Origin of the sequence: Mucilaginibacter segetis (genome assembly GCF_016522075.1) — a bacterium.
Classification (GTDB): domain Bacteria; phylum Bacteroidota; class Bacteroidia; order Sphingobacteriales; family Sphingobacteriaceae; genus Mucilaginibacter; species Mucilaginibacter segetis.
This window is the reverse complement of the sequence record NZ_JAEHFW010000003.1, coordinates 576,714-807,399: the sequence shown is the minus strand read 5'-3', so window position 1 is coordinate 807,399 and position 230,686 is coordinate 576,714. Positions and strand designations below refer to the sequence as shown.

Here is a 230,686-nt window from a genome sequence, read left to right as displayed (position 1 = left end):
CTCGGTTTCAGCGGAATGGTTTGGCAGGTGCTTGACTGGAATGAACCCGCTATTAATTTTTACCGAAAATATGAAGCTAATATCGAGGCCGGCTGGCTTAATGCTTCGCTATCAAAAGAACAAATAAAACAACTGCAGTTATGAAAGCACGCTATTTTGTTTTAGGTTCGATAATAATAAGCATGAGCGCTTGTACATGGGGCAAACCCGATAAAAAAACCGATGCTATATTTACCGACACCTTGATTTACCAGTATCAAACTATACATGAACGGGCTGCCGACTGCGGTAACAAACCCGATAGCACCTGTACTGTGGCCAGCATTAAATACCCTTTGTTTGCCAATGATGCTGTTTTGAACGATACAGTTAAAAATAAATTACTGAACATGTTCTCGTTTTATGAAAAACAGCCGGATAGCAGCCTTAAAGAAATGTCGGCAAAGTTTTTAAAAACTTATAACGATTTCAAAAATCAGCATCCGGAACTAAACATGTATTATACGTTAGATGATTACGTCAATATAATTAAACAGGATTCGGGAATTGTAGCTTTGGAATATGGCGGCTACACCTTTCAGGGCGGAGCACACGGTGCTACGTTTACCGGTTATATTAACTGGAATCCCGTAGCCCATAAGCCTATAACGCTGGATGATATTTTGGTGAGCGGTTACCGCGACTCACTCACAAAGGTTGCCGAAGAGATCTTCCGTAAAGATGAAAAACTACCCGATGGAAGAGGCTATGAGCGGGATTACTTTTTCAAGGATGATAAATTCGCGCTTAACAAGAATTATTCTATTGTTCCTACCGGGATCAAATTTGTATACAATCAATACGAAATTAAACCTTACGCTGCCGGACAAACGGAATTGTTAATACCTTACAATAAAATAAGATCATTAATACGGCCCGATGCCGTAATTCAACAATATTTAACAAAGGATGCTGGTATTTAAATTCGGAGGCGCATCAGTAAAAGATGCAGCAGGTATAATTAATCTGGGTAAAATAGTAAATAAATATTCCGGCACTCCCCTGCTCATAGTGGTATCGGCTATGGGTAAAACCACCAACGCGCTTGAGAAACTAACCGATGCATACGTAAATGGTTCTGATGAGCTACATCCTATTTTCGAGGAGATAAAAAACTATCACTATCACTTATTGGAAGAGCTTTTTGAAGCCGGACATTCAGTATTTGATGAGGTAGCCAACACCTTTGTGGAGATAGACTGGATGATAGAGGATGAACCGCACGACGATTACGACTTCATATACGATCAGTTAGTCTCCGTTGGTGAACTGGTATCTACCCGTATAGTAAATGCCTGGCTTAATCAGCAGGGTATGGTTAGCAAATGGCTGGATGTGCGCGGTTATATACATACCGACAACACCTACCGCGAAGGACTGGTTGACTGGGATAAAACACGGGAGAGTATCCAGAAAGACATTCCATACCTGTTGAGCAAAAATATAGTAGTTACACAGGGCTTTTTAGGCGGAACATCGGAGAACTTTACTACCACTTTAGGTCGGGAGGGATCAGACTATACAGCATCAATTTTCGCGGCTTGCCTGGGCGCTGAATCAGTAACTACGTGGAAGGATGTCCCCGGTATATTGAATGCCGACCCCAAGTACTTTAATGATACCGTAAAGTTTGATGAACTGTCGTATCAGGAAGCTATAGAAATGACCTATTACGGGGCAAGTGTTATCCACCCTAAAACCATTAAACCGCTACAAAACGCGGGTATTCCGTTAATGGTAAAGCCCTTTTTTGAACCGGATGCTGCCGGTACGGTGATTAAACAAAATGCAGTAAACAATTTTGTTAAACCCGTAATTATTGTAAAACACGATCAGGCTTTACTATCCATCTCCACTACCGATTATTCCTTTATCTCGGAAACCCACCTTAGCGAAATATTCGGCATATTCGCTGCAACTAATATTAAGGTAAATGTGATGGAAATATCTGCCTTAAGTTTTACCGCCTGTGTTGACTTTTATACAGAGCGCTTTGAAAAAGTGATACTAATACTAAAAGAGTCGTTTAAAGTACGTTATAACAATGATCTGACATTAATGACTATAAGGCATTATACCGACCCTGCTTTAGCGGAACTCACTAAAGGGAAAACCATTTTATTGCAGCAAACTAACCGCAATACAGTGCATAGGGTTTTTAAATAATTATTAACAGCCAGCCAATGAGGGCCGCTATGGCGGTATTTAAAAAGTTGACCATGTTGTTTTGCAGGTATCCGCCGCGCTCCAGTGTGGCCCCTAAAACCGAGTCGGCTATATTGCCTGCCGTACCTGCTATTACGATAATGAAGATATCGCTGTTAAACCCAAAACCTGCTCCATAGATCAGCGCGATGATGATTGCACTACCTATACCTATCAGCATGCCTTCCATACTTATCACTCCGTCCCTGCCTCTTTCATCTTTTTTGAGGGTGATGATATTATAAAAACGAACACCGTACACTATCCCTAATTCGGATGATAAGGTATCTGACGTTGCCGATGCCAGCGTTGAAGCCATTAAAATAGCAAATAAGGCAGCATTGCCGGGCAATAAGATCATCATTATACCGCAAAATGCAGCTACCGAGCCATTAGCCAGCACTTGAGCTGCATTGCGTTTTTGAGGATGATAGATATTATTCTTTTGTTGCTTTTTCCATGAAGTAGCGAAGGTTGCCATGATGAAGAACGCGGCCAGCATCGTTATCCCTGTAAAACCTGCTCCTGCATAAATACTGAGCGCTATAAGTGCGCCGCATAAACTACCGGCAAGGGTGAGCTTACCTGTTTTATAACTACCCCAAACGGCCATAATTAACACGATCAGGAAAATACCGTTGGTAACCGTCATGGTATTATTTTATGTTGGTATCGAAATTACACCAATATTAGCTTATTCATTCCATCCTTTTCCGTTAAGAATTTGCGGTATGCACTTCTCAACACGCGACTCTCTGGTTTTAGCCTGTTTAGGTTGAGAAAAATGAAACAGATACCCTCTTTGTCTGCCGGGAGTTAACGCCTCGAACGCTGTTTTCAGGGCAGGCATTTCGTCAAGCTTAGTTTGAAATTCTTCTGGAACGGAATAATCAGCCGTCTTTTTTAACTCTACTTTTAACCCGGCTTTTTCTACTTCTATAGACTCAAAAATATAGACTTTAATGGCGGCTTCCTGCTTCGCTATCTCGTTAAGGCTGGTGAATCTTAACTGGCGTGCGGCCTGAACATTTTCCGTTTGTTGTATGAGCAGGTTATTAACATCATTCAACAAGGCTCCTTTAAAAAACAGCAATGCGCAATATTCTTTGAAAACGTGTATCAATACAATATTACTTTTTTGCAGAGTATAGCAAGGGCAGCCCCATTTCAATTCTTCATTCAGTCCGCAATCAAGCACGATCATTCTTAATTTATTAATCTCTTGCTGCCATTTTTGTTCCTTATTAAAATAAAAATCGACTTTCGGATTCATTATATAATTAAACTTTTAATGCGCCGCGGAAACCCCTTGCGGCATAATAAGATTCCGCACCGTTATGGTAAACAAACACCGTATCGTAACGGCGATCGCAAAATATGGCACCTCCAAGTTTACGGATAGCAGTGGGAGTTTTTATCCAGCTTGATGTTTTCAGATCGAAGCTCCCCAACTGCTGCAGTTCCCGGTATTGCATCTCCGTTAAAATATCAATACCCATTTCGGCTGCCATATCCATAGCACTGTTCGCGGGTTTGTATTCCTTTCTTGATTCCAGCGCATCCCTGTCGTAACATACGCTTCGGCGACCTTTAGGGCTCTCCGGCGAGCAATCATAAAACAGGTACTCTCCGGTATTTTCATCAAACCCCACCACGTCGGGTTCGCCTCCTGTGGTCTCCATCTGGTGAAGCGACCATACCTTTGCGGACTCTACTTCCAGCTTTGTTTCAACATCAGCCCACCTTATGCCCTGGTGGCGGCTGGTATGTTTATCAAAACGTAATTTTAATAAGTTGAAGAGTTCCTCCTGCTGTTGTGATGTTAATTCTTTCATGTAGAATTAGGTTAAATCCGAAGATACAGAAATCTATAAATTATAGTTATCACTTCTTATAGTTATCACTTCCCCGCTTAATATGATAATCTTTCAAAAGATTTTATATTTGGCCAAAAAGTACAACATGTCAATTACATCGCAGGATGAACTATTTGGGATGCAACAGATAAGCAATGCTGTTGCAGAAACATTAAAGCAAATGCGTGAACATGCTGTACCGGGTATGTCGACCCGTGAATTAGACGATTTTGGTGGCCATATTCTGACTAAAATGGGAGCCAGATCTGCACCAAAACTTACTTACGGTTTTCCGGGTTGGACGTGTATTAGTGTGAATAATGAAGTGGCACATGGTATCCCAACCGAGCATAAGATTTTAAAGGAAGGAGATCTGATCAATATTGATGTTTCTGCCGAACTAAACGGCTTTTGGGCTGATAATGGCGGTTCATTTATTCTTGGCAGAGATTTTAATCAGCTACAACCATTGGTTGATGTTTCTAAACAAATTTTGAAAAAGGCAATCAGTGAGATTAAGGGCGGTGTAAAAATTGCGGAAATTGGCAAATTGATCGAAACCCAAGCCAGGCACGCCGGCTATAAGGTGATCAAGAACCTTGCAGGGCACGGTGTGGGAAGAAGTTTGCATGAAGAACCTCATGATATATTAAACTGTTATGACCGGTACAACCACCAGCGTTTCAAAAAAAATTCTATCGTAGCTATTGAGACCTTTATTGCTACGCACTCTACCTATGCAGATCAACAGGCAGATGGCTGGACGTTGGTAGGAAACCGTGGCGGCTATGTAGCCCAGCACGAACATACCATTATGATCACGGGTGGCATGCCCGTAATTCTTACGGCTGCAAATGAGATTTGGTCGTAATCAAACCAAATTCACCAAGATCCGTTTTTTACTAACAAACAAAGAAGCCTACCATTTCATGCGAGGCTATCGAATCAACAATGGTTCAAATCTGAACCATTTTTATTTGTGAATTGATTGAAATATGCGGTTTTTCAAAAATTTAAAGAATAAAACGATTATCCGGAAAGTTCATTTTTCAGATATTTGACTAATATCAAAAGGTAAGTAGCCAACTTGAAAATTTAGCTCACTTTCATTGAGTGGCATTCGCTCACTTAAACGTATTAGATTATCTAATCCCTCATCGTCGGGATTGGGGAGAAAAACGGCATATTTAAAAGTACTTTCCTTTAACTGGAAGGTCAAGTTGACTACAAAACACCCTAAGTCTTGTGGCATAGTGATTACACCAACGCTCCAGTCGCCAATTGGAGCGTGACCATTGATATAAACGAACGGGAAATTTTCTGAGGCAACATTTCCGTTCAAATAATTAATTAGTTGACCATACGTTTTAGTTCTTAAACCATTTTTTCCAAAGATCAATTCATACCCTATTTTAGAAAACACAGTTAGATAAGCAATTTTCAGAAGTGCCCTCTTATCGATATCTTGATGCAAAGTCAAACTAACATGAAATTGGCCTCCATCCCAATTTTTAAATAGACCTTTATAGTCTAATGCGTTAATATTGGCCTTGGTGGTAGCAAACTCCACTCGCGGTTTACTTGATGAAATATCAAATGACATTTTTGCGCTAACGCGACCGCTCATATCTTCTCCAACGGTGATTAATGCAGAAATTTCTCCTCTATTGGCCGTGAAATTCTGCCCCTCAAAAAATTGAAGTAATTTCTTATCAGATGTGTGGCCATCCTTGTTATTAATTTCTCGATCGGTTAATAAGATAACCTTTCCACCTAAGCTTTTTGGTGGCACATGCTCTTGTGTAAGTTCACCACTTATCAGGGCATCTTGCTCATAACATCTTAACGATAGTGGGCAAACATAAAGCGGACTGATTGTTTCGCGGCCATCAATACTTAATTTTAATCCATATTTTTTTAGCGTCGACAGAAAATTTTCGGAATAAATCTTAAAGATTTTTTTACTCATTACGTCTCTCTAAGCAAAACAGTTTTTCATTCTATAAGCAATCACAAGTTTTAAAAACAAGTGTAATTTTGCATGAAATCTACGATATTTTAAATATAGCTCAAAGCAACATGTTTTCTCAGCTTGCCTGTGCCAAATCAGTTTAAACCGTTGCTTGGTTGTAAAAGCATAAGCTGATCATGAACACACAATAATATACGACAGCAATTCACTGTAAAAATCAGTAATAGTATTAAAGTACATCTCAGGAGGAAAAATTGAATCAAAATCAAGCAACAAAAAAACGCCCCTCATTTTCATGAGAGGCGTTACGGGTAAATGATGGGGCTCGAACCCACGACCCTCGGTACCACAAACCGATGCTCTAACCAACTGAGCTACATCTACCGTATTGGGGTTTGCAAAAATAGAAATCTCCGGCCTATTTGCAAAGGTTTTTTTAATATTACAATCTGCTTACCTAATCTATTTAGAATCAGTATAATTAATAGGTAAATTTGTAACATGGCAGAGCAATTAGTGGAGTTGAACGTTACCGGAATGCATTGCAATAACTGCGCAATGAGCATCCATAAGCTGTTGGAGAAAAAAGGCTTGCACGATATATTGGTGAGCTTCGCGTCCGAAGAAGTAAAATTCTCAACGGATGACCAGCAGGTATTACCCGAAGTTATAAAAGGGATTGAGAGCCTGGGCTTCAAGGTAGTGGATGACGCCGCGACGCATCAAACTAAGTTTTATGAAAAGGTAGAGAATAAATTCATCTTCTGCGCCATATTTACTGCCCCGCTCCTGTTGCATATGTTTTTACCCTGGTCATTTCTGCATAACCCCATAGTGCAGCTGCTATTATGCCTGCCTGTGTTTATGGTAGGCTGTCTGCATTTTGGTAAAAGTGCTTACAGTTCAGTTAAAGGCGGCGTACCTAATATGGATGTGCTCATATTTATCGGTTCTTCCTCAGCCTTTATATACAGCCTGGTAGGTACCGTTCAAAATTTGGGCGAACATTACCTTTTTTACGAAACCTGTGCTACCATTATTACGCTGGTATTACTGGGCAACGTGCTCGAAAAGCGTTCGGTAAATCAAACCACCTCTGCGGTTAAGGATCTGATGAAGTTCCAACAGGTAAATGCCACAAGGGTTATAAAGAATGGTACCGAAATAATAAGCGCTAAAGATGTACAAACCGGGGATATCCTGCTGGTTAACGAGGGCGACCAGATCCCTGTTGACGGGGAAGTATTATCGGGTGATGCATCCGTTAATGAGTCCATGATAACCGGGGAAAGCATCCCCGTTACTAAAACCAAATACGATAAAATTATAGGTGGCACCATTATACAGGGAGGTAACCTGCGAATGATGGCCACCAAAGTAGGATCGAACAGTGTATTGTCGCAGATCATCAGCCTGATGAAAAAGGCACAGGCAGCCAAGCCGCCTGTACAAAAACTGGGCGATAAGGTAGCGGCTATATTTGTTCCGGTAGTTATTGGCATAGCCATACTTACTTTTGTATTAACTTATTTTGCTGGCGGGGCGGGCTTACAGCAATCGCTGATGAACGCTATCGCTGTATTGGTGATCTCGTGCCCCTGCGCTATGGGATTAGCGACACCAACCGCCGTAATGGTAGGTTTGGGTCGTGCAGCTAAAAACGGCATCCTGATAAAGGGCGGGGACACTATTGAAGCCGTAGCTAATGCCAAATATGTACTATTTGATAAAACAGGTACCTTAACAACCGGAAAATTCGGTGTTAAAGATATTAAGGTTGAACCCGGATTTGAGTTAGAGTGGATAAGAGGTGTAATAGTGGCCATTGAAGAACGATCAAACCACCCTATTGCGCGATCCTTAGTAAAGGAATTGAGCAGCGCTCCGCAAAAAAAAGTTATTTTGCGATCTGCAGTGGAAGAAAAAGGCCTGGGTATGCGGGCCATTGATATTGATGGCAATAATTATTTCTTAGGCACCGCCAAACTTAGCAACAACGATAATTTTAACCTGTCGTTATACAAAAATCAATCTTTGATGGCACAAATAGCTATTGAAGACACCATAAAATCTGAAGCCGCAGGATTGATAGCGCAATTGAAAAAAGCGGGGGTTACACCTGTGTTGTTAAGCGGTGATAAAGCGTCAAGATGCGAAGCGGTGGCTAAAAGCATTGGCATAAAGGAAGTACATGCGGAGAAACTACCTGAAGATAAGCTTTCTGTTGTGGATGTTTACCGCAAAAAGGGTAAAACCATTATGATAGGCGACGGTATAAATGATTCCCCTGCCCTAACCCAGGCTGACGTAGGCGTATCTATGAATGATGCCAGCCACATAGCCATTCAGTCTGCAAAAGTGGTGTTGCTGAATACTGACCTGCAATCCGTTGTTAAATTCCTTCAAATTAGCAAACATACACTACTCACTATAAAACAAAACCTTTTTTGGGCATTTGCTTATAATATAGTGGCCATACCTGTTGCTGCATTCGGCTTTTTGAACCCGATGGTAGGTGCTTTAACTATGGCTTTTTCTGATGTAGTAGTTATTGGCAACAGCCTGAGGTTGAAGATAAAAAAGATAAACTAAGGTTTTTGTACTTATTTATTCAGCATGTACCTAACATTGCTGTGTACGGAATTTACTATACTTGCAGTGTTTATGGTAGAAATATTTACAGATGGGGCATCAAGTGGTAACCCGGGTCCGGGTGGTTATGGCGTAATATTACGGTCGGGCAAACACTATAAGGAGCTTTCTGCAGGTTACCGTAAAACCACTAACAACCGTATGGAGTTACTGGCTGTTATTACTGCTTTAGAAGCGCTTAAAAACCCCGATCAACAAGTAACCATTTATTCCGACTCCAAATATGTTATTGATGCCATTGAAAAAAGATGGGTTCACGGCTGGATGGCCAAAGGCTTTAAGGATAAAAAAAATAAAGACCTTTGGTTGCGGTACTTAGCCATCAGCAAAATACATCATATCAAATTTGTTTGGGTTCGTGGGCATGCCGGTCACCCGGAAAATGAACGGTGTGATGAACTTGCCGTAGCCGCCGCAAAGCAAAAAGACCTGCTGATAGATTCGGTGTTTGAAATGGAATCAGGTAAAGTAAATTTACTTTGATTGGGGTTACTTCCCTCCTAACTCGATCACTTCTAAATCTTGTATCTTATCACCATTTATTGCAAAGCGCATCAGTGTACGCACTTTTTGCCAGCCTTGTTTACCTGCCGCGCCGGGATTTAAATGCAAACACTTTATTTTTTTATCGAAGATCACCTTTAAGATGTGCGAATGTCCGCTGATAAATAATTGGGGCGGGTTTAAATAAATATCCTTTTTTACCGCCGGGCTATATTTATCGGGATAACCGCCAATGTGCGTCATCCAAATATCCATTTCCTCGCAGTTAAACCGTAAGTTTTCGGGGTAAACCTGTCTGATGTCTTTACCGTCTATATTCCCGTAAACACCTTTAAGCGGTTTAAAGGCTGCCAGCTTATCGGCCAATTCAATATTCCCGAAATCTCCTGCGTGCCATATTTCATCGCATTTATCAAAATGCTTAAAAACAGCATCATCTAAATAACTATGTGTGTCGGATATCAGGCCTATGCGGATCATTATTGGTTCAATATTAAAAAATGGTCAAAAATTCTTTTAAAGCATAACGATAATCCTCCGAATATACTTTTGGTTCATCGTAAATTATAAGATCAGTTTGAATTATCGGATTACACTGCTGCCCCAAAGCTATAATTTCCCTGTGAGGAGGCGAATCCGGATAAGATTTGATATGGATGATCTGTTGTACAAAAAATCCATTATCCTTTGCTAAGTGTTTAACTAAGTCAGCGGTCTGCAAAGGCAGTACCATCCAAAAAGTTCCTTTATCCGTTAAATGCTGGGCGGCTTTATTTATTAATTGTTCAAAAAAGGCTTTATCGGCATGCCGGGCAAGGTTTTTTTTTACCCCGGCAGACTGTAGCGAGTAAATATGAAACGGCGGGTTCGATACGATCAAGTCATACTTTCTATCCGGATTATTCACCAAATATTCATAAAAACCGGAGGAGAACAAATTTAACCGCTCATTTAAATTGGAATGGCTAAAGTTGAGCCTCGCGGTAGCGGCTGCATCGGGATCGATCTCTACCGCATCAATATTTGCCTTAATGAAACGTTGGGCAATCATAAGCGAGATCACACCTGTCCCAGTACCAATATCAAGGATAGATCGCGGATTTTCAGCTTCTGCTAAAGCACCTAACAACACACCATCGGTGTTAATTTTCATAGCGCAGCCGCTTTGATCAACACTGAATTGTTTAAATTTGAATATCTCCATTTTGCGATGCAGTTTCGCTTAACCTATTTTATTAAAAACCAATCGGGTAGCTCTTCCTTGCCAAAACACTCCACAGTTCCCGATAATTTATCTATTTTCATGGTGGATTAAAAATCACGTAGGTTTTAATGCAATCGCTTAAAAAACACCTGAAACGGCCAAAAATAATCATAATAACGGGGCTTTCGCTGGTATTAGTTGTATGGTTTGCGCTTTGTTTGCCTAAGCCTTTGTTCAATACCCCTACCTCCTTTGTTATTGATGACGAAGCGGGCCAGTTATTGGGCGCATCTATAGCTGCCGACGGGCAATGGCGCTTCCCTTACAATGATAGCGTACCCGAAAAATTTAAGCAATGTATCATCACCTTTGAAGATAAGCGTTTTGAGCACCACTTTGGGTTCGATCCGCTGGCTTTTGGCCGTGCCATCAAACAAAATATTTCTTCAAAAAAAATAACCAGCGGCGGCAGTACCTTAACTATGCAGGTTATCCGTATGGCTACGCACCATAGTCGTACGGTACTGAATAAACTATCCGAAATATTTATGGCGCTCAGACTGGAGTTAGGCTATAGTAAAAATAAAATACTGGCGCTGTATGCCAGTAACGCTCCTTTTGGCAGTAACGTAGTAGGTTTAGACGCCGCTGCGTGGCGGTACTTTGGCCGCAGTCCTGATAAACTATCCTGGGGCGAAATGGCTGCACTTGCTGTATTACCTAATGCTCCGTCATTAGTGCACCCCGGCAAAAACCGGCTCATATTATTAAATAAAAGAAATAGTTTACTCCAAAAACTGTACGAACAAGGCATAATTGACAGCACTACCGCCGCACTGGCCCGCTTTGAACCCGTGCCCGAAAAACCTGTACCACTCCCCCAACTTGCGCCCCACCTGTTACAACGTTTTAAAAACGACTATCAGGATCATCTGCAAACACAAACGCGAATAAGAACCACTATAAAGGCAAATCTGCAACAACAGGTAGCTGATATACTGGAACGGCATCACCAGGTGCTAAAAGCTAATGACATCAATAACATAGCGGCTATTGTTCTGGATGTGGAAACAGGTGCAACGTTAGCCTATCAGGGTAATATATGGCACCGTGAAGATCCCGAAATGGAAAGCGATGTGGACGTAATAAATGCGCCACGTAGTCCGGGGAGCACTTTAAAACCGTTACTGTATGCCGCTATGCTACATGATGGCTTGATATTACCGAATAGCCTTATAGCGGATGTACCCACGCAAATAGCAGGTTATCATCCGGAAAATTATGACCTGAAATATGATGGTGCTGTGCCCGCCTCCAATGCCTTGTCACGCTCGCTCAACGTTCCGGCGGTAAAAATGCTGCAGCAATATAAATATGAAAGGTTTTACGATGTGCTGAAAAAGGTGGGCATTACCACCCTTACCCAACCTGCCGATCATTACGGTCTTGCGTTGATACTGGGCGGCGGTGAAAATACTTTATGGGAACTTAGCGGAGCATATGCGGATATGGCAAGGGTGCTTAACCATTACCCTAAATATCATGGTAAATATGATACAGATGATTATCATTCACCGGTATATACCAAGGTTGAAAAAACAAAGCCGTCATTAGAAAAAAATGGCTTATTAGACGCCGGATCATTATTTTTCACCTTACAAGCGATGGAAGAAGTGATGCGCCCCGGCGAAGAAATGGTATGGCAGCAATTTAGTTCTACACAACGTATAGCCTGGAAAACAGGCACCAGTTTTGGTTTCAGGGATGGCTGGGCCATCGGCATTACCCCAAAATATGTGGTCGGTGTTTGGGTGGGCAATACAGATGGTGAGGGTCGACCTAATTTAACGGGTATAAATACCGCAGCCCCTGCAATGTTCGAGATATTCCGGTTATTACCGGCATCGCGTGACTGGTTCGATATGCCAACAAGCGAAATGGTGAAAATAGCGGTATGTAAAGAAAGCGGCTATAGAGCCGGACAATATTGCCCGAACATTACCCAGGAATGGATACCAAAGAGCGGATTAAAAGCCCCAGTATGCCCCTGGCACAGGCTGGTACATTTATCAGCCGATGAAAAATGGCAGGTAAGCGGTAACTGTGTATCGCCGGAAAACATGGTAAATAAAGAATGGTTTGTTTTGCCACCATCAATGGAGTATTACTATAAGACAAAAAATTATGAATATCATGTATTACCTCCGTTTAAACCCGGCTGCGAACAGGCTGATGCCGCCAACACTATGGAACTGATCTATCCTAAAGATGGCGCTAAAGTGTATGTGCCATTAGAAGCGGACGGTAAACGCGGACGGATAATATTTAATGCTGCGCATCGTCAGCAAGGCATCAAGATATTCTGGCATCTTGATGATAAATACGTTGGCAAAACCAGCACGTTTCACCAGATAGCATTAAACCCGTCGCCGGGGCAACATACACTTACTTTGGTTGATGCGGTTGGTAATACCCTGCAAATAAACTTTGAAGTGCTTGATAAAGATAAATAGGTTAAATTAGTATCCTACAAAACGAATAAAAAGATGCTTGAACAATACGACCTGAGCAACCTGATGGTGTTGGATATTGAAACAGTGCCGCAATACAGTTCATACGAGGAATTGCCATTAAACCTACAGGAACTTTGGACCAAAAAAACAGAATACCAGCGTAAAGAGGAAACAGCCGAAAATTTTTATGAACGTGCGGGTATCTGGGCAGAGTTTGGCAAGATCATTTGTATATCTGTAGGTATATTTCTAAATGGTAAAAAAACAGGGCTAAGAATAAAATCATTCGCCGGTGATGAGGAAAAAGAATTGCTCGAAGATTTTGCAAAAATGCTTTCAGGCCAGCCGGGTACGCTGATATTGTGCGCACATAACGGCAAGGAATTTGATTTCCCGTACATATGTCGACGTATGTTAATAAACGGGGTGCAATTTCCGCCGCATTTGCAAATGGCAGGCAAAAAGCCCTGGGAAATTCCACATCTGGATACTATGGAGCTATGGAAATTCGGCGATTATAAAAACTACACCTCGCTGAACCTGTTAACAGCCATTTTTGATATCCCCACCCCTAAAGATGATATCGATGGCAGCCAGGTTGGCCACGTTTACTGGCAGGAAGGCGGTTTAGCGCGTATATGTACTTATTGCCAAAAGGATGTTGTAGCGACAGCCCAACTCATACGGCGTTATCGTGGCGAAAGCTTAATAACCGATGATTGTATCACCATAGTAAGTTAGCACCTAAGGTTTAGCAGTAAGGAAAGCTACAGTTAACCTTATAATTTCATCCCTTCTATAAGAATTATTCTTTCTACAGAATTATTTTTCATCTCCATAAAACTCAATCGTTTTGGATCGGTTTTATACGTTTCAAAATCAGCTTTATCTTTAAATGAGACTAAATGGATCTCGTAAGGCAAATCATCACTATATTCAATAAAAGCGCTTTTCTCAGGTCTGACACGATATAAAAGTTTCCCATTATGATTTTCCAGCAATGGCAATACCTTGTCCTCAAACGCATGAAACGCCTGCTCCTGACCGGGCTTTATAAAAATAAGTTGCGTATAATAAATCATCGTATTAAAACTAATATGTGTCGTTCACCTTTGCTTCTTCCTCTACATGTACAATAATAGACCGTATTGCATTGTCCAATTCTGCACCTGCGTCTTCGAGTTTAGCAAGGCATTCCTTATCAATGTGGTCATCAGATGCTTTTATCACATTAATAAGGCCCATTATAGACGCAAGCGGTCTCCTCAATTCATGAGCCTGTATAAAAGCGATGTTCTCCAATGCCTTATCTTTTTGAGCATTGCTCATTACCGTTAAACGGTTATCGTTGCGAATGATCCGGTATTGCAGAAATAATATGATGCTGAAAACAATAAACAGAACACAACCTGCCACCACCACTATAAGCTGCCTGTTTTTAACGGCTTGTTGCTTATCCATCAATGCAATGGCCTTATCTTTCTCAGCAGTTTCATATTTTATCTGCAGTTCGCTCATTTTACCCTCATTTACACGTACCTGCAGGGAATCACGCATTTTTTGAGAACGCCGTATCATGCGGAGGGCGGTTTTGTAGTCGCCTGCAGAATAATAACAATCGTACAAGTGTTCATAAATTTCCATTACCCGGTATGGTTCTTTTAATCCCCTGGCAATATTCAAGGCACTGTTTAAATACTCAAGTCCTTTATCACGTTCCCCCTTGTAAAACCACGCCATTCCCAACCACGAATAGCCATAAGTGAGCGAGCGCTGCTGATCATATTTTTGAGCTAAAGCCACCCCTTTATTTGTGTATTCAATGGCTTTATCATACTGATGATTATCCAGATAATACTGGCCGGTATTATCATACAAAGGGATACGCTTTTTTTCAAACCTGCTGCCGGAGAGTGCTATATTTAGGGCGGCCATTTGTAAATTTATAGAAGTATCCCTGCTTACTGTATCATGAAAAAATTTGCGATGCGAATGTATCAACATAGCCCTAAGGCTTAACAGACTTATGATCTCGGCAGTATCTTTGTTTAACCGGGCCCAATCCAATCCCTGTTGCTGCGCATTAAATGCCATTTTGTAATTGGTGTTTTCTTTATGCAGATTAGCTATCAGGCTGTATATTTCGGGATAGGCCTGGTTAATATTCCATCTTTTAATATCACTCAAACATTTCACGGCCATCTCCATTGACGGCTCATGCTTAGAGGATTGCCACAGGTAATGGGCGTTAAACAATTCTCCGTACACTATAGCCGTTTTATTGGAATCAGTTTGTCCTATCCTGATTAAACTGTTTGCTATTACAGGCAGCGAATCTATGTGTGCATTCTGAATTTTCTTTCCTCTGCTTATCAATTGTTGCACATAAACAGTATCGGTTTGCCCAACAACTGGATTAGCACTTTTTTGCTTACAGGAAAACATGAGAGCAATAATTCCAAAAGTAACAACAGGCAAACGGAAAGTAATAGCGCTCATGAGGCCTGAAGGGATATTATGGTTTTATCTTTAAATTTTCTAAAATTAAATCTAAGATAATTTATTATATGCAATTTAGTATAAATTAAATTATCTGTAAATAAATCACAGATAACCGCAACACCTTACAGCTCACTTCGCCACTAAGTGTACTTTCCGTATCTTAGCAGGATATTATATTATATGTCTAAAAAGAAAAACAAAAGCAGCTCCACCATAAACCAGGTGCTTACGCAAATGGTGCTCGATATATTTGAACAAAATGGTAATACACCATTAAATTACAAACAAGTTTCTGCCAAATTAAACGTACGCGACCCCGATGCACGCGACGTTATTTTCGATATTTTAAAAGAAGAAACGTTTAAGGGCGTACTTAAGGAAACCTCTCCGGGCAAGTTTCAACTATTGGAATTAAAGACCTTTATTGAAGGTAAAGTGGATCTTACCAACGATGGTTCCGCGTTTATTGTTACTGATGACGAATTTGAAAGTGACATTTTTGTTGCGCCGCGTAAGTTACGTAACGCCCTTAACGGCGACCGCGTTAAAGTTTATGTGTATGCTAAAAGTAAAGGTAAACGCAAAGAGGGTGAGGTAATTGAAATTCTCCAACGCGCCAAAATGGAGTTTACCGGTATTGTGAAGCTATCGGAACGGTTTGCATTCTTCATTCCGGACGACCGCAAAATGATGCACGATATATTTATTCCCATCACCGACCTGAATGGTGCCAAGAACGGTATAAAAGCAGTTGCAGAAATTACCGACTGGCCCGCCGGAGCCAAAAACCCTATAGGTCGCATCAAACATGTGTTAGGTGCACAGGGGGATAATGATACCGAAATGAACGCCATACTGGCGGAATACGGTTTTCCGTTATCATTTCCGGCTGAGGTGGAACAAGATGCCGATGCTATCCCGGAAGTGATATCAGCAGGGGAGATTGCTAAACGCAGGGATTTCAGGGAGATACTTACTTTTACTATCGACCCATTCGACGCTAAAGACTTTGATGATGCCATATCCTTTAAAAAGCTGGATAACGGCAATTACGAGATAGGTGTACACATTGCCGACGTATCACACTATATTATTCCCGATTCAGCACTGGACAAAGAAGCTTATGAGCGCGGAACATCTGTTTACCTTGTGGACAGGGTAATTCCTATGCTGCCGGAACGATTATCAAATGGGGTATGCTCTCTACGTCCAAACGAAGATAAACTATGTTTTTCAGCGGTATTTGAAATGGATGATAACGCCAACATTATTGACCAGTGGTTCGGAAAAACCGTGATACACTCTGACAGACGCTTTGCTTACGAGGATGTACAGGAAATAATTGAAGCTAAAAAAGGTGAATATGCCGAAGAAATTTTAAAGCTAAACGCCCTTGCCTACAAACTGCGCGAACGTAAGTTTAAATCAGGAGCCATTAGCTTTGAAACCACTGAAGTAAAATTTAAACTGGATGAAAAGGGCAAACCCATCGGCGTTTATGTAAAAGAGCGTAAGGATGCACACAAATTAATAGAGGATTTTATGTTGCTCGCTAACCGTAAGGTTGCAGAATATGTAAGCAAATTAGGTAAAGGCAAAAGTAAATATACCTTTGTTTATCGTGTACATGATTCTCCAAAACCAGACGCACTGGCAAGTTTTGCGCAATTTGCCTCCAGGTTCGGGTATAAGATCAACACTAAATCTGATAAAGAGATTGCTAAATCGCTTAATTATCTGATGGAAGATGTGGAAGGTAAAAAAGAGCAGAATGTACTAACGCATCTGGCTATACGCTCTATGGCTAAGGCTATTTATACCACCAAAACCACCAGCCACTACGGTTTGGCTTTTGATCATTATACCCACTTCACCTCACCTATCCGCCGCTACCCGGATGTAATGGTGCATCGTTTATTGTTTCATTACTTAAACGGAGGTAAATCCGCCAACGGAGACCATTATGAGGAGCTATGCAAGCACAGTTCACAAATGGAAAAGAAAGCAGCAGATGCGGAGCGCTCGTCTATCAAATACAAACAGGCGGAGTACCTTAAAGATCAGGTTGGTAACATATTTACCGGTATAATCTCCGGAGTTACGGAATGGGGAATGTACGTTGAAATTATCGAAAATAAATGTGAAGGCATGATTCGCCTGCGCGATATTAGCGACGATTTTTATACATTAGATGAGAAAAACTATGCGATTATCGGTCAACGAAAGAAAAAAACATACCAGTTGGGCGATGAGGTAAACATTCGTGTAAAAAATGTAGATCTCACCAAAAAACAGATAGACTTTTCATTAGTACAGAAATAGTTTTTTAATTTATTATAAAGTTTGACCGACGGCTTAAATCGTAATAAATAACGATAATCCGTCAGCCTCGAAACATGAGAAAACTTGAAGACCTGCAATTACTTATTGCAAACTCGGTAGATAAACTAAGATATCCGGATTATCCGGCTGAGTTGTATGAACCTATAAGCTATATACTTTCATTAGGTGGCAAACGCATGAGACCCGCACTTTTGCTGATGGCCTGCGATTTATTTGGCGGCGATGTGGAAGAGGCCTTATCTCCTGCCCTGGCTATTGAAGTATTTCACAACTTTACACTGATGCACGACGATATTATGGATAAAGCACCCATAAGGCGTGGTAAAACCACCGTTCACGAAAAATGGAACGCCAACGTAGCTATCTTGTCTGGCGATGTGATGCTGATAGAGGGTTACAAGCTAATGATGCAGGTGAGGGAAAATATACTTCGACAAGTACTTGATATTTTTAATGACACAGCGGTAGGTGTTTGTGAAGGCCAGCAACTGGATATGACCTTTGAGAGCACTAATAACATCGCTATTAAGGAGTATATAAATATGATCCGCCTTAAAACAGCGGTAGTATTAGGTGGCGCCTTAAAAATTGGCGCCTTAATTGGCAAAGCTGATATTAAAGATGCCGAATTATTATGCGAGTTTGGAGAGCAGATAGGCATCGCATTTCAGTTACAGGATGATATTTTGGACGTATACGGAAATCCGGAGAAATTTGGCAAGCAAATAGGCGGCGATATTCTTTCCAATAAGAAAACATATCTACTGATAAAGGCCCTTGAACTGGCACAGGGAGATTATGCTGATGAGCTAAATAAATGGCTAAGCATTTCTGACTTTGGCTCTGAAAAAAAAGTAGCAGCAGTTACCGAAATTTATAACCAGGTAAATGTGCGTGCCTACGCGGAGAATGAAATGCAGTTGTATGCTGATAAGGCCTTTAAAGCTTTAGAAAAGATAAACCTGCCCGAAGCAAACAAACAATACCTGCGCGATTTTGCAGATGGTTTATTAGTAAGGGAGTATTAATGTGTTGATTAAAAACACCTGTTTATTATTTACTGATTTAGGTTGCCAAATGGAACCCTGGCATACAAAACAGCAAACCGGTAAGGGTGCTTTACACCCTACCCATATGGTTTGAAACAGATTAATAACCCTTCAGTTAAATAGGGTTATTAATCCTCATTAAATATTATTTTTAGATTTACAGGGAAAATAAACTATACCCTAAAGTAAGATTAAATAAATTTACCCTGGTATTATCTCCATTACTGCCATATCCCTGTTTGGTTAAACCGGCTTCGTACCGAAGGTCTATAGATAATTTTTGGATATCAATACCCGCACCAAACTGCCATGCAAAGTTTTGATCTTTATAGTTCAGGCGTACAGCGTTGCCTGCGGCACTGCCAAAATTCTGGTCTTTATTAATGGCAAACGAAACCAATGGGCCGGTATAAAAGCGACCTCCAAAACCTAAGGCACCTACCTTGCCACCAAATAATAAAGGTACATCAATACTGGTGAACTTAGCATCATTTACGTTACCATTCCCATCATCAATTCTAACGTTTTTCCCGGTTACGTAAATCTCCGGCTGAAAATTAAAACCTAAAGCTCCAAATCTGGCCCAAAACCCACCCAGATATCCGGCCCGGTTATCGCTGTTAAATGTGTTATTACCGGAAAGACTGGTAAGGTTTACCCCTGCTTTTGCTCCAAATTGAAATTTGGGCAGTAGTTGTGCTTTTGATATAGTTACAGTTGCTAAAAATATCAATAATGTAAAGGCAAATTTTTTCATGTTTAAATAAATTTATCTAATAACACCGGTGCCTTAATTTTGTGTTTACAGTTGCTATGAAATATTAAATATATCAACCGCTAAAAAGATAATTTACCCTGATAGTAATCTAATATCTTGTTATAGATAAAACAATCATATTTTGCATTTATAAGATTGATACGGGTGCGGTCTAGGTTGTTTTTGGCCACCACAAAATCTACCGAAGTTAAAACACCCGCATTAAAACGGATCTCGGCTATGCGGAACGACTCGGTGTATGATTTCACTTGTTCTAATAGAACCTCATACTTTTCATAAGCCGATGTCATGTTCAGATAAGCCTGTTCAACATCCTGTTTCAGTTGTATCTTGGTGTTATCTTCCACATATTTATTCTCCTGCAAATTTATCTTTGCTAAGGCTACTTTATTATGGTTCTGGAAGTAATTCAGGATAGGTATACGTAAACTTATACCAAACTGTGTGCTGTAATTATTCTTAAACTGATCATAATAACCAATGTTTTGATTAATATAATTCGCCTGGGTTGTAAAAACACTTTGTTTACCACCCGGCGTATTTATAAACGCTCCGGTATTAACTGTTGATGAATCTGTAAATACCGAACGCTGTGCCGCGCTTGAATAGTTAGTATATAATCCCCCATATAATGAAATTGTTGGCAATAGGCCACCTTTAGCCGCTTTAACTCCCTTTTCGGCACTTTGCCTGCGTAAAATTGCTGCTTTTACATACGGCAATTGTTCTAAAGCAATTTGATATATTTCTGCAGAAGAATTTGCTGTTTGTTTAGCCACCTGGTCGGCACTAATGGGCTCAAGTACAATTCCCTCTCTATAAGGTACATTCATGATCTGCAATAAACTTAGTTTTGAATTTTTCAGCGTTGCAGCAGCAGCCACCACATTTAACTGATTATCACCATAAGTACCTTTCAAATCATAAAAATCCGAGGGTACTTTATTAGCTCCCTGCTTTTCCAGTATTCCTAACCTCTCTACCTGCTTCTTTGAAACATCTAACTGATTTTTAACCTGTGCCAGTAATTCGGTATTATCCAAAACCAATAAATAGGCAGTAATAACATTTATGGTTACCTTATCCCGGGCTTGCTGCAGATCCATTTTTCCTGCCTGATATGCCAGCGAGGTTTGTTTAATATTATTTAAATTTTGCAGACCGCTAAACAGTGTTAAACTTGCATTTAAACTATAATTACCATAGGTAAGCGACTGATCAACATAACTATTAGTGAACGGGTTAATATTACGCCCCTGGTTAACCCCGTGATCAACCTGCCCGTTTAGTGTGGGTAGCATATTCTCTTTAGACTGTATGTAGCCTATCCTGTCGCGTTGCGACTGCAGTTCACTTTTTTGAACATCCAGGTTATTTTTTACTGCAATATCAATACATTGCTGCAACGTGTATACAGTGTCTGCCTGGGTTTGGCAATATGCAACCGCAGGTATAAAAATTATTAAGCTAAAAAATAAAAGTTTAAAATATCGCATTGTTGTGTTATAGTTCAGAATTTTCTTGAGGATTCGATCCTTCCATCCAACAGGTTAATGATACGCGAGCCATACTCGGCATTTTTTTCGGAGTGTGTAACCTGGATAATAGTTACGCCATCTTCTTTATTCAGTTTGCTGAAAAGTTCCATTATTTCTTCGCCCTGCTTAGAATTAAGGTTTCCGGTAGGCTCATCAGCTAATATTAATTTAGGCTTAGCTATCAATGCACGCGCTATGCCAACTAACTGCTGCTGCCCGCCTGATAACTGCGCCGGAAAAAGGTCTTTTTTACCCACTATCTGAAAACGATCTAACATATCAGCCACCATAGCCTTACGTTCCGATCCTTTTACATCCTGATAAATCAAAGGAGTTTCGATGTTTTCATAAACGGTAAGCTCATCAATTAAATGGTATGCCTGAAAAACGAAACCAATGTATTGCTTATATAAAGCGGCACGTTTTTTTTCTTTAAGCTGATGAACCGCCTCGTTCACAAAATAATGATAGCCTTCGGATGGCTCATCAAGCATACCAATAATATTAAGCAGGGTTGATTTACCCGAACCTGAAGGGCCCATAATAGATACAAATTCGCCCTCATCAACATCAAGGCTGATGTCATTGATCACATAATTCTTATTTCCGCCTGCCTGGTAATACTTTGAAATATGCTGTAGTGATAACATGTTTAATTATTTGAGTAATGATTAATAGTTTATTGTCCGCAATTTCTTAATTAGAATTTAGTATCAGGGTATCAATAATATACCAAAATAATAAATAATTGATAATGAGCAAATTAATGTATTTATTAAAAGTAATAACTGTACGCTTATGCACAGCGTGCGTTCGGTAATGATACAGTATGATGTAAGACATATAACATTAAATAAAAAGCAGGATATATATCATATATCCTGCTTTGCTATAATAGTGTAACAACATTATTCACTTCGTAAGCTTTTTACCGGGTTAGCCCTAGCCGATAACATTGACCGATACCCTACTGTAACAGCAGCAATTATAAAGGTGGATAATATGGAGAGTATAAATATACTCGGGCCGATAGTTATCTTATATTGATAATCTTTTAGATAATTGGTCATGGCCCACCATGCAACGGGGGCTGCTATAACAAACGCTATAATAAGCAGGCGGCTGAATTCTTTACCAAAAAGCCATAATATATTTCCAACATCGGCGCCTAATACCTTGCGTACACCTATTTCCTTTGTTTTGCGCAACGCCATAAAAGACACCAGGCCATACAAACCTAAACAACCAATAATTATAGCAATGGCGGCGAACCCTTCCACAAGTTTCATCAAAACATCGTCCATTTCGTAAAATTCAGCAATCTGGTCGTCTAAAAATTTATAATCGTATAATTCATCCGGATATGTTTCGTTCCATAATTTTTCCGCGTTAGTTAAAGATGCCTTAAAGTTGCTGCCACTTAATTTTAGCGCGTAGTTACTGTAGTAATTGGTGTTAGGCATAATACATATAGGCGAAATTTCGCTATGGAACGAATAATTATAAAAATCCTTAACCACGCCAACTATTAACCCGCTAATGGTTTTCCCGTTTACACTTAGTTTTTTACCAATAACCTCATCGGGGGATTTAAGTCCGAGTTTTTTTACAAAAGTTTCATTTACCAAAAACTCACTTGTGGTATCAGCCGGTAGTATATTACGGCCGGCTACCAATTTTATATCAAAAGTGGAAAGATAATGATCGTCGCCAGCCTTTATATTTATTCCCCAATGTTCCGCTTCAGGGCGATTATTGAAATAAATGTCGGTAGTGCTGTTTGAGTTTGCCGCAGGAGGCTGATAGCAAAGTGAAATATCTTTTACCCCATTTAACTGGCCAAGCCTGTTGTGCAGGGTTTTCATTTTACCATTATCGTCATTCGGGATAGGCAGGGTAATAATGGCTTGTTTATCAAATCCAAGATCGCTTGTTTTAGAGTAATGTATTTGCGATACTATAACTATAGTGCCTATGATTAATACCTGTGATATGGCGAACTGTGTTACCACCAAAATACGCCGTAATGAAAAACCACCAATATTTTTTTGCGACAATTTACTTTTTAAAGCCTCTATAGGTTGAAAACGAGCCAGTATAACTCCCGGATAAGAACCCGACAAAAAAACAACTATTACCGTCATCACAACTAAAAACAGTGGTAACAGTTCGTTATTAAACTGCATTTGCGATTGAAAAAGCTGATTTATAAGCGGTAAAACAAGCCACGCTATAACATAAGCCAAGGCATCTGCAACCAGTGTTATTATTGTTGTTTCGGCAATAAATTGCCAAAACAACTGCCTGGGCATACTGCCCAGCACCTTTCTCACCCCAATTTCTTTAGCGCGGTTAAGTGCCTGCGCCGTAGCCAGATTTATAAAATTAACACAAGCGGTAACTATCAAAAAAACACCGATGAAAAATAACGCCCACAAATATTTCTTATCAACAAAGGCATCAAAATCCGTATTAAAATGGATATCGGCCAGGGGTTGTAATTTAAACATCCATACCTTTTGGTCGCGTCCGGTATAATATTTATTTACCATTTGCTTAAAGTTGGCATTAGCAACAGATACCGGCACCGATGGTTTTAATAGTAAATAACACTTACTTTCGCTATTTACGCCGCCCCAGTTATTTTCCCGCTGCTGGGATGCATATTCAATTATGTTTTTATAAGAAAGATATATCTGTTGTTTTTGATCGGTATTAGGGGGCAGGTCTTTTAATACACCCGTAATTGTGAAACTTATTCGGTTATCTAAACGAATAACTTTACCGATAACGTCATCAGTTCCCCAATATTTTTGTGCTATTTTTTGAGTGACTATGGCCTCATTTAGCTGTACTAAAACCGTTTTTTTGTTGCCCTTTATCAACGGGAAATTAAATATGTCGAAGAATTCAGGCTCTGTAAATGCAACACCATCCTTTTCGGCAAATTTCTTTATTTCCTTTTCATTAGGTAAAGTTATAAGCGGGTTATGGAAACTAACCGAACGGGCAACCTTTTCGCCAAAAGTAAAATCGTTACGTAAGGCCTTGCCAAGCGGTTGAGGTACCGCTGCAGAGCGGTCAATGGTTTCATCGTGCCATTCGGTTACGACACGGTATATTCTATCGCTATTTTTATGGAAATCATCAAAGCTTAAATGATAATCTATCAGGATAAATATTAATATGCTGCTTGCAATACCCAATGAAAGGCCGGTTATATTTATAAACGCATAAGCTTTATTGCGTCTTAAATTACGCCAGGCAATTTTAATATAGCTTTTTATCATGACAAATTTTTAAGCGTGGTTTAGTTGATTTATTTATTCGCTTCGCAAGCTTTTTACCGGATTACTTAACGCGGCTCTAATTGATTGATAACCTACAGTAATAAAAGCGATTATCACTACCATGCCGGCTGCTGAAGCAAATACCCACCATTGAATACTTACGCGATACGCAAAATCCTGCAGCCATCTGCTCATGGCATACCATGCCAGCGGCGACGATATAATTACCGCAACAATAACCAGCTTTAAAAAATCGGCCGAGATCAATCCTACGATATTGAATACACCAGCACCCAGAACTTTCCGTATCCCTATTTCCTTAACGCGTTGTTTAGTGGAGAAAACTGCCAACCCAAACAAACCCAAACACGAAATAAATATGGTTACTATAGTAAAAGCCTTTAGAATATCTCCCGTGCGCTGATCATTCTTATACATTTCATTAAACTCCTCATCAAGAAAATGAAAATTAACCGGTATATCCGGATAAAAGGTATGCCAGCTTGCCTGTATTTGTTTAATGGTATTTGCGGTATTCTTGCCGTTTGTTTTTACAAGCAACTTTCCAAACCAGTCATATTGCGGAAATATTACAATAGGAGTTATTTTTTCATGTAATGAAGTGAAATTAAAATCACGCACAACAGCTTTAATAAATCCCATACGGCCATTAAGGCCTATACGTTTACCAATAGCCTGTTGTGGTTTCCAGCCGAGAGCCTTTACTGCTGTTTCATTAAGGATAAATCCATATTTCCGTTTCTCATAATCGTCGGTTAACACTTGTTGCTCATCACTCAGATCAAGATTCCGGCCCTGAAGAATCTTGATACCCATGGTTTTAACAAATGACCGCTCTACAGGAACGGCAGTTACCGACAAGCTGAAATCGGAATTTTTATCTTCGACGCTGTTTATGCTATATCCCCCCTGAACGTTCACAGGTGAGTCATAAGTTGCTGTTACACCTGATACGCCTGGCTGCTGTATTAGCTCATTTTTAAATGCCATTATTTTATTAAAGGGCATACCGCCAATATCAAGCACCATTACCTGGTCGCGGTTCATCCCAGTATTCAAATTCTGAATGTATTGTAATTGATTTACCGCAATAATGGTACTGATAATGAAAAATACCGATACAACAAATTGAAATACTACTAATGACTTGCGTAACGCATTACCACCTGCGTAACCTGATACTTTACCTTTGAGCGTAGCGGCCGGTTTAAATGCCGACAGATATAGGGAGGGATAAGTTCCGGCGAGCAATGTTACCAAAACAAACAGTATAACAGTACCGCTGATAAGCCAGGATGTCCTCCATGTATCAAAACTTACCAGCTGACCGCAAAACGTACTAAAAGCAGGGAAACATAGATAAGCTAAAAACACTCCCAGCAAAATAGAACATAAGGTAATTATACCCGCCTCAGTTAAAAATTGAATAAATAATTGTATACGCTGTGCGCCCATTACTTTACGTACACCTATTTCTTTTGCTCGCTCCGCAGATTTTGCGGTAACCAGATTTAAGAAGTTAACACATGCCAATACCAAAAGTATAACCGCTACAACAGCCAATATATAGATGTATGTTATATTACCAGATGGATCCAGATTGTCGGCAGTGTCTGAATGCAGATGCACACGGGTAAGCGGTTCCAATGTATACCAGATATGATTAGTCTGCCCTTCTCCACTAAACCTGTTTTTCACAAAGGCGTCTATTTTTTTTTGAACTTCAGCTACTGGCATTCCCGGCTTAAGCAGCAGATAGGAATAATCATTAGCGGAATCCCACTTAAGATTTTTGGAACGTGGCATTATGGCATAATTACCCATCAAATCGAACTTAATTTGTGAATAAGCGGGAACGTCTTCAATTACACCACTCACCATTAAATTATTCGTTTGGTTAACCTTTAATATTTTACCTATAGGATCATCATCCCCAAAATATTTTTTTGCTGTAGATGCTGTAATCACTACTGATGAAGGATCGACCAACGCATTTGCAGGATTACCCTTAATAAATTTAAAACTGAATATATTAAAAAACGACTGATCGGCTACCAGCATTTTACTTTCGCTAAATAGCTTATCTCCGTATTCTACAGCTGCCGGCCTCCCGTCAGTATAATTATAAATTCGCACTCCATCCTCTACATCCGCTATCTCTTGTTTAAAAACTGGTACAGGGGCTGTTGGTGTTAGTGCCGTATGTGTTGCGGCCACATCATCAGGTGATTGATAACTATAAGTAAGCCTTACAATACGACCGGCATTTTCGTTAAACCTATCATAACGCAGTTCATTTATTAAATAAGTTGTCAGTAATAAAAAACAGCAGATACCAATAGCCAGCCCCACTATACTTATTAATGATGTGGTTTTGTTTTGCAACAAATTGCGCCATGCTGTTTTCAAATAATTCCGAATCATAATATAAATTTCTAAATCCTAAACTTTAAAATTATTACTCACTTCTTAAACTTTTTACAGGGTTAGCAATTGCGGCTTTAATAGCCTGAAAACTTATGGTAGCTAAGGTTATGATAATGGCTGCTATTGCCGATAATACAAACACCTCAGGCCCAATACTAATCCGGTAGGCATATTTATATAACCAATTTTGTAAAAAATACAGTGCTATTGGCGATGCTATAATGCAGCTAACTATCACTAAAACAATAAAATCTTTCGATAATAAAATCCAAACCTGTGTTACTGTAGCTCCTAAAACCTTACGCACACCTATTTCTTTTGTACGCTGCTCTGCAACGTAGGCTGCCAAACCAAATAATCCAAGACAAGATATAAATATAGCGAGCCCTGCAAAAATGCCTGCCAGTTTGCCCACCAACACCTCCAGATTAAACTTTTTATTATAATCCTCATCAACAAAATGATAAGTATATTGATAAGCAGGACTGTATTTATTAAATATAGCAGCAATTTTATCTATTGCCTGATGTGTATTAATGTTAGGTGACAAACGATAGATAATGTTACTTCCACCATCAAAAAAGAACATGGTTGGATCAGCGGACTGGAATGGTGAATCCATTAATGCATCCTTGACAACACCAATTATGGTCATCCTGCGGCCAAATTTGGTTATATATTGCCCTAATGGTTCTTTTAAACGCAAACGTTTTACCGCTGCTTCATTTAATATAACACTGTTGCTATCTGCTTTTATATCGTTAACAAAATCATGCCCCGCTTTTAATTGCATGCCCAATGTTTTAAAATAATCTGCTGATACTAAAATTGTACCCATTTCGACAGTTTCACCGGTATTTTTACCCGGGAAATTTTCTACATCGCTATGCCACCAAACACCTGTTGCCGGACTGCTTGCAGTAGTGAGCGAACTTACTGCGCCACTCTGCAACAAGTCGTTTTTTAGCGCATCCATATTTCTACGTAAATCACTATTGGTAATGGTGGTTACCAACCGGTTTAAAGTATACCCTGTGGGCCTGTTTTTAGCATACTGTATTTGTTGGTATATAATTACCGTACTTATAATTAAGGCTATTGAACAACTAAACTGTATAACAACAAGTGCTTTACGAGAAAAAATAGCACCGCTTGCAGTTTTTAAAGTGCCTTTTAAAACCTGAACCGGATTGAAAGACGAAAGATAAAATGCCGGGCGACTGCCGGCCAATATTGCGGTGGCAAATGCAGCCCCTGTTACTATTAACCAAAAATAAAATCTGTTAAACGGAATGGTTATACTATTACCTGTTAACAGCCGAAAAGAGGGCAATACCAATTGTACTAATAAAAGAGCAAAAAACAGTGCAATAAATGTGATAAGTATCGATTCTGTTAAAAACTGAACAATAAGCTGTTTACGTTTTGAACCAATAGCTTTGCGTATACCTACTTCTCGGGCACGCTTTTCCGAACGGGCGGTAGTTAAATTAACAAAGTTTATACAGGCAATAACTAATACCAAAATACCTATAATGCTAAAAGTGCGTACATAATTAATAAAACCACCCAAAGCCTTACCATTTGTATAAGTATTATACAAATGCCAATCTTGAATGGGCTGCATAATCACATCAGAGTTTTTGGCGTTAAGGTTATCTTCATATTTCTCCAGATTTTTTATTTTGGGTGCTATCTGCTTATATTTAATTCCATCCTTAAGTTTAGCATACAGCACAAACCCGTTACTGCCGAAACTTTGATTACGTGCCTCTTTAACGCCCGGATCTGCTATCTCGAAATAGCTAAAAGGTATTATATAGTTAAATTGTAACGATGAATTTGATGGTATGTCCTTTATAATGCCAGTAACTTTTAAATTGTCTTTATTATCCACTTTAATTAGCTGATTCATGGCATCTTTATTGCCAAAAAGTGCTTTAGCGGTAGATTCGGTTATAATTATTGAGTAAGGATCACGTAATCCGTTAGCGTTACCCTGCAAAAAAGGGAATCTAAATATTTTTAAAAAATCCGACCCGGCCTGTATACCATCTAAAGATAGTTTAGTGTCCCCTACGGCTAATCCGTGTGCCCTATTTTCATCAGCCTCTGCAACGTATTCAATTTCGGGGTAGCCATTACGGAGTGCATCCGCTAATTTAAGAGATGTGGTGCTGAATGTTAAGGTGTCGCCATTGCTGTTGAAATTACGTCTAACCTGATAAGACTGACCATAATTCGGAAGAAACTTATCATAAGAATATTGATAACTAACCCATAAGCCTATTAAAAGAGCTACTGCAATACCCGCTGTAAGCCCTCCTATGTTTATAAGACTATATGCTTTATTTTTCCATAAATTTCTCCAGGCTATCTTAAAATAGTTTTTTATCATGATATGGTGATTATGCGGTTAACTTATTGATCTTACTCACTTCTTAAACTTTTTACCGGGTTAGCTATAGCAGCTTTAATTGCCTGAAAACTTATGGTAAGCAAGGCTACCACAATAGCCAGGCTGCCGGATAATACAAACACCCACCACTGTATATCAATTCGATACGCAAAATCCTTTAACCACTTATACATAAAGTACCAGGCTACAGGAGTAGCAATAAAAATTGATATGATCACCAATTTAATAAAATCAACAGAAAGCATATTTACAATACCCGTTGTTGTTGCTCCTAAAACCTTGCGGATGCCAATTTCGCGTGTACGCTGAAACGTGCTGTAGGATGCTAACCCTAATAGCCCTAAGCATGAAATAGAAATAGCAAGTATCGAAAAGTTAAAAAACAGTTTCCCAAAACGCTGTTCGCTGCGGTATTGCCTGTCAAAAAACTCATCTAAAAAGTAATAGCTGTAAGGGCGGTTAGGAATAAGTGTTTTCCATTTACTTTCGATAGCTGAGAGTGTGGCAGGGAGATTTTTAGCTGATACTTTTATAGATATCATGTTAAGATTTCCATTCTCGGCCCTCATGCTCAACGGTTTTATTTTCTCCTGTAAAGAGCGATAGTGAAAATCCTTCATCACCCCTATTATCTTACCTTCACGGCCCCATTGTTTAAACCTGCGACCGATTGCCTGCTGCGGCGAGGTATAACCAAATAGTTTAACCGCTTCCTCGTTAAGTATCATGGCCTGAGTGGTATCTGTCTTTAGAAAATCGCGAGAGAATGCACGTCCGGCGACCATTTTTATATTATACTGTTTAATATAATCAAAGTCGACATAATAAAGGTCGAGATTAGCTATCTGCAGATCGCCTTTACTATTCTCTATCTCTGAATAGGCCCCCATATTTCCACCCCCAGGAATACTTGAGGATAATGCTGCAGACTTAACTCCGGGAATTTCCTTTACCGATTGTTTGAAGGCATCTTTCGCCGGGTCGCCGTTGGTATCTAAAACGATCGTCTGGTCTTTTGAAAAACCCAGATCACGATTCTGCATAAAATCCATTTGATTGTACACTATTATTGTACCTATAATAAGTGCAATGGATATACTGAACTGTGCTACCACCAGACTTTTACGTAACAAGCTTCCTTTGTTTCCGGTAGAAAATCTTCCCTTTAAAACAAGTACCGGCTTAAATGAAGATATGACCAAAGCAGGGTAAATACCGGCGAGTAAACCGATACCAACTGATATGCCAAATAAAGAGAGAATATAATACGCGTTAGAAAAAACACCCGGACTAACTGTTTTACCGGCCAATTGATTAAACGTAGGTAACAATAAAACCGATAATATGATGGTAATAATAAACGCGAATAAACAAAGTATGATAGACTCACCTATAAATTGCCCTGCCAGTTCCCCTTTTGCAGCTCCGACAACCTTACGGATCCCTACTTCCTTAGCACGCTCAACAGACCGGGCTGTAGTAAGATTAATAAAATTGATACACGCTATAAGCAATATAAATACTGCAACTATACTAAACACATATACGTTGTTTATGCTACCACTTTGCTGTCCGCTCCGGGTTGAATGAAGATAAACATCTTTCAATGGCTCCAAAAAAAGCGTTGCGAACATTTGGCTCTGTTTGGCCTCTGTTCCGTTTCTTTTTTCCATAAAAGCAGGTAATTGTGCTTCAAACGACTTATAATTCACACCCGGCTTTAGCAACAGGTAACTTGTTGCTCCATAATTGCCCCATTGGTCATCAAGCCCTTTATTAAATTTTTGCGTTAATGTTGACATGGAGATCAGCATATCTGCCTTTATCTGTGAGTTTTCAGGCATATCTTCCATAACGCCGGTTACCACGGCAGGTATGGCATCTCCGGTAACCAACACAGTTTGCCCAACAGGATCTTTATCACCAAAATATTTTTTAGCAGCAGTTTCACTAAACACCAAAGAGGCTTGTTGAGTGAGTGCAGTTTTAGGATCACCCTTTAATAATTTAAAATCAAAAACAGAAAAAAAGGTAGAATCAGCAAAAAGCGTATTATCTTCCTGAAATTTCACATTATCTTTCCTAACCAGAAAACTCCCCCCGCTAACCCTTACAAAAGCCTCCACCTGCGGAAAATCCGCTTTAATAGCCGGGGCAAATGCCCAGGAAGTGCTTGAAGTGTTAATAGTCTCCGACGGGGTTTTGATATCAGTAACAATTCGGTAAATACGGTCGCCCTTACTATGAAAATCATCATAGCTTAGTTCAAAACTAACGTACATAAATATAAAAAAACACGCGGTAATCCCTACCGATAGCCCCGCGATGTTGATGAACGAGAATCCACGATGCCTCCATAAATTGCGTAAGGCTATCTTAAAATAGTTTTTTATCATGATCGGTAATTAAGTATTGGTTTTTATAGTAATATTACTCGCTTCTTAAACTTTTCACCGGGTTAACCAGCGCCGCCTTTACAGCCTTATAACCAACAGTTATCCAGGCAATTACAATAGAAGCCGAAATAGCAAGTATAAATACTCCGGCAGTTAATGGCACCCTGTAAACGAAATTTTGCAGCCATTGCGACATCATATACCATGCGGCTGGCATAGCTATTAAAAACGAAATGGCTATTAATATCATAAACTCTTTGGAAAATAAGAGAACTATACTGCCTACTGACGCACCCAACACTTTACGCACTCCCACCTCTTTAGTACGTTGCACCGCCATAAACGATACCAAACCATATAAACCTAAACATGAAATAAATATGGCTATGCCTGCAAATATTTTATAAATCAGCGCCAGTTGGTTTTCCTGCTGATAGAACCGGGCTATGCTTTCATCCATAAAATAACCATTATAAGCATATTCAGGATAGGTACTTTCCCATAACCGCTGAATTTTTGATACCGTTGCGCTAAGATTTTTAGTTTTAATTTTAACTGCAGCTAATGATTCGAATTGTTTACGCGGAGATATTACAATGGGCTTAACCGATTCGCGTAATGAATTAGTTTTAAAGTCTTTAACTACGCCGGTGATGGTAGCCCACGGCCCGCTACCTAATCGTACTGATTTACCTATTACTTTTTCGGGATTTTGTATACCTAACTTATTAATAAAAGTTTCGTTAACAACGGCCTGGCGCATAGTATCACTCTGATCATAGCCATGGCCGGCTGTAAACCGCAAACCAAATGTTTTAAAATAATCCGCATCGCCATATTTTAAAAATGTATTAAATGTAGGGTCTTTCTGGGAATGATCGAAGTAGAAATTCTGGCCCCAGTTATTATCTGAAGATGGCGGATCTGAAGCAAAACTAACCGAATTTATATCCGGATTTTGCAGTAGTTCTTGTTTAAACGCATCCATTTTACCCAGGCTGATGCTATCAGTATAACCGGGTAATATTAATACGGCGTCTTTATTAAAGCCCAGATCGGCATGATTTACAAAATCCATTTGATTTACAGCTACCAAAGTGCCTATAATGAGTAGTTGCGCAATAGCAAACTGTGCAACAACTAATGCCCTGCGTAACGGGATGCCGCCTATAGATGCAGCCGTTATCTTATTCTTTATAGCTAATACCGGTTTAAAGCCTGATACAACCAATGCCGGATAAATACCAGATAAAAGTATAACCAGTATTGTAGTAGTTAATAAAAATAATGTAGTACCCCAGTTAATAAGCCCGATATCATCAGGCACATTTGATATATTTTTTAAGTAGGGTAACGCTATTTCTGCTATGGCAAATGCTATAATTACCGAGAACAATACAACAAGCGCAGTTTCGCCTATTACCTGAAAAATGAGTTGTTTACGGCTGCTGCCTAAAACCTTGCGTATACCAACTTCTTTTGACCGTCCAACCGATTGTGCTGTAGAAAGATTTATAAAGTTGATAGAAGCCATTATAATAATAAGAATGGCTATAAATGTCATAGTTTGCAACGTAGCTCTGCTGGTTGAATGGTCGCCCAGGGTGTTACCCACCCTTGTGTCAAAATGTAACTCGCTTAATGGCTGTAAAAGATGAGCGCGGGTAACTTTATCTTTATTTTTTTCAATTTTAGCAGTAAAGGCTACCAACTGTTTGTCCATATTGGCAGCTGATAAACCTTGCGGCAACTCCATAAATATCTGGTGGTTGCTGCTGATGGAATCCCAGCTATCGCTATAATTATAATCTTTAGGGTGTTGCTTCCAGGTGATATATGATACCATGATCCTTAACGGAAAATCGCTGTTTTCTGGCGCATCATCAATAACGCCCGCCACTTTCAGGGTTAGCACATTATCCATTTTCAGGGTTTTGCCAACCGCTGTTTTCCAATCCTTAAAATATTTTATAGCTGTACTTTTATTAATTACCACCATATTAGGTTGGGCGAGTACGCTTTTATCTCCATCGAGCCAGGTTGAGTGAAAAATGTCAAAAAACTGCGGCTCTATAAAAAATACACCCAAATCCTCTGTAAATTTTTTATCGTCTGCCCCGGTGCGTGAATTATCAGCCGGTACAGTTATCTGACTGCCATAGCTGGTATTTAATGCAGCGAATTTAACCTGCGGAAAATCTATACGCAAAGCATCTGTTGCCGGTGCAGAAACACCAGGGTTATAGGTAATACCATCATCATGAATATTCTTTGTTATTAAATGGTATATGTTTTTATAGTTGGAAAAGTTGGTATTAAAACTTAACTCATACTGCAGAACAGCAAAAATGAGCAGGCACGCGGCTATACCAACGCTTAAGCCAGATATATTTATGATGGAATAACTTTTATGGCGTATCACATTTCGCCATGCAATTTTGAAGTAGTTTTTTAGCATAACCGGTACTTTTATTTAACAGAGTTAAAATATGTACCAATTATTTAAATAACTAATTTTCAGTAATTTAAATAATTAAACTACTAACTAACATGTTCGCAAGTGTAACAGTATGTGTTCGGTTTTGATACAGTATTGTTACAAAAGACAATTTAATACCCAAAATAGTTGATATACGTATCCAGATCCTTATCCCCCCTGCCGGATATACAAATCACCACATTATCGTTTTTATTAAATTTCATTTTTTCCAGGTAGGCTAATGCATGTGCCGTTTCAATGGCGGGTATTATTCCCTCTAATTGGCAACAAAGCAAACCAGCCTGCAAAGCTTCGTCATCGGTTATACTTGCATATCTGGCACGATTAATTTTATATAAATGCGCGTGCTGCGGGCCAATACCGGGATAGTCTAATCCGGCTGATATAGAATACGGCTCTTCTACCTGCCCATCGGCAGTTTGCATTAAAATAGTACGGCTGCCATGCAATACGCCTTCGCTTCCTAAAAATGTTGTTGCGGCAGAGTGCCCGCTATCCACTCCTTTACCGGCAGCTTCAACAGCTACCAATTTAACCGACTCATCATCCAGGAAATGATAAAACATGCCCATTGCATTACTGCCACCGCCTACACAGGCCATAACGTATTGTGGCAATTCGCCACCGGTTTGTTCTAACAATTGCTTTTTTGTTTCGGCAGATATTATAGCCTGGAAACGCGCAACCATATCCGGATAAGGATAAGGCCCTACAACTGAGCCTATAATATAATGGGTATCAACCGGATTACCTATCCAGTCACGCAGGGCCTCATTAGTAGCATCCTTAAGGGTTTTACTGCCTGATGTTGCCGGTACAACCTTTGCGCCTAACATTTTCATTCGGGCAACATTAGGCGCCTGGCGTTCCATGTCAATTTCGCCCATATAAACAACACATTCAATACCTTTTAACGCACATACGGTAGCCGTAGCTACACCATGTTGCCCCGCTCCTGTTTCGGCAATAATGCGCTTTTTGCCCAAACGTTCGGCTAAAAGTATCTGCCCTATAGCATTGTTTATTTTATGTGAGCCGGTATGGTTGAGATCCTCCCGTTTAAAAAATATATTGGCACCATATTTCTCTGAATAGCGCTTAGCATGGTATAAAGGAGAAGGACGCCCAACATAATCTCTCAAAAGCTGGTCATATTCTGCCTTGAAACTATCATCTTCTATTATTCTAAGGTACTCTTGCCTAAGTTCTTCAACATTTGGGTACAGCATTTCGGGTATATAAGCCCCGCCAAAATCCCCGTAATATCCTTTTTCGTTAACTCCGTACTTCATCGCTGTTAAATTTTTTTATGGTATTAAATGCTGTAGTTAATTTATTAATATCTTTTATCCCCGGTGAGGTTTCAAAACGGCTGTTCAGATCAACAGCGTAAAACATCGGGTGATCTATTTTTTTCACTTCTTCCATATTATCCGGACTTAAGCCACCCGATAAAAAGAAGGGCACGTTTAATTCGTATTTATTAAGTATATCCCAGTTAAATTTTCGGCCCGAACCCCCATGCTCCGCCGTTTTGGTGTCGAACATAAAAAAATCGACATTGTTCTTATAACGCTCAAGTATACCAAAGTCAAAATCTTCATCAACACCATAGGCCTTTATTACTGTAACTTTATTTTTAAATCGATTGCAAAAATCCGGGCTTTCATTACCATGTAATTGTATTGCGCTAAATTTATAAAGGGCTATTAATTTACTGACTTGTTCTGCATTTTCATTTACGAAAACTGCAGTTTTAATAATGCTATTCGGTAGCTCGTCAAATAAGTCGTTCTCCATTTGGCCGATAAACCTTGGCGATCTGTCGTAACAAATAAATCCCATATAATCAGGTGCCAAATCAGCCACTGCATTAATGTTATCCTGATACTTTAAACCGCAAACTTTAATTTTCATCAGCTTAGTTATGAATTAAGGTTTTAAAGCTATTCAATGCCTTTTTACTGAGGAGTGATTCTTCCGCCTCATAAAAACAATCAGCAAAGCTTTTATCTGACGCTATTGTTTTTATTGCCATTGCGGCATTAGTTAATACCACATTGCTTTGTGCAGAAGTGGCATCATCATTCAATATCTGCATAAATATTCCGGCAGACTCTTCTACTGTTTTACCACCGGTTATCTGTTCCTGATGTATCTTTTCAAAACCAAGACTCTCAATGGTATTGATCTTTTCCCCATCAGCAGAAAAGGTTTTAAAATCGCACGTCAGGGATATTTCATCATAACCATCCAGTGCATTTACGATGGTGTATTTTACATTTGATTTTTGATACAGATAAGCATATACACGAGCAAGTTCAAGGTTAAAAACCCCCACTAATTGATTTGCAGGTTTAGCCGGATTAACCAACGGGCCGAGCATATTAAAAAAGGTTTTTACACCCAATTCGCGGCGTATAGGTGCAACAGTTTTCATGGCCGGGTGAAACAAAGGGGCATGTAAAAAACAGATATTGGCTTTATCTATGTTTTTCCTTAATGTACCTGTATCATTCGTGAATTTATATCCTAAAAATTCCATCACGTTTGATGACCCGCAACCGGACGACACCCCGTAATTACCATGCTTTGCCACTTTATAGCCCGCCCCTGCAACTACAAAAGATGCTAAGGTTGATATGTTAAAGGTATCTTTACCATCGCCCCCTGTTCCGCAAAGATCTATCAGCTCTCCGTTTTGCAGATCAATTTCCAGGCAAAGTTCCAGCATCGCATCTCTAAAGCCTTCCAGTTCGCTTACCGTTATGCTGCGCATACAATAAGCGGTCATAAAAGCAGCCATTTGCGAATTGTTGTATTTACCAAGGGCGATATTCATCAAAATCTCTTTTGACTGTTCGCGCGTAAATGTTTTATGCTCAAAAAGATGATTTAATATTTGTTTCATCAGTATATAAATAAAAAAGGGTTACCGTATGGCAACCCTGATATGTATCTTATAAAAAAACAAAAATGAGGAATGCCTTACGAAATATCGTTAAGCCACCACCAGTTATTGTTTGTTATTATCATAATATGAACGCAAATATGGAAATAGTTTTCACTAAAAGCAAGCAGAATGATATTTTTACAAAGCAACGTTGAAAACAGCGCAAAATAGATGTCGATTCGTAAACAAAAGATCAATCCGGAGAATGACCTCGGTTTTGGGTCGCAGCCGGTAATAAAAAGCCAGCCGCTTTTAAATAAGGATGGTTCTGTTAATGTTAAGCGTAAAGGCTTGTCGTTATTTAATACGGCCGATAATTACCATACCCTTATTAAAATGGGCTGGGGGAAATTTTGGCTCATTGTATTGTGCGGATATTTAACTGTAAACCTATTATTTGCTGCTATTTATTTAATTATAGGTACTGATAGCTTAGACGGAGCGTCGGGAACTAATGGTGTAGAACATTTCTTTGATGCATTGTTCTTTTCGGCCCAAACTATATCAACCGTGGGTTATGGCCATATCAGTCCAAAAGGCATGGCTGCAAACTGTGTGGCCGCACTGGAGTCTATGATGGGACTGCTTGCATTTGCGCTTGCTACCGGCCTGCTCTACGGGCGCTTTTCGCGGCCATCTGCTAAAATTATTTACAGCGAAAAAATGTTGGTTGCTCCTTACCGCGAAGATGCGCAAGGATTGATGTTCAGGATAGCCAATTTGCGCAGAAATGTATTGATAGATTTAAAAGTTGAGGTTATTTTCTCATACAATGAATTAGTTAACGGCCAGCCGGTTCGTAGATTTTTTGAACTGGAACTGGAACGAACAACCGTTAGTATACTTACACTTAACTGGACTATAGTGCATCCCCTGGATAAAAACAGTCCGTTGGTTGATATGACCCCTGAAGATATGCTGCGAAATGAAGCATCTTTTTCAGTATTGCTTAAGGCTTTTGACGATACGTTTTCACAAACGGTACATTCCCGCTCATCTTATCAATATAATGATATGGTTTGGAACGCATCATTTATACGCATGTTTGAACGTGCACCTGATGGACGTATCATTTTAGATATGAGCAAAATAAACGACTATGCATTGGTATAACCCTACCGACCGCTATTTAATAATGGATCCTTCTCTTTGGTAAAAACGTTATAAACAAGTTTATCAAGCAGGGAAGGTAAAAATTTACCTATAGCTACGGTTAGTTTACCCTGCCTGGTCATAATAATTGTACGCTCGCGATTAATAATGCCTTTTACAATAAGCACAGCAACCTCTTCAGCAGTCATCATTTTTTCTTCGTGCAGGGTGCTTTCTCCCTGTTGTGTGCCATCCTTACTTAAAGCTGTATTACGGATATTAGAAGCAGTAAAGCCCGGGCATGCGGTTAATATATGTATGCCCGTTTTTAAATTTTCTACCCGCAGCGCATCTAAAAATCCATTCATGGCAAATTTAGAGGCTGAATAGCCTGTACGGCCTGGTAAACCCTTATATCCTGCAATTGAAGATACGCCTACAATGCTGCCTTTAGTTTTAATAATTTCGGGAAGTGCATACTTAGTACAATAAACAGTTCCCCAAAAATTAACATCCATCAGGCTTTTTAAAACCTTCAGGTCAACATCCTTAAATAATGCACGCATGGATATTCCGGCATTATTTATCAATATATCTATTTTTCCGAACGTAAGCAGGGTTTGTTTGATAAGCTGACCGCAATCCTCCTCTACAGATACGTCGCACCTTACAGCCAAAGCCTTTACGGCATATTGTTTTTCAATATTTTGTGCAATTTCGCATAAGGTTACATATTGCCTGGCGGCTAAAACTAAGATTGAACCTTGTTTTGCGCATTCAATGGCTAACGCTTTGCCAATTCCGGAAGAGGCACCTGTAATAATTATTACCTTATCTTTCAACTTCATATGTCGGAGCAAATATTTTTGGCATACCCGGTATTTTAATTTCGGGTATGTGAAATAAATATTTTGCAGCGAATATAATCATAGCGCCATAAAAATGCCTGATGTATGACAAGCTAAATTTAGGCAGCAACTGTCGGTTAAGTTTAATAATATATGTTTTAGGAAAATAATAATTTTTATACCCTGCCAAACGTATGCGAAATGAGAGATCGATATCATAGCCATACATAGTAAAACGTTCGTCAAGTGCGCCAACTTCGTTCAGAACACTTTTACGTAACAGCATAAATGATCCGTTTATCGCGTCAACCTCTGCAGTTTCAAATTCACCTATGCGGTTAGCATAGTTGCTTTTATAAAGGCGTGATTTTGGGAAATACTTTTCCAGCCCGGTTAGCTTTAAAAAAGACGCCCATGCACGGTTGAACCCAACCTTTGAATACCTTAAAAATCTTCCCCTGCTTGTAAGTATGCGAACGCCCAAAGCGCCAGCATCTTCATGTTCATCCATAAAAGGTAAAATTTTGCTGATAGTGTTTTTGCTGGTAATTGTGTCCGCACCGACCAGTAAAATATACTCCCCTTTTGCACTTTCGATGGCGATGTTATGTGATTTGGAGATCCCTAAGTGCTTATCATTACATATAAGGTTTGCTTCAGGAAATTCATCCTGTATCATTTGCACCGACCCGTCTGTTGAGGCATCGTCAACCACAATCAATTCATAATTAATTGTGTTACAAGCATTTTCTAAAGTTATTAATGCTTGTTTTAACAGGGTGCAAGTGTTATAGTTGGTTACAATTACTGATAATTTCATAAGCTAGCCTGATAGTGAATTTTCGTACGGTACACGAGTCACAATGGATCTTCCTAATGTAATTTCGTCTACGTACTCTAATTCACCACCAAAAGCTATGCCACGAGCTATTGTGGAGATATTTATATTGAATTGTTTTAGTTTTTTGTGCAGATAAAAAATGGTGGTATCTCCTTCCATAGTTGCACTCAGGGCAAAAATGACTTCTTTTACATGGTTATCCTTTAGTCTTTCTACCAAAGAGTCAACCTCCAGATCTGCGGGGCCAATGCCATCCATAGGTGATATTAACCCACCTAAAACGTGGTATACACCGTTATATTGGTTAGTATTTTCAATTGCCATTACATCACGGGTATCCTCTACTACACACACCAGGGAATGATCACGCTTATGCGAAGAACATATCATACAAACAGGCTGATCTGCTATGTTATGGCAAATGCTGCAAAATTGAATTTGGTTACGCAGTTTACTTACCGAATCGCTAAACCTCTGCACCTCATCTTTATCGCGATTAAGTAAATGCAAAACTAACCGTAAAGCGGTTTTTTGCCCTACGCCCGGTAGTTTAGCAAATTCGGCAACAGCATCCTCCAGCAGTTTCGATGAAAAATTCATTCCGCGAAAATAAGTATTTTTTAACTGATAGGATATTCACCGCATGCGATAAATATGAGCTTTAGCAATAACCTCCGCTACTTTTTGTTTTTAATGTTTTTTGATGTTACAAGAAAAGCATTCAGTTCCAGTTTTGCCCGTATCATTCTTTTTATCAACTCATCAGGTATAGGATGTTCAGGTGTAAAATGTATGGCGGACTGGGTTGTATTGAACCCATTTAACTCTTGTATAAATTGTTTAAGTAAACTACCGTGCATTAAATAAAAACTGCAATGTTTTTTAAACGCCGCGTAACCCACCAGCATACCATTATGCTTATAGGAAGGTATCTGGTAGCTTATCAACTCTTCGGCATCAGGTACAATCTCCTTTACAATACCTCGGAGATGCATGAGGATTCTTTTTATATCTTCGGGTAAGGCCGACAAGTATTCATCTACGCTGGTAAATCTTTTTGCACTATCCATTGTAGGCGTCTTCCAGGTCTTTAATAATTAGCTTTTCCATCTTCATCATGGCATTCATTACACGCTGTGATTTAACAGGGTCGGGGTCGCTTATCATTTTTAATAATATCGGAGGCGTTACCTGCCATGATAAACCGAATTTATCTTTTAACCAGCCGCATTGTGATTTTTGCCCACCCTCAGAAAGTTTTTCCCACATATTATCTATCTCTTCCTGGGTTTCGCAGTTAACCATAAAAGAAACAGCCTCCGTAAAGGTAAAGGTCGGCCCGCCGTTAAGCGCCGCGAATTCCTGTCCGTTAATACTAAAATCAATAGCTAATACTGATCCTTCAGGCCCCGGACCTTCACTTCCATTACGGATCACCCTTAAAATTTTGGAATTCTTAAATAATGAAATATAAAAATTCACCGCCTCTTCGGCATTGGTATCAAACCATAAAAATGGAGTTATCTTTTGCATCGTAATTATAATTTGGTTTACTCAAATTTACGAGCTATTATTAATTTTTTCAGGGGGTGTAAACGACAAGAAAAGGGGCAATTGCGACAGGTGCACTAAATATGTAATCTGCTGATACCCGGTATTTTTTTTATGAAGCTTTTTGCATGATTCTGAAAGGGCAGTTCTATATAACGGTAAGACATATAGCTTAAACTTACCGACAATAGTAACGTGGAGCCAAATATGTAAAACCTGCTACCACCAAGTTTTGCTGAAATTAGTGAGCAGATAGTAATTAAGAGCGGAACGTGGAAAAGATAAAAACTATAGGATATATTTCCTATAAAAGTAAATACGGGAACGTCAAAAAAGGAAGTTATTCTTTTTCTGGCAATTGCGATGATAATGATAATAGTACCGCCAATTGAATTGAGATAATCACGCCAAAAGTAGGCAAAGGGGTGCGCACGATCACCATATGGTTTAAAAAATTCATAACTTACATTATATAAAAATAAGGCCACCGCCAGCATAAACAAAACAAAGGGCACACTCCATGATCTGACAAGTTCGGATAGCTGTTCTTTATATTTTGCGCTTAAAATCCCCAGATAAAACACGCCTAAAAAACCTGTTTGATGATTATATATCAATGCAAGCACCAAGATAAAGAACAGTATATTGAAGGTAAGATTACTACGGGATACGATGATAATAAAAAAAGGAAGAATAATGGACATTTTCATTTCCACCACCAGCGACCATATTACAGGATCGATCAGATCCGCATTAAAATTAGGGCCGATAAGCAGAAAAGTCTTGATTGTTTCCAGGAAATAACTACTGTTCCATTCCCAATGCCAAAATTCTTTTATCCATTCGGAAAAAGGAAACATAGCATTATCATCATAAATAAAGGTTTTTAACAATACAGCTATTAAAATAATGGCTAAATACGCGGGATAAATACGGAATACCCGTTTAATATAAAATTCAATCAGTTTTAACGGTCGCTCTCCATATATATAAGGCAAGCTCAATACAAAACCACTCAGCACAAAGAAGAACATAACAGCTGCCCGCCCGTTTATTAAAATACCCAAAGGGCTGGCCATAAGTATCTTGATCCAGCTACCGTTTAAATTATAAGTAATAAAACAATGAGAGAAAAAAACGCATAATGCTGCTAACCCGCGAAGACTATCCAACTGTTTGTACCTGACATGTGTTTGGGAGCTTATGTGTATTTGCATCAATTATCAATATCCTTTAAATATCAATAATGATAACCGTAAGCGGAAATTATATTAAAAAAACTGTTGCCTGTATCAATATAACAGCATTAACTTGCTTCAGCTAATTTCTCGTTTTCAAGAATATCCAGCAGCGCCTTTTCTGCAATATTCAATTCAGCGGCCTTAATATCCTTATCGCCATCTAAATGTGTTATATATTTAAATATTGAACCTTGTTCATAACTTTTTAATACCGTAGGATGCACATAATACTTTTTACAAACTGTACGGGTATTACCCAGGTTTAGCGCAACTTCATCTAAAACACTCACAATTTTCTTACGGCACTCATTCATGCTGTTAAATTCCCCTGCTTCTTTAAATGCATATAGGGCGCTTACGCTGCCTGCCCACGTGCGGAAATCCTTCGCGGTAAAATCTTCTCCGGTTATATTTTTAAGATAAGTATTAATATCGCCTGAGCCAATGGTACAATGATGTCCTTCTTCATTATAAAATTGAAATAGCTCCTTACCGGGAATATCCCGGCATTGCTTTACCATTCGGGCCAGTTTTTTACTTTGCAACGATACTTTATGCATCACACCCTTCTTTCCCTTAAACTGAAATTTCAATTCCGACCCATCAATTTTTACATGCCTGTCCATCAGAGTGGTTAACCCAAATGATCCGTATAGTTTTTTATAAGATTCGTTACCTACACGTATGCTGGTTAGTTCCATCAACCTTATTACCAAAGCTACTACCTTTTCATGATCGAGCTTTCGCCTCGCCAGATCCTTTTCCACCTGTTGCCTTATAGCCGGTAAATGTGCCGCAAAACTCTGTAAACGATGATATTTTGTTTGATTACGTATTTTATTCCAGTGCGGATGATAGCGGTATTGCTTACGGCCGGCTGCATCTATCCCGGTAAACTGCAGATGGCCGTTTTCATGAGGTGATATCCATACGTTGGTGTATGCCGGGGGGATTACCAATGCGGCAAACCTTTTTATCAGCTCTTTATCTTTTACTAATGTTCCCTCAGCATCATAATAACTCCACCCCTTGCCCGACTTTTTGCGGTTATAACCGGGTTTGGAATCGGATACGTATCGTAATCCAACGGCTTTGGCAGTAACCTTTGGGTCGCGTCCAATTTTTTCAAGTTTTTTAAGCAGACGATTCATCGTGAAGTGAACAACAAGAATTCAATAGTTAAGTTTCGGAGACTGGTATTTTTTTTAATGACCATTAATTGACCGTTTCAATCCAACAAAACAGAGCCTCATTAAGTTACCTTTACATAAACAATCAATTACACTTATGAAATATAATTTTTTAGGAAACACCGGCTTGCTGGTTTCTGAAATTTGCTTCGGTACCATGACATTCGGCGGTAAAGGATTTTGGGAAGGCATTGGTAAAACACAGCAAAAAGAAGTTAACGAATTGATGAAAACCGTAGTAGACGCAGGTATTAATTTTATTGATACCGCTAACGTTTACTCTTTTGGAGAATCGGAAAAGTTGTTAGGTCAGTCTATAAAAGATCTCTCACTTAACCGTAGCGACATGGTTATTGCTACCAAGGTACGCGGTAAAATGGGCGATGGAATAAATAATGTTGGCTTATCGCGTTATCATATTTTCCAATCGGTTGATGAAAGCCTGCAACGTTTACAGCTTAATCATATCGATATTTTATACGTACACGGAGTAGATAAACGTACACCGGTCGAAGAAACTATGCGTGCGCTTAACGACATTGTGCTGACTGGGAAAGTGCGTTACATTGCCTGCTGTAACTGGCCGGCCTGGATGGTAATGAAGGCCCAGGGAATTGCTGAAAAGAACGGCTGGAATAAATTTGTCGGCTTGCAATATTTCTATTCGCTTTCCGGAAGGGACATTGAACGCGAGATACTGCCACTGGCTGCCGATCAGAATTTAGCGGTTATGCCATGGAGCCCGCTTGCAGGAGGTTTTTTGAGCGGTAAATTTACACGCGAAAATCCTAAACCGGGTAACTCCCGTCGGGAAGAATTTGATTTTCCGCCGATTGATAAGGAAAAAGCTTATGATATTGTTGATGTTATAGCTGAGATAGGCAAAGTACACAAGGTATCTGCGGCGCAAATAGCCTTAGCATGGGTTAGGCAGCAGCCGGGTATTACAAGCACCATTATCGGGGCAAAAAGAGCTGATCAACTTAATGACAATATACAATCAACTAATATTGAACTCACTGACGATGAATTAGCTAAAATTGAGGAGGTTAGCGCCTTACCAAAGGAATATCCTGGATGGATGGTTGAACGCCAGGGAGAAGGACGATAAATATATCCTGAATGATTCAAAAGTTGTTTTCGGGCTGTAGATCTCTTCCCGAAAACAACTTATTGTTACATCTTTTTTAACTGGGCTACCAGATACTCTACCTCTTCGGGATGAATATCCAGATGCAGCACAAACCGGATACGATGCTTATCTGTACTTCCCGCTTTTATCCCCTTTTCATCCAGTTTATACAACACCTGTTCTGCAGGTTCAACCGTATCAAATAAAATAATATTGGTCTCTACCGGCATAACATTGCTTACCCAAGTTTGAGCTGCCAGTTCTTCGGCTATAATTCGCGCATGTTTATGGTCTATCTTCAACCTTTCCACATGATGATCCAACGCGTAAATACCTGCAGCTGCTAAGAACCCTGCCTGCCGCATTCCCCCACCTAATACTTTACGCACTCTGCGGGCATATCTAATAGTTTCTTTATCAGCCAATAAAACAGAGCCAACCGGAGCCCCTAAGCCCTTAGATAAGCAAACAGATATCCCATTAAAGTAATTACCATAGTCCTCGGCACTGTCACCCGTATGTGCAAGCGCGTTAAATATCCTTGCTCCGTCTAAATGCAGCTTTAAGTTTTTAGCTTGGCAAAGTTGAGCTATGGGCTTTATTTGCTCTAAAGTATAACAGCTACCACCACCTTTATTAACCGTATTTTCAAGTACTACTAAACTGGTGTGCGGGTGATGGATATTGTCTGCGTTAATTTCAGGTTCTATCATCTCGGCTGTAATAATACCCCGGTAACCGTTTAATAATCTTGTAGATACTCCCGAATTAAACGCTATACCCCCACCCTCGTAACGGTAAACATGAGCAGTTTGGTCGGTTATCAACTCGTCCAAAGGTTGTGTAAAGCATTTTATGGCGATCTGATTGGTCATTGTACCGGAAGGGCAATAAATACCGGCCTCCATCCCAAACATATCCGCGGCTTTTTGTTCCAGGGCATTAACGGTCTCATCCTCTCCAAATACATCATCCCCTACTTTAGCGCTCCACATCGCTTCCAGCATTCCTGGTGTGGGTTTGGTTACCGTATCGCTCCGAAGATCAACATTCATCATTATTATATTAAACAGTTAAAAAATGCGTTATTAGTGTTTTTAATTATGCGTTCAATTTTAATCATTTTATTTTTTATGCTGATAGTTGTATCAGCAAAATCACAAAAATGGCAACCCGGCTATTTTATTGATGTTAAAGGCAATAAATCTACAGGACTTATTCACACTGACCCGCATGGGAAAGGTCCCATTAAAAACGAAGGCTTTATTGAATACAAAGAGGATAAAAAAGCTAAAACCATAGAACTAAGCACCAGCGACCTGCGATGTTTTGTAGCCGGGCAGGACAGCTTTGTAGTAGCACATGCACCCGGTAACGAAACGTGGGGGAAAAATGAATTTGATTTTGTTAGGATAGCCGTTGCAGGCCCTTTAAATATTTACGCAGCCAATGGCGGCGGTAGCAAAGGCAGCGGCATTCATGTGTCACCTGGATTTGGCTTGAGCACGGGGGGCGGCTATGGCACTTCTTATGGTGGTGGACTGGGTATATCTTTCGGAGGTGGCGGTAAACGGTCAAAAACAAGTTATTATTTTGGCAGCAATACTGCCGACATGGTGCATCTTAATGATGATAACTTTATTGATGTTATGAGCGAGGTAATGGCTGATGAACCCGAAGTAGTAGAGCGCATACGCGCAGGTCAATACAATTTAGGTAATATGGAAAAGCTGATAACTTATTTTAAAAAGAAAAAGGAATCTCACTAAAATCAATTCTTCTTCATCTCTTTCTAATCAACGAGTTTTTTTGCTAAATTTGTTAGCATGAAACGATCCGGTAGTGCCGATCTTCCTTTACATTATGGACATGTTCCTGTTTGGCTGGCCGAAAGAATGGCTAAGCTGGGGCTTGCTGTAGTAGAAAATATCGTAATTGATTATGGTAAAGATGAGGTACTAAGGCGGCTAAGCGATCCGTTCTGGTTTCAAAGCCTTGGCGCTGTTATGGGTATGGACTGGCATTCATCTGGTATTACTACATCAGTAATGGGGGCACTTAAAAAAGCTGTTAATCCCATTAGCCGCGAATTAGGCATATACATTTGCGGCGGCAAAGGCAGGCACAGTAAACGCACACCCGAAGAGCTGATGCACATAAGTAATCATACCGGACTTGATGGAAATTACCTGGTAAGATGCAGTAAATTAAGCGCTAAGGTAGATAACACTGCCGTACAGGATGGTTTTCAATTATATACACATAACTTTATATTAAGTGATACCGGCAAATGGACAGTTATACAGCAAGGCATGCGCGATAGCAGCAGCACAGCCCGCAGATACCACTGGCACTCTGAGCAGTTAACATCATTTGTAGAAGATCCGCATACTTGTATTTACGGGCAAAATAACGGCTATATACTTAATATGGCTGATAAGCAAGCAAGCGAAAGCAGGGTGGGCGTTATGCATATAGCTAAGGAACGGCCCGACGTAATGCTTAAGGAAATAAATAAACTGGTAATGCCGGGCCATCACGACGTTAAATCCAGGGATGTTGATCTGAAACGCTTAGGATCGGTTTTATGGCTTGCTCATGAAAAGGAACCCAAAGACTTTGAAGATCTGCTGCTGTTACAGGGCTTAGGACCCAGAACTTTGCAATCATTGGCACTGGTAAGCGAAGTGATACACGGAGCACCTTCCCGCTTCAAAGATCCTGCACGTTTTTCATTCGCCCATGGTGGTAAGGACGGACACCCTTTCCCGGTTCCTTTAAAGATTTATGACGAAACAATAGGTACACTGCAAAACGCTATACATAAGGCCAAAATAGGGAATTCAGAAAAAAAGGATGCGTTAAAAAGACTTACCGTTATTGCCCAGGCAGCGGAAAAAGATTTTATACCCAATACAAATTTTGACGAAGTGATCGAAAAAGAAAGAAATAACTCCTGGAAATATGGGGGTCGCACAGTTTTCGGAAAGGCTCAACCTCCTATATCGCAACAGCTTAAGCTATTTTAAATCTGTACACAAATCATTTGCCTGAGTTAAATGCTCCTTAATTTTCGGAAGTATTTTTAAAGCAAAATCCTGGATATTATGATTTTTATCTGTAGTAGCACTTTCGTATAACTTAACAGCTTTTTCGTGATCTGTCACCATGGTTTGCATATAAGTTTTATCAAAATCGGCTCCTGTTTTATTTTTTAGCTGATCTATCATTTGCTGATGTGCAAGTGTCAAAGAGTCACTTGTAATTACATTCTCTTTTTTAGCAAGTTGTTCCATATCGTTAACGATATCACTATGATCGGTAATCATCATTTTTGCAAAATCAAGCACTTCGCTATTTTGTGAATTTTGCTCCGCAAGCTGTGATAATTTTATTTCAGCGTAACTACCTTCCAGGCCGTTCTTTAAAAAAGTAAGCCCTTCACCATCAACAGATGTTTTGTTATTATAATTTTTTGCTTGCCTGGAATTATTATGGCAAGCTTCTACTGAAAATAAGACCGATAATGTTAATGCTATACAAATAATTTTTTTCATCGTAAAATGTTAAGCTTATGTTATTGGTTTAACAAACACAAGCCTATCCTGTTTAAAAAAACCCGGATTAATTTTACAATTACATGATTACAGCCGATGCTCCAATTACCTAAGCTAAATTACGGCCCGCATTTACAATACCATATACCGTACGAACAACTAATTTATTATAAATGCCTTTCAGTTCTTCGTCATCAGTATGAGTAAGGCAATTTAAGGCGTAATGTTGAATAATTACCAATGGCAATACGATCTTTTCGCGTATAGCGATGGAACGGCGCTCAACCGGAAATTCTTCCATAATCGCCTTACTGCCTGTCAATTCCAGCAGCATGGCTTTGGTTAATTCGAATTCATCTCGTAACCCTTTCCAGAATTCACCAAACTTGGGATCTTTTTCCATATATGCTGTTACTCTGAAATCGGATTTTGACATGGACATCATACAGTTATCAAACATGGTTTTTAAAAATCCTGATGCATAATAAAGCTCCTTAACTTGCTCCCATTTACCCTCATCCTTAACTTTTTTAAGAGCGGTGCCTACGCCGTAAAAGCCAGGGATACTCTGTTTAAGCTGACTCCACGAAGTAACAAAGCTTATGGCACGGAGGTCTTCAAGCTTCAACTTAGCAGAGGCATTCCTTTTGGTTGGACGGCTGCTGATATTAATTTGTGATAACAGTTTTAAAGGGCTAAACGTTTCCAGATACTCAACAAATAACGGATGCTCACGCAGGTTCATGAAAAGCTTGTAGCTTTCCTCGGCCATATCCGTTATTAAAGCCTTATTTTCCTGATTCAATTTATCAGCATGGTTAGGATTGATTGCGGAGATAATGCCCGCATTTATTAATTGTTCTGTATTAAATCGTGCTGTTTCAATAGAGCCATATTGCGAACTAACTGTTTGACCTTGTATAGTAAGTTGGATATGATCGTTAGCTATTTCGTTACCCATTGATGCATAAAAACGATGGGTTTTACCTCCGCCCCTTGCAGGCGGACCGCCCCTGCCATCAAAAAATGCCAGATCGATATCATACTTACGCGCCATTGCAGTAAGTTCAGCTTTTGCTTTATAAATAGACCAATTGGCCATTAAATAACCGCCGTCTTTAGTACTATCAGAGAAGCCCAGCATTATGGTCTGCTTGTTTTTCCGACTCTTTAAATGTTCTTTATAAAACGGATGGGTGTACAGTTGCTCCATTATACCGGCAGCATGTTTAAGATCATTTACGGTCTCGAAAAGTGGCATAAAATCAACAGTTAAACTATCCTTTTTCCAGCCGCTCCACAAAAACAGATCAATAAGCTGTAATATATCTGATGCGCGTTGGCAGTTACTGATAATAAAACGCTGACAGCCTTTTTTTCCGTTAGAATACTGGATCTGTTTCATCAACCTGATAGTGTTCAGCGTATCACAAGTCATGTCTCCTGCGTCATCAGGGCAAACAAAATCAGCTTCGTTAAATGGCAACGCATTTATTTTGCCCTCCTCATCCTGATTATTATAATCAGCCGGCACACCTGTTTCAATATTTTTTGTACAGTAATCAAAAACGCTTCGTAATACACGGCTGTCCTGGCGTATATCAAGCGTGGCAAAATATGACCCGAATAGCTGCACCTTTTGTATAAAGTTATCTACTACATTTACAAACAGGCTATCATGGTTGTTGACCAGTGTCTCCCTTATGCTTTTCAGTAAACTTAGCATTTCGGGTTGCAGATCTTTAGGGTTTTCCTGCGGATTAAAGGCATTATCGTATAAAAGCTTCTCCAGATCAGTAATAGTATCACCAAATCCGCGAAAAGTTATCCTACGTTTAAAAAGTCTGAAATCACGGTAATAACAACGGAATATTATTTGTCGAAGGAAAGACGACACCTCACGCGTAGTATCAGTAGTAACGTTCGGGTTACCATCTCTGTCGCCACCCGGCCAAAAACCCATTTCCAATACCTGGTGATTGTCATCTATCTCGAACTCCTGCTCCAGATCTGATTGTATTGCCGCTAACGCATGATAAAAAATATTCTCTAAGAACCAGGCAAGGCTAATGGCCTCGTCAACAGGTGTGGGGGATGTTTTATTGAAGAACGGCGTTTTACCTAATTGCTGCAATAAAACATCAATATTGGTAATGTCATTTGTTTTTAAAGCTTCAACCAGGTCGGTCATGATCCCTAATACCGTACCCGGATAAAATTGCGTTGGATGTGCGGTTAAGACCAATCTCAGCGAAAAATCATTAAGTTTCTTACTGATGTTTGCGCGGGCCGGTTCACTCGCTGACGCCTGTTGCACCAAACTTTGCAAGGTTCCGGTATCATCTGCTTTACCTACCTTGCCGAACGAGGAATCCTCAATTGCATCAAATAAAACTACCTGCCTTTCTATATACTGAATAAATCTGAAAAGACGATTTATCTGCTCACGATGATCAATATCCGGAACGTATTTTTTAAAAAATGATTCAATTATTTTTGTTGGCGCTATATGTTTAGCCACTTCTTTGTCGCAATGCGAACTAAAAAAAGGCAGAAGTATGCCGGTATCCTTTACCTGATAAAAAGGCAGGGTTTGAAACAAACTGTTATATAATTCAAATCGTTTTACAACTTCGTAGTTAAATGTAGTTTCTCGTTGATTGAGCCTTGAAGAATTTGGCATAACTATAAAAAGGAATTAGAATGATAATTATTATTACCGCAACAATATTGGCGTGAATTTAACTAACTAAATTAATTAAGCCGAATAAAACAGCGAATTATTACTAATAATACCCTTAAAAACGAAAATTGTTATAAAATAATGGCAAGTTTTAATTATTAAATTTGCAATGCTTTAAAAAGGGGAATATATAACGGCTGATGACCATAAATTTAAAGGAAATAAAAAGCTTTTTTTACAGCCAGTATTTTTCTGACGGGCTGCGCATGACGATAGGCATTTTGCTGCCTACCCTTATAATGGCTGAGTTGGGTTATTTTGAACGTGGTATAACCATTTCTCTCGGTGCATTATGTATTGGCATAGTTGATGGCCCTGGCCCTATTTTATACAAACGCAATGCCATGGCCGTGGGCAATGTGTGCATATTCGTTGTTGCGCTGGTAACCGGCTTTGCCCGTCTTAATATTTACACTTTAGGATCAGAGATATTTCTATTTTCTTTTCTTTTTTCCATGTTGGCGGTTTATGGCAATCGCGCTGCATCAATAGGCACCTCGGCTTTACTGATAATGATATTGATGATGGATAAAGAAGCTTCACCATCTCAGGTACCAGTTATAAGCCTTATAATTTTATCCGGCGGATTATGGTACATGGCTTTTAGTTTGTTATTTTTTAGAATAAGGCCCTACCGCGCCGCACAGCAAACTCTTGCTGAGAACATTGCTGACATATCCCGCTTTTTAAGAATAAGAGCTGCGTTCTATTTACCTGAAACCAATTTAGATGATAATTACCGTAAACTGGTATCACAACAGATACAGGTAAGCAATCATCAGGATGCCGTGCGGGAAATACTTTTTAAAAGCAGGCTGATGGTAAAAGAATCTACCCCGGCAAGTCGAATACTGGTACTTACTTTTATTGACCTGGTGGATATGTTTGAGCAAATAATGGCCACACACTATGACTATGTGCATATACGTGAAAAATTTAAGGATTCAGGGGTATTACAGGAAATAGCTGCCTTATTGAATCATATTGCCGATGAACTGGACAATATTGGCTATGGCATTTTAGCTAATACCAGACCGGAAAAATTGGATAGTCTTACTACACGACTCGAAAATTTAAAACTAAAGATTGACGATACGGGCATTGACCATAAGGAAGCCGGTAACCTGGTATTGATGAAAATATTTATAAACCTCAGAGATATGAGCAGCATAGTATCTAATATTTATAAATATTATCATTCCAAAGCGTCAGTGAACCTGGTAGATAATAATGCAAATGTTGAGTATTCCAGATTTGTGCCGCAGCAGGATTACGCTCCACACATTTTTTTTGATAACCTAAGTTTTAGCTCCGGCACGTTCAAACACGCTTTACGCGTGGCCTTAGTATGTATAGCCGGGTTTATCACTGCGAAAAGCATATCATTGGGCCATCATAGTTATTGGGTATTGTTAACCATTATAGTCATCCTTAAACCGGGTTTCAGTTTATCTAAACAGCGTAATTACCAGCGACTTATAGGCACAATTTGCGGTGGCGTTATTGGAATACTGATATTAACTTTTGTCCCTGATAAAACAGCGCAATTTATAATTCTGCTGGTATTAATGATGGGTACTTATAGTTTTATCCGCTTAAATTATATTGTCAGCGTTATATTTATGACGCCATATATTTTAATATTATTTAAATTTTTAGGAGTTGGGTTACTTAATGTGGCGCAGGAACGTATAATTGATACAATTATAGGATCGTCCATAGCGTTTGCAGCCAGTTATTTATTATTTCCTACATGGGAGTTCCAGAAAATTAACGAAAGCCTGAGGTCGGTGATCAGTGCCAATATTAATTACCTGATGAAAATTTCCGACAGTGTTTCGGGTAAAATTGTAGAGCTGACAGAATACAAGCTCGCCCGTAAAGATGTGTATGTTAATTCCGCCAACCTTTCCGCCACATTTGAGCGTATGACATCGGAACCCAAAAGCAAACAGCATAACATTAAGGATATTCACAAATTTGTTGTGCTTAATCATATTTTATCGTCTTATACGGCAAATATTGCGTCTGCACTTATAAAAGCCGGTCCCCAACAACCAAATACTGACACCCGTAAACTCATAAAAAAAAGTATTGCGGTTTTAAAAGAAATCGAGAACAAGTTTAAAGGAGAAGATGCCGGTAGTAATGACACAACAGAATATAAAAAAGGTGAAAATTCAATGCCGGAAATTAAGAACCCCAATATTACCGCAGATGATATGCTGCTGAATGAACAATTAGGCTTTATCAATAAAATAACTCTGGATATTGCCAAGGTTACCGATGATATTTTGAAATAACTTACAACAGTTCCGTAGCTAAATTGGCAAGTTCACTCCTCTCGCCTTTCTGCAGGGTGATATGGGCATACAGCGGATGCCCCTTTGCTTTATCAATTAAATAAGACAGACCATTACTTTCCGCATCAAGATATGGAGTATCTATCTGGTAAATATCCCCGGTAAAAATAAACTTGCTGTTTTCACCAGCTCTTGATATAATGGTTTTTACCTCATGAGGTGTTAAATTCTGCGCCTCATCAACAATAAAGAAAATTTTACTTAGTGTACGGCCACGAATAAACGCAAGCGGTGTAATGGATATTTTTTCGTTAGTGACCAGTTCATCAATTTTAGCCTGCATTTTTTCGTCATCAATAAACTGATCTTTAATAAATTTAAGGTTATCCCATATCGGGGCCATATACGGATCAATCTTCGACTTTACATCTCCCGGTAAAAAGCCAATATCCTTGTTACTTAAGGGTACTATAGGGCGCGTAACAAATATTTGTCTGTAATGCTTACGCTGCTCCAAAGCACTGGCAAGCGCCAGTAAGGTTTTACCTGTACCTGCATTTCCCTGAATGGTTACCAGTTTAATATCCGGGTGCATCAGGGCATGTATAGCAAATCCCTGTTCTAGATTTCGTGGAAATATATTCAGCACTGGCTGTTCCGTAACTTTTTCAACCTGCCCGGTTAGGGAATTGTAAAAACCTGATGCGGTTCCGTTTTTACTATTTAGTATACAAAACTGATTACCCGTATTAAAGGATATGTTAAAACTATCTGCCGGAACCGAATCGTTTTTATTCAGTTTGCCGAGCAGTTTTTCAGTTACTTTATTAAGGATGGTTTTACCACTGTAAAGCTCCTCCAGATTTTTGACCTTACCTGTTTCATAGTCTTCGGCGTTCAGGTTGAGCGACTTTGCCTTTAAACGCAGACAAATATCTTTTGATACCAGTATTACTCTTTTATCGGGGTTTTCGAACTGTACCCCAAGCGCGGCATTTAAAATACGATGATCGATCTTTTCGGATCCAAACACCATCTCGGCATCTGCACTGGTATTTTTGGCATCCATTATCACCTTAAAATTACCCTTGCTTTTGCCGTTTAGCGGTATCCACTGGTTGATCAACTGATTTTTGGACATGTTATCCATCAGCCTGATAAAACTGCGAGCCTCAAAATTGCGGGTATCATTACCGCTTTTCATATTATCCAGTTCCTCCAGCACCTGGATGGGTATGGCTACATCATGTTCCTGAAAATTTTCGAAGGCGTTGTGATCATAAAGGATTACAGAAGTATCCAAAACAAATATCTTTTTCCGATCATGCACCTTACCGTTAGTTTCCTTATTCATAACCCGCCTAAAATAGTTATTTTAAGGGATTTATAAGGGAGTAATTATTAAATTGACATAATACATTAGGCTATAACCATCAAAATAAAGTATTGAGTATAAAATAAGTGAGTTAAATAATAATAGTTGTTTTAACTGTACTATTTTAGTAAAAAAGAATAGCATGAATAAACTGGATCTCAAAATTGCATTGCGCTCTTTTCTAAAAGGTAAATGGTATAATCTTTTAAATATTACCGGATTAGCACTGGGTTTGGCAGCGTTTATATTTGTAACACTATACGTTGATCATGAAACCAGCTACGATCAATGGAATAAAAACATTAACCGCATATATTTAGTAGAACGGGAAATGCCTAACGGTCCATCACCCTACACACCCGGACTGTTAGCAGCGGCAATAAAAAGTCAGTGCCCGGAAGTGGAAGAAGCAGGAAGAATGAATACGGCGCTGTTTCAGATCCCGTTTTATACTGCGTCAGGAAGGTTCCTGATCAAAAAATGGGTAGGTGCCGATTATTCCATCGCCAAAATATTAGGCATTAAACCCAAAGGTTTTAAGTTAGACCCTAACAGTACTACTCCCACTACCCTGCTTTCAAAAGAAACGGCTGACATCCTGTTTCCTAAACAAGGTGATGTTATAAATAAAACAGTGAACATGATGTCGAAGTCGGGAATGCCCTTTATAGTTGCCGGCGTAGTTGACGTACCCGGTAATACCAATTTCAACTTTGATTGTATAGGTTTCTCCAATGATATTACTTCGGGGAAAGACCAAAGCTATGCAACACAGATCTATCAAACTTATTTACTGGTAAGGCCCAATACGGATGTTAATCTGCTTTCAAAAAAAATAGATAAAATATACAGAGAAGCCGCATTGGCAGATACTAACTCCGTAGTTAAGGAAGCCTTAAACCAACAAGGTGCAGCTATCTATTTGGATCCCTTAAAAAACCTGCATTTAAAACCGCATTATGGTTCGCATGTAAACAACCAGATCGTAAATAGTTTGATGGTGCTGGCTATTATTATACTGATCGTAACAGGCGTTAATTTTACCAATTTGTATGTTTCTCAAGCTAATAAACGTTCAAAAGAAGTCGGAATTAAAAAGGTTAACGGCATTGTAAAAAGGCAGATAGCTTTCCAATTTTTGTTGGAAATATTTATTCAATGTGTTATTGCTTTAATCACCGCCTTTGTAATTGTAATAATTGGCTTTCCCTATTTCAATCAGTTATTGCGGGTTAATCTATTAATGTCGGGTATTAACGTCAGTATTATATCCCAATTGCTGCTTACATTAATCTCTCTTACGTTATTAGCGGGAATTTATCCGGCCTTAGTAATGGCAGGCTTTAAACCGACCGAGGTACTAAGCAGCAATCAGTTTACCGGAGGTGGCAAACTATCCTGGGTTCGAAGTTCAATAACAGCGCTTCAGTTCACCTTTGCTATAGTTTTCATCATAACACTGATAGTTATTAATCAGCAGGTTACTTTTATGAAAACGAAGGACCCCGGTTTTACGGCTAAGCAAGTGGTTTATATAGATAACCTCAGCCTGTATAATAACCCCAGAAAATTCGAAGCTGTGCGTAACCGTATAAAAGCTATACCCGGCGTAAAAAATGTAACTGTTGCATCAAATGTACCTGGTGGTATAATGCCCGCTTCACATGAATATGAGATTCAAAATAAAGCGGTTTCCATGAATACTATTAGTGTGGACTATGATTATTTTAAAACTTTAAATATCCATTTTGCCGAAGGTCACGCTTTTTCATCACCCATACCTGGCGACTCTACAAACGCAGTAATTAACGAAACTGCCGCTAAGTTTATGGCTTTAAAGAAACCTACCGGTGAAACGATAGAAGGATGCGGAGGCAAATACAGAATAATAGGCGTGATTAAGGATGTTAAAGCATACGGATTTGAAGGAAACATTCAGCCAACGGTATACTTGATGAACGATAATTGCGGCTTATCTAAAACCCAAATTATGATAAGTGCTGAAAACAAAGCAATACCGGGCATGCTGGCGACTTTAAGCCGTGAATGGAAGGATATTAACACGCTCGACGGAGATAATTTTAATTACCATTTTCTTGATGAATTATACGGACAGCTTTTTGTAAAGCAGGAGCAATTACAAACAGTGCTTACGTTTTTTTCGGCATTGGCTGTATTTATAGCCGCATTAGGATTCTTTTCATCTGCAGCACACGCCATACGTTTACGAATTAAAGAGATTGCTATTAGAAAAGTATTTGGTGCAACAGGTAAGCAGTTGACGATGGTATTAAGCAAACCCTTTTTCTATATAGTTATAATTGCGAATATTATAGCCTGGCCGGTTTCATTGATAATTGCGCACAAATGGTTAGAAACATTTGCCTATAGGATTAATATATCCATAATTCCTTTTGTAATTGCGCTGTTCATATCTATAGCTATAGTTATTTTAACGGTATGCTTACAGATAGCCAGAGCGATAAGGTTTAACCCGATAGTGAAACTGAAGGTTTAAAAATGGTTTTAATAAAATGGTTAAAATTAAAGCATCTGGGCAGGTTGATCAGATAAAAATTTGATCATCACTTCGATTACTTTCGGGAAGTGAAAGAACCCTTTTATTCCTTATAATCGATCAAACCATTGACCAGTTTTTGCCATTGCGGACCTGACAAACCTACCCGGGCCATCAGCGCGATGGCGGTATTACGGATCTTGTCATGCAGATCCACATCTCCGTTGTTAGGCGTTTCGTTTCGTCCGTGTGCGCCCGCGCTTACTGTTAAACCGTCTCGGCGCACGATAAAGGTACTCGTAGATACATCTTTAAAAAAATGCGCGATCGTCTCATCAGCTTTCCGCGGATCAGGAACTGGCCTTACCGTCATCAACACATATTCCTCCGCCGTATGCGCACTGCCTTCCGAAATCAGCTTTTCTATCATTACCCATTCCTGTCCGTCGCCTGCATCAGAACCCGGCCCGGGCAGGTTTATACTAAAGAAAAAACCTTCTTCCGCCATTACTTCCACTTCCTGGCCCTGATTATTGCAAAGCGTAAACTTAGCGGATCCGGCACCAGCATAAGCATGCCAGTTGTTCACAGACAATAACCTGCCCGCGGAAACTACAAACGCCTGGTGCGCTGCTTCTACATCTTCAAGTTTTTGTTCATGTGTAAAGTCCGTCTGCCGCCCTGTTTCCTGCTTAGGCAATTGCTCCATTGCTGTTTTCATGTGGAAATAACTACCGGAACACCTGTCTTGTTTTAGAGAGTTTATAAAAGGATAAACATCCGCTTTCCTCGCTATATTTTGTTTATTGCTAATAACTTACCTAAAATTAGGTCTCATTCTTAGATATAACTTGAAGAAATTAGGCTGAAATAAAAAGAAAAACCCTCTAAATCATACAATTTAGAGGGTTTTGATACTACTTAGTATCGCTTGTTGTCGGGATGGCAGGATTCGAACCTGCGGCCTCCACATCCCAAATGTGGCGCGATACCGGGCTACGCTACATCCCGAAAGGGTCTGCAAAGGTAGCTTTTTTAATAAAGCACACAAATTTATTTTTAAAGAATTTACATCCATTGGGCTAATCTATTCATTAACAAAAGCTTATTTTTTTATCTGGTGCAGGTACATCATTATTATGCTTTAAAAAGCATGGTCATTATAGCAGTTTTGTTACTTAAGCATAAGGTGCTATATATAGTTATCACAAGTATTAAATCTTTTATATTTTACTTAAATTGCGTTTTATTGATAACTAAAACTAAACATGAATAAACTTTTAAAAAGTTCACTTTTAGCGCAATCGGTGTTGTTTCTCACCTTTGCGGCGTCGGCACAACAAGCCAAACCTAAACTTATAGAAAAGATCACCCGCAAGGGTACAGAGATAGTAATTCCTTATGAGAAGTATAAACTTCCTAACGGACTAACCGTGATCTTAACGGAAGATCATTCCGACCCTTTGGTACACGTAGATGTTACCTATCATGTAGGTTCTGCAAGGGAAGAGATCGGAAAATCGGGGTTCGCCCACTTTTTTGAACATATGATGTTCCAGGGATCAGATCACGTTGCTAATGGCGATCATTTTAAGATCATTACAGAAGCAGGCGGTACGTTAAACGGATCAACCAACCGCGACCGTACAAACTACTACGAAACCATTCCTGCTAATCAGCTAGAAAAAGTATTGTGGCTGGAATCTGACAGAATGGGATTTTTGCTGGATGCCGTAACCCAAAAGAAATTTGAGGTACAGCGTGCAACCGTTAAAAATGAGCGTGGTCAGAATTATGACAACCGCCCGTATGGTTTGGCCAGCGAATACACTTCAAAAAATCTCTATCCTTACGGTCATCCCTATTCGTGGTTAACTATAGGTTATATCGAAGATTTAAACAAAGTAAACGTAAACGACCTTAAAAACTTTTTCCTGCGCTGGTATGGTCCTAATAACGCAACATTAACTATCGGTGGCGATATTAATCCTAAACAAACACTGGAATGGGTGAGCAAATACTTTGGCGATATCCCTTCCGGTCCGACAGTTAAAAATGTATCACTGCCTGCACCTGTGCTCACCGCAGACCGTTACGTTTCTTATACCGATAATTATGCAAAATTACCTTTACTTTCCATCACCTACCCCGGTGTAAAAATGTATGATAAAGATCAGGCCGCTCTTGATGTACTATCCTCAATAATCGGTCAGGGTAAAAACTCTATTTTTTATCAAAAATTTGTTAAAACGCGTAAAGCTGCACAGGCTTTCATGAATTCATCAAATACGGAGTTAGCCGGAGAAATTACTGTCAGAGTGGTTCCATTCCCCGGACAAACATTGCCCGAAATGAAAAAAATGGTGGATGAATCTTTTACTGAATTTGAGCAAAAAGGCGTAACTGATGATGACCTCACACGTTTTAAGGCGGGTGCTGAGTCGAGTTTTATTAATGGTTTAGCCAGTGTAAGCGGAAAAGTATCCGAATTAGCTGCAGCGCAAACATTTACAGGAAATCCTAACCAAATCGGACGCGAATTGAATGATATACGGTCGGTAACAAAAGAGGATGTAATGAGGGTTTACAACCAGTATATTAAAAATAAAGCTGCCGTAATATTAAGCGTATTGCCAAAAAGCGGCGATGTTCAACCCGCTGGAGCTGACAATTATACGGTAGATACCACCCACTATAAAGCGCCGGATTACGGTTATAGCGGATTAGCTTACCACAAACCAACAGACAATTTTGACAGATCGGTAAAGCCTGGTACAGGGCCAAATCCGGCTATTAAGGTCCCTCCCATCTGGACTGCTACAACCCCTAACGGTATTCAGATCATCGGCACACAAAATACCGAGATACCTTCTGTATCTATGTCGATGTCCATTAAAGGTGGTGGCTTGTATGCTATAGACCATCCGTCCAAAGCTGGTTTAGCTAACATAGTGGCCCGCATGTTGAACGAAGAGACCAAGAATTATACTGCCGAACAATATAGCGCAGAGTTAGAAAAACTGGGCAGTCGCATAGGTGTATATGCCACAGATGATGATATTACAATTACTGTTTCGTCGTTAACCAAAAACCTGAATAAAACCATGGCTTTATTACAGGAAAAATTATTTAACCCGAAATTTACTCAGGACGCCCTTGACCGTAACAAAAAACAAATACTGGAAGGCTTTAAACAGGCCCGCACGCAGCCTGCAGGTGTAGCCACAAGGGTTTATGAAAAAATATTGTATGGAATAGATAATGTGCGTACTATTTCTACCGATGGCAATGAAGAAACTGTTGCCGGTATTACCTTACAGGATGTTCAGGATTACTACGATAATTATCTTTCTCCATCAGCAACACAAATAGTGGTTGTAGGCGATGTTAACCAGGGCACAGCACGAGGCAGCCTTGCTTTCCTTAATAGTTGGAAAGCTAAAAAAGTAAATCTTCCTACTCCGGCTGCAGGTAACACCTTTGATAAAACAACGCTATACCTTGTAGATATACCGGGAGCGGCTCAATCAGAGATTCGTATAGGTTATCTGGATAATCTGAATTATGATGCAACCGGCGAATACTATAAATTGGGTATAACTAATTATATTTTAGGTGGTGCATTTAACAGCCACATCAACCTTAACTTGCGTGAAAACAAAGGATGGACCTACGGTGCACGCTCCGGATTCAGCTCCGGTAAATACGGTGGTGATTTTACAGCATCGGCAGGTGTACGTGCATCATCAACCGACAGTGCTGTGGTTGAATTTATAAAAGAGATAAAAAATTACAGGCAAAGCGGTATTACGCCGGATGAATTAAAGTTCACCCAAACATCTATAGGCCAAAGCGATGCACGCCGATACGAAACTAACGGGCAAAAAGCGGCATTCTTATCACGTATACAGGAGTATGGACTTAAACCATCTTATGTAGAAGAGCAAAGCAGTATATTAAATAACATTACATCAACCGAAATTAATCAACTGGCTAAAAAGTATCTGGATACCGACCATATGATAATTTTGGTAGTGGGTGATAAAGCCCGGATTTTACCAGGTCTTCAGCAATTGGGTTATCCTATTATTGAGCTTGACGTCGACGGCAAGCCCATTAAATAATAAGTTTTATTTTTTTTTCGAGCCCCGCTTTTAAATAAGTCGGGGCTTTTTTCTATAATCAATATTCTGTAAATTGTTCATCTGGATAACACCATAGCCACCGTTCCCCGGGTTGGGCGGATGCAATAACCGGATGCTGGCTGGAATGAAAATGTTTGGTCATATGCCTGTTAGGCGAGTCATCACAACATAAAGTAACACCGCAAGTTTGACAAGTGCGTAAATGTACCCACCTTTCATTTTGCTTAATACATTCCTCGCATACAAAATCGTCGCTTAACTTAACCTCGGTAATGGCTTGCAGATGTGTGCACATATCCTTATTGTACATACTACTTATTTAAAAGATTGAATATTTAATACAATATACCATCAAATTTATAACTAAGTATATGCTTTACATATTCAATTTTCATAAAAAACAGATTGACTTGTGATATTTTAAGCATTTTAATCTAACATAAAATGCTGAATTTTTTAATTATTGTTGACAACATAAACTGTGCAAAAACCTTAATTAACACTATTAATCCGCTAATAATCAACAGTTATTCATGTTAATAATGTGTTGTTAAATGTTAATAAGCTGTTAATAAAAAGATATAAAATATCCTTGACGCGATATTCATTATCTTCCTATATTGTAATCAACAAGAACGACGTACTTTGACAGCCTTACAGGATACAGAAACTGAACTCGGGTGAGCCTTCGGGGGAACTAAAGATCAGGGAAGTACCTGAACTATAAGAACAGAAAGATTGGCGAAAGCAAATCTGAAGAGAAAATAGTTATAAAGGTATTATTTGATCGCAATACTCTATGGAGAACGGCGAAATAAATAATGACCTTGAAGCAATCGGCGTTAGCAAATATGGTATTCGGCATTCACCACGAATAAAGAGTTATCAACGTTGCACGAATAACGACAGAGTCGACTTCCCCTCGGGGTATTGACAACACCAAATTTCGTATAAACGATTACTTTCCTGCATCCGCAAGGATGAAGAAAGTTTTAAGAGTATAAACGATTTGATGTAGTTATATCCGCAAGGAGACAGACAAAGTCCGCAAGAGTAATACAATGATATACCGGCATTAGTGGTAATAATGATACAGGAGTGTTTGCAATAACAAAGAAGAGATCAGGTCGGTTAAAACTACACAAAACTTGTTGCTCCTGAGCGGCTATGGCTGTTCATGGGGTCAGGAAACGGAAGTCACATTCGCAAGAACAGGCTTCCGTTTTCCTATTTAAGGGTATTCTATCCCTTGATTCGGTTAATCCTCTTTAATCTTTTAAAGGCTTTTTCAGCGGCCATCAAAAAAGATAATCAGGAAAATTTTTTTTCTAATTATAGGCCGATTATCATAATACAGGTTTACAGTAAATGCAAAAAGTCCCTTTGTAAACAATAAGTTCACAAAGGGACTTTGAAGTTTTGAGTGATTCCATCAGGATTCGAACCTGAGACCTACTGCTTAGAAGGCAGTTGCTCTATCCAGCTGAGCTATGGAACCTTAGCATTTTTCGCGGTGCAAATATGCGAATTTATGCCCGAAACAACAACTGCATAATTGTAAAAGAATAATTAACGTTGTGAACACTTTATATCAGTTAAACACATACTTTTAATAATTGTTAAGTATTGTGTATTATTACAAGTTTTAAATAACAGCTGGCGTCATATACTCGGGGTTTACATGTTAAAAACACAGTTGTTTATTTACTTAAAAGTTTTTATTAAAACGTTTTAAATATTTTGCTTTTCGCATAAAAAAACGCTTTGTGCTGTATTTTTTATAAAAAAAAGCTTTAAAAGTTTCAGGTGTTTTTTTTACAATAAGTTAATCATACTTTTAACCTAATTTTTTTCTTTAAAACATATTCTATGATCATTATTGCTGACGGTGGCTCAACCAAAACAAATTGGTGCCTGGTTACTGAAGAAGGTAAAAAGGTGTACTTTAACACTGAAGGTTACAACCCTTATTTCTCCGGAACAGATTATATTATTCAATCATTAAACAATAGTTTACCAACCGATCTCGAAAAAGATAAGATTACCGAAGTTAATTATTACGGTGCGGGCTGCTCAACCCCTGAGATGCGCAAGATTGTTGAAGTGGCCATGCAGGATGTGTTTTCCAAATCGAAAATATATATTGGTCATGATCTGCTTGCTGCCGCACGTGCGCTGTTAGGCAATAACGAAGGCTTTGCTGCTATATTAGGTACCGGCACTAACACCTGTATTTATGATGGCCGTAACGTAGTGAATAATATTGATTCCGGCGCTTATATACTTGGCGACGAAGGCAGTGGTTGCTATATAGGCAAAAAGTTATTGGTTGATTATTTAAGAGGATATATGCCCGAAGCCGTTCGGAAGAATTTTTGGGAAACCTACAAACTTACCCCTGACGACGTAAACGAGAAAGTTTACACTGAGCCACGCGCCAACAGGTTTTGCGCCAGTTTTAGCAAATTTGTTTATGATAATATTGTAAATATTGAATACTCCAGGAAACTGGTAAGAACCTCATTTGAGGATTTTTTCCGTAACCTGGTTACACACTACCCCGATTATCAGAAATATACCTTTAACTGTATCGGTTCTGTAGGCTATAACTTCCGTAATGTATTGGAAGAAGTAGTTACTGAGAACGGTATGACAGTAGGTAACATTATACGTTCACCAATAGATAATTTAGTAAAATACCATTTAGAATTGGCACCAAGCCAGTTATAACAAACCAATTATAAACAAAAAACCGAATCAAAAATTTGATTCGGTTTTTTTATGGATATACATGCAATAAACTATTGCACCAAGTTCATTTCATTCTGAAATATCTTCGCGTACTTCCGTCGGTCAAACTTATATAATTTAGCGGCCCGGTATGATACGCCTTTTTGCTTTTCATCAAGCTCCTTTAAAAAACCGTAGCTAAGCATTTTTTTTCGGAAGTTCCGTTTATCCAGCTTTTTATTCAGGATAGCTTCATATAATGATTGCAATTGGGTTAAAGTGAATTTCTCCGGCAGCAGTTCAAAAGCTATAGGCTGATAATTCAGCCTGCGGCGTATTTTATTAAATCCGGTATTAAAAATTTCGCTATGGTCAAATGCAAGTTTAGGCAAATCATTCACTGAATGCCAAAAAGCTTTTTTGGCATACTGTGTTACAGGTTTTACCTCCTTTTGCCCATTGATACGTATAAGCGCATAATAAGCCACAGTAATTACACGCCCCTGTGGGTGGCGGTTAACCTCCCCAAAGGTATGAAATTGCTGCATATGCAAATCGCGAAGGCCGGTAAGTTCATATAGAATACGCTCCGCGGCATCATCAATACTCTCGTCCTGCTCAACAATATAACCGGGCAATGCAAGCCAGTCTTTAAAAGGCTCCTCATTACGTTCAATGAGTAATATCTTTAATTCCCCGGCGTCAAAACCAAAAATTACACAGTCAATAGAGAATACTGAATCAAATGTAGGTAACTTTACTTCCAATAGTTGATGTATTTAGGTTAATTGTTTAAATATATAGCGTTAATTCTTAATCTAAAAATAAATAAATAAATTTAATGGTGTAATTTAGACACGCTATATTCGTGGTTTTTAAATTACTTGTGTAAAGATGCGTAAAATTTCAAAAATAGCTGTTCTTACTTCTGGTGGTGACGCACCCGGCATGAATCCCTGTATTAGGGCGGTAGTAAGAACCGGCATATATCATAATTTGCAGGTTGTAGGTATAAGACAAGGATACCAGGGGCTTATTGATAACAATATGTACGACATGACCACACGGTCTGTAAGTAATATTCTTAATTTAGGCGGAACTATATTAAAAACTGCCAGATGTATTCCTTTCAAATCAGATGAAGGGATGGAGATTGCCTATAAACATCTTAAAGAACACGGTATTGATGGCCTGGTAGTAATTGGTGGTGATGGTACTTTTACCGGTGCGTTGCGTTTTTCAAGAAAGTTTCCGGATATATCAGTAATAGGTGTGCCGGGTACAATAGACAATGATCTTTACGGCTCAACATATACCCTTGGGTTTGATACTGCCACTAATACGGTAATTGAAGCTATTGATAAAATAAGGGATACGGCAGATGCTCATGACAGACTTTTCTTTATAGAGGTAATGGGTCGTGACTCAGGTGCTATCGCCCTCAGGGCCGGAATATCCTGCGGCGCTGAAGCTATCCTTCTGCCCGAAAGAGCTACCGCCATAGATAATTTGATAGAAAATCTTAAAGCCGGTCAATTCAATAAAAAATCATCAAGTATTGTTATTGTAGCTGAAGGCGATAAAACAGGCGGCGCTTATGAACTTGCCGAAGCGGTGCGTAATGAAATTAAATTCTACGATGTTAAGGTGACTATTTTAGGGCACCTGCAACGTGGAGGAAGCCCGTCGGCATTTGACCGGATATTGGGCAGCAGGTTAGGTTATGCCGCTGTAAATGCCCTTATAAAAGGCGAAACGCAAAAAATGGTTGGCCTGGAGGCTAACCATATTAAATTAACAGGCTTAGAGGAAGCTTTGAACCAGCATCAGTTTAAATTGGAAGAGGATTTGATGGAGATGTCGGAAATACTATCTATATAAATGATAGCGGTTGTATATAGCGGATCAAACAATGCTGAATGGCGGCTGGCTGGTAAAGACCGTACTATTGCATCGTTCAAAACCAATGGAATTAATCCATATTTTAACGATGAAAAGCACATTATACACCTGCTTAATAAAAATATCAACCTGATACATCACGCCGAAGAGATAAAACGTATTTACTTTTTTGGAGCGGGGGCATCATCTGATGAACTAAAAAAGGTAGTTTATAACGCGTTTTCGGCTTTCTTTAAATTTGCCCGCATCAGCGTAGAGCATGATATTGTAGCCGCTGCTATTGCATGTTGCCGTAACTCACCGGATATTGTGAGCATTTGTGGCAGCGGTTCAAATGCAGCATGGTACGACGGCAAAAAAATAAAACCAAACAACTATGGCCTCGGTTATATATTAGCCGATGAGGGATCAGGCAACTGGCTTGGCAGGCAATTGATTAAGGCTTACATGAACGAAACGCTTCCGCAAAATATCCGTAAAAAATTTATTGACCGTTACGACATTGACAGAAAAACGCTTTTAGAAAAAGTTTACAGGCAAAAGCAACCTGCTTTGTATTTAAGCTCATTCAGTGAATTTTATGTAGACAACAAAAACGACGATTATCTGCGTAATATCATAAAAAAGGGTTTCACTAAGCTAATACATACCTATTTGTTACCTTTGCACAAAGAGCACCCCGGAGCAGCTGTTCATTTCGCAGGGTCGGTATCATCAAACTTTCAGGAATACCTGTACGAAGCTGCCACAGGCACCGAAATTAAAATAGCAACTATTATTAAAGAACCTATAAACAATTTATTGACGTATTATTCAAATAAAAATTAGAAAAATTATGAAAATAGGAATTAACGGCTTCGGCCGTATCGGCCGTTTAGCTTTCAGAGCTGCAATTGAACGTGAGGGCATTGAAGTTGTTGGTATTAATGATCTTGTTGAGCCAGATTATATGGCTTACATGCTTAAATACGATTCAACTCATGGTCCTTTCAAAGGAACAGTTACTGTAGAAGGCGGCCACCTGGTAGTTAATGGTAAAACCATAAGAGTAACTGCTGAAAAAGATCCGGCAAACCTTAAATGGAGCGAGGTTGGTGCCGAGGTGATCATCGAATCAACCGGATTATTCTTAACCAAAGAAACAGCACAAAAACATATAGACGCCGGTGCAAAAAAAGTAGTAATGAGCGCACCTGCTAAGGATGACACCCCTACATTTGTTATGGGTGTAAATCATAAAAAACTTACGGCAGATCAAACTATCGTATCAAACGCATCATGTACAACGAACTGCCTTGCTCCTATAGCTAAGGTTTTAAATGATAAATTTGGTATCGAGGAAGGTTTGATGAGCACTATTCATGCGGTAACAGCTACTCAAAAAACGGTTGACGGCCCATCGGCTAAAGACTGGAGAGGCGGCCGCGGAGCGTACCAGAACATCATCCCATCATCAACAGGTGCTGCCAAGGCAGTAGGGCTGGTTCTTCCGGAGTTAAAAGGTAAATTAACCGGCATGTCTTTCCGTGTACCGGTGCCTGATGTTTCGGTTGTTGACCTTACCGTTCGCCTTAAAACACCGGCTTCTTACGAAGATGTGAAAGCTGCAATGAAAGAAGCCTCAGAAGGTGACCTGAAAGGTATTTTAGGTTATACTGAAGATGATGTGGTATCTGAAGATTTTAAAGGCGATCCACGTACATCAATATTTGATGCCAAAGCCGGTATATCATTAAATGACAACTTTGTTAAAGTAGTATCATGGTACGATAACGAGTGGGGTTATTCTAACAAACTGATCGATCTTATTCAGGAAGTTGGCAAACACTAAGTTTAACAATTCGTATAAACAGCAAAGCCCTCGTTTTTTGAGGGCTTTGCTGTTTATATTTAATAATTTATTGATCACATTAATTCCCCATCATTTTTAACATGCCATGTTTTATAGGCCATGTAATAAAGTGCCAAAGTGGGTATAATATAAAATAACGCTCCGCCAGTATTTACTTTAGGATAATTATTAGCTAAAGTGTACAGTAAAAGGCCTAAAGCTACAGTACCACCAACTAAATACAAATAAAAAAATTTACCACTCATTCAACTGTTATTAATGTGATTTATTAGTCTTCGTCTTCTCCAATCCTTTTAAATATGGCTACACCCAACGGCGGGGTGGTAACATTCATGGAGTATTCTCTGCCGTGCCATGCTTCAGCTTCTGCTTCTATGGGCTCAAAATTAATTAAACCACTCCCCCAATATTGATGCTCGTCGGAATTAAAAATTTCTTTCCATAAGCCTTTTTCAGTTACACCTATACGATACCCCTCATGAATAACCGGGGTCATATTCAAAACTACTATCAGATCATTTTCCCTGTCAATTCCTTTGCGGACGTAAACTATCACAGAATCATCAAAATTGCCGGCATCTATCCATTCAAATCCTGTCCAGTCAAATCCCTTCTCATATAAGGCGGGCTCAGACCGGTAAAGTTTATTTAATGCTTTTACCGTCTCCTTTATCCCCTGATGGCTGTCATACTGTAATAAGTGCCAGTCTAACGAATGCTGAAAATTCCACTCGGCACTCTGCCCAAACTCACTCCCCATAAATAATAATTTGGTGCCCGGATGAGTAAACATAAAGCCATACAACAAACGCAGATTAGCAAAACGCTGCCAATCATCTCCCGGCATTTTTCCTAACATAGATCCTTTACCATATACCACCTCATCATGCGAAAAAGGCAGCATAAAGTTTTCTGTAAATGCATAAACCATACTAAATGTAAGCTGGTTTTGATGATATTTACGATGAATAGGATCATGCTGAAAATAGCCAATAGTATCGTGCATCCACCCCATCATCCATTTCATACCAAAACCTAAGCCACCTGTATAAACCGGCCGGCTTACCCCGGTAAATGAAGTAGATTCCTCGGCTATGGTTTGCACATCTGGAAAATTGCTGTAAACGGTTGTATTAAATTCTTTTAAGAAAGATATAGCCTCCAAATTTTCATTTCCGCCATAAATATTAGGCTCCCATTCACCCTCATTACGCGAATAATCCAGATAAAGCATAGAAGCAACCGCGTCAACTCGTAAGCCGTCTATATGATACCTATCCAACCAGAACAGGGCATTACTTATCAGAAAAGCACGCACCTCGTTACGGTCGTAATTGAATATAAAAGATTTCCAGTCGGGATGAAATCCCTTACGTACATCAGCATGCTCGTATAAATGGGTACCGTCAAAATTGTATAAACCATGCACATCTCCGGGGAAATGCGAAGGCACCCAATCCAGTATAACACCTATCCCCTCTTTGTGCAACTGCTCTATCAGATACATCAGATCCTGCGGTGTACCATACCGTGATGATGCCGCAAAAAAGCCGGTGATCTGGTAACCCCAACTCGGATAATAAGGATGCTCCATTAAAGGCATAAACTCTACGTGGGTAAATCCCATTTCCTTTATATAAGGCACCAACTTTTCGGCAAGATCACGGTAGGTTAAAAATTGATCAGGGCTTTCCAATCCCCTTGCCCATGAACCTATGTGCATTTCATACACTGAATAAGGTTTATCTAAACCTGTATGCTTGTAACGTTGCGCCATCCACTCCTTATCGTCCCATTCATAATAGGTATCAGCAACAATTGATGCGGTGTGCGGCGGCAATTCCCATCGTAATGCAAAGGGATCACTTTTTTCCAGATCTTCGCCTGTAGAGGAATTAATAAAATATTTATAAGTTTCACCTACTCCTACATTAGGGATAAAACCTTCCCAAATGCCAGATGCATCCCAACGATAGTTTAACGGATGCGAGCCACGATTCCAGCCATTAAAATTGCCTATAACCGAAACATATTGTGCATTTGGCGCCCATACCGAAAAGTAAGTTCCAACTATTCCCTTATGCTCCACCACGTGCGAGCCCAGCTTTTCGTACAACTTATAATGTTTACCGGCTTTAAAAAGGCCGATATCAAAATCAGAGAAACGGCTATATGGTTCAACTGCGTTTATTTGATTAACATCATTGCTTTTTACGGTTTTCGGTGCTGACTTTTTTGCAACTGCTTTTTTAACTGCAGGAGTTTTTTTGTCCGTAACTTTCTCTTTAGCTGGCGAAGCGGCTTTAGTTTTTTGTATTTTTTCTGGCTTTAATTCAGCCTCGGTTTTTTTAGTTTGCTTTGCCATAATCAGATAGCTTTTTCAGAGCTTGGGTTAATTGGTACGGAGTTGGTTACTCTCCTGGTGAATCAAATATATAATTAAAGAACATACTTCATCACCAGTTGTTTATACTAAACTAAAATGGCAGTGTTAAACTGCCATTTTTCTACCTAAATATTTCTATTTTCTTAAAGTTCTTCCTGAATTTGAACTCATAAGTTTTGTCTTTGTTGAATACTATATCTTTTACCTCTGTGCCATCTGCAATAATTTTTGCAGGCTTAAAAGGCAAACCATTTAATTTCAGATGATAGCCTTCATATCTTGGTGTGTACAGCCCCTCCATACTTTGCTGTATGGTTAAGCTGTCGGCGGTTCCATTTACCAAAAATTTCTTCTCGAGATATATATCCTGCTCATATGCAAAAGTTTCTCCATAATCTTCAAACAGGAATGACCTGACATCTGAGTCGCTGTAATATATATTTAGCTTTACTTCTTCAATATCTTTTTCACCTGTATACTGCATTACCGGATACTCAGGGATAACAGACCCGGCTTTAACAAATATCGGCATAATATCAAGCGGGGTTTGCACAGCTAATTCCCTTCCGCCGTCTACCATTTCCAGCGTCCAGAAATCGTACCACTTACCTTTTGGTAAATACACGTTACGCGACTGCTGACCGGGGTTTAACACAGGGCAAACTAATATTTTATCTCCAAACGTAAACTCATCCTGGCGGAAATGATTAGCCATTTCGCTCTGTTCGTGCATTACCAGTGGCCTTAATATAGGGAAACCATAGCGATAATGTTCCCAAAATGCCGAATACAAATAAGGAATTAAACGATAGCGTAATTCAATAAACTTACGGTTAATGGATGTAAAAGGCTCGCCAAAGCTCCAGGGTTCGCGTTCTTTAGTGTCACCTGCGGAGTGCGCGCGCATAAATGGCGAAAAGCTGCCTAACTGTATCCAGCGCGTAAATAACTCCCCATCAGGTTCACCGCTAAAGCCGCCTATATCTGTACCGCAGAATGATATACCGGATATAGACAGGCGCTGTAATTGGATATTTCCTAAACGTAAATGTTCCCATGATGCCACGTTATCACCCGTCCAAACAGAAGAGTAACGCTGCACTCCTGCATACCCGGCACGTGTAATGGTAAACGGCCGCTTGTTTTTCATTTGTTTTCGCAAACCCTCATAAGTAGCGCGCACCATTTGCATGCCGTATACATTATGTGCCTTACGATGCGACCCGCGATAACCATCATATTGATGCCTTACATCATCCGGGAAAGTGCCGGAACCAAATACAGCAGGCTCATTCATATCATTCCACACTCCTGCTACACCATAGTCAACTAATTCATCGAACAGGTTACCCCACCAGTTACGCACCTCGGGGTTGGTAAAGTCCGGAAACTGGCATCGACCAGGCCATACATGGCCTTCCATAAAGTAATCATCACAGCGGCGGCAAAAATACCTGTTTTCTTTACCCTCTTTAAATACTGCATAATTATCATCAACCCGTATACCCGGATCAATAATAACTACCGTTTTAAAACCATTTGCAGCCAGATCACTGATCATTTTCTTAGGATCAGGGAAATACTTACGGTTCCAGGTAAAACACCGATAACCATCCATGTAATCAATATCGAGGTAAATGCCATCGCATGGAATTTTATTCTGTCTGAAACCGTTGGCTATTACCCTGACCTTATTTTCCGGATAATAACTCCACCGGCATTGGTGATAACCTAAAGCCCAGCGGGGAGGCATTGGATGCTTACCGGTTAATATATGGTAGTTTTTTACCACATCCATCATATGCGGACCGTGTATATAATAATATTGCAGTTCGCCGCCATCAGCCCAAAAACTGGTTTTGGTAGCATCTTCGGCGCCAAAGTCAAAGTGGGCTTTAAAGGTATTATCGAAAAATATTCCGTGAGCGATTCCTTCATTTACACTGATGTAAAACGGAATAGACCGGTATAAAGGATCCTGATTCCAGTTAAACGAATAAGCATCCGTATTCCAGTTTTTAAGTCGTTTACCCCTCAGGTTAAAATCAGTCGCCTTATCACCAAGTCCGAAGAAGCTTTCTTCATTATGGCACTCCTTGGTACAAAAAACATAATAACCACCAAACTTTACATTTTCTTCCCAGTGCATAGGGGTGGCATCTGTACTGGTAACGTGGCCTGTATTATCCGAAAAAGATATGTGAAAATCCTGTTTACGTATATGGCAGTTTACAAGCTCTGTTGACACCCTGAATTCCGTTTCATCCTCAAATAATGAATATTCAACTGCTTCCTGTGGTAGTTCAGGCACGGCATAAGAAAACTCTTCGAGAAAAACGCTGTGAGGCGCCAATCTTACCCTAATAATGGTTTTTGTAACCACCACTACCTCAACATTTGCGTCGCCATCGGTAAAATAAAACCTGTTATCTATCTGCTCAACATGATTTGGTATCCCCAGATATTTTTTTACAATAGGCTTTATCCCCTCTGCCGGATTATTTAAATGATGAAACTCTTCTTCCTCTAAAATTTCTTCCGCGGCAAGTAGCTGGGCTGTTAATAGTTCGGGGTTCGGTATATTTTCTTCCATATATATTCTTCTGTATTCCAATTACCTTATAAAGGTAACTAACAAACCTTAAAGTTGATTTGCTTTAATGTTTTATCTAATAAACGATTTATTAATGACTTTTCAAGTTATAATTAAGCCAAAACGCTGCATTGCTTAACTAAATTAAAAGTGCAGCAGTAATCCGCTCGAAGGTTGTAAATGTATTTTGAGCCCTGTTGCGATGTCCTGTGTATCAAATATCCTGCCGCTTGAACTATCCGTAAAGGTAATGTTTCCGTGTACATTAAGCTTTTTTAACAGGTCTTGAGGAAATTTAACAACCATCTCTTTTTCGTGTCTGTTAAAATTTACCGCTACCAGAACACGTTGGCTTTGGGTGTAACGTACAAAAAAATAAAGCTTTGTATCAAATCCGGGCTGATGTTCATTAGCCACCATCAACTCATAAAAGTCTCCCTCTCTTAACGCTTCATTTCTTTTTACACAATTCAAAAGCTTACTGTAAAAATTTCTAATTTTATTTTGATTATCAGACAGTTGCAGTTCATTAAACTCTCCATTATTAACCCATTTCTGATATTCCGGCATTCCCCAGTAATCAAAAATAGTGGTGCGCCCGTCATCACCGCTAAATCCCGATGCACCAATAGCGGGTTCACCCACTTCCTGCCCAAAATATATCATTACCGGACCAGTAGATAAAGTGGCACTTACTATCATCCCGGGAATTGCTAAAAACGGGTCGTTAGCGAAATAACGGCTGGCAATACGCTGCTCATCATGGTTTTCCATAAACCGGAGCATATGATCTTCCAGACCACAGGTATCATGGTTCCAAACAGCGTTTATCCCCCAGGTGCTGGCACCCCATTCATCACAGGTAAGTTTCCGTATTATTTCGTAAAGGCCTACCTTATCGTACAAATAATCAAAACACCCCTTATTAATATAATTATCATATTGGCCTTTATCATAGGCCTCCCCTATAAATATCAGTTCAGGATAATTTTTCCTCAGTTTGGGGATGAGCCACGACCAAAATTCCACAGGCACCATTTCTATCATATCACAACGGAAACCATCTACTCCCATATCGCTCCAATAAGCTAATATATCATATAGCTTGTTCCAAAGCGGTGGCTCGCTTGTAAAATGTATTTTCTCTCCATTAGGATTATATACGCCATAATTAAGCTTAACCGTTTCAAACCAATCATTGATACTTGGGGCAGCGTTAAAAACATCGTTACCGGTGGCTTTGGCAGGATATTCGTCAAATTTGCCATCCTTTAAAGGATGATGAAACTCATCACCACCTGGGTTATAACCTATTGGTACCACAAAATGCTGATCCGGGATGTAATAAAAATCATTTACAGGAGAAAAGCTCACCGAGGCATCATCATCCTGACCCAAATCCCGTACGCCATCAGGCTTAGCATCCGAGGCATAGGTGCGCGCTACGTGGTTAGGTACAAAATCAATAATTACCTTTAAGCCGTTGCTATGCGTACGCGCTATCAACTGTTTAAATTCACTTATGCGATTGTTTACATCTACTGCCAAATCGGGTGCTATATCGTAATAATCTTTTATAGCATAAGGCGAACCTGCGCGACCTTTAACCACGTCGGGATCATCAGCTTTAATACCGTAACGGCTATGATCCGTCATGGTGGCATGCTCAATAACACCCGTATACCACACATGGCTAAAACCCATTTTATTAATTTCAGCAAGTGCCTTATCAGTAATATCATTTAATTTACCAACACCATTCTCTTCAACAGAGCCATTTACTTTATTGGTTGATTTTACATTGCCGAAAAGCCGGGGCAGTAACTGATATATAATTAACTTATGATTTTTATTTGTAGACATTAAACTATTTTTAGGCGATATTATTTAATTTTTAATAAATAGTTCGCTGTTAGCATCTACCTTGTATTTAATGTTATACAACATGATATCGATGCTTTGTTCGGAAATATTTTTGATCAGCACACCTATTTTATCTGCTTTCAGATTTAATAGCACTCCCCTGAAACCGATCTGAAAAGATAAAGCACGCCATTCCTTTGGCAATAGCGGAGCAAACGAAAGCGTATCATCCTTTACACGCATACCGCCAAAACCTTCTACAACAGCCATCCAGGTGCCTGCCATTGAGGTAATATGGCATCCATCTTCGGTATCGTTATTGTAATCGTCAATATCCAAGCGTGAGGTACGCAGGTAAAATTGATATGCACGCTCTACATCGCCTAATTTGGCCGCCAATATAGCATGTACACATGGTGAAAGGGACGACTCGTGTACCGTACGTGGTTCGTAAAAATCATAATTGCGGCGAATGGTATCTTCATCAAACCTATCCTCAAAAAAATAAATTCCCTGCAAAACATCCGCCTGTTTAATAAACACCGACCGAAGGATTCTGTCCCAACTCCATTTTTGATTGATGGGCCTTTCCGATGATGGCAGATCGCTCACCAACAGTTGCTCTTTATCCATAAAGCCGTCCTGTTGTAAAAACACCCCGCTTTCCTCATCAGCGGGGAAATACATTTTACTTATAATGTCTTTGAATTTGTCAGTTTCGACAGTCTCCTTAAAATTTATTTTTGAAACAAGCGCGTTATATTTAACAATATCGTCCTGCTTAACCTTATCAATAACCTCTAACGTGTATTGCATGCACCAAACCGCTATGGTATTGGTGTACCAATTATTATTAACATTATTTTCGTACTCATTAGGCCCGGTTACGCCCAGCATTACGTATTGCTGCCGCTGCGCAGACCAAGTTATTCGCTGCGCCCAAAACCTCGAAATAGCGATCAGCACCTCTAACCCGTAATCGGTCAGGTAGCTTTCATCGCCTGTATACCTTGTGTAGTTGTAAATGGCAAAGGCAATTGCCCCGTTGCGGTGTATCTCCTCAAAGGTTATCTCCCACTCGTTGTGGCACTCGGTACCGTCCATAGTTACCATTGGGTATAAAGCCGCGCCATTGTTAAAGCCTAATAGTTTGGCATTAGCTATGGCTTTATCCAGTTGCTTGTAACGATACAGCAATAAGTTACGGGCTACTTTTTGCTCGGCAGTGGCTAAATAAAAAGGTACGCAATAAGCCTCGGTATCCCAATAAGTAGAGCCCCCGTATTTTTCCCCGGTAAACCCTTTAGGCCCTATATTTAGCCGGTCATCCTCTCCGGTATAGGTTTGATTCAATTGAAAAATATTGAAACGTATCCCCTGTTGCGCTTTGGCATCACCCTCAATAATGATATCATTATGTTTCCACTTTTGGGCCCAGGCAACGGCCTGTTCCGCAAGCATGGTATCAAAACCCTTTTGGCTGATGTGCGCTAAAACATCAGCGGCTCGTTTTTCTAAGGCGTCGGCAGGGTAATTTTGTGATGATACATTTGTAGCATATTTTATCAGTGTAATTGCCTCTCCTTCTTTAACCTGTAATTTCACCTCGGCGCCGATATATTTTTCTTTCTCAACAGGCGATGAGGTAAATTCAATAAAGGATTCATTTTTTATCAGGCTAAATTTCATGGCTGTGGCTACCCCAAACCCGGTTTTTTTGGTGCGCAACTGCACAAAGGCGCCATCATTACTATGATCCTTTTTTACTTCGTCCCAAAATTTTTCGTCATAGTTGGCATCTGTGTTTACAACGTCGCCATCTATAAAAGGAGTAATAATTAAATCACCGGAAAAATTTACAGGTATAATGGTGTACCTAATGGCTCCGCACTCATCATCCACCATACTGCAAAAACGTATCGCATCTACCTTAATTTCCTTTCCTTGTTCGTTTCTTACATGGAAAGTTCTTTTGAGATATCCCTCCCGCATGTTCAATTCACGCCTGAAGGCTAATATTTCGCATTTAGCCAGGTCGAGTTGCTCACCACCTATGTTTACATCAATACCTATCCAATTCGCGGCATTTAAAACTTTAGCAAAGTATTCAGGATAACCGTTTTTCCACCAGCCTACACGTGTTTTGTCCGGGTAGTAAACACCGGCCACATAATTTCCCTGTAAGGTTTCACCGCTGTAGGCTTCTTCAAAATTGGCTCGCTGCCCCATGCGGCCATTACCTATACTAAAAACACTTTCGGCTATCTTATTATAAAGTGGATCGAAACCTTCTTCTATTATTTTCCATTCATCAACCTTAAAATAATCTTTCATAACAGTGCCCTTAATATGCGCTAAAATAATATAATCATTTATTTTAAAAGGCGTTTTTTACATAATTGATCATACTTGCATCTTACAACATTTAGGTATAAATTACGGCACCTTTATGAAAAACAGTATCTTAATAATAGGTGCAGGTGCGGCCGGTTCAATGGCTGCATACCTTTTATCAAAAGCAGGCAAAAATGTAACTTTACTTGAAGCCCGTAACCGGGCCGGCGGCAGAATATACACCTTAAATGATATTTCCTTTTTCAATCACACAGAGCTCGGCGCTGAATTTATTCACGGTGATTTGCCTGTTACTATCAATCTCTTAAAAGAAGCCGGTATCTCGTATCGTTCAGCAAATGCGGAAATGTGGCAATTCCGTAATAATTGCTTTGAAGCAAACAGCATGGTGATAAATGATTGGGACAAGCTGTTAGAAAAACTTAATGAGCTGAAACAGGATACTAACATTTACGATTTTTTATTAAAGGAGTTTCCAGGTATTAAATATGAAGAGCTGAGGGATTCTGTATGGAAATATGTTTCCGGATACGATACCGCAGACCCACGCCAAGCCAGCGCATTTGCTTTACGTAAAGAGTGGCAAAATGAAGAACCGGATACACAGCATCGCGTAAACGGCGGATATGGTGCAGTTATAACTTTTTTACTTAACCAGTGTAAAGCTAACGGCGGTGAGGTTTTTTTTAACACTGTTGCAAAAGAAATTAAATGGCAAGACGGAAAGGTAAGTGTTTTTACAACCGACGGAAAAGCTTATGAAGCAGAAATATTAATAATTGCCATACCGTTAGGCGTTTTGCAAGCTAAACACTCACATACGGCAACTGTTACTTTTAACCCGCCGGTGCCTGAACATCTATTTGCTTTGAAACAGATAGGCTTTGGCTCGGTTATAAAAGTGTTATTTGAATTTAAACGATCATTTTGGTTGGACACCAAAATTCAGGAAACAACAAACCACAATATTAATGCGATGGGGTATCTTTTCTCAGATCAGGAAATACCCACCTGGTGGACACAGGTGCCAGATAATTCAAACGTACTTACCGGATGGATAGGCGGTCCTGCTGCTCACAGCAAATTAAACCTCACAGATTCGGACATAGCATTGCAGGGCTTACAATCATTATCAGTGATTTTTAAGTGTACAGTACAGGAATTAAAAGGCGAGTTAATTGCTTCACGCATCATGAACTGGACCGCAGACCCGTTTACGCTCGGCTCGTATGCTTATGATATGATTAACTCGGCTGATGCACGCAAAGTATTAAATACCCCGGTAAGCCATACCTTATATTTTACCGGGGAGTATTTATATGAAGGTGCAGCAATGGGTACAGTAGAGGCTGCACTAAGCAGTGCGACTTATGTAGCTAATAAAATATTAGGTAATAAATAAACTCTGTCAGGATTGTTGTCCTGCCAGCAGGTATAAAACCGCCATACGGATAGCTACGCCGTTTTCAACCTGCTCCAGTATAATGGATTGCTTACTATCGGCTACATCGCTGGTAATTTCCACTCCGCGGTTAATCGGGCCGGGGTGCATAACGGTAATCTCTTTGTCGAGTGAGTCAAGTATCTGCTTATTTAAACCGTACAGCATGGTGTACTCCCGCAGTGAAGGGAAATATTTAATATCCTGCCGTTCCAGCTGTATGCGCAGCATATTGGCCACATCGCACCAGTTAAGCGCTTTACGGAGGTTATGCTCTACCTTAACCCCTAATGAGCCAATATATTTCGGTATTAAAGTGGTAGGCCCGCAAACCATCACCTCGGCGCCAAGCTGTTTGAGGCAAAGAATGTTGGATAATGCCACACGCGAATGCAGTATATCCCCTACGATCACTACTTTTTTACCTGCTATATCGCCACCAAAACGCTCTCTTATAGAAAAGGCATCCAATAAAGCCTGCGTGGGGTGCTCGTGGGCACCATCGCCTGCATTTACTATCTGTGCCTTTACATGTTTAGATAAAAATATACCTGCCCCGGCGTAAGGGTGGCGCATTACCACCATATCCACTTTCATGGCCAGGATATTATTAACCGTATCAATAAGTGTCTCGCCCTTGCTTACTGATGAAGAGGATGCCGCAAAATTTATCACATCGGCTGACAATCTCTTTTCTGCAAGTTCAAAAGAAAGGCGTGTGCGGGTCGAATTTTCAAAAAAAACATTAGCGATAGTAACGTCACGTAAAGACGGTACCTTTTTTATAGGGCGGTTTAGTACAGTTTTAAAATTATCGGCTGTTTCAAATATCAGTTCAATATCTGAACGGTTCAAATCCTTAATTCCTAAAAGATGCCTTGTACTTAATGCCATTTTATTTCGCTTCAGATACTAATACTATCCTGTCTTCTCCGTCGGTCTCTTTCCAGCTTACCACTACTTTTTGCGATGCTATTGAATCTACCTCTATTCCCACATAATCTGCAGCAACAGGTATATGTCTGGAATAACGACGGTCTACTAATGCCAACAACTCTACCTTTTCGGGCCGGCCGAATGCCTGCATGGCATCCATGGCAGCACGAATGGTACGCCCAGTCCACAGCACATCATCCATCATTATTACCTTTTTACCTTCAATAATAAAATCTATTTTAGTTTGATTAGGTACAAGCGGAGAATTACGCCTGCGGAAATCATCGCGGTAAAATGTAATATCCAGATCGCCCTGTTCTATTTTGCTGCCGGGTAATATTTTTCTTAGTTCTTCGGCAACACGATAAGCCAAATATATACCGCGGGGCTGTATGCCTATCAGTACCGATCCTGAAAAATCATCGTGGTTTTCTATCAACTGACGACATAAACGCTGTATTGTTATTTGAAATTTCTGACCGTCGAGCAGCGTTAGGTTTTGCATCGTGTGGGTGGATTTGGGCAAATATAAAAAAATACTTTGTGTTCAATTAGTAATTTTTCAAAGCACTAATAGGGTTTTGAAAAATTATACTTAATAACTAAATTTATAGGACATATACCTTGTCATGATAAATTTGGTAAAGATCACTCGTAAGACATTCCTTGCAATCTGCCTTTTACTTATTTTGGCTTTCAAAACTGATGCGCAAAACATCGACAATTTAAAAAACCTCTTGCAAAAGGCGCAAAACTACAATAGCCGCTTCCCCAAGGAAAAGTTATATCTGCAGTTCGACAAATCCTACTACACCCCCGGCGATACTATCTGGTTTAAAACATATCTGTTTAACGCCGCAACTTATACACCTTCTGCCTTGAGCTCTAAATTATATGTAGAACTTATTAACGATAAAGATAGTGTGGTTAACCGATTTGCGGTTCCGCTATATACGGGACTTGGCCAGGGCACTATTTTTCTGGATGCTAAATTACATGATGGTACTTACACCGTAAGATCCTACTCTAACTGGATGCAGAATTTCGACAAGAGTACGTTTTTCCGGAAAAGTTTCTATATCGGGAAACCGGCTGAAAAAGGCAGTTACCTTGTAAATGAACAGCATACTATAAAAACCGTGTCCACAGGCAACCAGATCGACCTATCAATAAAATTAACCGACCTGGATAAGTTACCACTTCCTTATGCGGACATCGATCTGAAGATAACTAACGGTAAAAAAAGTCTGATGCATACCAAATACCGCACAACAGATGATGGCAGCTTTAACACTTCCTTTGTTATGCCCGATAAAATGGATACGGACGGCCTATCCATGCAGATAACCAATAAAGTCTCCGGCACCACCACTACCTTTCCCTTTTATCCGGGTGGCAAGCTGCAAAATATCGACCTGCAATTTATGCCGGAAGGTGGCAATATTATTACCGGCCTGCGAAATAAAATAGCTTTTAAAGCTATAGGCGAAGATGGCCTGAGTGTTGCTATAAAAGGAATGATATTTAATAACGAGGATCAACAGGTGGGCACTTTTCAGTCGTTGCATAAGGGCATGGGTAATTTTTATCTTTTTGCACAGCCTGGGCAAACCTATACAGCCAAATATGAAATAAACGGCACCACACATACAGTACCATTACCCCTGCCTAAGCAAACAGGAATAGCATTAGCCATTCATAATATTACCGATCCGGATTCCATCCGTATGTTTATTACCACTGCTCCCGGAATAAAGGCAGATGGTAATTACACCTTAATAGCGCAAACTAATGATGGGGTTTACTTCGGGTCGCATTTAAACTTGAACGCGGGTTACGATAATATCCGGATCGCCAAAAGCAAATTTCCATCAGGTATAGTGAGTTTCGTAATATTGGATAGCACCTATAAACCAGTATGCCAGAGAAAAATATTCATTAACCATCACGATCAATTAACTCTTGAAGTTGCCACTGATAGCATAAAATATCAGCCTAACGATAGCATATCAGTAAAATTAAATGTGTGTGATGTAGCAGGCAATCCGGTACGCGGGAGTTTTTCAGTAGCAGTGACCGATGATTCATTTGTTACTAATAAAAAATACAATGATAATATAAATAGTCATCTGTTGCTTACGTCTGAATTGAAAGGCAATATCGAGGATCCGGCGTGGTACTTTTCCGACGATCCGGAAAGTGCCAAAGCCCTGGATGATCTGATGCTTACCCAGGGCTGGACGGGATTTGACTGGGATACTCCGGATGTGTTTAAAACTGAGCCTGCATTTACAGCAGAAACTGACAACGAGATTTCGGGCAGATTGCAAAAACTTTTCAAAAAACCTATTAAGGATGCTAATGTTAAATTATTCTCGATAAATAAAAAATATGGGATTATATTAGCTGATACCGTAAGCAACGCTAACGGCGAGTTTATGTTTCATGGACTACCTGTTGTTGATACCATAGCTTACACTATACATGTAACTGATAAAAAAGGAAAAGAAATAGCGGCGAATATTATACTCAATGAGTTTACGCCTGCACCTGTTACCTTAACAAATACCCTCCGGACAATGCCCTGGAATGTTCAAACTACCGACACCCTTATGCTAAACTACTTTAATCGTAAAGATCAGGCTCAACTACAGGGGATAAATCCATCAGATGTTAAGGGCAAATTATTAAAGGAGGTAAAAATAAAAGGAAGTAAGCCAATGGTAAGAGTAGGTGATGAATTTGGATATGTATTAAAAGAAATTGATGAGAAAGAGCTTATAAGTTCCGGTAAGAAAAGCATTTCCGAATTATTATATCAAAAAATAGCGAATCTTCATTTAAGTTTTATATACAGAACGGATGTTTTTTCTAAAACATCATTACATAAATATGAAAATTACGTAGCTGGACTTGATTTGATAGCCGATTTTTATGTTGACGGACAAAGTGCAATGCGCATGTACGGGTTTGATTCAACCGGAGATCCTAACGGCTTCAAAGATTTTATTAGCGGTTTTATCAATTATTTAGGAGCCGATGATGTTAAAGACATTAAATTGTTAAGTGGTTTTCGCGTATTTATTAGCGTAACAACCCGCAGTGGAAAAGGACTGTTCACCAGAACTTCACCGGGTACTATGGCTTACCGTCCTGTACCTTTTTGCATGCCCTTACAATTTTACCGGCCACGTTATGGCGTAAAGAATGCGGATGCTGATACTCAACGCCCTACACTGCACTGGGAACCAAATTTAATTACAGATGCACAGGGGAACGCTACTTTCTCTTTTTATGCGGCTGACAAACCGGGTAGTTACACCATAACTATTGAGGGTGCTGATATGAGTGGCAGCTTTGGGTACAAAACCAGTAAAATACATATAGGTAATTAAAAATAACAACTAAACAAAAAAGGCCTTCCGGATAACCGGAAGGCCTTTGAATATTTAAAAGGAAACCTTATTTAGCTTCTTCTTCCTCTTTAGTTTCGGCAGGGGCTTTAGCTTCAGTTGGCTCCTCTGCTTTTTTAGCAGGAGCTTTTTTAGCCTTGTTCTCAGCACCTTCCATTTGCTCTTTTAACTGAGCAAGTACACTAAGATCACCTAAAGTTGATTTTTCAACCGATTCTTTCACTTTCTTAACCGCGTTGTTAGCAGATTTTGCTTCTTTCTTACGATTTTCGAAATCCTGTACTCTGGCATCAGCACGGGCTTCTTCCCAGATACGTGAGTGTGAAATTACGATACGCTTGTTGTCCTTGTTAAACTCGATAATTTTAAACTCAGCAGTTTCTTCTGCTTTAAGGCTCTTGCCATCTTCTTTTACCAAATGTTTGGTTGGGGCAAAGCCTTCAACACCATAAGGTAGAGCAACAATAGCGCCTTTATCGGTAACTTTTAATACGGTACCTTCATGTATTGAATCAATAGTGAAGATGGTTTCAAAAGTATCCCAAGGGTTTTCTTCAAGTTGTTTGTGGCCTAAGCTTAATTTACGGTTCTCGATATCCAATTCTAAAACAACCACTTCTAACTTTTCACCAACTTTAGTGAATTCATTAGGATGATTTACTTTTTTAGACCATGAAAGATCAGAGATGTGGATTAAACCATCAATGCCGTCCTCAAGCTCAACAAATACACCAAAGTTGGTCATGTTTTTAACAGTTGCAACATGTTGTGTACCTACGGCGTATTTCTCGCCGGCATTTTGCCATGGATCAGGAGTTAATTGCTTAATACCTAAACTCATTTTGCGCTCTTCGCGATCAAGGGTTAACACCTGTGCCTCTACTTCGTCACCAACTTTCAGGAATTCCTGAGGGTTACGCAGGTTTTGAGACCATGACATTTCTGACACGTGAATTAAGCCTTCAACACCCGGAATAATTTCAAGGAATGCGCCGTAATCAGCAACGGTAACAATTTTACCTTTAACCTCTGAACCGATCTGGATGTTTTCATCCAATGACTGCCAAGGGTGTGGAGTTAATTGTTTTAAACCAAGAGCGATACGTTTTTTCTCATCATCAAAGTCAAGCACAACAACGTTGATCTTTTGATCCAATGATAAAATTTCTCTCGGATGCTCAATACGGCCCCAAGATATATCTGTAATGTGCAATAAACCATCAACACCACCAAGGTCAATAAATACACCAAAATCGGTAATGTTTTTAACAGTACCCTCAAGTACCTGTCCTTTTTCAAGCTTAGCAACAATTTCTGTTTTTTGGTTTTCCAGATCGTCCTCGATAAGCACTTTGTGCGATACCACAACGTTTTTAAATTCGTGGTTTATCTTAACAACTTTGAATTCCATTGTTTTGCCCACATAAATATCATAATCCCTGATAGGTTTGATATCAATTTGTGAACCTGGTAAAAAGGCTTCAACGCCCATTATATCAACAATTAAACCACCTTTAGTTCTGCTCTTAACAAAACCTGTGATAATTTCATCGTTATCTAATGCAGAATTAATTCTTTCCCATGATTTTTGAGTTTTTGCACGTTTACGTGAAAGCACTAACTGTCCGTTAGCATCTTCCTGCGATTCAACAAAAACTTCAACTGAATCACCAACTTTTAAGTCTGGTGTATCACGGAATTCAGAAACCGATACTAAACCGTCTGATTTAAAGCCAACGTTTAATACAACATCTTTGTTATTGATGCTTACTACAATACCGTCGATGATCTCACCTTTAGTAATTGAGCTGAATGTACCATCGTACATTTTTTCCATCTCTTCACGGTCGGTGTCGCTGTAGTTACCAAACTTTTTCTCGTCTGCGTCCCAGTCAAAATCTGCTGGTGGGGCGGCGGCGATCTGCGCCTTAATCTGATCAATGAATGCTGAATCAGCTTCTGATTCAATCGTTTCTTTTGCTACAGGTGCATCTGTTGTGTCCAGTTCAGCCTGTTTTGCTTTTAATTCTTTTTCTGCTTCTTGTTTTTTTGCCATTAAATAATTTTTCTCCTTTTTCCCAACATTAATTGGGACTGCAAAGGTAGGGATATAATTTTAGTTGAAAAAATATAATTTAATGTTAAATATTGATTTTTAAGCGTTTTTATTAACATCCGCTGCAAATTTTAACACTTTTATGGCGCAAAAATAATGTTCAATGGGAATTTTAGGCTGATTAACTTTAGAAACAGGTAGGTTTAATTGTAAAATTTCGATCTCAAAAGCTCAGTTTTTCTTCTATTTCTGTATATATCTGCATAAAGTTATCAAAAATAGCAGTACGGTAATTTAACACTACGGCAGTAATTCCGGCTTCGTTTTCTAACGAAAACGGGTTAGCCCATACGCGCATACATATTCTTTTTAACGCATAGGTCACCTGTTCAATTTCACTATATGAGCGTAAGTAGCGACTTTTTTTAAAATCATCAAAAAATTTAAAGAAAAGCAAAGGTTGTTCCATACCGGCAAATACCAAAAAATCGTAAATTATACGCTCGCTGCAGGTATTTAAATGTTCATAAAAATCACCCACCTTAATTTTGTGTGTAGTAAGCAGCAAATTATCCAATATCAATTCAATACCAATGTGCCCTAAAAAGAAAGGCTTTACAGGTGAGCCTTTTAACGCTGGCAGCAATTCCTTTTTTAACTGATGAGAATGCGTTTTAAAAAATTCTGAAGAATGAAAGTATTTATCTACAAGCAAATGTTTATTCCAGCCATTTATAATTGAATTTACCGCGGCATTATTGTGCACAAGGTCTTCTGGATGCAGAACAATAGTTTTATCAGCATTTTTTAACAGATCGGGCAATACTGTTCCTAAAGTGTAGTAACAGTCAGTTGTATCCCGGTCAAAATAATAATGCGACAAAAAATTCATAGATGTATAGTAATGTCCTATTGGTACAAAATAGAAAAAACTATTCAAATTACAATAAGGCCGCGCGGATAATAAAAACCGGCTGGTACAAAATTCATGCAACAGATTAATTCTAGTATATTTGCCGTTTTTGAAAGCTATAATACACTAATGAACTTTGTAGAAGAATTACGCTGGCGGGGCATGTTGCATGATATCATGCCCGGAACTGAAGAGTTGTTAAATAAGAGTATGGTTTCGGGTTATATTGGATTCGATCCTACTGCCGACTCATTACACGTTGGCAGCCTGGCGCAGATCATGACATTGATACACTTTCAGCGTGCAGGGCACAAACCTTTTGCATTAGTTGGCGGCGCAACGGGTATGGTTGGAGACCCTTCAGGCAAATCGGCCGAGCGTAATTTACTATCCGAGGATGTTTTACAACACAACTTAAATGGTATAAAAAGCCAGTTAGAGAAGTTTCTGGATTTTAGCAGTGGCGCCAATAGTGCCGAAATGGTAAATAATTACGACTGGTTCAAGGATTTCTCGTTCCTTAACTTTATACGCGATGTAGGTAAGCACATCACCGTAAATTATATGATGGCGAAAGACTCTGTTAAAAACCGCATCAACGGTGATACCGGAATGTCTTTTACTGAGTTTACCTATCAACTGGTACAGGGTTACGATTTTTATTACCTGTGGAAACATAAAAATTGCGCCCTGCAAATGGGCGGAAGTGATCAATGGGGAAATATTGTTACCGGAACCGAACTGATACGCCGTAAGGATGCGGGTGAAGCATACGCTTTAACCACACAGCTAATTAAAAAGGCTGACGGAAGTAAATTCGGGAAATCGGAAGGTGGAAACATCTGGCTGGATGCTAAAAAAACCTCTCCGTATAAATTTTACCAGTTTTGGCTTAACACCAGCGACCAGGATGCCCAGGCTTACATACGCATTTTCACCTTGTTTGACAGGCAAACTATTGAAGCGATAGAAGCGGAACACAACGTAGCGCCGCATATGCGCGTTCTACAAAAGGCATTGGCAAAAGATATCACCATACGCGTACATGGCGAAGCCGGGTTTGAAAAAGCGGTTAAATCCTCTGAATTTTTGTTTGGTAATACAGGTATCGAGTTTTTAAACGAACTGAACGATGAAGAGGTGCTTGCATTATTTAGCGGCGTACCTAATTATGAGGTAAATTCAAAAGATTTTGAAACCGGAATAAACATTGTAGACCTGCTGGGCGGACAAACCGCGGTATTTAATTCAAAGGGTGAAGCAAAAAAAATGATACAAGGCGGAGGCGTTGCCATTAATAAACTAAAGGTAGATACCATAGAAGCCGTTTACGTTACCGGAGACCTTATCAATAATAAATACCTGGTAGCCCAAAAAGGCAAGAAAAACTACTTTTTAATAATCGCCAAATAGCATACAGCTGCTTAAAACTTATATGGCTTTACAGATCGCTCAGTAATTCGAGTTTTTTGTTGTTGTACTCTTCTTGTGATATTAAACCGTTTTCGAACAGGGTTTTAAGTTTTTTCAGTTTTTCTGTTAACTCATCGGGTTTGGCCGGTGTTTCAGGTATAATGGTAAATGGTGTAAGTTCGGGTAACTCTTGCTTTTGCGGTTGTGTGGGAACAGGCTGAAAAGCAACCTGCGCAGCATGATCTATTTGTAACGAGCCCGACTCCGCACGTTTTTCTTCAAGCTCACGCTGGCGGCGGGCCTCACGTTCCGCCTCTTTGCGCTCCTGTGCGTACTGATAAAGTTTACGCGCCTGCACCTTCGGCAAATAATCTACACCCATTTCAGCGCCATTAGTAGTTTTTGCACTAAATACCGCTCCTATTATCTCTTCTTTAGTGTAAACTTCTACAATGTCTTTCCAAACAAAATCAACAAATTTTATAGACAGCCCTAAGTTAGCAGGTGTAAAAAACAGGACGCGTTTATTAGTAAGGGCAATACAGTCAGGAAACAGGTTTACTATCGGTTTTTTTTGGGTGGCTATATATAGTATCTCCTCACCGGTAGTAAGCAGATCAACCAATCGGCTGTAAACTCGTTCTACCGCTTTAGGGTCTTGTTCGTCGTGCAAAAATTTTTCGATCATATTAATTGATATATACTTATCAACGCAAAAATAAATATATTATGACACTTACAATATTAATTGTTTTAACCAACCAGTAAATTGCATCCGCGTATGTCCGAATTATCAAAACGGCCAATAACCTCAAACGCCCCCCCGGCATAAACCCTCCCCAGATCCTGCGTAGCAATAAATGAACAGGAGTTGATATTTGCCAGATCTATAATGTTTATTCCCCCGGTTTTACCGGTTTCAATCAAAGTTAACGGATCATTGGTATCGCGTGTAATTATCCTCATCCAAGGCGGACAGTTAAATATCCCCTGTCCTTTAGAGTATGCCTGCGATAACAACTCCGTCATTCCATATTCTGAATGAATAGCATTCACCCCGAAACCCTCGCACAACATTTGATGCAGTTCTTCACGTATCATTTCTTTCCTCCTGCCTTTCATCCCCCCTGTTTCCATTACGATCAGTTCCGGAAAATTTATGCGATATTTTTCAATAAAATCAAGCAATGCAAAAGTTACCCCTATCAGTATTGTGGGATTGCCCTGTTGCTTTTGCCGTGTAAGCTGCTGATAAAGTTCATCGTGATTATACAGGTAAAAGCCGCTGTCGGCATTAGCTGACTGTGTGATCAAATCCTGCGCCATATAAATAAGCGAAGATCCTTCACGCTCCAGGTACGATGGCAATAAGGCGAGAATGGTGTATGTGGTAATATCGCCATAAAACAGCGCAAAGGCTTCACGAAAACTTTGAATGTACCAGTTTACATCGGTAATATTATGGCAACTGGTAACCATACCTGTAGTGCCCGAGCTGGTGAATACCACCTCCGCAGATTTATCCCCGGTTGTTATATTGTGCGATTTAAAAAACTCTACCGGTAAAAATGGTATTTGTTCAATTGTTGTTATTTCGTCCGCCTTTAAGTTTAGCCCTTTTATAAATTGCTTATAAACCAGATTATTTGCCGCCTGATATTTAAATACGGCTATAGCAATATCCTCAAAATCCGCTGCGGAGTTAACAGAAAACACTTGATCTTTACCGGGTTTTTTCATTTCCCACAAAGATAAGTAAGAATTTGGTGTCCATTCCAAATTCATCATTGGTTGAGCCAGTTAAACCAGTTATTAATTATATATTCATATCGCAATACTTCATCAGCAATTACGCCCGATACAATTTTCCATTCTTTTAACTCCGGAATAAACTCAGGCAAAGCCATACCTGCCCGTTCCGCCGCTTGTGTATAAAACGCAAATTTAGATGGATGATGCGGTGTGCAGGCATTGAAGGTAAAGCCAAAAGCATCCATAGTTAATACCGCTGCCGTAAAACCAACACAATCATCTAAATGGATAAGGTTAACAGGAGCCAGTCCGTTGGGAATATTTTTCTTTCCCGCAAAAAAACGTGCCGGATCGCGGCCCGGCCCTACCAGGCCGCCAAAACGGATAATGGTTGACTTAAATCCGGTTTGTTTCCTGAACAGATCCTCAGCGACAAACAATATCTTTCCTGAACTACTAACAGGCTGCGGATCGGTATGCTCATCAACTTCTCGGTTAAGATCTGCATACACACCGGTAGAACTTATTAATATAACTTTATTTATAGCATTACGCTCAATAGCGTTAACTACCGTTTGTAATTTGGGGATATATTGTTCCCCCTCGCCCGACCGCGCTTTAGGGGGTATGGCAATTATTAATATATCGCACTTAAAAAAATCATCCGCAAACCTCGATCCATCAGCTGAAAGGTCTATTAAAAAAGGAAGAATACCTTCAGCTCTTAATGATGGCAACTTTTCTGCCGTAGTAGTAGAGCCTTTAACCGTATGGCTTTTAACCAATTGTTTCGCTAACGCCGTTCCGTACCAACCGCACCCTAAAATACTTATAACCATAACGTGCTAAGTTAGTAGCCTTAATTGAAATCCTTTAACAGATTTTGCATTTACAAACAATAAATATTAGAAATCACCTGTTCCATTACCAAAAAAGCGGAACACTTTACCATAAGACACAAGTATCTTTTAATCAACATCTTATTGGAATCATATAAAGTGTTTTACTTTATAAGCATACAATTAATAAAATACAACAATTTGATATACAGCGTGTTCCGCTTGTTCCGTTTTTTATATACACACCAGCGGAACACCGAACAAAAAAACCACAAGATTAAGATGGCTTATTATATTTGTACATGGATAATCAACAAACGCTTCCTGTTTTAAATGATGCAGAGCTAAGGGTACTTGGCGCGCTGATGGAAAAAAGCAAAACCACGCCCGACTATTACCCCATGACGCTTAATGGCCTCACTGCGGCATGTAATCAAAAATCTGCCCGTAAGCCTGTGGTAGACTACGACGAAAGCAACGTGACCCTTGCACTTGATACACTAAAAAGAAAAGGGCTGATATCAACCGCTACCGGTGGTTCCAGCAGGGCAGTAAAATACAAACACAACTTCGCCATTGTTTTTCCACTGGCACCTGCAGAAGTATCGGTATTATGCCTGCTGATACTAAGAGGGCCGCAAACACCCGGAGAAATAAACACCAATTCGGGCCGTATGTATGAATTTGAAAACCTGGATGAGGTACAAACCTTATTGGAGAAACTTGCCTCGGGCGATGCACCTTATATTGTACAGCTACCCAAGCGACCCGGGCAAAAAGAAGCGCGATACAGGCATTTGCTTGGCGGCACCATACCCGAGGATGATGCACCAGATGATCAGCCGCGCCGCTCTTCGTCGGAAATGGAAGAACGTCTTACAAAAGTAGAAGTCGAACTGGCAGAATTAAAAGAAGCTTTTGATAAACTGATGAAAGAATTAATGTAAGCCTAAAACGGTAGGTAAACCATCCATGCTTACACGGTTCTTTTCGGCCTGGTAAGTTTCAATACCTTCGGCACCTTTATTATCCGCCCATTTAACGGCCTGGTCGCGTTCACCTGAATATTCATAATAAGGCACACCGAAACCACAGGAGGTTTGCACTTTGTGAATATCAGCCACTATAATTTGCCTTGTTGCAAGTGGCAGGTTAAATAATGCTGAAAGTTCATCCCATTCATCGTCACCGGGCAAAACGGTATATCCCTTACCATATAAACGCAAAATATTAGGCGGTCCATCAAACGCACAAAACATAATGGTGATACGGCCGTTCTCCAGCATATGTGCCGAGGTTTCGTTACCGCTGCCATTAATATCCATATAAGCTACCCTGTTATTTGCCAGCACTCTAAAGCTATCCATTCCTTTGGGTGATAAATTAACATGCCCATTGGCAGCCAAAGGTGCTGAGGCGGTAAAAAATATCTTTTGCTGTTCAATAAATTCCCGGTGGAGTTCGCCAATTTGATCGAAAAATTTACCCATTATAATTAATTTTATTAGAATCAGTTATTTTGTTCTCTATTCGCCTGTCGGGGATAAACCATATACAAGCCACAAGAATATACAATGCAAAACCAAACCAGGCATGTATAAAGGATGCGCCAATAGCTGTAATATATATCCCTATAGATATCTTCCCTTTCAGGTCAGATCCTAAAGCCTTTGCCAGTAAGGAGTTTTCACCATGATGATAAATAAGTACCTTCACCAAAATACTGTAAGCAATAGCGTTCATCAGCAAAACTAAACCATAGCATACCACCGGCCATTTAGAAAAATGATTCTCGCCCATCCAGGCGGTAACAAAAGGAATAAGAGACAACCAGAAAAGTAAAAATAAGTTAGCCCAAAGTACACTGCCCGTTACCGATCGTACCGCGTGCAGCATATGGTGGTGATTGTTCCAATAGATGCCTATATATATAAAGCTAAGTACATAGCTTAAAAACACCGGCAAAAGGGGCTTAAGGGCTTCAAAACTATCACCATGCGGAACCTTTAACTCCAAAACCATAATGGTGATAATGATAGCTAAAACACCATCACTAAAAGCTTCTAACCTACCCTTATCCATTTTACATATTTTTTAATACACTTATTATATTAAGTAGGCTGCAATATCGGCAGCAGCTTTATCATTTCAAATTCCATGGGCTTATATTTCATACTACACTCCGCCAAAAATTGAGAAACCACCATCCACACATATCATGGAACCTGTAACAAATGCTGAAGCATCGCTTAACAACCAAACCAGCGCCCCTATCAATTCATCAGGATGCCCGAAACGCTTAAAGGGGGTTTGATTGATCACCAGTTCACCTCTTGTGGTATATCCGCCTTCGGGTTTGGTTAATAAATCCCGGTTTTGTTCGGTCAGGAAAAAACCGGGTGCAAGGGCATTCATCCGTATAGCATCGCCGTAACGGTTAGCCAGTTCTACCGCGAACCATTGTGTATAGCAGTCTACCGCTGCTTTGCCCATATTATAACCCAGTACTTTGGTAATGGCCCGTTTAGAATTCATGGATGATATATTGACTATGCTCCCCTTTCCTGTTTTGGCAATGGCGGCACCAAAAACCTGAGTGGGTATAAGCGTACCCCATAGGTTCAGTTCGGTCACCTTTTTCATACCGTCAATATTCATTGTAAAAATATCGTCTCCGGGTTGTAAAACACCGTCGGGCATATTACCGCCGGCGGCATTTACCAATCCATCCACCTTTCCGAAAGCAGCTATTACTTTATCACATGCGGTTGTCAGTTCGCTTTCGCTCATAACATCAGCGATAAGAGCTATGGCCTTGCCTCCAATTTTATTTATAGCATCGGCACGTTCCTCCGCAATTTTCCTATTACGCCCAAGTATACCCACAGCACCGCCTGCCTCTACTATGCCATTTACAAAAGAATTACCTAAAATACCCGTACCACCGGTTACAACTATTACCTTCCCTTGTAATGAATACCTGCTTTCTAAACTCATATGTGTTATTATTACCTGATATCTGTTATGCTCAATACATCCATATCAGTATAGTCGAGGTTTTCGCCTGCCATACCCCATACAAAATTATAGCTGGATGTCCCGCTTCCGGCATGTATGCTCCATGGGGGCGATACTACAGCATCGTAATTGTTCATTAAAATGTGTCTTGTTTCCTGCCCCTCTCCCATGTAATGAAACACGCGCTGCCCTTCAGGAACGTCAAAATAAAAATATACTTCCATTCGCCTGTCGTGCGTATGAGCAGGCATGGTATTCCATACACTCCCGTTCTGTAAAGTGGTTAAGCCCATTACCAATTGGCAGCTTTGTATTCCCTCTGCATGAATATACTTATTTATTACCCTTACGTTTGAAGCCGAGGTAGTGCCCGCTTTTACTTTTGCAGCTTCACTGTTCGTCATCAAAACAACCGGGTATCCGGTATGAGCCGGGGTAGACAACAAGTAAAAAACCGCCGGATCCGATGCATTAATACTTGAAAACTTTACTGACCTTGCCCCTTTGCCGATATACAGGCAATCTAATTTTTTTAGTTGAAAAGATTTACCATCGACTGTTATTAGCCCGTCACCGGATACATTTATTATACCCATCTCACGGCGCTCCAAAAAGTAATCGGCTCGCAGATTGGCGTAGTTTTCCAGTTCCAGTGTTTTATCTGTGGGGTTGGCTACACCCACAATCATACGATCGTAATGGGTGTAAGTGCAATTAATGGTATTGGGCTGCACCAATTCATCAATTAAAAACCGTGACCGTATTTTTTGAGTATCGTAAGTTTTAAAGTCTTCGGGATGTACACTATGGATTATTTTCAAGGCGATAATTTTTATATTTAACTTTAACAAGCAGAATAGACCTGCTGACACACCGGGTTTAAGGCGCATCCTATAAATATCCGAAGCTATGAAACATTTGGCAGCATACAAAAACTTGATGCACTTATTACATTTGAATAACTACAATTACCTGAGCCAAAAAAAACCAACCATTCGGATGAGCAAAACCGTCAAAATCGATTTAGAGAGATGACCTTTATGGCACCTTATATAAGCAGTATTGCCCTCACAGATAGTGACATCATAGACAGGTATAATCCCATCAACTAATTAAACCTGATTATTTAACGGACTTATCTTAATATCAAATATATCTTTCAAAGCCATCTTTGCGGCATAATAACCACACATACCATGTACACCACCACCGGGTGGTGTTGATGAGGAACATATATAAATACCCTTTGCCGAGGTTTTATAAGGTGAATAACGTAATGCAGGCCGTGTAAATAATTGCCTGATATCAATAACACCACCGTTTATATCACCACCTATATAATTGGGGTTGTATTCCTCCATTTGCTTAGTATTCATAACATGTTTTGCCAATATACGTTCTCTGAAACCCGGGGCAAAGCGTTCTACCTGACGTTCAATGGCATCCGTCATGTTTTGGGTAGAGCCATTATGTACGTGGCAGTAAGCCCAGGCAGTATGTTTACCTTCCGGAGCGCGTGAGGAGTCAAATAAGCTTTGCTGGGCAAGCAATACAAAGGGCTTTTCGGTATGCTTCCTTTCCCAAACCTGTTGTTCTGAATTTTTTATTTCTTCAAAGGTATTTCCTATATGTACCGTTCCGGCCCTTTTACAATCTTCGGCGGTAAAAGGTATGGCATCATCCAGAGCCCAGTCTATTTTAAAAACACCCATTCCGTAACGGTATCGCTGCAGTTGCCATTTATAAATGGATGAAAATTTATATCCGGCTATTTGTAATAGCTGTTTCGGCGTCACATCAAATAATACCGCGTGGGCAGATGGTAGTTTGCTTAGGGAGCTTACATAGGTATTTGTTTCTATTTTCCCTCCTATTAACAGGAAATAAGATGCCAGGGCATTTGCTATTTGCTTTGAACCGCCTTTGGGCACAGGCCAGCCACCAAGATGTCCGCAAGCCATTAAAACCAATGCAATTGCTGAAGTAGCTGTATTAGTAAGTGGCTGCATGGAGTGCGCCGCCATTCCTCCGATTAAAGCCTGCGCATGCGTTGATTTAAAGCGCCCCGCCAAATAAGTAGCAGATGGCATTGCCTTTAAACCAAAAGTGGCTAAGGCAAGCGGATGTTCAGGAATATGTAACGGACCTAAAACGTCTGCAGCAATCAAAGGCCAGGCAGCTACAACTGATCTCATCAGATCAGTATAGGTTTTTTGGTCTTCTCCTAAAAGCTTTGCGGTATCTTCAATATCTTTTTTTAACGTAACAGCGGTGCCGCCGTCCAACGGATGGGCAGCAGCTATTTCGGGTTGTATATAATTTAACCCATGTTGCGCTAATGGCAGCGTTTTAAAAAAAGGGGATGCTGCTGCCAATGGATGAATGGCCGAGCAAATATCATGAGTAAAACCAGGTAAAGTTAATTCTGCCGAGCGCAGGCCACCACCTATTTCGCTTTTGGCTTCTATAACAAGTACCGACAGTCCATTTTGCTGCATAAGTATTGCTGCAGCTAAACCATTTGGCCCCGAGCCAACTATAACAGCATCAAAATCGCGTTGCTCACGCTTCATTAATTAAATTTAAAAATCTGAATATATAGTTGGGTGCAAAAATATAATATCAGCCTTTGATACGTTATTTTGAAATTCGGCCCTTCCGGAAAGATCCTTCCATTGCGGATCATTTGAAAACGCGTCCCAATGTTTGTCCCTGTCTTCCTTACTATTAAAAGTAGTTAAATACATCAGGTTAGGCATGTGGCTACCTGCTATTACATCACCATAAAATACAGGGTTAAATTTCAGCCTGTCAAATAAGTCGGTCTCGCCGCTATTAAACATCCTTACCTTATTATAATGATATTTTTCGGTGGGGCTTTCGTAACTTCTTAATTCATATATCCGGTCATCATGGTCGGCCGTAAGTTTTGGCGCAGCAGGAAAGGGTCTGGTAGCAAAGGCTTTTAAGACGATGGTTTCCATTCTAAGATAAGGCGGATTCTTAGATTCGGCATCAATATAATTTTTACCTGAGATAGCCGCGCTGTCTGTTTTATAAACATTCGCATCAAACGTTTCCATGCTCTTCCATGACACAAAAGGAATAAATACGTAAGTACGCAAATCAGTGGTATCATTCCCCACCGGTTTAAAAACACCTATATCCTTAAAGCCCATTTTGTGCAAAGTGGGAAGATACTGATCTTTTAAGTAAGCATCGGTAAGTTGCTGCTGCTCCTTATCCTTAAAATGGTAAATTTTTATTTGATAATAATAACCGCTTTTTGCAGCACTTGCATTTAATGCAGGCAGCAATAAAACGGCAAACAATAACAACGCAGTAAAACAGAAAAACTTTTTATAAGACATTTTTGGTTTTTTTAACAGATAGGGTAAAGTTATTCAAACTTAACCTATTAACCAGATTAATTTGAGGATTTATTTGGCTCCCATTTTTCCAATATGTCCATAATCTCCTGTAGTTTCAGCGGTTTACTTAGGTAATCATTCATACCGGCTTCAATACACTTATCTTTATCTTCACTCATTACATTGGCCGTCATGGCAACTATAACCGGCTGATGATCCATATTTTGACGTATAAATCGCGTAGCTTCCAACCCGTCCATGTCCGGCATCTGCACATCCATTAGTATCATGTCATACTTTTTATTAATGAGCGCGTTTATACATTCATGGCCGTTATAAACTATATCCGGATCGTAACCCATTTTATTGAGTATGTATTTCGCCAGCTTTTGGTTTACGGCATTATCTTCAGCGATCAATATTCTGATGGGATGGTATTTGGCAAAATCTTCAGAAAAAGGGGTATGCACAGGCTGGGGTGTCTTTTTAACCTCTCTTTTTATTTTTAACTGTTCTATGATATGTTTATAAAGTAGCTGATGTTTTGTTGGCTTGGTTAACGCTACGTTAAACAGATGCGCGTTTTTACGGCTTTGCTCATTACCCATTGACGTAAGCAGGATAACAGGCAATTCAGGTTGCTTTTCCCTTATTTCCCGCGCCAACTGTATACCATCCATTTCGGGCATGTTCATATCCGAAATAACCAGATCGATCTTATCGGCCGAGGCCAATTCTTTTAAAGCCTCCTCACCCGAAGCAGCCATTACCGGAATAAAGTTCCATTGTTTAAGCTGTTCCTCTAAAATTTCCCGGTTCGTTAAATTATCGTCAACAACCAATATGCGCTTATTTTGTATCTCGGCAATATTCACATGCACATAGTTACGCTGCGACTTGCTTCCCGGCATAGCTGTTATGGTAAAGGAAAAGATAGTTCCCTTACCTACGGTACTTTTAACACTTATTTGGCCTCCCATCAGGGCAACCAGCTTTTCGCTAATAGCCAGACCCAGCCCTGTGCCCCCATATTTACGGGTAGTGCTCGAATCAACCTGTGAAAAAGCCTTAAATAAACGGTTCAGTTTATTGGGTGGAATACCTATTCCGGTATCGCGCACTTCAAATAATAATTCCAGCTTGTCTTTTTCATCACTTTTGAGTTTAACACAAATAAACACTTCTCCATGAGCAGTAAACTTAACCGCGTTACCTACCAAATTTATAAGCACCTGTTTTAAGCGTAACGGATCGGTAATTATTTGCGCGGGTACGCTATGCTCTACCTGATAAACCAGATCCAGGTTGGAGCGTGCAGCCTTTTCGGCAAATACATCAAGTACATTTTCTATACAATCGCGCAGGTCGAAATCCTGCTCATCCAGTTCCATATTTCCGGATTCGATCTTGGAAAAATCAAGGATATCATTGATCACATTTAAGAGGGTATCGCCGCAATTCTTTATTGTTTCGGTATATTCCTGTTGTTCGTGATTTAAAGGAGTGCTACCCAAAAGTGTTGCCATACCCATTACCCCGTTCATCGGTGTACGTATCTCATGGCTCATGGTAGCTAAAAAAATACTTTTTGCCTTATTAGCCTTCTCGGCTTCTTCGCGTGCCTTTTCCGCATCCTGGCGTAATATTCTTTCACTATCAGTCATCTCCCGCAGCCTCTCTGTACGTTCTTCTACCTGCTTTTCAAGTGCCATTTTTTGTACCTTAATAGACCGCAAACGCAATATGAATGTAAGGTATACTAAGCCAATGGCAATTATTATAACCAAAGTCTCAAACCACCAGGTTAACCAAAATGGCGGCAATATGATAATCTGCAGTCCTGAGGAAACCGGAGACCACACACCCGCGGTGTTTTGATATTTTATTTTGAATGTATAAGTTCCGGCAGGCAAATTAGTGTAGGTAGCTGAATGGCGTGAGCCTATATAGTTCCAGTCTTTATCAAATCCTTCTAAAATATAAGCATACTTTTTCTTATCGGCAGATGTATAATCCAACGCGGCGAACTCCAGGGTAATTACCGATTGTTTATAATTAAGTGTTATGCTTTTGGTATTACCTATGCTTTTATTTAAAGGTGAAGTGTCGCTCTTATCTTTGCCGGGCAATACAGTTTTATTAAATAATTGAAAAGCCGTGATCACCAGCGGCGAAAACCCTTCCGGCTCAAGTATTTGCCCTGGCGAAAAAACATTAAAACCGTTTACCCCACCAAAATATAATTTACCCGAAGCACCCTTTGCTGCCGAATGTCCTTTAAACTCATCTTCCTGCAAACCATCCTCAACCGTATAATTTTTAAAGACTTCCGTAACGGGGTCAAAAGACGATAAACCATTATTACTACTTACCCATAGCAGGCCGTTGTCATCTTCGCGCACAGCATATATAATATTACTGGGCAACCCGTTTTTGGTAGTATATACTTTAAATTTTTTAGTGGAGGGGTCAAGCTTGTTAAGCCCGTTAAATGTACTCACCCAAATATTGCCCCTATGATCCTCGTAAATATCAGGAACGTTATCATCACTAATACCATTTGGGTTGGATGCATCATGCTGAAAACGGGTGAAATTTTTAGTTTTCCTGTTCAACAGGTTAAGGCCGCCATCAAAAGTACCTACCCATAAATTTTGATGACTATCTTCAAACAAGGAATATACCCTATCGCTGCTGATACTATGCGGATCATGGGCATCATAACGATATACCGCAAATTGTTTAGTTTTTTTATCGTAATTATCCAGGCCATCATTATAGGTACCTATCCAGGTTGTGTTATCTTTTCCAAAAGTAAGCGCATATATGTTATTGCCGCTTAAACTATTAGAGCTGCCTGCTACATGTTTCAGGTTGGTAAATACATTGGTTTTCTGGTCATATATGCTTATCCCATCGCCCCATGTACCAAACCAAAAATCTCCATCTTTATCCTGGTTTACTGTAAGTACATAATTGCCCGTAAGGCTGTTTTGGTTGGGTTTATGAACAAAATGCGTTACACTATCTATACGGAAATTAAACTTGTTCACTCCGCCTCCGTCAGTTCCTACCCACAAATTTCCCTGCGGATCCTCATACAAACCCAGCACAAAATCATTTGAAAGACTGTTTACAGATGAGGTATGCCTGTAATGCACAAAACTGGCAGTGCTTCTTTTGTACAAATTAATCCCGCCGCTAAACGCCCCAAGCCACATATTGCCATGCGTATCACGACAAATGCTGTATATGGAATTACCAGTGATACTGTTCTTATCAATATCATCATGCATATAGGTGTAAAATCTCTCGGTTTCCGGATTTAATATGCAAAGGCCACCATTTTCGCTGCCTATCCAAAGATTACCGGTTTTATCCATATTCAAGCTATAAATGGTATTGCTTGATATGGTGTTCTTTAGCTTTTCGTCGTGTTTATAACGGGTGAATTTATGCGTATTCAGGTCAAATAGGTTAAGTCCGTCATTTTGCATACCTATCCATAAACGTTCCTTACCATCTTCAAAAATGCAACTTACGTTATTACCCGACAGGCTGTTAACGTTATTGGGATCGTGTTTAAAACTGGTAAATTTTCCGGTTTTTTTATTTAGTAGGTTTAATCCTCCGTTACCCGTACCCGCCCAAAGTTTATCATTCTCATCTATAAAAACCGCCGTAACCGTATTGTCGCTTATACTGCCCGCATCATTGGGGTTATGCCTGTAATGGGTAAACTTATTTGTTTTGATATTTAAACGGTCAAGCCCGCTTTGTCCCGCAATCCACAAGTCGCCTGTTCTTTTATCTACTGTTATCTTATTTAAAATATTATCAGAAAGGGAATTAGGGTCATTATCATTATGACTGTATCTGATGAATCTCCCTTTGTTACGGTCAAATTTATTTAAACCAATTATAGTTGCCACCCATATATTCCCATCCATGTCTTCGGCAATATCAGCTATCATGCTGCTGCTTAAAGATGTGGTATCCTGAATATCATGTTTGTAATAGGTAAAGTTATATCCGTCGTATTTATTAAGACCATCCCGCGTACCTACCCAAATGTAACCATACTTATCCTGTAAAATGCTGCTGACATTTATTTCTGATAAACCCTGGCTTTTCCCTAAATGCTCAAACTTAAGGCTCTGACCCTGGCCAAAACCATAATAAGCATATAGCATAAAAAAAATAAGTATAAAACGTTTATACATTAAATGCAGGGGGATTATTACTTCCGGTAAAGTTTTATTAAAGGCTTATATATTTGGCTGTTATACGTAACAGGTTAAAATAAGTTTAATATATTAAATAATAGAAAAAATATTAATTTGTTATTAAAGGAATTGACGGGAAGTAACAACAATAAAAAAGCCTCAAACATCTTTAAGATGCAGAGGCTTTTTTGGATTTAAATTAAGCTCTATGTTTTATAACTCCCTAACCCATATGTTGCGGAAACTTATAGGTTTACTTTTATCGCCATGCGCCTGCAATTTGATAGGTGCCGGGCCGTGAGCCCTGCGGTAGGCGGCTTTACCTATGTATTGAGTAGGGCCCATTAATTCTACATTATTTTCAACTAATACGCCGTTAAATAAAACGGTTGCCTTTGCCGGTGATTTTAATGATCCATCGCCGTTAAATACAGGGGCTGTCCATATTACGTCATAAACGTTCCATTGGCCCGGTGGCTTTGTGGGATTAGCAAGCGGAATAAATTGTTTGTAAATGCTTCCCGCCATACCATTAACGTAAGTTTTGTTTTTATACGAATCTAAAACCTGTAATTCATAACCATCATCTCCTTTACCTATTGATGCCAAAAATACCCCGCTGTTACCACGTGCCTGGCTTGTGCCTTCAATATCCGAAGGTTCGCGCCATTCAATATGTAACTGGTAATTACCAAATGATTGCTTAGTTTGAATATTACCCGTGGCTTTATTTACGGTAAGCACGCCGTCTTTAACAAACCATTCAGCTGGAGTACCCTTTTCCACATCTACCCATTGGTCAAGGTTTTTTCCATCAAATAAAACTATCGCATCTGAAGGGGCATCGCCAACGGTTTTACCCGGGGTAACAACCGGCGGAGCAGGGTCCCAAACTTCGGTATCCTCGGGTTTAGCACCTTGCTGGGCGTTTGCCATTAAAAAACTTCCTGATAGTAAAGCAGTAAGTATGATCTTGTATTTCATTATATAAGTATTAAGTAGTGTATAAATTAAATATGCAGCACATTTTTCATATACGTGCAGCTTTGTGCAATGCTTTTATAAGGATCAATATTGATATAATTTTCCTGTTCAACAATATAATGCTTGATACCAGCCAGTTTGGCTTTGCTCAATATCGTTTTAAAATCAATGGTACCGCTGCCTATCTCAGTGTTCAGGTTATGATTAGTTTTATCCATATCTTTTATGTGTACCATAGCAAAGCGGCCAGGGTGCTTTTCAAAAATAGCTACCGGATCCTGCCCTGCGCGAACTACCCAGTAAATATCCATTTCCATGTTTACTAATTTGGGGTCGGTATTGTTAAGCACGGTATCATAAAAAGTAGTGCCTCCAACCTCTTTCCACTCAAAGTTATGGTTATGGTACCCCAATTTTAACCCATGCTTTTTGCATATCTCGGCAGCGGCATTTAATTTTCCGGCAATGGTTTTAAAATCTTCCGCGGTTTTAATGAAATTGTGATTTAACGAGGGTACAACAATATAGGTTTGTCCTGTTGCCAGGGCCGCATCTATATAGCTATCGAAATCATCCATTTTACCGCTTCCGAAGTATTGATCTAACCCGTAATGTCCACTTGGAGTTTTTAATCCGTTAGCTTTCAATAAATTACTGAATGCTTTGGCATCTAATCCCCAGAAACCATTTTGTTTAGAGTAGCCAAAGGTTTCTACCTCTTTATACCCTGCCTGGGCTATTTTAGCGATTACGCCTTTTACATCTTTAGGTAACTGATCGCGTAAACTATACAATTGCAAACCCGGCCCGTTCTTGGTTTTTGCCGAAGCTAATTTGGGCGCAAGTAAAACACCTGCCGACAATAACCCCGCCTGTGCTAAAAATGATCTTCTGGTTGACATATATTTTTTAGTTTATAAATAAAACGGTTAAATTCACCTAAAAGGTATAAATTTAAACGTCACATATCTGTATCGCCTTACGCAGCGATGCTATTTTATCTTTTTGTGCAGGTACAAATTCCTGACCTACAAAACCTTTAAAGCCTGTGGCTTTTATGGCACGCATCACTGCCGGATAATATAATTCCTGTGTATCATCTATTTCGTGACGGCCGGGTACTCCTCCTGTATGAAAATGCGCTATATACTGATGGTGGTCGGTAATATTACGTATAATATCCCCTTCCATGATCTGCATATGATAGATATCAAATAATAATTTAAAATTATCGGAACCTAATCTTTTAGCCAATTCCGCACCCCAGGCGCTATGATCACACATATAGTCTTTATGATCAATTTTGCTGTTAAGCAACTCCATACATAAAACTACATTATGCTTTTCGGCTAATGGTAAAAGTTGTTTTAAACCTTCCATGCAATTTTGCAGACCGGTTTCATCATCCATACCACGCCGGCTTCCGCTAAAACATATAAGATTGGTATAGCCTGCCTTACCCACCAGCGGAATCATTTCGCTGTAGTTTTTTATTAGCGTACTATGATATTTTTTATCATTAAACCCTTCCGTTAAGCTTATTTCAGCTCCGTTGCACATGGGCGAATGCATGCCGTGCTTTTTTAGGATTGGCCACTCCTTAGGTCCGCAGAGGTCAATACCTTTTATACCTATCTCCTTAGCAACTACGCAAAGCTCATCCATACTCAGCTCGTTAAAGCACCAGTGCGATACGGAATGGTTAATGTTACCCTTTAGTATATTGGTCATCAATTCTTTATCGTCTGCTTGTTTGAACGACGACAACAATCCGGACGCACCTATTGCAGCTGTGCCCGCCAGCAGGCCCTTTATTGCCGTTCTTCTGTTTGGATCAGTTGCCATAATTAGATCTCCACTTGTGCGTCAGGTTCGTTAATGTTTAAACCGGATTTGTTTTGTATCTGATTTTTGTCTTTAAAGAAAATGATGAAAACTAACAACACTACTGCCGAAATACCGGCAGGTATTAACCAGATAGTTTGCCAATTATGTGTTGTGGCGGAAGTTTTCCAATTTTCTACTATAGGACCAGATATATAAGACCCTATTAACATTCCCACACCGTAAGTTGCCAGGGTAATAAAACCTTGTGCAGCACTTTTAAAACGTTCGCCGGCAAGATTGTCGGTATATATTTGACCTGTTACAAAGAAAAAGTCGTAACAGATACCGTGCATTACAATACCTCCAATTATCATCCAGTAATTTGCGCCGGTATCGCCGTAAGCAAAAAATATGTAGCGTAGCGCCCAGGCGAACATACCTACTGCTAACATTTTCTTTACGCCGAGCCTTACAAAAAATAAAGGCATAAGCGCCATAAACGCCAGCTCAGACACTTGCCCCATCGACTGGATACCCGCTGCCGCTTTTACACCTATTTCATTTAAGAATGGATTAGTAAAATTGTAATAAAATGCCAGTGGTACACAAATAGCAACCGATGCGATAAAGAATACCAGGTATGATTTGTTTTTTAACAATCCTAACGAATCCAGCCCCATAATATCGCCAATGGTGGTCTTCTGACCTTTTTTAGCAGGCGGGGTTGATGGTAGTGTAAAACTCAATAGTCCTAATACCAATGAGGCTATTGCCGCCATTTTAAAAGTAAGTACTAACGAATTACTTTGCTCCCAGCCTAACCAGCCAATAGTTAATCCGGCAATTATCCACCCAAGGGTACCTAAAATACGGATTGGAGGGAATTCCTTACTCGGATTAGTCATTTGCTTAAAAGACACGGAGTTAACTAATGCCAGGGTAGGCATATAAATGATCATGTAAGCCAATATGAGCGGGAAAAAACCTTCAAAATTAGGCACTGTGGTGATATAGTATAACAAAGCCGCGCCTGTTAAATGCAAAATACCCAGTACTTTTTGAGCAGAAAAGAATCTGTCGGCAATAAGGCCGATAATAAACGGCGCAATAATTGCCCCCCACGATTGCGTTGCATAAGCATTACCATTCTGCACATCAGTGGCTGCCAACGTTTTGGTGAGATAAGTTCCCATTGTTACAAACCATGCACCCCAGATAAAAAACTCCAGGAACATCATGGTGGATAACTTAACACGTGTTGTTAAGGTCATAATTGGTTATTGTTTAAAATTGGTTTGGTTGGGTTATTTTACTGACAAAATATATTTCACCATTTCTTTAGCGTCATCCATGGAAAGAGAAGGATGCGGTGTCATGGCAATGTTACCCCAGTTACCAGATCCGCCGGCTATTACCTTTTTTGCTAACGTTTCTTCATCAGATGATGAATATTTTTTTGCTATCTCTACAAAAGCAGGCCCTATAACTTTATCATACGGTTTATGGCATGTATTACAGTCGTTATTGGCCATCAATTGTGCTCCCTTACTTTCCGGTGTACCGCTATTATCATTTATACCTATTTTTGTAGCAGCAGTATCATTTGCCGCACTTGATTGCTGCGCGGTAGCTGTTTGATTGCTTGCATAAGCGCTATCGCTGTTAACCGCCTCGCTTGTATTGCTGTTACCACCACATGCGGCAATAACCAGACACACCCCTAAAACAACAAATATTTTTTTCATGTAAATTATTTTTTATATCCCTAATAATGTTTTGTTAAATGATTCATCCGTTCCTGTTGATGCAAAATCATCAAAGGTACGGTCGGTTACTCTTATAATATGATCCTTGATAAATTGTGCTCCCTCGCGTGCCCCGTCTTCCGGATGTTTTAACGCACACTCCCACTCCAGTACTGCCCAGCCTTTATAATCATACTGGGTTAATTTGCTGAATATGGCCTTAAAATCTACCTGCCCGTCGCCTAATGAACGGAAACGCCCCGCACGGTTAACCCAATCCTGATATCCCCCATAAACACCTTGCCTTCCGGTAGGGTTAAACTCGGCATCCTTTACATGGAACATCTTGATACGCTCATGGTAAATATCGATATATTCCAGGTAATCTAAAGCCTGCAATACAAAATGCGATGGATCATACAATAAACATGCGCGTTTATGGTTATTTACCTTCTCTAAAAACATTTCGTAAGTGATGCCATCATGCAGATCCTCACCCGGATGTATCTCATAACAAAGGTCAATATCATGCTCATCAAATACGTTCAGTATAGGTTCCCAACGTTTAGCCAGTTCTGTAAAAGCAGTATCAACCAAACCTGCAGGGCGTTGTGGCCACGGATAAACGGTTTGCCATATTAATGCACCGCTAAAAGTAACGTGCGCGTTCAATCCTAAATTTTGGGATGCCTTTGCCGCATGCTTTAATTGCGATACTGCCCATTTTTGCCTTTCGGCAGGGTTATTACGCAATGCCTGTGGTGCAAAACCATCAAACAACTGATCGTATGCCGGGTTCACGGCAACCAATTGTCCCTGTAAATGGGTGGATAATTCAGTGATCTCTAAACCGGCTTCGTTAACTATACCTTTTATTTCGTCGGCATAGGTTTTACTTTCGGCTGCCTTTTGCAGGTCAATAAAACGAGCATCGTTGGTTGGTAACTGCACACCTTTATAACCTAAACCTGCTGCCCACCGGCAAATAGATTTAAGATCGTTAAACGGCGCCTGCTCACCAATAAATTGCGCTATAAATATTGCCGGTCCTTTAATGGTGTTCATATATTATATCTTATAATCGGTCCACTTTTCGTTACTCTGGTTGGAGGCCACCACATTATCAATAAATGCCATTCCTCTCACGCCATCTTCAATTCCAGGAAAATCAAGCCACTCCTTTTCAGGTTCCACGCCTTCAATCTTAGCGCTTAACGCTAAAGCGAAGTTGCGGTACAAGTTGCCGAATGCTTCGAGGTACCCTTCGGGATGCCCTCCGGGGGTACGGCAGTTATGGGTAGCATATGATGATAGTCTGTCAGTATAACCGCTACCCGCCCTTAATATTTCGGAAGGTTTATCCAGCCATTTTAATATCAGGGTATTAGGTTCCATTTGTGCCCACTCCAAACTACCATTTTCACCATAAACTCTTATTTTGAGCGCGTTTTCTTCACCTGCGGCGATTTGCGATGCGGTTAAAACACCAGTTGCATTATCTTCAAAGCGTAGCAATACAGCTCCGTCATCATCCAGCATACGGCCTTCAACAACAGTGTTTAAAGAGGCATTAAGTTGTGTAATTTTTAAACCGGAAATATATTCGGCCAAATGTGCAGCGTGGGTACCAATGTCACCCATACAACCACTTTTCCCGGATTTAGAAGGATCGGTCCTCCAGGCGGCTTGTGCATTTCCTTCACGTTCGGATAAACGGCTTAACCATCCCTGAATATACTCCACATATATCTTCCTCACCTTACCTAAAGCACCGGCTTTAACCAATTCCCTCGCTTCTTTTACCATAGGGTATCCGGAGTAAGTATGGGTAAGCAACAGCATTAAACCAGTTTCTTCCACCTTTTTCTTTAGCTGTTTAGCCTCATCAAGGGTAAAGGTAACCGGCTTTTCTATTACTACGTTAAATCCATTCTCTAAGGCGAGCATAGCCGGAGCAAAATGCGCAAAATTCGGGGTAACAATTGTTACAAAATCCATCCGTTTATCAGCCGGCATTTGTGCTTCGGCTTTAAACATTTCTTCATAACTGGTATACGTTCTGTCTTCGGGCAAAAAAAGCATCCGTCCGCTTTCAATCGCTACATCGGGATGCATGCTTAAAGCGCCGCATACCAATTCTATCTGGCCATCCATATTAGCGGCGATCCGGTGAATAGCCCCTATAAAGGCATCCTTACCGCCACCTATCATGCCCATGCGTAATTTTCTTTTACTCATAGTTAGTGTTAATGTACTGCTAAGAAACTAAAAAATTATGAAAGCGCCCAGGCTCTGTCACCTTTTTTATACGGAATGCAACCTTCATATTTTCCAGGTACCGGTACATAACGCAATGCTTTAGTACAACCCAGTTCAGATGTAAAGTATCCCAGCAGCGTTAACTGCTTCATCATGGTGAAGTAATGATTAGGATCATCCGGTTTTTTAGTTTTTGAGTAATCCTTTTGCTCCTTATCCAGATCAGTCAGCAATTCAGTTTTTTGCTTAGCATCCAGATCCATGAACTTTTTGTTGAATTTTTTATTAGCTGCGTCATCAACCTGTGAAATACCCTTTATAAATACCTGCTGATCTTCAGGCGTATAGCAATCTTTGACCATAACCGTCATAAAATCACCTATTTTTGTAGCCTTTGCACCAGGTGTAGATGTTTCGGGCAGTATGGTTTCCCCTATCTCGTCCAAAAACGGAACATTGTCCGCAGTGAACAAGCCATCTGTTTTTTTAACGTCTGATTTACAGCCTGCAATAAAGAATTCGGCACCAATTACGGTTCCCCCTAATATAAGGCCGACTCTGCTTATGGCTTCTCTTCTATTCATTTTATATTGAATTTGTGAATTACTGATTTACAATTAGGCTTTTAATTCAAACCCATTCCGGTACTCGCGTTTGATATATTGGTTAACCGGATCAAAATTGGTCACCCTCATGGCCTGATTATCCCAAGTTAACTTAATATTACCACCCGGAAGATCGTGTCCGCGAACTGCAAGGTTAGCCATTAACAATGCTTCGGTTAACGGACCGGCTTTATCAAATGATGAGCTTAACTCTGTTTTACCATAACCGGCTAAACAGCCTTCAACCCATTGCGCATAGTGTCCGTTTGCACCACCTGGTACACGCTCGTATATCTTAGGTGCGTTTGCAGTTGCAGTACGTTCTTTTGGCAACAGTGTAGCCGCATCAGAGTAGGTACTGGCATACATTTTTCCTTTGGTACCTATAAACAAGGTTCCGTTACCTTCTTCACCACCCCATTTTTCACTTGCACCTAATTCTATCGGTCTTTCGGGTTGTATACCACCGTCCATCCAATGCAGGGTAACATCGCCCTTGGTTTTATTTGTTTTAGGGAAGGTTAAGGTAATGTGGCTTGACGGAGGGCAGCTTTCCGGGAAAACGCCTTTCTTAAATTCATCAACATATACACTACCTACGCTTGCCTGTACATCTTTTGCATACTGTATACCTAATACACGGAAAGGCGCTTCAACCAAATGGCAACCCATATCGCCAAGGGCGCCGGTACCGTAATCCCACCAGCCGCGCCAGTTAAACGGAACCAGTTTATCAACATATTCTTTGTAAGGAGCAGTACCCAACCATAAGTTCCAATCAAGTTCCTTTGGAACGTTAGGGTCCGGCGCAGGCCATTTTATTCCTTGCGGCCATACAGGGCGGTTTGTCCAGCAGTAAACAGTATGCACATCGCCAATCAGGTCGGCATCATACCATTCAGCCATTAAACGCGTACCATCGTTTGATGCACCCTGGTTACCCATTTGTGTAACCACTTTATATTTTTTTGCAGCTTCCGTTAATAAACGGGCTTCCCAAATATCATGTGTTAAAGGTTTTTGCACATATACGTGCTTACCCAGTTGCATGGCATGATATGCAATAAGCGCGTGGTTATGATCGGGCGTGGAAACCGATATGGCATCAATATTTTTGTGCTCCTTATCATACATCTCGCGCCAGTCTTTATAGCGTTTAGCTTTAGGGAATCTTTTTACAGAATTTGCCGCTCTGCGATCATCCACGTCACACAAAAAGGCGATGTCAGCTTTTCCGCTTTTGGCAAAATTAGCTATATCACTTTCGCCTTTACCACCCACACCTACACCTGCAACTATTAGTTTGTCGCTTGGCGCAATAAAACCGTTACCACCTAAAACAAAGCGTGGTACTATCATAAAACTTGCAGCAGCAACCGATCCGGTTTTTATAAAATTACGTCTGGACGGGTTTGCGGCAGTAGATTCTTTCTTTTCAGTCATGGTTATTTTGTATATTTTGTACTATTAAACATTACCTTTTTTTAGTTCTTTAACAGCATAGTCAGCTGCCCTGGCAGTAAGCGCCATATATGTAAGCGATGGATTTTGACATGCGGTTGATGCCATTGCGGCACCATCTGTAACAAATACATTTTTAGCATCCCAAACCTGGTTCCACTCATTTAATACAGATGTTTTTGGATCACGGCCCATACGAGCGGTACCCATCTCGTGAATACCACGACCTAATACCGGTTCCATACTATAGGTATTTACATCCTTAACGCCAGCAGCTTCCAGCATTTCTTTAGCATCGTTCATCATATCGATACGCATCTTCCTTTCGTTTTCCTTCACTTCCGCATCGATAGCCAATACCGGCAGTCCCCAGGCGTCTTTCTTGGTTTTATCCAGGAAAACTTTGTTTTCGTGATAAGGCAGTGTTTCGCCAAAACCACCCATGCCCATCGACCATTCTCCAGGTTCAGATAAAGCATCCTTAAACGCCCCACCGATGCTCATTTCGGCAATATCACGGCTCCAGCCTCCGCGGCTCGCACCGCCCTGATACCCAAATCCACGAATGTAGTCGCGTTTTTCGCCATTAAGATTACGGTAACGAGGAATATAGATACCATTGGCCCTGCGACCGAAATAATACTTATCCAGATAACCTTCTACTCGGCCACCTGCGCCTACATTTAAGTGGTGATCCATTAAATTATGGCCCAATTCACCGCTGCTGCTACCTAAACCATCAGGCCAGATATCAGTTGCGGAATTCATTAATATCCACGCTGTATTAAGTGTAGACGCATTAACAAATATTATTTTAGCGTAAAATTCATACGTTTTGTTGGTTTCAGCATCCAATACTTCAACACCTTTAGCCTTTTTGGTATCCTTATCGTATAATATGCGGGTTACTATTGACCACGGGCGCAATGTTAAATTACCTGTTGCCATAGCCGCTGGTAAAGTTGCTGACTGTGTACTGAAATACGCTCCAAACGGACAGCCTAACCAACACTTATTACGATACTGGCAATTTGTACGATTATTATGCGGTACAGTAATATTAGCCGTACGGCCAATGATCATGTTACGTGCTTCTTTATAATGTTCTTTTACGCGTGCAGCCACATCTTTTTCCACACAGTTCATTTCCATGGGTGGCATAAAATCACCGTCAGGCAGTATAGCTAAACCGTCCCGGTTACCTGAAATGCCTGCAAATTTCTCAGCATGGCTGTACCACGGAGCCAGATCTTTATAACGTATTGGCCAGTCTACCCCGATACCATCTTTTGCGTTTGCTTCAAAATCCACATCTGCCCAGCGGTATGACTGACGACCCCACATCAGGGAACGGCCACCTACATGGTATCCACGGAACCAATCGAAACGTTTAATCTCAGTATACGGACTTTTTTTCTCGTCCACCCAATAATCAAGGTTAGTCTCATTTAAGGGATAATCACGTTTTAATACAGGATAATCCTCAATCATTTTTTGCGTACGACCACCACGGTGCGGAAATTCCCACGGCCCTTTAGTTGCGTTTACATAATCCTTGATATGCTCGATATTTCTACCGCGCTCCAACATAATGGTTTTTAAGCCCTTTTCGGTCAGTTCCTTTGCGGCCCAGCCACCAGAGATACCTGAACCAATGACTATAGCGTCATAAGTGTTTGTAGACATAAAAGTATTGCGTTATAAATTTTTGTTTGTATTGGTTGCTTCGCCTAATGTATGAATAAAAATTATTTTACAAATATTTTTCAATGTGTTTTTTTCACACATTAAGTATAAAATTATCTTTTAAATATAAAGAACGGGTCAAAATAAAAATCCCCCATATTAAACGGGGGAATACTTTTGTTATACATTTCCTTTTTTCATTTCGCTTACCGCATGGTCAACAGCGCGTGCTGTGAAAGCCATGTAAGTTAACGAAGGGTTTTGGCAGGAAGTAGATGTCATGCTGGCACCATCGGTTACATAAACATTATTGCAGGCATGTAGCCTGTGCCACTTATCAAGCATTGATGTTTTAGGATCATTACCCATACGCACTCCACCCATTTCATGTATATCAAGACCGGGGTTACGGGTATCGCTATGCGGCTGGATATTGGTAAACCCTGCCGATGTGAACATTTCGGTCATTTGCTCCAGGTAATCCTTTTTCATTTTTTCATCGTTGTCATCATAAGCAACTGACACTTTTAACAATGGCATGCCCCATTCGTCCTTTTGTTGTTTATCTAAAGCTACATAATTAGTCTCTTTAGGTATAGTTTCGCCCATTAAATGTGAACCAACCCTCCACGGACTCAGATCTTTATTCACCAGATTTTTCTTCAGTTCCTCACCTATCCCGTCAGAACTTCTTTCATGCCCGCGGTAAGCGCTGAAACCTGCTGCATAACCCCGTAAAAAGTCAGTTTCCTGTTTATAAACATTCCGGAAACGCGGAATATAGCCACCACCAGCAGGGTTACGCCCGTCGGTAGTTAAATCTTTAAAACCATCGTATTCGGCGCTGATATTTGCTGAATAATTATGGAACGCCACATATTTACCTAATACCCCGCTATCATTACCCAAACCGTTAGGGAAACGGTCAGATGTTGAATTAAGCAATACAAGGTTAGTATTTAATGCTGATGCATTTACAAAAATAATATCTGCATAATATTCAATTGCCTCTTTTGTATTGGTATCAATAACCCTTACACCTGTAGCTTTGCCTTTTTTGTCATCATAAATAATTGATTCTGCTACCGAGAAAGGCCTTAAAGTACATTTACCCGATTTTAATGCCCACGGAATTGTTGAGGAATTACTGCTAAAATACCCCCCAAACGGGCAACCACGCTGGCAAAGTGTACGATTTTGGCACTGCACACGCCCCTGATCAAAATGTATTTGGTTAGGTTTTGATAAATGCGCGCAGCGTGCACTTATAACGTGCCTATTTTTATAATGGCTTTTAACGTGTTTACTAAAGTAATTTTCAACACTGTTGAGCGGATACGCCGGTAAAAACTCACCATCAGGCAGTTCGGGTATGCCATCCCGGTTACCGGATATACCGGCAAATTTTTCAACATAGCTATACCAGGGTGCAATATCTTTATAACGGATAGGCCAGTCAACGGCATAACCGTCACGGGCAGGGCCTTCAAAATCAAAATCGCTCCAGCGTTGCGTTTGCCTCGCCCACATTAACGATTTACCGCCTACCTGGTAACCGCGTATCCAATCAAAAGGCTTTTCCTGCACGTATGGATGCTCTTTATCTTTCACAAAAAAATGCATGGCATCTTCGTTAAAAGCATAGCATCTGCTTATTATCGGGTTGGCTTCCCTTATGTCATTAGTCACCACGTTGTGATGTTCAAATTCCCAGGGATACATGTTAGTGGTTGGATAATCCTTTATGTGTTTAACATCCCTGCCACGCTCCAGTACAAGAGTTTTAAGCCCCTTATCAGTTAATTCTTTTGCTGCCCAACCGCCGCTCATTCCCGAGCCTATAACAATGGCATCAAAAGTACGTTCCTTAACACTATCAATATTTAAATTAGCCATATCTTATTAAACTGCCGCTTTTTCTTTTACCGGAAAATATGCGTTGTATCTGCCGGGTACTAGTTCATATACTATTTGCTTGGTCATGAAATACTTAGAGGTGGTGTACGCAAACACAGTTTGCCCTTTAAGCATACTATAAAAAGTAAAAAGTTTAGCGTCATCTTTCTCTTCATCAGGTTTACGATCATGTGCCCGTTTATCAATATCGCTTACAAATACCAGTTTTTCCTGCGGTGAGCAATCCACAAAATCATGTCCGTGCTTTTTCTTAGCAGCTTCATTAAATTCTTTCATTCCCGCAACAAAAGTTTCCTGTCCTTCTTTATTAAAACAGTCGTCAACCATTTTTAATACAAAAAGGTGCAGTCCAAGTTCTTTAGAACCGGGCGTATCAGTTTTAGGGATAATAACATCGGCAACATCAGCCACCAATGCCTGCTGTCCCGCATCCAGATCTATATGTTTTAACTTTACTACAGATTTGCCTTTATCATTTAGGCACGAAGGCAGCAAAGCTGCACCGCCAAACAATAAAGCCATATTCCTTATTGCGCTCCGTCTGTTAATTTTAAAATCCAACTTTTTAGGTATTACAATTTGAAAACCGGGTGATATTTAATAAGAAACAAGCTGATATCCTGCGGTTCATTAACTTAAACTTAAATATAGAATTTATCGTGTTAATAACCCCATTTTTTCATGGTTTGTAAATCAATTTTTACACAATCAGCCGGATCAAGTCCCTGATAAGACTCCTGTTCAATTATTAAATGAGAGGTACCGGCCTTCTTTTTTGAAGCTTTCAATATCTCTTTTAATGGCAAAACGCCCTTACCCAGTATGGTACTTTCGTAACCGGTGCCTAAATCGCCTCTTTCTTTACTTTTTATTTCATCTTTTACGTGCATAAGTTCGAACCGGCCTGGATATTTGTTAATATACTCCATCGCATTATTAGTTCCGTTATACATATTGCCCATGTCCAGTTGCTGGGCAACTAATTCCGGATCTGTATTTTGGAGGATAAAATCAAACAAATTGCTATTGCCTACCATTGTTGTAAACTCGAAATCGTGATTGTGGTATCCAAATTTCATGTTTGATTTTTTGCATAGCTCCCCGCTTTTGTTGAATTGTTCCATAAACCGCTTCAGGCCATCCATATCACTTCTTAAACTTTCATCTAACCACGGGCTTATCACATATTTCTGACCCATAGTGGCGGCATCTTCAACCGTATATTTCCATGCATCAGTAAAATCATTTTTTGCATTATCCCAATGTTGGGCGGTCATTACGGTATGTCCGCTTGGCATTTTCAGCCCCAAACCATCCAATAATTTTCTAAACTCCTTTGCTGAATAACCATAAAATTTACGGTTAATATAATTAGCATGCTCCACATGGCGGTAACCCATATCAGCCAGTTTCTTTAAAGTACCGGATGGGTCGGTCATCATGGCATCCCGTACCGAATATAATTGCACACCTACCCGCTGTATCACTTTATCGTTTGCAAATAAAGTTTCCGGCAAAAGTGCCGCGGCGGTAACTGCCATGGCAGTATTTTTTAAAAAGTCTCTTCTTGATGATGTCATTTTTTTAGGTTTTATTTTTTTGCGATTGGAAATACCGGAAATAACAGATCTGAATTACTTACAAAAGCTATATGCTCGCTATCCGGGCACCATGAAGGTGTATTGATAGTGCCTTGCCCGCCATATAAGTAAGCTACTACTTTTGATGGCCCACCGCCTGCAGGCATTACCCTTATATATACATGCTTGTAAAATGGATGATCGCCGGGGGCTACTTCGTTTTTAAGGAAGGTGATATAAACTATCCATTTACCATCAGGCGATACATGCGGGAACCAGTTATTATAATCATCATTGGTGATCTGAGTTTGATTGCTACCATCGGCATCCATTCGCCAAACCTGCATCAAGCCAGAGCGTACAGAATTAAAATATATGTATTTACCATCCGGAGAATATTCCGGACCGTCGTCCAATCCCTTTGCATCCGTTAATCTCACTTCGGGGCCACCTGTTGAAGGTATGCGATATACATCATATTCGCCACCTCGATCGCCGCAGAACACCAGATATTTACCATCAGGTGACCAGCCATGCATATATGATGCACCTTTGCCCGTTTGGGTAACACGCTGCGCATTGCCACCTGTTACAGGTACGGTATAGCCTATTGACGGGCCACCATCACCGCTGCTTATAGCAAGCATTTTACCATCAAAAGACAGTACGTGATCATTATTATTATTTTTCGCGTCGCCGGTATTAAGTAGAGTTGGGGTATTGGTAGTAAGATCAAATTTATACAACGAGCCCTCGCTATTATAGATCAAGGTATTGCCGTTATGCATCCAGTTGGGAGCCTGTAAAGATTTCGGAGACTGATAAACAACCCGTGTGTTTTGGGTCAGCATATTCAAAATTTCAATACTGCTGCCTAAATATTGTTTATAAGGGGTCAGATCGGCAGGTGCAGGTTTAACTACACGTACATTGCTAAATACCGCAGTTTCTGTAACATCGGGGTTATGCGAACATACAAATAAACCTACGTACACTTCATCACCAAGGTCAAGATCAACTTTTTCTTCGGGACCGAAGACATCACCCTTACGTGCTACCGACATGGTATACGTATTTCCCTTACGCTCCAATTGTATCACATCGGCACCGGTTATTGGGGATTTATGCTCTTGAGTTTCGGCCCCGCTTTCTGTACGGTATTGTAATGATGTTAACCCGTCGCCATGCACTGCTGCGCTGACATGTGCTGATGCTGAATCCAACGACTTACGCACCATAAAACCCAACTTACGATGATCTTCGACACCTTTACCTATAAAGGCGGCGTTAGTACGTAATATAAAATCACCTTTTATTTTTCGCCATACATAATGAAACTCATCATGAGTGGCCCATATATTAGTACCGGAACCACTAATATGGTATTGCTGTAACTGCTTGTCATAAGTTACTGCACCTTTATGTTTTACAATGCCGATATCGTTTTGGCCTTCAAATATGCCTTTGCTTTGCGAAAAAGCTGTTTGCATAAATAGTGCAAGCATGAAAAAAATACAAGCCGGTACGTAAACTGATCTTTTGTACATTTTGAAGTAAGGTTAATTATAATTGGTTTACTAAGTTAACCATTCATTTTATAAAACATAAGCTAAAATGTTTTTAAATGAAAAAGGATACTTTCGTATCCTTCTCTTTTAATTTATTATATAAAGCTCCTGCAAATTACTCGACAACCAGTATGGGCTTGCCGGTAGTGGGGCAAAAAACCATTTCCTTTTTAGGTTCGGCGGTCATATATTCTTTATAGAATTGCGGTTTGGAATCATGATATTTAGATACGGCTCCAATCAAGCTCATAAATTTGATGTAGTACCAGGCAGAATCAACCTGATAAGGTTTAAAACCTGAGCGTGCACTTTTCGGAAAAAGATGATGATTGTTATGCCACTCTCCTGCTACTATACCCGGCCAAAGCTGATTAACCGACATATCGCTCCAATTATGGTCTATTCCTTCACGTCGTTTATCTTCTCCTTTACCGTGCCCTTCAAAATTAAAGGTTCGCACACCTACTGCCCATACTCCGGCAGCGCCAAAAATAGCGCAAGCTAATGCCATTCCACCGGTAAAGTAAAACACCGCAAACCAAAAACTCCAGTTTAAAATAACTCCTAAAATTAAATAGAAGGGATTAGCCACAGATCCCCACTTTTTATATTGAGCATAGGTGTTAACTTTTACACCTGTGTGCTTCATCAAAGTAACACAGCGACTGTAATCTTTCTCAGACAGATCGCGTGCTATGGGCTGGTGGTTTGCATCGGCCAGAAAGCAATATAAAAATCCGCCCTGAGCGTTGTATGGGTCGCCGGGTTGATCTGATAATGCGTGATGAACATGGTGAGATATAGCATATATCTCTTCAGGAATAATTTTGAGAGTAAGATTTTGGGTGAAAAAACGCCAAAAGTTATTACGGAACTGATAAGCACGATGCGTACAATACCGATGGTACCATACGGTACCGTGTGTTCCCATTACCACCATACTATAAACAAACGCTATAAGCAGACCAGTAAATGTGAAGTACTTAAAAATAAAGAGTAAGAGAAATGGCACCAAACTTAATACCATAAGCCAGGCAACAAAAGAAAGCCAGTTTCTCCGGTCCTTAAAAACATTTAAGCGTGAAAAAAATTCTTTTATTATTTGTTTTTTGGTGGGTTTAGAGAGGTTGCCGTCATTATCCTTCCATCCGTAAGAAGGCTCTTCGAGCACATGATGTATAAATGCCATTAGCAGCGGGAGGTTAGTTTAATCAATTTAGTTTTATAATTAATTGGGATCAGTGCTTAAAGATAATCCAAATGTTTGGCATATGCTATATAAAAGATTAAAAAATTTAATAAATAATTAAATTCATAGTTAAGTGCCTGTTAATATGCAACATTTGTATGACACACGGCTTTTTATTAAACTTCCTGCTACTTTCAATGTCATTAGCGCATATACAACATTGATATGATAAAAAACTTACTGCTGCTTCTTTTTGGCCTCCTGCTGGTGCAAAAAAATTATGCACAACAACCTCGTACAATCAGCGGTTCAATAACGGATAGTTTGGGCGTTGTATCAGGCGTGAATATTAAATTGAAGTTCGCTAATGACAGTCTTTTTACCGTAAGTGATGCGAAAGGCAACTTTAGTTTTCCGGGCGTTAGCGGAACAAACATTAAACTTACAATAAGCGGTTTAGGATATAAAACATACACTCAAAGTTATGTTTTGGCCAATGATAATAAGCCTGTTATCCTAAAACCGATAATATTAAAGGTACAGCTTAATTTTTTAAATACAGTTGTAATTACAGCTGTAAACCCTATTACCATAAAGGAAGATACGGTAGAGTATAAAGCATCTGCGTATAAGGTTAGAGAAGGTTCACCAGTTGAGGATATGCTGAAAAAATTACCCGGTGTTTCTGTTGATAAGGATGGTAATGTAACTGCTCACGGCAAGCAAATAACAAAAGTACGGGTCGACGGGAAAAATTACTTTACGGGCGATGTACAAACAGCTACACAAAATCTTCCTGCTGATATAGTCGAAAACATCCAGGTTATTGACGACTACGGCGATCAGGCTAATTTAACCGGAATAAAGACCGGCGATCCTGAAAAGATATTGAACATTACTATTCAAAAAGGTAAACGCACGGGCAAATTTGGACAGGGAACTGTTGGCGCTGGAAATGATGACCGGTACATAGCCAAGCTATCGGCTAACGCATTTAAGGAAGACAGGCAGATCTCGCTGATCGGTACAATAAATAACACGAATGCCAACGCCTTTAATTTAAGCACAGGTGGCGGTGGTGGCAGAGGCGGGAGGCGCGGTGGCGGAGGCGGTGGCGACTCTCAAATAAGTACAGCAAATGGCGTTACCACAAACCGCTCAATAGGTTTCAATTATAGGGATGAATGGGGTAAAAAAATAACTGTTTATGGCAGTTATAGCTTCGCCGACAGAGATAAATTGGCCACAAGTACTTCCATTCAGCAAAATCTGTATGAATCGGGTACTATACTCAGTAATGATAACAGCATCAGCAGAACACACAACATCAATCACCGGCTCGACTTTAATCTGGAATATAAAATAGACGCTTCCAACTATCTAAAAATAAATCCAAATTTTTCATATAATTCCTCAAACGATAATACTACCGACGACTTTAGCAATACGCGCAATAACACCTTTATTACCGGTAACGAACTGGCCCTTACTAACAGTACAGCTCCAAGTGGTGGTGTTAGCTTATTATACAATCATAAATTTCATAAAACCGGGCGTAATTTCAGCATTAACACGGGTTTAAATTTTTCCAAAAACACCCAAGGCCTTAATGACAAGTATACTACGCAGCAGGATACCGTAATAACGCCTTTATATCAGCAAATAAACACGAATAATAACGCAACACGCGCCAATATACATTTATCCTATACAGAACCTATTGCCACGGGCACATATCTGGAAGCTAACTATAGTTACAGCTATGCCAATACAGATAATAATAGATATAATTATAACATTGACCCTGCAACCGGGGTACCAACGTATGTAGATTCATTAAGTACTCTTTACAATTATCAGTTCATTAACAACAGGTTCGGCTTAAACCTGCGGGGTGTAAAAACTAAATACAATTATACATTGGGTTTAGCTGTACAGCCATCCTCGTTAAATGGTCAGTCACACAATTTCCGGACATCTACACATACCTTTAATTATATACCTACGGCAAGGTTGGTTTATAATTTTCAACGCAATCATTCTCTGTCTGTCAATTATTCGGGCAGTAATAACCAACCGGGCTTTACGCAGTTACAGTTACAGCCCGATTACTCCAATCCCCAAAACAGGATATATGGCAATCCTGATCTTAAGCCCGAGTTTAGTAATAACATTAATTTCCGTTATTATCAGTTTGATATTGGCAGTGGTAATTCATTGTTCACCAATTTGTCGTTCAATAGTACGCAAGATAAAATTGTAACCAATAGCAGCCCCGTCACTCTTGATGCAAGCGCTGCGGGTAGTCGCAATAACACCGTACAGGAAACACGGTATCTGAATGCTGACGGTTTTTATTCAGCATCTGGAAATTACTCGTTCTCCAAACCATTCGCGGTACGCAAATATACGGTAACCGTAAACGGCGGGGCTAATTTCAGTAATAATATATCCTATATAGAGGATAAACTCAACATTGGTAAAAACTGGGTATTTAACCAGGGGATTAAGTTAAGGGTTGACATCGACAGTATCATGGATAGCGAGATTAGCGGTAATTATAGCATAAATACCACCAATTACAGTTTGCCATCATCCATTAACACCGATGCTAAAACACTTACCCTGGGTTTAGATGGCCGCAACTACTTTTTCAATAACCTTGTATTGGGTTATAACTTAACTCAAACCATTAACAGCGGTTTCAGCAGTACGGTAAAAGCCAATCCTACCCTATTAAGCACCTATGTCGAGTATCAGTTCCTTAAAAACAACGCCGCGGCATTCCGCTTTCAGGCTTTCGACCTGTTTAACCAAAACACCGGTGTTACACGTAGTGTTAGTGGCAGCCAGATAATTGATACACGCAGCAACAGGTTAGGAAGATATTTTATGCTGACATTCACGATGCGACTGCAAAAATTTGCCGGAAGACAAGGTGGCTTCAGAAATGGAGGCGGCAGGCGCGGTGGCGGCGGAAGAGGAAGAAACCGACCAGAATAATTTAAGCCGGTAAAACAAATTTTATAATTTTATCTTGCTTTTGATGTACAAATGTTCATATTGAAAGTTCAATTTAAACATCGCCTAAAAAAAGACTAATTAACTATGTTAAAAAAGTATATCCTATTTTTTACAACCATCTTACTGTTGAATAATTGTTTTGCGCAGGAAAAAGTTGAAACGGAAGAAAGAAAAGAGAAGATCACTGATAATGTGAGGGAAATATTTAATGTTTTAAAAAGTGACGGGTATACAAGACAAGGCTTATATCAGGCATTATACAAACGCAAAACACCGGTTGCCAGCGGCATGTATGATCATGGCAAAAAAATAGGTTTATGGCGTTTTTTTGATCCTGATGGCAAAATATTGGAAACCTATAATTACACAGCGGGCAAAATGTATTATGAGGCTAAGGAGGATACCACCTCTTATATCAGATATTTTGTGGATAAAGAGCTGGATTCTACTGATGTGGTTACTAAGCCCATTAAAATTGGTGGTCGTTATTACGGATACCTGCCTTATATCAGGTATTTTGTAATTCCTAGCGATTTTGTGTTTTATAGTAAAGATCTTTTTTCGGCTGTAGTAGAACTATTGATAAGCCCTGGAGGAAGATTGGCGGATTATAAAGTGCATTTAGTGGCTCCGGGTGTTGATAAGGCAATAAATATGAACCTGAATTTCCCTAACGAGGAAGATAAGATATTTACACCTGCCACATTAAACGGGCAGCCTATAGCTTCAAGAATTATGATCAGGTGTGTAATAAAAGGTAACGATCACATAGATTTTGACAGGTAATAATAGCAAAGCCCCGTAAATCCGGGCCTTGCCAAATTTTTAATCTATTAGTGTTGATGTTGACCATCCGGACCATGTGCGTGACCATGTGATAATTCCTCGGCAGTTGCCGGACGAACATTTAATATTTCTCCTTTAAAGTGGAGATCCTGGCCTGCCATAGGGTGGTTAAGGTCAACAATAACTGAATCTTCGGTCACTGATACAACCTGACCCTGAAAACGGTTGCCATTATTATCCTGCAAAGGCAAAACTTCACCTATTTGTGGAATTTCCGTTCCGTCAAACATTTCCTTAGGCAAATTAGCTACGGCTTCTTCATCAAATTCACCATAACCATCTTTGGCCTCAATACGGAAATCATAGGTATCCCCTGTTGAAAGGGTGCTTAAATTCTCTTCAAACTTTGGTATCATTTGCCCTGCGCCAAATAAAAAGGTTAAAGGTTGCTCCTGGGTTGCACTTTCGGTTAATCCTTCAGTTCCATCCTCTTGCTTAACATATAGGTCGTATGTTAATGATACTACGTGTTGTGGTTCAATTTTCATCTAATTTGTTTTTTAACAGCAATAATCTACCGCGCCCGATACCTTTCGGGTGTATCTCATTACTTCATTTATAATATATAAGGAATCAATTATTTATTTGTTTTAACGCATCTGCCGTATTATGTACCGGCAAGCTGCAAGTTTTATCTTTACAGATGTAAATGCGGGTATTTTCGGCAAACTTGTCTGCAAGCAAAGGTAATGTTCCTTTTTTACCGCCCAATATTATTTTGTTCGGAATATAGTTTTGCTCTATTTCGCTGCGGATATCATCCGCGTCATCGCCGGTTATGGCAACTTCATAAATGCCAAATATTTCATCCAGCAGCAGTATTGTCCAGTTTGCGTACGCGGTACTATATTTAACAAGTTGTGGTACAATATTACGCAATTGTTGGGCCGCAATTTCCGTGTAGCTTTCTTCATAAAAAAATGCACCCAGCTTTTTAAGGTTACGCGCCATAACTGAGTTAGAGGCAGGTATCACTCCGTCCATAATTTCAGATTTACGCGCAATTAAATGATGATCATCGTCAGCAGTATAATAAAACATGCCTGTATGCTTATTGTAATAATGCAAAATAGCGTAATCAGTAATGCCTTTAGCGGTTATAAGCCATTGCTCATCAAGGGTAACTTCATATAATGCAATAAACGCATCGGCTACGTTGGCATAATCATCTAAAAAGGTAGCTATTGGTTCGGTATCGCCATTTGCCAATTTCACAGGCTCTTTAAATATCCGGCTCAATTTATCGCCCGATAACATGTTATTAACTATAAAATCCGCATTGCTTAACGCCAGTTCCAGGTATTCGGGTTTATCAAACGCACGGTATGCTTCGCACAGGCCTTTTAACATCAATCCGTTCCACGATGCTAATATCTTATTATCCAACCCCGGCCTTACCCGCTTGCTGCGATATGCTAATACCTTTTGGCTAGACAGGGCAACCCGGTTAAGCATACCCTCAACGGATATACCAAGTTGCGCTGCCAGATGCTCGTCCGTATATTTTCTGAACAATACATTTGAGCTTTCTTCCTCCCAATTACCTGCATCAGTTATATTATAATAGATACAGAATAGTTCAGCCTCCTCACCAAGTATTTCTTCAATCTCCGGTTTTGTGAAAATATAAAACTTGCCTTCCTTACCCTCACTGTCCGCGTCTAACGCAGAGTAAAATCCATTTTCAGGAGAGGTCAGTTCATTTTTAACAAAAGTGATGATCTCATCTGCTATAGTTTTATATAACGGATCATTATTCCAAGTAAAAGCCTCAGCATACAGACTTAACAATTGGCCATTATCATAAAGCATTTTCTCGAAATGCGGCACATGCCATACGCCATCAACCGCGTACCGGGCAAAGCCACCGCCAATATGGTCATAGATACCACCAAAAGCCATTTTTTGTAATGTTAGTTTCACCGCCGCCGCCATTTGCCCGTCCTTCATTAAATGAGCGTAGCGCATTAAAAACTGCCAGTTAACCGGCATCGGAAATTTTGGTGCCCCCCCAAAACCTCCTTCCACATTGTCAATATATCCTCGCCAGGTATTTAATATTACTTCCAGCCCGGCTTTTGAATATTCAGCCTGCTCTTTAATAAAGGGTACCGATTCGTATTGCTGTATACCATCAGTTAAGCGCACAGCGTATTCCTCTGCTTCTTCCGGTTTTTGTTTGTAAAAGTCAGCTAAATTAAAAAGTAACGATGTCCAATCATTTTTTCTGAAATACGTACCGCCATAAATAGGCCGCTGATCGGGCAGGCAAATGCAATTAAGCGGCCAGCCTCCTCTCCCGCTCATTAATTGTACGGCACTCATATATATCTGGTCAACATCCGGGCGTTCCTCGCGGTCAACTTTTATACACACAAAATACTTGTTCATTACAGCAGCTACTGCTTCGTCCTCAAAGCTCTCGTGTTCCATTACGTGGCACCAATGGCAGGCAGAGTAGCCTATGCTTACCAATATCAGTTTATTTTCTTTTTTAGCCTTCTCCAGTGCCTCAGTTCCCCAGGGAAACCAATTTACCGGATTATTGGCATGTTGTAATAAATATGGAGAGGTTGAATTAGCGAGTTGATTCATATAAAATTAGCTGTTAGGTAAACAGGAATGTAACAATACTATGGTGATTATGGGATAAATCCTCTGCAAAGCCCGGCAATTATAAAGCGATACTTATTATTTTTTTAAATTGCCCGCAAAAAATCAATTAAATGCTATGCGAGTTACTAAATTAAACACGTTGTTTGGCGCTTTTTGTTTGCTGCTATCTGCTGCAAATATACAAGCTCAAACAACTCCTGACTCTATACAATACGATCATCAGGAACTTTTTGGCCCGATTAACTGGCCTACCACCGGCTCAGACCTACGTTCAGCAAGCGGACAACCGGGTCCTAAATACTGGCAAAACCGTGCCGACTATGAAATACACGCCAAACTTAATGAACTAAGCCAGGATACTACTATTACGGGCGATGTAACAATCAGCTATACTAACAATAGTCCTGATAAATTGGATTATTTATGGCTGCAATTAGATCAGAATCTTTTTAAACCAGACTCACGCGGAGCGGCGACTACGCCTATAAGCGGCGATCGTTTTGATGTACGTGGCTTTAGTCGTGGCGGTTACCACATTGGTTCGGTAACGGTTACCTATAAAAAACAAACCTATACTGTAATACCAGTTATTACCGATGCGCGCATGCAGGTACGTTTAAAAACACCTATGGATGGTGATGGTGATAAGATACAGGTAAAAGTAAACTATGATTTCTCCATTCCCTTTTATGGTGCCGACCGCATGGGCCGCAAAAAATTCAAACAAGGTATAGTCTACGAAATTGCGCAATGGTACCCCCGCATGTGTGTTTATGACGACGTGGAAGGATGGAACACATTGCCTTATATGGGCTTAGGTGAGTTTTACTGCGATTATGGTAATTTTGATTACTATATCACCGCTCCTGCTAATATGACGGTAGTTGGCTCAGGCGACTTGCAGAACAGCTCGGATGTGCTTTCAAAAGAACAGCAAAAACGTTTTGAAGAAGCGCATAAAAGCGACAAAACGGTAAGCATTATAAAACCCGAAGAAGTTGGCTTACCTGCTACACATCCGTTTAAAGGCGACCTTACGTGGCACTTTAAAATGGAAAACAGCCGTGATGTATCATGGGCCGCCTCTACCGCGTTTATCTGGGATGGCGCAAAGGTGAACCTTCCATCAGGCCGTAAGTGCATTTCCATGTCGGCCTACCCTATTGAAAGTGCCGGTAACGATGCATGGGGACGCTCAACCGAATATTTAAAAAATAGTATAGAAATATATTCTAAAAAATATTTTGAATATCCATGGAATTCTGCTGTTAACGTATCAGGCGTTGCATTGGGCATGGAGTACCCCGGAATTATATTTTGCTTAAGCAATTTAAAAACCCGTGGTTTATGGGGAGATATCACCCACGAGATCGGCCATAACTGGTTCCCGATGATAGTTGGCTCCAACGAGCGTAAATTTATGTGGATGGATGAAGGTTTCAATACTTTTATTAATGAATACTCAACAGAAATGTTCAACCACGGAGAGTATTATGATAGTACCGCCAGAACCGCTCCGCGCCTTGCACGTGCTATGCAACGGATGACCGATCCGCTGATGACCCCGCCGGAAGCCATGGGTTTGCGCGATTATGGCATGTATTACAATAAAACGGCCTTAGGTTTAAATATGCTGCGTAATGTGGTATTAGGGCATGACCGTTTTGATTATGCTTTTAACGAATATATTAAGCACTGGGCGTTTAAACACCCGCAGCCTTATGATTTTTTCCGTGCCATGAATGATGCAACGGGCGAAGACCTTAACTGGTTCTTTAAACCCTGGTTTTTCACCACATGGAGCCTTGATCAGGGTGTTTCATCAGTTAAATATATAAAGGATAAACCGGAGAATGGCGCACTTATCACTTTAATAAATAAAGATAAGATGGCAATGCCTGTTGATATGGTGGTTACACAAGCCAATGGTAAATCCGAAACTTTACATATGCCGGTAAATATATGGCAGCGTGGTGGCGGCACCTGGACGTTTAAATATCCGTCAACATCAGCCATAACCAGTATTGTTATTGATCCTGATATGCAATTACCGGATGTTGACCGCAAGAACAACACCTGGAAAAAATAAAATTTGCCGTTGATTTTTAAAGGACCTGCCCGACAAAGGCAGGTCTTTTTTTGTTATGGTTGATAATTATCGGGTATGCTTCAACCAATATTCTTTCGGCTTTCGGCTCAAAATCCTAATTTCGCAGTTACAGAAAAGAGGGACAGAATTTGGATTATTTACAAGGGTTAAATCCTGAGCAAAAGGCAGCGGTATTGCAAACTGAAGGGCCTGTAATGATTATTGCCGGAGCCGGATCTGGCAAAACGCGTGTTATAACTTACCGGGTAGCACACTTAATACAAAAAGGGGTAGATTCCTTTAACATATTGGTGCTCACCTTTACCAACAAAGCCGCGCGCGAAATGCGGGAGCGAATTAATCATTTAGTAGGTACCGAAGCCAAAAATATATGGATGGGTACCTTCCACTCCGTTTTTGCAAAACTGCTTCGGGTTGAGGCCGACAAAATAGGTTACCCCAATAATTTCACCATTTATGATACCGATGACACCAAAAGTGTGATACGTGCCATATTGAAGGAAATGAACCTGGACGATAAATTATATAATCAGAACTTTGTTTATAACCGTATCTCGGCCGCAAAAAATAACCTGATCAGCTGGCAGGAATATCAGAACAACGAGCAGATACAGGCCGACGATTTCTCAAGCGGCAGAGGCTTATTAGGAAACATCTACGAAAATTATGTAAAACGTTGTTTCCGTGCCGGCGCTATGGATTTTGATGATCTGCTCTTTAAAACTAACGAGTTACTCAAAAACCATCCGGAAGTGCTGAATAAATACCAGCATAAATTCAAATACCTTATGGTGGATGAGTATCAGGATACCAATTTTTCACAATACCTGATAGTTAAGCGCCTTGCAGCGGTAAACGAAAATTTATGCGTAGTAGGCGATGACGCGCAAAGTATATACGCTTTTCGGGGAGCGAATATTCAGAACATCCTGAACTTTGAAAAGGATTACCCTGATCTGAAAGTATTTAAACTGGAGCAAAATTACCGGTCGACCCAAAACATCGTACATGTAGCCAACAGCATTATCGCTAATAATAAGGATCAACTGAAAAAACATGTTTTTTCGGAAAAAGAGAATGGTGATAAAATAAAAGTAATGCGTGCCTTCAGCGATAATGAGGAAGGCAAACTTGTAGCTGAAGCCATAATGTTCCAGCGTACAACCAACGGACTTAAGTGGCACGATTTTGCCATTCTGTACCGTACCAATGCGCAATCGCGCTCAATGGAGGAAGCCTTACGCAAAGCGGGGATCCCATATAAAATTTATGGCGGGTTGTCATTTTATCAGCGTAAAGAGATCAAAGACCTGATAGCATACTTCAGGCTGACATTTAACCCTAATGATGAGGAAGCATTAAAACGAATAATTAATTATCCCAAACGGGGTATAGGAAATACCACTGTTGACCGTATAATTTTAGCCGCCGATAAACATAACCTCACTCCTTTTGAGATTATACTGCAAGCGCCACATTATATAGACAAAGCACCGGCATCGTTAAGTGCATTCGCGACAATGATACAAAGTTTCCAGGTGATCACTAAAAATCAGAGTGCTTATGAATCGGCTTTACATATTGCGCAACATTCGGGCTTGCTGAAAGATTTGTACGAAGATAAATCTGTAGAAGGGCTTAACCGTTACGAAAACATACAGGAGCTACTTAACGGGATAAAAGAATTTTCTGAAAGGGAAGATATTGAAGAAAAAGGACTGGATGTTTTTATGCAGGATGTAGCCTTGCTTACCAATGATGATAAAGACAAAGACCCTGATGCAGATACCGTTTCGCTTATGACCATACATTCCTCCAAGGGCCTGGAATTTCCGCAGGTACATGTGGTAGGATTAGAAGAGAACTTGTTCCCTTCGCAAATGTCGCTTAATTCGCGCACCGATCTGGAAGAAGAACGCCGGCTGTTTTATGTGGCGGTAACCCGTGCAGAGCATAAGTTAACGATTAGCTACGCTACATCGCGTTTTAAATTCGGTACACTGATAAGCTGTGAGCCAAGCCGTTTTTTGGATGAGATTGACGCTCAGTACCTTGAACTTGATTTTACCGCCAAGCCTGCAACTGCAAATAACTTAAGTTCCTTTGATGATGAGCGTAACGCCTGGACGAGAAAAAGTGATACATTTTCTAAACCCAAAATACCTTCAGCTCCTCCTAAAACTACATCTATACTTGCAAAAGCTCATGTACCAAGTCCTGGCTTTAAACCGTCCGATACATCCAACCTGCAGGTGGGCATGGAGGTGGAACACGAACGTTTCGGCTTTGGTAAAGTACTGAACCTGGAAGGTAACAAACCGGATGTTAAGGCCACCATATTCTTTAAAGAAATAGGCCAAAAACAGTTGCTTTTAAAGTTCGCTAAACTAAGTATTTTAAGCGGGAACGAGTAACTAAACCTCCCCGAATTTGTAGAATTATTTCCCCGTTTTACTTAACACGATTTTAACCAGGTGTTAATGCAGCTGAAATACGGGCATATTTTGCAATGGCATCAGGTTTGGTTAATAGTTAACATCCTTATTTCCCTTAATTAATAATTATGCACATCATGAGCGAAACAATAAAAAAGAAAACGAACAAATCTGCCGGTAAAAACATTCGTACACTACGCCATGAACGTGGCTGGAGCCAGGAAGATGTAGCCAGTCGTTTAGGTATATCAATACCTGCCTTTTCAAAAATTGAGACCGGCGTAACTGATATCAATTTATCCCGGCTTGAGCAGATCGCAAATATTTTTGAGGTAAGCGTGGTTAACCTGCTTTCATTGGAATATGTTGAGGAGCCGAGTACACAGGATGTAAGTTTAAGTATCATTCAGAAAAAACTCCTTGATCGCGAAACGGAGATCACAAATTTACAGCGCAAGGTGATTTTACTTTATGAAGAATTACTGAATAAAAACAATATTGCTATATAAACACTGGTGTGCTATAAACACAACAGTTATTTTATAAACCTAAACACCTTTATTTCACTTCATTTAAATAAATTAAATGAAGTGAAAATAATAGCCATTTTTTGATAGATTCAACGAAAATTACCGGGTTAAAGTCGGTCATATCTTTTTGGATTTAAAATTGCAATGGCATAAATACTTATTTAAAACAGTGTTTATGTCAAACTACCTGATATCAATTTCCAGTCATGACATGCCTAAAGCCGGCACTATTCATGACCCGCGCAGTAATCTTAAAGTTAAGGCATTCAATGTGCTGAAATCAAGATTCCGGCCACGTAAGGGTGAAGTAAGTTTTTTTGTAACTGCCGGTAACAATACCCTGGCTTTTGAAACCGAGGGATATAAAAGGCATCGCCAGTTACTTATTTTGCAAATGATTTCACGATATTGTATGTATCTGGGACTTATTGAGGCGCAAATACATAGCACCTGGCCTTGATTGACCGATTGCCGCTAAAAAACTTTTTTACCGGTATCGTTAAGCATTTCGCTCATTTCGATAATTTTTTGGTCGATATCCGAAACGCATTTATCCATCATATTAATACATTCCTGTTCATCTACCAAACCCTCTCTCTCCAAATTCATTAGCCCCCTTAATGTAGCAATAGGTCCGCGTATCTGGTGCGAAAGGTAAGAAGAATATTCAGACAGCTTTTTATTCTTGATCTGCAGGTCTTTTGTCCGTTCATCAATAATTTCTTCCAGGTGGTGATTAATACGGTCAAGATTTTCCTTTTGCCTGGAAACTTCCCCGTTAAGATCAGTAAGTTGCTCGTTGGTTTTTGCCTTACGCTTAACATTACTAATTAATAAGGCTATTACTACCAACAATAAGCCTGCAACAACCGTTACAGCCCAAAACTTTATTCTGTCGTTTTGCTGCACTTGTTGCTGCAAAGCATTCTCTTTTTCGGCTGCCTGTCTTTTAAATTGCTCCTGAATAATATTAATCTGTGTGGATTCATTTGAGGTGTGGATAAGGCTATCCTGTCTGTAAATTAACTGTAAATGGTACAAAGCGCTTTGGTAATTTTTACGTTTTGCCTCTAATTGATAGATAGTGTAGTTATAATCGGATGTTAGTTTTTCATCCTTCACCAGTTCAGAGTAAGCTAACCCCTCCTGAACAATCTTTTCTGCATCTGTAAATCTGCTTTCGGCAATGTATAATGAGGCTAATGTTAAATTAGTACTTGCCACCGGCTTGTTCAGGTCACGTTCTTTAGCCGCCTTATTGGCAGCTAATAAAAGCTTTTCAGCAGTATCGAACTGATTGAGGTGAAAATAAATCACGCCCCGGTTTTGTAAACACTGTATCATGTTTACCGTGTCGCCCATTTTCTCAAATATCAAATTACTTTTATTGTAATAATTTAGGGCCTGGTAATAACTTTGCTTACGATAGTAAACGTTCCCTATATTCATATATAACGAGCCCTTTAACTGGTCGTCATCTAACTTTTCTGCAATTCCAAGAGCTTGTTGTAGATACTCTAATGCCTTACTAAAATTATTATCGAGATATAAGTTACCTATATTGTTATATACTTTTCCCTGACTTCTGACATCGTTTATCTTTTTAAAGGCGTTAAGGGCATTCAAATAATCGTCTATTGATTTACTTGCCTGATTGAGGTAATAATTTCCTATGCCTTTTACCCTATATGCTTCGCCAATTCCACGGTAAAATTTATGTACACCGCCAACGTTATATTCAATTTCCTCGGCCAGTGCAAGCGCCTTCGCAGCATCGCTAACTGTTTGTTCAGGACTGGTTAAACGGTTATCATACGCCTGATTAATTAATTTTAACACCTCCGTTGTATCCTTTAACGCAATCGCATCAGATGCCTCCGCCTGTGTAGAATATCCGATCAGTAATAAAATAAAAAGGGTATAAAATTTATTCATCAGAACTCTATACGTTGAATTTAGGTGAAAGTTATGAAATTAGTAAGAACAAAAAACATTTTATTAAATTTAGAAAAAAAGTGTTAAGAAATTTTTTTTTAATAGTTTCTTGATAATTAAAAAACATATTTATATTTGCAGTGTTAATATATTGAATAACAATTAGTTATATACTAATGTAATATTAAATACATTTAATATATTGCTAATATAATCTGCCAAATGAAAATATAAACTTATAGTTATTTTTTTCTGACGGCAAAAGTAACATCATGTCTTAATTAACATTTTGTTGGTACAATTAATAATTAAATAAAAAAAGCTTTTAAAGCATGAAAAAGATCTGTTTGGCAACAATGATATTTCTATCCGGGACATTCACATCATGTATAAAACATGTGAATGTATATGATATACATATGCTTTTAAAGAGCACAACCGGAGTTAGGAAAGATATAGGCACAGCAGATTAAACACGAATTAAAAAATTAAAACATAAGCAAATCATGAAAAAATTAATCATCGCAGCAGCAACATTAGTATTAACCGCAGGAGTGTTACCATCATGCACTAAGCAGGCTACCGTAAAGCCTACTGCTACCGTTGAACAAAGCACAACTTTTACTAAAAAGGACGTAGGCACTGCCGACTAATTACAATACAACATCAACAATTCAATCAAATTACTACAGATCAAAAATTAACATACATAATCATGAAAAAATTAATCATAGCAGCAGCAACATTAGTATTAACCGCGGGAGTATTGCCATCATGCACCAAGCAGGCTACTGTAAAACCTACAGCTACTATTGAACAAAGTACAACAGCCACCAAGAAAGATGTAGGTACTGCCGACTAATCATTAACAATAACTATTAATTAATACAGAATAAAAAATACAGGAATTATGAAAAAATTAATCATCGCAGCAGCAACATTAATATTAACCGCAGGAGTGTTACCATCATGCACTAAGCAGGCACCAGTAAAACCAACTGCTACTATTGAACAGAGCACAGCTTTTACCAAAAAAGATGTTGGTACTGCCGACTAATTATTCGTAATAACATTTAATAACAGATCATAAACATTTAAAATATAAAATCATGAAAAAATCAATCATAGCAGCAGCTTTAATATTATCAACAGCAGCCTTATCATTTAACGCAAACGCAACTACCACTACTCCAACAAAAGCAACAATCACTACAAAAAAAGACGTGGGTACCGCTGATACTAAGAAAGATGTTGGAACTGCCGATACCAAAAAAGATGTAGGTACCGCTGATACTAAAAAAGATGTAGGAACAGCTGACTAATTAATCAATCATAATCACCTTAATAACAGACCATAAAATATTTTAAATATAAAATCATGAAAAAATCAATCATAGCAGCAGCTTTAATATTATCAACAGCAGCTTTATCATTTAACGCAAACGCAACTACCACTACTCCAGCAAAAGCAACAATCACTACAAAAAAAGACGTGGGTACCGCTGATACTAAGAAAGATGTTGGTACTGCCGATACTAAAAAAGATGTAGGTACCGCTGATACTAAAAAAGATGTAGGAACTGCTGACTAATTAATCAATCATAATCACCTTAATAACAGATCATAAAACATTTTAAATATAAAATCATGAAAAAATCAATCATAGCAGCAGCTTTAATATTATCAACAGCAGCCTTATCATTTAACGCAAACGCAACTACCACTACTCCAACAAAAGCAACAATCACTACAAAAAAAGACGTGGGTACCGCTGATACTAAGAAAGATGTTGGTACTGCCGATACTAAAAAAGATGTAGGTACCGCTGATACTAAAAAAGATGTAGGAACTGCTGACTAATTAATCAATCATAATCACCTTAATAACAGATCATAAAACATTTTAAATATAAAATCATGAAAAAATCAATCATAGCAGCAGCTTTAATATTATCAACAGCAGCCTTATCATTTAACGCAAACGCAACTACCACTACTCCAACAAAAGCAACAATCACTACAAAAAAAGACGTGGGTACCGCTGATACTAAGAAAGATGTTGGTACTGCCGATACTAAAAAAGATGTAGGTACCGCTGATACTAAGAAGGATGTAGGAACCGCTGATACTAAGAAGGATGTAGGAACCGCCGATTAATTATTTAACTATTAAATACAGTAACAAAGTTTTAAATTATAACATCATGAAAAAATACATTATAGCCGCCGCTTTAGTTTTATCAACAGCAGTAACCGCTTTGTCGCTTACAAAAACAAATAATCAAAAAGCCGAAGAAGCAAAAATAAAGTCAGAAAGTGTAAGTTTCTCCGCTAAGGATTCGTCGATGCCTAAATCAGATATTGCTACCGCTGATTAATAAATTTGCTCTATATAAAAAAATGCTGCTATAATAAAACAGCAGCACAAGGATTTATAAAAATAATACCTTTTAAATCAAGGTTAATAAGTTCTGAATTTTTCGCAGTTATCCATGTTATATGATATTGAATAATCTGCATTTTCATTTGTCTGCTGCCTGCCGGTAGCCGTGTTCAAAGTAAACGGTTTTTGTACAAGTTGTTGGGCAGAAAGTTTAAAATCCACACTCAAGGTATCTTTCATACCCTCCTGCATAAAAGTCCATACAGCGTCAATTTTATTCCCATTAATTTTACCAAGTAAAGTCCCTTTTCTGCTGTCTTTCTCTTTAGGTAACCACAGCATATCGCCACTCACTTTATCGGCATTAATTACCAGGTGTATAGCTGTAGTATCCTGATTACTTGTACCCTCGGTACGTATAAAACAGTACTCCATATTTTGAGCCGGCGTACTTAATTGTTTTGTAAGTGAAGTATCTTGCTTTACGTTTGTTAAAGCCAGGGTATCGGTATCCGATGAATTATCTTTATTGTTTCCGGCACATGATGCCAATCCTAATACTAAAATATATAAGTAGCGTTTCATAATTTTGTGTTATTATTTAATAACTACAACTTTAGCTTTAAATAGTTCATTATTATATAGTAGGTTTCCCTTTTGGTGTCTGCTTTATTCAATTTAACAAAACTAACAACCTTGCATAGTAACTTTGTTAGTTAAGTATAAATACATATCTTGCCCGCTTGTAATTACAATAAACAAATACGCTTTAATTAAATAAAACAAATTATTATTAAATCAGTTTAAACTTTAAAACTAAAAAACTTATTATGGCAGCACAAAAAGAAGGTGGAATTACCGCCTATTCAGTAAAAACGAAAACTAAGAACGTACCGATGATCGATCCTGTTATCGATATTAAGTCAGGAAGATATATTGCAACCGGCAAAGATAGCGAAGGAAACAAAATGGCAGCTATAATGGGCAAGGCAACTGCAGAAGAACATATTAAAAAAGGCAACGCTAAAAAGGGTTCAGGCTGGTAAACAAAAAATTTTAACAAATAAATAAAAAACCGCCAGAAGATGGCGGTTTTTTATTTGCACTACTTTTCCCAATATTTATAAGGCGATACCGATAAGCTTGCATTGGTAAATCGCATATCATTACTAACTTCTTTTGTAACCCATTCAGGCAGTTCAAAATACTCATTCTCATCCTGCAACTCTATCTCTGCAACAATCAATCCTTTGTTTTCTCCTTTAAATACATCTACTTCCCAAAGCTTACCCTTATAATTCACAGGGTACCTGATCTTTTCGACAGATGACAAAGCCAATTCATCCAATATCTGGTTGGCATCCTGTAAAGGCACAGCATATTCAAACTCACTGCGGCTTATACCGGTAGTTCCTCCTTTTAACGTTATAAAGCCAGAACTTTCAGTTAAGCGGATACGTATTGTACATTTCTCGTCGTTTAATAAATAACCTTGTTTATATAACTCGCCGGGTGGTTTTTTAAATAAATCCCACTTTTTATGATCAACTAAAAACTTACGCTCAATTTCCGTAGCCATGCCGGTATATGTAAAAAATGTTATAAAATGTTAAAATGATACATGTTCAACCACTCATAAAGGTAAATGTTTATATTAGCCTTGCAACACTTATAATATCATGACCTTGAAAAAAGCCGCTTTATTACTATCATTATCCATAATTTCTATACTGCCGGCATTTGCCCAAAAAGACACCGTAAGCCTTACTACCATATTAAGAAAAACATCAAAACTTACTACAGGATATCCCATAGAAAAAGTTTACCTGCATTTAGATAAGCCCTATTATGCCGCCGGTGATACCATATGGTTTAAAGCTTATTTAACGGTTGATAAGCATTCCCCTTCAAACTTAAGCAAAGTGGTGTATGTTGATATAACCAACGAAGAAAACACCATCATTCAATCGTTAAAATTACCGGTGGTTAATAGCGTGGCTCCGGGTAACATCATTCTTTCATCTGATTTATTTAAAGAGGGCAACTATCATCTTAGAGCGTATACCGCATGGATGCGGAATTTTGATCCGGATTATTTTTTCAATAAAAATATCGTGATCGGTAATTCTATCAATAATCCGTTAAATACTACTATTTCATTTAATTCGTCCGGTACAGGTAATCAATTAAATATAAATACCCATATAATTTTCAAAGACGCTGCAGATGCACCACTTGCCAATAAAAAGGTGATGTGGCGGGTAACTGCCAACGGTGACGACATAAGCAGTGGTAAAACCAATACTAATAGTTCCGGCATCGCCGACATTGCATTTGCAGGTAAGCCATCGTTATTGGAAGATGCAATATTAACAACTGAAGTTGAATTGGCCGACAGGAAAACCGTAATTAAAACATTCCCGTTAAAAACAGCGGCCGCCGAAAAGGATGTACAATTTTTCCCCGAAGGTGGCGAACTAATAAATGGAGTGCTCACAAAGGTTGCCTTTAAGGCGCTTAATACAAATGGCTTAGGCATTGGCGCTAAAGGTAATGTGATTGATAATGCAGGCAAAATCGTAGCAAATTTTACGTCGCAGCATTTGGGTATGGGCGCGTTTAATCTAATACCCGAAGATGGAAAAACTTATAAGGCTAATGTTACATTTACAGATGGAACCAAAGCGACTTACAGCCTCCCCCGCGCCAGACCATCAGGAGTAAACCTGGCTGTGTATAATGTGGATACCGCTGCAAGTATAACTATAAAGATATCCTCAAACTCACCATATTTTGATGCTAACCGCGGCAAACCTTATTACATAATTGCGCAAAGTGGCGGAGCGGTGTACTTTGCGGCCCAAACCGCACTGGCAAGCCCTGTTTACAGTGCAGCAATTCCAAAAAGCAAGTTCCCTACAGGTTTGGTTCAGCTAACTTTATTTAACGGACAGGGTACACCTGTAAGCGAGCGCGTTTTTTTTATTCAGCATCACGATAATCTTACCCTTAATCTTACTGCTGATAACAAAGTTTACACCACCCGGCAAAGAGTTAAAATAGCGATATCCGCCAAAAATAAGAAAGTGCCCGTTGAGGGTAATTTCTCTATAGCGGTAGTTGATGAAAGTAAGGTACCTTTTGATGAAAACGCAGAATCAAGCATTCTGTCAAATTTATTGCTCACGTCAGATCTGAAAGGATATATTGAAAAACCTAATTATTATTTTCTTAGCAAAAATGCCAATGCCGCACAAGACCTTGATATTTTATTATTAACACAGGGATACAGACGCATAGCCTATTCTGAGATACTTGCCGGTAAGTATCCGCCGGTATATTTATTGCCGGAGCAACATGGCATTGAATTAAGCGGCGTTATAAGGAATAACACTGGCTTACCGATAGCCAAAGGTAAATTGAGCTTACAAATACCGGCGAAGAATTTTTATGCAGAAACTACAGCTGATATGGTGGGAAATTTTAAATTCTCAGATCTGTCATTTCCTGACTCTTCCGAAGTCATAATCAGTGGCCGAAATAATGTTAATAATAAAAACCTGATGCTTACAGCTAATGGTGAAACTTATCAGGTTCCTACTTTAAACAGATATGTTAACGACAGAATTTTAAATATAGATACAGCATTTAAGCCTTACCTGCAAAACAGTAAAAAACAATATGATAATTCGCATAACTTAAAGGAGGTAGTTATCAAATCAACTACCATAACACCACGACATACAGATTATCCGTCATTAACAGGATTACCTCCAGAGCCTGATCAGGTACTTAATAAAGACCGTTTTGTCGGATGTCAGAATTTGTTATCGTGCCTGCCTTCCATGCTGCTTGGTGCAACCGTTGAAAATGGTAATATTTATATGATGAGCTCTTATAACAGTAACAATAAGTTACCCATGCAAGTATTTGTAAACGGCTTACCTGTTGATTTTAATTATCTGGGTACTATTGATGGCAGCACGGTTGAGTCGGTTGAGTTTTTTAAAAAGGATGGTCTGAGTGGAGTTAATGAAAGATATGGCACTTCGGGCATAATAAGCATAAGCCTTAAAAAAATAAAGAAAACCAAAATATCCTTTAATGAGCTGCAAGAGCTTGTTCCCCCACCCTATATTATGAAATTGAAACCCCAAGGTTATAGTATTGTACGTGAATTTTATTCGCCAAAATACGGGGTAACCGGCCAAACGGCTTTCGGTCCTGATCTGCGGACTACAATTTACTGGAATCCAAATGTAACTACCGATAAAACCGGGGCAGCGACTGTTGATTTTTTTAACGCTGATGGCCGTGGCACCTACCGTGCCACTATAGAAGGATTTGATGCTGACGGCAACTTAGGAAGATATGTGTTAAGATATACTGTAAAATAACAGCCATATTTTAAGCGCTCATATTATTAAGTTTAATTAATAATTTTATATATAAACTTAATAATAAGCAAATTATGGATTTTTCACTCGTTAACTGGTTAGCCGTTATAGTAGCGGCACTATCTGCTTTTGTAGTTGGGGGTATTTGGTATTCATCCGTTTTGTTTGGCAATGCCTGGATGATTGATAGTAATCTTACCCAGGAGCAGATCAAACAAGGGAATAAAGCTAAAGCTTTCGGCTTTACCGCGTTGTTTTCATTAATTATGGCAGCCAATCTGGCTATGTTTCTGGCTGATGCAAAAACTGATACCTCCTGGGGTGCCACCGCAGGCTTTTTAGCCGGTATCTGGACCTTTGCCGCCATAGCCATACACAGTCTTTTTGAATTAAAATGCTGGCGTTATATTTTTATAAACGGGGGTTATAGTCTTATCTCATTAACATTAATGGGGGCTATATTGGGAGCCTGGCGTTAGCACACACTATAAATTGACATTTGTATGTATTACCCAAATGAACAATCATTAAACAATGGTTGTTATTTCAATAATACAGCAAATACAATTTATTATGAATAACGACACAGCATTATCCGAAAAAACATTCAAAATTGGTAACGACCTAACCGTAAACAGATTAGGTTATGGGGCTATGCGCATAACCGGTAAAGGTATTTGGGGACCACCCGATGATAAAGCTGAAGCCATAAAAGTTTTAAAACGTGCGGTTGAGCTGGGCGTAAATTTTATTGACACCGCCGACAGCTACGGACCTAACGTATCTGAAGAACTTATTGCCGAAGCACTTTATCCATACCCGGACGGTTTGGTTATTGCTACCAAAGGTGGTTTATTAAGAACCGGCCCTGATGAATGGCCTGTAAATTCTCATCCCGACCACTTAAAAGAAGCATTGGAAGGTAGTTTAAAACGCTTGAAACTGGATCAGATAGATCTTTATCAATTGCATCGTATTGATCCTAAAGTACCGGCTGAGAAAACCTTTGAGTTTTTAAAACAGGCTCAGCAAAATGGTAAAATAAAACACATAGGCTTATCAGAAGTTAGTGTAGAGGACATAAAACTGGCGCAAACCTTCTTTGAGGTGGTATCCGTACAAAATATGTACAGTGTAGATAACCGTAAATGGGAGGCAGTGCTTAATTATTGTAATGATAATAACATCGCCTTTATACCTTGGTTCCCGTTAAATGCAGGCAATGTTGCCAGTCAGGAAAAATTAAAAAAAGTAGCCGATAAACATAATGCTACAGTTCATCAGGTAGCTTTAGCATGGTTGTTAAATCATTCGCCTAACATACTGTTAATTCCCGGCACATCCAGTGTTAACCATTTGGAAGAAAACATGAAAGCAGTGGATATTACATTGGATGCAGACGATATAGACGAATTGAACAGCATCTCCTCTCAACAATAAAAGCTCAGTTTTTTAAAACGGATGGTAATGATTTATCATCCGTTTTTTTATTATTAAAAAACAGACGTAATTTGCGGAAATGAAAAGCAAAGAAGAAATTCTTAAAAATTATTACACGTACACGCCAAACGGGGAGCCTGAAATATCAGCAGATAAATTGCTGCAAGCTATGGAAGATTACCGGGAACAAACCGAAGCAAATGCTTTTGATGCAGGCCGTTTGTTAAAAGATGATAAGGCAGATCATATACATTACCTATACCCTACCTTCGCCGATTATAAATTAAATTTAGAACGGGAAACCGATCCGCATAAGAATAATATAAAATTGGTGGCTGATAGTATTTTACCTCAATTTCTACCGGATGATCCTAATGCCCTGTCGCTTTCATTCAACTTTAAAACCGGGGGCAAACAATATTCAGCATTTTACACAAAAAACCCCGAGGGATATTGGGAATTTAATAACTACACCTAAAATTAGTCGTTATCAATTTTAGCTACCTTGAAAGGCTTGATATCAACCGTATCCCAAACCCTTTGCGTTATGTACGGCTCCGATTGTTGCCATGCCTTAAGCTCTTCCTCATTTTCAAATTGCATGATCATTACTGAGCCTACCATGTCGCCATTGTCATTTAACATCGCTCCTCCCATAATAAAATTGCCGTTTTCTTTTAGTACCCTCACACCATCCAGGTGATGAGGACGAACATCCATACGTCGCTTTAGCGCTTCGTCATCAGTATGGTCATATGCAGTTATAAGATATTGTTTCATTATTTAAAATTGTTACGTTTATACACACTGTTTTATCCCGATAATTTTATAAACCAAATATTACGATTATTTTAGTCAATCTGTAATAACTGTTAATTTCACACTACTATTAAACTGCCATATGAAAACCCGCTTGCAACAAGAATTTTTTAAAGCCTACGGTAAAAACTCAACTCAAACATATTTCTCTCCCGGCAGGGTTAACTTAATTGGTGAGCATATTGATTATAATGGCGGCTTAGTAATGCCCTGCGCTATCACCTTTGGTACCTATTTATTTGTAGCGCCAAATAGCGATAATGTGTTTCGATTTAAAAGCATGAATTTTTCTGATGAGACAGAAGTTCCCGTACATTCCGCATCATTCCATAAAAAAGATGAGTTATGGTATAACTATCCCATTGGTATTATTGATTATTTTATCAAAGAAGGCAAAAGCCTTAGTGGATTAGATATGTTATTTTACGGCGATATACCAATTGGATCGGGGTTATCATCATCCGCATCAATAGAAGTTGTTACCGCATTTGCTTTAAATGATATGTTTGATGCCGGTTATTCTAAGCTTGAGCTGGTAAAATTATCCCAGTCTGTCGAAAACAATTTTATAGGTGTCAGTTGTGGTATTATGGATCAGTTTGCGGTGGCATTTGGCGAAGAAAGCAAAGCACTAATGCTTGATTGCAACACACTGGATTACGAGGCGGTTGACAGTAATTTGGGCGATTATTTGCTGGCAATTATCAACACCAATAAACCCCGCAAATTAGCAGAATCAAAATATAACGAGCGTGTACAGGAATGTAAAACAGCCTTAACAGCTTTAAAAGCCGAACTTGACATTAATAATCTCTGTGATATTGATACCGGAACTTTTAATCAACACAAACACTTAATAAAAGATGAAACGGTATTAAAAAGGGCTACCCACGTTGTAGAAGAGAACGACAGGGTAAAACTTGCCGCTAAAGCCTTAAGTGATAACAATCTGTTGGAATTTGGCAAATTGATGTATGCTTCGCATCACTCCCTGAGCGAACTATATGAAGTGAGTGGGAAAGAATTAGATGCCATAGTTGATTATTGTAAAACCAACATTGCTGTTGCAGGAGCCCGGATGACGGGCGCGGGTTTTGGCGGATGTGCCATCGCTTTAGTTAAAAAAGACGCGTTCGAAAACTTCAGTAAAGAAGTTAGTGAATATTATACTGATAAAACAGGCTATGCACCGTCTGTATACAGTTCCTTAATAGGAGATGGTGTAGGAATATTAAAAGAAGCAGTAAAAGCTTAGTTTTGCAGCATACTCAATTTTATGCGCAAATTAAAACTCGATGAACTGAACCGGGCAACGGTTGAAGAATTTAAACAGCAGGAAAAATTGCCTGTGGTAGTAGTGCTCGACAATGTACGCAGCATGCACAATATAGGCTCCGTTTTCCGTACATCAGATGGCTTTGCCGTTTCGGCTGTTTACCTCTGTGGCATTACCGCGCAACCACCCCATCGCGAAATTGAAAAAACCGCCCTTGGCGCAACCCAATCCATCCATTGGAAATATTTTGCCGATACCGTACAGGCAGTTGATAAATTACGTGCCGACGGATACCATATTGTAGCTATCGAGCAGGCAGAAAACAGCATCATGCTTAATAACTTCGCTCCGGTAAATAATGAAAAATACGCGCTTATTTTTGGTAACGAGGTAAATGGGGTTGGAGAAGACGTAATGAGTAAAATTGATACCTGTTTAGAAATTCCCCAGTTTGGCACTAAGCATTCTTTTAATATAGTAGTATCGGCAGGTATAGTTTTATGGGATTTCTTTGCTAAATTCAATTCAAAATAATCAGTTATGAGCGCACTTGCTAAAAAGCTGTTAGTAAAACCCGGCCAAACATGGCTGATATTAAACGCTCCTGAAAGTTACTTATCCCTACTGGAGCCCCTGCCCGAAAACACGAATTTAATTTTTGAAGCCGAAGGCACTCCTGATGGTATACAGTTATTTGTAAAAAACAGTGCAGAATTAGCTGCAAACCTTAAACTGATCAGTAAAATATTAAAACCGGAAACAGTTCTATGGATCATCTATCCAAAAAAGAACTCCGGGATTGATACCGATCTGGAGATGATGGGAAGTTGGGATGAACTTAGTATATACAGTTTACGCCCTGTTACAGCAGCTGCCATAAATGAAACCTGGACAGCTTTAAGGCTAAAACCTGAGCATTTGGTCAGGAAATCAGACAGCAGCAAGGCAGCCATCAAACAAAACGATTATTCGGCGTATATCAACCCCGAAACTAAACAGGTGATACTTCCAAACGATGCTAAAACTGAGTTAGAGAAAAATCCGGAAAACCTTGCATTTTTTAACAAACTTGCCTATTCGCACAAAAAGGAATATGTAGTTTGGATACTTTCTGCCAGGCAAGAGCAAACCCGTATAAACCGTATCAACAAAATGGCGGAGATGCTTTTGGCGAATAAAAAAAATCCTTCGGATAAGTAATATTTTTACCCCACCCTTCTAAAATAAAATTTTTCAAAATTATTTGACTTATTTAAATATTATTCTACATTTGTAGAGTAAAGTATATAAATGTAGAATAAAATGAAGTTAGCTAAAGCCGAAGAACAATTAATGGAGTATTTATGGTCGATGGAAAAAGGATTTATGAAAGATATACTGGAATGCTACCCGGATCCCAAACCTGCTGCTACCACTATTGCAACTATGTTAAAACGTCTTGCTGAAAAGGGTTTTGTAGCATACAAACTCTTTGGTAATTCAAGAGAATACTATCCATTAATCGCTAAAACCGACTATTTCTCTGCACATGTAAACGGATTGATAAAAAACTTCTTTAATAACTCTGCATCTCAATTCGCCTCCTTTTTTACCCGTGAAACAGATTTATCAACTACCGAGTTAGAGGAACTAAAAAAAATAATTGAACAGGAAATTAAAAATAAGAAAAAATGACAGCCTATCTTATCAAATCTGCTATATGCTTAATACTACTGCTTGCGGTTTATCTGTTGCTTCTGGAAAAAGAAAACATGCATCGCTTTAAAAGATTTTATCTGCTTTTAGCCTTGGTGTTGGGTTTAACCTTACCATTATTAAAGATAAATATACCGGTTAAGCACGAGTCTATACCGGTATTCCACCAAATGGATAATGTACACATTTTACCTTATGTAGCTGATAATATAACCCTGCAGCCTAAATCATCAGTGATCATAACATCCCCTACTGGGCTTAATCTAAATGATTATCTGTTCGTCGGTTATATCGCTGTCACATTAATATTGCTCCTTCGCTTTGTTATTAATCTTTCAAAGATCCTGTTAAAAGCTTATAGGAATAAAAAGATACCTCAGGGCAACCTTACGCTTATTTTAATTCAGGAAAATATTATACCTAACAGCTTTTTACATTACATATTTGTGAACGAATGGAATTATCTCGCGGGGGAGATGGAGGAAGATATGCTGATTCACGAAACGGTACATGTTCAACAAAAACATTCATGGGATATACTTTTTATCGAACTGCTTAAAACCATATTTTGGTTTAACCCGGTATTTTATTTCTATAAAAAAGCCATACAGCTAAATCATGAGTTTTTGGCGGATGATGGTGTAATTAACTCCAAACAGGATATAAAAAGCTACCAGTACCTTTTACTGGCTAAAGCCGGGCTCCAATCTAACTACGTATTAGCAAGCAACTTCAATTATTCAGTAACTAAAAAACGATTAATTATGATGGGAACTTTCACCTCTAAATTACGGGCAATCATCAAAGGCATTAGCCTTGTACCTGTTACCCTCGCTTTAGTATTTGCATTATGCATGAATGCTGAGGCACAGCAAACTCTTCCGCAAGAAACTGCAAGTTCAAAAACTACTGAAATAAAACAATCTAAAGATCACCCTCCTGTTACGGTTTACAGAGACCATTATGACGCGGATAGTGTTTTTATACATTTCAGGGAAAAAGATGGTACACAATACGTTAAAGCTCTAAGTGAGCTTTCTACTAAGCAACGGGCAATTTTTGCGCATCTTACAAAAAAATATTCCATAACTCCAAAGCGTACACCAACAATTAATCAATTTAATAGTTGGAAAAACGCCTCAACTTATGGTATTTGGTTAGATGGTAAACACATTAAAAATGCCGAATTGAACAATTACAGTGCAACAGATATTGTATTATATTACACCAGTAAATTATACGGTGCTGCAAAAAAAGGCCGGACATACTCTTATCAGGTAGATTTATCTACTGCTGAATATTACAAAAAGGAAAAAGAAAGAATAGAGAAAACTAATGCAACTAAAACAAGAGCAGACTTTTACGCTATAGCACAACATTAAATAAAAACTAAAGGCGCTTTTACCAGCGCCTTTAGTTTATGGTTATCGTTTTCAGTTTAGTAAATACTTGTTCAAACTGGTTTACGGCGTCCTTACTTTCCAATTAGAATGACCCGTTAAAAACTCGTCCACCTTACGTGCGGTTTCACCGCCATTTTTAAAATACTGAAATAAAATATCCGGGTAATTAGTTAATCAGGTTATTTTATAACCGAACTAACTGTTATATTAGTGAAACCTTACCTAAGGGACTATCACAATATAATATGTATAAACTTTACTCATCAAAAACTTCTCAAACGAGGAATTTTATCGCTACCACAAATTTCTTTAAAAAAACCTGTACAATTATTCTGTTAGTACTCCTGTCATTCTCATGCAGTTGGGCACAGCAAAAAGCCAATTATAATTTACTTTGGCGCATTAGCGGACACGGACTAACCAAGCCCTCTTATTTATTCGGCACCATGCATGTTAAAGATAACCGGGTATTCGGATTTAGCGACTCAGTTATGCTGGCCATAAAAAATTGCCAGTCTTTTGCATTGGAAATACACCCTGATACGCTGCTGAGAAAAATGTTCAGTAATATGGATGCTAATGATACCTCGCGAAACATCCGCAAAATGCTTAATGAAGAGGAGTATGAAAAACTGGCAAAGCGTTTCGAGGAAAAAAATGGCTATCCTATGGGGGAAATTGATCCGACTATGGTAGAATCTATGATTACGCCTGTAAAAAAACGCCCCAATGACAGGAAATCATTTATTGATGCATACTTGTATGGTGTTGCCCGTACAATGGATAAAAATATATATGGTTTAGAGCACATTACCGATCCGTTTTACCAGGAACTTAACTCCGGTGATGAAATTAAGTCTCGATTGCAGGATATACTAAGCGAAAGTGATGAGGAGGCATTGGATGATTTAGAGAAGATGACCAAAGCCTACATGACGGGAAACTTAACTACTATATCAGAAATATTAGGCGATGCGCAGCTAAATGACCCTGTACTTATAAGTCGTAATAATTTAATGGCCAAAAGTATAGTTAATCTTATCTCCACACAGTCGCTATTCAGTGCTGTTGGTGTAGCACATCTTATAGGAGACGAAGGGCTTATTTCATTATTAAGAAAAGCGGGATATACGTTAACACCTGTAAAAGCCACGTTTACTGGCGTAGCTGATAACTATAAGCCCGATTTTAACAAAATAAAATGGGAAACATATACTGATGAAAAGAATGGATATGCTATGGATATGCCTTCAACTCCTATCCAAACCAACGTTCTGTATGGTATGAACACGGTTATTTACCCCGACCTGGCAAATGACCTTTATTTTGGTGCATACGCTATAAAAAAGGGAACTACCGCCAGACCCGTAACCCCGGACAGTTTAATAAACATGGTGGTTAACAACTTTAAATCAAACAAAAAGAACCATATCGTAAGTAATAAAAAGGTACTGCTTAACGGCAAACAGGTTACTGACGTTATCATGGAATCTGGTGATGACATGGTACGTTTCAGGCTGATCATTGACAATAATATTTTATATTGTTTATACGCCGGCAATAATCCCAAGAGTATAAATACACCTTATGCCGATCGTTTTTTTAATTCATTTAAAAGCTTCAAAGTTGAGGAAAGCTCGCGGGCTAATTGGATAACGTTCAAAAATGACACAGCGGCTTTTTCAATCAGTATGCCTTTTACACCTCAAAAAATGGTGCAAACCATACCAAATCCTATTGATTCCCTGGGCGACCCGTACCAAATTAACATGTATATGGCCGCGGATACAGATAACCTGGAAAATTATATAGTAAGATACAACGATTATCCGAAAGGCAATTATCTTGCTGATAAAGGTAAACTGTTTGAATCAATACCCACGGAATATGGCAAAAGGGGTAAATTAATAGGCGAACCTGAAAAAATATTTAAGGATGGGTATGAAGGCAGGGCATTTACACTTATCATCAACGATAAATACAACTGCCGTATACAATTATTTGTAAGAGGTAACCGGATATATCTTCTACTTAAACAGAACCTCCAGGAGAGGTCAAGCGAACATGTTGAAGATGATTTTTTTGAATCATTCAAATTTTTACCTTATTTAAAATCCGAACTTGTACCTGCAATTTTTGATGATGGAAAATTCCAGGTAACTATGTTTAGCGACCCAAAAATGGTTACCAGTTCGCGACCAATATATAACTCATTTTTAAAATCGTCTGCAAATATCATATCTACAAATCCTGTGTCAGGCAGCGTTTATGAACTTGAGCATGCCACATTCAGCAAATATTACCGGGCAAAGGATATCGATTCTGTTTATAATTACCTTATTCCAAAATTCTCCGCCTACCCTGACTCACTTATTAAGGTTGATACCATATTAGTGAACGGGATCAGCGGTCGAGAATTTATTGTTGAAAATTCTGAAAAAGAAAAAATACGTAAAAGATTAATAATTGATAATGGCGACCTGTTCTATTTCTCAGGCCATTTATCCAAAGAAGAATTATTCGACGAAACCGCTAATAAAATTTACAACTCACTGGTTAAAAAACAAGCGAACACGCCTATTTCACTCGCATCTTCAAAAGCGGAACTCATAACAAATGATCTGGCTTCAGCCGATTCCACTACGCAGAAATATGCATATGGTGCACTTTCCTATTACGACTTCGAAAAAGACGAGTTGCCATATTTGTATAAGGCTTTGCAGAAAAACTATCCTGATGACACCTTGGCTTATGGCACAAGATCAACTATAATTCAAAAGTTCAAATCAACCAGTGATAATAAAACACCTGGTATACTTAAGGATATAGTTACCAACAAAGCAACCAGCGACGCAATTAAAGCTACTATTTTAAACGTTATAACACAGGTAGATAAAGAAAACGGTTATAATACCTATCTGGATCTTATAACGAGTATACCTGTTATAAAAACAGAAAACAGTTATCAATTATTCAGCCCTATGTATGATTCGCTGAAGTATGTAGTAACAAATTACAGTCGTATAATTCCGCTCCTTAAATATCCGGAGTACAAGAACAGTATATTGGGTGTTACACAGTCTGTTGTTAATCAAGACCAATACATTAATAGTGTAACGCCGTATTTTAACCAGTTAACGGCTACCGCCAATGAGGATGCAGAAAAATTTTTAAACAATACAGATACCACCGGAAACGAATGGGGTTTACCTGTGTACTATTATTTGCAGATTATGAATAAAATTAAGGCGCAACCATTAACAGCGCCTTTTACTGCAAAATTAATAAAAAAGGATAACTGGCGCTTAGCTGATGCGGTAAATACCAGAATATCTAACAATTTGCCCGTAGAACAAAAGCTAATTAATAAGTTAGCTGATAGTATTGATACACGCTATTCCCTGATGGAAACTTTGAATCAGGAAAATAAACTTGACAAAGTTGCTTTAAAATACCGGCAGCCTGTTGAATTTGCAAAACTAAATTTATACCAGTATTTAACCAACGTGGAAGATTACGGTAGCCTACGGGATATTACTCTTTTAGGCAATATACCCGACAAGGACGGTGCATTTTATGCGTTTAAGTTTAAATTAGATGATGACAAAACAGAATACTTGGGTGTATATGGACCTTATAAAACTGGTATCAAGTTGGATTTTAAGAGCTATCACGCATATACTACCTGGGATTCGTTACAAACCGATTGGCAAAAACAGGTAAAAGAGATGATACCCAAACTTAAAGAACAAAATGCTGCTGAGCTAAAAAACGCTGAAAAATAAAGACAAGAAAAAGGAGGGCATGCCCTCCTTTTTTAATGTTATTGATCCGAGGTTTAGTAAAATACTTGTTCAAACTGGTTTACGGCGTCCTTACTTTCCAAATTAGAGTGGCCCATTAAAAACTCGTCTACCTTACGTGCGGTTTCACGCCCTTCTGATATAGCCCAAACTACTAATGATTGTCCGCGGCGCATATCGCCTGCGGTAAATACCTTACTAACGTTTGTTCGGTATATACCCTCTTTGGCTTTAGCATTTTTACGCTCATCTAAATTAACGCCCAGTTCCTCCAACGCGCCCTCAAACTGCGGGTGTAAAAAGCCCATGGCTAAAAATACGCGCTGGCAAGGAATTTCCCTTTCCGATCCTTCCACTTCAGTGAATTTCATGGGGCGGCCCATCACATCAATTTCCCAGCTAACATCTGTTACCCGTAATGCGCGCAATTCGCCATTTTCGTCGCCTAAAAATTCTTTAGTATTAATTCCCCAGAAACGTTCACAACCCTCTTCATGCGAGCTGGTGGTTTTCAGCACCATAGGATACGTGGGCCAAGGCATATGAGGCGTACGTTGTTCCGGTGGTTGCATCATCACTTCAAATTGCTTTATAGAACGTGCTCCCTGCCGGTTTGATGTACCTACACAGTCCGATCCGGTATCGCCACCACCAATCACTACCACATCCTTATCGGTAGCTAATATATCTTCTGCATCAAAAGCAGTATGGCTAACTCTTTTATTTTGCTGTTTTAAAAACTCCATGGCAAAATAAATGCCCTTAAGTTCACGGCCGGGTATAGGCAAATTACGTGGTATGGTGGAGCCTCCTGCTAAAACTACCGCGTCATGGTTACGTACTAACTCTTCAGCAGCTATGGTTTTACCTATTTCGGTGTTACATTTAAATACCACCCCGTCCTCTTCCATTATTTTTATACGGCGATCTATCACCCACTTTTCTAACTTAAAATCAGGGATACCGTAGCGTAACAAACCACCCGGTTTATCATCTCTTTCAAAAACAGTAACAGCATGCCCGGCTTTGCTTAACTGCGCTGCGGCTGCCAACCCCGCAGGGCCCGAACCTACAACAGCTACACTTTTCCCTGTTTTAATAAATGGGGCCTCTGCTTTAACCAGATTTTTCTCGTAAGCTATCTCGATGATGTGCTTTTCAATTTCCTCAATAGCAACTGCTGGTTTATTTATCCCTAATACACACGCCGATTCACATGGCGCCGGGCATATCCTTCCGGTAAACTCCGGGAAATTATTAGTGGATGCTAATATCTGATAAGCTTCGTCCCAGTTTTTGCGATAAACGGCGTCATTAAATTCGGGAATAACATTTCCGAGCGGGCAGCCCGAATGGCAAAATGGTATCCCGCAATTCATGCAGCGTGCAGATTGCTGATTTAACTTTTCATCAGAATATAAGCCCACAAACTCATTATAGGTTTTTACCCGTTCTGCTATAGGTGTTTTTTGAGGCAGCTCTCTGTTAAATTCCTGAAATCCTGTTACTTTTCCCATAATAATTAGCTAATGGTTTGATATTGCTGTTTTTCGATCACCTTTTTATACTCTTTAGGATAAACCTTCACAAACTTGCCAGAGGCCTCGTTCCAGTTCTTTAAGATGGTTTGGGCCACCTTACTTCCTGTTAAATGAATGTGCTTTTTCAATAAAGAAATGATCTGCTCTTCATCTTTTACTGATAGCGGATCGAGGTCTACCATTTCCTGGTTACAATTTTTAGCGAAAGTATCGTTTGGATTATATACCCATGCAAGCCCGCCGCTCATTCCTGCGGCAAAGTTTCTTCCGGTTTCGCCTAAAATCAATGCACGGCCGCCTGTCATGTATTCGCAACCGTGATCACCTGTACCTTCAACAACCGCTGTAGCACCTGAGTTACGTACAGCAAAGCGTTCGCCTGCCATACCACGTACAAATAACTCTCCTGCTGTAGCTCCGTATAGTGCCACGTTACCGATAATAATATTATCCTCCGGCGTAAAAGTAGCGTTAGCCGCAGGGTATATAGCTAACTGCGCTCCAGAAAGACCCTTACCTACGTAGTCATTTGCTTCACCTTCCAGTTCAAATGAAATCCCTTTTGTGGTAAATGCACCAAAACTTTGCCCTGCAGATCCCACAAACTTGTAGTTGATGGTATTATCCGGCAAACCTGCCGAACCGTATATTTTAGATATTTCGTTCGATAGTAATGTACCTATAGTACGGTCAACATTCTTTACTTCATAAGTTGCAAACACAGGGGTTTTATCTTCCAGTGCAGCCTTTGCATTTTCCAGTAGTTTCCAATCCAGTATATCGTCCATACCATGATCCTGCTGCTCGCTATTATAAAGCGTAAGACCTTTATGGTTGGTAACCGGATGCAGTATGCCGGAAAGATCAATAGTCTTGGCTTTCCAGTTTTTGATACCATCTTTAACTTTAAGGAACTGAACGCGTCCCACCATCTCATTTACCGTGCGGAAACCAAGCTCTGCCATTATCTCGCGCAGTTCTTCGGCCATAAAGCGGAATAAATTAACCACATGGTCGGGCTTGCCGCTAAATAACTTCCTTAATTCAGGATCCTGTGTAGCTACACCTACCGGGCAGGTATTTAAATGGCACTTACGCATCATTATACATCCACCTGCAACAAGCGCGGCGGTAGCAACACCCCACTCCTCGGCTCCCATCAGGGCAGCTATGGCAAGGTCGCGACCGGTTTTTAATTGTCCGTCGGTTTGTAATACTACACGACTGCGCAATTTATTACGCACAAGTGTTTGATGAGCTTCTGCCAAACCAAGTTCCCATGGCAAGCCCGCATGTTTAACCGAACTAATTGGCGAAGCGCCTGTACCGCCATCATAACCGGCAATCAAAATCACATCTGCATGCGCTTTAGCAACGCCCGCGGCAATAGTACCTACGCCGGCTTTTGATACCAGCTTAACATTGATGCGAGCCTTACGGTTAGCATTTTTCAGATCAAATATCAGTTGCGCCAGATCCTCAATAGAATAAATATCATGATGCGGCGGCGGCGATATCAAACCCACCCCCGGTGTAGAATGCCGTGTACGTGCGATCCAGTCATCAACCTTATGGCCGGGCAATTGTCCGCCCTCGCCTGGTTTCGCACCCTGAGCCATCTTTATTTGCAATTCGTCGGCATTGGTAAGGTAATTGGATGTTACTCCAAAACGTGCCGATGCCACTTGCTTGATAGCCGACCGCATGGAATCGCCATTTGGCATTTTATCATAACGCATCTCGTCTTCCCCGCCTTCGCCTGTATTACTTTTACCACCAATACGGTTCATTGCGATAGCCATAGTGCTATGTGCTTCGTGTGATATCGATCCAAAAGACATTGCACCGGTAGCAAAACGCTTCATTATATTTTCCGCCGGTTCAACTTCATCAAGACCTATAGCTTCACGGTGGTGTGCAAAATCAAGCAAGCCTCTTATAGTAAAATGTTTCTGTGATTGCTCGTTTATTTTTGCGGCGTAGCTTTTATAAACCGAGTAATTATTAGAGCGTGTTGCATGCTGCAACAAGTGCACCGTATCCGGGTTAAACAAATGGGCTTCTCCGCGGCGTTTCCATTGGTAAATACCACCTTCCGGTAACAATTTACTCTCCGCTTCGGCGGCGCCAAAACCAATTTTATGCTTACATAATGCTTCGCGTGCAATTTCGTCAAGCCCTAAACCGCCTATACGGGTTACCGCTCCTGAAAAATAACGATCTACCACATCGCTGTTAATACCTAATATCTCAAAAACCTGTGCTCCGTGATATGACTGCAAGGTGGAGATCCCCATTTTTGAGAAGATCTTCAATAGCCCGTCGTTAACAGATTTTACATAATTTTTATAAAGTGCTTTTACGTCCAGCGTTGTCTCTAACTTCCCTTTTTCTTTAAGCGTTTCAATAGTTGAAAGCGCCAGGTAAGGGTTAATAGCTGTAGCGCCAAATGCCAGTAAACAGGCAAAGTGATGAACTTCCCATACATCCCCTGCTTCCACAACCAAACCTACTGCGCCCCGGCGCCCCTTTTTTATAAGGTGGTGGTGTACTGCAGATACGGCAAGCAACGATGGTATAGGCGCGTGCCCCGAATCTATAGCACGGTCAGAGAGTATAAGCACCTCGAAACCATCATCTACCGCATCCTCTGCATAACGGCAAAGCCTTGCAATACCTTTTTCCAGTGAGCCGGGCATACCATCTGCTATAAAATAAGTTTGCAGGGTTTTTGCGTGGAATAAACCCGTATCTATACTTCTAAGTTTTTCTAACTGATGATTTTTTAATATCGGATGTTGCAATACCACACAATGGCAATGCATCTTATCTTCATCCAACAGGTTCCCATTACTTCCGATAAAGGTTGAAAGGCTCATCACCAAACGTTCCCTTATAGGATCAATCGGCGGATTGGTTACCTGCGCAAAAAACTGCTTAAAGTAACTTGATAAATGCTGAGGCTTATCTGACAGGATGGCCAAAGGCACATCTGTGCCCATAGAACCGATAGGTTCTTTACCATCAAGCGCCATTGGCTTAATAATTGTATCAATATCCTCACGGCTATAGCCAAAAACCTGTTGGTAACGGAACACTGCTTCGGCCGAAAGGCTTGCGAAAGCCAGTCGTGGTTCCTGCAGCTCTCCTAAACGTATCTTGTAATTCTCCAGCCAGCGGCCGTAAGGCTGCTGCGAAGTAATTTGCTTTTTTATGTCATCATCGGTAATGATCTGTCCTTTTTCGGTATCAATGAGCAGCATTTTACCGGGTTGCAAACGTCCCTTTCTTATTACGGTGCTTTCGTCAATAGGAAGTGTTCCCGCTTCTGATGCCGCAATAACACGTCCGTCGTTAGTGATAACATAACGAAGAGGGCGCAAACCATTACGGTCAAGCAATGCCCCTACCAGTTTACCGTCGGTAAAGGTGATAGCGGCAGGACCATCCCAGGGCTCCATTAAGGTGGCATGATATTCATAAAACGCCTTTTTAACTGGGTCCATCTGCTCGTTACCATCCCATGCTTCGGGTACCAGCATCATCATCACATGCGGCAATGAACGACCGGAATGAAGCAGTATCTCGATAATATTGTCCAGACACGCTGAATCTGATTGGTTATTATCAATAACCGGAAGCAGCATATCCATTTCTTCCGCTGTAAAATGCGGAGACACATATGATCTTAAACCTGAATAAAACCAGTTTAGGTTACCTGTAAGCGTGTTTATTTCGCCATTATGCGCAATAAGACGGAACGGTTGCGCCAGTTTCCACGAAGGGAATGTATTGGTAGAGAACCGCGAGTGGATCATAGCAAAACCTGATGCCATACGCGGGTCGGCAAGATCTGTAAAGTATTTACGCAGCTGATAGGTAGTTACCTGCCCTTTGTAAATTATGGTTTTACATGATAGCGACGCAAAATAAAAATGTTCGCTTGCAGCCGGGATAGTTTCGGCTATCGTTTTATTAATATATCGTCTTAATACGTATAATTTACGTTCAAAATCATCAACACTTACAATAGTGTGAGGCCTTGCAATAAATAATTGCTCACAATCGGGTTCGGCCTGGCGTGCGGTTTCACCAATTACAGATGAATCAACCTGTAATTTACGATAGCCGAGCATCTGTAAACCCAGTTTATCAACAGCAGCAATAATAATTTTGCGACAGGCTTTTTTCAGCGTCGGTTCCTTTGGGAAAAACATCATGCCCACTCCGTATTCTCCGGGTTCAGGCAAGCTTATTTCCAGGTCCGAGCATTCCTCCATTAAAAATTCATGAGGAAGTTGTATTAAAATACCCGCGCCATCCCCGCTATCAGGGTCGCAACCACAAGCCCCGCGATGCTCCATATTTTCTAACATGGTTAACGCATCGTCAATAATATGATAAGTCTTATGTCCGTCAATATTGGTTATAAAGCCTGTTCCGCAGGAGTCGTGTTCAAATTCGGACCTGTAAAGGCCCTGCTGGTTTCCATCAGTTTGATCCATCGTTAAATCCGCTTATTTGTAATTATGCGTAATAACGAAATTACTAAAATTTCAATATTTTTATAAACGGTGAGTTTATTTTTAATAAATCCTAAAAAATCAACCTTTTATTGCAAATAATTTATAATGTCTACAAAAATAATATACTTAATATATGAAAATTATAATTTTTAAGGTTTATTTAATATGCACACATAGCAAATAAACTTATTAAATTAGTTTTGCAGGATTATAAATTTACACCTTACAATATGCCGCAAAAAAATAAAGCAGTTTTTTTAGATCGTGACGGAGTGTTAAACCAGGAAATGGGCGACTACGTACGCCGGTTGGAAGATTTTCATGTACTGGATAATTTTGAGACGCTGAAAACCCTGCAAGACAGAGGCTATATGTTGTTGGTTGCCACTAACCAGGGCGGATTAGCCAAAGGCTGGTATGATGAGGCCGAATTATCAAAAATGCATCAGCATTTGAAAAAAGTGTATGCGGAAAAAGGTGTACAACTTACTGATTTTTTTTATTGCCCGCATCACCCCGATTTTACCGGAGAGTGTGATTGCCGCAAACCTAAGCCCGGCCTTTTACTGCAAGGGATAGAAAAATATAACATAGATCCTTCCCTGTCATATTTCATAGGCGACCGTGAACGTGATGTGGAAGCAGGAACGGCGGCTGGCGTAACAGGCATATTAATAAACAGCGATCAGCCCTTGAGTGAAATACTTCATCAAATAGCCTAAGAATCTTATTTAATATAAATAATAACAGTTATCATTTGGTTAAAGTTGATCTTTTTGTAAACAAAAAAGCCGTTTGTAACTTTAAAGAACAATAATGGCAATATCGAGATATATAAAAAACTACGATACCTTATTAGCCTCGGCGGTGGGTTTTTATATCATCTATCTGTTTACACGGTACAGTGGCATTGGCATATCGCCAGATTCCATCATGTACACGAGCGCTGCCCGCAGTTTTGCTGCGCATGGCTCTACATTAACTTTCAACCACGCTCCTATTGTCGATTTCCCGGTTTTTTATCCCATATTTTTAGGGATCGTATTTTTTATAACAGGCATTGACCCCGTTGCGGCAGGCCCCGTATTGAACGGATTGATGTTTGCAGCAGTTATATATTTAAGCGGACTAATTATGCATCGGTTTTCGGTTGCATCCCGGTTGTATAAATGGCTTATATTGCCTGTAATTGTTTTAAGCGCGGCGCTTTTACAGGTGTACACTTACCTATGGTCCGAAACGCTGTTTATACTCTTATGCCTCATTTTCTTTTTAGCACTAAGGCAGTATTTCCTAAAATATACTTTAGGCTCCTTAATATTAGTAGCATTTATTGCTGCTTTAAGCTGTGTTACCCGCTATGCCGGCGTAACGGTTATAGGCACAGGCGGATTGCTTTTATTACTGGACAGATCCTTACCCACTAAGAAAAAGATCAATCACATCCTGATCTACGGGGTGGTGAGTTGCTCTTTATTGGTTATTAATTTACTCATCAATATATTAAGTACCAAAAGCCTTACAGGCCCCCGCGAACCGTCTATTACACCTTTTGCAGAAAATCTGCATTATTCGGGCACGGTATTTTGCGATTGGTTAACTTTAACACCCAATCAATACGCCATAGCATCACCGCTTGTATGGCTTTTTATTTTTGGCTTCACATCGGCGTTACTTTTTAATTTCATGAGAAAAAGGTTGACGACCTATGAGAACATCGCCATCACTTTTGCTTTAGTATATGGTTTGTTCATTATACTGTCCGCCACTTTCTCCAGGTTCGAGCGTATCAACTCCCGTTTACTGGCTCCTATGTTTATCCCGCTCATATGGGGCAGCACCAGCTGGGTTATAGGTATAGTTAAACGGTTAAAGTTTAAACCCAGGCTATTTGTAAGCATACCGCTGGCAGCAGTTATGTTGCTGTTTGCTTACCGTTCCTATAAAATAGATTGGCAACGCTGCTATGACCAATGCGACTACGGTAATCCCGGTTATACCGATGATGACTGGAACCTTTCGCCATTTGCTAAATTCCTGAAGGAAGACAAAGGTAAAATGTTTAAACCCGGAGTTATTATTTATTCTGATGCGCATGAAGCGGTATATTTTTTATCCGGAACATCCTCCTTTTTATTACCACATAAATTTTTTAAGAAGGACGTACAAAAATTTTATGACACCAAACACTTTTATTTAATATGGTTCAACAACGTGTATTACAAGGAGTTGCTTACACTTGATGACATTAAAAAAGTAAAGCATCTTAAATTATTAAAACAGTTTGAAGATGGCGGCATTTATGAATATAACGCGGCGGATGAACCGAATTGAATAAATGCTCACAATGCATCTGTTACATTATTTATTTTGATTTAATCAACAACTGTATATATTTGCAACATCTTATCTATAGTTATACTATAAAAATGAAAGGTTTAACACTACATCATCTTCATCTGCACCATCACCACCTTGTGGTGAAAAGATAATGTATGTTTCTACGTGAAATAACAACCTCCGTTTATTATAGTACTTTAAAATCATTTTGTGAAAACATTAAAAATAGCGATCCAGAAATCGGGTCGGCTCAACGAAAAATCCGTTGAATTATTAAAAAATTGCGGCTTAAATTTCGAAAATTATAAAAGTTCGCTCATCTCTCCCGTATCTAACTTCCCTTTAGAGATACTTTTTTTGCGTGACGATGATATCCCCGAATATGTACAGGATGGCATTGCCGATCTAGGCATTGTTGGCGAAAACGTGATAGAGGAAACCGAAGTAGATGTAAGCTACCTGCAACGTTTGGGTTTTGGTAAATGCTCCTTAAAAATAGCAGTACCAAATAACAACAGCATTCAGGAGATATCACAACTTAATGGCTGCTCTATAGCAACTACCTATCCGGTAATTTTAGGGAAATATTTGAAAGAACAAGGTATTGAAGCCGACATACGCACAATTTCCGGTTCGGTAGAGATATCTCCGGGCTTAGGCTTAAGCGACGCAATATGTGACCTGGTATCAACGGGTGGCACTCTGAAAAGCAACGGGCTTAAACCTTTTGCGGATGTGATGTCATCCGAAGCTGTTTTAATAGGCCGCAAAGGCAGTGAGAACGAAGACCTGATAATAGAACTGATACAACGCATACAATCAGTTTTACGCGCTAAGGAAACCAAATATGTGGTACTTAATGTACTGCGCGAAAACCTGGCAGCTATCACCGCTTTATTACCGGGGGTAAAAAGCCCATCTGTAGTGCCGCTTGCCGAGGCAGATTGGGTAGCGGTACATACCGTTATACCTGAACGCGATTTTTGGGACAGGATAAGCCAGCTAAAACAAGCAGGCGCGCAAGGCATTGTAGTAATGCCGATAGAGAAAATAATATTGTAGAACGCCTCTCCTTTTGGAGAGCATTTGGGGCAGGCTATGAAAACTTACAATTATTCGGCGTTAAGCAAAGCGGATATTGCCAAACTGGTTCAGCGTAATATTGATCCGGCGAATGAGATACGCACGCTGGTAGAAGATATTATTGAAAACGTTAGGCAGCATGGCGATAAAGCTTTATTAGAATATACCTACCGTTTTGATAAGGTGGAACTGGATAAACTTTATCTGGATAAAGCCGAATTAGAAGAATTGGCCAAAGCGATATCCGGTGAGCAGAAAACCGCTTTACAAACCGCTTACGATAACATCTATAAATTTCATAAAGTACAGTTAAAAGCCGAAGAACACGTAGAAACCATGCCAGGAGTTACCTGCTGGCGCGAAATACGTGCTATTGAAAAGGTAGGGCTCTATATTCCCGGTGGTACGGCGGTTCTGCCTTCCACATTTTTAATGCTGGGCATACCCGCACGCATTGCAGGCTGCAAACAAATAATAGTGTGCTCCCCTCCGCAAAAAAACGGTAAGGTAAACGCCTTTATAGCATACGTGGCGCTAATGTTGGGAGTTGATAAAGTTTATTTGGCCGGTGGCGCGCAGGCAATAGCCGCAATGGCTTATGGTACGGAGTCGATAACCAAAGTGGATAAGATATTCGGCCCGGGGAATCAGTTTGTAACCAAAGCTAAAACCATCATTCAATCTACTACTACCACTGCTATTGATATGCCTGCGGGTCCATCAGAAGTATTAGTAATTGCCGACGAAACCGCAAAAGCCGCTTACGTAGCGGCCGACTTGCTGGCACAGGCAGAGCATGGAGTAGATAGCCAGTCTGTTTTGGTATGCACTTCACAGGCCTTAGCTGATGAAGTTTTAAATGAAGTGGATAAACAACTCGTGATTTTACCACGCGCCGAGATCGCCAGACAAGCATTGGACAACTCGTATATTATTGTTACAGGCTCATTAAATGAGGCTATGGATTTTAGTAACGAATATGCTCCCGAACATTTAATACTGGCAACAGAAAGGTGGCAAACCTTAACTCCCGCTATCATTAACGCAGGATCTGTTTTTTTGGGAAATTTAACCCCCGAAAGTGCCGGCGACTATGCATCGGGTACTAACCATACATTACCTACCAGTAGTTATGCAAAGGCTTATTCAGGCGTATCGGTTGATTCATTTGTCAAAAAGATCACGTTTCAACACTTAACCGGGCAGGGTATGCAAAACATAGGCCCGTCGGTAGAGGTATTAGCGGAGATGGAAGGACTTCATGCACACAAAAATGCGGTAACTGTAAGGATGAATAATATATAACTAAGCATCACGACACCAGCCTAACAAATGAAGATACCTATTTACATATCATGCATAATTTTGGTCGTCGGATGCAAAAGCAAAGACAAACTATCTGTAAAAGATTCATTACCCCAAATAAAACCGACTATAATTGATAAAATAAACACTGGTACCACCTTATTTAAACCATACAAATTAAAAGATGGTTTTATGGTGACAGATACGGGCTATGCTGATGCAGTAGTAATGGGCGGAACTTACGCAGTAATCACCTTAAATGGGGCCTTAGTCGATACTATAGACAAAGGCTTTGGGATTAATAAAATTAATGATAATATGTATTTTTATCAGGTTGTTTCCAGCAATGGCCCGTTAGAGGATATACAGTTAAAAGCGTCTGGCTATAAAAATACTATTAACGCAACTTTTGGTGAATATAAAATTCTCACGAATGGTAAAAAACAGAAGTTTTCAGATATTGCTCCTGATTTTAACTATTATTTTTCATCACCATATATTATAAATAATAAAATCTATTACTGGCAGATCAAACAAGTAGATTCTTCAGGAATTAATGAAATTTCTGCTGCAGAATATGATCCTTCTACTAAAAACACCCGCAGTCATTTTATACAAAAAGATTTTATAGAAACCGACGATAATAATTATTTCCCTTATCCATATATTCAAAATGACACTATCTATTTTGATACGGGGAGAGGCAAACAAATGAAATTTTCAAAAGACTTTAATTTGCTTAACTAAAATGTTCGATATAAATAATCTTCTTAGAGAGAACATCAAAAACCTCACCCCTTATTCATCGGCAAGGGATGAGTATACCGGTGAGGCCAGCGTATTTTTAGACGCGAATGAAAATGCTTTCGGCTCTCCATTACATACGGCCTATAACCGTTACCCCGATCCGCTGCAATACAAAGTTAAAATACGACTGAGCGAAATAAAAGGTGTGCCGGCCCGCAATATTTTCCTGGGCAACGGTAGCGATGAGGCGATCGACATTCTTTTTCGCAGCTTTTGTAACCCCGGTGTGGATAATGTGATCATTGTACCGCCAACTTATGGTATGTACCAGGTATCTGCCAATATAAATGATGTTGAGGCCCGCAAGGTATTGCTTACGCCCGATTATCAGCTTGATATGGAAGGCATTGCCGAGGCAATAGATAAACACACCAAACTTATTTTCATCTGCTCGCCAAATAACCCTACAGGCAACTCCATTAACCGCGATGATATTGAAACGCTGCTGGCAAACTTTAGCGGCCTGGTGGTAATAGATGAGGCTTACATCAATTTCAGCAGGCAAAAAAGCTTTATCCAGGAACTTACCGAGTATGCTAACCTGGTGGTATTGCAAACGCTTTCTAAAGCCTGGGGACTGGCAGGATTACGTGTAGGCATGGCTTTCGCCAGCGAAGAGATAATTGAGGTAATGAACAAGGTTAAACCTCCTTATAACGTAAATGAGGCATCACAACAATTAGCACTGGAGGCATTAAACAATGTGCAGCAGGTAAATAACTGGATAAAAGAAACATTGGAGCAGCGCGACAACCTGGTGCTCCGCTTAAAAGAATTCGGGTTTGTGCAGGATATTTACCCTTCTGATGCTAACTTTATACTGGTGAAAACAAGCGACCCTAAAAAGATATATGATTATCTGGTAAGCAAGGGCATTATTATCCGCGACCGTTCAAAGGTGGAATTATGCGAAGGCTGCCTGCGTATTACCATTGGCACGCCCTCAGAAAACAACGTACTGATAGAAACTTTACAGCAATATAAATGAGCAAGCTGCTGCAAAAAATACTTTTTATTGACCGCGATGGTACCATGATACTGGAAACACCGGATGAACAAATTGATTCGTTTGAAAAGCTGACCTTTTATCCCGGTGCTTTACAATATCTGCCCAAAATAGCAGCTGAATTGGACTATGAGTTGATCATGATCACCAATCAGGATGGTTTGGGTACGGCTTCTTATCCCGAAGACACTTTTTGGCCGGTACACAACCTCATCATCAAAACATTCGGCAATGAAGGGGTAAACTTTAAAACCCAATATATCGATCGCACTTTTGCTGCCGACAATGCCCCTACCCGCAAACCGGGTACAGCTTTACTTACGCAGTATTTTGATACCACCAGATACGATCTGGCCAACTCCTTTGTAATAGGCGACCGTAAAAACGACATGCTTTTAGCAAAAAATTTAGGGGCTAAAGGTATTTGGTTAAACAATGATCCCTCATTAGGGGCCGGAGAATTTACCGGGAAAGAAGATATTACCAGCGCGGTTGTATTGGAAACACCCGACTGGAAAAAGATATATGAGTTTTTAAAATTAGGCGAACGGGAGATAGAACATAAACGCACAACAAAAGAAACGGATATTTACATAAAGCTTAATTTGGACGGCACAGGCGAAGCAAATATATCAACCGGATTACACTTTTTTGATCATATGCTTGACCAGATTGCCCGGCATGGCAGTATGGACCTGACCGTAACTGCTAAAGGCGACCTGCATATTGACGAGCACCATACCATTGAAGATACCGGTATTGCCTTAGGCGAAGTTTTTGCTAAAGCTTTAGGCAATAAAATGGGAATTGAGCGTTATGGTTTTTGCTTGCCGATGGATGATTGCCTTGCACAGGCGGCTATTGATTTTGGCGGCAGAAACTGGATAGTATGGGATGCCGTATTTAACAGAGAAAAGGTTGGCGATGTACCAACAGAGATGTTCTATCATTTTTTCAAATCGTTCAGCGACGCGGCAAAATGCAACTTGAATATAAAAGCTGAAGGGCAAAACGAACATCATAAAATAGAAGCTATATTTAAAGCCTTTGCAAAAGCTATAAAAATGGCTGTTAAAAGAGATGTGAACAAAATGGTTTTACCAAGTACAAAAGGGGTTTTATAATTCACCTCCCATTCCTTAACATGAGGTGCTCCAAATGACCGATAACAATCAGCCAGATACAGCTACAGCATTGCCAGGCATTTCGCCTGATGGCCCCCGTATAGGAATCATCCGGTATGGTGCGGGGAATATATTTTCGCTTACGGCAGCCTTAGAGCGTTTAAACATTCCTTACGGAATGGTGTACACGGAAACAGATTTTGAAAAATTTGATCGCTATATCATTCCCGGTGTTGGCCATGCAGGAGCAGCCATGAATAAATTGGAGCAAACTGGCCTTGTGCCCAAAATAAAGGCATTAAAAAAGCCAACATTGGGTATTTGTGTAGGCATGCAACTGTTAACCTCCTGGTCGGAGGAAGGTGACGCCGACATGCTGAACATATTCCCGGTAAAAACCCTTAAATTTGCAGGTAATACCACATTTAAAGTTCCGCACACGGGCTGGAACCAGGTGTATCAGGAAAAGGAAAATCCTTTATTTAAAAATATTCCGGCCGGATCACATTTTTACTTTGTACATTCATACTTTATTGAGTATGACCATTTATACACTTTATCATCAACAAGTTATATAAATAAATTTTCGGCATCAATTTGGCTTGATAATTTTTACGGTGTGCAGTTTCATCCGGAAAAGTCAGGTGTGTATGGCGAAACATTATTAACAAACTTCTCAAAAATTTAAATCATGTATATTATTCCCGCTATTGATATTCTGAATAAAAAAGTCGTGCGCCTTCGCGAAGGTGATTACGAACAGGTAACCGAATATGAGGTTACACTCGAAGAGATGATTGAGAAGTATCAGTCAAACGGTACTAACTTTATTCATATCATTGACCTCAACGGCGCTAAAAACGATTTCAGTAATCAGCAGTATTTATTTGATGTGATCCGTAAAACAGATATGCAGGTACAATATGGCGGAGGGATACGTAGCATTGACAAAGTGAAGGAACTGATAGATTCGGGCGTACATCGGGTAATTGTGGGCACACAGGCGCTTACCAACCCATCTTTTCTTCCGGAATTAGGTAAAGCCATCTGCGGGCGCGATAAATGCTCCAATCAGGTGGTTATAGCTATTGATGTATTGGACGAAGTAATCAAATACTCCGGATGGATGGAAAGCTCTCCTATCAAGCTAATGGACTATGTAGATAAGTGCCTGGCTTTAGGTTTTTTCAGATTTTTATGTACAGATATTAATAAAGATGGCAAGTTAGGCGGAGCCGGAGTAAAACTATATCAAAAACTGCTTGATCACTCGCCGTTTATCAAGTTAATAGCTTCCGGCGGGGTAAGTTCAATGGCAGATATTGAAGAATTGAGCAAAATAAAGGTAGAGTCATGTGTGGTTGGTAAAGCCATATATGAAAATCGCATAAGCATTGATGAAATAAAAAACTGGAATCTGGAATCATTAATGTCGATATAAAACCAAGCCCCCCGCAGCTCCCTGAAGGGGGAGTTTTTGAATCTGGCACCACGCTCCTGTAATTTATGCTCGCAAAACGAATTATTCCCTGTTTAGATGTAAAAAACGGTCGCACCGTAAAAGGTGTGAACTTTGTTGACCTGCGTGATGCCGGCGACCCGGTTGAACTGGCCTGGAATTACTCGCAGCAAGGCGCGGATGAGCTTGTTTTTTTAGATATTACCGCCACAGTTGAGCGCCGCAAAACCATGGTTGAACTGGTAAAGGCAGTAGCAAGGCAAATCAATATTCCATTTACTATAGGCGGAGGTATTAATGAGATAGCCGATGCGGATGCTTTATTGAATGCCGGAGCTGATAAAATATCGATCAACTCTGCCGCGGTGCGCAACCCCGCATTAATTGATGAACTGGCTAAAGCATTTGGTGTGCAATTTGTAATTGTTGCGGTAGATACCCGCGTAATGGATGATAAAAATATTGTGTATTTGAACGGAGGACGCCTGCCTACTGAAAAACAAACGCTGGAATGGATATTGGAAGCCGAAAGCCGTGGTGCAGGCGAAATACTGCTTACTTCAATGGATCATGACGGTACAAAGAGTGGTTTTGATAACGGTTTGTTAACTTTGGTGAACAATGCTGTAAACATCCCCGTAATTGCTTCGGGTGGCGCGGGTTCGGTACAGCATTTTGTGGATGTTTTTCAGCAGAGCGAAGTGGATGCCGCTTTAGCAGCTTCGGTATTTCATTACGGTGAGATCCTGATACCTGATCTTAAATCAGCTTTAAAGGCACATCAGATAGAAGTAAGATAAATGAACCTACAATTAATAACTGATAGGTTGATAATGCGGCCATTTTTAAAAGACGATGCGTCACCAATGATGGAACTTTACGCCGACGATGATATAAGGCGTTTCACGGGAGATGTGCCATTTAATTCACTCACTGATGCGGAAGCATTTATTGCAGGATACGATCAGTACGAAAAATATAATATGGGCCGCTTAAGTGTACTCATTAAACAAAGCGGTGAATATATTGGCTGGTGCGGTTTAAAATATATAAGCGATAAAGAACAGGTGGATATTGGATATCGGTTACTGAAACGCCATCGCGGATTAGGTTACGCTACCGAGGCAGCCAACGCAAGTTTGACCTTCGGCTTTAACACGCTTATGTTAGATAAAATTATTGGTACAGCAATGAAGGATAATACCCCTTCTATTAATGTATTTACTAAATTAGGCATGAAATACCAGTACGATCAAAGCTGCGGATGCCAGCCGGGTGTAGTATATGCTATTAAAAAAGAGGAATGGAAATAGATTTTGATAAAACAAACGGGTTGGTGCCGGTAGTGATACAGGATGATCAAACACTTGAAGTGCTGATGCTCGGTTACATGAACAAGGAAGCTTACGATAAAACAGTAACAGAAAATATAGTTACCTTTTACTCGCGCTCAAAAAACCGCTTATGGACAAAAGGTGAAACCAGCGGCAATTTCCTACATGTAAAAAACATACATATAGATTGCGATAACGATACACTGCTAATAAAAGTAAAAGCCGATGGTCCTACCTGCCACACCGGCTCACGCAGTTGTTTTAAAACGGAGTTTAATCAAAACTTTATCAGCGAATTAGAAAACATTATTGACGACAGATACACCAACCCACAGGAGGGTTCCTACATAAATAAACTGCGTAAAAAAGGGCTCAATAAAATTGCGCAGAAAGTTGGCGAAGAGGGCGTTGAAACGGTAATTGCAGCTTTAGCAGAAACAGAAACGGACCTGATAAATGAGGCATCAGATCTGGTTTTTCACCTGTTGGTACTACTGCGCGAAAAGAATTTAAACCTTGGTACAATTGCCAAAAATTTAGAAGGACGGCATAAATAAAAATTTGAGGCCATACCAAACGTGCGATAATTATTAGTTATCGCTCATCTACTAAATTAGCATATGCAAGCACAAAAAACAGCTGAACTTACCGGCCATAGTAACCCTATTTTCACATTGGAGCTTTCACAAAAACCCGGAATATTATTTACGGGAGGTAATGATAAAGGGGTAGTAGAGTGGAGCCTGAAAGAGAATGCTTTTATTAAAGTGATGTTCCCGGTGCCTGCTTCTATTTATGCGTTGCATTGCCCAGCGGGCTATCCCTTATTATTCGCGGGTTTGCGTAGCGGCGAAGTTTTGGTGTTTAACTTTATTGAGCAAAAAATAACTCACAGGTTACGTCATCATGTCAAACCTGTTTTTGACATAAAATCGGTAATTAAAAAGGACGAGTTATTGGTAGCGTCCGAAGATGGGTCGGTATCAGTATGGAGTTTAAAAACCCTTGAATTATTGCATACCATAAATGTAGCAGATGACACCATCCGTTGCATAACAGTTAATCAGCAGGAAGACAGGATTGCTTTTGGCTGCCGGGATAATCGTGTTATCATCTACGATGCTCAGGATTATAGCTTAATAAAGGTACTCATCGGGCATACCATGTCTGTCTTTGCTATAGCATTTGCCCCAAATTCCGACCTCCTGTTATCCGGCGCTCGCGATGCACAGGTAAAAATATGGGATACCAAAACCTATTCGCTTATTCATAACATTCCTGCGCACCTTTTCGCGGTAAACCATATCCTTTTCCATCCGTCACGGCCATATTTTGCAACTGCAAGTATGGATAAAAGCATTAAAATTTGGGGGGCAGATGATTTTAAACTCTACAAAAATATCAGTCGTGAAAAAGGGTATGATAGTCATGCCCTGTCGGTTAACAAACTGGCCTGGAACGGCGATCAGTTACTATCTATCAGTGATGATAAAAAAGTAATCTGCTGGGATATACAATTTTAAAAATAACGCCTTAAAGTACTCAGTTTATGAGTGTAACGTTTTTGCTCTTCCGAATAAATTCCTTCATCATCAATCCTGTCAATCTTCACCTTGCCTGAGGCATGTAATATCTGGCCATGGTTTAAAATAATGCCTACGTGGGTTATACGCCCTTCCTCATTATCAAAAAAAGCGAGGTCGCCCAGTTTCGCTTTACTTAAAGTACTTACCTCCTGCCCGTATTCGGCCTGTAAATAGGCATCACGCGGTATGTTTTTTCCACAAAGGCGGTACACCACCTGCGAAAGGCCCGAGCAATCAATACCGAAATGAGTTCTTCCTCCCCACAAATACGGCGTGTTTAAATAAGATTTGGCAATATTGGCAATATGATCCTTCTCTCCTATTTCCCCTATAATTTCAAATTTTTGGTTGCCGATAAAACTGCTTGTACCTTCTAAAAAAGCCAGTGAACTTCCGGCGGCCAAAAATATAACGGAGTTATCAATAATTTTCCAGGCCTGGGTAACGGGTCTGTAAGTTAGTTTAGCGGGCTTTTGCAGCAGGCTTTTATAAGCCATATGCCCTAACATGGTAAATTGTAACCTGTCTACCCATCCGCTGTAACCATCGATCGCCATGGTAATTTTTGCCCATTTGTTTGTCCATTCGGTTATCTCAAAAGCTTCACCAAACAATAGTTGCGATATCATTTCGCTGCGATCGCTGGGTTCCGCACGAAGGGGTACTATAGCAAGATTACAAATTCCGTATTCCATATAATGACAACTTCTACGCAAAAAATAAAAAAAAGGTTCGCATACAAAAAAAGGGGAAGCAAAACATTGCCTCCCCTTTTTTTAAATGAACTTAAATGCTATTCATCCATATGCAGCCAATCTTTTTTGGCCAGTAATTCTTCTTTAGTTTCACGTACATCCTCGTCATCCACACAGCAGTCCACAGGGCAAACAGCAGCACATTGCGGCTCATCATGAAAACCAACACACTCTGTACATTTATCCGGAACGATATAATAAATATCGTCAGACAAAGCAGCCTGGGCCTCTTCTGCGTTCAACGTATTCCCGTCGCCAAAATCAATTACTCCCTTTAAGCCCGTACCATCAGAAAAACGCCACGAAGCGCCTGCATCATAAATAGCATTATTGGGACACTCTGGCTCGCAGGCTCCGCAGTTTATGCATTCATCGGTGATTATTATCGCCATATTTTAAAAAAGTCTTATATTCTCAATTAACTTTGCCCGAAATATTCAGGCTTGCAAATATAACAAAAAAACACCTCAAGGGTTTAAAACCTTAACATATATATGTCAAAATCAGATATTGCTACTATTATAAATACTTTCAGCAGGTTAGGAGATCGCTTAAGTCATCCCGATGCAGAACTAATGCAAATAATTGAGTCGGAACGCCATTATAACGCCTGGTTTACGCCGGAAAGCGTATTAAAAGCGGTTAAAGCCAACGGCGCTATGCTAAACAGGGATGATTTAGAAAAATGGCTGAATAATTACCCCCCCGCAAATAACACATCACAGAAAAAAGTTGGTTTAGTACTCGCCGGAAACATACCGCTTGTGGGGTTTCACGATGTATTATGCGCGCTGATAAGCGGTAACCACGCGCTTATCAAGGCGTCCTCGCAGGATACAAGACTAATTAAATACGTGCTTAATTTATTAGTGCAAATAAACGACGACTATAAAAACAAATTCAGTTTTGTTGACCGTTTAGAAAATTTCGATGCCATTATCGCCACCGGAAGCAATAACACTTCCCGCTATTTTGAATACTACTTTAGTAAGGTGCCGCACATTATCCGTAAAAACCGCAATAGCATAGCCGTTTTATCAGGACAGGAAACTGCGGATGAATTATTTAAACTCGGTAATGATATTTTTGACTATTATGGCCTTGGCTGTCGTAACGTTTCAAAATTATTTGTGCCGGATAGCTATAACTTCAATTTCTTTTTTGAATCAATTGAAGGGCATCAGGCTATAATACATCACCATAAATACAATAACAATTACGATTATAATAAATCCATCTACCTGGTAAACCGCGATGAGCATTTAGATAATGGTTTTTTGTTATTAAAACCTGATACCAGGCTTACTTCCCCCCTTTCTGCCTTGTATTATGAAAATTATACCAACCAGCAACAACTGAAAGAACAATTGAACAGGCAAGAAAATGAATTGCAATGTGTTGTTACCAACATGACCCTGCAAACAAAAACACAAGTAACAGGTTTTGGCCAAAGCCAGTATCCTAAACTTTGGGATTATGCCGACAATGTAGATACGATGGAATTTTTGTCAAATCTTTAAAATTACAATACCTTTGGGCGAAAGCAAAAAGGCAACAAAAAAACACCTGTTCATAATAGCTTTTAAGGCTGAACTTTAAAATGTATATAATAAAAGTAAAAGGCGTAGCTAAAATTCCGGATTATGTACAACTACGTGATGATAAATTTACGTTGCTTGCATATTTCAGAGTGGACAGGCCCGAAAAATCATTAGATAAAATAGGGCTTAGTGATAAATACGATTATATTATGAATCTTATCAAAGACCTGCCCTTTGGTAAAATATTAAAATTGGAGCTATAAAAATGATCGAAAACACCATAGTAAAATTAAACGGCGTTGATATTTTTCAGCAAAAACACCTGGTACTGTCAAATGTAAATTTACATATTGACAAAGGAGATTTTATCTGGCTTATCGGGCAAACCGGTTCAGGAAAAAGCAGTCTGCTAAAAATATTATATGGCGATCTGTACATTTCAAGCGGCTCGGGTTATGCTGTTGGGTATGCTTTAGGCAAACTGGCCGACAAGGATATACCTTTTCTGCGTCGTAAGCTGGGTATAGTTTTCCAGGATTTTCAATTACTTACAGACCGGTCTGTAGAGCAAAACCTGCAGTTTGTTATGCGCGCCACCGGCTGGACAGACAAAAAACAAATAGCCGATCGTATTTTAGATGTACTCGAAAAAGTTGGGTTACGCTCCAAATTAAAAAAGATGCCGCATGAGCTATCAGGTGGCGAGCAGCAGCGAGTGGTTATAGCCCGTGCACTGCTTAATAACCCCGAGATTATATTAGCAGATGAACCAACCGGAAATCTTGACCCCGATACTTCAGAAGAAATTGTTTTATTATTAAAACAGATCAGTTTATCGGGAACAGCAGTGGTAGTTGCTACGCACGATTATCATATTATCCGCACCTTTCCTTCGCGTATCATTAAATGCGAAAACGGCCGCGTACTCGAAGATGTTAACATCGGATAAATAGCAAGACGGAAATCGGATCGCTCATTTTTATATGCTTTTATAAGGTAAATACTGCCATTTTTTTGCATCAAAAACACAAAAAAAACATTTTGGCTGACAGCTTGTCGCGTTTATGCTGATGGCAGGATACTTGATTAGCACTATCAGTTATGAATTTTAATGACATGTTGAAGAAAAAGAATAAAGAAAATTCAAACAAACCTGAAAATATGGTTGAAATGGAAAACGAAAACGGACAAACTGACGCGCAGGAGCAGGAAAATTCTGCTGAAAAGGTAGATGAAACACCGTCGGCTGAGGATAAATTTAAAGAAGAATTGTCACAGGCAAATGATAAGTATTTAAGGCTTTATGCCGAGTTCGACAATTTTCGCCGCAGAACGGTAAAAGAACGTGAGGAAGCCCGCAAAACCGAAGGTAAAGATGTAATTGTGGCATTGCTACCCGTACTGGACGATTTTGAACGCGCATTGCGCTCAATGGAAAGTGCGAACGATATAATTTCAGTAAAGGAAGGTGTTTCGCTTATACAAAATAAGCTGAAAAACATCCTTACCCAAAAAGGCTTGCACGAAATGCAGTCCTTAGGTGCTGATTTTGATCCTGATTTGCATGAAGCCATTACCAACATACCTGCACCAAGTGACGATATGAAGGGTAAAATATTAGACGAAATGGAAAAAGGATATCAGCTTAATGATAAAGTTGTACGTTTTGCCAAGGTAGTAGTTGGAGCCTGATCATAGATCAACGCTGATATTCAACTAATTATATACAAAAACACGAATTCGAAATCCGAAATAAAATATGGCTAAAAGAGATTATTACGATGTGCTTGGTGTTACCAAAGGGGCTGATGCTGATGAGATAAAAAAAGCATATCGTAAAATGGCTATCAAATATCATCCAGATAAAAATGAGGGAGATAAAGCGGCCGAAGAAAAGTTCAAGGAAGCGGCAGAAGCTTACGAAGTATTAAGTTCTCCCGAAAAACGCCAGCGGTACGACCAGTTTGGCCATGCGGCAAATGCGCAATCAGCAAGCGGTGGCGGCTATGGCGGCGGCATGAACATGGACGATATATTTAGCCAGTTTGGGGACATTTTTGGCGGCGGCAGTCCATTTGAAGGTTTCTTTGGTGGCAGTGGCAGGCAAGGCGGCGGCAGACGCGTGGCCCGTGGTAGTAACCTGCGCATTAAAGTACGCTTAACACTTGAAGAGGTTGCCAACGGCGCCGAAAAGAAAATAAAGGTAAACAAACAAATAATTTGTAAAACTTGTGACGGTACAGGCGCTAAAGACAGGTCATCCTTCCAAACCTGTAAAACTTGCGGAGGTGCGGGCTCTGTACGCCGGGTAACCAATACCATTTTGGGCCAGATGCAAACTACCAGCACCTGCCCTACCTGTAACGGCGAAGGTTCTGTTATTACTTCTAAGTGTAATGTTTGCCACGGCGACGGTGTTGTACGCGGCGAAGAAACCATTACCATTAATGTACCTGCAGGTGTAAGCGAGGGTATGCAACTCAGCATGAGTGGCAAAGGGAACGCTGCTCCGCGTGGTGGTGTACCGGGTGATCTGATCATCCTGATAGAAGAAATACCGCACGAAACTTTAAAGCGCGACGGAAATAATGTGATATATGATTTGCATGTAAACTTTGTAGATGCCGCTTTAGGCACCAGTGTAGAAGTACCTACCATTGATGGCAAGGCTAAAATTAAAATTGAGCCGGGCACACAAGGGGGTAAAATACTACGGTTAAAAAGCAAGGGCGTACCGGAGGTAAATTCTTACCACCGGGGAGATCAATTGATACACATCAACATCTGGACGCCAAAGGCGCTTAGCCGCGAAGAGCGCGAAGCTTTAGAAAAATTACAGGGCTCGCCCAACTTTAAACCTAACCCCGGCAAAAACGAGAAAAGCTTTTTTGAACGGATGAAGGAATATTTTGAATAAGATTATTATTACTAAAATATACAGCCCGGGATTATTGATTCCGGGCTTTTTTGTCGTATTCAGATTAGTTTTTTATTAAAAGGTATTTGTAACAAACCCACGGGGTTTACATCTAAATTACAAATAAACTACATTTTTACTATGCTGAGCATACGCAATATTGTTAAACAATACGCGGGACATCGCGCTTTAAGCGATGTGAGTTTAGAAGTTGAAAAGGGAACCATTTTTGGTTTATTAGGGCCAAACGGCGCCGGCAAAACTTCGCTCATCCGTATCATCAATCAAATTACAGCACCCGATTCAGGAGAGATCTACTTTAACGGCGAAAAGCTTAACCAGTCGCACATTGAACGTATTGGTTACCTGCCCGAAGAGCGCGGACTTTATAAAAAAATGGAGATAGGTGAGCAGATGATCTACCTGGCCCGTTTAAAAGGCTTAAGCCGAGCCGAAGCCACCAAACGAATAAAATATTGGTTTGAGAAACTGGAGATACAGGGTTGGTGGAATAAAAAAATAGAGGAACTCTCCAAAGGGATGCAGCAAAAAGCCCAATTTGTGGCCACCGTGTTACATGAGCCTGATCTGATCATTCTGGATGAACCATTCAGCGGGTTTGACCCCGTAAATACAGAGGTAATTAAGGACGAAATACTGGAACTTAACCGTAAGGGATCAACCATATTATTCTCCACCCACCGGATGGAATCTGTTGAGGAATTATGTAATTCTATTGCACTCATTAATAAATCACACAAAATATTAGATGGCAGGGTAAAAGATATTCGCAACTCGTATCGTAATAACACCTACCTTATTGAATATACAGGCTATAAACTGGAATTTGATGGATCGCAGCCGTTTGAAATTTTAAAAGAGCAGCTTAGCGATGATAACAGCCATATGTTAAAGGTACAGCTTAGCGAGGCACACTCATCAAATGATGTGTTGCAGTATCTTATACCAAAAACACATATTAATATGCTGCAGGAGGTTATTCCGAGTATGCACGAAATTTTCATTGAAAAAGTAAACCAAAAAAGATCAGGCGATGAATAAAGTTTTACTGATTATACAACGCGAATATTTAGTTCGTGTTAAAAAGAAATCATTTATAGTGATGACCCTGCTTGTACCGGGATTGATACTGGTAATGTATGGCATAATATACCTGATAGCCACCAATAGCGACGAATTGAATAAGGAGCGTACAGTTAGGGTGAAAGATGATAGTGGCGTATTCCAGGGTAAATTCGAAGATCATAAAAATATAAAATTCCAAACCACGACGGAAGGCATAACCAAAGCGAAAGATGACCTGCGTAAAAATGAGGATGATTTTTTATTGATCATTCCTGCCAATTATGAAAAAAAGGATGCCGTAAAGATCTTCTCTAAAAAGAAACCAAACTTTACCATAATTACAGACATCAACGACCAGATGAGCGATATCGCATCGGGCAACAGCATGGTAAAGGCTGGCATTGATACGGCTAAACTGCATGCAATAAAAAGCGATATTTCCATTGATGCACGGCAAATCACCGATAAAGGTGAAGAAGACTCCAGCATTGGCGCCGCTTATGGTGTGGGTATTGCAGGAGCTATTCTCATTTATCTTTCCTTGTTTATATATGGCGCGCAGGTAATGCGCGGGGTTATCGAAGAAAAAACCAGCCGTATAATTGAAGTTATTGTATCGTCTGTAAAGCCATTTCAACTGATGCTGGGTAAAATTATTGGTGTAGGCGCGGTTGGCTTAACGCAGTTTTTCTTATGGATCATATTATCTACTGCCGTTACTGTAGTAGCGGGCAAGGTATTTATTAAGGATGCCATTACCCAACCCCAAAAAGAGCAGGTAAGTAAAAATCAACCCGTACAGGTACATACATCGCCGCAAAAAGATTCAGCTTCTGCTTCAACGCCATCTGCTGATGTACCGCAAAGTCCGGCAATGGGTTTCTTTAACAGCCTTAAAACTATTAATTTCGGGTATATATTAAGTTGTTTTGTTTTTTACTTCCTTACGGGGTATTTACTTTACAGCGCATTATTTGCCGCAGTAGGCTCCGCTGTGGACAGCGAAACGGAAACGCAGCAGTTTATGTTCCCCATTACGCTGCCCCTGCTGTTCACCTACATCTTATCCTTTTCGTTCCTCATCAATAACCCGGATAGTACACTGGCTTTCTGGCTTTCTGTTATACCATTTACCGCCCCTGTGGCCATGATGGTAAGGGTGCCATTTGGTGTACCGGCCTGGCAGTTGGCCATATCCATGTTCATGATGGTAGTGGGCTTTTTATTTACTACCTGGGTAGCATCACGCATTTACCGTGTTGGTATTTTAATGTATGGTAAAAAAACAAGCTACAAGGAACTTTCAAAATGGTTCTTCTATAAAGAATAACATACCTGTACCTATCATAAACTAAAATCCCTTAAAGGCTAAAACTTTTACAGGGATTTTTTATTTTAAATAACATGCCTGATAAAAACCCCCATCTTAATAATAGTACACCGGTTGCCGTAATGGACTTAGGTACCAATACCTTTCATTTATTGATCGCCGAAATGCAGGGTGATGAGATCAAAGAAATTCATCATGAAACGGAAGCGGTAAAATTAGGCGAGGGCGGCATAAACAAGAACATTATACAGCCAGAGGCTTTTGACCGGGGCATTGCTGCTATGCATAAGTTCGCCAAAACAATTGAGGAGCATAAAACACAAAAAGTGCATGCCATTGCCACATCTGCACTGCGCAATGCATCAAACGGGAAAGATTTCATAAGCGAAGTAAAAAAACAAACCGGTCTGCAGATAAAGATCATAAACGGCGACCGGGAAGCTACTTATATTTACGAAGGTATTAAGGCAAGCGGCTGTTTAAGCAAATCGCCATCACTTATTATGGATATTGGCGGTGGCAGTGTGGAATTTATAATATGCGACCACCACCAAATATACTGGAAACACAGTTTTGAGATAGGAGCCGCCCGGCTAATGGACAAATTTCATCAGCAAGACCCTATACCTGCGGCATCAGTGACTGATTTATGTAAGTATCTTGACGAAAAGCTCCCATTACTATTCGATGCCGTAAAGGCCTACAACTTAACCAGCTTAATAGGATCTTCCGGAGCATTTGAAAGCTTTGCCGAGGTTATTGAAACAGAAAAAGGTCACAAATTCAATTTGAAGACCACCCCCACTTATCAATTTAAACCCGGCGAGCTTTTGCAGCTTATCAGCAGGCTGCAGGTGTCATCACATCAACAGCGTGCCGAAACCAAAGGCATTATCCCGGTACGGGTAGATATGATCGTAGTAGCGGCTTTAATAACCCGCTATATGATGCAGCAATTAAAACTCGATGATGTCATCATGTCCACCTACTCGTTAAAAGAAGGCGTTATGGTTGGGATGCTAACGTAACAGCAATTTTATAAACCTGTTTTATAGGAGTAACTTATCATTCGTATATTGCTTTGCTTAATACGATCACATGAAAAAACGTTACACCTGCTCCGTATTGTTGTTATTTTGCGCACTTGCTACCCAGGCTCAACGCAGAAGAGGAAACAATTTACCCGACACTATCATTTCTAATTACCAACCCGAAGTGTTATTTAACACCTTGCCTTATATGGATAAAGGGAATGAATTTCATTCGGCAAATGGTTCACCCGGCCCAAAATACTGGCAAAACCGGGTCGATTACAAACTGGATGTTAAGTTGGATACGGTTGCCAAAACCATCAGCGGAACGGATAATATCAGTTATACGAACAACAGTCCGGATGCGCTTCCGTATTTGTGGCTGCACATGGATCAAAACACCTATAAAGAAAACGCACGCTCAAACTTTGTAACCGGCAGGCAGGCTACCAAACATACCGACGGATACCAGGTAGAATCAGTTTCTATCCTGCAAAACGGCAAAGCCACTAAGGTTAATTATATAATTACCGATACCCGTATGCAGGTGCGTCTGCCATCAGCAGTTGCGGCAAACGGCGGCAAGGTAAATCTGCTTATCAGGTACCACTATACCATCCCCGGTAACTTTGGTGGGCGTACCGATTATGTTGACACCAAAAATGGCAAGATCTATGAAATTGCACAATGGTACCCCCGGATGTGTGTGTATGATGACTCCCGCGGCTGGGACACCGCGCCATTTTTAGGCAGCGGAGAGTTTTACCTGGAATATGGCGACATTGATTATAAGGTTACCGTCCCCTGGGACATGATCGTGGCGGGCTCAGGCGAATTGATGAACCCGCAGGAGGTGCTAACCGCCAAACAGATAAACCTTCTTGCACAGGCACGTAAAAGCGATAAAACCGTAATGATACGCAGTGCCGCTGAAATAGGCGACCCTAAATCAAGACCGGTGAGCAAAGGCACGTTAACCTGGCATTTTATAATGCATAACACCCGCGATGTAGCCTTTGGTGCATCAAATGCCTATATATGGGATGCCGCAAGGGTTAATTTGCCCGGCGGTAAAAAGTCGATGGCCATGTCGGTTTACCCGGTGGAAAGCGAAGGCGATGATGCCTGGGGACGTGCTACAGAATATTTAAAGGGGTCGATCGAATACTTTTCCCAAAAATGGTTTGTTTACCCTTACCCCGTTGCTATTAACGAAGCCGGTATAGCAGGCGGCATGGAATATCCGGGTATTGTGTTTGATGGTATCACCGATAAAGGAAAGGAACTGTTTTGGGTTACCGCGCACGAAATAGGCCACAACTGGTTTCCGATGATAGTAGGCAGCGATGAAAGGCGTTTTGCCTGGATGGATGAGGGCTTTAACACCTTTATTGATGTTTACGCATCTGATGTATTTAACAAAGGGGAATACGCTCCTAAACGCGATGGCGAATATGCTCCGCATGGCGGCAATCCGGCGGATGAGATCATCCCTTCGATAGTTGATCCTAACTCGCCAACAATTATGACACAGCCCGATGCCATATCTGAGAGGTATCGCCATCCGCTTACTTATTTTAAACCCGCCTTTGGTTTGATATTACTGCGCGAGCAAATTTTGGGTAAGGACAGATTTGACTATGCCTTTAAAAACTACATTAATAAATGGGCCTATAAACACCCACAGCCCGAAGACTTTTTCCGCTCGATGGATAACGGTGCAGGCGAAGATCTTTCCTGGTTTTGGAAAGGATGGTTCTATAACAACTACAAACTGGATATAGCACTCATAAGCGCTCAATACGTAAATGATGATTATACTAAAGGCATTAAAATAATTGTGGCCAATAAAGAAGCTATGGCAATGCCTTTTACAGTAGAAGTAACCTTAAAAGATGGGACTAAACAACGCACGTACTTCCCGGTAGAAACCTGGCTGCAAAATAAGGTTACATCTTATAACCTGCCAACCACACAACAGGCGGTAAATGTAACTATTGACCCTGATAACGCCCTGCCTGACATAAACAGAGGCAACAATTCCATAAATATAAAATAAAGCGAAAGGGGCGGTAAAAATTACCGCCCCTTTCGTATAACTATTTACAAAATTTTATTTTATTCGTTTTAACTGCTGGTACAGTTTTTCGGTAGGTAAACCAACCACATTGGTGTAAGAGCCGTTTATGCGCTCAATGCCAATAATACCAATGCGTTCCTGTATGCCGTATGAACCTGCCTTATCAAAAGGCTTATATTTATCTACATAGCTTTTGATCTCTTCATCCGTCAATTCCCGGAAGAAAACTTCAGAAACATCAAAAAATTTATTGTACTGATGCTGGTATAATAAACAAACCCCGGTTATAACCTGATGTACCTTGCCTGATAATAACCGCAGCATTTCCATGGCTTGCTCGGGAGTTTCCGGTTTACCTAATATTTTTCCGGCTACGCTAACAATAGTATCGGCAGTAATTACTACTTCATCGGTAGTTTCCTCGTCAAATGCTTCCGCTTTTTTTTGAGCAATAAACAAAGCAATCTCTTCGGGCGATAATCCCTCCGGGTACGATTCGTCCACATCTTTCAGCACCACCCTGAAGTCAATATCCATCAGCCGCAACAGTTCATGCCTGCGGGGCGATTTTGACGCCAGAATAACCTTAGGAAAAGTGTGCATATTCTAAAAACTTTTCGACCGTTAAATAAATCTACCAGCTGTAAGCCTGTTCATTCATCCATTTGCCCTGTACCTTCATTACCTTTTCAATAATATCGCGAGCACAGCCTTTACCCCCAGCGTATGGGGACACAAAAGCGCTGATCGCCTTTATTTCTTCCACAGCGTCGGCAGGGCAAACCGGCAAACCAACCAGCTTCATTACTGCCAGATCGGGGATATCATCCGCCATGTACAACACGTTTGACGGGTGAATACTTTTTTCTTCCACGTAAAGTTTAAACCGCTCAGATTTGGTATGCGCACCTAAATATACATCAGTAATGCCCAGACTATTCAACCGAAACAGCGCGCTTTTTGATCTGCTGCCCGATATAGCCGCCACATTATAACCACATTTAACTGCTAACTGCAAGGCGTAGCCATCTTTAATATTAAAGGCGCGGCTTTGTATACCGGTTTCCGTTACCGAGATAGTTCCATCAGTAAGTACCCCATCAACATCAAAAATGAAAGTGGTGATTTCTTTAAGTTTGTTTAAAAATGACTCCATTAAATGTGCTCGTTCTTATTTTATAAATATACTGATGATACGGCATGCGCAATAAGCTGCGAAAATCAAACAGAAAATTATCTTAAGCTTTAAAAAGCCGCCAATTATCGCAAAAATTTACTGATTATCACGCCACTCATATACCCAGGCAGATTGTATTTGCTCCAGGTGACCTTCATTTGATTGCTCACGTGTACCCTCAAAATTGGGCAGGGATAATACCCATTCCAGCAACTCGGTAAATCGTATGCGGTATATCTTTGATTCGTCAAAATCATCGCCAAACTTTTCATAAAGTTCAATGGCTATATCTTCATAATCGTTCCAGTGGATGGGAAGGCTGAATTTATTATCTGTCATTTGTATTTACCTTAAACGTATATACGCTACACGTTTTGCTTAATTAATTTTGTTAAGTATCACTTAGTGCCCCATAAAGGATGATTGATCAGGCAGGGTAACTTCAATATCACCATCGATGATCACACACTGGCAACCCAGACGCGAATTAATACGTGGATTTACGGCCCTGTCTATGAAATCTTCTTCCTTATCAGAAATCTCCTGGATATTATCCATGCCCTTATTAACATATATATGGCAGGTGCTGCAACCGCATACGCCCCCGCAGTTATGCTGTAATTCAATACCGTTCTCCAGGCAAACATCTAAAACCGATTCTCCTTCTGCTATAGGCAGTTCTACCGTTTCGTGATCCTTTTCCTCGAAGTTTATTTTTACTTTAAAAATATTCATTTTGGCAAAAGTAACAAAATTACTTGTCCCCGTTACGGCCATTAGTGTTTTTGATAATATCCTGACTTAGTAAGCGGTACAACTCCTGCAATTGTGGCGAATTATCCAGCATTTGCAAATGTTTCTGCATGGTTTGTTCATCCTTACGTACAGCCGGGCCGGTTTGTACTTCTGCGGGCAGGTGTTGTTTAACCTTATCAGCTGTTTCGGCTATCAGCGGACGCAGCATATTAAAATCCATGTTATGCTCCGCTAAAAGCTGCTGTGCTACGCCGTATAAATGATTGGTGAAATTACATGCGAACACCGCCGACAGGTGTAATATCTTACGTTGCTCTGAATTAACCTGATAAACATTATTGCTTACAGTACGGGCCAGTTCTTCCAACGTTTTGGTAATTAACTCATCTGCACCTTCAACACATAAAGGCACCTGTCTAAAATCAAGCTCTTTTGTGGTACTGAAGGTTTGTAAAGGATAAAATACGCCGGCATTATCGGTAAATGCCTGTAAAGTGCTTATCCCCACCGAACCGGAAGTATGGGCCATTAATATATCAAATCCGGCTAACTGCCGCGCTATCTCGCCCACTGCATCATCGTTTACCGCTATGATAAAAATATCGGTATTTGCATCAATCAGCACTATATCGTCAATAGGTTCGGCTGCTACATGATAAGCCAGCAAATTAGCTTTGTTAATATTACGGCTGTAAACCTGCACAATTTTATGACCCGCGTTTTTTAATGCGGCCGACAGGTGTGTGGCAACATTGCCGGAGCCAATTATAGTAATACGCATACTCTTTACAGGAATTATTTATATCATGCAAAATTAATTATTTCTGCTACTTTTAATTTTTTAATAAATAAACCTTCTTCCCCTAAAATGAGAACCTTAAAACGAATTTTCGGCACCTTGCTGGTGTTACTGATTTTTGCAGCTGCCGTAATTGCTGTATTCTATTTTCACTTTAATAAAGAAACAAAGGAACTTTCCTTTAATATCCGCAAAGGTACGCCCGGCAGCTATGTGGAACTAAGCCATGGTGTTACCCATTACGAACTTGACGGGCAGGACACGGGAAAGGTAGTTGTACTGCTACATGGCTTTAGCGTTCCCTATTATATCTGGAACGGAACCTTCGAACACCTTGTTGATGCGGGTTTCCGGGTGTTAAGGTATGATGAGTACGGCAGGGGTTACTCTGACAGGCCGGATATAGTTTATAATAACGACGCTTATCTTGATCAGCTAAAAGAATTAATAGCAAAACTGGACCTTACGGCACCCGTAAGCTTAGTTGGGGTATCGTTTGGTGGTGCTGTAGCTACAGATTTTACGAATAAATACCCCGATATGGTTGATAAGGTTATTCTTATAGACCCGGTATATGATTTCACAAAACCCGCCATGCCCGAACTGGCTACCGAATTTAAGGAAACTTTTACTGCTGATGACCGTGCTAAAAGTCAGTTGGAAGACTTTAAATATCCTGAACGGCATCCGGACTGGGTTGACGAGTACCTGGATCAAATGCAGTATAAAGGGTTTAGACACGCTATTGTATCAACTCAATACCATTATAAGTTTAATGCCCGGCAAGCCTATGCTGAACTGAACAGCAAAAACAAAAAAGTGATGCTGGCATGGGGCCGTGAGGACACTACTGTACCATTTACCTACAGCGACTCTGTACGCAGTGTACTAAAAACGGAGTTTTTACCAGTTGACGATGCTAAACACTTGCCTTACATGGCACAACCAGAAATAGTTAATCCGGCTTTGGTAACATTTTTAAAGAAATAGCATCTAACTATATATCAACATTAAAATAAAATGGACACTTCATTTATCACCACAGCTACCGGGTTCGACGGTTATAAGGTTGTTAAACACTTAGGTGTTGTACGTGGCATAACAGTTCGCAGCCGCAGCGTTGTAGGCAATTTTGCCGGAGGCATACAATCGTTATTTGGCGGCAGGCTTTCGGTTTATGTGGAGCTTTGCGAAAACGCCCGCGAAGAAGCTTATCATTTACTGGTACAACATGCGCAGGCAATGGGTGCCAACGCTATTATAGGTATGCGGTATGATGCTAACGAAGTTATGCAGGGGATTACCGAAGTACTGGCCTACGGTACAGCTGTGGTTATAGAGAAAGCTACTGAATAATATCTTATTAAATTTATTTAGTAGTATACGGTCAGGCTCATCATGGCGAATTTGTTGTCATGGTGAGCTTGTCGAACCATACTATAGAAATTCGACACACTCAGACCGACAAAAACCCTTCCTCTTCCCCATACCTCCTCAAATAAACTGTTATCTTTGCTTCAAATTACATTTATATGCAAGTAATAAAGCAATATATAGAAGAGAATAAACAACGTTTATTAGACGAATTATTTGAGCTTTTAAGATACGCCTCTGTTAGTGCGGATCCTAAGTATAAAGCTGATGTTTTAAACACGGCCGATTACGTAGCCAAAAAACTAATGGAAGCCGGAGCCGATAATGTAGAAGTTTGCCAAACCGCAGGTTACCCTATTGTATACGGCGAAAAGATAATTGACTCATCTAGACCTACCGTATTGGTATACGGCCATTACGATGTGCAACCGCCCGATCCGTTGGAGCTTTGGAAAACCCCGCCTTTTGAACCAACCGTACGCGATGGTAAAATTTATGCCCGCGGTGCCTGTGATGATAAAGGCCAGTTTTATATGCATGTAAAAGCTTTTGAGCTGATGATGAAAACCGATACTTTACCTTGTAATATCAAATTCATGATAGAGGGTGAGGAAGAAGTGGGATCATCAAACCTGAGTATTTTTGTAAAAGAAAATAAGAACCGTTTAAAGGCCGATGTGGTACTGATCTCGGACACCTCCATGATCAGCATGGAAAATCCTTCGCTGGAAACCGGCTTAAGAGGCCTTTCTTACCTGGAGGTGGAAGTTACCGGGCCAAACCGCGATCTGCATTCGGGTGTGTATGGTGGTGCTGTAGCAAATCCGGCTACTATATTGGCCAAACTTATCGCTTCCCTGCATGACGAGAACAATCATATCGCCATCCCGGGTTTTTACGATAATGTTATTGATTTAACAGAGGCCGAACGCAAAGCGCTCAATGCCGCTCCTTATGATGAAGAGGAATATAAAAGAGACCTTGACGTAGCCGAACTTTGGGGCGAAAAAGGCTACACTACTTTTGAGCGTACCGGTACCCGCCCTACTTTAGAGGTAAACGGTATATGGGGTGGTTATATTGGCGAAGGCGCTAAAACTGTGTTACCATCCAAAGCATATGCTAAAATATCTATGAGGCTGGTTCCCAATCAATCATCAGAGGAAATTACCAAACTATTTACAGATCATTTCCTGAAAATAGCACCGTCAACAGTAAAGGTTAAGGTAACTCCGCATCATGGCGGCGAACCGGTAGTTACCCCTACCGATAGTGTAGCGTATAAAGCAGCTCAAAAAGCTATAGCTGAAGCATTTGGCAAGCAGCCTATACCTACACGCGGTGGCGGTAGCATACCTATTGTTGCTCTGTTTGAGGCTGAGCTTGGTTTAAAAACGGTACTGATGGGCTTCGGGTTGGATAGTGATGCGCTGCACTCCCCTAACGAAAAGTATGATATTTTTAACTACTACAAAGGGATAGAAACCATCCCACTGTTCCATAAATATTTTACTGAACTGAGTGAATAAATTATTTTATTAAGCGAAACAAAATAGGATAATTATTATCGCTTTCTATGTTTTCAAATAAATCGAGATCAATATATTTATATTGAATCTCGATTTCACAATTATTAATCGCTTCATATTCCAAAAATGAATCGGTTTTTTTTGAAGTTCCCTCAATAAATTGTGGTAATATTGATATGGCAGGGTTGCTTTCATCAATTTCACCATACTTTTCAAAAAGAGCTGATAATAATTGTTTAGCAGCTGCTAAACTATATTGGGTTTTTAACAATAAATCTGTAAGTGTAAATTTCAATTTTATTGGTGCCTTAAGTTTTAATATATCCAAAATTTCGGCTTCTAGATTTATAGCTTCGTAAACTTTTAATATTATAGTTTCCATAATCAACTTAAAATAACGCTTTTTAAATTACCATTGTCATTAACCCATAGTTTAATTACACTTGTTGTTGAGTTTTTATATATTCTATAATTACCATTTTCTATATCTGTAGTTGTCGGGTCTGTCGATTGAATAATTGTAGATCCAAGACCAATTGTTACAGAACCCGATCCGTTATTAATTTCAACTCCATTTCCTGCTGTTAAATTTACACTTGTGAAGTCAGTTCCATTACCAATTGGAATTTGACCATTAGCTGGATTCATATCATTAATCAATGCAATTCTTTTTGGTGTATTGCCTGTAGGAACCAAAACAAATCTATTAGTACCAGATGAGGGACCAAATCCCATATCCCCTACCGCCCATGTTATTTTATCTGGTCCACTAACGAACTTAACAGGAGCAAAAGCCGTATTACCCGCAGCCAACTTCATAGCGCCTCCCAATTTTAAAGAATATGGATTCACTATAGTTGAATTTGTGCCAGCAGTTGGTGAATCAATATATAATGTGACTGCGTCAGTTATAGTTAAAGTATTAATAGCAGCCAGTTTAGCACCATTAATAACATTGGCATATGAATTTGTGATAGTTCCGGATGAAGTATTATCTGTTATTGTATTTCCCGATATTTTTAGTTGGATTCCTTTAGTTGCCCATGAATCTGCGCTAAATGCTCCTTGTAAATGAAGCATAGCCAAAGGTTGAGTAGACGCCGTTCCCACTCCAACAAATCCTTTAAATTTTACCATAGCCGAGCTGTCAGCAATTAACCCGTAACTACTACCAATAGTTGGATTCCCTGGCAACCCAGAAACAGGACTACTTTCAATATATATAGTAGTTGCTTCAGTTAAACTAACATCCTCATTAATACAATTTATTATATCTCCACCATCAAATGAGTTAATTGCCACTAAAGGTACTGTCTCATTTTCAATGCTTGAATAATCAGTATAGCTAGCCCCCGGTATACGAAGGTTTATTCCAGTTTTCTTCCATGCAGGAGCAAACATATTTTCACCACCTATTGTCATTTTTGAGGTAGTTTCCACATTTCCTGTTCCAAAAAGCATTTTCGAATTATTAGTTTCAACCGATGAGTCCTCAATATCTAATATTGAATTATATTTTTTTTGAATTACATTAATACTATGCTTTTCTATATTAAAATCTCCTTGAGAAACAGTATAAGAAGTATTGGATTTAGATATAACAAATGGAATAATTCCATAATCCGATTCTCGGACTCTCATAGCAATTCCACGCCAGGTTAACTTAGGCAAGTCCCCGGTTATAACTTGCTTATATACACGATGTGTTCCGGATTGGGTTCCATTTGATGTATCTACTGCTTCGCCATTAATTTCAGTAGAAATGCGAAAAGTATTTGTTGATAAGCCCGCTGAAAGGACATAATATATTTGACCTATAATTATATTTGCGGGTAATTCACCAGTTGTATAAAATTTAACAGTATCTCCTGCGATTAAGAAATGTGATGTTAATGTAATTTGAGCAGGATTTGAAATACTTATCACAGGGGCTTCAGTAAATGATTTTTCAATTGAGATCAAATCTCCGGGTGTAGTATATGAAACTGCACTTTCAGGAGAAATAAAATATAAACTATGGGTTCCGGATTGTAAGCCGGTTGTTGTATTTATGGGGGGGCCACCAGGAACATTTGAAATTTGAAAAGAAGAGCTCGAAAGTTCTGATGCAAGAACATAATAAAGCTGCCCTGCAATAATATTATCCGGTAAACTGCCAGTAGTGTAAAACCTGACTTTTGTATCTTCAGTAAATGATTGGGAAAGATTTATTGTTCCTGGATTAGAAGAGGATATGACAGGATTACCAGCTAAAGTTCCTGGATAAATTCCCGTACTTTGATGATTAGCATTATCTACAATAATAGAGGAATTCTCGCAATCAATACAGATAATTGGATTGATTTGAGCATTTGGTTGATTTAAAACAGATGTATTAAATCCTTGCTCCGATTTAAGATTATTTATTATAACATTATTTGATCCATTTAAATTATTCAAGCAAATTGCTCCCTGTGCACAATTATCTGCTGAAAGATTATCAATATTAAGTGATTGCCCAGATTTACCTGAACTTAATGATCCTATAAAAATTACAGGACCATTTTTCATTCCCATTCCTTTTATATTTTTCACATATAATGGAACCGCCAAATCAGGGAATTCTATACCCCCTTGAGTGTAGTTTCTCATTTCTAAATTCTCGAAGAAATTCATATCCATAGGAGCTATAACATCTCCATCTTTATTTCTACAGGATATTGCCCACCCTTCTGTATTAAAAGGTTGTCCATAAAATTCAAGATTGGTTATTCCGCCAAACCAATATAATCTTGACTCACCTTTTGTTTTTTCAATTAATCTAATGCTATCTCCTCCTCCAGTTTTTTTAACGAGTTGAGATGTTGCACGATTTAAAGCTTCAAATGTACTTCCAGAGCCGGTTAATAAAACTCCTGAAGGGACATAAATTGTGTTATGTGCATATTTTCCGGGTGGAATTACAACTTTTTTAATGTTTTTATATATAACGGTTGCATAATTTAATGTAGTTTGAATTGAAAGGGTATCATCATTAGCCAATGTAGTATATGAAGTAGTTGTATACCATTCTTTATCAGCAGAGTTATAATACAGTGCATTTCCTTGTGCGCCAAACCAGCTAACACTTATCCCATCTTTTTGATCAAATTGACGCCTCCAATATCCGGACTCAATTCCCGGAGCATCGAAAATAATTCCACCATCTTCTAGGGTTATAGTTGAAGCTACCGTCTCATTTTCAAATGAACCAGTACTTGCTATTGTTATCTTTTCAGGAGTAACTGAAGCTATGACATATATTCCATTGTTATATGTCGTTCCTTGGATTGTGATAACTTGTCCATTAAGAAAGCCATGATCTACAAATGAATTTGAAGCCCCATCTGTAATTTCTACTCCGTTAAAAGTAAAAGTGTTTTCATAAGGCGTATACGAATGGCAAGGATTATCTTCATAATAAAATACCCCACCAGTTATTTGATCTGATACAAATACAATACGGTCAGCTCCATTATACATTTTTAATGAACAAATGTCAGCGATAGAAGTTAATGCCATGATAAGTAGTTTAAGGTTAATAGTTGATGTATAAATGACTAATCAATAAAGTCAATTGATAAACTAATATAAGTTTTTAAATCGAATACCTTTCACAACCCTTTAAAAACTGCTCATCTGCATCGGCCCCTATTCCTGGCTGGTCGCTGATGTTTAACTGGTATCCATCGTAAGTTACCCCGCCTGTACATGGGTCTGCCAAATGGCCAAGCATACAGGTATCCATGTCATAAAATTTAATGTTGGGGCTGGCATAAACAAAATGCAACTTAGCGCTTAATGCAATACGGCTTTCCAGCATACCCCCCATCATGCAAGGTATACCTTTTTGTTCCGCAATATCATGTATCCGCCTGGCTTCGGCTATACCGCCGCATTTGGCCATTTTTATATTAATATAGTGGCAACTATTGCTCTCTATCTGCCTGCGGGCATCATGGTGGTTGTAAACACTTTCATCAGCCATTATTTTTACGGGTGATAGCCTCATCAGTGCGGGCAATTTATCGTCATACCAGGTACGCATAGGTTGTTCACAAAACTCTATCTCATATTTACCCAATGCCTGCAAAGCAAAAACGGCATCATCAAAACTCCAGCCCTGGTTAGCATCAAGTCTTAATTTAATAGCGTAACCAATAGTTTCCCTTATATGCCTTATACGCTCCACATCCTCAGCAGCATTTTTGCCTAACTTAACTTTAATGAAGTTTGCACCGAGGGTTTTAAATTCTTTTGCTTTTCCGGCCATTTTAACCGGAGTGTTTATTCCAATGGTTATATCTGTTTCTACAATCCTTTTATGGCCGTTTAAATATTTATAAAGCGGCAATTCCGCATTTTTGGCAGCAATATCATGTAAAGCTATATCAAAGGCGCTTTTTATAGTGGTGTTACCTGCGGTAAAATCATCCAGTTGCTGTAAACGGGCGGCAATATCTAATGCGTTGGCTCCTTTCCATAATCTGGCGAATTCTTTGGCCATCATTAAACAGGTATCCTGCGTTTCGCCCACTATCATCGGAAAAGCAGAGCACTCCCCTACACCGTAAATTCCTGCGTTGGTGTGTACACGTATAAAAACGTTCTGCGCATAATTCATGGTACCCGTAGCAATAGTAAAGGGCTCCATCGGGATGCTAAAACGGTAGATATCAACTGAGGTGATGATCATGCTGTAATATTAAATTGTGTTTACTTTATTTACTAAAATAACACAATTTACATCCCATTATGTTGTTTGTACATTAAAAACAAATACGTTACATTTGCAGTACCCATTGATACTTTCATTTTGGCACTCCGGTTTTTAATCTTCTCAAAAACTGATCATGTGCCGGAAAAAACTTAAAAAAAACTTTTTATAAATATAATATGGCATTAACAACTATGCCCGGAGAGTTTGATTATAACTCTACCCGGAAAAAACTTATACTATCAGAATACGGACGTAACGTGCAAAATATGGTGAAATATATTTGCGAGCTGCCCACTAAGGAAGAACGCAACCGTTATGCACTTGTGGTGATTGATCTGATGGGTTTCTTAAACCCTCATTTGCGTGATGTGGCCGATTTTAAACATAAGCTATGGGATCACCTGCACATCATCTCCGATTATAAGATAGATGTGGATTCGCCGTACCCAAAACCAGATCCGGAAGCTATCCATCTGAAACCTGAGCCTTTAAAATATCCGAATCAGCGTATTAAATTCAAGCACTATGGTAAAACCATTGAACTGATGATAGAAAAGGCCAAAAGTATAGAAGAACCCGATCGTAAACAGCATATGGTACAGGCTATTGCCAATTTCATGAAAATGGCCTATGTACAATGGAACAAAGACTCCGTTGCCGATGAGATCATTTTCTCTGACTTACTGCGCCTCTCTAACGGTGAATTAAAATTAGACGATAGCGTTAACCTTAACCGTGTGGAGTTCCGTACCAATACGCATAACAACCAAAGTAACAATAACAACCGCGGACGTTCAAATAACAATAACAACCGCGGACGTTCAAACAACAATAACAACCGCAATAACAATAATAACCGCGGACGAAACAATAATTCAAAAAAATATTAATAAGTACACTGGCTATCAGCAGTATAATGATGGCCCCGTTTTGATCGCCGGAATTAATTCTGATTATTTTCTAATCTTTGCCGGCAACAGTGTGCAATAAACTGTTACATCAAAACATAAACATTAGATAGTTAATATATAGCATGAGAAACGCATACGAGATAAACGGCGGCAAGAAACTTAAGGGGGAAATAACTCCGCAAGGAGCAAAAAACGAAGCATTACAAATACTTTCGGCTGTTTTATTAACCAGCGAAAAAATAACCATCAGCAATATTCCTGATATTCAGGATGTGAACAGATTAATTGAACTGCTGGGTGATATGGGAGTAATAGTAGAAAGAATATCTGCCGACACCTACACTTTTGAAGCCAAGGATATCGACCTCAACTTTTTCCTTTCCGATGCTTTTAAAACAAAGGGCGGCAGTTTACGCGGCTCAATCATGATAGTAGGACCATTACTGGCACGTTTCGGTAAGGCTTCCATACCAAAACCCGGAGGCGATAAAATTGGCCGCCGCCGTTTGGATACCCACTTTTTAGGATTTGAGAAACTGGGAGCACGTTTTGACTACAACCCAGAGAACGGTTTCTTTAATGTAGATGCCTCGAATTTGCAGGGTACTTATATTTTACTTGATGAGGCCTCGGTAACGGGCACAGCCAATATAGTAATGGCAGCGGTATTAGCGAAAGGTACCACCACCATTTATAATGCCGCCTGCGAACCCTACCTGCAGCAGTTATGTAAAATGCTCAACCGAATGGGAGCAAAAATAAGCGGTATTGCATCAAACCTGCTTACTATTGAGGGCGTTAGCGAATTGCATGGCACTGAACACCGCATGCTGCCTGACATGATTGAGATCGGCTCTTTTATTGGCCTGGCTGCCATGACCGGTTCCGAGATCACCATTAAAGATGTTCATTACAAAGAATTGGGGATGATACCTGACGTTTTTAAACGCTTAGGTATAAAAATGGAGTTAAGGGGTGATGATATTTACATTCCCTCGCAGGATCATTACGAGATAGATACTTTTATAGATGGCTCACTGCTTACCGTAGCCGATGCCCCATGGCCGGGCTTTACGCCCGATCTGCTCAGCATTGTGCTGGTAGTTGCCACACAGGCAAAGGGATCAGTACTCATTCATCAAAAAATGTTTGAGAGCAGGTTGTTCTTTGTTGATAAACTGCTGGATATGGGTGCTAACATTATTTTATGCGATCCGCACCGTGCAACAGTTATAGGCCTCGATAAACAGGTGCAGCTACGTGGTATCTCCATGACCTCTCCTGATATACGTGCCGGGGTATCATTACTTATAGCTGCCTTGTCTGCACAAGGCAAATCAACCATATATAATATTGAACAAATTGGTCGCGGTTATCAGCATATCGATGAACGCCTGAGAGCTTTAGGGGCCGATATTAAATTAGTTTAGTTCTGAGTTTTTTTTGGAAAGCTGGCCGCCTAAATATTTAGGCGGCCAGCTTTTTAGCATTAAACATTTTTTTTAGCTTTAGGCCTTACTTTCAACACCAACCTAAAACTGTAAAATGCCCTACAAAAACCGGAGGTCGACATATGCAGCCTTCATACTGATATTTGTTGCGCTAAAAGTATTATTGAATCTTTTTGCCATCAGTCGCTTTGGTTTTCATCGCGATGAGCTGCTGCATTTGGTTTTAGGCGACCATCTGGATTGGGGATATAAAGAAGTTCCGCCTTTTATAGCTTTACTCGCTAACTTAACCCATTCGCTTTTCGGTTATTCTGTATTTGCTGCCCGCATATTTAGCACCATTGCCGCCGGACTTATTATATGGTTAACCGGACGCATCACCGTGGAACTGGGCGGTCGTAGGTTTGCCATTACATTGGCCTGTTTAGCACTTATTTTTTCACCTGCATTTGCAGCAAGCGAATACCTTTTTCAACCTGTAGTTTTTGATCAGCTCTGGTGGGTTTTAACCGTTTGGCTGTTTATTAAATATTTAAATACTGCCGATGTAAGATACTTGTATTGGCTGGGCGTTGCCGTTGGTTTCGGAATGCTCACCAAGTACACCATGGCGTTTTTCACGTTTGCACTTATCATTGGTATTTTAATAAGTCGCGAGCGTAAGCTGCTTTTTAATAAACATGTATTCTTTTCGGCGGCAATAGCCATAGTTATATTCCTGCCTAATGCTATATGGCAATTAACGCATCATCTGCCGGTGATAAACCACATGAAAGCGTTAAGAGAAACGCAGTTGGAGTATATTAAACCTTCCGAGTTTATTATGCAACAGCTAATGGTGAATGGCCTGTCGCTGTTTATATGGTTAATTGGTTTCGCCTGCCTGCTCTTCTCTTTTAAGCTGCGCAGGTTCCGTTTTGTGGCCATAGCTTACATCATCATATTTTTATTCCTGCTTAAAATGAATGGCAAAAGTTATTACCTTTTTGGCGCCTATCCCATGCTTTTTGCCGCAGGCGGTTTCGCATTTGAACGATTGCTTAAACGATCTTATTATGTATTACGCATAGCCGCTGTTTTATTGTTTATACTTCCTAATATTATATTGCTGCCCATTGTGCTGCCGGTATTACCTTTAAATACTACGCTTGGCTTTTTCAGGTACACTCAAAAAAATATGCCATTTTTAAATTTTATTACCACCTGGGAAGATCAAAAACAACACGCTACCACGCAGGACTATGCCGATATGCTGGGTTGGGATGAAATGGCGCAAAAGGTTGCCAAAACCTATCATAGCTTAACACCCGAACAGCAAAAACAAACGCAAATATATACTGATAATTATGGCGAAGCCGGCGCTATACACCAATACCGTAAAAAATATGATTTGCCCGATGTGGTGAGTTTAAACAGCAGTTTTACCCTGTGGGCGCCTGATAACCTTAACGCCCGCTATATCATATATGTAGATGATGATGTGAACGTGGAAAGCAGATTAAAACCTCTGTTACAGAGCTATAGTAAAACAGGCGAAGTATTAAACCCGCTGGCACGCGAAAAGGGCACAAGTATTTATCTGCTGGTAAACCCATCACCTAAGCTTAACGATATCTATAAAGCCGAGCTGGCAAAAAAGCGGATGGAATAATTATTTAAGTTTACTCATCAGGACGAAAACAAATCAGTTATTTTTGATCTTACATTAAGTGAATATTGCAACATTATGCGCGGGCTTAAAACCATTCTGTTCCTCACTATTTCCAACACCTTTATGACCTTTGCCTGGTACGGGCATTTAAAATTTAAAGACTTTTCCTGGGGGAAGAATTTAGGACTGCTATCCATTATTCTGATAAGCTGGGGGCTGGCATTTTTTGAGTATCTGTTTCAGGTACCTGCAAACCGCGCAGGCTTTAAGGGCGATGGCGGCCCGTTTAATTTGGTTCAGCTAAAAACCATACAAGAAGCTATTACACTTATTATTTTTATGGTGTTTACCTTGTTGTTCTTTAAAACAGAAAAACTTGCCTGGAACCACCTGGTAGGCTTTGGGCTTATCGTACTGGCTGTATTTGTTATTTTTAAGAAATGGTAAATTTTAATAATTTGGATGGTTAATTATCCCTTACCGGGATAAGCGCAAACTTCTGTGAATAATCGCTCGACATAAATCCCTTTGACATATTTGACATCAACCCTTCATAACGTATCCATCTGCCTTTCTCGATAGAAAAATCGGCCGTACCATTAAAAGCTACTTTCATAACCATTTTTACGTGGCCGCTCCCAAACGCTACCATATTACCACTAACATATTCACATATATCATATTTCACTTTGGCAACATGCTCACCGTTCCTGACTACTATATCAGATAGGGTGACTTCGTTTTTCTTGTAGGCACTATCGCATTGAAACGACTGATCCATTGCTATTAAATTGACATCCAAACTCCACTTATCCCCTTTTTTTACAGCCTTAACCGGTAGTTCAAAAAACACTGCTACTAAATTCTTTTGTTGATTTTTTAAATAAAAACTCTTTATGCTGCCATTGGTATTCAGTTCGCCCCTTAACATAACACCACCGGTCATATTCTGTATCATTGCGTGCATTCGGCCTAAATATGATGTATCGGCAACAGCTTTCCCTTTGGATTGTTCGGCAACCATTTCCACCGATATGCCATCATTTTTTGAGCTTTTACGCAGAAACGTAGTTATACCATTTCCACCGGATAATTCAGTAAGTTGCTTAAGGAGCTTCTTTACCTCCCCGGAAGATGAATCGCTTCCCATTACTTGATTAATTAAACCGCCATTTAGTAACACACCTTTATTATCCGTGGTATCTGTTTCCATTATTGTTTTGTAGGCAAGCACTTCACCCGGTTTTAATTTCCATTTCAAAAAAACGGTTTCAGGTGTTTGCGCAATGGCAGCCAACGAAAAGGGAAAAAACAGTAGTAATAAAAACAGTTTACGAAAATTCATAAGAGTTATTTAAATACCATTAAATATACAAAAAGAGGTACTGTACACAACGCACAGCACCTCTTTTAAGTATTTGGTTTTAACCTTAAATTAAGCCGATATCGCGTTAATGATATCGTATTGCGTAATGATCTCTATTTTACCGTTTTCATCCTCCACTAAAACGGCGATATTGTCTTTATTGATCATGCCGGATATCTTATCTATCGAGGTATTCAGATCAATAAACGGAAACGGCGCTGTTGAAATACTTTGTACAGGCTGCGATTTTATCCCCGGGTTTTCCATCAGCGAATTTAAAATATCGCTTTCTGTTATCTTACCGATAACCATACCCTTTTGCGTTACAGGTATTTGTGATATATTCAGCGATTTTATGGTATTTATAGCTTCAAGAACCGTTTTCTCACAGTCAATGGTTACTATTTCCTGATTTTCCTTTTTGTTGATGATATGGAGCGCGGTCAGTTTTTCTTCCTTTAAAAAGCCATGATCGCGCAGCCAGTCGTCGTTATACATTTTACCCATGTAGCGTGAGCCGTGGTCGGGGAAAATAACTACAACAATATCTCCTTCCTTGAAACGATCTTTCATTTGCAGCAAACCCGCTATAGCAGATCCGGTGGAATTACCCGCAAAAATTCCTTCCTTACGTGCTATCTCGCGCGTCATTAAAGCAGCATCCTTATCGGTTACTTTCTCAAAATGATCTATCAGGCTGAAATCAACATTCTGCGGCAAAAAATCCTCGCCTATACCTTCAGTGATGTAAGGATATATTTCGTTTTTGTCGAGTATACCTGTCTCTTTATATTTTTTAAATACCGAACCGTAGGTATCAATACCTAATACCTGTATATCCGGATTTTTCTCTTTTAAATAGCGTGCCGTGCCAGATATAGTACCGCCCGTGCCTACACCCACAACCAGGTGCGTTATTTTACCTTCGGTTTGTTCCCATATTTCGGGTCCGGTTTGCTCGTAGTGCGCCTGCGAATTCGACAGGTTATCGTATTGATTAGGCTTCCATGAATTAGGCACCTCCCGCTCCAAACGCGATGATACAGAATAGTAAGAACGTGGATCCTCAGGGTCAACATTTGTGGGACAAACAATCACTTCGGCACCAAATGCGCGTAAAGCGTCAAATTTCTCTTTTGACTGTTTATCGGTACTTGTAAAAATACATTTGTAACCTTTTATTACCGCGGCAATAGCCAGGCCCATACCGGTATTACCCGATGTACCCTCTATAATAGTTCCGCCGGGTTTAAGCTTACCGCTTTTTTCGGCATCTTCTATCATTTTAAGAGCCATACGATCTTTAATAGAGTTACCGGGGTTAGTAGTCTCTATTTTTGCTAAAACCGTTGCAGGAATGTCCTTAACTATCTTATTTAATTTTACCAGGGGCGTATCGCCGATGGTTTCCAGTATATTATTGTACCACATAATTCAAGTTCTACTTAGCAGATATACAAAACAGGTTAGTTCCCAAAAATAACTTTCCGGGCGGATATTATCGTAAACGTTATGTAATTAACCGGTTTATCCCTGTTAAAATTTCAGGTGCTTAACCGTTAAGCCGCCATTTATCAGTTGTTTTAACGATTCGATACCTACACGCAAGTGTGTTTCCACAAACTGCTCCGTAACATTGGAGTCGCTTTCAGCGGTTTTAACCCCTTCAGGGATCATTGGCTGGTCAGATACCAGTAGTAAAGCTCCCGTAGGTATCTTGTTGGCAAAGCCAGTGGTAAATATGGTAGCGGTTTCCATATCTATAGCCATGGCCCGTAAATCTTTCAGGTATCGTTTAAAATCTCTGTCATGCTCCCAAACACGTCGGTTAGTGGTGTAACAGGTTCCGGTCCAGTAATCGCGTCCATAGTCGCGTATGGTGGTTGATATGGCCTTTTGCAGCGCAAATGATGGCAGCGCCGGAACTTCGGCAGGTAAATAATCGTTTGATGTACCCTCGCCCCTTATAGCTGCAATGGGTAATATCAGATCGCCTACTTTATTCTTCTTTTTTAAACCGCCGCATTTTCCTAAAAATATTACGGCTTTTGGTTGAATAGTAGTGAGCAGATCCATAACCGTAGCGGCTACCGGGCTACCCATACCAAAATTAATAATGGTTATACCGTCAGCACTTACACTTTGCATGGGTTTATCCATACCCACAATGGGGGCGTTACCATGCCATTCTGAAAACAGTTGCAGGTATTTTGAGAAATTGGTTAATATAATATACTCTCCGAATTCCTTTACCGGCCTGCCCGTATAACGCGGGAGCCAGTTAGCCACAATGGCCTCCTTGGTTTTAAGGCCGTTTTTTACGGCCGATTGTACTTCTTTTACTTTTTTCTCCGGCTTTCCGGTTTCATCTTTCTTGATATCTAATTCTTCGTTCATATTTTCTCCTTGCCTTGTTACAGGCTCTTTATTAATTTACCGGATAGTTTTTATACAGCAAACCCCGGCGTTGCACCAGGGTTCACTACTATCTCAAATATAGATGTAAACTATATTTTTATTGTTAAGCCACTTTTAACTTTTTAAGGTCCGACTTTTCAAACTTCTCCCTGGCATAATCTATAGTAACGTTTAAACGCTTCACATCATTTTTTGACGGAAATTCAAACATCGCGTCTATCATTATGGCCTCGCAGATAGAACGCAACCCTCTGGCGCCTAATTTGAACTCCATGGCTTTATCCACTATAAAGTCAAGCACTTCTTTATCAAATTCCAGCTTTACCCCCTCGTATTCAAACAGCTTTTTATATTGCTTAAGCAAAGAATTCTTTGGCTCTGTAAGAATATTGTGCAATGCATCCCTGTCCAGCGGGTTTAAGTAGGTAAGCACGGGTAAACGGCCTATCAGCTCAGGTATCAACCCAAATGATTTAAGATCCTGCGGAGTGATGTATTTATACAGGTTTTTCATATCCACCTCACCGTCCTCATGCTTAAACTTATACCCTACCGTTTGTGTACGCAGGCGGTTAGCTATCTTTTTATCGATGCCATCAAATGCACCGCCACATATAAACAGGATATTATTGGTATTTACCGTGATCATTTTCTGATCAGGGTGCTTACGACCGCCCTGTGGCGGTACGTTAACCATGGTACCTTCCAGTATTTTTAACAGGGCCTGTTGTACACCCTCGCCGGATACATCACGGGTAATGGATGCATTATCGCTTTTGCGAGCTATTTTATCAACCTCATCAATATAAACAATGCCACGTTCGGCAGTGGTTACATCATAATCGGCAGATTGCAGTAAACGGGTAAGAATACTTTCCACATCCTCGCCAACATAACCTGCTTCCGTTAATACGGTGGCATCGCATATGCAAAACGGCACATTCAATATTTTGGCCAGTGTTTTTGCCAGTAAGGTTTTACCTGTACCGGTTTCACCAACCATAATGATGTTCGACTTCTCAATCTCTACCTCCTCCTTATCAACACGTTGGTCTAAACGCTTGTAATGATTGTATACCGCAACCGATAAAACTTTTTTAGCATCATCCTGACCAATTATGTATTGATCGAGATGGCCTTTTATCTCTGCCGGTTTTAAAACAGACAAAGTTGCAGGCGATGCTTTAACCTTTCGCACTTTCAACTCCTCTGCCAGTATCTCATTAGCCTGATTCACGCATTTATCACAAATGTGTGCATCAAGTCCTGCAATCAGCATCAGGGAGTCTTGTTTGCCTGCTCCACAAAATGAGCACCTGATCTCCTTGCTGTTCTTGTTCATGTTTTTTTGTTTAATCAAAAATAGTCAAATAATTACCTGTTTTGCAAGTAAGCTAAGTAATTAACTTACAATACAATAGCAATTTATTTGCTTTTTGTTGAGTTTCCTTTTAATATTTCGTCCACCATACCAAATTCTTTGGCTTCTTCGGCTATCATCCAATGGTCACGATCTGACGCTTCCCAAACTTTTTCGTATGATGTACCGCTATGGTCAGCAATGATCTGGTAAAGCTCTTTTTTCAACTTAGTGATCTCGTGATAAGTGATCTCGATATCCGACTGCTGGCCCTGCGCTCCGCCTGATGGCTGGTGTATCATTACCCTTGCATGTGGTAGTGCCGCACGTTTGCCGTTAGTACCCGCACATAATAAAACCGCACCCATTGATGCCGCCATACCGGTACAAATAGTCGCTACATCATTTGATATAAATTGCATGGTATCATAAATACCTAAGCCCGCATATACCGATCCGCCCGGTGAATTGATATAGATCTGTATATCGCGTTTACTATCTGCCGACTGCAGGAATAGCAACTGAGCCTGAATAATGTTTGCAATATTTTCATAAATGGCATCGCCCAGGAAAATAATGCGGTCCATCATCAAACGTGAAAATACGTCCATCTGGGCCACATTCATCTGGCGCTCTTCAATAATATATGGGGTCATGCCGGTTGGCAGTTTGCTCCTGTCAACTCCGGCTATAAATTTATCTACATATAAACTGTTAATACGATGGTGCTTAACAGCATATTTACGGAATTCGTTTTTATCTATATTACTACTCATGATATGATTGTTTTATAATGTATTTAATTATGTAAAGGGCTAAATATAGTTTTTAGTTGAATAGTTTTTAAACTATAAAGTTTTTATAAAGTAAAATTAACAGCGAAGGCTTTTTATACAACAAAAGCATCTGCTTTGGGCCGATGCTTTTGATAAAAGTATAATTTATAAAAATACGCTTAGTCTTCCAGCTTATTAAAATCAGTAAACAGGATCTCTTTTTTATCAAGGGTGATCACACTCTTAATATAATCAAAAACCTTAACAGCCTTTACCTCTTCAAATATCTTGTTAGCATTCTCTTTCTCCTGCAGATATTGAACCGTATACTGAGCCAATTGCTCCTCGGGTAATGATTGCTGGCTGTACATTCTGAATTGCTGATCAAGGCTTTGTTTTGCATAAGCAAAAACCTCGTCATATTTTATTTCGATCTTGTTATCCTTAACTATTTTGTTCGCAATAAGCGTCCATTTAAGGTTTTTAGCAAAATCGGCGTAACCACCCTCCAATTCTTCTGCTGATAATTTTTCGTTAGTGGCTTTTAACCAGCGTTTCAAAAAGTCATCAGGTAATTCAAACTGAACTTTATTAAGGCTGTAGTTATAAATATCGTTCTGTAACTTACGCTCTGCATCCTGCAGCATCATAGTTTCCAGTTCTTCGGTTATTTTTTCCCTGAAACCTTCTTCGGTAGTTACGTTACCTTCACCAAATAATTTGTCAAAGAACTCCTGATTCAAATCACTCTCCTCTAAACGGTTAACATTTTTTACCGTTAAGCGGAAGTTTGATTTCAGATCAGCTGCTGTATCTTCTTCTATCTTTAATAAACCGGCTACCTTAGCAGCGTCGTTATCAAAGGCTTTCTGAATATCCAGTGTTACTTCATCACCTTTTTTTAAACCGATCAAAGATTTTTTTATCGTTTCATCTTTTATCTGGTCTAAACGAACTGATGCCGTATTAGTAATGCCATCCTCAAAAACAGAACCATCAGGCGAAAGCTGGGTTAATTCGGAATAAAGAACATCATCATCTGCCGATACGTCAGGATTTGTCATTTTGCCATAACCACGACGGATGTTTTTTATACGGGATGCTAAGGTTTCATCGTCCACCTTAATTACATATTGCGTAAGCTTATCTTTTGATGAAAAATCGATATCAAAATCCGGAGCTAAGCCAACTTCATAGTTAAATTCAAAATCGTCGGCAAAATCCCAGTTATATTCTTTTTTATCATCTTCGGTTTTAGGTAAAGGCTGGCCTAAAACTTCCATTTGCTGTTCTTCTAAGTACTTGTTAAGTGTGTCAGACAACAGGTTATTTATCTCATCAACCAAAATGCTTTTACCATACATTTTTTTGATATGAGCAGCAGGAACCATCCCCGGTCTGAAACCCGGCATCTTTGCCTTTTTAGCATGCTCTTTTATAGCTTTTTCTACCTTCGGCTGATAATCGGCCGGGGCAATATTAATTTTTACTACTGTATTAAGGTTATCAATTTTTTCCTGTGATATATTCATCTTTTTTACCGGGTATTATTTAATACTTAAAATTAAAGCTGGCATGTTTGATATAAGCCAAACACAACAGCTTTTGGAGGCGCAAAAGTACGAATTTATTTTTAATTTTTTTCTGCAACAGAATTCGGCCGGAATTTAACTATAGCATTATTTACCGGCTTTACAGTTCGTAAATAAGTATAAACAGCTGCAAGGTCTTTTTCGCTCATGCCGCCATAGCGCCACCAGGGCATTATGGTTTGAAAATCGCCCGGCTTTACCCTTGCCGGTTTAGCTGTGCTATCAGCAAATTGTCTGAAACGGGCTATAAACTGCTCTTTAGTCCATAAACCTATCCCTGTTTTTTTGTCAGGGGTTATATTGGCCGAACTTAGCGTAAAACCCGTTCCTAAATTATACTCGTTACCACCGGCAAAGTCCATCCCCTGTACGGGTTTACCTTGTACCGCTTTAGTATGGCAATCGGCACATGCGGCAGCCATAACAAGGTATTCGCCATATTTTAATGTGTTGGCAGTATCGGGTACTTTGCCAGCCACAGCCTTTTGGGGCATGGTATTTACCAGCAAATTAAGCGGAAAGTTTAATTGTCTTTTAGGAAAACTACCCGCATGTGGTTTAAGCGTACGTAAATAAGCTATAATACTATAAATATCTTCTTTATCCATTTTACCGTAAGAGGTATAGGGCATTATCGGAAAAATAGCTGATCCGTCTTTTTTTACGCCGGTGGTTATGGCGCGATAAAGTTCGCCATCTGTCCAGCTTTTTAAATTTGCCGGAGTGATATTAGGCACATATACCGTGCCCGGAAAACTCACCCGTTCATCAAATTTTTCGCCGCCGGCTCCTATTATATTAGTATCAATTGGACCTGCAAATAAATTCCATTGCCTGGCCGAGTGGCAATCTATACAAACGGAAACATTATTGGCCAGATACTTGCCCCTGGCAATACGCTTGGGCGTTAGTTCAACTTGAAGTTTTTCGGGTTTGCCAACGTTAGGCAGCGCCAGGGTGAGGTATGATGCGCCTGCTACTATAACAAGCACAACCAGAATGACAAGATATGCCATCCATTTTTTAAACTTTTTCATGATAGGGTTTAGTACAATTATTATTAATTTATTATAATAACTATGTCGTAAAATCCCCTATAAATGTTACACTTATCTTAAAAAATTTTATTCTATTTTTTTGATAGATGACGCTCCGGATTTATCGTTATTAACGGTTGATGGGTTGCCTTTATAAACGATATCAGAAGCGCCGCTTGAATGCACATCCAAAGCGTTCAAAACATTGATGCGGCAGTGGCTTGCACCCCTGGTATTAATATCGTATTTACCTACTACAAAATCCAGGGCATCAATTTTCCCGGTTCCGCTTAAATCAACATTGTGTTTGCCGGCCTGTCCGGTTAAATGCAATTCGGTAGCGCCGGAACCGCTGGTGTTCAAGGTGGCCGCATTCAGGTCCATGGTTACTTTGGTGGCACCAGACACGTCAAGATCCAGATCGCCCGTGTTAATACGTCCGTTTGAATTGATAGTTACTGCACCTGAGGCTTCAATTTTCTTCAGATCCCTTACTCCGATAGTTACCATCGTTCTGTTTACATTACAGGTGCTTCTTTTGGAATGGATTCGTAATTTACCACCATTTACACTTGTGATGATATACTTAAGCAGGTTATCATCGGCAGTAATGCTCACACCCATAGAGCTATCCTGCACCAGCGTAACTTTAAACGCTCCTGATATATCAATCCTGTCAAACTCCCCTAACTTGCGGTTATCGGTGGTTTCATTGCCTGATCCCCGCACACAGTCAAGACCGCAGGATGATAATATACTTACCGAAATTAATGCTGCTAAGGCTACAATATAAAGTTGATTTTTTTTCATGGTGGGTTTGTGTTTTAGTTAGGACTACCTTTAAGGTTTTGAAGTTACACCAAAAATAAAAAAAGCCGTCAACGTATGACAGCTTTTTAAATTATATGTTGAACTTTTTGAAAGTGGTGCTTATTTACAAACCTGCTAATTCATCACTTTTAACTCTGTAATGGCGATCTTTAACCTGGGTTTGGATAGCGTTTACAGCGGTAAAGTTATCATGTGATACCTTAGCGGTTTCGTCATATTTTAAGCTGTAATCAGTTACGTTGCCTGATATAGCAGCTTTTGCGTTATCATTAACGGTAATGCTGGCGGTGTAAGCATCTACATTTAACTGGGCTGATGAATTGTTGTACAGTTCTACGTCAAGATCAATTTTTGAAAGCTTACCGAATGATTTTACTTCGGAGTTATCATAAGCAGCAATTGAGCGCAGATCTTTTGCAGTTACCCATACTACTAATTTTTCTGCCTTGTATGATGAGATACGCAATACACCGTTTTGGTTTTGTACTAAAGCGCTTTCGGCATAATAGTGATTGTAAACTTTCACTTCGTCGGCAGTACCGTCTGATACGAACAGTTGCACATTACCGCGTAATTCAATTTTATTGATCTGGCCAGCATTGGTTAATGTGGTGATCACTTCATCATTGTTTTTTACTGAGGCATAGGTTGAATTTGAAGTTCCTAATGCTAAGGTAAAGATGGTTGCTATTGTTAAAAATACAGTTTTCATTTTATTTAATATTTTGATGGTCAATTATTTAATCTATTGTTGTTTTTAAATACACTATTATGACGACCTCAAAAACAAAACGTTACAGCCCAAATGCCCCTATTAGTTATACACCGGGTTATTATCGGTAAACGGCAGATTTGCATCGGTGAAAGGGAGTGGAAGATTGAAAGTGAAAAGTTGAAAGTTGAAAGTGAAAAGTGAAAGTTGAAAGTGAAAAGTGAAAAGTGAAAAGTGAAAAGTTGAAAGTGAAAAGAAAATAATGACTCAATGACCAATGATTAAGTCATGTACTAATTCCTCTAAAAAAAAACTACCGCACTGTGGCGGTAGTTTTTCAGAATATATGTTGAACTTTTGCAAAAGTAACGCTTACAAAATGGCAAGCTCATTATTGTTTTGAGCAGGAGCTGCCGGCAGGTTAGTAACCTTATCGTTAACTCTGGCGGCTGATAAATTTGATTGGTTCACAGTAGCAGACTGATCGTGTAACAAAGTGTACTCATTTACGCTGCCGGTCAAGTCTGCTTTTGCATGATCGTTTACCGAGATAGTAGCGTTAAAGGCATCCAAATTTAATTGTGCTGATGAGTGGTTGTAAAGGTCAACAGCAAGATCGATCTTTGAAAGCTTACCGAATGATTTTACCTGTGCATTGTCATAAGCTGAAATAGCGCGCAGATCATTCGCGGTTACCCATACTACTAATTTTTCCGGGGTGTATGATGATATGCGTAACACACCGTTTTTATTTTGCACCAGGGCGCTTTCGGAATAATAGTTATTGTAAACTTTAACCTCATCGGCAGTACCGTCAGATACGAAGAGCTGAACATTACCGCGTATTTCAATTTTGTTGATCTGGCCTACGTTAGTTAAAGTAGTAGTTACCTGATTGATGTTATGATCGTTTGCATAGGTTGCAGTTACAGTTCCTAATGCTAAAGTAAAGATGGTTGCTATTGTTAAAAATTTTGTTTTCATTTTATTAATATTTTGATTGTCAGATTTTTGTGTTTATCGTTTTTATTAAATACACACATATGACGATCTCAATTAAAAAACGTTACAGCGATTTATGCTTAAATAGACGTATGGCATGTTTATATCGGCGAACGGCTGTTTTAAGACGGCGAAAAAATCAATAAATAATGTAACGTTACAGATAATAGTGCTCTCCGTCGGTTTTTACCTTACCGGAATCAAGCAATAAACGTATGGTAGCTATCCTTTCCTTTTCGGTGCCATGCTTTAACTGGCCTACCAACTCATCTATATTGTACGATGCTGTGCTTAGGAGTTGCACAAGCTCATTAGTTATCATATCACTTATTTCGGAGGCATTAATGCTGCGCCTTTCTTCCAGGCAAATATCGCACACGCCACATTTGGGTGCATTATCCTCATCAAAATAGGCAAGCAGCATCTGGCTGCGGCAGCGACTGTGTTCTGCATAAACAAAAACGGCCTCTATCTTTTTCTTATAGTTGGCCTTTCGCTGATCAATAAAAGTTTTGTTAATAAACAAATTAGCGGCTGGCTGCCGGGCTTTTATCCAGGTAAGTTGCGGCTTATCATTTTGTGGCAAATAGGTAAGCAAACTAATATCCTGTAATTGTTTTAACCCCTCAACTACCTGTTGTACGCTCAGGCCTGTTCGCTTAGCTACTTCGAATTCCTTAAGGCGCACATAATTTTCAAATGCGCCTCCATATGATCGTAAAAGCGTTTTTATAAAATTATCCCATCCCGGGTTCTGGATCTGAAAATTGTAAAGTTCCTCGTTCAAAACCTCAAACCGGAAACGCGACGGTAAAAAAACACTCTCGTTGAACGACAAATATTCGTCCTGCTCCAAAAATTTGAGCACATTAATGGTCTTTAGGGCGTCCAGTTTAAACCGGCTGCAAAACTCTGCCAGATCGAGGTCAAAACTCAAGCCTTCGCCGGCCTCATACGCCAGCTGACAATAATTAGCCAGGTGGTGGTAAGTTTGTTTGATCTCTTTAACCGTAGGGAAATTAAGTTCCAGTTTTTTTTCCTGCCTTATACGGTCGGTAGTATGGTATAGCAATACCGCGTAAGCTTTTTGCTCATCCCTGCCCCCTCGCCCGGCTTCCTGATAATAAGCTTCCAAACTATCCGGAGCATCTTTATGAATTACAAAACGGACATCGGGCTTGTCAATACCCATCCCAAAGGCATTGGTGGCCACTATTATACGGGTATGGTTATTTTTCCAGGCTTCTTGTTTTTCCGATCGCTCCTCAATACTAAGTCCGGCGTTATAGTAATCGGCGCTGAAGCCATTCTCATTGTAAAACTTAGCAATATCAAAAGTTTCTTTACGGGTACGTACATAAACAATTCCGCTACCATTTACTCCGCCGGCTACATCTAATAATTTACGTAGTTTATTTTCGGTGTGCTGTACCACATAGCTCAGGTTTTTACGCTCAAAACTTTGCTGAAAAACTACAGGACGCCTAAACAGCAGTTTTTCCTGTATATCTTCCCGCACCTCGGCTGTAGCCGTGGCTGTTAATGCCAGCACAGGCACATCCGGGTGTAACTCGCGCAGATCGGCTATATGCAGATAAGATGGCCGGAAATCATATCCCCACTGGGATATACAGTGCGCCTCATCAACCGCGAATAAATTTACCTTCATGTATTTGATACGCTCGCGCACCAGTTCAGAAATCAAACGCTCCGGCGAAAGGTAAAGGAATTTTGTAAAGCCGTAAACGCAATTATCAAGCGCTATATCCACTTCGCGCCTGCTCATGCCCGATACTATGGCTATAGCTTCTATGCCTTTGGCATTTAAGCTCTCCACCTGATCTTTCATCAGGGCAATTAAAGGCGAAACCACAATGCATAAACCATCATTCACCAACGCAGGTATCTGAAAACACAGCGACTTACCCCCACCGGTAGGCAACAAAGCCAGTGTATCCTTACCGGCCAATACCGAAGTAATGATCTCTTCCTGCATTGGCCGGAAGGTATCATACCCCCAATATTGCTTCAATATTTTATGATGTAATTGCATTGCTGTAAACACTAATAAAGCCCGGCAAAGCGGGCTTTATTAAAGTATGAATTTACTAAAATTTATCTTTTATCCATAGGTACGTAGTCGCGGCTTTTAACGCCAACGTATATCTGGCGCGGCCTGCCTATCGGTTCCTTATTTTCTTTCATCTCTTTCCATTGCGCTATCCATCCGGGTAAACGGCCCAGCGCAAATAACACGGTGAACATATCTGTAGGGAAACCTAACGCGGTATAAATGATACCCGAATAAAAATCAACATTAGGGTAAAGCTTACGTTGTACAAAATACGGATCTTTTAGTGCAACTTCTTCCAGTTTCTTAGCTATATCAAGCACTTCATTATTGATGCCTAATTTTTCGAGGATATCATCACACGCCTTTTTAATGATCTTGGCACGCGGATCAAAGTTTTTGTAAACCCGGTGACCAAAACCCATCAAACGGAACGGATCTTTCTTATCTTTTGCTTTAGCTATCCACTTTTCAGTATCGCCGCCATCCAGCTTTATTTTCTCCAGCATTTCAATAACAGCCTGGTTAGCGCCGCCATGTAAGGGGCCCCATAAAGCCGATATACCTGCGGAAATTGAGGCATATATATTAGCATCAGACGAACCTACTATGCGTACGGTTGAGGCGGAACAATTTTGCTCATGATCGGCATGTAATATCAGCAACTTGTTCATCGCGTTTACCACCACCGGATCAAAATCCACAACCTCTGTACGCTGGCCAAAGGTCATGTGCAAAAAGTTGGTCACATAATCCAGCTTGTTTTGCGGGTAAATCACCGGATGGCCTAATGATTTTTTATATATCCACGATACCACTGTACTCATTTTAGCAATAAGTTTAATGATCTCGGTATTTATTTCTTCAGGGCTGAGTCCTTGTTTTAATGAAGCTGGATTAAAGGCCGCCAAAGCGCCCACCACCGACGAAAGCTGCCCCATAGGATGCGAATTTGACGGGAAGCCATCAAAAAACTTCTTCATATCCTCATGAACAAGGGTATGTATGCTTATCTCGTGCTCAAATTCCTTTAGTTGTGCGGCGGTAGGTAATTCGCCATATATCAGCAAATAAGCTACTTCAATAAAGGTAGACTGCTCCGCTAACTGTTCTATAGAATATCCGCGGTATTTAAGAATACCCTTTTCGCCATCCAAAAATGTTATGGCGCTTTTTGTAGCACCTGTATTTTTATAACCGATATCAAGGGTAACATACCCGCTTTCATCACGCAGTTTCGAAATATCAAGTGCTTTTTCCCCTTCAGTACCCTCTATTACAGGCAGTTCAAAGGTTTTATCACCAATTTTTAATTGAGCAGATTCAGACATAGAAAATTTTGTATTTGCAACAAATGTAAATAAATCTGCGTATTAATAGGCTTTTAGATATATTTACTATTTGTAAAATTGTTATTTACCATTATAGGTTAACACCCAATATTGTTTGGGAAAATTAAAAAAAACATTTGTAATGTCACTTAAAAGCCGGGCCCAGCAGTTACTTGAGAACGACATTACCATTTACCGATTACTTTTACTGGGGCTGTTTGTAGCTTCACCCTCTCTGCATTATTTATGCTATTACAATTCTTATGATCCTATATGGCTCAGAAGCATCAACAGTGCTTTAAGTATAACCACACTTGCTCTTTCATTTTTAGGCAACAAAAAATATTACCGCACGGTTTTATATGTAACTATAATGTCGTACGTGCTTATTAATAACTACATTTTATTAGGGGTAAACGGCTTTCAACATGTTTACTTGTTCAGTTCAATTACCATATTTATTGCTTTAACGTTATTCTGTAAAAAACGATGGGAATTTGTAACCTTAAGCGTAATTAATCTTGCTGTAGTAATAAGCGCATATTATACATCAACTAATCTCTCTATTTCCCCGGGCGTGCTTATTATACTTTTAATTGTTTTTACGCTTATAGCCTATGTATCATTCCTGGTAATGATGAATTATAATCTGCAATTTAAAAAAGCGGTCAGCAATGTGATGCAGCTTAATAAAGAGCTGTTAATAAACGCCGGGAAACTACGCAACAGTCAGCAGCAACTGCATGCCCTGATAAGTTCTGTTAACGACACCATATTTGAGTTGGACGAAAATAAAATTTGCCTTAATGTATGGTTTGGCCCGCAAACACCATCTTATTTAAAACAAGAACATTTTTTGAATAAGCAATTAATGGATATAATGGATCCAGCGCAAGCCAACGCCTTTAATGAAGTATATGATTATGTAATTGAACATAAAAAAAGCAAAACGCTGGAATTTCCTTCTATTTACGGCCAGCCTAAATGGTTTACCGCTAAGGCGGCCCCGGTTTTTGATGTTGACGGAAACTATACAAAGCGTATATCGGTATCGGTAACAGATATAACCGAACAAAAGCAATATGCCGATGCCTTAAGGGAAAGTGAAAAATTGCTGATACAAGCGCAGCACATAGCTAAAACGGGCAACTGGTGGCACGATAGTGAGGCCCGTAAATCTTACTGGTCTGAAAATTTATATGCACTACTGGAGATAGAAAATATCCCGGATGGTCTGTCGATATTCGAATACTATGCAAGCCTGATACATCCGGATGATGTTGAAAATGCGAAAGATTATTTAATAAATATAGCCAAACGTCCGGAAAACAGCCTCGAGCATAAATTCATTACACCTAAGGGTAATTTAAAATATATAAAAATATTACGCGGCGACCTGCAAACAAAAGACGATGGAAAGTTAAAGCGTGTTGTAGGAATTATTCAGGATATTACTGAATCTAAACTGGCAGAAAAAGCTGTTAAAATAAGCCAGGCAGAATTGATTGAAGCACAAACCATTGCTAAAATTGGCAATTGGAAATGGGACAGTAAAACCAGAACGTTAGCCTGGTCTGATGAGGTGAACAACATTTATGAAATAAATTTACACCGTGCCAAACCCTCGCTTTACGGCAGGTTGTTATTAAAATACATCCATCCGGACGACAGGTATATAGTTGCCAACCTGTTTGACAACCCCGATAACGGCGGCAGATCATACGAATATCGTATAATAACTCCCAGAGGTAACTTAAAATACATCAGTGTTATTGTTGGTAAAAAAATGTATAATGATGACGGTACTCTGCGAAAAACCATAGGCACTTTACAGGACATCACCCAACGCAAAAAAGCGGAGTTTAATTACACAGCTACCGAACGTAAATACCAATTAGTTTTAGAGACCATCAAACTCGCCGCGGTATCATTAGACGCCAACGGAAACATTATATTCTGTAATAAATACTTAGCAAACTTACTGGGTTATAATCAGAACGAAATATTAGGGATGAACTGGATGGAAAATTTCATCCCAGAATATATTAAGAATGAACTCGCCGATTGGTTCGTAAATAACTCCGTAAAGGCGCATTTTATTAATCCGGTAATTTGCCGAAATGGTGAAACACGTATCATTAGCTGGCAAAACACCATAAGTTATAATGAAAACGGCACCATAAAAGAAACCACCAGCATTGGAGAAGATATTACCTTACAGCAAAAAGCACATGAAGAATTAATATCAGCTAAGGAACAGGCGGAGCGATCGTCTCATTTTAAATCGGAGTTTTTATCCATCATGAGTCATGAGATAAGAACGCCAATGAATGCGGTAATAGGTACAACCAACCTGCTTTTACAGGAAAACCCTAAACCCGACCAGTTAGAATATCTGAACACGCTAAAGTTCTCCGGAGAGAATTTATTGGCCATTATAAACGATATATTGGACTACAATAAAATTGAGGCCGGAAAGCTGTCGCTCGCGCGTCTTCCTTTTAACATTCAGCAACTGGCACATAACATCCGCAAGTCATTCTATACTAAGGCAATTGAAAAGAACCTGCAGATCATATTAGATATAGATGATACCGTTCCCGAATTGTTAATAGGCGATCAAGTACGCTTAGGGCAGATCCTGATCAACCTGGTAAATAACGCTATAAAATTCACTAACGAAGGCAGCGTATGCATTACGCTTAAATGCTTAAAGTTGAGCCAAACACAGGCAGGTGTTAGTTTCACCGTTACCGACACCGGCATAGGTATAGCATCCGAAAACCTCAACAGAATATTTGAGCCGTTCATTCAGGATCAGCACGTTATAAATAACGACTATGGCGGCACCGGCCTGGGTTTGGCCATTACTAAACGCCTTATCGAACTTTATAACAGCCACATCTATGTAAAGAGTCAACTTGGGGCAGGCACCACTTTTAATTTTGATATTTTGTTTGATAAGGCGGAAATGAAAATTCCTGAGCCTGCCACGCAGGGTATACTTATACCGGTTGCGAATGGTTTAACCGGAAAAAGAATACTGGTAGTAGATGATAATAAGATGAACTTACTGATTGCGGCAAAATTTCTGAGAAAATGGCAGGCAATAGTTGACGAAGCCGCTAACGGGCAGCTCGCAGTTGAAAAGTGCAGCGGCAATAGTTATGATATTATTATTATGGACCTGCAAATGCCCATAATGGATGGCTTTGAAGCGACCAAACATATATTAAAATCAACACCAGGTATACCAATAATTGCGTTTACAGCTGATGCCATGCCCGAAACACATACTAAGGCATTTGAAGCCGGCATGGTTGATTATCTTACCAAGCCATTTGTACCCGATGTGCTTTTTGAAAAAGTACTAAAGTATTGCAGTTCACAGGTATCTGCCGATAAGGTTTAGTTGGTACGTATGGCTTCTACAGGGTCTAATCTTGAAGCAAAGTAAGCCGGTACAATACCTGATATGATACCGATCGCCACAGAAATACCTATACCGAATACAATGTTTTTTATATCAAGCACAATTTGCAGGTCGGCCGCAGCCTTTACCGCGAAAGTACCAAGGTAAACCATAAACAGCCCTATAAAGCCGCCCAGCAGGCATAAAACTATAGCCTCAATCAAAAACTGCAGCATGATGAAGTAATTTTTTGCGCCTAAGGATTTTTGGATACCAATAATATTGGTGCGTTCCTTTACAGATACGAACATGATATTAGCTATACCAAAGCCACCCACTAATATGGAAAAACCACCAATTATCCAGCCTGCTATATTAACAATACCAAATAACTGATCCAGCTGATTAGAAAGTATGGTTGATTTATTGAGCGAAAAATCATCTTCACCACCGGGGCGAATGCTCCTTATTGAGCGCATTAGTCCACGCAGTTCGCTCTCTACTTCAACATCGCTCAGGTTATCTTTACCTCTTACTACTATCTGCGGGTTATACCTGTCGCTCTCAATATCTATTATGTTTTTAGCAAAATTAAGCGGTAGCAATATTTCGTTATCGCTTGTTATACCTAAAATATCTTTACCTTCCTTTGCAAATACACCAATAACAGTAACCTTACGGCCCATAATTTTTATCTGCTTGCCCACGGCATTACCATTCGGGAATAAATTATCAGCAATATCATACCCTATAATAGTTACCGGGGCTCCTGTTCTCGATTCAATATCCGTAAAATACCGGCCGCTCTGAAAGTCGAAGTTCCAGGTTTCATCATGATCGTGTGAAACCGCGTCAATCTGTGCCCCGTCAACTGTATTACTGCCATATTTTACGGTACGGTTATCAATACTGATCTCATATGATATAGCCTTTGCGGTTTGGCTGCGGCGCTGTAATTGTTCAAAATCCCTTAATTTTGGAACCGGACGCTGCATGTACTTCCACCAGGGGAACTCCCCGTCAGATACCCACGGCCATTTTTGTACGTAAATACTGTTACTGCCTAATTTATTTACACTTTGCTGCAGGTTATTACGTAAGGTATCAACTGCAGAAAACACGGCTATTATGGTAAATATACCTATGGTAACACCAAGGAGCGAGAGTATAGTACGAAGCTTATTTTGCCTTAGCGCATCAAAGGCAAACAAAAAACTTTCACGAATGAGTTTTAATATGATCATGTTGAACGAGGGATTTCAGTACTTAGACTGCTATTAAGCGGTTAAGTTACAGTAATTTTTAATATAAAATATACGGCTCTTTTTTAACATTCCTAAAAATAAATCTCAAAAAATCAATAAAAAACCTTACATTTGCGCCCTAAAAATCGTATACATCGTATGAAATTATCCCAGTTTAAATTCAATTTACCGGAGTCATTAATTGCCGATACACCATCAGACATTCGTGACGAATCACGTTTGATGGTTTTACACCGCGACTCAGGAAAAATTGAGCATAAAATATTTAAGGATGTACTTGATTACTTTGATGAGCAGGATGTTATGATCCTTAACAACACCAAGGTATTCCCTGCCCGCATGTATGGCAATAAGGAAAAAACAGGTGCAACCATCGAAGTTTTTTTACTGCGCGAATTAAATAAAGAATTACGCCTTTGGGATGTTTTGGTTGATCCGGCACGTAAAATCCGTGTGGGTAATAAATTATATTTTGGCGATGATGACCTGCTGATAGCTGAGGTGGTTGACAACACCACATCACGTGGCAGAACCATTCGCTTTTTATTTGATGGTACTGACGAGGAATTCAGAAGAAACGTAGAGATTTTAGGAGAAACACCACTACCTAAATATATAAAACGCAAGGCTACCGCCGAAGATAAAGAGCGTTACCAAACTATATTTGCCAAACACGAAGGAGCTGTTGCCGCTCCTACTGCAGGCTTGCACTTTAGCCGTGAGCTGATGAAACGCCTGGAATTAAAGGGTGTGGAATTTGCTGAGGTTACCTTACACGTAGGATTAGGCACCTTTCGCCAGGTTGAGGTGGAGGACCTTACCAAACATAAAATGGACTCAGAACAGTTTATAATTGAGCAGAAACAAGCCGATATTGTAAACCGTGCTATCGAGAAAAAGAAACGTGTTTGTGCCGTGGGTACCACCTCTATGCGTACAATCGAATCGGCTGTTTCTGCTGGTAAAACGCTAAAAGCTGCTAACGACTGGACCAGCAAGTTTATTTTTCCGCCGTATGAGTTCAGTATCGCCAACTCCATGATCACTAATTTCCATACTCCGGAGTCGACCTTGTTAATGATGATAAGCGCTTTTGGCGGTTATGAGCAGGTAATGCACGCTTATGAAGTTGCGGTTAAAGAAAAGTATCGTTTTTACAGCTATGGTGATGCCATGCTGATCATATAAGTTATATATCCAAAATTTACTAAAAAGGGCTATGAGAAATCATATCCCTTTTTTTGTGAAATGTTTATACCTTCATTATTATTACAAAACGGGTATGGATATAATTAAATACATGCTAACATTATTTCTAATAGTTATCGTTTTATATATTATATGGAAAGTAAAATACAGCAAATACAATTACCTTAGCAAACACGGTATATATTCTACAGCCACTATTTTGAACATCATACAAACCAACTCATGGTCTGCATCGTCTAACAGTTCAGAAAAACTTTGGATATTTGAAATTTCAATTTCCATTCACGAACCGAATGAAATAAACCGAATTGTTAACTTACGACAGGAATTTGCATCTTCAGAACAACCCGAAATCAATGAAAAGGTTACTGTGTGGATAGATCCTGAGGACAAAAATAATGTTATGATAAGAAACGATGGGTTTAAGCCAAATAGTAAAGTAACCCTTTTGGGAATTGATATACCTTACAGAAAAACCTCAGTTAAAATTAAGCAATAAGTTAGCTCATTTTTGAATATGTCCATTTCTACAGCGCATAATTCTAACTCTCAATCTAAAACTTACGCCGTTATAGTAGCCGGTGGTACGGGTACACGTATGCAGTCTGTTGTACCTAAGCAATTTTTATTGCTCAATAATCGGCCCGTATTAATGCACACTATAGAAGCATTTAGTAACGGCCAAACCGCCCCGCAAATTATTGTAGTACTACATGCTGATTATCACGAAATGTGGAGAGAATTATGCCTTGTGCATAACTTTACTATACCACACCTATTGATAAATGGCGGCGAAACACGTTTTCACTCTGTAAAAAACGCTATTGACCAGATTTCCGAAAAAAATGTGCTAATTGCTGTACACGATGCTGTACGCCCGTTAATTAGTGAAAAAGTAATTCAGGAGGCTTACCAAAGTGCACTTGATAACGGTACGGCAGTAACAGCCGTTAAAAGCCGCGATTCTGTAAGGCAGCTAAAAGAAGGCACCACAACAGCGCTTAACCGCGACGAGGTGTATCTGATACAAACCCCACAAACATTCCGTTCAGCGCTAATTAAAAAGGCATATGAGCAGCCCTATACCGCCTTATTTACCGACGATGCATCCGTTGTGGAAAGTTCAGGCATAAAAATAAATCTTATTGAAGGCAGCCACAGTAATATTAAAATAACTTTCCCCGAAGATATAGCCATTGCCGAAACCCTTATTAAACAAAAAAGCCATCAGCTATAAAACTAATGGCTCGTATTTATTAATAAATACCTTATCAGGCCCTTCTTATCACCCCTAAAAGCAAAGCTACAATGGCAATAACCAATAAAATGTGGATTATACCACCAGCATTTGCGTAAAAAAATCCGAATGCCCATCCTATTACAAGGATAACAGCAATTATGTACAATAAACCTCTCATGTTGTAATGTTTTTAAGTTGTTAAGTATTAAATGTTATAAGTTACGCTTAACAATGCCAAAACCATTCCAAAAAGGAGTTCAAACAAAAAAAGCACTGATTTTCAGTGCTTTTTTTATATTCAGGCGTTTTTTAATATTCGTCTTCGTTAAAAAAGAAGTCATCCTTTGTAGGATAATCAGGCCATATCTCTTCAATATTCTCATATGGCTCACCATCATCCTCCAGGGCCTGCAGGTTCTCAATAACCTCAACGGGCGCTCCGGAACGAATGGCGTAATCTATTAATTCATCTTTTGTTGCCGGCCATGGCGCATCTTCCAAATGGGATGCAAGTTCAAGTGTCCAATACATGTCTTTATATTAATTGGTAAATTATACTTTTTCGCAAAAGTATAATATTTTTAAGTTGATTATTACTATTTTTTTGTAATTTTTTTAAACTCTTGCAATCCACTGATTTTCAGGTATTTTATTGTCATTACCAATAGCACGCGCTAAGGTAAAAAGATAGTCGCTAAGCCTGTTCAGGTAAATATTCACCCGCTCATCAACCTGGCTTACCTCAGCCAGATGAACCGAAATACGCTCTGCCCGCCTGCATACACATCGCGCTATGTGACAATACGATACCGTTGTGCTGCCGCCGGGTAATATAAAATGCCTTAATTCGGGCAGTTGTTCATTCATGGCGTCCATTTCTTTTTCCAGCAGCTCAATATCCGCATCCGTCAGATCGGGGATCACCATTTTTGATTTTTCCGGATCGGCCGCTAACGAGGCTCCAATGGTAAAAAGCCTGTCCTGTATTTGCTTTAGTATATTTTGGTAGTGTTCGCCTATTTCCTGATCACGAATTAAACCGATATAGGAGTTAAGTTCATCAACAGTACCATAGCTCTCTATCCGCAGGTGATGCTTGGGTACGCGGGTACCGCCTATCAGCGAGGTATACCCTTTATCGCCGGTTTTAGTGTATATCTTCATATATGGTTATAATTAAAAATATTTAACAACGTTTCTTCTTTTTGTGCGAAATATAAGTTGTTTAAACTTAAACTTGCAGTAGGTGTTTTGCTCAAATATATATTATTTATAAACTATGAAACCCATGGTATCAACCGCCAAACTGGCCTTTACAGGTTTATTTTCCGTAGTGCTGTTAAGTTTTAATTGCGGCAACAGCAGTAGTTCATCGGCCGCACACAAAGAAACTGAAGCTTCTGTCGCACCCCGGCCTTCCTTTTCGGCGCTATTAAGCGAAAAACAGTTTAATGAACTTTTTCCGGAACGGAATAAATTTTATACTTATCAGGCATTTATAAAAGCGGTGAATGAACTGGCCAATATCAAGGTAAAGGTGGTAAGACGGGCGGTATCCGTTTATCAGTTTACCCGAACAGACAAATCTACCGGCAAGGCAACAGTTGTGCGCCAGGATGGGGATTGGGATGAGGCCTGGGCCAAGGTTAAACCCGACAGCACTTACACTGTTGATTACGGTAATTTTTGCACCGAAGCAGATGCTCAAACCAACAAACGGGAACTGGCGGCTTTTTTTGCCCATATAGCGCATGAAACACGCCACGGCCAAAACGGAAGCTATACCGATGGTTTAATGGAGTTGCATGAAGAGAATACCGCATTAAACTATATAAGCGACAGTGACGAATACCCACCCGTAAAAGGAAAAAAATATTATGGTCGCGGCCCTATGCAACTAAGCTATAATGGCAACTATGGTTACGCGTCTGATTGTATTTTTGGCGATAAAAACATTCTGCTTAATAACCCCGACCTGGTAGAGACCGACCCCGTAGTATCATTTAAAACCGCTATATATTTTTGGATGACACCCGAAACCCATAAACCATCGGCCCACGATGTAATGATAGGAAAATGGCAGCCCTCTGCCGATGATAAGGCAAAAGGGCGTGTACCGGGCTTCGGTATGACCATTAACATTGTGAACGGAGCCGTAGAGTGCAACCAGGGCGAAGATATATACAGCATGCACGATCGTATTGGTTTTTACCAGTTCTTTTTAAAGGAATTAGGAGCCAGCGATAATAACTGTGCTTGTTCATGCGGTAGCATGGCGCCATACAGGTAACTTTTCTTTCATCCTGTTTCCTATTAAATATTTAATAGTAACTTAAATTTTATAGTTTTGGTTATTAGTGAAACGTGTCATAATTACTGGCTTTTATATTTTGCACTTTTTGAATGCATTTGCGCAAAGTTCTGCTCAAAAACATAAAGAAGATGCACTTAGCAATAGCTACTTTTCTTCAACAGAATTAAAGCCTGAGTTTCTTAAGTATAATTTCTCGGAGATATTTACCCATACCAAAAACTCTGACGTTTATGGTTTTATAGGGGACAATTATCAGCGTATTCGGGTGAAATTCATTTCTGTCGAAAAGAATCCGGTACATGCCGACACCTATAGCATTTACGGAAAATCAATGGTTAAGAATAACATTGATGAATTTTACGGAGTCATAAAAATAACAAACATCCGGGCTGTAAAAAACATCTCATACGGAGTTGACAATGAATACAAAAGCAAGGGCATTAAGGGTGAATACACTATAATTGGCGATTACTTATTAAAGGAAAATAGTCAACAAACTCATTCAGGTGTACTTAAGGGATGTTTTATTTCATATTTCTATATCGATAATAAAAACGCGCTCCGTTACGACGATATAAATTTTAACGCCGACGGTTATTCAAATAATGAATTTGTTGGTGAATGGATAAGCTATAATGGTAAGCTGATAAAAAAATGCAATTGGGGAGATTTTAGAATACCGGATTCGGGTGATTTAGATATTGGTGCGGCAGAGTTTTCGCCTGCGACTAAATATTTAACAAATGGCTGGCAAACTCTTCGGGATATAGAAAACCCTGCTTCTAAAAGGATTGAAAATATAAAATGGTGGGAGTAACCTTTTGAATTAAACAAAACAACCACCCTATTTTAATAAGCAAATTCCTTTTTATTAATTTAGCACAACTATATTAATAAATGGATGCACTACCTTTTAATGCTACTGACTTAAGCGCGGCCGATATTGAACACTTTCAATCAACTCACCGTGAACTAAAAGCTAAATTCCCTGTTCAGCATACCGGCTATATTAATTTCCATCTGGAAGATTTTGAAGCCTTTAATGCCTATCACAGCTTTAACGTTCGCGATTCGTATGTTATAAAAAACGGCTACAGCGACTGTTATCTGCTTTTTGCGGACACTCATTTAAAAAAAGTAATTTCAAAAAGTAAAGTAACCGACGTTTATGAACACCAAACCTGGGCACTGGCCTATTTAAAACACGATTTGGGCCGGGTAAAAATACGCCCCGAAACGCTGGTAGATAAAATAGCAGAGCTGATACACCCCATTGAACTTGATTTTAAGGAAGATAAGGCTTTTAGCGACACTTTTTATGTATTGGTTGATGACCATGAAAAAGCAGTAAAAGGTATAGACCGCACCTTCCGTAATGCGGTGATGGATATACGCGAAGATGATTTCGTGATAGAAATTGTAAATCACACGCTTATCATCGGCAATAAAAAGCCGGTATCGCCAAAAAAAGCTGTTTATATGGCTGAATTTGTTTGCAGGCTGGCAGCGCTGAATTGTTAAATATCAGGTCGCTGCTACGTCGCGGTTACGAACGGTTTGTATATTTTCGTTCATAGAATCATTTTCCACCAATCCATCGCGCATACGCACAATGCGGTGAGCATGCAGGGCAATATCCTCTTCGTGCGTAACCAGTATTATAGTGTTGCCTTTAGCGTGAATATCTTCCATCAGGCCCATAATTTCTATAGATGTTTTGGTATCCAGGTTACCTGTGGGCTCATCTGCCAGTATGATCGACGGATCATTGATCAGCGCGCGGGCCACAGCTACACGCTGGCGCTGCCCGCCTGATAGTTCGTTAGGCCGGTGATCCATACGATTTCCCAGTCCTACATTTTCAAGCGCGGCCTTTGCACGTGCCTGCCTTTTCTCTTTATTTATCCCGGCATACACTAAAGGCAGGGCAACATTATCAAGCGCACTGTTACGCGGTAAAAGGTTAAACGTTTGAAAAACAAAGCCTATCTCATTATTACGTACCTCCGCCAGTTCATTGTCTGACATATGGCTTACATTAATACCGTTCAAAATATACTCACCTTTGGTTGGCGTATCCAAACAGCCCAGTATATTCATTAAAGTGGATTTGCCGGAACCTGAAGGACCCATTAATGCTACAAATTCGCCTTTGTTAATGGTAAGCGAAACATCTTTAATAGCATGTATGATCTCGGCGCCTATAACATACTTGCGCCCGATATTTTTTATGGTAATTAATGGTCCTGCTTTACTGGTATCTATTGGCTTCATCCGTTTTTATTTTCTTTGACAATAGGGCGGTGTAAAATGTTACAGATATATCGATAAAAGATAAAAAAGTAGCTCTGTGCGGTTGCCACCGTCTGCTACCCTCTTTAGTTTACTTGTTGATAACTTTAGCCACCAAAAAATATTTATCGTCGTGTTCAGGTGCGTTTTTTAGCGCTTCTTCGGTTGTAATATCCTGTTTAACCACATCTTCACGCAAAACATTCACTTCCTCGGTCATATAAACCAAAGGTTCAACCCCGGCGGTATCAACCTCATTCAGCTTATCCATAAAGCCAAGTATCTTGTTCATATCCTTTATCATCTCCTGCTTTTCGGCATCAGCTAATTCAAGCCGGGCAAGGTGAGCTATTTTATCAACTGTTTTTTCGTCTATGGTCATCCTTCAAATTTATTATTAATAATACTGTGCACCTTATCACGCAAAGCATCAGCGTCGTCCAGTGTTAAATGTGCAGTTTCGATAGGGCTGTGTACAAATATATTACAAACGCCGGGTTTTGAACCATGTTCTAATCCATTATCCCATAATACCCTCCAGGTATTTAATGACGTTACCGGAATTATGGGCACTTTTTGTTCAATAGCCAGCCTGAACGGTCCGTTCTTAAAAGCGTGTAAATGCGGGGGGTAGCTGTCAGGTATGGTAGCCTCCGGAAAAATGATCATCGTAACATTATTTTCTAACCGCTCCATAGCCAGCTTAAATGCCCGGAACGAAGCGATCTTGCTTTCCCGGTTAACCGGAATATCAACAGAGCGGAAAAATAATCCGGTAACCAGCCCGTCCAGTAATTCCTGTTTGCCCATAAAACAGCAATTGCTTTTTACAAGCAGGCTCATGGCGGTAATATCCAGGTTAGAAGTGTGATTTGCACAAACGATATAAGTTTTATTCCAGTCGATAGGTTGCTCAAATTCAAAACTGTATGAAATGCCTACCATAAATGAACTGACGAAGCCCCATGCCCTGCGCAGCCTGTTCATATACACGTAGCGGGATGGTTTACGGGAAAAATAGTACAAAAAAGGCCAAAACAGGAAATAAAAAAATGCAACACTACCTTGATACAGGTATACATGCACTTTCTTGAATATCATTTTCATCGCCCTCAAAAATAGAAAAAATACTTACTTTCGCCCCATTATGGAAACAGTTGTTAGTGGCATACGCTCAACCGGAAATCTGCATTTAGGAAATTATTACGGAGCAGTACAAAACTTCGTGAAGATGCAGCATGAGTATAATTGCTTTTTTTTTATCGCCGATCTGCATTCGTTAACTACGCACCCTACTCCTGCTAATCTGCATAATAATGTGAAACAGGTATTGGTAGAGTATCTGGCAGCGGGTATCGATCCGGAAAAGGCTACCATATATGTACAAAGCGATGTACCCGAAATTTCGGAACTGTATTTATACATGAACATGAACGCCTACCTGGGCGAACTGGAACGCAGCACATCTTTTAAAGATAAGGTGCGCTCACAGCCTGATAATGTAAACGCCGGCTTACTTACCTACCCTGTTTTAATGGCTGCAGATATCATTATCCATAAGGCAACCAAAGTACCCGTAGGTAAAGATCAGGAACAGCACCTGGAAATGGCCCGCACCTTTGGCAACCGCTTTAACCGCCTGTATAACCATGATTATTTCCCAGAACCTTATGCTTTTACCTTTAGCGAAAACCTGGTAAAAATACCGGGACTTGATGGTAAAGGAAAAATGGGAAAATCTGAGGGGGAAGGTAACGCGGTGTATTTATCTGACACGCCCGAAGCTATACGTAAAAAGGTAATGCGTGCCGTTACCGATAGCGGCCCTACACAGGAAAATCAGCAAAAACCACAGGAGATACAAAACCTGTTCGACCTGATGAAGGTGGTTTCATCTCCGGACACCTACACGCATTTTGATGACCTTTATAATAACTGTAGCATACGTTACGGCGACATGAAAAAGCAGCTTGCCGAAGATATGATCATAGCTACCGCGCCTATACGCGAAAAAATTAATGAGATAGCTAATGATGCGCCTTATTTAAGGCAGGTTGCGCGTTACGGTGCCGTTAAGGCCCGCGAAAGCGCTTCAAAAACCTTAAAAGAAGTACGTGAGATCATCGGCTTCCGTAACTTTTAAACATCCATTTTGCTGAGCATGGACAAGGGTTGAAGAAAATTGCAGATTTTAAGTTTTTTAATTAAGCTAAAACTGTAAATTGTAAAAATTCTTGTTCAGAGACAAATTATTATAAAATGCACATTGCTATCGTAGGAAACATAGGTGCCGGTAAAACCACCCTTACAGAAATGCTGGCCCGTAATTATGGCTGGGATCCTCTTTTTGAAGCTGTTGACAATAACCCTTATCTGGAAGATTTTTACAGCGAAATGAAACGCTGGAGCTTTAACCTGCAAATTTATTTTCTGAATAGCCGGTACCGCCAGATCATCGACATCCAAAAAAGCGGGCGCAACATTATACAGGACCGTACCATATATGAGGACGCCTACATTTTTGCCGAGAACCTGCATGACATGGGCCTGATGACCACCCGCGACTACGAGAACTACCAGAGTATGTTTGATAACATTACCGAGTTTATTAAACCACCCGATCTACTGGTATATCTTAAAGCATCCGTACCTACTTTGGTTAATAACATCCAGCGCCGCGGCCGCGAATATGAAATAGGCATCCGTATTGATTACCTTTCCAAACTGAACGAAAAGTATAACAAATGGATAAATGGCTATAATTTAGGCAAGCTGCTGGTATTGGATAAAGATAAATTAGATTTCGCCAACAATACCGAAGACATGGCCTTCATTGTTAACCTGATTGAAAGGGAGATTAACGGGTTGTTTTAGCTAAGGGTTAGTTTGCATATTACTTAAATCCTAAAACTTTCAGTTGCACCCCGGGTTTCTTTAAAAAAGAGACTGATATGTGCAAACCATTATACAAATTCCTGCTATTGATGATATTTTGCGCAGGCTTATCGGCTTGCAGTAAAACAGGGCCGTTCTCGTTTCTGAAAAAACAATCGCCGCATGATGCCTACGCCCAAAAACTGCGCGATGCCGGGTTCGCCCAAACCGCTATGGGCAGCGCCTGGCTCCAAAACGCGCAAAGCATTATCAGCACACCGCTTGATATAGCTATTCCCTATAAAGAGACAGGCTACTTTGGTCAGGAAAAAGCAACCGGTACTGCACTGCGGTTTGATGCCAAACGCGGCCAAAAACTACATATCAGCATCACCAAAAAACCCATTCAAAACTTTAATATTTACGTTGATCTGTTTAGCGTACAAACATCCGGACAGGCAAAAAGAGATGCCTATGCCGATACCTCCGGCTCAGGTTTAATTTATGAAGTAAAACAAACGGGTAAATATATTTTACGCTTGCAGCCGGAACTGCTGCGTAGCGGCGAATACACCCTCACCATAACAACCGGCCCTTCGTTAGGCTTCCCGGTGGCGGCATCGGGCAAGCCGCATATAGGCAGCTTTTTTGGCGACAGTCGCGATGAAGGCGGCAGGCAACATGAGGGCGTAGATATTTTTGCACCAAAGCGTACCCCGGCCATAGCTGCCGCTAATGGTATAATTACAAGGGTAACCGTTAATAATTTGGGTGGCAATGTAGTCTTTCTTCACCCCGATGATGAGGATTACACCCTGTATTATGCCCATCTGGATGAACAATTGGTACAACCGGGACAAAGTGTCAGGCTCGGCGATACCGTTGGCCTGGTAGGCAATACCGGCAATGCACGTACCACACCTTCGCATTTACATTTCGGCATATATACAGGCAGCGGCGCTATTGACCCGCTAGCGTTTGTAGACAGGGATATAAAACACCCGGTTACTGTTACCGCACCTTTAAATTTGCTGAATGCTACGGTACGCACGCTTGGTGAAAACGATAAAATTTATGAAATGCCCTCCACCAGGGCAGCTGTGGCAGATAATCCCGGAGTACAAACCGCATTAACTGTAAATGCCGCAACCGACAATTGGTATAAAGTTACTTTGCCTAACGGTAAATTAGGTTTTATCAGCAGCAAATCGGTAACCGGAGTAAAAACGATCCGTAGTATAACTCTAAAGACAGACCAGCCACTATATAATGCACCTGATAGCCTTAACGCTCCCCGAAAAAAAATAATTGTAAGCGGCCGTAAGGTAAACCTGCTGGCAGTATATAAAAATTACAACCTGGTAGATGCCGACGGCGAAACCGGCTGGATATATGCCGGGCGTTAAATTGGTTTGCTTTAAGTCGCTAATTATTCCTTCCACATTTATACTTTTCCTGATAAAAGCCCGCATTTTTTCTTACTTTTGTATCCCGTACACAAACATTTGGTTTCGGCATAAAACCCGGCACCTGATCTCAAAAAAATCATGACTAAATACATCTTTGTTACGGGCGGCGTTACATCTTCATTAGGCAAAGGCATCATTTCTGCCTCATTAGCTAAACTTTTACAGGCACGTGGTTACCGCGTAACCATCCAAAAATTCGACCCTTATATCAATATAGATCCGGGTACGTTAAACCCTTATGAACATGGCGAGTGTTACGTTACCGAGGACGGTGCCGAAACCGACCTTGACCTGGGCCATTACGAGCGTTTTTTAAATACGCCAACCTCCAAAGCCAATAACATTACCACCGGCCGCATTTATCAGAATGTGATCAACAAGGAGCGCGAGGGTGCTTTTTTAGGTAAAACCGTACAGGTGGTTCCGCATATTACCGATGAGATAAAAAGAAACATCCGCATACTGGGCGATAGCGGCGAATATGATATTGTGATCACCGAAATTGGCGGCACCGTGGGCGATATTGAGTCGTTGCCCTTTGTAGAGGCGGTGCGTCAGTTCCGCTGGGAAGTAGGCCAAAGCAACTCCCTGGTTATACACTTAACGCTTGTACCCTACCTGGCAGCCGCGGGCGAGTTAAAAACCAAGCCAACACAACACTCCGTAAAAATGCTGCTGGAGTATGGCATACAGCCGGATATTCTTGTTTGTCGTACAGAGCATCATATTAATAACGATATCCGTAAAAAAATAGCGCAGTTCTGTAACGTAAACATCAACGCCGTAGTGGAGTCTATTGACGCATCCACCATTTACGATGTACCCTTGCTGATGCTTAAAGAGCAACTGGATAAAACGGTTTTAACCAAACTAAAACTACCACATAAGCTGGAACCTGATCTGGAAAGCTGGAAAGATTTTCTGGGTCGTTTAAAAAACCCTACATCTGATGTGAGGATAGGCCTGGTAGGTAAGTATGTAGAGTTACCGGATGCCTATAAATCAATTATAGAGGCCTTTGTACACGCCGGTGCCAAAAATGAATGTAAGGTACGCGTGGAGTGCATCCATTCTGAGCAACTTACACCGGGCAATGCAGTAGAAAAACTAAAAGGATTGCATGGTGTACTGGTAGCCCCGGGTTTTGGCAGCCGCGGATTTGAAGGCAAAATTGAAGCCATCCGTTACGTACGCGAAAATAATATCCCGTTTTTTGGGATATGCCTGGGTATGCAATGCGCTGTAGTGGAATTTGGCCGTAACGTTTTGGGCATGCCCGACTCTAACAGTACGGAGATGAACCCGGATACAGCAAACCCGGTTATCGGCATGATGGAAGATCAGAAAAATATCACCAACAAAGGCGGAACCATGCGTTTAGGCGCTTACCCCTGCGATTTAAAAAAAGGCACAAAAGCCGCCGCTATATACGGCAAAACACATATATCTGAAAGGCACAGGCACCGTTATGAATTTAATAACGATTATTTAAAGCAATATGAGGCCGCCGGAATGATCCCTTCTGGCATCAATCCTGAAAACAATTTAGTTGAAGTTGTGGAGCTTAAAAACCATCCGTTTTTTGTAGGAGCGCAGTTCCATCCTGAATTAAAATCCACAGTTGCTAATCCTCACCCACTTTTTATTAACTTTGTCGCCGCTTCGCTGGCTTATGCCCGCAAAAATTAGTAATAGTACGATACAATAGATAATGGATAGAAATACGTTTACAGGATTATTCCTGATCATGGTAATTATGGGGGTTGGGGTATGGTTGATGAAACCATCAGAGGCTGACATAAAAAAAGAGCGAATAGCAGTTCACCAGGATTCAATAAAAAAAGGCTTAATTAAATCACCGGCAGCCGATAGCGCTAAAACTGCCGCAACTTTTGATACCACTAAAAATGTCGCCCAAACCGATACCGCTTTATTAAAAGGCCCTTTTGGCGCGGCAACCGCCGGAAAAGCGCAATTAATAACTATCGAAAATAAAGATGTACGCCTTAAGATTTCTACAAAAGGTGGTGGTGTTTATTCGGCCGAGTTAAAAAACTTTAAAACTTTCGATAAAAAACCGTTGGTGCTTTTTAATGGCGACGAAAACAAATTTGGTTTAAACCTGAACGCCGCCGGCAGAAACATTAATACCAGCAACCTGTACTTTACGCCAAGCGCCCAAAATTTACAGGTAACAGGTAACGATTCAAGCTCAATTACTTTGCGTTTAAGCTACAGCCCTACCCAATATATTGATTATATATACTCCCTTAAAGGCGAAGGTTATAAAGTAGGTTTGGATATTGTACCTACCGGGCTTGACCAGATCATCGCTAACAGTAACACCCTTAACCTTACCTGGGCAGCCAGCCTGGATAAGCAGGAAAAAGACATGAAACTGGAACGCCAGTACTCCACCGTATATTTTAAGAATACCGAAAATGATGTGGATTACCTGAGCACCGGTAAAGACGATAAAAAAGAGATAGCCGATAAAAAACTGCAATGGGTATCATTTAAGCAGCACTTTTTCTCGAATGTGCTTATTGCCAAACAAGGTTTTAACAAAGCCGGCCTTGAAGTTACCGAAGACCCTACGGATACTGTAGAGATCAAAAAAATGCAGGCTAACCTTACTGTGGCCCGCGGCAGCAACGGCAACTTCCCGATGGAATTTTATTTCGGGCCAAACCGCTTCAGCACCTTAAAGGCACAAGGGTATGATCTGGAAAAACAGATAGACCTGGGTTGGGGACCGTTAAAATACATTAACCGTTTCGCGGTATTGCCGGTATTTAATTTCCTTAACCAGTTTAACTGGAACTACGGTTTCATCATCCTGGCATTAACTGTCATTCTTAAGCTGGTATTATCGCCGCTTACTTACAAGTCATACCTTTCAATGGCTAAAATGCGGGTAATAAAGCCCGAGATGGACGAGATAAAAGCCAAAGTTGGCGAGGATAACCCTACCCTGCTGCAACAGGAATATTTAAAGCTCTACAAAAAAGCCGGGGTAAATCCTTTAGGCGGTTGTTTACCTTTAGTGCTGCAAATGCCTATCGTTATCGCGTTCTTCCGCTTTTTCCCGAGTTTGTTTGAACTGCGCGGCCAGAGTTTCCTGTGGATGCATGACCTTTCTACCTACGATGCACTCATCACCTTCGCTCCGCTGCCATTGATCGGTTGGACACACATCAGTATCATGTGTTTACTCATGACCATCAGTACACTGATATACACCTATTTTAACAACCAGATATCGGGCGCTACCGGGCAAATGAAATATATAGGATATATTACTCCTATTATTTTCTTCGGCGCGCTTAACGGGTATCCCGCAGGTTTAAATTATTATTACTTTTTGGCCAACATGTTCACCTTTGCACAGCAGTACCTTATAAAGTTAATGGTAGACGATAAAAAGATACATGCACAGATACAGGAAAACAAAAAGAAACCTGAAACCAAAAAGAAAAAATCAGGGTTTGCTGCTAAGATGGAAGAGATGATGCGCCAGCAACAGCAGGTACAAGCCAAAAAAGGCAAGTAAATAAATTTACAACACTTAAAATACACAGGCCTGATGTTAAACCATCAGGCCTTTTTTGTAGCAAATAGTTATTATTGCAGACTAAGATTTTTTGATAACAATGCTATAAGATGAAAGATATACTATATTTTATTTCAATTATTATTTTAAATATTGCACTGTTTATAGTATTGCAGATCATGTCTCAATTCGCTCATTTTTTTCTATTTGGCGAGGGAGCTTTGAGTGATAAATTTATTGCTTGGGTATCACTATTTTTTACTATTATTCAAATAGGGATGCTTAATATTTTGTATCTAAAGCGAGTAATTATAAAAACGCAGCAATTACTTATAATAAATATTATAATTGTTGGCGGCTTATATATCTATTGTAATAAAGTTGGTGCAAATATTTAGTGCATGGAATAATGATCCCCACACTGGTCAAAGTTTAGCATAGCGTAACTTAATCGTAAAATAAGTATCACGCTTGCATTAAACGATCATTATCTTAGCAAATGTTATTTTTACTACGTTAGCTGCAAGCTTAACACATTTCAGGTCGAAATTAAAAACATAGACCAGACGGAGGCTGACAACAGTTTTACGCTGATCCAAACATTAACTAAGTAACATGAATAATAGTTCCGTAGTTGAAGCTAAATTCATAAGAGGCAAAATAAAATCGAAATCTACAACTCTGTGGATCTCAACAGATAACTTCAAAAAAGAATCTATTCAGAATAAATTTCATTTTGATGAAAATGAAAAACCAATAATCTGCTATTTCAAAAATTCGTCATATTGGTGGCTTTTGACTAATATGTTATTGGCAATTTATAATAATGATAAAATAACAAATTATAAATTGGTTGACATTGAAAGGGTCGAACTCAATAATCTTTTTGACGGAACGATTGATAAAAAAGAGTATTCGAATTTGGATTTATATATTGGTAATCAGCATATTCAGTTGGGTTTAGAAAAAGGAACTTGGCCAATAATATATAATATATTTAAATTTATCATACGCTCCCCGTCCGATGCAGGTATGTAGCATACGCTCTGAAATTTGGATACTCATGCCTTACACCTACTGGTCGAAGTTTAGCATAGTGTAACTTCGTCCAAAAATATCGCAGGCATGTTGCTTGCATTAATATATATATTTTAGCTTTATAAGACACAAGTATATATTCCGTCAAAACGATATGCTTTATTTCTAATTAGGCTATTTACGTTTAACGGCACTCCCAATAGCATACATAACGGAGCCAATAAAAAACCCATTTAGTACGATAAACCACAAAAAGTTAAGGGAAAGTTGATTACCATTGTAATTTCTGTAAATATCTGTATGATAAATAATAAACAACTCAAATACCCAACCAATATTCATTAAAAATGATAAGGTCAACAACACGAACTTGTTACGCCCCAACTTTTTGAAGAACAACAATAATGGAAGTAGAGTGTTGGCCGCAAACATTAAATAATAAGCAAAACTGTAGTTACCCATACCTCTGCCCCAAAAACTAACCATTGTGGCAGGAGAAAAATAGGCGATAAAGTAATAAATAATATTTAATCCGGCATAAACCAAAATTAGCCCTTTAATAATTGCAAAAGCATTGCGTGTATCTGTTTTTAAAATCCTACCTGCAAGCATTATAGACAGAATACTTATAAAAAGACTTTTTATAAAAATGCTATTGATAAGAGTGATTAATAGGTACAAAACTTCCATTGGCTTAAAATTAAGTGTTATTACCACAAATAGAAATGAGCACATGCTTCAATATAACAGATGCTTCCTTTTTAATATTCCAATAATCCTCGCTTGTGGTTATTTCCAGATACTTATTATATAGCCAAAAGCAGAATTCACCTATAATATTTGTATTTTTAAGTAATTAATATAATACTATAATTATATAAGAAAATAGCAATGATAACAAAATTGGAAATATGGTTACAAGTAATATTTTTCACTTGGATAATCCTGTCAATTTTTTTAATTAAAGGTCTTTTTAGAAGAACTTTGAGGAAATTTGTAATTCCCAAGTACTGGTGATTTTAAACGAAAAAATTTTATATTAGGAAGGCCGATAATTACTCGCGGATCAACAATTTTACCTTTTTATATATTTGTTTATTATTCCGATGGTTTTTTCTAAAAAAGAATTATAGTTAAAATTGATAGTGTAATATTTTTTATCAAGAAAATAACATATAGCTCCGATTTTCAACAGGCTAACACCTAAAACATGTACTTAATGTCACCTAATTTTCGTATATTTGTATAGCTCTTTAATACGGGGTCACTCTCCCGGTTTCTAACTTCGTTAAAATTTTACTTTTTACAGCACAATTTATTGCAATTTTATTTAAGTAACTAACCATCAGTGTTTTAAATAAAAAAATTTATAAAATTTAAGTCCGGCAAAACCACTTTTACCCCTCCGCTGCATTTTTTTAAGACCCCCAAACCGTATTTTAGCCTGTATACCCCGCTAAATTAAGACTATTAAAAAAATTTGATCCCGCCTTAAAACCGCGAATTAAATTTCATTTTTTCAACTAAAAATATTAGCAAATAATATTACATTTGGAACCATGTACGCCATTGTGGATATCGAGACTACCGGGGGGCATGCCAGTGCGAATGGCATTACCGAAATTGCTATCTGCATACACGATGGTAAAAAAATAACCCGCCGGTACCAAACCCTGGTAAACCCGCAGCGCGATATCCCGGTGTACATACGGGCACTCACCGGCATCACTAACGAGATGGTGCAGAACGCCCCCGTTTTTGATGATGTGGCACATGAGATTTTCCACCTGCTTAAGGGCCAGATATTTGTGGCTCATAACGTTAATTTCGATTATTCTTTTTTGCGGCATCACCTCAACGCCTCGGGTTACGAGTTGCATTGCAATAAACTATGTACCGTAAGGCTGGGGCGCAAAATAATGCCCGGTATGCTATCTTATAGTCTGGGTAAGCTATGTTCCCATTTGGGCATAGTTAATAACAGCAGGCACCGCGCAGCGGGCGATGCCGAGGCCACAGCCGAGTTGTTCAGTCTTTTGCTTAAAAATGATACGGATAACCATATTAAACTGGCGTTAAAGCAAAACTCCAAAGAGCAGTTGCTGCCGCCTAATTTACCACGTACCGATATTGACGCGCTACCCTCCTCACCGGGCATCTATTACTTCCACGACCAAAAGGGCAAAGTAGTGTATGTGGGCAAGGCTAAAAATATCCGTAAACGGGTTTGCAGCCATTTCACAGGTAATAATCCGGGTTTACAGCGACAGGAATTTTTAAAGAATATCCATCGCATCAGTCACCAGGTTTGCGGTACCGAGCTTATAGCCTTTGTACTTGAGGCGATAGAAATAAAACGCCTTTGGCCAAAATACAACCGCTCATTAAAACGCTTCGAAAATAAATATGGCATTTATGCCTTTGAGGATCAGCGCGGTTATATAAGGTTAGCGGTGGATAAACACCGTAAGCATATGCCATCGGTATATAGTTGCAACTCTTTGCTGGAAGGCCGCAATTTGCTTACTAATTTGATAGAAACGTTTGATCTGTGCCCAAAACTTTGCTTTATACAGCGGAATGATGAGCCTTGCAGTGGTAACACTCCCGATACCTGCGCTTGCGAAGGGCATCAAACTATGGAAACCTATAACACCAAAGTTAACGCGGCTATTGATCAGCTAAAGCAGGCGCTGCCTACCTTTGCCATACGCGATGAGGGCCGTACCGATGATGAGCATAGCTGTATTTTGATAGAGGAAGGGCGTTTTTATGGCATGGGCTACATCTCGCATTACTATACTGCCGATAATATTCAGCAATTGAAAAATTACCTTACGCCATACCCGGGCAACGATTATATAAAAAACATAGTTACCGGCTATGCCAGCCGCTTCCCCGAACGCAAAGTTAGTTTTAGCGCATAATTTATTTACTGCGGTCATTCTCAGAATTTCCAAACAAATAATTTTCCCATAGGTTAATAGATTATCATTTAACTACTAAAACATTATGGACAGCATTAACAAACAACAACCCGAAGATAATTTTGAGAACCTGGAAGGTAATCAGGCATGGCACAAAATGAAAGAGATGGCCGAAGATGCCTCCAGTTGCTTTTTTTGCAGCAATATTAAAACCGGCCTGCCCTTCTCCACCCGCCCTATGTCACCACAAAAAATTGATGATAACGGCGACCTATGGTTCCTGAGCGCTAAAGACAGCCACAAAAACCAGGATATTAAGCAAGACCCAATGGTGCAGCTGCTTTTCCAGGGATCGGCATATTCTGATTTCCTGAATGTTTACGGTATAGCCGAAATAAGTGAGGATAAGGAAAAGATTGATGAGCTTTGGGAACCTATATTAAAAACATGGTTTACTGAAGGTAAGGACGATCCGCGTATAAGCGTGATAAAAGTTACCCCTACCCAAGGCTATTACTGGGATAACAAACATGGTAACGCCATTGCCTTTGTAAAACAAGTAGCCGGAGCTATAGTAGGACAAACCCTTGATGATTCCATTGAAGGAAAACTGGAAGTATAATATTAAATGAGTTGACCGGGCAATCGTTATCAGGTAAGCACTGGTAGCCCGGTCAGTTCATTTTTAAATAATTTCTGCTTTTTCCAACTCGGCCTGCATCTGCTGCTGCAGTTTTAAGGCTTCAGCACGGGCGGCATCGGCAAAATTTTCATCATGGCCGGCGTATATGATCGAACGTGATGAGTTTACGATCAGCCCGCAATCAGGCGTCATACCATATTTACAAACATCCTGCAAGCTACCACCCTGTGCACCTACTCCAGGTACCAGCAAAAAGTTATCCGGCGCGTATTTTCTGATATTGGTAAATTCGGTACTTTTGGTAGCGCCTACCACAAACATTAAACGGTCGGCGCCGGCCCAGGTATTAGCCTTTTGTATAACCTTTTCATACAAAAATTCGCCTTCGGTTTCCAGATACTGAAAATCCTTACTGCCAACAGACGAGGTA

Annotated in this window: 201 protein-coding genes and 3 tRNA genes (2 of these 204 only partly in view); 95 read left to right on the top strand and 109 right to left on the bottom strand. The window is 39.8% G+C overall.

Annotation, left to right across the window (positions count from 1 at the left end):
* The 3 genes in view from I5M19_RS17315 to I5M19_RS17305 are tightly spaced (each overlapping or abutting the next) and all read left to right on the top strand, a layout consistent with a single transcriptional unit that may run on beyond the window.
* On the top strand, nucleotides 1-144 hold the 3' end of the coding sequence (locus I5M19_RS17315) for a GNAT family N-acetyltransferase (RefSeq protein ID WP_200067610.1). It extends 330 nt beyond the left edge of the window; the window shows 144 of its 474 coding nt (coding positions 331-474); its start codon lies off the left edge, out of view; its stop codon occupies nucleotides 142-144.
* Nucleotides 141-962, top strand: coding sequence for a DUF3298 and DUF4163 domain-containing protein (locus I5M19_RS17310; RefSeq protein ID WP_200067609.1), 822 nt, complete (start codon nucleotides 141-143; stop codon nucleotides 960-962). Before I5M19_RS17315 ends, I5M19_RS17310 begins: the two co-directional genes overlap by 4 nt.
* Nucleotides 949-2,205 carry an aspartate kinase gene (locus I5M19_RS17305; RefSeq protein ID WP_200067608.1) on the top strand — a complete coding sequence of 419 codons (1,257 nt, stop codon included), beginning with the start codon at nucleotides 949-951 and terminating at the stop codon, nucleotides 2,203-2,205. The genes I5M19_RS17310 and I5M19_RS17305 overlap by 14 nt, the downstream gene beginning before the upstream one ends.
* On the opposite strand, the gene I5M19_RS17300 is transcribed toward I5M19_RS17305, so the two are convergent.
* The 3 genes from I5M19_RS17300 to I5M19_RS17290 are packed head-to-tail and all read right to left on the bottom strand — an operon-like array spanning nucleotide 2,198 to nucleotide 4,079.
* Nucleotides 2,198-2,896 carry a DUF92 domain-containing protein gene (locus I5M19_RS17300; protein WP_214653077.1) on the bottom strand — a complete coding sequence of 233 codons (699 nt, stop codon included), beginning with the start codon at nucleotides 2,894-2,896 and terminating at the stop codon, nucleotides 2,198-2,200. The genes I5M19_RS17305 and I5M19_RS17300 overlap by 8 nt on opposite strands.
* Before the next feature lie 42 nt (nucleotides 2,897-2,938).
* Entirely contained in the window at nucleotides 2,939-3,517 is a 579-nt protein-coding gene (locus I5M19_RS17295) for a YdeI/OmpD-associated family protein (RefSeq protein ID WP_200067607.1), read from the bottom strand.
* A gap of 7 nt (nucleotides 3,518-3,524) precedes the next feature.
* Nucleotides 3,525-4,079: a DUF4256 domain-containing protein gene (locus I5M19_RS17290; RefSeq protein WP_200067606.1), complete on the bottom strand. Its 555-nt coding sequence runs from the start codon at nucleotides 4,077-4,079 to the stop codon at nucleotides 3,525-3,527.
* A 127-nt stretch (nucleotides 4,080-4,206) separates the two neighbouring features.
* On the opposite strand from I5M19_RS17290, the gene map reads away from it, so the two are divergent.
* A complete protein-coding gene (gene map, locus I5M19_RS17285; protein ID WP_200067605.1) occupies nucleotides 4,207-4,971 on the top strand; it encodes a type I methionyl aminopeptidase in 765 nt (254 codons plus the stop codon).
* A 171-nt stretch (nucleotides 4,972-5,142) separates the two neighbouring features.
* Here the strand turns inward: map and I5M19_RS17280 are convergent, their stop codons facing one another.
* Nucleotides 5,143-6,069 carry a hypothetical protein gene (locus I5M19_RS17280; protein ID WP_200067604.1) on the bottom strand — a complete coding sequence of 309 codons (927 nt, stop codon included), beginning with the start codon at nucleotides 6,067-6,069 and terminating at the stop codon, nucleotides 5,143-5,145.
* A gap of 313 nt (nucleotides 6,070-6,382) precedes the next feature.
* Nucleotides 6,383-6,456: transfer RNA gene (locus I5M19_RS17275), tRNA-His, on the bottom strand.
* A 117-nt stretch (nucleotides 6,457-6,573) separates the two neighbouring features.
* Here I5M19_RS17275 and I5M19_RS17270 point away from each other — a divergent pair.
* Together I5M19_RS17270 and rnhA are read left to right on the top strand one after the other, a co-directional pair.
* On the top strand, nucleotides 6,574-8,664 hold the full coding sequence (locus I5M19_RS17270) for a heavy metal translocating P-type ATPase (protein ID WP_200067603.1): 2,091 nt from the start codon (nucleotides 6,574-6,576) through the stop codon (nucleotides 8,662-8,664).
* A gap of 72 nt (nucleotides 8,665-8,736) precedes the next feature.
* Nucleotides 8,737-9,207 (top strand): ribonuclease HI, encoded by a 471-nt coding sequence (gene rnhA, locus I5M19_RS17265; RefSeq protein ID WP_200067707.1) that lies wholly within the window; start codon nucleotides 8,737-8,739, stop codon nucleotides 9,205-9,207.
* Nucleotides 9,208-9,213: 6 nt separating this feature from the next.
* On the opposite strand, the gene I5M19_RS17260 is transcribed toward rnhA, so the two are convergent.
* Entirely contained in the window at nucleotides 9,214-9,708 is a 495-nt protein-coding gene (locus I5M19_RS17260; protein ID WP_200067602.1) for a metallophosphoesterase family protein, read from the bottom strand.
* A 13-nt stretch (nucleotides 9,709-9,721) separates the two neighbouring features.
* Nucleotides 9,722-10,432, bottom strand: a complete 711-nt coding sequence (locus tag I5M19_RS17255; protein WP_200067601.1) for a tRNA1(Val) (adenine(37)-N6)-methyltransferase — start codon at nucleotides 10,430-10,432, stop codon at nucleotides 9,722-9,724.
* 128 nt (nucleotides 10,433-10,560) lie between these two features.
* Between I5M19_RS17255 and pbpC the strand changes: the two genes are divergently transcribed.
* Together pbpC and I5M19_RS17245 are read left to right on the top strand one after the other, a co-directional pair.
* Nucleotides 10,561-12,945 carry a penicillin-binding protein 1C gene (gene pbpC / locus I5M19_RS17250; RefSeq protein WP_200067600.1) on the top strand — a complete coding sequence of 795 codons (2,385 nt, stop codon included), beginning with the start codon at nucleotides 10,561-10,563 and terminating at the stop codon, nucleotides 12,943-12,945.
* A 33-nt stretch (nucleotides 12,946-12,978) separates the two neighbouring features.
* The gene (locus tag I5M19_RS17245) at nucleotides 12,979-13,686 is read left to right on the top strand and encodes a 3'-5' exonuclease (protein ID WP_200067599.1); all 708 of its coding nucleotides are present in this window, start codon (nucleotides 12,979-12,981) and stop codon (nucleotides 13,684-13,686) included.
* A 38-nt stretch (nucleotides 13,687-13,724) separates the two neighbouring features.
* On the opposite strand, the gene I5M19_RS17240 is transcribed toward I5M19_RS17245, so the two are convergent.
* Complete coding sequence (locus tag I5M19_RS17240; RefSeq protein WP_200067598.1) at nucleotides 13,725-14,027, bottom strand: hypothetical protein; 303 nt, start codon at nucleotides 14,025-14,027, stop codon at nucleotides 13,725-13,727.
* Between the two features lie 10 nt (nucleotides 14,028-14,037).
* On the bottom strand, nucleotides 14,038-15,444 hold the full coding sequence (locus tag I5M19_RS17235; RefSeq protein WP_200067597.1) for a hypothetical protein: 1,407 nt from the start codon (nucleotides 15,442-15,444) through the stop codon (nucleotides 14,038-14,040).
* A 183-nt stretch (nucleotides 15,445-15,627) separates the two neighbouring features.
* On the opposite strand from I5M19_RS17235, the gene rnr reads away from it, so the two are divergent.
* Nucleotides 15,628-17,769, top strand: a complete 2,142-nt coding sequence (rnr, locus tag I5M19_RS17230) for a ribonuclease R (RefSeq protein ID WP_200067596.1) — start codon at nucleotides 15,628-15,630, stop codon at nucleotides 17,767-17,769.
* A 74-nt stretch (nucleotides 17,770-17,843) separates the two neighbouring features.
* On the top strand, nucleotides 17,844-18,818 hold the full coding sequence (locus I5M19_RS17225; RefSeq protein ID WP_200067595.1) for a polyprenyl synthetase family protein: 975 nt from the start codon (nucleotides 17,844-17,846) through the stop codon (nucleotides 18,816-18,818).
* Nucleotides 18,819-18,996: 178 nt separating this feature from the next.
* Here the strand turns inward: I5M19_RS17225 and I5M19_RS17220 are convergent, their stop codons facing one another.
* The 11 genes from I5M19_RS17220 to trpD all read right to left on the bottom strand — a co-directional run bounded on the left by I5M19_RS17220 (nucleotide 18,997) and on the right by trpD (nucleotide 37,119).
* Nucleotides 18,997-19,596, bottom strand: coding sequence for a porin family protein (locus I5M19_RS17220; RefSeq protein WP_200067594.1), 600 nt, complete (start codon nucleotides 19,594-19,596; stop codon nucleotides 18,997-18,999).
* A gap of 80 nt (nucleotides 19,597-19,676) precedes the next feature.
* Complete coding sequence (locus I5M19_RS17215) at nucleotides 19,677-21,113, bottom strand: TolC family protein (RefSeq protein ID WP_200067593.1); 1,437 nt, start codon at nucleotides 21,111-21,113, stop codon at nucleotides 19,677-19,679.
* A 14-nt stretch (nucleotides 21,114-21,127) separates the two neighbouring features.
* A complete protein-coding gene (locus tag I5M19_RS17210; RefSeq protein WP_200067592.1) occupies nucleotides 21,128-21,805 on the bottom strand; it encodes an ABC transporter ATP-binding protein in 678 nt (225 codons plus the stop codon).
* 258 nt (nucleotides 21,806-22,063) lie between these two features.
* Nucleotides 22,064-24,445, bottom strand: coding sequence for an ABC transporter permease (locus I5M19_RS17205; RefSeq protein WP_200067591.1), 2,382 nt, complete (start codon nucleotides 24,443-24,445; stop codon nucleotides 22,064-22,066).
* A gap of 33 nt (nucleotides 24,446-24,478) precedes the next feature.
* Nucleotides 24,479-26,890 (bottom strand): ABC transporter permease, encoded by a 2,412-nt coding sequence (locus I5M19_RS17200; protein ID WP_200067590.1) that lies wholly within the window; start codon nucleotides 26,888-26,890, stop codon nucleotides 24,479-24,481.
* 34 nt (nucleotides 26,891-26,924) lie between these two features.
* Nucleotides 26,925-29,291, bottom strand: coding sequence for an ABC transporter permease (locus I5M19_RS17195; protein WP_200067589.1), 2,367 nt, complete (start codon nucleotides 29,289-29,291; stop codon nucleotides 26,925-26,927).
* Nucleotides 29,292-29,323: 32 nt separating this feature from the next.
* Entirely contained in the window at nucleotides 29,324-31,708 is a 2,385-nt protein-coding gene (locus I5M19_RS17190) for an ABC transporter permease (RefSeq protein WP_200067588.1), read from the bottom strand.
* 34 nt (nucleotides 31,709-31,742) lie between these two features.
* Complete coding sequence (locus I5M19_RS17185; RefSeq protein WP_200067587.1) at nucleotides 31,743-34,166, bottom strand: ABC transporter permease; 2,424 nt, start codon at nucleotides 34,164-34,166, stop codon at nucleotides 31,743-31,745.
* A 152-nt stretch (nucleotides 34,167-34,318) separates the two neighbouring features.
* Nucleotides 34,319-35,500 (bottom strand): tryptophan synthase subunit beta, encoded by a 1,182-nt coding sequence (trpB, locus tag I5M19_RS17180; protein ID WP_200067586.1) that lies wholly within the window; start codon nucleotides 35,498-35,500, stop codon nucleotides 34,319-34,321.
* On the bottom strand, nucleotides 35,484-36,125 hold the full coding sequence (locus tag I5M19_RS17175; RefSeq protein WP_200067585.1) for a phosphoribosylanthranilate isomerase: 642 nt from the start codon (nucleotides 36,123-36,125) through the stop codon (nucleotides 35,484-35,486). Before I5M19_RS17175 ends, trpB begins: the two co-directional genes overlap by 17 nt.
* 4 nt (nucleotides 36,126-36,129) lie before the next feature.
* Nucleotides 36,130-37,119 (bottom strand): anthranilate phosphoribosyltransferase, encoded by a 990-nt coding sequence (gene trpD, locus I5M19_RS17170; protein WP_200067584.1) that lies wholly within the window; start codon nucleotides 37,117-37,119, stop codon nucleotides 36,130-36,132.
* Nucleotides 37,120-37,332: 213 nt separating this feature from the next.
* On the opposite strand from trpD, the gene I5M19_RS17165 reads away from it, so the two are divergent.
* Nucleotides 37,333-38,274, top strand: a complete 942-nt coding sequence (locus tag I5M19_RS17165; protein ID WP_200067583.1) for an ion channel — start codon at nucleotides 37,333-37,335, stop codon at nucleotides 38,272-38,274.
* Nucleotides 38,275-38,276: 2 nt separating this feature from the next.
* On the opposite strand, the gene I5M19_RS17160 is transcribed toward I5M19_RS17165, so the two are convergent.
* The 7 genes from I5M19_RS17160 to I5M19_RS17130 all read right to left on the bottom strand — a co-directional run bounded on the left by I5M19_RS17160 (nucleotide 38,277) and on the right by I5M19_RS17130 (nucleotide 43,885).
* Nucleotides 38,277-39,101, bottom strand: coding sequence for an SDR family oxidoreductase (locus I5M19_RS17160; protein WP_200067582.1), 825 nt, complete (start codon nucleotides 39,099-39,101; stop codon nucleotides 38,277-38,279).
* Nucleotides 39,085-39,921 (bottom strand): glycosyltransferase family 2 protein, encoded by an 837-nt coding sequence (locus I5M19_RS17155; protein WP_200067581.1) that lies wholly within the window; start codon nucleotides 39,919-39,921, stop codon nucleotides 39,085-39,087. The genes I5M19_RS17160 and I5M19_RS17155 overlap by 17 nt, the downstream gene beginning before the upstream one ends.
* Nucleotides 39,922-39,924: 3 nt before the next feature.
* The gene (gene recR / locus I5M19_RS17150) at nucleotides 39,925-40,542 is read right to left on the bottom strand and encodes a recombination mediator RecR (RefSeq protein ID WP_200067580.1); all 618 of its coding nucleotides are present in this window, start codon (nucleotides 40,540-40,542) and stop codon (nucleotides 39,925-39,927) included.
* A gap of 77 nt (nucleotides 40,543-40,619) precedes the next feature.
* Nucleotides 40,620-41,012, bottom strand: a complete 393-nt coding sequence (locus I5M19_RS17145) for an iron chaperone (protein WP_200067579.1) — start codon at nucleotides 41,010-41,012, stop codon at nucleotides 40,620-40,622.
* On the bottom strand, nucleotides 41,005-41,475 hold the full coding sequence (locus tag I5M19_RS17140) for a VOC family protein (RefSeq protein WP_200067578.1): 471 nt from the start codon (nucleotides 41,473-41,475) through the stop codon (nucleotides 41,005-41,007). The genes I5M19_RS17145 and I5M19_RS17140 overlap by 8 nt, the downstream gene beginning before the upstream one ends.
* A 95-nt stretch (nucleotides 41,476-41,570) precedes the next feature.
* Complete coding sequence (locus I5M19_RS17135) at nucleotides 41,571-42,710, bottom strand: acyltransferase family protein (protein ID WP_235985878.1); 1,140 nt, start codon at nucleotides 42,708-42,710, stop codon at nucleotides 41,571-41,573.
* Between the two features lie 89 nt (nucleotides 42,711-42,799).
* Entirely contained in the window at nucleotides 42,800-43,885 is a 1,086-nt protein-coding gene (locus I5M19_RS17130) for a DNA topoisomerase IB (RefSeq protein WP_200067576.1), read from the bottom strand.
* 136 nt (nucleotides 43,886-44,021) lie between these two features.
* Here I5M19_RS17130 and I5M19_RS17125 point away from each other — a divergent pair, with 136 nt between their 5' ends.
* A complete protein-coding gene (locus I5M19_RS17125; RefSeq protein ID WP_200067575.1) occupies nucleotides 44,022-45,035 on the top strand; it encodes an aldo/keto reductase in 1,014 nt (337 codons plus the stop codon).
* 65 nt (nucleotides 45,036-45,100) lie between these two features.
* Here I5M19_RS17125 and I5M19_RS17120 read toward each other — a convergent pair whose 3' ends face one another.
* The gene (locus I5M19_RS17120; protein WP_200067706.1) at nucleotides 45,101-46,111 is read right to left on the bottom strand and encodes a threonine aldolase family protein; all 1,011 of its coding nucleotides are present in this window, start codon (nucleotides 46,109-46,111) and stop codon (nucleotides 45,101-45,103) included.
* Between the two features lie 78 nt (nucleotides 46,112-46,189).
* Here I5M19_RS17120 and I5M19_RS17115 point away from each other — a divergent pair, with 78 nt between their 5' ends.
* Nucleotides 46,190-46,825: a hypothetical protein gene (locus tag I5M19_RS17115; protein WP_214653076.1), complete on the top strand. Its 636-nt coding sequence runs from the start codon at nucleotides 46,190-46,192 to the stop codon at nucleotides 46,823-46,825.
* A 57-nt stretch (nucleotides 46,826-46,882) separates the two neighbouring features.
* Nucleotides 46,883-48,085: a DUF763 domain-containing protein gene (locus tag I5M19_RS17110; RefSeq protein WP_200067573.1), complete on the top strand. Its 1,203-nt coding sequence runs from the start codon at nucleotides 46,883-46,885 to the stop codon at nucleotides 48,083-48,085.
* Here I5M19_RS17110 and I5M19_RS17105 read toward each other — a convergent pair.
* Together I5M19_RS17105 and I5M19_RS17100 are read right to left on the bottom strand one after the other, a co-directional pair.
* Nucleotides 48,077-48,613: a DUF4142 domain-containing protein gene (locus I5M19_RS17105; RefSeq protein WP_200067572.1), complete on the bottom strand. Its 537-nt coding sequence runs from the start codon at nucleotides 48,611-48,613 to the stop codon at nucleotides 48,077-48,079. The two genes, I5M19_RS17110 and I5M19_RS17105, sit on opposite strands and share 9 nt — an antisense overlap.
* Before the next feature lie 109 nt (nucleotides 48,614-48,722).
* Nucleotides 48,723-51,296 (bottom strand): phosphoenolpyruvate carboxylase, encoded by a 2,574-nt coding sequence (locus tag I5M19_RS17100; protein WP_200067571.1) that lies wholly within the window; start codon nucleotides 51,294-51,296, stop codon nucleotides 48,723-48,725.
* 200 nt (nucleotides 51,297-51,496) lie between these two features.
* Between I5M19_RS17100 and I5M19_RS17095 the strand changes: the two genes are divergently transcribed.
* Nucleotides 51,497-53,659, top strand: coding sequence for an FUSC family protein (locus I5M19_RS17095; RefSeq protein WP_200067570.1), 2,163 nt, complete (start codon nucleotides 51,497-51,499; stop codon nucleotides 53,657-53,659).
* Between the two features lies 1 nt (nucleotide 53,660).
* On the opposite strand, the gene I5M19_RS17090 is transcribed toward I5M19_RS17095, so the two are convergent.
* Nucleotides 53,661-55,013 carry a PhoH family protein gene (locus tag I5M19_RS17090; protein ID WP_200067569.1) on the bottom strand — a complete coding sequence of 451 codons (1,353 nt, stop codon included), beginning with the start codon at nucleotides 55,011-55,013 and terminating at the stop codon, nucleotides 53,661-53,663.
* 163 nt (nucleotides 55,014-55,176) lie between these two features.
* On the opposite strand from I5M19_RS17090, the gene I5M19_RS17085 reads away from it, so the two are divergent.
* Nucleotides 55,177-57,552: an ABC transporter permease gene (locus tag I5M19_RS17085; RefSeq protein ID WP_200067568.1), complete on the top strand. Its 2,376-nt coding sequence runs from the start codon at nucleotides 55,177-55,179 to the stop codon at nucleotides 57,550-57,552.
* A gap of 103 nt (nucleotides 57,553-57,655) precedes the next feature.
* On the opposite strand, the gene I5M19_RS17080 is transcribed toward I5M19_RS17085, so the two are convergent.
* The gene (locus I5M19_RS17080) at nucleotides 57,656-58,273 is read right to left on the bottom strand and encodes a hypothetical protein (protein ID WP_200067567.1); all 618 of its coding nucleotides are present in this window, start codon (nucleotides 58,271-58,273) and stop codon (nucleotides 57,656-57,658) included.
* 216 nt (nucleotides 58,274-58,489) lie between these two features.
* Nucleotides 58,490-58,563 (bottom strand) — tRNA-Pro (locus tag I5M19_RS17075).
* Between the two features lie 257 nt (nucleotides 58,564-58,820).
* On the opposite strand from I5M19_RS17075, the gene I5M19_RS17070 reads away from it, so the two are divergent.
* Nucleotides 58,821-61,676 carry a M16 family metallopeptidase gene (locus I5M19_RS17070; RefSeq protein WP_200067566.1) on the top strand — a complete coding sequence of 952 codons (2,856 nt, stop codon included), beginning with the start codon at nucleotides 58,821-58,823 and terminating at the stop codon, nucleotides 61,674-61,676.
* Nucleotides 61,677-61,734: 58 nt separating this feature from the next.
* Here I5M19_RS17070 and I5M19_RS17065 read toward each other — a convergent pair whose 3' ends face one another.
* Nucleotides 61,735-62,007: a UBP-type zinc finger domain-containing protein gene (locus tag I5M19_RS17065; RefSeq protein WP_200067565.1), complete on the bottom strand. Its 273-nt coding sequence runs from the start codon at nucleotides 62,005-62,007 to the stop codon at nucleotides 61,735-61,737.
* Between the two features lie 1,114 nt (nucleotides 62,008-63,121).
* Nucleotides 63,122-63,195: transfer RNA gene (locus I5M19_RS17060), tRNA-Arg, on the bottom strand.
* A gap of 371 nt (nucleotides 63,196-63,566) precedes the next feature.
* Between I5M19_RS17060 and I5M19_RS17055 the strand changes: the two genes are divergently transcribed.
* Nucleotides 63,567-64,427, top strand: coding sequence for an N-acetylglucosamine kinase (locus I5M19_RS17055; RefSeq protein ID WP_200067564.1), 861 nt, complete (start codon nucleotides 63,567-63,569; stop codon nucleotides 64,425-64,427).
* 71 nt (nucleotides 64,428-64,498) lie between these two features.
* On the opposite strand, the gene I5M19_RS17050 is transcribed toward I5M19_RS17055, so the two are convergent.
* Nucleotides 64,499-65,194 (bottom strand): NUDIX hydrolase, encoded by a 696-nt coding sequence (locus I5M19_RS17050; protein WP_200067563.1) that lies wholly within the window; start codon nucleotides 65,192-65,194, stop codon nucleotides 64,499-64,501.
* A gap of 127 nt (nucleotides 65,195-65,321) precedes the next feature.
* On the opposite strand from I5M19_RS17050, the gene pfkA reads away from it, so the two are divergent.
* The 3 genes from pfkA to gap are packed head-to-tail and all read left to right on the top strand — an operon-like array spanning nucleotide 65,322 to nucleotide 68,160.
* Nucleotides 65,322-66,308 (top strand): 6-phosphofructokinase, encoded by a 987-nt coding sequence (pfkA, locus tag I5M19_RS17045; protein ID WP_200067562.1) that lies wholly within the window; start codon nucleotides 65,322-65,324, stop codon nucleotides 66,306-66,308.
* A complete protein-coding gene (locus I5M19_RS17040) occupies nucleotides 66,309-67,157 on the top strand; it encodes a hypothetical protein (RefSeq protein ID WP_200067561.1) in 849 nt (282 codons plus the stop codon). It begins immediately after the preceding gene.
* Nucleotides 67,158-67,164: 7 nt separating this feature from the next.
* Complete coding sequence (gap, locus tag I5M19_RS17035; protein ID WP_214653075.1) at nucleotides 67,165-68,160, top strand: type I glyceraldehyde-3-phosphate dehydrogenase; 996 nt, start codon at nucleotides 67,165-67,167, stop codon at nucleotides 68,158-68,160.
* 74 nt (nucleotides 68,161-68,234) lie between these two features.
* Here the strand turns inward: gap and I5M19_RS17030 are convergent, their stop codons facing one another.
* The 5 genes from I5M19_RS17030 to I5M19_RS17010 all read right to left on the bottom strand — a co-directional run bounded on the left by I5M19_RS17030 (nucleotide 68,235) and on the right by I5M19_RS17010 (nucleotide 77,357).
* Nucleotides 68,235-68,426 carry a hypothetical protein gene (locus I5M19_RS17030; RefSeq protein WP_200067560.1) on the bottom strand — a complete coding sequence of 64 codons (192 nt, stop codon included), beginning with the start codon at nucleotides 68,424-68,426 and terminating at the stop codon, nucleotides 68,235-68,237.
* Between the two features lie 23 nt (nucleotides 68,427-68,449).
* Complete coding sequence (glgB, locus tag I5M19_RS17025; protein WP_200067559.1) at nucleotides 68,450-70,546, bottom strand: 1,4-alpha-glucan branching protein GlgB; 2,097 nt, start codon at nucleotides 70,544-70,546, stop codon at nucleotides 68,450-68,452.
* A gap of 142 nt (nucleotides 70,547-70,688) precedes the next feature.
* Nucleotides 70,689-73,160, bottom strand: a complete 2,472-nt coding sequence (locus tag I5M19_RS17020) for a glycoside hydrolase family 31 protein (RefSeq protein ID WP_200067558.1) — start codon at nucleotides 73,158-73,160, stop codon at nucleotides 70,689-70,691.
* A 144-nt stretch (nucleotides 73,161-73,304) separates the two neighbouring features.
* Complete coding sequence (locus I5M19_RS17015; RefSeq protein WP_200067557.1) at nucleotides 73,305-75,023, bottom strand: alpha-amylase family protein; 1,719 nt, start codon at nucleotides 75,021-75,023, stop codon at nucleotides 73,305-73,307.
* Nucleotides 75,024-75,047: 24 nt separating this feature from the next.
* Entirely contained in the window at nucleotides 75,048-77,357 is a 2,310-nt protein-coding gene (locus I5M19_RS17010; RefSeq protein WP_200067556.1) for a glycoside hydrolase family 65 protein, read from the bottom strand.
* 115 nt (nucleotides 77,358-77,472) lie between these two features.
* Between I5M19_RS17010 and I5M19_RS17005 the strand changes: the two genes are divergently transcribed.
* The gene (locus I5M19_RS17005) at nucleotides 77,473-78,780 is read left to right on the top strand and encodes a flavin monoamine oxidase family protein (RefSeq protein ID WP_200067555.1); all 1,308 of its coding nucleotides are present in this window, start codon (nucleotides 77,473-77,475) and stop codon (nucleotides 78,778-78,780) included.
* A 6-nt stretch (nucleotides 78,781-78,786) separates the two neighbouring features.
* Here I5M19_RS17005 and I5M19_RS17000 read toward each other — a convergent pair whose 3' ends face one another.
* Together I5M19_RS17000 and pyrR are read right to left on the bottom strand one after the other, a co-directional pair.
* Complete coding sequence (locus tag I5M19_RS17000) at nucleotides 78,787-79,713, bottom strand: aspartate carbamoyltransferase catalytic subunit (RefSeq protein ID WP_200067554.1); 927 nt, start codon at nucleotides 79,711-79,713, stop codon at nucleotides 78,787-78,789.
* Between the two features lies 1 nt (nucleotide 79,714).
* Nucleotides 79,715-80,260: a bifunctional pyr operon transcriptional regulator/uracil phosphoribosyltransferase PyrR gene (gene pyrR / locus I5M19_RS16995; protein ID WP_200067553.1), complete on the bottom strand. Its 546-nt coding sequence runs from the start codon at nucleotides 80,258-80,260 to the stop codon at nucleotides 79,715-79,717.
* A gap of 184 nt (nucleotides 80,261-80,444) precedes the next feature.
* On the opposite strand from pyrR, the gene I5M19_RS16990 reads away from it, so the two are divergent.
* The gene (locus I5M19_RS16990; RefSeq protein WP_200067552.1) at nucleotides 80,445-83,150 is read left to right on the top strand and encodes an alpha-2-macroglobulin family protein; all 2,706 of its coding nucleotides are present in this window, start codon (nucleotides 80,445-80,447) and stop codon (nucleotides 83,148-83,150) included.
* Between the two features lie 67 nt (nucleotides 83,151-83,217).
* Here the strand turns inward: I5M19_RS16990 and rpsA are convergent, their stop codons facing one another.
* Together rpsA and I5M19_RS16980 are read right to left on the bottom strand one after the other, a co-directional pair.
* Nucleotides 83,218-85,224, bottom strand: coding sequence for a 30S ribosomal protein S1 (gene rpsA, locus I5M19_RS16985; RefSeq protein ID WP_200067551.1), 2,007 nt, complete (start codon nucleotides 85,222-85,224; stop codon nucleotides 83,218-83,220).
* Between the two features lie 223 nt (nucleotides 85,225-85,447).
* Nucleotides 85,448-86,116, bottom strand: coding sequence for a hypothetical protein (locus tag I5M19_RS16980; protein WP_200067550.1), 669 nt, complete (start codon nucleotides 86,114-86,116; stop codon nucleotides 85,448-85,450).
* 150 nt (nucleotides 86,117-86,266) lie between these two features.
* On the opposite strand from I5M19_RS16980, the gene tyrS reads away from it, so the two are divergent.
* Nucleotides 86,267-87,550: a tyrosine--tRNA ligase gene (gene tyrS, locus I5M19_RS16975; protein ID WP_200067549.1), complete on the top strand. Its 1,284-nt coding sequence runs from the start codon at nucleotides 86,267-86,269 to the stop codon at nucleotides 87,548-87,550.
* Between the two features lie 28 nt (nucleotides 87,551-87,578).
* Here the strand turns inward: tyrS and I5M19_RS16970 are convergent, their stop codons facing one another.
* From I5M19_RS16970 to I5M19_RS16960, 3 genes are all read right to left on the bottom strand, one after another.
* Nucleotides 87,579-88,238: a PH domain-containing protein gene (locus tag I5M19_RS16970; RefSeq protein WP_200067548.1), complete on the bottom strand. Its 660-nt coding sequence runs from the start codon at nucleotides 88,236-88,238 to the stop codon at nucleotides 87,579-87,581.
* Nucleotides 88,239-88,303: 65 nt separating this feature from the next.
* Complete coding sequence (locus tag I5M19_RS16965; RefSeq protein WP_200067704.1) at nucleotides 88,304-89,290, bottom strand: LuxE/PaaK family acyltransferase; 987 nt, start codon at nucleotides 89,288-89,290, stop codon at nucleotides 88,304-88,306.
* Between the two features lie 44 nt (nucleotides 89,291-89,334).
* The gene (locus I5M19_RS16960; protein WP_200067547.1) at nucleotides 89,335-90,141 is read right to left on the bottom strand and encodes an SDR family oxidoreductase; all 807 of its coding nucleotides are present in this window, start codon (nucleotides 90,139-90,141) and stop codon (nucleotides 89,335-89,337) included.
* A gap of 302 nt (nucleotides 90,142-90,443) precedes the next feature.
* On the opposite strand from I5M19_RS16960, the gene I5M19_RS16955 reads away from it, so the two are divergent.
* Nucleotides 90,444-91,088 (top strand): YceH family protein, encoded by a 645-nt coding sequence (locus I5M19_RS16955; protein ID WP_200067546.1) that lies wholly within the window; start codon nucleotides 90,444-90,446, stop codon nucleotides 91,086-91,088.
* Here I5M19_RS16955 and I5M19_RS16950 read toward each other — a convergent pair.
* The 22 genes from I5M19_RS16950 to I5M19_RS16845 form a co-directional block, all read right to left on the bottom strand.
* Entirely contained in the window at nucleotides 91,080-91,631 is a 552-nt protein-coding gene (locus tag I5M19_RS16950; RefSeq protein ID WP_200067545.1) for a pyridoxamine 5'-phosphate oxidase family protein, read from the bottom strand. The genes I5M19_RS16955 and I5M19_RS16950 overlap by 9 nt on opposite strands.
* On the bottom strand, nucleotides 91,624-92,223 hold the full coding sequence (locus tag I5M19_RS16945; protein ID WP_200067544.1) for a TMEM175 family protein: 600 nt from the start codon (nucleotides 92,221-92,223) through the stop codon (nucleotides 91,624-91,626). The genes I5M19_RS16950 and I5M19_RS16945 overlap by 8 nt, the downstream gene beginning before the upstream one ends.
* Nucleotides 92,224-92,316: 93 nt before the next feature.
* Entirely contained in the window at nucleotides 92,317-93,138 is an 822-nt protein-coding gene (locus I5M19_RS16940) for an SDR family oxidoreductase (RefSeq protein ID WP_200067543.1), read from the bottom strand.
* Between the two features lie 11 nt (nucleotides 93,139-93,149).
* Nucleotides 93,150-93,980: a 5-dehydro-4-deoxy-D-glucuronate isomerase gene (gene kduI / locus I5M19_RS16935; protein WP_235985866.1), complete on the bottom strand. Its 831-nt coding sequence runs from the start codon at nucleotides 93,978-93,980 to the stop codon at nucleotides 93,150-93,152.
* A 291-nt stretch (nucleotides 93,981-94,271) separates the two neighbouring features.
* A complete protein-coding gene (locus tag I5M19_RS16930; protein WP_200067541.1) occupies nucleotides 94,272-95,732 on the bottom strand; it encodes a phytoene desaturase family protein in 1,461 nt (486 codons plus the stop codon).
* Between the two features lie 9 nt (nucleotides 95,733-95,741).
* Complete coding sequence (locus I5M19_RS16925; protein WP_200067540.1) at nucleotides 95,742-96,530, bottom strand: NIPSNAP family protein; 789 nt, start codon at nucleotides 96,528-96,530, stop codon at nucleotides 95,742-95,744.
* Nucleotides 96,531-96,586: 56 nt separating this feature from the next.
* On the bottom strand, nucleotides 96,587-100,753 hold the full coding sequence (locus I5M19_RS16920; RefSeq protein WP_200067539.1) for a hybrid sensor histidine kinase/response regulator: 4,167 nt from the start codon (nucleotides 100,751-100,753) through the stop codon (nucleotides 96,587-96,589).
* Between the two features lie 216 nt (nucleotides 100,754-100,969).
* On the bottom strand, nucleotides 100,970-101,740 hold the full coding sequence (locus I5M19_RS16915; RefSeq protein WP_200067538.1) for a 3-keto-disaccharide hydrolase: 771 nt from the start codon (nucleotides 101,738-101,740) through the stop codon (nucleotides 100,970-100,972).
* Nucleotides 101,741-101,766: 26 nt separating this feature from the next.
* Complete coding sequence (locus I5M19_RS16910; RefSeq protein ID WP_200067537.1) at nucleotides 101,767-102,642, bottom strand: sugar phosphate isomerase/epimerase family protein; 876 nt, start codon at nucleotides 102,640-102,642, stop codon at nucleotides 101,767-101,769.
* 52 nt (nucleotides 102,643-102,694) lie between these two features.
* Nucleotides 102,695-103,585, bottom strand: a complete 891-nt coding sequence (locus I5M19_RS16905) for a hydroxypyruvate isomerase family protein (protein WP_200067536.1) — start codon at nucleotides 103,583-103,585, stop codon at nucleotides 102,695-102,697.
* A 2-nt stretch (nucleotides 103,586-103,587) separates the two neighbouring features.
* Nucleotides 103,588-104,838 (bottom strand): nucleoside permease, encoded by a 1,251-nt coding sequence (locus tag I5M19_RS16900; RefSeq protein WP_200067535.1) that lies wholly within the window; start codon nucleotides 104,836-104,838, stop codon nucleotides 103,588-103,590.
* Nucleotides 104,839-104,871: 33 nt separating this feature from the next.
* Entirely contained in the window at nucleotides 104,872-105,312 is a 441-nt protein-coding gene (locus I5M19_RS16895) for a c-type cytochrome (RefSeq protein ID WP_200067534.1), read from the bottom strand.
* Nucleotides 105,313-105,324: 12 nt separating this feature from the next.
* On the bottom strand, nucleotides 105,325-106,377 hold the full coding sequence (locus I5M19_RS16890) for a sugar phosphate isomerase/epimerase family protein (protein ID WP_200067533.1): 1,053 nt from the start codon (nucleotides 106,375-106,377) through the stop codon (nucleotides 105,325-105,327).
* 3 nt (nucleotides 106,378-106,380) lie between these two features.
* Nucleotides 106,381-107,550 (bottom strand): Gfo/Idh/MocA family protein, encoded by a 1,170-nt coding sequence (locus I5M19_RS16885; RefSeq protein ID WP_200067532.1) that lies wholly within the window; start codon nucleotides 107,548-107,550, stop codon nucleotides 106,381-106,383.
* A 35-nt stretch (nucleotides 107,551-107,585) separates the two neighbouring features.
* Nucleotides 107,586-108,155 carry a gluconate 2-dehydrogenase subunit 3 family protein gene (locus tag I5M19_RS16880; RefSeq protein WP_200067531.1) on the bottom strand — a complete coding sequence of 190 codons (570 nt, stop codon included), beginning with the start codon at nucleotides 108,153-108,155 and terminating at the stop codon, nucleotides 107,586-107,588.
* A gap of 33 nt (nucleotides 108,156-108,188) precedes the next feature.
* A complete protein-coding gene (locus I5M19_RS16875) occupies nucleotides 108,189-109,619 on the bottom strand; it encodes a Gfo/Idh/MocA family protein (RefSeq protein ID WP_200067530.1) in 1,431 nt (476 codons plus the stop codon).
* 24 nt (nucleotides 109,620-109,643) lie between these two features.
* On the bottom strand, nucleotides 109,644-111,323 hold the full coding sequence (locus I5M19_RS16870; RefSeq protein ID WP_200067529.1) for a GMC oxidoreductase: 1,680 nt from the start codon (nucleotides 111,321-111,323) through the stop codon (nucleotides 109,644-109,646).
* Nucleotides 111,324-111,503: 180 nt separating this feature from the next.
* Nucleotides 111,504-113,219 (bottom strand): GMC oxidoreductase, encoded by a 1,716-nt coding sequence (locus I5M19_RS16865; protein WP_200067528.1) that lies wholly within the window; start codon nucleotides 113,217-113,219, stop codon nucleotides 111,504-111,506.
* Between the two features lie 6 nt (nucleotides 113,220-113,225).
* Entirely contained in the window at nucleotides 113,226-113,762 is a 537-nt protein-coding gene (locus I5M19_RS16860; RefSeq protein ID WP_200067527.1) for a gluconate 2-dehydrogenase subunit 3 family protein, read from the bottom strand.
* A gap of 140 nt (nucleotides 113,763-113,902) precedes the next feature.
* Nucleotides 113,903-114,820 (bottom strand): TIM barrel protein, encoded by a 918-nt coding sequence (locus I5M19_RS16855; RefSeq protein WP_200067526.1) that lies wholly within the window; start codon nucleotides 114,818-114,820, stop codon nucleotides 113,903-113,905.
* A gap of 11 nt (nucleotides 114,821-114,831) precedes the next feature.
* The gene (locus tag I5M19_RS16850; protein WP_214653074.1) at nucleotides 114,832-116,367 is read right to left on the bottom strand and encodes a TolB family protein; all 1,536 of its coding nucleotides are present in this window, start codon (nucleotides 116,365-116,367) and stop codon (nucleotides 114,832-114,834) included.
* A 136-nt stretch (nucleotides 116,368-116,503) separates the two neighbouring features.
* Nucleotides 116,504-117,577, bottom strand: coding sequence for a fatty acid desaturase (locus I5M19_RS16845; protein ID WP_200067524.1), 1,074 nt, complete (start codon nucleotides 117,575-117,577; stop codon nucleotides 116,504-116,506).
* A gap of 225 nt (nucleotides 117,578-117,802) precedes the next feature.
* Between I5M19_RS16845 and I5M19_RS16840 the strand changes: the two genes are divergently transcribed.
* Together I5M19_RS16840 and I5M19_RS16835 are read left to right on the top strand one after the other, a co-directional pair.
* Nucleotides 117,803-120,580, top strand: a complete 2,778-nt coding sequence (locus I5M19_RS16840; protein WP_200067523.1) for a TonB-dependent receptor — start codon at nucleotides 117,803-117,805, stop codon at nucleotides 120,578-120,580.
* A gap of 105 nt (nucleotides 120,581-120,685) precedes the next feature.
* Nucleotides 120,686-121,387: a toxin-antitoxin system YwqK family antitoxin gene (locus tag I5M19_RS16835; protein WP_200067522.1), complete on the top strand. Its 702-nt coding sequence runs from the start codon at nucleotides 120,686-120,688 to the stop codon at nucleotides 121,385-121,387.
* A gap of 47 nt (nucleotides 121,388-121,434) precedes the next feature.
* On the opposite strand, the gene I5M19_RS16830 is transcribed toward I5M19_RS16835, so the two are convergent.
* Nucleotides 121,435-121,935 (bottom strand): FKBP-type peptidyl-prolyl cis-trans isomerase, encoded by a 501-nt coding sequence (locus I5M19_RS16830; protein ID WP_200067521.1) that lies wholly within the window; start codon nucleotides 121,933-121,935, stop codon nucleotides 121,435-121,437.
* Nucleotides 121,936-122,020: 85 nt separating this feature from the next.
* Nucleotides 122,021-124,042, bottom strand: coding sequence for a thioredoxin domain-containing protein (locus I5M19_RS16825; RefSeq protein ID WP_200067520.1), 2,022 nt, complete (start codon nucleotides 124,040-124,042; stop codon nucleotides 122,021-122,023).
* Between the two features lie 136 nt (nucleotides 124,043-124,178).
* Between I5M19_RS16825 and I5M19_RS16820 the strand changes: the two genes are divergently transcribed.
* The 4 genes from I5M19_RS16820 (at nucleotide 124,179) to I5M19_RS16805 (ending at nucleotide 129,598) form a co-directional block, all read left to right on the top strand.
* Nucleotides 124,179-126,152, top strand: a complete 1,974-nt coding sequence (locus tag I5M19_RS16820; RefSeq protein WP_200067519.1) for a M1 family metallopeptidase — start codon at nucleotides 124,179-124,181, stop codon at nucleotides 126,150-126,152.
* A 149-nt stretch (nucleotides 126,153-126,301) separates the two neighbouring features.
* On the top strand, nucleotides 126,302-128,587 hold the full coding sequence (locus tag I5M19_RS16815; RefSeq protein WP_200067518.1) for an ATP-dependent helicase: 2,286 nt from the start codon (nucleotides 126,302-126,304) through the stop codon (nucleotides 128,585-128,587).
* Between the two features lie 158 nt (nucleotides 128,588-128,745).
* The gene (locus I5M19_RS16810) at nucleotides 128,746-129,117 is read left to right on the top strand and encodes a helix-turn-helix domain-containing protein (RefSeq protein WP_200067517.1); all 372 of its coding nucleotides are present in this window, start codon (nucleotides 128,746-128,748) and stop codon (nucleotides 129,115-129,117) included.
* 196 nt (nucleotides 129,118-129,313) lie between these two features.
* A complete protein-coding gene (locus I5M19_RS16805) occupies nucleotides 129,314-129,598 on the top strand; it encodes a hypothetical protein (RefSeq protein WP_200067516.1) in 285 nt (94 codons plus the stop codon).
* A gap of 14 nt (nucleotides 129,599-129,612) precedes the next feature.
* Here I5M19_RS16805 and I5M19_RS16800 read toward each other — a convergent pair whose 3' ends face one another.
* Nucleotides 129,613-131,073, bottom strand: a complete 1,461-nt coding sequence (locus tag I5M19_RS16800) for a tetratricopeptide repeat protein (RefSeq protein WP_200067515.1) — start codon at nucleotides 131,071-131,073, stop codon at nucleotides 129,613-129,615.
* 506 nt (nucleotides 131,074-131,579) lie between these two features.
* Here I5M19_RS16800 and I5M19_RS16795 point away from each other — a divergent pair.
* The 8 genes from I5M19_RS16795 to I5M19_RS16760 all read left to right on the top strand — a co-directional run bounded on the left by I5M19_RS16795 (nucleotide 131,580) and on the right by I5M19_RS16760 (nucleotide 133,449).
* Nucleotides 131,580-131,726, top strand: a complete 147-nt coding sequence (locus I5M19_RS16795) for a hypothetical protein (protein WP_200067514.1) — start codon at nucleotides 131,580-131,582, stop codon at nucleotides 131,724-131,726.
* A gap of 62 nt (nucleotides 131,727-131,788) precedes the next feature.
* Nucleotides 131,789-131,935, top strand: coding sequence for a hypothetical protein (locus I5M19_RS16790; protein ID WP_200067513.1), 147 nt, complete (start codon nucleotides 131,789-131,791; stop codon nucleotides 131,933-131,935).
* A 48-nt stretch (nucleotides 131,936-131,983) separates the two neighbouring features.
* Complete coding sequence (locus I5M19_RS16785) at nucleotides 131,984-132,130, top strand: hypothetical protein (RefSeq protein ID WP_200067512.1); 147 nt, start codon at nucleotides 131,984-131,986, stop codon at nucleotides 132,128-132,130.
* A gap of 52 nt (nucleotides 132,131-132,182) precedes the next feature.
* Nucleotides 132,183-132,395, top strand: a complete 213-nt coding sequence (locus tag I5M19_RS16780; RefSeq protein ID WP_200067510.1) for a hypothetical protein — start codon at nucleotides 132,183-132,185, stop codon at nucleotides 132,393-132,395.
* Between the two features lie 56 nt (nucleotides 132,396-132,451).
* Nucleotides 132,452-132,664: a hypothetical protein gene (locus I5M19_RS16775; RefSeq protein WP_200067511.1), complete on the top strand. Its 213-nt coding sequence runs from the start codon at nucleotides 132,452-132,454 to the stop codon at nucleotides 132,662-132,664.
* Between the two features lie 56 nt (nucleotides 132,665-132,720).
* Nucleotides 132,721-132,933: a hypothetical protein gene (locus I5M19_RS16770; RefSeq protein WP_200067510.1), complete on the top strand. Its 213-nt coding sequence runs from the start codon at nucleotides 132,721-132,723 to the stop codon at nucleotides 132,931-132,933.
* A 56-nt stretch (nucleotides 132,934-132,989) separates the two neighbouring features.
* On the top strand, nucleotides 132,990-133,229 hold the full coding sequence (locus I5M19_RS16765; RefSeq protein WP_200067509.1) for a hypothetical protein: 240 nt from the start codon (nucleotides 132,990-132,992) through the stop codon (nucleotides 133,227-133,229).
* Nucleotides 133,230-133,275: 46 nt separating this feature from the next.
* The gene (locus I5M19_RS16760; protein ID WP_200067508.1) at nucleotides 133,276-133,449 is read left to right on the top strand and encodes a hypothetical protein; all 174 of its coding nucleotides are present in this window, start codon (nucleotides 133,276-133,278) and stop codon (nucleotides 133,447-133,449) included.
* Nucleotides 133,450-133,532: 83 nt separating this feature from the next.
* Here I5M19_RS16760 and I5M19_RS16755 read toward each other — a convergent pair whose 3' ends face one another.
* Nucleotides 133,533-134,039, bottom strand: coding sequence for a hypothetical protein (locus tag I5M19_RS16755; RefSeq protein WP_200067507.1), 507 nt, complete (start codon nucleotides 134,037-134,039; stop codon nucleotides 133,533-133,535).
* Between the two features lie 245 nt (nucleotides 134,040-134,284).
* On the opposite strand from I5M19_RS16755, the gene I5M19_RS16750 reads away from it, so the two are divergent.
* Nucleotides 134,285-134,500: a hypothetical protein gene (locus tag I5M19_RS16750; protein WP_200067506.1), complete on the top strand. Its 216-nt coding sequence runs from the start codon at nucleotides 134,285-134,287 to the stop codon at nucleotides 134,498-134,500.
* A 59-nt stretch (nucleotides 134,501-134,559) separates the two neighbouring features.
* On the opposite strand, the gene I5M19_RS16745 is transcribed toward I5M19_RS16750, so the two are convergent.
* Nucleotides 134,560-135,033 (bottom strand): CYTH domain-containing protein, encoded by a 474-nt coding sequence (locus I5M19_RS16745; RefSeq protein ID WP_200067505.1) that lies wholly within the window; start codon nucleotides 135,031-135,033, stop codon nucleotides 134,560-134,562.
* Nucleotides 135,034-135,133: 100 nt separating this feature from the next.
* Here I5M19_RS16745 and I5M19_RS16740 point away from each other — a divergent pair, with 100 nt between their 5' ends.
* From I5M19_RS16740 to I5M19_RS16725, 4 genes are all read left to right on the top strand, one after another.
* The gene (locus I5M19_RS16740; protein ID WP_200067504.1) at nucleotides 135,134-137,851 is read left to right on the top strand and encodes a carboxypeptidase regulatory-like domain-containing protein; all 2,718 of its coding nucleotides are present in this window, start codon (nucleotides 135,134-135,136) and stop codon (nucleotides 137,849-137,851) included.
* Nucleotides 137,852-137,925: 74 nt separating this feature from the next.
* Nucleotides 137,926-138,330 (top strand): DUF1761 domain-containing protein, encoded by a 405-nt coding sequence (locus I5M19_RS16735; protein WP_200067503.1) that lies wholly within the window; start codon nucleotides 137,926-137,928, stop codon nucleotides 138,328-138,330.
* Between the two features lie 94 nt (nucleotides 138,331-138,424).
* Nucleotides 138,425-139,291 carry an aldo/keto reductase gene (locus tag I5M19_RS16730; protein ID WP_200067502.1) on the top strand — a complete coding sequence of 289 codons (867 nt, stop codon included), beginning with the start codon at nucleotides 138,425-138,427 and terminating at the stop codon, nucleotides 139,289-139,291.
* A gap of 79 nt (nucleotides 139,292-139,370) precedes the next feature.
* Nucleotides 139,371-139,769, top strand: coding sequence for a hypothetical protein (locus I5M19_RS16725; RefSeq protein ID WP_200067501.1), 399 nt, complete (start codon nucleotides 139,371-139,373; stop codon nucleotides 139,767-139,769).
* Between the two features lie 2 nt (nucleotides 139,770-139,771).
* Here the strand turns inward: I5M19_RS16725 and I5M19_RS16720 are convergent, their stop codons facing one another.
* The gene (locus I5M19_RS16720; protein ID WP_200067500.1) at nucleotides 139,772-140,071 is read right to left on the bottom strand and encodes a YciI family protein; all 300 of its coding nucleotides are present in this window, start codon (nucleotides 140,069-140,071) and stop codon (nucleotides 139,772-139,774) included.
* A gap of 121 nt (nucleotides 140,072-140,192) precedes the next feature.
* Between I5M19_RS16720 and I5M19_RS16715 the strand changes: the two genes are divergently transcribed.
* The 6 genes from I5M19_RS16715 (at nucleotide 140,193) to I5M19_RS16690 (ending at nucleotide 148,269) form a co-directional block, all read left to right on the top strand.
* Nucleotides 140,193-141,365 carry a galactokinase gene (locus I5M19_RS16715; protein ID WP_200067499.1) on the top strand — a complete coding sequence of 391 codons (1,173 nt, stop codon included), beginning with the start codon at nucleotides 140,193-140,195 and terminating at the stop codon, nucleotides 141,363-141,365.
* Between the two features lie 21 nt (nucleotides 141,366-141,386).
* Nucleotides 141,387-141,920 (top strand): RNA methyltransferase, encoded by a 534-nt coding sequence (locus I5M19_RS16710; protein ID WP_200067498.1) that lies wholly within the window; start codon nucleotides 141,387-141,389, stop codon nucleotides 141,918-141,920.
* A gap of 6 nt (nucleotides 141,921-141,926) precedes the next feature.
* The gene (locus I5M19_RS16705; protein WP_200067497.1) at nucleotides 141,927-142,586 is read left to right on the top strand and encodes a YdeI/OmpD-associated family protein; all 660 of its coding nucleotides are present in this window, start codon (nucleotides 141,927-141,929) and stop codon (nucleotides 142,584-142,586) included.
* A gap of 102 nt (nucleotides 142,587-142,688) precedes the next feature.
* Nucleotides 142,689-143,060, top strand: coding sequence for a BlaI/MecI/CopY family transcriptional regulator (locus I5M19_RS16700; RefSeq protein WP_200067496.1), 372 nt, complete (start codon nucleotides 142,689-142,691; stop codon nucleotides 143,058-143,060).
* Entirely contained in the window at nucleotides 143,057-144,463 is a 1,407-nt protein-coding gene (locus I5M19_RS16695) for a M56 family metallopeptidase (RefSeq protein WP_200067495.1), read from the top strand. The genes I5M19_RS16700 and I5M19_RS16695 overlap by 4 nt, the downstream gene beginning before the upstream one ends.
* A 266-nt stretch (nucleotides 144,464-144,729) precedes the next feature.
* Entirely contained in the window at nucleotides 144,730-148,269 is a 3,540-nt protein-coding gene (locus tag I5M19_RS16690; protein WP_200067494.1) for a TraB/GumN family protein, read from the top strand.
* Between the two features lie 53 nt (nucleotides 148,270-148,322).
* Here I5M19_RS16690 and I5M19_RS16685 read toward each other — a convergent pair whose 3' ends face one another.
* A complete protein-coding gene (locus tag I5M19_RS16685; RefSeq protein WP_200067493.1) occupies nucleotides 148,323-149,804 on the bottom strand; it encodes a glutamate synthase subunit beta in 1,482 nt (493 codons plus the stop codon).
* 5 nt (nucleotides 149,805-149,809) lie between these two features.
* Nucleotides 149,810-154,333 carry a glutamate synthase large subunit gene (gltB, locus tag I5M19_RS16680; RefSeq protein WP_200067492.1) on the bottom strand — a complete coding sequence of 1,508 codons (4,524 nt, stop codon included), beginning with the start codon at nucleotides 154,331-154,333 and terminating at the stop codon, nucleotides 149,810-149,812.
* A 251-nt stretch (nucleotides 154,334-154,584) separates the two neighbouring features.
* Here gltB and I5M19_RS16675 point away from each other — a divergent pair, with 251 nt between their 5' ends.
* From I5M19_RS16675 to I5M19_RS16615, 13 genes are all read left to right on the top strand, one after another.
* On the top strand, nucleotides 154,585-155,076 hold the full coding sequence (locus I5M19_RS16675; protein ID WP_200067491.1) for a D-glycero-alpha-D-manno-heptose-1,7-bisphosphate 7-phosphatase: 492 nt from the start codon (nucleotides 154,585-154,587) through the stop codon (nucleotides 155,074-155,076).
* Nucleotides 155,077-155,170: 94 nt separating this feature from the next.
* On the top strand, nucleotides 155,171-156,688 hold the full coding sequence (locus I5M19_RS16670) for a hypothetical protein (protein ID WP_200067490.1): 1,518 nt from the start codon (nucleotides 155,171-155,173) through the stop codon (nucleotides 156,686-156,688).
* Nucleotides 156,689-156,904: 216 nt separating this feature from the next.
* Complete coding sequence (gene hisG, locus I5M19_RS16665) at nucleotides 156,905-157,756, top strand: ATP phosphoribosyltransferase (RefSeq protein WP_200067489.1); 852 nt, start codon at nucleotides 156,905-156,907, stop codon at nucleotides 157,754-157,756.
* A 36-nt stretch (nucleotides 157,757-157,792) separates the two neighbouring features.
* Complete coding sequence (gene hisD / locus I5M19_RS16660) at nucleotides 157,793-159,082, top strand: histidinol dehydrogenase (RefSeq protein ID WP_200067488.1); 1,290 nt, start codon at nucleotides 157,793-157,795, stop codon at nucleotides 159,080-159,082.
* 27 nt (nucleotides 159,083-159,109) lie between these two features.
* Nucleotides 159,110-159,829 (top strand): hypothetical protein, encoded by a 720-nt coding sequence (locus I5M19_RS16655; protein WP_200067487.1) that lies wholly within the window; start codon nucleotides 159,110-159,112, stop codon nucleotides 159,827-159,829.
* 1 nt (nucleotide 159,830) lies between these two features.
* The gene (gene hisC / locus I5M19_RS16650; RefSeq protein ID WP_200067486.1) at nucleotides 159,831-160,877 is read left to right on the top strand and encodes a histidinol-phosphate transaminase; all 1,047 of its coding nucleotides are present in this window, start codon (nucleotides 159,831-159,833) and stop codon (nucleotides 160,875-160,877) included.
* A complete protein-coding gene (gene hisB / locus I5M19_RS16645; protein WP_200067485.1) occupies nucleotides 160,874-162,019 on the top strand; it encodes a bifunctional histidinol-phosphatase/imidazoleglycerol-phosphate dehydratase HisB in 1,146 nt (381 codons plus the stop codon). The genes hisC and hisB overlap by 4 nt, the downstream gene beginning before the upstream one ends.
* A gap of 34 nt (nucleotides 162,020-162,053) precedes the next feature.
* Nucleotides 162,054-162,707, top strand: coding sequence for an imidazole glycerol phosphate synthase subunit HisH (hisH, locus tag I5M19_RS16640; RefSeq protein WP_200067484.1), 654 nt, complete (start codon nucleotides 162,054-162,056; stop codon nucleotides 162,705-162,707).
* Nucleotides 162,708-162,710: 3 nt separating this feature from the next.
* A complete protein-coding gene (locus tag I5M19_RS16635; RefSeq protein WP_200067483.1) occupies nucleotides 162,711-163,460 on the top strand; it encodes a 1-(5-phosphoribosyl)-5-[(5-phosphoribosylamino)methylideneamino]imidazole-4-carboxamide isomerase in 750 nt (249 codons plus the stop codon).
* Nucleotides 163,461-163,525: 65 nt separating this feature from the next.
* Complete coding sequence (gene hisF, locus I5M19_RS16630) at nucleotides 163,526-164,278, top strand: imidazole glycerol phosphate synthase subunit HisF (protein ID WP_200067482.1); 753 nt, start codon at nucleotides 163,526-163,528, stop codon at nucleotides 164,276-164,278.
* A complete protein-coding gene (locus I5M19_RS16625) occupies nucleotides 164,279-164,791 on the top strand; it encodes a GNAT family N-acetyltransferase (protein ID WP_200067481.1) in 513 nt (170 codons plus the stop codon).
* Nucleotides 164,782-165,369, top strand: a complete 588-nt coding sequence (hisIE, locus tag I5M19_RS16620) for a bifunctional phosphoribosyl-AMP cyclohydrolase/phosphoribosyl-ATP diphosphatase HisIE (RefSeq protein ID WP_200067480.1) — start codon at nucleotides 164,782-164,784, stop codon at nucleotides 165,367-165,369. The genes I5M19_RS16625 and hisIE overlap by 10 nt, the downstream gene beginning before the upstream one ends.
* Before the next feature lie 63 nt (nucleotides 165,370-165,432).
* Nucleotides 165,433-166,335 (top strand): WD40 repeat domain-containing protein, encoded by a 903-nt coding sequence (locus I5M19_RS16615; protein ID WP_200067479.1) that lies wholly within the window; start codon nucleotides 165,433-165,435, stop codon nucleotides 166,333-166,335.
* Here I5M19_RS16615 and I5M19_RS16610 read toward each other — a convergent pair.
* Both I5M19_RS16610 and I5M19_RS16605 read right to left on the bottom strand, forming a co-directional pair.
* The gene (locus I5M19_RS16610; RefSeq protein ID WP_200067478.1) at nucleotides 166,332-167,093 is read right to left on the bottom strand and encodes a C40 family peptidase; all 762 of its coding nucleotides are present in this window, start codon (nucleotides 167,091-167,093) and stop codon (nucleotides 166,332-166,334) included. The two genes, I5M19_RS16615 and I5M19_RS16610, sit on opposite strands and share 4 nt — an antisense overlap.
* Nucleotides 167,094-167,191: 98 nt before the next feature.
* A complete protein-coding gene (locus tag I5M19_RS16605; protein ID WP_200067477.1) occupies nucleotides 167,192-167,545 on the bottom strand; it encodes a 4Fe-4S dicluster domain-containing protein in 354 nt (117 codons plus the stop codon).
* Between the two features lie 102 nt (nucleotides 167,546-167,647).
* On the opposite strand from I5M19_RS16605, the gene I5M19_RS16600 reads away from it, so the two are divergent.
* The 9 genes from I5M19_RS16600 (at nucleotide 167,648) to I5M19_RS16560 (ending at nucleotide 177,117) form a co-directional block, all read left to right on the top strand.
* Nucleotides 167,648-168,673, top strand: a complete 1,026-nt coding sequence (locus I5M19_RS16600) for an acyl-CoA reductase (RefSeq protein ID WP_200067476.1) — start codon at nucleotides 167,648-167,650, stop codon at nucleotides 168,671-168,673.
* An 80-nt stretch (nucleotides 168,674-168,753) separates the two neighbouring features.
* Nucleotides 168,754-168,957: a fructose-6-phosphate aldolase gene (locus I5M19_RS16595; RefSeq protein ID WP_200067475.1), complete on the top strand. Its 204-nt coding sequence runs from the start codon at nucleotides 168,754-168,756 to the stop codon at nucleotides 168,955-168,957.
* Between the two features lie 2 nt (nucleotides 168,958-168,959).
* On the top strand, nucleotides 168,960-169,643 hold the full coding sequence (locus I5M19_RS16590) for a cell division ATP-binding protein FtsE (RefSeq protein ID WP_200067474.1): 684 nt from the start codon (nucleotides 168,960-168,962) through the stop codon (nucleotides 169,641-169,643).
* Between the two features lie 152 nt (nucleotides 169,644-169,795).
* Entirely contained in the window at nucleotides 169,796-170,386 is a 591-nt protein-coding gene (locus I5M19_RS16585) for a nucleotide exchange factor GrpE (RefSeq protein ID WP_235985865.1), read from the top strand.
* 67 nt (nucleotides 170,387-170,453) lie between these two features.
* Nucleotides 170,454-171,611 (top strand): molecular chaperone DnaJ, encoded by a 1,158-nt coding sequence (gene dnaJ / locus I5M19_RS16580; RefSeq protein ID WP_200067473.1) that lies wholly within the window; start codon nucleotides 170,454-170,456, stop codon nucleotides 171,609-171,611.
* A gap of 141 nt (nucleotides 171,612-171,752) precedes the next feature.
* Entirely contained in the window at nucleotides 171,753-172,673 is a 921-nt protein-coding gene (locus I5M19_RS16575; RefSeq protein ID WP_200067472.1) for an ABC transporter ATP-binding protein, read from the top strand.
* Complete coding sequence (locus tag I5M19_RS16570; protein WP_200067471.1) at nucleotides 172,666-174,027, top strand: ABC transporter permease; 1,362 nt, start codon at nucleotides 172,666-172,668, stop codon at nucleotides 174,025-174,027. Before I5M19_RS16575 ends, I5M19_RS16570 begins: the two co-directional genes overlap by 8 nt.
* 74 nt (nucleotides 174,028-174,101) lie before the next feature.
* Entirely contained in the window at nucleotides 174,102-175,055 is a 954-nt protein-coding gene (locus I5M19_RS16565) for a Ppx/GppA phosphatase family protein (RefSeq protein WP_200067470.1), read from the top strand.
* A 70-nt stretch (nucleotides 175,056-175,125) separates the two neighbouring features.
* Complete coding sequence (locus I5M19_RS16560) at nucleotides 175,126-177,117, top strand: M1 family metallopeptidase (RefSeq protein WP_200067469.1); 1,992 nt, start codon at nucleotides 175,126-175,128, stop codon at nucleotides 177,115-177,117.
* Between the two features lie 54 nt (nucleotides 177,118-177,171).
* On the opposite strand, the gene I5M19_RS16555 is transcribed toward I5M19_RS16560, so the two are convergent.
* The 5 genes from I5M19_RS16555 to I5M19_RS16535 all read right to left on the bottom strand — a co-directional run bounded on the left by I5M19_RS16555 (nucleotide 177,172) and on the right by I5M19_RS16535 (nucleotide 179,852).
* Nucleotides 177,172-177,741, bottom strand: coding sequence for a Maf family protein (locus I5M19_RS16555; RefSeq protein WP_200067468.1), 570 nt, complete (start codon nucleotides 177,739-177,741; stop codon nucleotides 177,172-177,174).
* 31 nt (nucleotides 177,742-177,772) lie between these two features.
* Nucleotides 177,773-178,294, bottom strand: coding sequence for a KdsC family phosphatase (locus I5M19_RS16550; RefSeq protein ID WP_200067467.1), 522 nt, complete (start codon nucleotides 178,292-178,294; stop codon nucleotides 177,773-177,775).
* A gap of 117 nt (nucleotides 178,295-178,411) precedes the next feature.
* Nucleotides 178,412-178,654: a Fe-S cluster assembly protein IscX gene (iscX, locus tag I5M19_RS16545; RefSeq protein WP_200067466.1), complete on the bottom strand. Its 243-nt coding sequence runs from the start codon at nucleotides 178,652-178,654 to the stop codon at nucleotides 178,412-178,414.
* A gap of 63 nt (nucleotides 178,655-178,717) precedes the next feature.
* Nucleotides 178,718-179,050, bottom strand: coding sequence for a 2Fe-2S iron-sulfur cluster-binding protein (locus I5M19_RS16540; RefSeq protein ID WP_200067465.1), 333 nt, complete (start codon nucleotides 179,048-179,050; stop codon nucleotides 178,718-178,720).
* 19 nt (nucleotides 179,051-179,069) lie between these two features.
* The gene (locus I5M19_RS16535; protein ID WP_200067464.1) at nucleotides 179,070-179,852 is read right to left on the bottom strand and encodes a Rossmann-like and DUF2520 domain-containing protein; all 783 of its coding nucleotides are present in this window, start codon (nucleotides 179,850-179,852) and stop codon (nucleotides 179,070-179,072) included.
* Nucleotides 179,853-179,939: 87 nt separating this feature from the next.
* On the opposite strand from I5M19_RS16535, the gene I5M19_RS16530 reads away from it, so the two are divergent.
* From I5M19_RS16530 to I5M19_RS16520, 3 genes are all read left to right on the top strand, one after another.
* Nucleotides 179,940-180,860: an alpha/beta fold hydrolase gene (locus I5M19_RS16530; protein WP_200067463.1), complete on the top strand. Its 921-nt coding sequence runs from the start codon at nucleotides 179,940-179,942 to the stop codon at nucleotides 180,858-180,860.
* A gap of 30 nt (nucleotides 180,861-180,890) precedes the next feature.
* Entirely contained in the window at nucleotides 180,891-181,226 is a 336-nt protein-coding gene (locus tag I5M19_RS16525; protein ID WP_200067462.1) for a YbjQ family protein, read from the top strand.
* Between the two features lie 176 nt (nucleotides 181,227-181,402).
* A complete protein-coding gene (locus I5M19_RS16520; RefSeq protein WP_200067461.1) occupies nucleotides 181,403-182,773 on the top strand; it encodes a dipeptidase in 1,371 nt (456 codons plus the stop codon).
* 1 nt (nucleotide 182,774) lies between these two features.
* On the opposite strand, the gene I5M19_RS16515 is transcribed toward I5M19_RS16520, so the two are convergent.
* From I5M19_RS16515 to I5M19_RS16505, 3 genes are all read right to left on the bottom strand, one after another.
* Nucleotides 182,775-183,155 (bottom strand): hypothetical protein, encoded by a 381-nt coding sequence (locus tag I5M19_RS16515; protein ID WP_200067460.1) that lies wholly within the window; start codon nucleotides 183,153-183,155, stop codon nucleotides 182,775-182,777.
* A gap of 2 nt (nucleotides 183,156-183,157) precedes the next feature.
* Entirely contained in the window at nucleotides 183,158-186,313 is a 3,156-nt protein-coding gene (locus I5M19_RS16510; RefSeq protein ID WP_200067459.1) for a hypothetical protein, read from the bottom strand.
* Nucleotides 186,314-186,389: 76 nt separating this feature from the next.
* Nucleotides 186,390-187,487: a mandelate racemase/muconate lactonizing enzyme family protein gene (locus I5M19_RS16505; RefSeq protein WP_200067458.1), complete on the bottom strand. Its 1,098-nt coding sequence runs from the start codon at nucleotides 187,485-187,487 to the stop codon at nucleotides 186,390-186,392.
* Between the two features lie 200 nt (nucleotides 187,488-187,687).
* Between I5M19_RS16505 and I5M19_RS16500 the strand changes: the two genes are divergently transcribed.
* From I5M19_RS16500 to I5M19_RS16485, 4 genes are all read left to right on the top strand, one after another.
* Nucleotides 187,688-188,401, top strand: coding sequence for a DUF4290 domain-containing protein (locus I5M19_RS16500; RefSeq protein WP_235985864.1), 714 nt, complete (start codon nucleotides 187,688-187,690; stop codon nucleotides 188,399-188,401).
* A gap of 143 nt (nucleotides 188,402-188,544) precedes the next feature.
* Complete coding sequence (murA, locus tag I5M19_RS16495) at nucleotides 188,545-189,852, top strand: UDP-N-acetylglucosamine 1-carboxyvinyltransferase (protein WP_200067457.1); 1,308 nt, start codon at nucleotides 188,545-188,547, stop codon at nucleotides 189,850-189,852.
* Nucleotides 189,853-189,967: 115 nt separating this feature from the next.
* The gene (locus tag I5M19_RS16490; RefSeq protein ID WP_200067456.1) at nucleotides 189,968-191,524 is read left to right on the top strand and encodes an ArnT family glycosyltransferase; all 1,557 of its coding nucleotides are present in this window, start codon (nucleotides 189,968-189,970) and stop codon (nucleotides 191,522-191,524) included.
* A gap of 75 nt (nucleotides 191,525-191,599) precedes the next feature.
* Entirely contained in the window at nucleotides 191,600-191,971 is a 372-nt protein-coding gene (locus tag I5M19_RS16485; RefSeq protein WP_200067455.1) for a DMT family protein, read from the top strand.
* Nucleotides 191,972-191,990: 19 nt separating this feature from the next.
* Here the strand turns inward: I5M19_RS16485 and I5M19_RS16480 are convergent, their stop codons facing one another.
* The 12 genes from I5M19_RS16480 to I5M19_RS16425 all read right to left on the bottom strand — a co-directional run bounded on the left by I5M19_RS16480 (nucleotide 191,991) and on the right by I5M19_RS16425 (nucleotide 206,020).
* The gene (locus tag I5M19_RS16480; RefSeq protein WP_200067454.1) at nucleotides 191,991-192,869 is read right to left on the bottom strand and encodes a hypothetical protein; all 879 of its coding nucleotides are present in this window, start codon (nucleotides 192,867-192,869) and stop codon (nucleotides 191,991-191,993) included.
* A 90-nt stretch (nucleotides 192,870-192,959) separates the two neighbouring features.
* Nucleotides 192,960-194,321 carry a pyridoxal-phosphate dependent enzyme gene (locus tag I5M19_RS16475; protein ID WP_200067453.1) on the bottom strand — a complete coding sequence of 454 codons (1,362 nt, stop codon included), beginning with the start codon at nucleotides 194,319-194,321 and terminating at the stop codon, nucleotides 192,960-192,962.
* 105 nt (nucleotides 194,322-194,426) lie between these two features.
* Nucleotides 194,427-195,287: an AMP nucleosidase gene (locus I5M19_RS16470; RefSeq protein WP_200067452.1), complete on the bottom strand. Its 861-nt coding sequence runs from the start codon at nucleotides 195,285-195,287 to the stop codon at nucleotides 194,427-194,429.
* Between the two features lie 124 nt (nucleotides 195,288-195,411).
* On the bottom strand, nucleotides 195,412-196,650 hold the full coding sequence (gene clpX, locus I5M19_RS16465) for an ATP-dependent Clp protease ATP-binding subunit ClpX (RefSeq protein ID WP_200067451.1): 1,239 nt from the start codon (nucleotides 196,648-196,650) through the stop codon (nucleotides 195,412-195,414).
* Nucleotides 196,651-196,733: 83 nt separating this feature from the next.
* Complete coding sequence (clpP, locus tag I5M19_RS16460; protein ID WP_200067450.1) at nucleotides 196,734-197,444, bottom strand: ATP-dependent Clp endopeptidase proteolytic subunit ClpP; 711 nt, start codon at nucleotides 197,442-197,444, stop codon at nucleotides 196,734-196,736.
* A 179-nt stretch (nucleotides 197,445-197,623) separates the two neighbouring features.
* Nucleotides 197,624-198,976, bottom strand: coding sequence for a trigger factor (tig, locus tag I5M19_RS16455; RefSeq protein ID WP_200067449.1), 1,353 nt, complete (start codon nucleotides 198,974-198,976; stop codon nucleotides 197,624-197,626).
* Between the two features lie 101 nt (nucleotides 198,977-199,077).
* Complete coding sequence (locus tag I5M19_RS16450; RefSeq protein WP_200067448.1) at nucleotides 199,078-200,073, bottom strand: c-type cytochrome; 996 nt, start codon at nucleotides 200,071-200,073, stop codon at nucleotides 199,078-199,080.
* A gap of 87 nt (nucleotides 200,074-200,160) precedes the next feature.
* Nucleotides 200,161-200,883, bottom strand: coding sequence for a head GIN domain-containing protein (locus tag I5M19_RS16445; protein ID WP_200067447.1), 723 nt, complete (start codon nucleotides 200,881-200,883; stop codon nucleotides 200,161-200,163).
* Nucleotides 200,884-201,007: 124 nt separating this feature from the next.
* Complete coding sequence (locus I5M19_RS16440) at nucleotides 201,008-201,616, bottom strand: GIN domain-containing protein (protein WP_200067446.1); 609 nt, start codon at nucleotides 201,614-201,616, stop codon at nucleotides 201,008-201,010.
* A 372-nt stretch (nucleotides 201,617-201,988) separates the two neighbouring features.
* Nucleotides 201,989-202,600 (bottom strand): GIN domain-containing protein, encoded by a 612-nt coding sequence (locus tag I5M19_RS16435; RefSeq protein ID WP_200067445.1) that lies wholly within the window; start codon nucleotides 202,598-202,600, stop codon nucleotides 201,989-201,991.
* Between the two features lie 175 nt (nucleotides 202,601-202,775).
* Nucleotides 202,776-204,671 carry a RecQ family ATP-dependent DNA helicase gene (locus I5M19_RS16430; protein WP_200067444.1) on the bottom strand — a complete coding sequence of 632 codons (1,896 nt, stop codon included), beginning with the start codon at nucleotides 204,669-204,671 and terminating at the stop codon, nucleotides 202,776-202,778.
* A 62-nt stretch (nucleotides 204,672-204,733) separates the two neighbouring features.
* A complete protein-coding gene (locus I5M19_RS16425) occupies nucleotides 204,734-206,020 on the bottom strand; it encodes a citrate synthase (protein WP_200067443.1) in 1,287 nt (428 codons plus the stop codon).
* A 142-nt stretch (nucleotides 206,021-206,162) separates the two neighbouring features.
* Between I5M19_RS16425 and I5M19_RS16420 the strand changes: the two genes are divergently transcribed.
* On the top strand, nucleotides 206,163-209,432 hold the full coding sequence (locus I5M19_RS16420; RefSeq protein WP_200067442.1) for a PAS domain S-box protein: 3,270 nt from the start codon (nucleotides 206,163-206,165) through the stop codon (nucleotides 209,430-209,432).
* On the opposite strand, the gene I5M19_RS16415 is transcribed toward I5M19_RS16420, so the two are convergent.
* Complete coding sequence (locus I5M19_RS16415) at nucleotides 209,429-210,676, bottom strand: ABC transporter permease (RefSeq protein WP_200067441.1); 1,248 nt, start codon at nucleotides 210,674-210,676, stop codon at nucleotides 209,429-209,431. The genes I5M19_RS16420 and I5M19_RS16415 overlap by 4 nt on opposite strands.
* A 159-nt stretch (nucleotides 210,677-210,835) precedes the next feature.
* Between I5M19_RS16415 and queA the strand changes: the two genes are divergently transcribed.
* The 3 genes from queA (at nucleotide 210,836) to I5M19_RS16400 (ending at nucleotide 213,143) form a co-directional block, all read left to right on the top strand.
* Nucleotides 210,836-211,885, top strand: a complete 1,050-nt coding sequence (gene queA / locus I5M19_RS16410) for a tRNA preQ1(34) S-adenosylmethionine ribosyltransferase-isomerase QueA (RefSeq protein WP_200067440.1) — start codon at nucleotides 210,836-210,838, stop codon at nucleotides 211,883-211,885.
* Between the two features lie 112 nt (nucleotides 211,886-211,997).
* The gene (locus tag I5M19_RS16405; protein WP_200067439.1) at nucleotides 211,998-212,405 is read left to right on the top strand and encodes a hypothetical protein; all 408 of its coding nucleotides are present in this window, start codon (nucleotides 211,998-212,000) and stop codon (nucleotides 212,403-212,405) included.
* An 18-nt stretch (nucleotides 212,406-212,423) separates the two neighbouring features.
* Nucleotides 212,424-213,143 (top strand): 2-C-methyl-D-erythritol 4-phosphate cytidylyltransferase, encoded by a 720-nt coding sequence (locus I5M19_RS16400; protein ID WP_200067438.1) that lies wholly within the window; start codon nucleotides 212,424-212,426, stop codon nucleotides 213,141-213,143.
* A 34-nt stretch (nucleotides 213,144-213,177) separates the two neighbouring features.
* On the opposite strand, the gene I5M19_RS16395 is transcribed toward I5M19_RS16400, so the two are convergent.
* The 3 genes from I5M19_RS16395 to I5M19_RS16385 all read right to left on the bottom strand — a co-directional run bounded on the left by I5M19_RS16395 (nucleotide 213,178) and on the right by I5M19_RS16385 (nucleotide 214,310).
* Nucleotides 213,178-213,324 (bottom strand): lmo0937 family membrane protein, encoded by a 147-nt coding sequence (locus I5M19_RS16395; RefSeq protein WP_200067437.1) that lies wholly within the window; start codon nucleotides 213,322-213,324, stop codon nucleotides 213,178-213,180.
* Between the two features lie 131 nt (nucleotides 213,325-213,455).
* Nucleotides 213,456-213,677, bottom strand: coding sequence for a DUF2795 domain-containing protein (locus tag I5M19_RS16390; protein WP_002996718.1), 222 nt, complete (start codon nucleotides 213,675-213,677; stop codon nucleotides 213,456-213,458).
* 84 nt (nucleotides 213,678-213,761) lie between these two features.
* Nucleotides 213,762-214,310 (bottom strand): cob(I)yrinic acid a,c-diamide adenosyltransferase, encoded by a 549-nt coding sequence (locus I5M19_RS16385; protein ID WP_200067436.1) that lies wholly within the window; start codon nucleotides 214,308-214,310, stop codon nucleotides 213,762-213,764.
* A gap of 115 nt (nucleotides 214,311-214,425) precedes the next feature.
* On the opposite strand from I5M19_RS16385, the gene I5M19_RS16380 reads away from it, so the two are divergent.
* The 3 genes from I5M19_RS16380 to I5M19_RS16370 all read left to right on the top strand — a co-directional run bounded on the left by I5M19_RS16380 (nucleotide 214,426) and on the right by I5M19_RS16370 (nucleotide 216,981).
* On the top strand, nucleotides 214,426-215,436 hold the full coding sequence (locus tag I5M19_RS16380; RefSeq protein WP_200067435.1) for a chitinase: 1,011 nt from the start codon (nucleotides 214,426-214,428) through the stop codon (nucleotides 215,434-215,436).
* Between the two features lie 109 nt (nucleotides 215,437-215,545).
* Nucleotides 215,546-216,277 carry a hypothetical protein gene (locus I5M19_RS16375; protein WP_200067434.1) on the top strand — a complete coding sequence of 244 codons (732 nt, stop codon included), beginning with the start codon at nucleotides 215,546-215,548 and terminating at the stop codon, nucleotides 216,275-216,277.
* 80 nt (nucleotides 216,278-216,357) lie between these two features.
* Nucleotides 216,358-216,981, top strand: coding sequence for a hypothetical protein (locus I5M19_RS16370; protein WP_200067433.1), 624 nt, complete (start codon nucleotides 216,358-216,360; stop codon nucleotides 216,979-216,981).
* A 3-nt stretch (nucleotides 216,982-216,984) separates the two neighbouring features.
* On the opposite strand, the gene I5M19_RS16365 is transcribed toward I5M19_RS16370, so the two are convergent.
* From I5M19_RS16365 to I5M19_RS16355, 3 genes are all read right to left on the bottom strand, one after another.
* Nucleotides 216,985-217,734 carry an ABC transporter ATP-binding protein gene (locus tag I5M19_RS16365; protein ID WP_200067432.1) on the bottom strand — a complete coding sequence of 250 codons (750 nt, stop codon included), beginning with the start codon at nucleotides 217,732-217,734 and terminating at the stop codon, nucleotides 216,985-216,987.
* A gap of 109 nt (nucleotides 217,735-217,843) precedes the next feature.
* Entirely contained in the window at nucleotides 217,844-218,134 is a 291-nt protein-coding gene (gene gatC / locus I5M19_RS16360; RefSeq protein WP_200067431.1) for an Asp-tRNA(Asn)/Glu-tRNA(Gln) amidotransferase subunit GatC, read from the bottom strand.
* On the bottom strand, nucleotides 218,131-218,853 hold the full coding sequence (locus I5M19_RS16355) for a lysophospholipid acyltransferase family protein (RefSeq protein WP_235985863.1): 723 nt from the start codon (nucleotides 218,851-218,853) through the stop codon (nucleotides 218,131-218,133). Before I5M19_RS16355 ends, gatC begins: the two co-directional genes overlap by 4 nt.
* 46 nt (nucleotides 218,854-218,899) lie before the next feature.
* Here I5M19_RS16355 and trpS point away from each other — a divergent pair, with 46 nt between their 5' ends.
* The 7 genes from trpS (at nucleotide 218,900) to I5M19_RS16320 (ending at nucleotide 226,686) form a co-directional block, all read left to right on the top strand.
* Entirely contained in the window at nucleotides 218,900-219,895 is a 996-nt protein-coding gene (gene trpS / locus I5M19_RS16350; protein WP_200067429.1) for a tryptophan--tRNA ligase, read from the top strand.
* Between the two features lie 116 nt (nucleotides 219,896-220,011).
* A complete protein-coding gene (locus tag I5M19_RS16345) occupies nucleotides 220,012-220,626 on the top strand; it encodes a deoxynucleoside kinase (RefSeq protein ID WP_200067428.1) in 615 nt (204 codons plus the stop codon).
* Between the two features lie 77 nt (nucleotides 220,627-220,703).
* Complete coding sequence (locus I5M19_RS16340; protein ID WP_200067427.1) at nucleotides 220,704-222,032, top strand: M23 family metallopeptidase; 1,329 nt, start codon at nucleotides 220,704-220,706, stop codon at nucleotides 222,030-222,032.
* A gap of 141 nt (nucleotides 222,033-222,173) precedes the next feature.
* Nucleotides 222,174-223,784, top strand: coding sequence for a CTP synthase (locus I5M19_RS16335; protein ID WP_214653073.1), 1,611 nt, complete (start codon nucleotides 222,174-222,176; stop codon nucleotides 223,782-223,784).
* A 22-nt stretch (nucleotides 223,785-223,806) separates the two neighbouring features.
* Complete coding sequence (yidC, locus tag I5M19_RS16330; RefSeq protein ID WP_200067426.1) at nucleotides 223,807-225,648, top strand: membrane protein insertase YidC; 1,842 nt, start codon at nucleotides 223,807-223,809, stop codon at nucleotides 225,646-225,648.
* Between the two features lie 110 nt (nucleotides 225,649-225,758).
* Entirely contained in the window at nucleotides 225,759-226,046 is a 288-nt protein-coding gene (locus I5M19_RS16325; RefSeq protein ID WP_200067425.1) for a hypothetical protein, read from the top strand.
* 217 nt (nucleotides 226,047-226,263) lie between these two features.
* Nucleotides 226,264-226,686, top strand: a complete 423-nt coding sequence (locus tag I5M19_RS16320) for a hypothetical protein (protein WP_200067424.1) — start codon at nucleotides 226,264-226,266, stop codon at nucleotides 226,684-226,686.
* 174 nt (nucleotides 226,687-226,860) lie between these two features.
* On the opposite strand, the gene I5M19_RS16315 is transcribed toward I5M19_RS16320, so the two are convergent.
* Nucleotides 226,861-227,376, bottom strand: coding sequence for a hypothetical protein (locus I5M19_RS16315; protein WP_200067423.1), 516 nt, complete (start codon nucleotides 227,374-227,376; stop codon nucleotides 226,861-226,863).
* Nucleotides 227,377-228,245: 869 nt separating this feature from the next.
* On the opposite strand from I5M19_RS16315, the gene I5M19_RS16310 reads away from it, so the two are divergent.
* Nucleotides 228,246-229,613: an exonuclease domain-containing protein gene (locus I5M19_RS16310; protein ID WP_200067422.1), complete on the top strand. Its 1,368-nt coding sequence runs from the start codon at nucleotides 228,246-228,248 to the stop codon at nucleotides 229,611-229,613.
* Nucleotides 229,614-229,698: 85 nt separating this feature from the next.
* Complete coding sequence (locus I5M19_RS16305) at nucleotides 229,699-230,235, top strand: pyridoxamine 5'-phosphate oxidase family protein (protein WP_200067421.1); 537 nt, start codon at nucleotides 229,699-229,701, stop codon at nucleotides 230,233-230,235.
* Nucleotides 230,236-230,298: 63 nt separating this feature from the next.
* Here the strand turns inward: I5M19_RS16305 and pyrF are convergent, their stop codons facing one another.
* Nucleotides 230,299-230,686, bottom strand: the 3' portion of a protein-coding gene (pyrF, locus tag I5M19_RS16300) for an orotidine-5'-phosphate decarboxylase (RefSeq protein WP_200067700.1). Its footprint extends 443 nt past the window's final position; only the last 388 of its 831 coding nucleotides appear in the window; its start codon lies off the right edge, out of view; it ends in the stop codon at nucleotides 230,299-230,301.

Bases quoted from the DNA above. Each gene is read 5' to 3' on its own strand.
- I5M19_RS17310 (WP_200067609.1), top strand. From the start codon at position 141: ATGAAAGCACGCTATTTTGTTTTAGGTTCGATAATAATAAGCATGAGC.
- I5M19_RS17305 (WP_200067608.1), top strand. From the start codon at position 949: ATGCTGGTATTTAAATTCGGAGGCGCATCAGTAAAAGATGCAGCAGGT.
- I5M19_RS17300 (WP_214653077.1), bottom strand. From the start codon at position 2,896: ATGACGGTTACCAACGGTATTTTCCTGATCGTGTTAATTATGGCCGTT.
- I5M19_RS17295 (WP_200067607.1), bottom strand. From the start codon at position 3,517: ATGAATCCGAAAGTCGATTTTTATTTTAATAAGGAACAAAAATGGCAG.
- I5M19_RS17290 (WP_200067606.1), bottom strand. From the start codon at position 4,079: ATGAAAGAATTAACATCACAACAGCAGGAGGAACTCTTCAACTTATTA.
- map (WP_200067605.1), top strand. From the start codon at position 4,207: ATGTCAATTACATCGCAGGATGAACTATTTGGGATGCAACAGATAAGC.
- I5M19_RS17280 (WP_200067604.1), bottom strand. From the start codon at position 6,069: ATGAGTAAAAAAATCTTTAAGATTTATTCCGAAAATTTTCTGTCGACG.
- I5M19_RS17270 (WP_200067603.1), top strand. From the start codon at position 6,574: ATGGCAGAGCAATTAGTGGAGTTGAACGTTACCGGAATGCATTGCAAT.
- rnhA (WP_200067707.1), top strand. From the start codon at position 8,737: ATGGTAGAAATATTTACAGATGGGGCATCAAGTGGTAACCCGGGTCCG.
- I5M19_RS17260 (WP_200067602.1), bottom strand. From the start codon at position 9,708: ATGATCCGCATAGGCCTGATATCCGACACACATAGTTATTTAGATGAT.
- I5M19_RS17255 (WP_200067601.1), bottom strand. From the start codon at position 10,432: ATGGAGATATTCAAATTTAAACAATTCAGTGTTGATCAAAGCGGCTGC.
- pbpC (WP_200067600.1), top strand. From the start codon at position 10,561: ATGCAATCGCTTAAAAAACACCTGAAACGGCCAAAAATAATCATAATA.
- I5M19_RS17245 (WP_200067599.1), top strand. From the start codon at position 12,979: ATGCTTGAACAATACGACCTGAGCAACCTGATGGTGTTGGATATTGAA.
- I5M19_RS17240 (WP_200067598.1), bottom strand. From the start codon at position 14,027: ATGATTTATTATACGCAACTTATTTTTATAAAGCCCGGTCAGGAGCAG.
- I5M19_RS17235 (WP_200067597.1), bottom strand. From the start codon at position 15,444: ATGAGCGCTATTACTTTCCGTTTGCCTGTTGTTACTTTTGGAATTATT.
- rnr (WP_200067596.1), top strand. From the start codon at position 15,628: ATGTCTAAAAAGAAAAACAAAAGCAGCTCCACCATAAACCAGGTGCTT.
- I5M19_RS17225 (WP_200067595.1), top strand. From the start codon at position 17,844: ATGAGAAAACTTGAAGACCTGCAATTACTTATTGCAAACTCGGTAGAT.
- I5M19_RS17220 (WP_200067594.1), bottom strand. From the start codon at position 19,596: ATGAAAAAATTTGCCTTTACATTATTGATATTTTTAGCAACTGTAACT.
- I5M19_RS17215 (WP_200067593.1), bottom strand. From the start codon at position 21,113: ATGCGATATTTTAAACTTTTATTTTTTAGCTTAATAATTTTTATACCT.
- I5M19_RS17210 (WP_200067592.1), bottom strand. From the start codon at position 21,805: ATGTTATCACTACAGCATATTTCAAAGTATTACCAGGCAGGCGGAAAT.
- I5M19_RS17205 (WP_200067591.1), bottom strand. From the start codon at position 24,445: ATGATAAAAAGCTATATTAAAATTGCCTGGCGTAATTTAAGACGCAAT.
- I5M19_RS17200 (WP_200067590.1), bottom strand. From the start codon at position 26,890: ATGATTCGGAATTATTTGAAAACAGCATGGCGCAATTTGTTGCAAAAC.
- I5M19_RS17195 (WP_200067589.1), bottom strand. From the start codon at position 29,291: ATGATAAAAAACTATTTTAAGATAGCCTGGAGAAATTTATGGAAAAAT.
- I5M19_RS17190 (WP_200067588.1), bottom strand. From the start codon at position 31,708: ATGATAAAAAACTATTTTAAGATAGCCTTACGCAATTTATGGAGGCAT.
- I5M19_RS17185 (WP_200067587.1), bottom strand. From the start codon at position 34,166: ATGCTAAAAAACTACTTCAAAATTGCATGGCGAAATGTGATACGCCAT.
- trpB (WP_200067586.1), bottom strand. From the start codon at position 35,500: ATGAAGTACGGAGTTAACGAAAAAGGATATTACGGGGATTTTGGCGGG.
- I5M19_RS17175 (WP_200067585.1), bottom strand. From the start codon at position 36,125: ATGAAAATTAAAGTTTGCGGTTTAAAGTATCAGGATAACATTAATGCA.
- trpD (WP_200067584.1), bottom strand. From the start codon at position 37,119: ATGAAACAAATATTAAATCATCTTTTTGAGCATAAAACATTTACGCGC.
- I5M19_RS17165 (WP_200067583.1), top strand. From the start codon at position 37,333: ATGTCGATTCGTAAACAAAAGATCAATCCGGAGAATGACCTCGGTTTT.
- I5M19_RS17160 (WP_200067582.1), bottom strand. From the start codon at position 39,101: ATGAAGTTGAAAGATAAGGTAATAATTATTACAGGTGCCTCTTCCGGA.
- I5M19_RS17155 (WP_200067581.1), bottom strand. From the start codon at position 39,921: ATGAAATTATCAGTAATTGTAACCAACTATAACACTTGCACCCTGTTA.
- recR (WP_200067580.1), bottom strand. From the start codon at position 40,542: ATGAATTTTTCATCGAAACTGCTGGAGGATGCTGTTGCCGAATTTGCT.
- I5M19_RS17145 (WP_200067579.1), bottom strand. From the start codon at position 41,012: ATGGATAGTGCAAAAAGATTTACCAGCGTAGATGAATACTTGTCGGCC.
- I5M19_RS17140 (WP_200067578.1), bottom strand. From the start codon at position 41,475: ATGCAAAAGATAACTCCATTTTTATGGTTTGATACCAATGCCGAAGAG.
- I5M19_RS17135 (WP_235985878.1), bottom strand. From the start codon at position 42,710: ATGCAAATACACATAAGCTCCCAAACACATGTCAGGTACAAACAGTTG.
- I5M19_RS17130 (WP_200067576.1), bottom strand. From the start codon at position 43,885: ATGAATCGTCTGCTTAAAAAACTTGAAAAAATTGGACGCGACCCAAAG.
- I5M19_RS17125 (WP_200067575.1), top strand. From the start codon at position 44,022: ATGAAATATAATTTTTTAGGAAACACCGGCTTGCTGGTTTCTGAAATT.
- I5M19_RS17120 (WP_200067706.1), bottom strand. From the start codon at position 46,111: ATGAATGTTGATCTTCGGAGCGATACGGTAACCAAACCCACACCAGGA.
- I5M19_RS17115 (WP_214653076.1), top strand. From the start codon at position 46,190: ATGCTGATAGTTGTATCAGCAAAATCACAAAAATGGCAACCCGGCTAT.
- I5M19_RS17110 (WP_200067573.1), top strand. From the start codon at position 46,883: ATGAAACGATCCGGTAGTGCCGATCTTCCTTTACATTATGGACATGTT.
- I5M19_RS17105 (WP_200067572.1), bottom strand. From the start codon at position 48,613: ATGAAAAAAATTATTTGTATAGCATTAACATTATCGGTCTTATTTTCA.
- I5M19_RS17100 (WP_200067571.1), bottom strand. From the start codon at position 51,296: ATGCCAAATTCTTCAAGGCTCAATCAACGAGAAACTACATTTAACTAC.
- I5M19_RS17095 (WP_200067570.1), top strand. From the start codon at position 51,497: ATGACCATAAATTTAAAGGAAATAAAAAGCTTTTTTTACAGCCAGTAT.
- I5M19_RS17090 (WP_200067569.1), bottom strand. From the start codon at position 55,013: ATGAATAAGGAAACTAACGGTAAGGTGCATGATCGGAAAAAGATATTT.
- I5M19_RS17085 (WP_200067568.1), top strand. From the start codon at position 55,177: ATGAATAAACTGGATCTCAAAATTGCATTGCGCTCTTTTCTAAAAGGT.
- I5M19_RS17080 (WP_200067567.1), bottom strand. From the start codon at position 58,273: ATGAAAACAGCAATGGAGCAATTGCCTAAGCAGGAAACAGGGCGGCAG.
- I5M19_RS17070 (WP_200067566.1), top strand. From the start codon at position 58,821: ATGAATAAACTTTTAAAAAGTTCACTTTTAGCGCAATCGGTGTTGTTT.
- I5M19_RS17065 (WP_200067565.1), bottom strand. From the start codon at position 62,007: ATGTACAATAAGGATATGTGCACACATCTGCAAGCCATTACCGAGGTT.
- I5M19_RS17055 (WP_200067564.1), top strand. From the start codon at position 63,567: ATGATCATTATTGCTGACGGTGGCTCAACCAAAACAAATTGGTGCCTG.
- pfkA (WP_200067562.1), top strand. From the start codon at position 65,322: ATGCGTAAAATTTCAAAAATAGCTGTTCTTACTTCTGGTGGTGACGCA.
- I5M19_RS17040 (WP_200067561.1), top strand. From the start codon at position 66,309: ATGATAGCGGTTGTATATAGCGGATCAAACAATGCTGAATGGCGGCTG.
- gap (WP_214653075.1), top strand. From the start codon at position 67,165: ATGAAAATAGGAATTAACGGCTTCGGCCGTATCGGCCGTTTAGCTTTC.
- I5M19_RS17030 (WP_200067560.1), bottom strand. From the start codon at position 68,426: ATGAGTGGTAAATTTTTTTATTTGTATTTAGTTGGTGGTACTGTAGCT.
- glgB (WP_200067559.1), bottom strand. From the start codon at position 70,546: ATGGCAAAGCAAACTAAAAAAACCGAGGCTGAATTAAAGCCAGAAAAA.
- I5M19_RS17020 (WP_200067558.1), bottom strand. From the start codon at position 73,160: ATGGAAGAAAATATACCGAACCCCGAACTATTAACAGCCCAGCTACTT.
- I5M19_RS17015 (WP_200067557.1), bottom strand. From the start codon at position 75,023: ATGTCTACAAATAAAAATCATAAGTTAATTATATATCAGTTACTGCCC.
- I5M19_RS17010 (WP_200067556.1), bottom strand. From the start codon at position 77,357: ATGAAAGATTATTTTAAGGTTGATGAATGGAAAATAATAGAAGAAGGT.
- I5M19_RS17005 (WP_200067555.1), top strand. From the start codon at position 77,473: ATGAAAAACAGTATCTTAATAATAGGTGCAGGTGCGGCCGGTTCAATG.
- I5M19_RS17000 (WP_200067554.1), bottom strand. From the start codon at position 79,713: ATGGCATTAAGTACAAGGCATCTTTTAGGAATTAAGGATTTGAACCGT.
- pyrR (WP_200067553.1), bottom strand. From the start codon at position 80,260: ATGCAAAACCTAACGCTGCTCGACGGTCAGAAATTTCAAATAACAATA.
- rpsA (WP_200067551.1), bottom strand. From the start codon at position 85,224: ATGGCAAAAAAACAAGAAGCAGAAAAAGAATTAAAAGCAAAACAGGCT.
- I5M19_RS16980 (WP_200067550.1), bottom strand. From the start codon at position 86,116: ATGAATTTTTTGTCGCATTATTATTTTGACCGGGATACAACTGACTGT.
- tyrS (WP_200067549.1), top strand. From the start codon at position 86,267: ATGAACTTTGTAGAAGAATTACGCTGGCGGGGCATGTTGCATGATATC.
- I5M19_RS16970 (WP_200067548.1), bottom strand. From the start codon at position 88,238: ATGATCGAAAAATTTTTGCACGACGAACAAGACCCTAAAGCGGTAGAA.
- I5M19_RS16965 (WP_200067704.1), bottom strand. From the start codon at position 89,290: ATGAAAAAACCCGGTAAAGATCAAGTGTTTTCTGTTAACTCCGCAGCG.
- I5M19_RS16960 (WP_200067547.1), bottom strand. From the start codon at position 90,141: ATGGTTATAAGTATTTTAGGGTGCGGTTGGTACGGAACGGCGTTAGCG.
- I5M19_RS16955 (WP_200067546.1), top strand. From the start codon at position 90,444: ATGGATAATCAACAAACGCTTCCTGTTTTAAATGATGCAGAGCTAAGG.
- I5M19_RS16950 (WP_200067545.1), bottom strand. From the start codon at position 91,631: ATGGGTAAATTTTTCGATCAAATTGGCGAACTCCACCGGGAATTTATT.
- I5M19_RS16945 (WP_200067544.1), bottom strand. From the start codon at position 92,223: ATGGATAAGGGTAGGTTAGAAGCTTTTAGTGATGGTGTTTTAGCTATC.
- I5M19_RS16940 (WP_200067543.1), bottom strand. From the start codon at position 93,138: ATGAGTTTAGAAAGCAGGTATTCATTACAAGGGAAGGTAATAGTTGTA.
- I5M19_RS16930 (WP_200067541.1), bottom strand. From the start codon at position 95,732: ATGAAGCGTGAGCAACGCGATTTTGATGCTGTTATAGTTGGCTCGGGG.
- I5M19_RS16925 (WP_200067540.1), bottom strand. From the start codon at position 96,530: ATGTCTTATAAAAAGTTTTTCTGTTTTACTGCGTTGTTATTGTTTGCC.
- I5M19_RS16920 (WP_200067539.1), bottom strand. From the start codon at position 100,753: ATGTATAAACGTTTTATACTTATTTTTTTTATGCTATATGCTTATTAT.
- I5M19_RS16915 (WP_200067538.1), bottom strand. From the start codon at position 101,740: ATGAAATACAAGATCATACTTACTGCTTTACTATCAGGAAGTTTTTTA.
- I5M19_RS16910 (WP_200067537.1), bottom strand. From the start codon at position 102,642: ATGTCAACCAGAAGATCATTTTTAGCACAGGCGGGGTTATTGTCGGCA.
- I5M19_RS16905 (WP_200067536.1), bottom strand. From the start codon at position 103,585: ATGGCAACTGATCCAAACAGAAGAACGGCAATAAAGGGCCTGCTGGCG.
- I5M19_RS16900 (WP_200067535.1), bottom strand. From the start codon at position 104,838: ATGACCTTAACAACACGTGTTAAGTTATCCACCATGATGTTCCTGGAG.
- I5M19_RS16895 (WP_200067534.1), bottom strand. From the start codon at position 105,312: ATGAAAAAAATATTTGTTGTTTTAGGGGTGTGTCTGGTTATTGCCGCA.
- I5M19_RS16890 (WP_200067533.1), bottom strand. From the start codon at position 106,377: ATGAACACCATTAAAGGACCGGCAATATTTATAGCGCAATTTATTGGT.
- I5M19_RS16885 (WP_200067532.1), bottom strand. From the start codon at position 107,550: ATGAGTAAAAGAAAATTACGCATGGGCATGATAGGTGGCGGTAAGGAT.
- I5M19_RS16880 (WP_200067531.1), bottom strand. From the start codon at position 108,155: ATGAATAGAAGAGAAGCCATAAGCAGAGTCGGCCTTATATTAGGGGGA.
- I5M19_RS16875 (WP_200067530.1), bottom strand. From the start codon at position 109,619: ATGACTGAAAAGAAAGAATCTACTGCCGCAAACCCGTCCAGACGTAAT.
- I5M19_RS16870 (WP_200067529.1), bottom strand. From the start codon at position 111,323: ATGTCTACAAACACTTATGACGCTATAGTCATTGGTTCAGGTATCTCT.
- I5M19_RS16865 (WP_200067528.1), bottom strand. From the start codon at position 113,219: ATGGCTAATTTAAATATTGATAGTGTTAAGGAACGTACTTTTGATGCC.
- I5M19_RS16860 (WP_200067527.1), bottom strand. From the start codon at position 113,762: ATGGCTTTATTGTTTGGCGGTGCAGCTTTGCTGCCTTCGTGCCTAAAT.
- I5M19_RS16855 (WP_200067526.1), bottom strand. From the start codon at position 114,820: ATGACATCATCAAGAAGAGACTTTTTAAAAAATACTGCCATGGCAGTT.
- I5M19_RS16850 (WP_214653074.1), bottom strand. From the start codon at position 116,367: ATGTACAAAAGATCAGTTTACGTACCGGCTTGTATTTTTTTCATGCTT.
- I5M19_RS16845 (WP_200067524.1), bottom strand. From the start codon at position 117,577: ATGGCATTTATACATCATGTGCTCGAAGAGCCTTCTTACGGATGGAAG.
- I5M19_RS16840 (WP_200067523.1), top strand. From the start codon at position 117,803: ATGATAAAAAACTTACTGCTGCTTCTTTTTGGCCTCCTGCTGGTGCAA.
- I5M19_RS16835 (WP_200067522.1), top strand. From the start codon at position 120,686: ATGTTAAAAAAGTATATCCTATTTTTTACAACCATCTTACTGTTGAAT.
- I5M19_RS16830 (WP_200067521.1), bottom strand. From the start codon at position 121,935: ATGAAAATTGAACCACAACACGTAGTATCATTAACATACGACCTATAT.
- I5M19_RS16825 (WP_200067520.1), bottom strand. From the start codon at position 124,042: ATGAATCAACTCGCTAATTCAACCTCTCCATATTTATTACAACATGCC.
- I5M19_RS16820 (WP_200067519.1), top strand. From the start codon at position 124,179: ATGCGAGTTACTAAATTAAACACGTTGTTTGGCGCTTTTTGTTTGCTG.
- I5M19_RS16810 (WP_200067517.1), top strand. From the start codon at position 128,746: ATGAGCGAAACAATAAAAAAGAAAACGAACAAATCTGCCGGTAAAAAC.
- I5M19_RS16805 (WP_200067516.1), top strand. From the start codon at position 129,314: ATGTCAAACTACCTGATATCAATTTCCAGTCATGACATGCCTAAAGCC.
- I5M19_RS16800 (WP_200067515.1), bottom strand. From the start codon at position 131,073: ATGAATAAATTTTATACCCTTTTTATTTTATTACTGATCGGATATTCT.
- I5M19_RS16795 (WP_200067514.1), top strand. From the start codon at position 131,580: ATGAAAAAATTAATCATCGCAGCAGCAACATTAGTATTAACCGCAGGA.
- I5M19_RS16790 (WP_200067513.1), top strand. From the start codon at position 131,789: ATGAAAAAATTAATCATAGCAGCAGCAACATTAGTATTAACCGCGGGA.
- I5M19_RS16785 (WP_200067512.1), top strand. From the start codon at position 131,984: ATGAAAAAATTAATCATCGCAGCAGCAACATTAATATTAACCGCAGGA.
- I5M19_RS16780 (WP_200067510.1), top strand. From the start codon at position 132,183: ATGAAAAAATCAATCATAGCAGCAGCTTTAATATTATCAACAGCAGCC.
- I5M19_RS16775 (WP_200067511.1), top strand. From the start codon at position 132,452: ATGAAAAAATCAATCATAGCAGCAGCTTTAATATTATCAACAGCAGCT.
- I5M19_RS16770 (WP_200067510.1), top strand. From the start codon at position 132,721: ATGAAAAAATCAATCATAGCAGCAGCTTTAATATTATCAACAGCAGCC.
- I5M19_RS16765 (WP_200067509.1), top strand. From the start codon at position 132,990: ATGAAAAAATCAATCATAGCAGCAGCTTTAATATTATCAACAGCAGCC.
- I5M19_RS16760 (WP_200067508.1), top strand. From the start codon at position 133,276: ATGAAAAAATACATTATAGCCGCCGCTTTAGTTTTATCAACAGCAGTA.
- I5M19_RS16755 (WP_200067507.1), bottom strand. From the start codon at position 134,039: ATGAAACGCTACTTATATATTTTAGTATTAGGATTGGCATCATGTGCC.
- I5M19_RS16750 (WP_200067506.1), top strand. From the start codon at position 134,285: ATGGCAGCACAAAAAGAAGGTGGAATTACCGCCTATTCAGTAAAAACG.
- I5M19_RS16745 (WP_200067505.1), bottom strand. From the start codon at position 135,033: ATGGCTACGGAAATTGAGCGTAAGTTTTTAGTTGATCATAAAAAGTGG.
- I5M19_RS16740 (WP_200067504.1), top strand. From the start codon at position 135,134: ATGACCTTGAAAAAAGCCGCTTTATTACTATCATTATCCATAATTTCT.
- I5M19_RS16735 (WP_200067503.1), top strand. From the start codon at position 137,926: ATGGATTTTTCACTCGTTAACTGGTTAGCCGTTATAGTAGCGGCACTA.
- I5M19_RS16730 (WP_200067502.1), top strand. From the start codon at position 138,425: ATGAATAACGACACAGCATTATCCGAAAAAACATTCAAAATTGGTAAC.
- I5M19_RS16725 (WP_200067501.1), top strand. From the start codon at position 139,371: ATGAAAAGCAAAGAAGAAATTCTTAAAAATTATTACACGTACACGCCA.
- I5M19_RS16720 (WP_200067500.1), bottom strand. From the start codon at position 140,071: ATGAAACAATATCTTATAACTGCATATGACCATACTGATGACGAAGCG.
- I5M19_RS16715 (WP_200067499.1), top strand. From the start codon at position 140,193: ATGAAAACCCGCTTGCAACAAGAATTTTTTAAAGCCTACGGTAAAAAC.
- I5M19_RS16710 (WP_200067498.1), top strand. From the start codon at position 141,387: ATGCGCAAATTAAAACTCGATGAACTGAACCGGGCAACGGTTGAAGAA.
- I5M19_RS16705 (WP_200067497.1), top strand. From the start codon at position 141,927: ATGAGCGCACTTGCTAAAAAGCTGTTAGTAAAACCCGGCCAAACATGG.
- I5M19_RS16700 (WP_200067496.1), top strand. From the start codon at position 142,689: ATGAAGTTAGCTAAAGCCGAAGAACAATTAATGGAGTATTTATGGTCG.
- I5M19_RS16695 (WP_200067495.1), top strand. From the start codon at position 143,057: ATGACAGCCTATCTTATCAAATCTGCTATATGCTTAATACTACTGCTT.
- I5M19_RS16690 (WP_200067494.1), top strand. From the start codon at position 144,730: ATGTATAAACTTTACTCATCAAAAACTTCTCAAACGAGGAATTTTATC.
- I5M19_RS16685 (WP_200067493.1), bottom strand. From the start codon at position 149,804: ATGGGAAAAGTAACAGGATTTCAGGAATTTAACAGAGAGCTGCCTCAA.
- gltB (WP_200067492.1), bottom strand. From the start codon at position 154,333: ATGGATCAAACTGATGGAAACCAGCAGGGCCTTTACAGGTCCGAATTT.
- I5M19_RS16675 (WP_200067491.1), top strand. From the start codon at position 154,585: ATGCCGCAAAAAAATAAAGCAGTTTTTTTAGATCGTGACGGAGTGTTA.
- I5M19_RS16670 (WP_200067490.1), top strand. From the start codon at position 155,171: ATGGCAATATCGAGATATATAAAAAACTACGATACCTTATTAGCCTCG.
- hisD (WP_200067488.1), top strand. From the start codon at position 157,793: ATGAAAACTTACAATTATTCGGCGTTAAGCAAAGCGGATATTGCCAAA.
- I5M19_RS16655 (WP_200067487.1), top strand. From the start codon at position 159,110: ATGAAGATACCTATTTACATATCATGCATAATTTTGGTCGTCGGATGC.
- hisC (WP_200067486.1), top strand. From the start codon at position 159,831: ATGTTCGATATAAATAATCTTCTTAGAGAGAACATCAAAAACCTCACC.
- hisB (WP_200067485.1), top strand. From the start codon at position 160,874: ATGAGCAAGCTGCTGCAAAAAATACTTTTTATTGACCGCGATGGTACC.
- hisH (WP_200067484.1), top strand. From the start codon at position 162,054: ATGACCGATAACAATCAGCCAGATACAGCTACAGCATTGCCAGGCATT.
- I5M19_RS16635 (WP_200067483.1), top strand. From the start codon at position 162,711: ATGTATATTATTCCCGCTATTGATATTCTGAATAAAAAAGTCGTGCGC.
- hisF (WP_200067482.1), top strand. From the start codon at position 163,526: ATGCTCGCAAAACGAATTATTCCCTGTTTAGATGTAAAAAACGGTCGC.
- I5M19_RS16625 (WP_200067481.1), top strand. From the start codon at position 164,279: ATGAACCTACAATTAATAACTGATAGGTTGATAATGCGGCCATTTTTA.
- hisIE (WP_200067480.1), top strand. From the start codon at position 164,782: ATGGAAATAGATTTTGATAAAACAAACGGGTTGGTGCCGGTAGTGATA.
- I5M19_RS16615 (WP_200067479.1), top strand. From the start codon at position 165,433: ATGCAAGCACAAAAAACAGCTGAACTTACCGGCCATAGTAACCCTATT.
- I5M19_RS16610 (WP_200067478.1), bottom strand. From the start codon at position 167,093: ATGGAATACGGAATTTGTAATCTTGCTATAGTACCCCTTCGTGCGGAA.
- I5M19_RS16605 (WP_200067477.1), bottom strand. From the start codon at position 167,545: ATGGCGATAATAATCACCGATGAATGCATAAACTGCGGAGCCTGCGAG.
- I5M19_RS16600 (WP_200067476.1), top strand. From the start codon at position 167,648: ATGTCAAAATCAGATATTGCTACTATTATAAATACTTTCAGCAGGTTA.
- I5M19_RS16595 (WP_200067475.1), top strand. From the start codon at position 168,754: ATGTATATAATAAAAGTAAAAGGCGTAGCTAAAATTCCGGATTATGTA.
- I5M19_RS16590 (WP_200067474.1), top strand. From the start codon at position 168,960: ATGATCGAAAACACCATAGTAAAATTAAACGGCGTTGATATTTTTCAG.
- I5M19_RS16585 (WP_235985865.1), top strand. From the start codon at position 169,796: ATGAATTTTAATGACATGTTGAAGAAAAAGAATAAAGAAAATTCAAAC.
- dnaJ (WP_200067473.1), top strand. From the start codon at position 170,454: ATGGCTAAAAGAGATTATTACGATGTGCTTGGTGTTACCAAAGGGGCT.
- I5M19_RS16575 (WP_200067472.1), top strand. From the start codon at position 171,753: ATGCTGAGCATACGCAATATTGTTAAACAATACGCGGGACATCGCGCT.
- I5M19_RS16570 (WP_200067471.1), top strand. From the start codon at position 172,666: ATGAATAAAGTTTTACTGATTATACAACGCGAATATTTAGTTCGTGTT.
- I5M19_RS16565 (WP_200067470.1), top strand. From the start codon at position 174,102: ATGCCTGATAAAAACCCCCATCTTAATAATAGTACACCGGTTGCCGTA.
- I5M19_RS16560 (WP_200067469.1), top strand. From the start codon at position 175,126: ATGAAAAAACGTTACACCTGCTCCGTATTGTTGTTATTTTGCGCACTT.
- I5M19_RS16555 (WP_200067468.1), bottom strand. From the start codon at position 177,741: ATGCACACTTTTCCTAAGGTTATTCTGGCGTCAAAATCGCCCCGCAGG.
- I5M19_RS16550 (WP_200067467.1), bottom strand. From the start codon at position 178,294: ATGGAGTCATTTTTAAACAAACTTAAAGAAATCACCACTTTCATTTTT.
- iscX (WP_200067466.1), bottom strand. From the start codon at position 178,654: ATGACAGATAATAAATTCAGCCTTCCCATCCACTGGAACGATTATGAA.
- I5M19_RS16540 (WP_200067465.1), bottom strand. From the start codon at position 179,050: ATGAATATTTTTAAAGTAAAAATAAACTTCGAGGAAAAGGATCACGAA.
- I5M19_RS16535 (WP_200067464.1), bottom strand. From the start codon at position 179,852: ATGCGTATTACTATAATTGGCTCCGGCAATGTTGCCACACACCTGTCG.
- I5M19_RS16530 (WP_200067463.1), top strand. From the start codon at position 179,940: ATGAGAACCTTAAAACGAATTTTCGGCACCTTGCTGGTGTTACTGATT.
- I5M19_RS16525 (WP_200067462.1), top strand. From the start codon at position 180,891: ATGGACACTTCATTTATCACCACAGCTACCGGGTTCGACGGTTATAAG.
- I5M19_RS16520 (WP_200067461.1), top strand. From the start codon at position 181,403: ATGCAAGTAATAAAGCAATATATAGAAGAGAATAAACAACGTTTATTA.
- I5M19_RS16515 (WP_200067460.1), bottom strand. From the start codon at position 183,155: ATGGAAACTATAATATTAAAAGTTTACGAAGCTATAAATCTAGAAGCC.
- I5M19_RS16510 (WP_200067459.1), bottom strand. From the start codon at position 186,313: ATGGCATTAACTTCTATCGCTGACATTTGTTCATTAAAAATGTATAAT.
- I5M19_RS16505 (WP_200067458.1), bottom strand. From the start codon at position 187,487: ATGATCATCACCTCAGTTGATATCTACCGTTTTAGCATCCCGATGGAG.
- I5M19_RS16500 (WP_235985864.1), top strand. From the start codon at position 187,688: ATGGCATTAACAACTATGCCCGGAGAGTTTGATTATAACTCTACCCGG.
- murA (WP_200067457.1), top strand. From the start codon at position 188,545: ATGAGAAACGCATACGAGATAAACGGCGGCAAGAAACTTAAGGGGGAA.
- I5M19_RS16490 (WP_200067456.1), top strand. From the start codon at position 189,968: ATGCCCTACAAAAACCGGAGGTCGACATATGCAGCCTTCATACTGATA.
- I5M19_RS16485 (WP_200067455.1), top strand. From the start codon at position 191,600: ATGCGCGGGCTTAAAACCATTCTGTTCCTCACTATTTCCAACACCTTT.
- I5M19_RS16480 (WP_200067454.1), bottom strand. From the start codon at position 192,869: ATGAATTTTCGTAAACTGTTTTTATTACTACTGTTTTTTCCCTTTTCG.
- I5M19_RS16475 (WP_200067453.1), bottom strand. From the start codon at position 194,321: ATGTGGTACAATAATATACTGGAAACCATCGGCGATACGCCCCTGGTA.
- I5M19_RS16470 (WP_200067452.1), bottom strand. From the start codon at position 195,287: ATGAACGAAGAATTAGATATCAAGAAAGATGAAACCGGAAAGCCGGAG.
- clpX (WP_200067451.1), bottom strand. From the start codon at position 196,650: ATGAACAAGAACAGCAAGGAGATCAGGTGCTCATTTTGTGGAGCAGGC.
- clpP (WP_200067450.1), bottom strand. From the start codon at position 197,444: ATGAGTAGTAATATAGATAAAAACGAATTCCGTAAATATGCTGTTAAG.
- tig (WP_200067449.1), bottom strand. From the start codon at position 198,976: ATGAATATATCACAGGAAAAAATTGATAACCTTAATACAGTAGTAAAA.
- I5M19_RS16450 (WP_200067448.1), bottom strand. From the start codon at position 200,073: ATGAAAAAGTTTAAAAAATGGATGGCATATCTTGTCATTCTGGTTGTG.
- I5M19_RS16445 (WP_200067447.1), bottom strand. From the start codon at position 200,883: ATGAAAAAAAATCAACTTTATATTGTAGCCTTAGCAGCATTAATTTCG.
- I5M19_RS16440 (WP_200067446.1), bottom strand. From the start codon at position 201,616: ATGAAAACTGTATTTTTAACAATAGCAACCATCTTTACCTTAGCATTA.
- I5M19_RS16435 (WP_200067445.1), bottom strand. From the start codon at position 202,600: ATGAAAACAAAATTTTTAACAATAGCAACCATCTTTACTTTAGCATTA.
- I5M19_RS16430 (WP_200067444.1), bottom strand. From the start codon at position 204,671: ATGCAATTACATCATAAAATATTGAAGCAATATTGGGGGTATGATACC.
- I5M19_RS16425 (WP_200067443.1), bottom strand. From the start codon at position 206,020: ATGTCTGAATCTGCTCAATTAAAAATTGGTGATAAAACCTTTGAACTG.
- I5M19_RS16420 (WP_200067442.1), top strand. From the start codon at position 206,163: ATGTCACTTAAAAGCCGGGCCCAGCAGTTACTTGAGAACGACATTACC.
- I5M19_RS16415 (WP_200067441.1), bottom strand. From the start codon at position 210,676: ATGATCATATTAAAACTCATTCGTGAAAGTTTTTTGTTTGCCTTTGAT.
- queA (WP_200067440.1), top strand. From the start codon at position 210,836: ATGAAATTATCCCAGTTTAAATTCAATTTACCGGAGTCATTAATTGCC.
- I5M19_RS16405 (WP_200067439.1), top strand. From the start codon at position 211,998: ATGCTAACATTATTTCTAATAGTTATCGTTTTATATATTATATGGAAA.
- I5M19_RS16400 (WP_200067438.1), top strand. From the start codon at position 212,424: ATGTCCATTTCTACAGCGCATAATTCTAACTCTCAATCTAAAACTTAC.
- I5M19_RS16395 (WP_200067437.1), bottom strand. From the start codon at position 213,324: ATGAGAGGTTTATTGTACATAATTGCTGTTATCCTTGTAATAGGATGG.
- I5M19_RS16390 (WP_002996718.1), bottom strand. From the start codon at position 213,677: ATGTATTGGACACTTGAACTTGCATCCCATTTGGAAGATGCGCCATGG.
- I5M19_RS16385 (WP_200067436.1), bottom strand. From the start codon at position 214,310: ATGAAGATATACACTAAAACCGGCGATAAAGGGTATACCTCGCTGATA.
- I5M19_RS16380 (WP_200067435.1), top strand. From the start codon at position 214,426: ATGAAACCCATGGTATCAACCGCCAAACTGGCCTTTACAGGTTTATTT.
- I5M19_RS16370 (WP_200067433.1), top strand. From the start codon at position 216,358: ATGGATGCACTACCTTTTAATGCTACTGACTTAAGCGCGGCCGATATT.
- I5M19_RS16365 (WP_200067432.1), bottom strand. From the start codon at position 217,734: ATGAAGCCAATAGATACCAGTAAAGCAGGACCATTAATTACCATAAAA.
- gatC (WP_200067431.1), bottom strand. From the start codon at position 218,134: ATGACCATAGACGAAAAAACAGTTGATAAAATAGCTCACCTTGCCCGG.
- I5M19_RS16355 (WP_235985863.1), bottom strand. From the start codon at position 218,853: ATGATATTCAAGAAAGTGCATGTATACCTGTATCAAGGTAGTGTTGCA.
- trpS (WP_200067429.1), top strand. From the start codon at position 218,900: ATGGAAACAGTTGTTAGTGGCATACGCTCAACCGGAAATCTGCATTTA.
- I5M19_RS16345 (WP_200067428.1), top strand. From the start codon at position 220,012: ATGCACATTGCTATCGTAGGAAACATAGGTGCCGGTAAAACCACCCTT.
- I5M19_RS16340 (WP_200067427.1), top strand. From the start codon at position 220,704: ATGTGCAAACCATTATACAAATTCCTGCTATTGATGATATTTTGCGCA.
- I5M19_RS16335 (WP_214653073.1), top strand. From the start codon at position 222,174: ATGACTAAATACATCTTTGTTACGGGCGGCGTTACATCTTCATTAGGC.
- yidC (WP_200067426.1), top strand. From the start codon at position 223,807: ATGGATAGAAATACGTTTACAGGATTATTCCTGATCATGGTAATTATG.
- I5M19_RS16325 (WP_200067425.1), top strand. From the start codon at position 225,759: ATGAAAGATATACTATATTTTATTTCAATTATTATTTTAAATATTGCA.
- I5M19_RS16320 (WP_200067424.1), top strand. From the start codon at position 226,264: ATGAATAATAGTTCCGTAGTTGAAGCTAAATTCATAAGAGGCAAAATA.
- I5M19_RS16315 (WP_200067423.1), bottom strand. From the start codon at position 227,376: ATGGAAGTTTTGTACCTATTAATCACTCTTATCAATAGCATTTTTATA.
- I5M19_RS16310 (WP_200067422.1), top strand. From the start codon at position 228,246: ATGTACGCCATTGTGGATATCGAGACTACCGGGGGGCATGCCAGTGCG.
- I5M19_RS16305 (WP_200067421.1), top strand. From the start codon at position 229,699: ATGGACAGCATTAACAAACAACAACCCGAAGATAATTTTGAGAACCTG.